Here is a 192,796-nt window from a genome sequence, read left to right on the forward strand (position 1 = left end):
ATGTTGACGTGGATGGGGTGCTCCCCGCCTGCGCGGGGATGATCCCTCACCGCCCCCCGCCGAGCCGCAGCCTACGACGTGCTCCCCGCCTGCGCGGGGATGATCCCACGATCCCCTGTGGTCCAACGGAAAGACGCTCGTGCTCCCCGCCTGCGCGGGGATGATCCGCCCAGACCATGCACGTCTGCCCGCTGCAGTTCGTGCTCCCCGCCTGCGCGGGGATGATCCCGGGCGCGGGTCGTACCAGAAAGGGTTTGGTGGGTGCTCCCCGCCTGCGCGGGGATGATCCCACGGTTGTAGCTACGATCACGTCGATCGGGGAGTGCTCCCCGCCTGCGCGGGGATGATCCCAGACGGCCACGCCGGCGCTCTTGGGGTACTCGGTGCTCCCCGCCTGCGCGGGGATGATCCGAAGTGATACTTCCCCGTCTTGACGATGTTGCTGTGCTCCCCGCCTGCCCGGGGATGACGCAACCGTCCTCCCCGCACCAGCGGGGAGGACGGAATGACCTGGTCGCCGAGCTGATTTTCAGACGGGCAGTCGCCTCACCGCGCATCCACCTCGGCGGGGCGATGAAGGCGGCTGTGCCTCTTCGAGTATCCGAAGTAGACGATGAAACCGAGCAGCAGCCAGACGAGGAAGCGGATCCAGGTGTCGAGGTTGAGATTGAGCATGAGGTAGAAGCAGATCACCGCCGAGCCGATCGGCAGCACCGGCACGAACGGCACCTTGAAGGGGCGCGGCAGGTCGGGGCGGGTCTTGCGGAGCACGATGACCCCGATCGAGACGAGGACGAATGCTGACAGCGTGCCGATGTTGACGAGCTCGGCCAGAGTCGACAGCGGCACGAACGTCGCGATCACCGCGATGATGATTCCGGTGATGATCGTGAATCGGTAGGGAGTGCCGAACCTCGGGTTCGTCTTCGCCAGCCAGGTCGGAAGGAGTCCGTCGCGCGCCATGGAGAACCCGACGCGCGTCTGGCCCATGAACAGGATCATGCAGACGACGATGAGCCCGATGCAGGCGCCGATCGCGATGAGATCCGCCATCACAGGCATTCCGACGCTGACGAACGCGGTCGCCAACGGAGCACCGTCCTCCGGGTCGATCTCCCGGTAGTCCTGCATTCCGGTGATGACGAGAGAGACCGCAATGTAAAGTGCGGTGACGATCGCCAGGGAGCCGAAGATGCCGATCGGCAGATTGCGCTGCGGATTCCGCGTCTCCTCAGCGGTGGTGGCGACGACGTCGAACCCGATGAAGGCGAAGAACACCATGGCCGCCGCAGCGAAGATGCCGCCGACGCCGAAGACACTGGGTTCGAGACCGAAGATTCCTTGGATGATCGGCAGGTGCATCATCGAGCCCCCGGTGTCGGCCGGCGCCTCGGCGGGAGGAACGAAGGGAACCCAGTTCGCGACCTTGACGAAGAAGAGACCCGCGACGATGACGACGAGGACGACGACGACCTTGAGAATGGTCACGACCATGTTGATGCGGCTGGAGAGCTTGATGCCGCTGACGAGCACGATGGTCAGACCGAGAACGAGAAGGCCTGCCGGCAGGTTCATCACCCCGTCCTCGGCGGTCGCGATCGCTTCGGGAATCGCCAGCGGAGTCCCCTCGAGGACGACGGCGAGGTACTGGCTGAACGAGGTCGCCAACGCGGCGGCGCCGACGGTGAACTCGAGGATGAGATCCCACCCGATGATCCACGCCAGCAGCTCGCCCATCGTGGCGAAGGTGAACGTATAAGCGCTTCCTGCCACAGGAACGGTTGAGGCGAACTCGGCATAGCAGACTGCCGCGAGCGCGCACGCGAGACCTGCGATGAGGAACGACAGCGCGATGCCGGGTCCGGCATTGGTCGCCGCCGCGTGCCCCGTGAGCACGAAGATCCCCGCACCGATGCAGACACCGATGCCGAAGACGATGAGGTCGAAGGCGCCGAGGTTCTTCTTGAGCTGATGCTCGGGATCCTCGGTGTCCCTGATGCTCTGTTCGATTGACTTGGTGCGCTTCCATTCGCCGGCCATGGCGTCTCCTCGATATCGCAGTGTACGGGTCAACCTCCATTGCGGTGGGTCTACGGTACAACGGAGTCGACTGCACATTCAGCGACGTATCCGAATTGAAACCGAAACGATCGCCTCTCGCCACCCGTCCAATCCACATGTTCTCCTGTTCGACTCACGTTCCGGACGTCCGCTGGTCCCTCCGTGCTCACGTGGTTAGGGTGGGGCTTGTCATCAACGTATCAGGGCGCAACGGCCGCGGTCAGCGCTTCAAGCAAGGAGACACAATGCCACAGACTGTCAAAGGCGTCATCTCCAGGAGCAAGGGTGCTCCGGTGGAACTCACGAACATCGTCATCCCCGACCCGGGCCCGGGCGAGGTCATCGTCGATGTCAAGTCGTGCGGGGTCTGCCACACGGACTTCCACTACCGCGAGGGTGGGATCAGCGACGACTATCCGTTCCTGCTCGGCCATGAGTCGGCCGGTGTCGTCTCGGAGATCGGCGAGGGCGTGACCAATGTCGAGGTCGGCGACTTCGTCATCCTCAACTGGCGAGCCATCTGCGGCGACTGCCGGGCGTGCAAGCGCGGCGAACCGTGGTACTGCTTCGCCACCCACAACGCCTCGCAGAAGATGACCCTGGAGGACGGCACCGAACTGACCGCTGCGCTGGGCATCGGCTCGTTCGCTGAGAAGACCCTCGTCGCCGCCGGTCAGTGCACCATCGTCGACGAGGCCGATCCCGCCGTCGTCGGCCTGCTCGGCTGCGGCATCATGGCGGGCATCGGCGCCGCGATCAACACCGGCCAGGTCAGTCGCGGGAAGTCCACCGCCGTCATCGGCTGCGGCGGCGTCGGCTGTGCGGCGATCGCCGGCGCGGCGCTGGCCGGATCGGGAACGATCATCGCCGTCGACATCGACGACAAGAAGCTCGAATGGGCGAAGGACCTCGGCGCAACGCACACCATCAACTCCCGTGGTCTCGACGAGGACGGCGTCGTCGCGGCGATCCAGGAGCTCACCGGCGGGTTCGGCGCCGACGTCGTCATCGACGCTGTCGGTCGCCCCGAGACGTGGCGCCAGGCCTTCTACGGCCGCGATCTCGCCGGCACCGTCGTGCTCGTCGGAGTGCCGACCCCGGAGATGGAGCTCAGCGTCCCACTGCTCGACGTGTTCGGCCGCGGCGGCAGCCTCAAGTCCTCCTGGTACGGCGACTGCCTGCCGGCCCGGGACTTCCCGATGCTCGTCGACCTCTACACGCAGGGTCGCCTGCCGCTCGAGAAGTTCGTCTCCGAGAGGATCGGAATCGGCGATGTCGAGGAGGCCTTCGACAAGATGGGCCGCGGTGAGGTTCTGCGTTCGGTGGTGATGTTCTGATGGCTGCGGCAATCGAGCACCTGGTCACCAAGGGAACGTTCTCGCTCGACGGTGGAACCTGGGACGTCGACAACAACGTGTGGATCGTCGGCAACGACTCCGAGGTCATCGTCATCGACCCGGCCCATGACCCCGAGGCGATCGCCGAGGCGGTCAACGGCCGTGAGGTCAAGGCGATCCTCCTCACGCACGGGCACGACGATCACGTCGCCGCGGTTCGCGATTTCGCACACCGCGTCGGCAACCCTCCCGTCCACCTCAACCCCGAGGACCGTGTCCTCTGGGACATGACCTACGAGGACTATCAGCCGGACAGGGAGATCACCGACGGCGACACGTTCAGCATCGACAGTGTCCGGCTGAAGGCGCTGCACACCCCCGGGCACTCCCCCGGTTCGACGTGCTTCTTCATCGAGACGGGACTTCCGGTTCCCGACTCCGCCGGAGCCGGTGCGGCCGTCGGCCCGGTCCTGTTCTCGGGAGACACCCTGTTCAACGGCGGTCCCGGCGCGACCGGCCGGTCGTACTCGAGCTTCGAGACGATCATCGAGTCGATCCGCGACACGCTGTTCACTCTGCCCGAGGCGACGATCGTCCTCACCGGCCACGGTGATGCGACGTCGATCGGTGCCGAGAAGCCGAACCTCGACGAGTGGGTGAAGCGGGGGCACTGAGAAGTGAGATGAGGCCTCGGACCTCACTCCCGGCATACGCCGAGTTCAAGTAAAGGGCTGCTGAGACCGCAGAACATGCGGGCTCAGCAGCCCTCACCTCACCCTACAAAGGTAGGGAAGACACCCAAACATCCACTGCTTCGCAATCGAAATCCGGGTCACCCCGAGCGCATCGGGAAAGGACACTCGTGAAACCGACTGCCACCGTGTCCGTGCCGCAGTCTGATGTTTCTCTCAATCGAGGGTATCGTCGACTTCCAACAACATCCGCCGTTGACTTCTCTGGATAATCGGCTAGATTGATTTCACGCACTACGAATGTGTGCTACGCAATCTAAATCGTTGAGTCTTCCGTGCCCTCACCCGGACTGGAGACCAGAAGGGTCAATGATGACCGACACGAAGTCTCTGGCCGACCTCCTCTGGGCCAAGACGCTCCGGGATCGCGATACCCAGGAACTCATCGGCTGGTTGCCCCTTCTCGTGCACCTCCGGGACACCGCAGAGGTCGCGACCCGGCTTTATCACCACCGCAAGTCCCGGCAACAGCTCTCGGTCATCGAGTCGATGATTCCCGCTGAGATTGTTCCCGACGCTCTGATCCGGTTTCTTGCCTCTCTGCACGATGTCGGCAAGGCCGGCCCCAACTTCCAGGCGCAGGATTCCGAGCGGGCCGCCCGACTCCATGAGTCCTCCCATCGGCCCGACAGCGAGGCCCCGGTGCTCAACGTCCGCCAGTGTCAGGAGATCGGCAGCCAGGCTGAATTCCCGCACTCCCTGGCTTCGGAAGTCATCGTGGGACGAGTGCTCGCTTCGGAATTCGGTATGGTCCACCAACCGAAGTCGTCAATAGCATCCAAGTTCGGACCGTCGACTTCGTCACCGGTCCCGCTTCCTGTCGTCCATCAGCTGGCCAGCGTCCTCGGCGCCCATCATGGAATGACCGCGTATGGCGCGATGGCCAAACGTCGCATCTGCGCTCCTCGTTGGCCTCTGGAACTCGGGATGCGGGAATCGGCCTGGCCTGCGGTCCAGAGGGACATCGCCTCGCGACTCATCGCCGAGTCCGGCGTGGACTTCTCCTCCGACTTGTGGAAAGACCCAGGGCTGCACTTCGACCGAGGAGTGCTCTCGCTTCTGTCCAGCCTCGTCATCGAGGCGGACTGGATCGCATCGAATCACGACCTCTTCCCGCTCATCGCCCCCGACGAGGACATCCGCCACTGCAGGCCGTCATCCGAACGCGCCGAGGCTGCCTGGAACGCCCTCGGGCTGCCTGGCCTCTGGACACCATGCCCCACACCTGACATCGCAGCGGCACTGGGGTCGCGGTTCGCTCTCCCCGAAGCCGCGCGACCCCGTCCCGGACAGGCTGCGGCCCATGCTGCGACGACCGGACTCGTCGAGCCGGCCATCGTCCTTCTCGAGGATGAGACCGGCCGGGGCAAGACCGAAGCGGGGCTGTTGGCCGCTGAGAACCTGGCCCATGCGACCGGAGCCTCCGGAGTTCTCTTCTGCCTTCCGACTCAAGCGACGACCAACGGCATGTTCCCACGGTACCTGAGCTGGATCGAAAGGCTGGACAGCGAGGGGCCCGATGACGACGTGACGACCGCCTTGGCGCACGGCAAGGCGAATCTCAACGAGGACCGCCGAAAGCTTCGCCGGCTGGATCGACCGGGACAGCCTCAGCGGCTGCGCATCTCCGATCAAGGAGGTGGTGACCTCACCGGAGTCGAACTCGGCAATGGGCTCCCCCCGGACTCACAGGTCCACGACGAATACCGTTCTCGTCGACATGGCTCTGCCCCGACCCGCCTCAGGCCGGGCAACCACACCTGGCTGAGCGGCAGGAAGAAGAGGCTGCAGGCCGACTTCGTCATCGGCACCGTCGACCAATTGCTCATGGCCGGCCTTCGAGCCCGGCATCTCATGCTCAGACACAGCGGCCTCGCGGACAAAGTCATCGTCATCGATGAAGTTCACGCATCGGATTCGACTATGCGTGTGTTCCTCCGCAAGGCGCTCGTCTGGTTGGGGCGATGGGGTGTTCCGGTCGTGGTCCTCACAGCGACGCTGCCGCCCGAACAGAAGCACCACCTCATCGAGGCCTACCGACGTGGTCTCGACCTGCGCGCCTCCTCGGGGACCGACCACCAGCACCTCACTCGGCCGGCCGACTCCCGGGAACCGGATGCAGCGGATGCACCGGATCCCCCGGAAACCGAGGCCGTCTACCCTGCGCTGACGGTCGCCACAGCCGGATCGACGACCGTCATCCCCATCGAGGCAGGCGATTCGAAGTCAGTCACGCTCGACGAACTCGACGACGATGACACGGCACTCATCGACGCGATCACCAGGTACGGTTCGGAAGGCGGGTGCATCGCCGTCATCCGCAATTCGGTGCGCCGAGTCCAGGCGACCGCCGAGGCGCTGCGAAACGCGTTCGGATTCGACGCGGTCACTGTGGCCCATGCGCGATTCACGGCATCGGACCGCGCAGAGCGGGACCGCTCACTGCTCGAGGCATTCGGGAAGGACAGCTCCAAGCGGCCGGACTTCTCCATCGTGGTGGCGACATCGGTCATCGAGCAGAGCCTGGACATCGACTTCGATCTCATGTTCACGGATCTCTGCCCCGTCGACCTCCTCATCCAGCGGATCGGCCGCGTGCACCGACACTCGGGGAGGGCGCGACCGGGTCCCGTGACGCAGGCCCGCTGCATCATCACCCGCCCCGGCGGGGACGGAGACGAGGGACCGAACTTTCCCTCCGATTCGGAGCACATCTACGGCCGGCATGTCCTGCTGCGGACCGCAGCCGCCCTCCGAGTCATCTGCCGCGCCGGCACTCTCACGTCACCCGACGACATCGCATCGCTCGTGCACACGGTCTACAGCGGCCAGAGACTCGGTCCGGATGAGTGGTGGCCCGCGATGGACGCCGCCAAGAAAGCGGCTCGGCTGAAGGAAGCCACTGCGCAGGATCTGGCCGAACGGTGGGCCACCGAGCCCGACCGACCGCTTCAGGGGCTCGATGACTGGCTCAATCTCAACGACGGCGATCCCGAGGACTCCGACCCCTACGAACGGGAACGCGGCAGCGTGCGCGACGGCTCCGAATCGATCGAAGTCCTGCTGGTCCTCAGCGACGGAACAGGGTGGCGAACGCTCGACTGGCTCCCTCGCATGGGCGGCGTGGACATACCGACGACGGCTGAGGTCCCCTGGCACGTCGCCGAGGCGGTCGCCAACTCCTCGATCCGCCTCCCCTTCGCCATGTGCCGCGGTTTCGATGGGGACAAGGTGATCGAGGAACTCGAGAAGTTCGGGGTAGCAGCCTGGCAGAGATCTCCCCTGCTGCGCGGGCAGCTGGTGCTCCCGATGACTGCCGAGTCGGACGTCGCCGAAAGCTCCCGCCATCACGGGGAAGACGCCCCACGATTCTCTGCTCGAGTCGGAGACTGGCACGTGGTCTACGACCGCGCCATGGGGCTCGTCGCCGAGAGACGCAAGGACTCCGCACACACAGAAGAGATTCGCGACTGACTGCTTCCCATTCCCCTCCGCTCCACACACGAAAGGAATCGATGATGAGCACGACAATGGCGTCACCCTCCTCGACCGAGGAGGTGAAATCCGAAGAGTCTCCCTACTTCAATCTCATCGACGAGCGGTGGATTCCGGTGCTGATGCTCGATGGGAGTGAGACGACGCTGTCGCTCACTCAGACCATCGAATATGCACCGGACATCCGCCAGTTGCAGGGCGAACTGCCGACGACACGAGCGGCTCTGCTCCGGCTGCTCGTGGCGATACTCGCTCGTGGGATCGGGCTTCCTCGCGACCCCGACGAATGGAGTTCAAAGCTGGGCGACTGGCAGTCGGTGTCCGACTCCGTCACGTCCTATCTCCACCGGCATCACGATCGCTTCTGGCTGCGTCATGCTTCCACGCCGTTCTTCCAGGTGGCGGATCTGGGTCCCGCCTCGGACGAAACGAAGGACCTCGGCGCATTCGTCGCCGACTTCCCCGCCAACGTCCAGGCGTTCACCCAGCGCGGTCCTCGCAGTCTCGACCGCATGTCTCCGGCAGAGGCGACGAGGTGGCTCATCCACGCCCATGCCTACGATCCCTCGGGCATCAAGACCCCGGACCGTCGGGATCCTCGGACCAAAGGCGGAAAGGTCTATCCCCTGGGTACGGGATGGACGGGCAAAGGAGAGGTGCTCATCGCCGGGGGCAACAGTCTCGAACTCACGCTGATCCTCAACATCGTCGCCCCCGACGGCCAACGGATCATCAGCGGCGACGAGGACCGGCCGCCCTGGGAACGACCGCACCCCGGACCCCTCGAGGAGTTCGACGCACCGGCGATGCCCCAGGGGTTCATCCAGACCTACACGTGGCAGTCACGGCGCATCCGGCTGCTCTTCGACGGCTGCGACGTCACCCGGGTCGTCCTCTGCTACGGCGACCCGCTGAGCGAACAGAACCGGCAGGCATTCGACCCGATGATGACCTGGCGCTACAGCAAACCTCAGTCCACCAAGTTCGGAACGACTGTGTTCATGCCGGGGATGGTCGACCCCTCGAAGTCGGTGTGGCGCAGCATGTCGGCATGGCTGCCCACAGGTGCGCAGTCCATCGTCAACGGTGCTCGCCAGCACCTCGAACCAGGCGTCCTCGAGTGGATCGGACAGCTTTACAAGCATGACAAACTCTCCATCGGATTCCGTCCCAACATCGAACTGGTCGGAGTCCAGTACGGCAACATGTCCGCCACCTATGCCGAAGTCGTCAACGATTCGCTTCGGGTGCCGACGTTCCTTCTCCAGGACGACGCCGTCGATGCCGCGGAAACCGTCATCCACGCCATCGACGACGCGGATACGGTCGCATGGTACCTCGGCACCTTCGCGGTGAATCTCGCCAGGGCCCGCGGCGTCGAGGACGCCGAGGCGTTCAGGGAGGAAGCGAAGGACACGGCATTCAGGGACTTCGGTCTCATCTTCGCCGCCTGGCTGGACAGCCTCCGCGACGACTCCCGCTGGCACACCGCCCGCGGTCTGTGGCAGAAGGCACTGCGTGATTCAGCGGTGTCGATCGCCCGCCGCCTCGCCCATGAAGCGGGTACGGCTTCCTACCTCGGCCGCATCGTCGACGTCGAGAACGGCACTTGGCTGACGACCGACATCGCCCTCGGCTATCTGCACAAGGGCCTGAGGAAAACCCTTTCCATCGCCTACCAGGAGGACACCGATGCCTGATGACAGCACCCGCACGGACACGCGACTGACACCCAGTTCCTTCGTCATCCCGAAGGTGAGGATTCTCCAGGAGGGGCACGAGAAGGACAGGGCAGCTGCGCGGTCGGTCCTCGCCCAGCTGAGGCGCGCCTCGGCGGGCGATCCCGGGACCGCATGGGAGATCAGCGAGTACCTGCTCCCGGAGAGGGAGTACTTCGACTCGGCGATGAGACCCGGGTCGCCTCGATCCGAATCCGCGGACTATCTCGAGACCGCGATCCACGTGGCGATGACGACGTATGCGCAGCTCCAGCAGGGCAAGGATTCCGGCATGCACGTCAAGGATCGCACCCTCGGAGAGGCGGCAAGGATGCTCGCGGCGCATCGCGACGAGCCCATGGACCGGGGCAAGGTCTGGGAGCGTCTGGCCAAACTCGCACAGTCCCAGACGATGTCGAGTCTGCGGTGGCAGCTGCGCGGATTCGTCGGTCTTCTCCATCGGCGGAGCATCGGCCTCGACATCGGCCGACTTGCCGACGACGTCTTCTACTGGCAGTTCCCGGCATCGAGGCCGAACGTCCAGCGCTCATGGAGCCGCCAGTTCTTCCACAATCCCCGGCCGGAAGCCGATGCTACCGCGACCGACTCCACCACCTGAACGAATCCCAAGGAGCAATCATGACCACCACCTATTTCGATGTCCATGTCCTCCAGTCCGTTCCGCCGAGCAACGTCAACCGAGACGACACCGGCGCACCGAAGACCGCCGTCTATGGCGGAGTCCGCCGTGCCAGGGTGTCCTCGCAGGCATGGAAACGCGCGACACGAGAAGCATTCAAGGATCTTGTCGACGCCTCCAAACTGGGGTCTCGCACCCAGCGAGTGATCGAACAGATCGCCGCAGAGATCGTCACGATCGACGACTCGCTCGCCAATGAGGCCGAAGCCATCGCCGAGAAGGTTCTCGCGGCGGTCGGGATCAAACTCGACAAGCCGAAGTCGAAGTCGAAGGATCCCGACGAGGCAGCGGGAACCCGGACGGAGTCTGCCTATCTCGTCTTCTTCAGCCATCTGCAGATCGTCAAGGCAGCGAAGCAGGCGATCGAGGACCATCGGGAGGGCAAGCCCAAATTCGACAAGAAGGTCTACAAGGAGATCCTCCAGCAGGACAACTCGCTCGACATCGCGCTCTTCGGTCGAATGATCGCCGACCTCACCGACCTCGGCGTCGACGCCTCTGCTCAGGTCGCGCATGCTCTGTCGGTCCACGCAGTTGAGAGCGAAGCCGACTTCTACACGGCTGTCGACGACTACAAGGTGGACGACCCCGACCGCGACGCCGGGGCGGGCATGCTCGGCACGGTCGAATTCAACTCCTCGACCCTCTACCGCTACGCAACGGTGAATGTCGACCAACTGGCGGAGAACCTCGGCGATGCCGCGGCCGCCGAAGAGGCCCTCACCGCCTTTGCACGCGGCTTCGTGCTGTCGATGCCATCCGGCAAGGTCAACAGCTTCGGAAACACGACGGTCCCGGCGGCCGTGATGTACTCGGTCCGTTCCGATCGCCCGATCAACTTCGTCGAAGCCTTCGAAGATCCCGTGATCCACAACGACGGCTATGTTCGTTCGGCGGTGGAACGCCTGGTCGACTATGCGACCGAGATCGACCAGGTCTACTCACCCGCACACGGCTACTGGACGGCCGGCGTCGGTGCGCGCGCGGAGAGACTCGACGTCCTCGCCCTGCGCAGTTCGGTCGATTCAGCCGTCGAGGGGTCCGTCAGAGCAGCCCTGTCGGCTCACCTCGGCCAAGTCAAGGAGGACGCGTGAGCACACTGCTCCTGCGGCTCGCGGGTCCGATGCAGTCGTGGGGCATGAGGGGCCGATTCACTCGCAGGACGACCGAGCTGCAACCGACGAAGAGCGGAATCGTCGGCCTCGTGGCTGCGGCGATGGGACGGCGTCGCACCGACCCCATCGAAGACCTGGCGAACCTGCGCTTCGGGGTGAGGGTCGATCAGCCCGGCCGACTCATGCGAGACTTCCAGACCGCCAGTCGCCCGGGAGTGACAGCACCGCTGTCCTACCGCTACTTCCTCAGCGACGCGGTCTTCCTCGCCGCCCTCGAGGGACCGGACGAGCTCATCGACGGCATCGACGACGCGCTGCAGGCTCCGAGCTTTCCACTGTACCTGGGGCGGCGCGCGTTTCCCCCGGCAGGGAAGGTCAGCCTCGGCGTGCAGAGGACTTCGATGCCCGAGGTGCTGTCCGAAACTCCATGGAGCGCAAGCCGATTCGTCATGAAGGCGACCAAGAACCCCGTCGTCTACGTGCGGATCGTCAGGGATGCCGAGCCCGGAGAGGAAGCATCCGACGCATTCGAGGACGTTCCCCTGAGCTTCGATCCGAACCGACGGCAGTTCGGGATGCGGTCGGTCTGCGAGTTGCGGGTGAAGCTGTCCAACCCCTGTGCGGCTGACGACGATGCTCAGCGCGCCGGCGGAGCGTTCGACTCTCATGACCCGTTCGGGTTCCTAGGAGGTCCCAGTGTTTCTCAGCAGAATTGAGCTGAATGCCGCTCGTCGAGGGACGAGGCACCTGCTCGGATCTCCCCAGAAGCTTCATGCGGCGGTCGAAGCCTCCTTCCCGAGCGGGGATCCGCAGGGCCAGGACGGCGGTTCGCGGCGCCTCTGGAGGCTGGACACGGGCAGCCCGAATCCCCGTCTGTACGTCGTCAGTGCGACTGCCCCCGACTTCACCCACCTCGAAGAGCAGGCGGGGTGGCCCACTCAGCCCAATTGGGCAGTCGCGGACTACTCGCCACTGCTCGACGACCTCACGACCGATCAGTTCTGGGAGTTCCGCCTGGCCGCCAATCCCGTCCACGCGGTGAGACCTGAGGACGGAGGCCGCAGCAAGCGATTCGCCCATGTGACGGTCGCACAGCAGGAGGAGTGGCTCGCTCGCCGCGCACAGCACCTCGGCGTGGCCTTCGACGTCGGGGTCGAGGTCGGGACAGATGATCCGACAGACGACGAGGACTCGGCATCCGTGAGTTTTCGCGTCGAGGAGCGCCGGCTGATGAAGTTCACACGAAAGAATCACTCCGTGACGATCCGCAAAGTCAGATACGACGGTGTTCTTCGTGTCACCGACCCGGGGCGGCTGCGCAGCGCTCTCGTCAACGGGATCGGCCCGGCGAAGGCGTACGGATGCGGGCTGCTCACTCTCGTTCCTGTCGCAGATGGAAGCGGATCGCGGTTCCTGTCGAGCGCTGATCGCGGCTGAGGGGTGATGGGAGATACAGGGATCGGTTCCGCTCGAACGATATGAACTGACAAGGGTGCGCGATCGCCTCTCGTTCCTCTACGTGGAGAGGGCGACGATCGCTCGCGATCGCAATGCTCTGACGATTCGCACCGATGAGGGCATCACCTATGTGCCGGGAGCGGGTCTCGCATGCCTCATGGCCGGGCCCGGCTCCCGGATCACCCATCAGGGGATGAGCCTCCTCGGCGAATGCGGTGTGTCGACCGTATGGGTCGGTGAGAAAGGCATTCGCTACTACGCTCATGGACGTTCCCTGGCATCTTCGACGCGGTACCTGGTCCGGCAGGCAGAGCTCGTGTCCAACGTCCGGTCACGCGTCGCCGTCGCTCGGGCCATGTACGCGCAGCGATTTCCCGGGGAGGACGTGTCCGGGCTGTCCATGCAGCAGCTTCGAGGGAGGGAAGGTGCTCGCGTGCGACAGATCTACCGAGCAGAATCCCAGCGAAGCGGAGTGCCGTGGACGCACCGCAACTTCGATTTCGACGACTTCGACGCCTCCGACGAGATCAACCGGGCTCTCAGCGCGGCTCATGTCTGCCTCTACGGCATCGTCCACGCAGTCGTGGCGGCGCTGGGAGCGTCGCCCGGGCTGGGTTTCGTTCACAATGGACACGAAAGGGCCTTCGTCTACGACATCGCCGACCTCTACAAAGCGGACATCACAATACCGCTGGCCTTCGATGTCACAGCCGAGTCTCCTCCCGACATCGGTGCCGCCGTCAGGTACCGGGTGCGGGACCTCGTCTACGAATCACGAGTCGTGGACAGGACGATCGACGACGTGACCCGGCTCCTGTTCGAACCCGCCGAGGTGGAGTCGGCTCTCGATTCCCTGGGATTGGACAGCAACGTCGTCCAGCTCTGGGATCCCAAGGGGCTCGTCGAGGGCGGTACCAATTATCACGTGGACAGCTGATGGTTGTCATCGTCGTCGCCGCCTGTCCACCCGGCCTGCGGGGAGAGCTCACCCGCTGGCTCTTGGAGATCGCTCCCGGAACGTTCGTCGGGCGCCTGTCGAAAAGGGTCCGTGAGCGGGTGTGGCAACGGGTCGTCGCGGGCGTCGGGTCCGGGAGGGCGACCATGATCTGGACCGCTCGAAACGAGCAGGGTCTGGAATTCCAGACCCATGGCGACCCGTGGAAGGTCACCGACTTCGACGGTCTCAAGCTGATCACTCGTCCTCATCCTGAGCAGACCCAGCTGAGGCGCCGGGGTGAGAAGCTCGCCGAGTCGGAGAACGGCGGGCTGCAGCAGGGCTGGAGCATGGCCTCGCGAAATCGTCGCCGCTGATCCTGTGCCGGCCGACCTGACCACCGGGATGAACACCAAGAAGCATTCTCATGCGGCCCGGCAGGTAGGATTCCCCAGTGAGCAATTCTCCAGCAACTCCCCCTGCACCGCAGCAGACTGCCGCCTCGGAGTCCGGCCTCAAGCCCGGGATGAAGCCGCGCCACCTCGTCATGATGAGCCTCGGCTCGGCGATCGGCGCCGGCCTGTTCGTCGGCGCAGGCGCCGGCATCCAGGCAGCCGGTCCCGCGGTCCTCGTCTCCTACGCCGTGGCAGGCCTCATCGTCATCTTCGTCATGCGCGCCCTGGGCGAGCTCGTCGCGGCCGACCCCAATCCCGGCGCCTTCTCCCATTACGCCGGGAAGGCGATGGGCCCGGGAGCCGCCTTCGCGGTCGGCGCCCTGTGGTGGATCCAGCTGTGCCTCGTCGTCGCCGCCGAGGCCACCGCCGCCGCCCAGATCGCGGCCGGCTACATCCCCGACATGCCGCAGTGGGTCATCGCGCTCATCATCATGATCGTGTTCACGGCGATCAACCTCACCACCTCGGGCAGCTTCGGCGAGTTCGAGTTCTGGTTCTCCCTCATCAAGGTCGCGTTCGTCACCCTCTTCGTCGTCCTCGGCGTCGCCTTCCTCCTCGGCTGGACCCCGGCCGCACCCGCGGGAGAGATCTTCGCCGACGGCTTCATGCCCACCGGCTTCCCCGGCGTCGCCGCCGGGCTCCTCGTCGTCGCCTTCGCATTCGGCGGAATCGAGATCGTCGCGGTCGCCGCCGCCGAGACCGCCGACCCGAGCCGCAGCGTCGGCAAGGCGATCAAGGGCGTCGTGTGGCGCATCCTCTTCCTCTACATCGGGTCCGTCGCGATCATCGTCGCCGTCCTCGACTGGAAGGACCCCCGCCTGGCCGACTCCCCCTTCGTCGCGGTCCTCGAGACCGCGGGCCTGCCGTTCATCGCCTCGACGCTCGCCGCGGTCATCGTCATCGCCCTGCTGTCATCGATGAACGCGAACATCTACGGCGCCTCCCGCATGGCGTTCTCGATGTCGCAGCGCTCGATGCTGCCGGCATTCCTCGGCACCACGAACCGACGCGGCGTCCCCGTCGCCTCCGTGCTCGCCACCTCGGCGTTCGGGTTCGTCGCCGTCGCACTCAACTACTTCTGGGCCGCCGAGGTGCTCGGGGTCCTGCTCAACATCGTCGGCTCGACACTCATCGTCACGTGGGTCGTCACCCTCGTCTCCCACATCGTCCTGCGCCACCGCGCCGAGGCGGCCGGGACCGAGCTGCCCCTGAAGATGTGGCTGTTCCCATGGCTGTCGTACGCGACCCTGGCCGGGATCGCCGCAATCATCGTCCTCGGCCTCACCGTCGAATCCGTGCGCTTCCAGATCATCGGCACCCTGATCTTCACCGCCGCCCTCTATGCCATCGGACTCCTCGTCACCCGCCGACACCGTTCGCACACGACCTGATCACGGCTTGTCGTCCCTCAGCTGATTTGCCACCTGTCACCGCTGTGGGGAGAATGGCGGTTTTGGTTCGAGAGAGGACGCACATGGCACTGAGACCGAAGCACTTGACGATCACGTTGGCCGTTCCGCTCGCACTGGGCCTCGCCGCATGCTCGACTTCCCCGGAGAGCTCGCCCGCCGGGTCGACTGCCGAGGCGAGCGCCGAATCAGCGGAAACAGGGACGCCGGCGGAGACGCCCCGCACCGACGACGAGGAGCTCGTCACTGACGATTCGAGCACCGAAGCGACGACGCTCGAGGTGAAGGCCGAAGGCAACGGTCCCATCGGCCTGACGACTCAGTCCGCGATCGATGCCGACTCCGGATCAGTGAGCGGCAAGCTCATCACCGGGCCGGGCGGCTGCTTCTCCCTCGTCGACAATGACCGTCCGCGGCTCGTGGTCTTCCCCGACGACGCCTCATTCGTCCTGGCCGAGGGCAAGCCCTCCGTGACCACCGACGCCCTGGGCACTATCGATGTCGGTGAGCAGCTCTCCGCCTCGGCGGTGACCGTCGGGCTCGATGAGACGACCGGCATTCCCGGGCGATGCGCTCAGGGTGCAGCCGACGAGGTCCTCGTCGTCACGGGCAGGTGACGAGGCGCGACCGACCGGAGCACGCAGTCCAGCCTCTCCATGAGATTCTCGAGCGGACCTGACCCGCGATCTACGAGGCCTGCAGAACCGCAGCCAGCTCCGTGAGCGTCGGCATCGTTCCGGCGCCGCTCGCGGCCCGGCCCCGGGCGCGTCCCTGCACGGTCCATCCCTCGAGCATGGCGATCGTCTGACCGAGGTGGCGGCCGAAGTGCCGGCCCGCATACGCGGTGACGTCGATCGGCAGGACATTCTCGGCAGCCTCGAGTGCGCATCGCGCCAGAAGCGGCGAGCCGGGAACCGGCAGTCCGGTCACCGCCCTGACCGCCTCGGCGGCGGCGATCGAGGGCCGCTCGAGGTGGGTCTTCAGCGCCTCCCAGTCCCCGTCGTGCACGCTCAGCTCCGCGACATAGGGAATGAGCAGGGCCGGAGCGCCGAGGAGAACGGGCAGAGGGACCGAGAGCACCAGAGGGCCCAGCTCCCGGTGCAGCCGGCGTTCGATCCCACGGTTCCCGGCCATGAGGAATGCCGGAGCCAGCGGCGGCGACCAGTACCTGACGGTCGTTCCCGACGGCCGATCGGCGAGCAGGGCGGGTGAGAAGACGACGAGCTCGGCGGGGGCGAAGCGCGCCCGCGCATCCTCGAGGTCTCCGTCGACCTGGCTCGTGATCGCGATGACCGGCGGGGCGAGGTCGGCGATCGCCGAGGCGACTGCGGCGTCGAGTTCACTCGGGCGGGTGCTGAGGACGAGGAGATCCCACTCGAAGTCCAGAGCCGTCTCCCACGTCACGATCGGGACCCGGCGCCGATCCCGGGGCCCCTGAGGCCGCCGCATCCGCCGGACCCGCTCGGGACAGGCGGCCGACGACCGCGGATTGCGGGAGGCGACGGCCACCTCGTGATCGTCGATGAGCAGCGCGGCGCCGGCGATGCCCACGGCTCCCGCCCCCTGGAACAGCACCCTCATCGCCCGACCCTCATTCCGAGCCGGTCGTGCGCGAGGGATCCGGCTCGGACGGCTCCGCCACGGAGCCCGATGCCGGCTCGTCGCGATCAGCCCCGTCGACGGGCACCACGAGCGCGGTCGCGATCGCGGCGACACCTTCGCCCCGACCGGTCAGCCCGAGGGCGTCGGTCGTCGTCCCCGACACCGAGACCGCGGCCCCGACGGCCGCCGACAGCGCCGACTGCGCCTCCTCGCGCCGCCTGCCGATCTTGGGCCGGTTGCCGATGACCTGGACGGCGACGTTGCCGATCTCGAATCCGGCGGCGCGGACGAGTCGGGCCGCCTCGGCGAGGAGACACGCCCCCGAGGCGCCCGCGAACTCGGGCCGGTCGACCCCGAAGTGCGCGCCGAGGTCACCGATCCCGGCAGCGGAGAAGAGCGCATCGCAGCACGCGTGGGCGGCGACGTCCGAGTCGGAATGCCCCTCGAGCCCCCGCTCGCCGGGCCACAGCAGCCCCGCGACCCACAGCTGCCGGGCCTCGTCGTCCGCGAAGGCGTGGACGTCGACGCCGATTCCCGTACGCGGAATGATCATCGTCTCTCCTGTCGTCAAGGTCGTGCCTCCGAAGCGTCGGCGTCGTCCCGGAGGCGGGCGATGTGCTCGCCGACGACGAGGTCGAGCGGGTAGGTGATCTTCAGCGCTTCCTCGTGCCCGTCGACGGCGACGACATCGACGCCGAGGCGCTCGACGAGTCCCGCATCATCGGTGGCTTCGCGCGCCCGGGCCCCGAGCCGGTCGAGCTCGTCGCGGTGACTCGCGTGCGCGCGCTCGAGGATCGCCGAGGTGAAGCCCTGCGGGGTCTGGATCCGCCGCAGGGACTTGCGGTCGAGGTCCCCGCGCAGCGTGCCGTCGGCACTCACCCGGCGGACGGTGTCGGTCATGGGCAGGACGGGCACGACCGCCTCGGCGCCGGCATCGAGCGCGGCGACGACTCGACGGAAGACCTCCGGAGGAGTCAGGCAGCGGGCCGCGTCGTGGACGAGGACGAGGTCGGACGCCTGGCTGTGCCGCAGTGCGAGGCGCACGGATTCGACCCGATCGCGACCGCCTGCGACAGCTGTGATCGACATGCCCGAAGCACCGGAGGCGATCTCCGCGATTTCCCTCTCGGCCGCAGACAAATGCTCCTCGGGAGCTGCGACCACAACCGTGGTGGCAACTCCCGAGGAGATTATCGTATTCAGACTGCGTCCGAGAAGGCTGCGGCCGCGCAGCCGGACGAAGGCCTTCGGCTCGGCACTTCCCAGACGCGTTCCCGACCCTGCGGCCGGAACGATGACGCACGTGCTCAGGACGCGAGGACCTCGTCGAGGATCGCCTCGGCCTCGGACTCCTCTTTCTTCTCCGCCAGAGCGAGTTCGGAGACGAGGATCTGACGAGCCTTGGACAGCATGCGCTTCTCACCGGTGGACAGACCGCGGTCCTGCTCACGACGCCACAGGTCGCGAACCACCTCGGCGACCTTGATGACGTCACCGGACTGCAGCTTCTCGAGATTGGCCTTGTAGCGGCGGGACCAGTTGGTCGGCTCTTCGACGAACTCCGCACGGAGGACGTTGAAGACCTTCTCGACGCCTTCCTCACCGACAACATCTCTCACACCGACGAGGTCGCAGTTCTCCGCGGGAACCTCGATCACGAGGTCACCGTGGGCGACCTGGAGCTTGAGATACAGTTTCTCCTCACCTTTGATGGTTCGCTTCTTGATTTCTTGGATTGTCGCTGCACCGTGATGTGGATAGACGACAGTGTCGCCGACCTGGAAACTCATATTCTCTTCAAACCCCTTTCGCGGACTTCCAGTTTACCATGAGGCGCGCCACAGAAATCGTTCAGGTCGGCATTCGACCGTGATAGGGTCCGCCGCCCCGAGTCCTCGCACGGGCGTCGGTCCCGGTCAGCTCGGGCCCCCGGGAGGGCGGCGTGAGAGTCCGCACGGCAGGTTCTACACGAGGTCAAAAACCGGGTAGTATACAGACTGATCTTGTATTGCCACTTCAAGGAGCATAATGAAACGGCACAACCGCGCGGCCCTCGCAGTTGCCGCACTCGCTCTCATCCTTCCCGTGAGCGGATGTGCAAGTCTGCTGTCGCCCCACCAGACCGCCGAGTACCAGTACAACGGCGGCGACGGAGCCGCCGGTGACGTCGGCGATGTCAAGGTCCGCGGTCTCATGCTCATCCAGGACGAGTCCGGGAACGGTCCCGCGCAGATGTTCTTCTCCCTCGTCAACCAGGGCTCGACCCCCGCCGAGGTGTCCCTGAGCGTGGCGGGCGCCGAGGTCACCGAATCCGTGCCGGCCGGCGGGGAGTATGTCCAATTCCCCGACAGCCCGATCTCGCAGTCGGAGCCGATCATCGTCGAGGATCTGCAGGCCCAGGCCGGCGATCTCGTCGACGTCACCGTCTCCGCCGGAGCCGACGAGACCGTGATCAGGACCCAGCTCCTCACCGACGTCCTCCCCTACTACGAGGACCAGGTCCCGACCCAGTCGCCGTCGGATGTGCCCAGCGACGAGGCGACCGCCCCCGCCGGGGACGCCACGGCCACCCCGAGCGAGGAGGCCACCACCGGCACCGCGTCCGAGGAGTCGACCCAGGGCACCGCATCCGGCCACTGATCCGCAGACTTACGACGAACGGCTCACTCCGCGGGGAGTGAGCCGTTCGTCGTCTCCGGGGTTCCCGTCCCCTCGCCCGGGCGGGAGCCGCCGCTCGGGCGGGACCTCCCGCTCAGGCCTCGAACTTGTAGCCGAGCCCGCGTACGGTCGTGAGCAGCTTCGGCTCGGAGGGGTTCTCCTCGACCTTCGCGCGCAGGCGCTTGACGTGGACATCGAGCGTCTTGGTGTCGCCGACGTAGTCCTCGCCCCAGATCCGGTCGATGAGCTGACCGCGGGTCATCACCCGGCCCGAGTTGCGGACGAGGATCTCGAGCAGCTCGAACTCCTTGAGCGGCATCGACAGCTCCTCGCCGCGGACCGTCACCACGTGGCGCTCGACGTCGATGCGCACTCCCCCGGCCTCGAGGACCGCGTCGTCGTAGCTCTCGGACTCGACGTTGCGGCGGAGCACGGCGCGGACCCGGGCGAGGAGCTCACGTGAGGAGTAGGGCTTCGTCACGTAGTCATCGGCCCCGAGTTCGAGGCCCACGACCTTGTCGATCTCCGAGTCCTTGGCGGTGAGCATGATGATCGGCACGTTCGACTTGGCCCGCAGCTCCCGGCACACCTCGGTGCCCGAGGCGCCCGGCAGCATGAGGTCGAGGAGCACGAGGTCGGCGCCGTTGCGGTCGAACTCCGCCAGGGCCTTGAGACCGTCGTCGGCCACGGTCACCTCGTAGCCCTCCTTGCCGAGGAGGTACGACAGCGGGTCAGAGAACGAGTCCTCGTCTTCGACGAGCAGAATTCGCGTCACGTCTTGAGCTTCCTTTGTTCGCTTTCCGTTTCCAAAACCTGTGTGTCGCCCTCGCGGACGTCGACGGATCCCGCGCGGCCGCCGACGGGGTCCTCGCCGCGCTCGGCGGAGTGCTCGCCCGGCTCCGGGTCACCCGCGGAGGCGCCACCCGCGGTCCCGGCTCCGTCCGCGGTCCCGCCGGCACTGCCCGCGGTCCCGGCGGCTTCGTCCGGCGCCGAGGCCGAATGCGTGAGCAGCACTCCCGCGGGAGCGGCCGCACTCGCGGCATCGTCATATCCCTGACCGGCCAGGGGCAGCACGATCGTGAAGGTCGAGCCCTTGCCCAGCCGGCTCCAGACGCGGACGTCCCCGCCGTGGGTGGCGACGATGTGCTTGACGATGCTCAGGCCCAGCCCGGTTCCCCCGGTGATGCGCGATCGGGCCGGATCGACGCGGTAGAAGCGCTCGAAGACCCTCTCGGTGTCCTGGTTCGACAGGCCGATGCCCTGGTCGGTGACGGTGATCTCGACGCGTTCGTCGACGAGCTCGACCCCGACGCCGACCCGGGTGCCCTCGGGCGAGTAGTTGATCGCATTGTCGACGAGGTTGCGCACCGCGTTGACGAGCAGCTCGTAGTTGCCCTCGACGAGGAGGGTCGACGGCGTCGAGACCTCGATGTGGATGTTCTTCGCCTCGGCACGGGTGTGCGCACGGTCGACGGCGTCGGCGACCACCTCGGCGGCGGAGACCTTCTCCGTCGTCGACGGAGCCGCGTGGTCCTGGACCCGGGAGAGGTCGATGATCTCCTGGACGAGCTGCGTCAGCCGCTTCGACTCGCGCTGCATGCGCCCGCCGAAGCGCTCGACCGCCTGCGGATCGTCGGCGAAGTCGGTGACCGCCTCGGCGAGCAGGGCCATCGCCCCGATCGGGGTCTTGAGCTCGTGGGAGACGTTGGCGACGAAGTCGCGGCGCACCGCGTCGACGCGCTTGGACTCGGTCTGGTCGTCGCAGAGGACAAGGACGAACGCGGTGCCCAGCGGCGCGATCCGCGCGTGGAGGTGGCGCAGCACCGAATCGGAGAGCTCGCGCTTCTGCTCGAGCTCGATCTCCTCGATGAGCCCGCGGGCTCGCACCCGCTCGACCACGCGCAGCATCTCGCCCGAGGTCAGGGAATGCCCCCTGACGAGGCCGAACGTGTACGCGGCCGGGGACGCCTTGACGACATCGTCGCCGGCGTCGAGGACGATCGCGGCCGAGGGCAGGACGGCGAGCACCTCGGCGATGCCCTCGGGGAGGTCGTCGTCGGAGTGCAGATCGGCAGCATCGCGGGAGCGTTCGCTGAAACGGAACGCGAGAATGCCCGCTATACCCAGGCCCAGCCCGACGATGCCGGTCAGGACCGCCACAATCAACAGATCCACACATCCAGCTTAGGCGGTGTCGGCAGTGTGGCAGCACCGGATCCGGGTCGAAGCGGGCCCGGTGGCGAGGAATTCACCCAGACGCCAGATCGCGTTCACCGCCGACTGGAAAGCTGATGCGCGTGTGCTTGTCCGAGCACCCTGCTCCGCGAAAACAAGGCGTCCTGCATGTTTCGGAAGACCGGGACTCCGGATAGGCTCGAGACCGACCCGCCGGCGCCCACCGCCGCACATCGAGACGAAGGAAGCAGAGCCCATGCGCGAAGTCTTCAGGAACGAACTGGACGATCTGGCCACCCAGCTGGTGGAGATGTCGACCAGGGTCAGTGAGGCCATTCGCTTGGCGAATCAGGCCCTGCGCAGCAATGACCTCGAACTGGCCGAGCAGGTCATCGAGGCCGACATCAAGATCGACAGCCTCCAGCACGTCCTCGATCAGCAGGCCGCCGAGATCCTCGCCCTCCAGGCCCCCGTGGCCGCGGATCTGCGCGCCGTCATCGGGGCCCTGCGGATGAGCGCCTCACTCGAGCGGATGGGCGACCTCGCCCGGCACATCGCCCAGCAGGTGCGCATCCGGTACCCGGAGTCCGCGATCCCCGAGCACTTCACCCACACCTTCGTGCGGATGGGCGAGTCCGCGGAGAAGATCGCCGAGGCGACCCGGGAGCTCCTCTCCCACCCCGGGCTCGAGATGGTGCCGACCATCAACGCCATCGACGAGGAGCTCGACGAGCTGCACCTGAGCGTGTTCTCGAAGATCGCCGAGGCCCCCCAGGGGTCGCTCGCCCCGCATCACATCGCCGACGTCACCCTGCTCTCGCGCTACTTCGAGCGCTTCGGCGATCACGCGGTGTCGGTGTCGCAGAAGGTCGAGTACCTGCTCACGGGCAACTGGGAGCCGCACCTGTCGAAGAAGTGACGACGCGGCGGCGGGCCGCCCTGCGCCCGTCCGGCCTGCCCCGCACCATGGTCTTGAGCACCCCGGTGGTGATCGCGACCCCGAGCACGAGGAGCGCGCCCCCGAGGAGCTCGGGCGGGGTGGGCCGCTGACCGAGCACGACCCAGGCCGAGAGCACCCCGACGACGGGAACGAGCAGCGAGAACGGTGCGACCTGCGAAGCGGGGAACCGGGCGAGCAGCGAGTTCCAGATGACGTAGCCGATGAGCGAGGCGCAGCCGGCCGTGTAGACGACCGACGCCACGACGCCCCAGGTCGGATGTGCGATCGCATGAGCCACCTCGGCGGGGCCGTCGATGAGCAGGGACAGCGCGAGCAGCGGCACGGGCACGACGATCGCCGACCACACCGTCATCTGCACCCCGTTGACCCCGGGGCCGATCCCGCGCGCGATGACGTTGCCGATCGCCCAGGACAGCGCCGAGGCGAGGGCGACGACGAAGGCGAGGACCGGGACCTCGGCCTGCAGGCTGAAGCCGATGACGGTCAGTCCCGTGACCCCGATGAGGATGCCGACGACCTGCCGGCGACGGGGGAACTCGCGCAGCGCCACGGCGGCGACGATGACGGTGAAGGCCGCCTGGATCTGGATGACGATCGAGGCGAGACCGGCCGGCAGGCCGAGGAACATCGCGGTGTAGAGCAGCGCGAACTGGGCCGCGGACATGAACAGCCCGATGAGCAGGATGCGCCCGAACGACCCGCGCGGGAACCGCACGAAGAAGATCGCGGGCAGGACGACGAGCACGAAGCGGGCGGCGACGAGGAGCAGCGGCGGCCAGTCGCGGAGACCGAAGTCGATGAAGATGAAGTTGATCCCCCAGAGGAGGACGACGAGGAGAGCGAGAGCGATGTGGACCGGGCGCATGCGTCCAGGCTTTCAGATCTGAGATCAAATATCCATTGAGAGAAAGTACATGGACTCGATACGATCATTTGATGATCGATGTCGTCGCCCTGCGCACCCTCGTCGCCCTCGACTCCTGCGGGTCGGTCACGGCCACCGCGGATTCGCTCGGCTACACGCCTGCCGCCGTCAGCCACCAGCTGCAGAAGCTCTCCCGCTACCTCGGCGCGCCGGTCACCGAGCGCACGGGTCGCGGGATCGCCCTGACGCCGATGGGACGAGAGCTGAGCCGTCGCGGGGCGGCCCTGCTCCAGGACCTCGAGGGACTCGAGTCGGACGCCCGCGCCCGGTCCGGGGATCCGCGCGGTCGGATCACCGTCGGCGGCTTCTCCACCGGCATCCGCGGTCTGCTCGCCCCGGCGCTGCCCGGGCTCAAGCAGCGGGCTCCGGAGCTGACGATCTCGAACATCGAGGAGGAGCCCGAGGAGCTCATCGACATGGTCGCGGCCGGCCGGATCGACGCCTCGCTGATCTTCGACTGGAACAACTCCTCGCTGTACCTGCCGCCGACCCTGAACACCGCACGGCTGGCCGTCGACCGCGCCGACATCGTCATGCACCGCGACCACCGTCTCGCCGCCCGCGCCGAGGTGAACCGGAGGGATCTCCTCGGCGAGGTCTTCGTCTCCGCCCCGCGCGGGGCGGTCTGCCACCGCTGGCTGACGGCGCTGTTCGAGGACCTCCACAGCGAACCGCACATCGAGTACTGGGCGATGGAGTACGACACCCAGATCGAGTTCGTCCGCGCCGTCGGGGCGCTCGCGCTCGTGCCCCGGCTGGGCCGGCCGCACCTGCCCGACGACGTCACCGTCGTGCCGCTCGACGATCCGAGCATCGCCCGCACCATCTACCTCGTGTGGCGGAAGTCGATGTCGTCGTCACCGGCGATCGCGATGCTGCGCGAGACGATGACGACGATCGCGGAAAGCGGGGCAGCAGCGTCGCCACGACCTGCGTGAGAGCGGGGCAGCAGCGTCGCCGCGACCGAAAAGTGCAGGCGCACGGCATCAGTGCCGCGCGCCTGCATTTCTTGGTCGCGATGACCGGCTGCGAAGAGGCTCAGCGTCCCAGTGCTCAGCGTCCCTGGTTGGCGACCTGGCCGATGGCGGCCTCGGCCGCCTCGGCGTCGAGGTACGTTCCGCCCGGCTTGACGGGGGTGAGGTCGTCGCCGAGCTCGTAGAGCAGCGGGATGCCGGTGGGGATGTTGAGCCCGGTGATGTCCGCGTCGGAGATGCCGTCGAGGTGCTTGACCAGGGCGCGCAGCGAGTTGCCGTGGGCGACGATGAGCACATTCTTCCCGACCCGGATCTCGGGCACGAGGACGTCGTACCAGTAGGGCAGGAGGCGGTCGATGACATCGGCGAGGCACTCGGTGCGCGGCAGGGACTCGCCGAGATCGACGTACCGGGGGTCACCGGCCTGCGAGAACTCGGAGCTGTCGGCGAGCGCCGGGGGCGGGGTGTCGTAGGAGCGGCGCCAGATCATGAACTGCTCCTCGCCGAACTCGTCGCGGATCTCCTTCTTGTTCTTCCCCTGGAGCGCGCCGTAGTGGCGTTCGTTGAGCCGCCAGCTGCGGTGGACGTCGATCCACGACCGGTCGGCGGCCTCCAGCGCCAGGTGGGTCGTGAGGATCGCGCGCTTGAGGCGGGAGGTGTGGACGACGTCGGGCAGCAGCCCGGCCTCCTTGAGCAGCTCCCCGGCCCGCTGACCTTCGGCCCGGCCCTTGTCCGTGAGGGTCACGTCGACCCAACCGGTGAACAGATTCTTCTGGTTCCATTCGCTCTCGCCGTGGCGCAGCAGGATGAGGTTATGCGTCATGCGCACCATTTTCGCACGAGTGCCCCGCCCCTCTCCGACTTCTCAGCATCCGGCGGGCTGTCTTGAATACCGGGATCAGCGGCTACCCTGGCGTCATGGACCAGTCAACCGAGCATTCACCCACACAGCACCGAGCCCCCTCCGAGCGCTCGTCGATCATCGCCGTCACCGCCCTGCCGGTCCTCGTCATTCTCGCCGGAGTCCTCGGCTTCGTCAGTCCGGCGACGTTCACCCCGCTGGCGCCGACGATCACGTGGAGCCTCGGCGTCGTCATGTTCTTCATGGGGCTCACGCTCACCCTTCCCGACTTCGCCCGCATCGCGAAGCGGCCCTGGGTCGCCGCCCTCGGCGTGCTCACCCAGTACGTGGCGATGCCCGCGCTCGGGCTCCTCGTCGTCACCGTGTACGGACTGCCGCCGGAGATCGCCGTCGGCGTCATCCTCGTCGGCTGCGCTCCCGGCGGCACGGCGTCGAACGTCGTCACCTACCTGGCGAAGGGCGACACCGCCCTGTCCGTGTCGATCACGACGCTGTCGACCCTGCTCGCCCCCGTGCTCACTCCCCTGCTCACGCTGTGGCTGGCCGGCTCGTACATGGACGTGCCGTTCTGGTCGATGTTCCTCTCGATCTGCCAGACGGTGCTCATCCCCGTCATCGTCGGGGTCCTCGTCAGGCTCCTGGCCTCGGAGTTCGTCGACAGGATCTCGCCCGTCCTGCCGTGGCTGGCGTCGGTGGCCATCGCCTACATCGTCGCGATCGTCGTCGCCGGCTCCGCCGACTCGATCGCGACGGCGGGGATCCTCGTCCTGCTCGCGGTGATCACCCACAACGTGCTCGGCCTCGGCGTCGGCTACGGGGTCGCGGCGGCGTGCCGGCTCGACACCCCGACCCGGCGGGCCCTGTCCTTCGAGGTCGGCCTGCAGAACTCGGGGCTCGCCTCGACCCTGGCGACGACGTACTTCTCACCCCTGGCCGCGCTGCCGGGAGCGGTGTTCAGCGTGTGGCACAACGTCTCCGGCGCCCTGCTGGCCTCCGTGTTCGCCCGCCGCCCCTACGGGCAGCCGCCGGTCGATCGGGCTGCCGAGTCCGCCGAGGCGACCGCGCGCTCCTGAGGAAGGGCGGGAGTACGCTCCCGACCTCTGGCAGGAGCGTGCTCCCGAGGCGCTCAGCCCTTCTCGCCGTCCTCGGCCTGCTGCCCATCCACCGCTGTGAGGAACTCGTTGTCCTCGCCGCTGAGCACGTCGGCGAAGGCGGCGAGGTTCCGGGTCGACTCGCCGCGGCTGATCCTCCACGCCCACTCCCGTTTCATGCTCGTGATGAATCCGATGAGGAGGAGCTCGTTGAAGGACTCGTCGGCGGCGGTGAGGATCGCGCCGAGCAGCGCATCGAGCTCACCGAGGAGGCGCTCGCGCGGCAGGCTCGCATTGAGGTAGACATCGCCGAGGCGGTCGACGGCGAACGCGACTCCCTTGAGCTTCATGTTCCTGCGCAGGAGCCAGCTGGTGAACTCCTCGCGGTTCTCGTCCGGGTGCCGGATGACGAAGGCCTGGAGGTCCGCCGAGCGCGTCGACAGCCGGATCGACACCGTCGTCTTGAGCTTCCGCTCGCCCGGCAGCTGCACGACGAGGTGGGACTCCCCCGCCGCTTCGCACTCGACGCCGTTCTCACGAGCCCACTGCGCGACCCCGGCGAGGATCTCGTCGTTCGTCTCGTCCCTCATCGCCTCACCTTTCGTCAGCCGTGTCGCCCGACCAGTTGGGCCGGATCGGTGCAGGGTCCGACCTCGGAGCGGATGCACGTACGCGAGCCGACGCCGAGGCGCAGGTCGGCGCACCTCGGCGAGCATGACCGGAGGTCGGCGTGCGCGGACAGCACCCGCTCGACCATCGCGGACCAGTCGAAGCGGGCGGCGCCGGCGGTGGCGCGGGCGGAGAGCTCTCGGCGCAGGTCCGCGTCGCAGAGCACCCGTTCGAGCTCGAGCGCCCAATGCCCTGGGTTGTGGTCGCTGATGAGGATCCCCGAGCGGCCGTGCTCGACGATGTCCGGCAGCCCGCCCACCGCGGCCGCGATCGCGGGCAGTCCGGTGGCCGCCGCCTCCGCTGCGACCAGTCCGAACGATTCGCTGCGGGAGGGCACGAGGAGGATGTCGGCGGCACGGTAGTACATGGCGAGCTCGTGCGCGGGGACAGGCTCACGCACCTCGATGCTCGGCTCGGCCGCGATGGCCGACCGCAGGGCGCGCATGAACGCCGAGGTCCCGTTTCCCGGCGCTGTGTCACCCCCGGACGCGGCGCCGAGGAGGATGCCGCGGGTCCGGGAGGCGAGGTGCGGGTTGTTCTCCCGCATCCGGGACAGGGTGTCGACGACGACGTCCGTGCCCTTGATGAACTGCATGCGACCGACATAGAGGACGACGTGCTCGTCGGGGTCTATCCCGAGCGCGGCCCGCGCGTCCGACTTCTCACCCGGCGTGAAGAGGGTGTGGTCGACTCCCGGCCTCGCGACGACGACGGATCCGGGGTCGGCCCTGAGCTCGTGGATGAGGTCGCGCCTCTCGACGGGGGTGTTCGCGACGAGGAGGTCCGCGGTCGCCGCGATCCTCTCCTCGGCGTGCAGGCGCTGCGGGCGTTCGTGGTTCGTCTCCGAGTCCCGGTTCTTCACCGCACCGATCGTGTGCATGCTCACGACGAGCCCGGGCCGCACCTCGGCGGACCGGTCCGCCTCTGCGAGCCCGCAGCGACCTGCCTCCGCGAACCCGGTCGCCTCGGCGAGCTCCTGTGCCCGCAGCGCCGACTCCGCGGAGATCCAGTAGTGCGCCCAGATCAGGTCCGCCGAGGTGAACGCCTCGTCGGCGATGAGGAGTGCGGCGATCTCGTCGATCGCGTCCGCGAGTTCGTCCTTGTCGGCGGCATCGACGGCAAGACGGTGGAGCCGGACGTTCTCGGGCAGCCGAGCGGCGTCGGCGGGTGCGGGGTCCGCGGTGAAGACGTCGACGCGGTGGCCGGCCGCGGCGAGCGCGCGCACCGATTGGTCGACGTAGACGTTCATCCCTCCGGCGTCACCCTGGCCCGGCTGGGCGACCGGCGAGGTGTGGATGGACAGGACTGAGATGCGCACGCGCCCAGTCTAGTCAAAGAACGCTGTCAGAATCCGGCGGACCTCGTGGCGGCCCTTCCACAGGATCGACCCCGCCGGCAGCACCTCGAGCCGCGCTCCGGGGATCGCGGCGGCGATGTCCTCGGCGACCTCGACGGGGTGGGCCGGGTCGTCCTCGTGGGTGAGCACGAGCACGTCGCCGGTCAACCGCGCCAAGGCGGCGAGCGCCTCGTCCCCCGAGTCGACGGCGACCTCCAGGGCAAGGCCCAGCCCGTCGGACATGTCGGTGCGAACGAGGTTCTCGGCCTTCGCCCTCGTCCACGCCCGGGCCGGGAGCAGGGCCGCGACCTCGACGGGCTCCCGGGAGAGCATGAGATCGGCGACGCCGTCGACGTCGCCGGAGGCGACCAGGCCGCGCAGGCGCTCGAGGTGGGAGCGGTGCCCGGCGGTCGCCTCGGCGGTGAAGCCGGTGAACGAGGCCGGGAGGACGAGCGCGACCTTCTCGAGTCGCCGCGCGGCGGGGGACTCGGTCGCGAGCAGTCGGAGCAGGCCGCCGGCGGACATCGAGACGCCGAGCGCCCGCGTCGCCGAGGTGGTCGTCAGTGCCGCGGCGAGCACCTCGGCGACGGTGCCGTACGTCCACCCGGGACCCGGCGAGGGCCGGCCGCCGTGGCCGGGCAGGTGGAGGAAGTGCCTGGTCCCGGAGATGCCGGTGCCGAATGGGCGGGTGTCGCGGATCGCACCGGCGAACCCGTGCCCGAACAGGGTGTGGGGTTCACCGGTGCCGAAGGTCGCGATCCAGTCGGACTCCGGGCCGGGCCGGTTGAGGTCGAGCGCCATGGGCTGTCGTCGGACCGCTTCAGCGGCGGTGGCGGGGGTCGACGGCCTTGATCTTGGGGCGGACGTCGGTGAGGTAGACGATCGCGGCGACGAGTGCGGCGAGGTTGAGGATGATGATCTGCATGCCCAGCGGCGGCAGGGCGATGAGGGCGATGGCCAACCCGACGCCGAGGATGATGACCCAGAACTTCTTGCTCTGCTTGTCCACGGCGCGGTAGTTCTCGTCCTTGTAGCGCAGGCAGTCGATGAATGCCCAGATCTGGACGATGAAAGCGGCGACGGTCAGGCCGACGAAGATGAGGCGCTGAAAACCGGCAATGTACTCCATGCCACCAGCCTAGCAACGCCGGCGTCGACGACCACGAGCCCGGCCCGGATCCCCACCCGCACGGCATGGTATTCACACCGCGAACACAGCAGTCCGCGCGATCGCGGCCGGCTGTGATCGCGACAGTCTCCGCGATCACACGAGTCCGCGCGCTCACAGCAGCCCGCGCGCGGCAGTCTGCGCGATCACAGCAGTCCGGTGGTGCGGATGAGCGCACAGACGCCCATGCCCGCGACGACGCAGATGAGCATCGGCACCCGGAGGATCGCCGCGGCGATCCCCACTCCGACGCCGATGAGCCGGGCCGGGTCGGCGAGGTCCTGGCCGTCGAAGAGCGCCGTCGTCGCGCACACGGCGGCGATGAGCACGACCGTCGCGCGGTCCATCCACCTCGTCACCCGCGACGTCGGCTCGTCCGAGGCTGTCGTCGCACCGGGCGCCTGGTCCGGCTCCCCGATGGAGTCTGCGGCGGCACTGTGGGCGGCGGCACCGCGGCCGCCGGCACCGGGCGCGGCGTTGGCCCTGGTCCGACCGCGCACCGCGACCGCGGCGCCGACCTTCACCCCGGCGAAGCGCATCGCATAGGTTCCCGCGCTCAGTGCCGCGAGGGCGATGAGGAACTCAACGGCATTCATGCCCGCTCCTCCTTCCCGGGCGCACTCTCGCCGGGGGTGGCCCCCGACGCCGCCTCCCGCCCGGCGCGCACCCGCCGACCGGCCACTCGCCCGGCGGCCATCCGCCTGACCAGCCACCCGGCCCCGACGAGGGCGAACACGGTCAGCGAGGTGACCGCGCCGAGCCCCAGGGGAAGGAGCGGGGTGAGCGCCACGGAGATGAGCACCCCGACAAGGGTGAGCGAAAGGGTGGTCCTGTTCCCCAGGTCCCCGCGGATGAGGCAGAAGAGGATGATCGGGAACGCGGCGTCGAGGCCGAGGAGATCGGCGTCGATGACGCCGCCGAGCCATTGGCCGAGCATCGCGCCGCTGGGCCACATCAGGGCGATGGCGGCGCCCATGAGGACGAACGCGTGCCAGCGAGCGCGGTCGGTGCCGAGACTGCGGGCCACGGCGATCGTCTCGTCGTTGACCCAGTGCGCGGCGATGAGCGCCCGCCAGTCCTGCGGGATGAACGGGCCCGAGGCCATGCCGAAGGCGAAGTTCCGCGAGTTGACGAGCAGCCCGGCAAGCACTGCGAGAACCGGCGCCCCGCCGGCGGCGATGACGCCGACGAAGGTGAATTCGGCCGCACCGCCGAGGGCGAACACGGCCAGCAGCAGGGTCTGCCACCAGGCGAAGCCGGAGACCGCGCTGATCGCGCCGTAGGACATGGCGACCGCCACGATCGTCACCGTGATGATGATGATCGCGCGGTGAACCGAACCCGGCAGCACACGTTCGATGTGTCGGTCAACCGTACGATTTACTGAACTCATGGGTCAATCGTGCACCCGGAGCCGCCGTTCGTCAAACGGAACAATAGACCGGCAGGGCGAACACATCGACTAGAATGCTCGCATGTGCCCGCACACTCAGCCGCAGCCGTCTGACGTCTCCGCCCCAGCACCCGAAGGCTCCGAAGTCGTCGAAGGCGCCGACCACGCCTCCGACGACACTGCTCACGCGTCCCAGCCAGGCTCCCCGACCGAGCCCTCCCCGCGCGAGCAGATCGCCGCCGCCATCAGGAGGGAGCGGACCAAGGCGGGGATCTCCCTGTCCGAGCTCGCGCGCAGGGCGGGGATCGGCAAATCGACGATGTCGGGGCTGGAGACCGGGACCGGGAACCCGAGCATCGAGACGATGTGGGCCCTCGCCTCGGCGCTCGACATCCCCCTGGCACGGCTCCTCGATCCGCCGCAGCACGAGATCGCCCTCGTCCACGCCGACGACCTGCCCGACCTCCCGTCGACCGCGTCGAACTACGCGGCCACGCTGCTGTCGGCCGCCCCGGCGAACTCACGGCGCGACATCTACCTCATCAGGGCCGAACCGGGGACTCCGCGCGACTCACAGCCGCATCCGCCCGGCACCGTCGAGCACGTGATCATGGGCAGCGGCTCGGCCCGCATCGAGGTCCTCGGCGAATCGTACGAGATCCATGTCGGCGACTACTTCACCTATCCAGGGGATCAGCCGCACCGGTTCACCGCCCTCGAGCCTGGCACCACGGCGACCTTCGTCGTCGAGAGCCGCTGAGTCTTCTCAACCTCGCCGAGTGCTGAACCGCTCGGCCCCGAACCCTCCTCGCGAGCCGCCGAGCCGCTTCATTCGACCGGTGGGCCGTCGGCCTTGTCCTCGGCGAGGACAGGCAGCCTCTCGAGCGCGGCCTCGCGGGTCAGTCCCGCGGCCTGGAGGAGGTCGGAGGCCAGCGGACGCAGGAGCAGGACGAGGGTCTCGTCGTGGAGGTCCCAGCTCTTCTCCGCCTTCGGATCGAGCCGTCCGGCCGCCTCGGCGAGCGCGGTCTCGGCCAGGGTCCGGTCGGTGCCACGGCGCAGGGCGATCTCGAGCTTCTTCGCGCCATCGGCCAGTGACTCGACGTAATCGGCGATGATCGGCTTCGGGACGCCGAGCTCGGTCATCGCGACGACACGTCGGGCGATGACGCGGATGGTTCGCATCGCCCGGTCGGAGTAGGTGTGGACGCGGGCCAGCCGGGTCACCTCGGCGGCATGGCGCCGACCCCGGGCGTTGATCTTCGCCGCCTCCTCCGAGACCTTGAGCGAGGACCCCCAGGAGTCGATGATGTCCTGGGTCTCGCGGGCACGGCCGAGGGCGCGCTCGGCGAGGTCGGAGTCGGCCCCGCGCAGGGCCTTCGCCATCATCCCGAGCACGGCATCGATCTCGTCGAGGAGGTTCGCCGCCTGCGCGCGGGGGACCTTGCGCGCATCGCGCGGGACGATGAGCGCGAGGAGGATCGCGCAGACGGAGCCGACGAGGGCGTCGATCGTCCGCGGGAAGGGCAGGGTCGTGGCGGTGGCGGGCACCGCGATGACGTAGACCGATTGGACGGCGATCTGGGTGATGAAGATGCCGCCCGAGTTGAGCATCGTGCCGATGAACAGGCCGATCGCCAGCGTCAGCGCCAGCTGCCAGATCCCGCTGCCGTAGAGGTTGACGAGGAGCTCGCCGACGAGGACGCCGAAGGTCGCTCCGATCCCGAAGTCGAGGGACCTGCGCAGGCGCTTGTCGGCGACGACGCCGATCCCCACGGCCGAGGCGACGGCGGCGAGGAACGGGTAGGGGTGGCCGAGGACATAGACGCAGAAGGCATAGGCGGCGGTCGCGGCGATCGGGATCTGGACCATCTGTGCGGCGTTGGCCTGCACGCGCCGCAGGCCCATGCGCACGCGATGGGCAACAGTGCTGAAGGCCCGCTTGGGCAGCCCTCTGACCTCGGACTTCTTCATCTGCCCTTTCTTCGATCGCTCCCGCTGTACCCAGAGTACCGGAATTATGCCATGCTAAAGTCGGTGCGCCGAGGAGGCTGATGCATGACAACGAACCTGACCAGAGACGAAGCGCAGAGCAGATCCCAGCTGCTCAAGGTCAAGACCTACACCGTCCACATCGACATCGGCAACGCCGAGTCGGACGCCACGACCTACCTCTCCCGCACCGAAGTCTCCTTCAAGGCTCGCTCCTCCGGTCAGACGTTCATCGACCTCATCGCCGACTCCGTGTCCCGGGTCGTCGTCAACGACATCGAGCTCGACCCCGCCGAGGTGTTCGACGGCGCCCGTGTCACCTTCGACGTCCGCGAGGGCAGGAACACGCTCTCGATCGAGGCGCAGGCCAGGTACTCCACCTCGGGCGAGGGGCTGCACCGGTTCACCGATCCGGCCGATGGCAAGGTCTACCTCTACACCCAGTTCGAGCCGACCGACGCCCGGCGGGTGTTCGCGAACTTCGACCAGCCCGACCTCAAGGCGCGGTTCCAGTTCAGCGTCACCGCGCCCGCCCATTTCCAGGTGCTCTCGAACCAGCCCGAGTCGAGTCGCGAGACAGTGCCCGGGCCGGGCGCCGCGGGCACGGGAACGGCGGGCACGGGAACCGGCTCCCCCACCTCGGCGCTCGTCACCCATCACTTCGCCCCGACCCTCAAGCAGTCGAGCTACATCACCTGCATCACGGCCGGCCCCTACGAGGGTGCGACGGATGAGTGGACCGACCCGACGACGGGCGCGACGATCGCGCTCGGCGCGTGGTGCCGGGCGAGCCTCGTCGATCATCTCGACGCTTCCGACATCTTCTCGATCACGAAGGCGGGGCTCGAGTTCTTCAGCTCCGAATTCGACTACCCCTACCCCTGGGGCAAGTACGATCAGATCTTCGTTCCCGAGTACAACCTCGGCGCGATGGAGAACCCGGGCCTCGTGACGTTCACGGACTCCCTGATCTTCAAGGACAAGGTCACCGACGCGATGTACGAGTCGCGGGCGAACGTCATCCTCCACGAGATGGCGCACATGTGGTTCGGGGACCTCGTGACGATGAAGTGGTGGGACGACCTGTGGCTCAAGGAGTCCTTCGCCGACTACATGGGCGGGCTCGCGCTCGCCGAGGCGACCCGGTTCACGGACGGCTGGGTGACATTCGCTCTGCGTCGCAAGGCCTGGGCCTACCGGCAGGACCAGTACCCGACGACTCACCCCATCGTCGCCGACATCCCCGATGTCGAGGCGGCGAAGCTCAACTTCGACGGGATCACCTACGCCAAGGGCGCCTCGGTGCTCAAGCAGCTGGTCGCCTTCGTCGGCCGCGACGCGTTCTTCGCCGGGTCCCGTCTCTACTTCCGCAGGTTCGAGTACCGCAGCACCGAGCTCGCGGATTTCCTCGAATGCCTCGCCGAGGTGGCCCCCGAGAAGGACATCGCCGGCTGGGCCAGCGCGTGGCTGGGCACCTCCGGGGTGTCCGAGCTGTCCCTGGAGCTGAGCACGCGTGAGGCCGCGCCCTGGGACACGTCGACATCAGTCGGCTCCGAGGCGGCGAGCTCCGGGACCGGCGTCGCTGGGACCGGTGCCGCGGCGCCCGGTGCCGCGGGGCCCGGTGCCACGGGGCCCGGTGCCTGGCCCTCGGGCCGCGACATCATCACCGCGGCGACGGTCACCCAGCTCGACTCCGCCGCCGGTGCTCGGCTGCTGCGCCCCCACACCCTGGAGATCGCGACCCTCGGGCGCTCCGGGCGGGACCTGGTGCCCCTCGACACTGCCGCCGTCGACTTCTCGACGCAGTCGTGCGAGGTCGAGCAGCTGGTCGGGCGCGCCCGCGGTGAGATCACCCTGCTCAACTACGGGGACCACGACTACGCCAAGGTGCGGCTCGACCCGGCGTCGACGGAGACGGCAGTCACCTCGGTCTCGCGCATCATCGATCCGCTCTCCCGGGCGCTGACCTGGTCGGCGTTGGAGAACGCGGTGCGCGACGGACTGCTTCCGGTCCACCGGTACCTCACCGCCTACGCCCGCAGCCTGGGCAAGGAGAGTCACGCCGGGATCATGTCCGGCCTCAGCCAGACCGCTCTCACCTGCATCGATCAGTGGGTGTCGGATCGCAACTACGAGACCGCCGTCTCCGGCCTGCTCGGGGCCGCCCTCGACGCCCTCGCGGCGGCGAGGTCGGGATCGGACGCGCAGCTGCATCTGGCGAACCTGGTCCTGGCCCTGACCTCGCGGACCGCCCGCTGTCTCAACTCGAGCCCGGCGATCCAGATGGGACGGTCGTTCGCCGCGCAGATCCTCGCGGTTCCCGTCGGCGATGAGATCGACCGGCTCAGTCCCGAAGGCTCGGATTCCGGTGCGGAGGCCGGCTCGGCCGAACATGCGGCCGCCGCGCGTCCGTTCAAGGGGCTGATCAACGACCATTCGCTGCGCTGGAATGCGCTGACGGCTCTCGTGTGCCTGGGCTGGGCGGACCATTCGGACATCGCCGCGGAGTCCGAGGCCGATTCCACGTCGTCGGGTCGACTCCACGCGGCCACCGCCGCTGCCGCCACACCCCTGCCGATCGCGAAGATCCGCGCCTGGTCGGCGATCACCGATGCGAAGTCGCTGAGCAACGACGTGCTGACCGCGATCATCTCCGGCTTCGTCGCCCCATCGACCGTGCCGCTGATCGAGGACTACGTCGACGAGTACTTCCACCGGCTGAGCGGCTTCTGGGCCGAGAACTCGATCGAGATCGCCCGCCGGCTCGTCGTCGGGCTCTATCCGCAGTGGTCCGTCGACGACGAGGCGGTGGTCGAGCGGACCGACGCCTGGCTCGGCGAGCACCAGGACGCCCCCGCAGCGCTGCGTCGGCTGCTCATCGAACGCCGCGACGACCTCGCACGTGCCGTCTTCCTCAAGTCGACCCAGAGTTCTCGCCACTGAACCACGATCCGCCGAGGCGACCGTCTGCGCGACGAGCCGCCTCGGCGACGGCGCGGAGGGCTGAGGACCTCGATCCCGGGTCAGAGTACCCGGCGGGCTCCGGTGGACCTGGAGGACCCGGTTCCTCGTCAGAGGATCCGGCGGGCTCCGGAGAACTCGTCGCCCTTGTCCCAGGACTTCCAGTCGACGACCGAGACGTCCTTCGAGGCGTTGGGCGCGTGGATCATCTTCCCGTCGCCGATGTACATGCCGACGTGGTGGACCATTCCGCTGCTCGTCGAGAAGAACAGCAGATCGCCGGGTTCGAGGTCCTTCTGCGAGACCTTCGTCCCGGCCTTCGCCTGGTCCCCCGAGTCACGGGGGATGTCGATGCCGTGGGCGCGGTAGATGCTGTAGGTGAAGCCGGAGCAGTCGAAGCCGTATGGGGACACGCCCGCCCACAGGTAGCGCAGGCCCTCGAACTGCTCGGCCGTCTTCACGAGGTCCCCGCCCTTCGGCTTCGCCGGGTCCTCGTCGATGTCGTAGACGTCGATGTGCTCGGCGTCGACCCATGCCGCTCCCCCGCCGGGCAGGGCCACGCGCACGTCCTCGACGTCCTGGGCGATGACGGGGAGTTCGACGTTGAAGGTGAGTTCGGCGCCGGAGTCCTTGGTGAACTCGACGCCCTCGAGCTCGCTCTTGGGTTCGGTGACGACGGCTCGCGGCTGCTCGTCCTGGAGCTGGGCGAAGCGATCGTTCTCGACCAGCTGCTTCGTCGGCAGCCATCCGGGGTAGCCCTGCTTGTCCTTCGGGGTGGACTGGTCTCTCACGCTCACGCGTGCCCAGTCGCCGTCGACCTCATGGACGCTGACCTCCGAGCCATAGGGCGCCTGCGTCTCCATCTTCCCGGTCAGGCCCCGACGCACCTCGGTCTCGGACAGGTTCTCGTTCCAGGCATCGAGGTCGACGGGGTGTCCCAGGGCCGGCTCGTCCGCTTTGCGGGGTGCATCGGGTTCGGTCCACAGCGTGGCGACGGTGACATCGATGTAGGCGGTCTCGCCCTTCTCGATCGTCCCATCCGTGATCGGTTCGAGCTCTTGACCGGGAATGAGCGCAGCTCCCAGCTCGGCTGCGGCGACCGTGGAGGCGTCGGCGGCCGAGGTCGGATTGCCTGAGATCGCGGGAGCACCTGCGCCGAATACCAATCCGAGCCCAAGTGCCGTCGAAACAGCAGTTCTGGTACGCATTATTTCTCTTTCGGTCTGCGGGTGTCACACCCGCGCGGGGGAAGTCTCCGAAATGACAGCGCCTCCCGGCGCTGACGAGCTGCCGATCATCGGCAGCGACAATGCTCATCCGGCATGCACGCCCCGGACCTCAGGGGACCGGCTCGACGAGCACGACCGAGCGCGCATCGAAAGCATGCACAGTGCTGATTGTACTGCCCCGGCCCAAACGGGCAAGGGTCACTGCCCTGAGGAGCGGGCGCCTTGTCGCTCGAGCGCGCGTTGTGTTGGCTCCCGCACTCGGTCAGCGCAGGAGCTCGGAGGCGAGGAGTTCGAGCGTCTGGATGCGGGCGGCGTCCGCGCGCAGGTCCTCGTCCTCCGTCGATCCGGTGACCGGCTGGATCATGATCTCGTCGACCTCGAACCGGTCGGCCAGCTCCTGCAGCTGCGCCGCCGCGGTCTTCGGGTCGCCGATGATCCAGTTCGTCGACAGCTCCTCGGCGACCATCCGCTCCTGGTCGGTCATGACGGATCGGACGTCGGCACCGACGAGGCGCAGCGGCCCCATCTGCCCGCCGGTGCGCAGCCGGGCCATCTGCAGGAGGAACGGTTCGGACCGCAGCCGCGCCTCCTCGTCGGTCGACGCGACCACGGCATTGGCGGTGACGAAGGTGCGCGGTTCGGCCCCGTATGCGCCCTGGGAGAAGTTGTCGCGGTAGATCTTCATGGCCGTCGTCGCGCCCGCCGCGAAATGGTTCGCGAAGACATAGGGCATCCCGAGTTCGGCTGCCAGTCGGGCCGAGTACCCCGAGGACCCGAGCAGCCATGGCAGCGGCTGGGTTCCGGGCACGGGGGCCGGGGTCGCGCGCAGGACGTGCTCGCGTCCGCCGTGCAGCGGGATGCGCACGCCCTCGGGAGTCATCAGGCTCAGGGTGTCGATGACGTGCTGCGGGAACTGCTCGACGGGATCGATGGTCTTCCCCTCCCGGTCGACCATCCGTCCCTCGCCGAGGTGACCCCTCATCGCCGCCGAAGTGATCGGATCCGTGCCGGGAGCCCGTCCGATCCCGAGATCCACACGGTCTCCGTAGACCGCCGAGAGCAGCGCGAAGAGCTCGGCCACGGCCAGCGGCGCGTGGTTGGGGAGCATGACGCCGCCGGAGCCGAGCCGGATCCGCTCGGTGCCCTGACCGAGGTACATGAGCTCGGCACCCGGCATGGTCGAGGCGACGGACGGCATGTTGTGGTGTTCGGCAACCCAGTAGCGGGTGAATCCGAGCCGGTCGGCGGCCCGGACCAGCTCATGCGAGGACGCGAGTGCATCGGCCGTGCTCTGTCCGACACGGACCGGGACGAGATCAAGAAGAGAAAGTTCCATGTCCTGGAAACAGCCGCCTGACCAGGATCATTCCTTGACCTTGGTCACGTCGCGGCCGCGCCGATTCCGCTCACGACTGCGGGACCGGGCCCTGGGCAGCGCAGGCGCGGGCACTCGCCGGCCGACGAGGTTGACGATCTCGCCGATCCCCTCGATCGACATCCGCACCTCATCGCCGGGCTCCAGCGGCGGCTCGTCCCGACCGAGTCCCCAGAGTTCGCCGAGGCAGCCTCCATTGCCGACCGTCCCGGATCCGAGCACGTCTCCGGCGACGACGACCGAGTTGCGGGAGGCGTAGGCGACGAGCTCGGGGAAGGTCCATCCCATGTTCGAGACCAGATCGGCGCCCAGCAGCCGTCCGTTGACGCGCACCTCGGCGCGGACGGCGAGGAAACCGTCGTCGAGGCAGGAGTCGAGCTCGTCGGCGGTGACGATCCACGGCCCCAAGGTGAGCGCGAAGTCCTTGCCCTTGCAGGGCCCCAGGCGGACCTTCATCTCGCGCGCCTGCAGGTCGCGTGCCGACCAGTCGTTCATCACGGTGTAGCCGAAGATGCTCGCCTCGGCCGCGGCCACGTCGAGGTTCTCTCCCGGCGCACCGCCGATGACGGCTGCGAGTTCGAGCTCGTAGTCGAGGCGATGAGTGACCGGCACGTCGATCGTCTCGCCGGTGCCGCGCACCGTCAGCGGATTCGTGAAGTAGAAGGTCGGAGCCTCGTACCACTCGTCGGCGACGTGGCTCTTCCCTTCGACCCCGGCGCTGACGCCTTCGACGTGCTCTTCGAAGGCGACGAAGTCGCGCACCGTGCTCGGCACGACCGGCGACAGCAGCCGCACCTCGGTGAGCGGGGTCGGGGTGACCTGCTTTGCTGCGACGAGCGCGCGGCACTGCTCGTGCAGGTCAGCGGCGGCGCCGAGGCCCGCACGGAGCACATCGGAGACCCTCAGCCCGTCGGGAAAGGGAACGACCCCCTCGGCGAGGACGAAGCCCTCGGCGATCCCGGGCTCGGCCGTCAGCTCAGCCCTGATCCCGGGCTCGGCCGCAGCCTCGACCCTGGTTCCCGGCTCGGTCGGCTCATCGGCCGTCAGCTCATCGCTCGCGACTATCCATCTCGCCAGTCTCATATCTCTGCCCTCTCCCTGAGCAGCACCTCGGCGCTGCCGCCGAGGATCTTCTGCGTCACGTCATCCGAGAACCCGGCGGCGCGGACGAAGGACACCGGGTCCTCGAGTCCCATGTCGAAGGGAAAATCGCTGCCGAGCACCACGCGGTCGGCGCCCGCGACCTCGACGAGGTGCCGCAGTCCACCGTGGTCGTGGACGACCGTGTCGAACCAGAGCCGACGCAGGTAGGTCGAGGGCGGATGCTCGCAGCGCTGCGCCTCGGGCCGAACCCGCCATGCCCGGTCGCTGCGGCCGATCGCGGTCGGCAGATAGCCTCCGCCGTGGGCGGCGACGATCCTGAGATCCGGATGCCGGTCGAGAACTCCGGCGAAGATCAGGTGCGACAGGGCGACGGCGTTCTCGACCGGTTGGCCCACCGTGTTCGAGAGGTAGAACCGGTCGAGGCGTTCGTCGAGGGAGCATCCGAACGGGTGGATGAACACCACGGTGCGCAGCTCGGCGGCTCGGGCCCAGAAGGGTTCGAGCCTCTCGTCCGAGAGCTCCACGTCGCCGGCGAACGAGGAGATCTCGACCCCGGCCAGACCTCGGCCGAGCACCGCGTCGTCGAGGTATTCGACGAGTCGTCCGGGGTGCTGCAGGGGAACGAGTCCCAAGCCGACCAGACGGTCCGGCGCCTGCGCCACGTGCTCGGCGATGAGGCGGTTCGCCTCGCCTGCGATCCACGCGGCGAGGCCCTCGGGCGCCCACGGATAGAAGTGGTTCGGGGATGCGCTCACCCATTGCCGGTCGACGCCCTGAGCGTCCATCACGGCGAGACGCTCACCGGCCTGCGTCAGCCTCGGGATGCGCGCCCCCACCATGTGACCGGAGACCTCCTGGCTCTCGGCACCGTTTCGTCGGTCGTCGAGAGCGGCGGCGTCCGCGAGGAGCTCCGGGGCCCTGCGCTCGACCTCGGCGTGGAGCCCGGGCAGCAGCACGTGCGCATGGACATCGGTGACGGTCATGCCGGCTCCGCCATCCGCTGCGCGATGCCGTGGATGAGTCCCCCGGCGTCGGCGTCCCGGTCCCCGTCGATCTGCCACTGCGCGAGCTGCGTCGACGCCTCGACGACGGCGGTCGCACGGGGCAGCCGCCGATCATGGAACGAATCCCACAGACCCTGGTCGACGGCATCGCGTTCGAGCAGCAGCTCGGTGAGGACGAACGCGTCCTCGAGTCCCTGAGCGGCGCCCTGCGCGATCGTGGGAGGGCAGCTGTGCGCGGCGTCTCCGATGATCACGACCCGCCCCCGGTTCCAGGGCGCGTCGACGATGTGGGTGGTGAACCACGTGTAATTGGCATGCGCCCCCGCGGCCAGGTCGGCCCGGATCGACTCCCAGGGTCCGCCGTAGGCGCGCGACTCCTCGAGCATGATGCGGGTGGCCTCGGCATCGGTGATGCCGGTTCGGTCCTGCGCCTCCTCCACGAGGAAGGCGTACATCGTGTCGTCGCCGGTGGGAGTGTAACCGGCGATGTAGACGGGTCCGCCGTAGTAGAGCTCGGTGCGCTCGACCTCGGCCGGGCGGGAGACGAAGGTGCGCCAGATTCCCATCCCGTTGGGGCGGGGGCCCGCCTCGATTCCGATCAGCGTGCGCACCGTGGAGTTGAGTCCGTCGGCGCCGATGACCAGGTCGTAGTCTCCTGCCGATGCGCCACCGACGATCACCTCGACGGCGTCCCCGTGCGGGGACAGGGCGGTGATCTCAGAACCGAAGTGCACCGTCGCACCTGAGAGCTGGGCATGGTCGAAGAGGATCTTCGCCAGCGCCGGACGGGGAATGCCCATGGCCGCGGGATAGGCGGGTCCGCCGGTCTTCACGTCGGGCAGGGCCGCGACCACGGGGGCATCGGGGCCGGGTGCCCGCAGGGTCAGGCCCTCGAACGGGAACCCGGCGGCACGCACCTCCTCCCACACCCCGAGCCGGTCGAACACCCGCAGGGCGTTGCCCTGGAGGGAGATGCCCGAGCCGAGTGCGCTCAGCTCGGGGCCCGAGTCGAAGATGTCGACGTGCACTCCGGTCCTGGCGAGTTGGATCCCCGCGGCGAGTCCGGCGAAGCCGGCCCCCGCGACAGCGACTGTGCTGACTGCGGTCATGATGGTGAGAACCTCTCTGGTCGTGGCTGCTCGGTGGCGAAGACCTGCTCGGCGGTCAGAGCAGGGCGACGGGGTTGATCGGGGACCCGACCGCCCCGGTGATGGGCAGCGGCGGTGCCGCCAGCAGGAAGTCGTAGCGACCGAGCTCGGCACAGACGATGCCCAGCTCGTCGAGATCCCACATCTCTCCGATCGTCAGCCCCATGTTCGGGATCACGATCTGATGCAGGGGCTGGAACGAGGGCACGTCGAATTCGTTGGGCCTGACCTCGAAGCCCCAGGTGTCGGTCGCGACCGCGGCGATCTCGGTGCGGTGCAGCCACCCGGCGGTGGTGATGGACAGCCCCGGAGCGGCCCCTCCCGCATAGTCGTTCCACCCTTCGCGGCGGGCCCGGGCCAGTCGCCCGGTGCGGACGAGGACGATGTCTCCCCGCTCGACTCTTGAGGTCTCACCCTGAGCGGCGATCGTGGCTTCGAGGTCGGCAACCGTGATGGCGCAGCCGTCGTCGAGTTCGCCGGTATCGGGACGCAGGTGCCGGGCGACGTCGAGCAGCACCCCGCGGGACACGATCCGGTCCCGGGCGTGCTCGATGCCGGTCACCTGGTCGCCGTCGCTCGTCACCACCTCCCCGGCGCGGCGTCCGTTCCACGCCAGGCCGTGATCGAATATGTGGCCGAGCCCGTCCCACTGGGTCGAGCACTGCAGCGGCATGGTGATGTAGTCGTCGGCGCCGCCGATGCCGTGCGGGAAGCCCTGGCTGCCACGCTCGGCGTCGGTGCCGGTGTCGGTCATCGTGTGCACGGGATTGATGCGGCGACGCCAGCCCTTCTGCGGGCCGTCGGTGTCGAAGGACTGCGCCAGGGACACGACTCGCCCCTCGGTGACGAGCCCGGCGGCGGTGATGCGCTTGGCCGCGTCGATGAAGTTGAGCGTTCCGAGGGCGTCCGCCTCGCCCCAGCGCCCCCAGTTCCGGAAGGCCTCCGCGCGGGCGGCGATCTCGCCCTCGGGATCCTGGCGATCGATGTCGCCCGGGTTCTCGCTCGGCAGGCTCATGAGAGGCTCCCCGACGTCTCGGCCCTGCAGCGCACGGTCTGGGTGCCGAGGCCGGCGATCGTTCCGGTCATGACATCGCCGTCGCGCAGGAAGCGCTTCCAGTGCTGCCCGTTGCCCGCCGGACTGCCGGTGAGCACGAGGTCCCCGGGCAGCAGCGGCAGCGTCTGGGAGGCGGCCGAGACGATGGCGGCGACGTCGAAGATGAGCTCCGCTGTCGTCGCATCCTGCATCACCTCGCCGTTGAGCTCGAGGCGAACGTCGAGATCGCCCGGGTCGACGAAGGGCGCGGGGACGAGGAACGGTCCGGTCGGGAGGAATCCGGGGGAATTCTTCGCTCGGAACCAGTCGGCGCCGATGTCACCGACGTCTCCGGGGAACACCAGATCCCTCGTCGTGATGTCATTGACGATCGTGTAGCCCGCGACGTGGTCGAGCGCATCGTCGGCGTCGACCCTGAAGGCTTCGCGCCCGATCACGGCCGCGAGCTCGAGCTCCCAGTCGTGGACGTCGCTCGCCGCCGGCAGGACCAGGGGCTCGTCGTCGCCGACCACGCACTGCGGAAGCCCGATGAAGACGAAGGGACGACCGCTGGCGGCACGGTGGTCCACGATCCTCTCCGCCTCGGCCCGGATCTCCTCGGGTGAGCGGTCATCGGCGCGGGCGGTGAGGCCGCCCATGATCAGCTGCACCACATGGCTGCGGTAGTTGGCGCCGGCCTGGAGAACCTGACGGGGCGCAACCGGTGCCACCAGTGTGACCTCGGAGATCGGGGTCCACTGTCCCTCCGCCTCGGCCAGCCGCGCCAGCCGGTCCCAGTCGGGCTCCGCGAGGAAGTCGTTGAGCCCGGCCGCGCCCAGGTCCTCGGCGTCGAGCGGGCGGATCCGAGCGCCGACGACGAGGCCGAGGCGAACGTCCTCACCCTGCCGATACCGTGCCAGCGTGTAAGGGGCGGTGGGAAGTGGGGTGGTCATGAATCCTCCATGGTGACGATTGCGGTTCTGCCTGCGACTGCTTCAGCCGTGGACCGTGTACGGGTTGAGCAGCGCCTCCCGGATCTCCTCCGGCACGCCCTCCTCGGTCGCGCTCGGTCCGTCCGCCGGCGGGAACGACTCCGTCATCGACATCGGCATCGCGCCATTGCGATAGAAGTTGCTCGAGCCCAGCGAGGGCTTCCAGGTGTTCGGTTCCCAGTCCGGGACGTAGTTGCGGTAGCCGCCCGTGTTGAGCTCGATGCGCAGGCTCGACGGCTCCCGGTAGTAGAGGAAGGTCTGCTCACCGATGCCGTGGATGGACGGCCCGTACTCGATCGGCACCCCGTGCTCCATCAGGGTGTCGGCCGCGATGAGCAGCTCTTCGCGGGTGTCGACCCAGAAGGCGTAGTGGTTGATCCGACCGGCGCGGCTGGAGCCGTCGAGGACGACGCCGAGGTCGTGGGACTTCTCGTTGGTCGTGAGCACCGAGAACACGGAGATCGGCGCCTCGTCGAGCTCTGTGCGGGCCATGATGCGGAAGCCGAGCACCTCGTTGTACCACTTCGCGAAGCCGTCGACGTCGCTGGTGGCGATCGTGACGTGGTCGAGCTGGCGAGGAGCACCGGCGACCTTCGACCGCTTCTCCGGCCGGTCCGGGTAGATGGATGCGCAGCGGCGCTCCGCCCGGTGGCGCTCCACGTCCCAGTGCAGCGTCATGGAGTGGCCCCAGGGTCCGGTGAACCGGTAGACGCGACCGACTCCGAAGCCGTCGAACCACTCTCCGGTCACACCGGCGGCCTCGATCCGCCTGACCGCTTCGTCGAGGGCCTCTGCGCTCGAGGTCCGCCAGGCCATCGTCTCGAGCGCCGGCTCGTCTCCCGGGACGATCACGAGCGAGTACGAGTAGTAGTCGCCCCAGCAGCGCAGGTAGACGCGGCCGCCTTCCCGTGCGACCTCGGTGAGGCCGACCTCGGTCGTGTAGAAGTCGACGGAGGCCTCGACATCCGGGGTGGTGATCGCAACGTAGGAGAGGTGGGAGAGCAGGTTGATCATCGTTGATCCTTTCGGGTCGGTACGTCCGGGTCGTTTCATCCGGGTCGTTTCGTCGAACTGGTCACCATTCTTCAGGCACGCAGCACATAAGGGAATCCTCTTTTTCCTATCAGCGATATCACTGTCGTTTATACTCTGAGGACGGTCACCGACCGCCCCTGGGATGCCGGACGCCTCCGCCGTCGCCGGGAGTCGCGTCAATACGTCAAGGAGGACGATGTGGACACCAGACCATCCCTGGCCAGGCTGGACCTCAACCTGCTCGTCTCGCTGGATGCCCTCCTGCGCGAGCGCAGCGTCACGCGTGCCGCGCAACGGCTGATGCTCAGTCAGCCCGCGCTCTCGGCCGCTCTGTCGCGACTTCGCTCGCACTTCAAGGATCCGCTCCTCGCCCGGCGGGGCAACTCCTATGAGCTCACGCCGCTCGCGCTGCGCCTGTCCCACCAGGTCCCGGCGGCACTGGAGATGGCTCGCCGGGTCTTCGACAGCCAGACCGACTGGTCACCGGAGACGTCGAACCGGGAGTTCTCCGTCCTCGGCTCGGACTACGGGTTCGTCACCACGGGTCAGCTCGTCTCGCGCCTGGCGGTCAGACAGGCACCCGACATCCGCTTCCACTTCCTCCTGCACACCACATCCATCGTCGATGATGTCCGTGAGCATCTCCGCACGGTCGACGGCATACTGCTGCCCCACGGTCACATCACCGACCTTCCCCACCTGGAGCTGTGGACCGATCGCTGGATGGTCATCGCCTCCGACGACAATCCGGCGGTCGCCAACGGCCTGAGCCTCGAGACCCTCGCCCGGTCGCCCTGGGTGTTCACGTATCAGTCTCGCACCGCCTTCACCTCCGCCACCCAGCAGCTGCGGTCGCTCGGGCTGGAACCGCGCGTCGAGGCGATCGTCGAGACCTTCCTCTCGCTGCCCCCGTTCGTCCAGGGAACCCCTCGGCTGGGCCTGCTCCAGGAGCAGGCGGCACGGCTGATCAGCCATATGCCGGGAATCACGGTGCTGCCCCCGCCGTTCGAGGCACCGCCGATCGTCAATGCCCTGTGGTGGCACCCCGTGCACGAGCACGACCCGGAGCACATCTGGATGCGCGAGCAGTTCCGTGAGGCCACCCGCGAACTCCGTGCGGCCTCACGCGAACTGCGTGGGGCCAAGGACTGAAGCCCTCTCCCCACGCAGTTCGCCAGCATTCGCCCGGCCGGCACGCCTTGCCCCGCAGACCGACCCGCCGGATCAGCCCGGAGCCGGATCAGAGTCGACACACGGATCAGATTCGGGGCACGGCCGCTCCGGTCTCCGGCGTCTCCTCGGTGGCGACCAGCGTGGCCCGACGCAGCGAGATCACCACCAGGACCGCGACGATGACGGCGGCCACCCCCACGACGCCGACCGCCGTCGACAGCTCGCCCGTGATGCCGGCCAGAGCGCCGACGAGCAGCGGGGTGAGGAACTGACCGAGGAAGAATGAGGCCGTCCACCAGCCGGTCACCCGGCCACGCTCCTCGAAGCGGGTGGAGGACACGACCCAGGTCAGCAGGGAGGGCAGTAGCAGGCCCGAGCCGAACGAGGCGATCACCGCACCGACGACCACTCCCGGCAGGGATCCGATTCCCCAGATGAGGAGCATGCCGACCGCCTGCAGCAGGAAAGCCCACGGCAGGAGCGAACCCGGCCTGATCTTCGGCAGGCGCGAGAAGGTGAAACCGGCGATCGCCGTCGCGAGCGATGCGATGGCCGCCACTGTGCCGATGACGCGAGTGTCGGCGGCGCCCACTCCGGTTCCCACCACCAGGTAGCTGACCTCGATGATGAGAACGTAGAAGGTGAACCCGCCGAAGATGGTGACGAGCAGGGGGACGACGATGCGGCCCCACGGGATGCGGACCTTCTCCCCCAGCCCTGCGCGACGGTCTTCGGCCTCGCTCGGGCTCGGCTCCCAGAGCGCGAAGATCATCGGGACCGCGATGAGAAGACTGATCCCATACACCCAGAACGGGGTCTGCCATCCGGCGACCCCGAGTGCGCCGCCGAGAGCGATGAAGACGGTCGCCGCCAGGGTCGTCGACACGGTCTGCAGTCCCAGGTACTTCGTTCGGCTCCTGCCATGGAAGTAGTCGACGATGAGCGTGGTGCAGACCGTCATGATGCCGGCTTCGAACACGCCGATGAGGACGCGGGTGATGAGGATCGCGTGGAGCCCCTCCAGCCAGACGGGGGCGGTGCCGACGCACGCATAGGCGAGCATGGTGATGATCAGCAGGGTCTTGCGCCCCAGCCGGTCGACGATCTGGCCGGCGAACGGCGCGAAGATCGCCACCATCAGGGCCGGGATCGCCACGATCATCGGCACCAGGATCGCGGATCCAGGCACCTCGGCGAAATGCTCTGACAGCTGCGGGAGCACGGGGGTGATCAGCACGGATCCCAGGACCGGCATGCAGCTGCCGGCGAGCAGCAGCATGCCCTGCAGGGCGCCCGCCCGTCTGCCGGTGGTGGTCGTCGTCATCGGGAACTCCTTTGTTCTCAGTGGGTTGACGACAGTCAAACACCGAAGGAGAACATCAGGGAAGACGAAATCACTGATGGCCACATAGATGGGGCTGATACCCACGCTTCCGGCTGCCGAGCCGGGATCTCCCGCCCAGATGCGACCTGGATCAACTAGACCCGGAGGCCCCGCCCTCACAACAGACAGGGACGACGATGTCCGAGTTCGATTCCCCCCTCTTCATCAACGGTCGGGAGCGCTTCACCGACGACACGCTCAAGATCGCCGATCCCGGCAAACCCGGTCGCGTCGTGGGCACCGCCGCGGCGGCGAGCGCAGACGACGTCGCGGACGCGGTCGCGGCCGCCGAAACGGCCTTTCCGGCATGGTCGGCCCTGACCGGCCCCGAGCGCGCGAGCGCGATGGCCGCGGCGATCCAGGGCATCGCCGACCACCGCGACGACGCCGCCGCGATCCTGTCGCAGGAGAACGGCAAGGTCGTGCACGAGGCCTGGGTCGACTCCCTGGTCTTCGAGCTGCGCTGGAACCTCGCGCTGGAGCACCGCGACGACGTCGACGCGACCGAGCAGCTTCACCCGGTTCCGGGAGCGATTCCCAATTCGACCAGCATCACCTATCAGCCGATGGGCGTGGTCACGATCATCGTGCCCTTCAACTGGCCGATCGCGATCCTCGGCGCGGCGCTGCCGCACGCGCTCCTCGCCGGCAACACCGTCATCGTCAAGCCGCCGCCGACGGCTCCGCTGGCTACCGCTCGGGTGGTCCAACGGATCGCCGAGCAGCTGCCGGCGGGCGTGCTGCAGGTGGTCACCGGGCGCGACGCCGACCTGTCGGGCCTGATCTCGAACGAGAAGATCGCGAAGGTCGGCTTCACCGGCAGCGTGCGCGGCGGGAAGACGATCATGGAGCTGGCCGCGAAGTCGCTGACCCCGGTCACCCTCGAGCTCGGCGGCAACGACGCGGCGGTCTTCCTCGCAGACGCTCCGCTGGACGACGAGCACCTCGACAGGCTCTTCGGCGCCGTCTACGACACGACCGGTCAGATCTGCATGAACGCCAAGCGCGTCCTCGTGCACCGCTCGCGCATGGATGAGCTCGTCGCGGGTCTCGAGTCCCGGCTCGCCCGGGTCGTGCTCGGCTACGGCCTCGACGAATCCCAGGGCACGACCATGGGTCCCCTGCACTCACCCAGCCAGAAGGCGTTCGTGGACGATCTCATCCGCGAGGCGAAGGAGGCGGGCGCCGACGTGCGCGAGTTCGGGGAGCTGCCCGGCGGCGATCTCGAGGGCGGCAACTTCGTGAGGCCGGCACTGGTGGTGGACGCGGACCCCGCACTGCGCGTGGTCACGGAAGAGCAGTTCGGTCCGGTGGTTCCCGTCATCCCGTTCGACAGCGAGGAGGAGGCGATCCGCCTCGCCAACGACACCTGGGCCGGCCTCGGGAACTCGGTGTGGACCGCGGACCCCGCCGCTGCGCAGCGCGTCGCCCCGCAGCTGCAGTCAGGCTATGTGTGGGTCAACGACCATGGCGCCACCCGTCTTGACCTGCGCGCCCCCTTCGGCGGGGTCAAGCAGTCGGGCATCGGGCGCGAACAGGGCATCCACGGTGTGCGGGACTTCCAGCAGCCGCACGCGGTGTCGGTGATCACGGAGTAGGTCGTCGGGCGGCGACCGGCCCGGCACTTCCATGCTCCGAATTTACCTATGTACATTCCCTACATGCATAGGTATGCTGAGGATCAGGACGCAAGGAAGCGCCGCGAAAGGAAGGCTCCACCATGACGACTCCCGCCGCACTCAAGCTGCTCGACAACTTCTCGCTGGAGATGACCGGCAAGGACATCCCCGGTCTCGAAGAGGCCAGCCGGGCGATCCCGCAGGGCACCAAGATCAACGTCACCTTCCTCGGCAACGAGGACCTCGAGATGCGCGTGGCCGCGGCCAAGCGGGTGAAGGAGCTCGGCTTCGTGCCAGTCCCCCACATCTCCGCGCGACGCCTGCAGTCGCAGCAGCAGCTCGAGGAGTTCCTCGCAGCGCTGCACGGGGTCGACGCCACCGACCACGTCTTCTGCGTCGGCGGTGACCCCGCGACGCCGGAGGGCCCCTACCCCGACTCCCTGTCCGTGATCCGCTCCGGTGTGCTGCAGCAGTACGGCGTCAAGGAGGTCTCGATCGCCGGCTACCCCGAGGGCCATCCCGACATCTCCGCCGAGGTGCTGTGGCAGCACCTCGAGGACAAGTCGGCGGCGCTGGCCGAGCAGGGCCTCGACGCCGTCGTGCTCACCCAGTTCGCCTTCGACGCCGAGGCGGTGCTCAAGTGGGTGCTCGAGGTGCGCGACCGCGGGATCGATTCCGAGATCCGCGTCGGCACCCCCGGCCCCGCGGGCATCAAGCGACTGCTCGGCTACGCCCGCCGCTTCGGTGTCGGCACGAGCGCCGGGATCGTCAAGAAGTACGGCTTCTCCCTCACCAACCTCATGGGCACCGCCGGCCCCGACCGCTTCGTGGGCGAGCTCGGCGACCTGCTCGCGGCCGATGCTCGCAGCGGTCGGGTGCGCACCCACTTCTATACGTTCGGCGGTCTGCTCGCGACCGCCGAATGGGCCCAGACCTTCGGCACGGGTCACTAGGGAGCGCTGATGACCAGGATCATCGACGACCGCCGCGACCATGCGTGCCTGATCGTGCACGGACCGGACCAGCGCGGTCTCGTCTCGGCGGTGACCACGCTCGTCACCCGCAATGACGGCAATATCGTCTCCCTCGACCAGCATTCCGACGATCCCGAGGGCGGCGCGTTCTTCCAGCGCGTCGTGTTCCATCGCTCGAATCTGACCGCGGCGATGCCCGCGATCGAGGCCGACCTGGCCACGACACTGGATCCCTTCGGCGTCGAGTGGAACCTCACCGACATGTCGGTGCCCAAGCGCATGGCCGTGCTCGCCTCGACCAGCGACCACTGCCTGCTCGACCTGCTCTGGCGCCAGCGGCGCGGCGAGCTGCCGGTGTCGATCCCGATGGTGATCTCCAACCACACCAACACCGCGGAGGACGTGCGGTCGTTCGGCGTCCCGTTCTTCCATGTGCCCTCGCAGGGTCCCGACAAGTCGGAGGCCGAGGCGAAGATCCTCGCCCTGCTGCAGGGCAACGTCGACTTCGTCGTGCTGGCCCGGTACATGCAGATCATCTCGCCCGCGTTCCTGCAGCAGGTCGGCGTGCCCGTGATCAACATCCACCACTCCTTCCTGCCCGCGTTCATCGGCGCCGCTCCGTACCGCAAGGCCAAGGAGCGCGGCGTCAAGCTCATCGGCGCGACCAGCCATTACGTGACCGAGGAGCTCGACGAGGGCCCGATCATCGAACAGGACGTCATCCGCGTCACCCATGCCGAGACCGCCGCCGACCTGCAGCGGCGGGGCGCGAACGTCGAACAGGACGTCATCCGCGTCACCCATGCCGAGACCGCCGCCGACCTGCAGCGGCGGGGCGCGAACGTCGAGCGGGCCGTGCTCAGCCGGGCCGTGCTGTGGCACTCCGAGGATCGCGTGATCCGACACCACAACCACACCATCGTCTTCAACTGACCCCCACCAAGTGGGGCTCCGGCCCCAGCACAACAACCAGAGAGGTTCTCACCGTGGCGAACAACCTGCAAGAACTGCTGAATCAGACCAGCCCCGTCGAGCTGCTGCGCAACTCGCAGATCGGCTCCTACATCTACCCAGTGGTGCCTGCCGACTTCACCAACTGGATCAAGGAGCAGCGCGCGTGGCGCGAGACGGCTGTGCTCTACGACCAGTCGCACCACATGGACAATGTGTTCCTCAAGGGCTCCGACGCGATCAGGCTGATCTCGGACACGGCCATCAACTCGGTCGCGAACTTCCCCGTGAACAAGGCGAAGCAGTACGTGCCGACCACCGCCTCGGGTCACGTGATCGGCGATGGCATCCTGTTCCGCGAGGCCGAGGAGGAGTACGTCTACGTCGGTCGCTCACCGGCCTCGAACTGGCTCATGTACCACGGTGAGACCGGCGGCTACCAGAACCTCGACGTCCAGGTCGACCGCCGCTCCCCCTCTCGGCCCTACGGCCACCCGGTCACCCGTCAGTACTACCGCTTCCAGATCCAGGGACCGCGGGCCTGGGACGTCATCGAGAAGCTCAACGGCGGCCCGCTGGAGAAGATCGGCTTCTTCAGGATGGCGACCATGCAGATCGCGGGCAAGCAGGTGCGCACCCTGCGCCACGGCATGGCCGGCGCCCCGGGTCTCGAGATCTGGGGCCCCTACGAGGACCACGACCTCATCCGCGATGCGGTCGTCGAGGCCGGGGCCGAGTTCGGACTGCTGCCCGTCGGATCGCGTGCCTACCCCTCGAACACGCTCGAGTCGGGGTGGATCCCCTCCCCGCTTCCCGCGATCTACAGTGGTGAGGCCGAGCGCGGTTACCGCGAATGGCTCGGCGTCGACAGCTACGAGGCCACCGGCACCCTGGCCGGCTCGTTCGTGTCCGAGAACATCGAGGACTACTACCTGACCCCGTGGGAGCTCGGCTACGGCTCGTTCGTCAAGTTCGACCACGACTTCATCGGCCGTGACGCCCTCGAGAAGATGGACCCGGCCGCCCAGCGCAAGAAGGTGACCCTGGCCTGGAACGCCGAGGACCTCGGCAAGGTCTGGACCTCGCTGCTCAACGTCGACGGACCCGACTACAAGTTCTTCGACCTGCCGCTGGCGAACTACGGATCGGCCAACTACGACGCGGTCGTCGACGCCGACGACAACGTCGTCGGATTCTCGATGTTCACCGGCTACTCCGCGAACGAGCGCCGCGGCCTGTCGCTGGCCACGGTCAGCCCCGACGTTCCCGAGGGCACCGAGCTGCGCGTCGTCTGGGGCGAGCCCAACGGCGGAACCTCCAAGGCCTCCGTCGAGCCGCACGAGCAGACCGAGGTGCGCGCCGTGGTCAGCCCCGTCCCGTACTCCACGGTCGCCCGCAAGGAGTACCAGGGAGGATGGCGCACGGGCTACCAGCAGGACTGAGCCCGAACAGTGCTTGTACGCTGAGAGGGCCCGAGGTTCGCCTCCGGGCCCTCTCGGCACATCCGACCACCCACCACGAACGAGGATCCCCACCATGAGCCTGCGCAGTGCACTCCTCGCGCTCCTGCGCGTCGGACCGTTGTCGGGCTATGACCTGCAGAAGCAGTTCTCACAGTCGGTCGGACACGTGTGGCACGCGCCCGACTCCCAGATCTACCCCGCGCTGCGCAAGATGGCGGTCGAGGGCCTCGTCGTCGCCGAGGAGCAGACCCGCGGGGAACGCGGCATGCGCCGTGTCTACCACGTCACCGAGGCCGGCGACAAGGCATTCCTCGAGTGGATGAACAGCCCGCCCGAGTACCAGCGCACCCGGGACGCCGCCCACCTCCGTGCCGCCTACCTCGAATCCGCGGAGCCAGCCGCGGCGCGGGCCTTCCTCCGCGCGCACATCGACCATTGGAGGCATGAGCTCAAGTGCTGGGAGGGCGAGATCGCGCACATCGACGCGATGGACAACCCGACCCTCGTCCGCCGGCTCAATGTCACCTCCGAGGACGACCGCGAACGCACGATCGCGTACAAGCGCTTCGCCTATCAGGGACTCGCCGCGCGCGCCCGCGCCGAGATCGAATGGGCCGAGCACGGCCTCGAGGTGATCGATCGCCTCGAGGGCCCGGAGTGAGGCTCGTGCCCGCCCACCGGGCGCAGGGCTGACCCTTTCCTCCCCGCTCGGTCGACGACCTCCCTGCCCGGCCGGCGTCCTCCCGTGCTTGCCGGGCATCCTCCCCTGCCCGCCTGGCATCCTCCCCTGCCCGCCGACCGTGGGCTGTGCGTTATCATCAGTCAAAGTCTGCGACAATATTGTTGCCAATGTGAGGGAGGCAGCGTGGGCGCACGAGCGACGGTCGCGAGCGACGATGTGATCCAGGTGATTCGCCAGGCGATCCTCGACGGGGACTTCGCTCCCCGTCAGCGCCTCATCGAGACCGATCTCAGCTCGCAGTTCGAGGTCTCCCGCGCCGCGGTGCGGACGGCGCTGATGAGCCTGGAGAACGAGGGCCTCGTCGAACGGATGCCGAACAGGGGCGCCCGGGTGCGCGCGATCAGCGTCACCGAGGCGGTGGAGATCGTGGAGGTGAGGATCGGGCTCGAGGTCCTCGTCGCCCGGCGCGCGGCCGAGCGGATCGATGACGATCGGATCGGTGAACTCGCGGCTCTGCGCGAGGACATGCGCGAGGCCGTGGCGGGTGGAAACCTGATGCGCTACGCCTCCCTCAACCAGGAGATGGATGCGATTCTGCGCGACGTCGCCGGTCATGCCCTCGCCAAGCAGCTGCTCGAGCGACTCCTCGCACAGGCGGCGAGGCACCAGTTCAGGCTCGCGTTCGACCCCCACCGGGCCAGTGCCTCGGTCGAGGAGCACGCCGCGATCATCGACGCGGTCGTCGCGCGGGATCCCGACGCCGCCGAGGCGGCGACCCGAAGCCACCTGACCCGGATCATCGAAGCCATGCGGCAGTCGAGCTAGAAGACACCTCTGGTGCGGACCGATTCCGGTCCGCACCAGAGGTGTCTTCGGGCGGCCCTGCGTGCCCGCTCGGCCGGGGTCCCTATTCGATTCCCTCGACGGTGTCGAATCCCTTCCCGTTGAACTTCTGCACGACCACGCTCGAGACGGCCGGTTCTCCATCGACCGTGGTATTCACCGAGGTGCCGTCGAGCATCAGCGGGGCCTTGAAGTCCTCGATGCTGCGCACCGCCTCCATGAAGTTCTCCCGGGTGGGCTCCTGCATGTCCTTGAACACCTGCTCCAGAGTCGCACCGAGCATGTAGCTCCACATGCAGTGCGGGAACGCTGGCACCTCGGGGTAGTCCGCGTAGGTCTTGAGATCGGAGAGGAAGGTCTTCACGTCCTCGTCGTCGGCGAACTTGGGCGAGGCGGGTGCCTTGGAGAACGCCACCGAGTACACGCCCGGGTAGGCGTCGGCGCCACCCGGCTGCAGGATCGCCGAGGGGCTCGAGGTGTTCGACGGCAGGAACCAGCTCGGCTTCCAGCCGATGCTCTGCGCCCGCTCGAGAGACGAGATGACCAGCGGGGTGATCGACATCGCGTTGAACAGGATGTCGGCATCGGTCGCGGCGAGCTCGGTCAGCTGCGCATCGACCGAGGCGTCGGTCGCCTCGTAACTGAGCTCGCCCACGACCTCGATGTTCTCTGAGCCCTTGATGGCCTCCTTGAATCCCTTGACGTAGCCCTCGCCGAAGTCGTCGTTCTGGAACAGGATCGCGACCTTGTGATCTTCGGACGACTTCGCGAGCATCTCGCCGAACGCGGCGCCCTCGTTCGGGTAGGCGGGCACCCAGCCGAGCGACCAGGGGCTCTCGGACTGCTGGCTGAATATCGGGTCGCCGGTCATGACGAACACCTGGGGCACCTCGTCGGCGGTCGCCGCCTCACGCCAGGCGAGGTTCGTCGGCGTGCCCAGTCCCGAGGTGATCGCGAAGGCCTCGTTCTTCAGCGTCTGATAGTTCGACGAAGCCTTCTGCGGGTCGTAGGCGTCGTCGAGGGCCTTGATCTCGACGGTGCGGGTCTTGCCGTCACCGAACTCGATGCCACCGGCCTCGTTGACCGCGCCCATGTAGGCCTCCAGACCTGCCACGGTGCAGGTGCCGGGTCCGGCGGTGGGGCCGCTGAGCGGGGTCGTGATGCCGAGGGTGATCGAGTCGTCGGTGATTCCGGGACTGGTCTCACCGCCGCGGCCGCCACCTCCGTCGCGGGCACAACCGGTGGCGGCGAGGAGAACCGCCGCCGACAGGGCGATGACGCTGGTAGCACCGCGTCGTGTAGGGGTCATCTTCATTGATCTGCCTTTCTCGTGGGCTGTTTCGAAGCGGCCTTCTGCGCCGCCGGGGTGGCTGCTTCCTCGCGGTGCGGCGCGCCCGGTCTCGAACCGGACGGCCGTCTCAGGCCCGCGATCCGGTGGGGCAGTGAGGCGAGGCCCCCGGGAAGCAGGAAGAGCACGAGCAGCAGGATCGCACCCTGCAGCATGGCCGTCAGGTTCGGGTTGATCGCATTGGTGAGCACCGGCACGAACACGAAGTAGACGCCGCCGATGACCGACCCGGCCAGGGTCGCCGACCCGCCGACCACCATCGCGGCGAGCAGGGTGATCGAGTGGTGGAAGGCGAGGGTCTCGGGTGAGGTGTACTGGACCACGGACATGTACATGAACCCGCTGATCCCGCCCACCAGTGATGCGATGGTGAAGGACAGCACCTTGTACCAGTACGGGGAGATGCCCATCGACGAGGCGACCGCCTCGTTCTCCTTGACGATCGCCAGTGCCCGGCCGAACTTGCCGCGCACGAAGTTGCGCACGAGCACGAAGGTGACGACGGCGATGACGAGCACGAGGTACAGCTGCCACTGGTCGTGGTAGAGGCCCGTCCACTCGGGCGCGTCCGAGAACCGGGAGGACAGGCCCTGTGAACCGCCGGTCCAGTGGTCAAGACGCCGCGCCAGCGGCAGCCCGACGATCGGCAGCGCGATCGTCACCATCGCGATCGCCAGGCCGCCGAGGCGCGCGGCCGCCAAGGCGATGACCAGCCCCGCGATCGCGGGCAGAACGAGAGCCGCGAGGAACGTCAGCACGATGTTCCAGTCGTGCGTCGCCCCGTACGCGGTCACGTACGAGCCGAGACCGAGGAAGAAGATCTGGCCGAGCGACACCTGACCGCCGTATCCCATGACGACGTTGAGGCCGAGCACGGCGACGGCGAACACGCAGATGCGGGCGATCGTGTCGTTGGCCACCTCGGGCAGCATGAGCGGCAGCACCACGGCGAGCGCGACGAGGACGACGAGCGCTCCCCAGCGCACCGCGGGCTTCTTGAGGAGGTTCGACATCAGACTCTCACCACTGCTTTCCGGCCGAAGAGACCCTGCGGCCTCAGGATGAGCACGACGAAGATCAGGAGGAAGGGCACCGCCACCTTGAGGTCGTGGCCGATGAACGGCACGTAGACGGCGGCGAGGTTCTCCAGCACCCCGATGATGCCGGCCGCGGCGACGACGCCGATCGGACTGGAGAGACCGCCGAGGATGACCGCGGCCAGGGCGTAGACGAGCGCCGTGTCCATCATGCCCGGGGTCAGCGTCAGCTGCGGGGCGACGAGCACACCGGCCACGGCGCCGAGCGCGGAGGCGAGTCCCCAGCCGACCATGAGCAGGTGCCCGACGGGCATGCCGGCGAAGGCCGCCGACTGCTGATTGATGGACACCGCCCGCAGCGCAAGGCCCAGCTTGGTGCCGACGAACAGGAGCTGCAGCAGCCCCATGATGACGAGGATGACGATGATCGTGCCGAGCGAGCGCAGGCTCACGGACGCCCCGAGCACCGGGATGGTGTGGTTCGGGAACAGCGACGGGAACAGCTGGTTGTTGTACGACCAGAACCAGGCGCAGATGCCGGTGATCAGGGTGAGGAGTCCGATCGTCACCACCACTGCGGTGTCCTCGTCGCCCCGCTCGAACCTGCGGATCAGCAGCCGTTCGATGAGCGCGCCGACGAAGAACGAGATCACCACCGCGCCGATGATCGCGCCGATCAGCGGCAGGCCCAGCCCGAGCAGGGAGTACGCGATATAGCCGGAGAGAACCGCCATCGCGCCCTGCGCGAAGTTCACCATCCCGGTCGCCTGGTGCACCAGGACGATGGCCAGCGCGAGGGCGGCGTAGATCGAACCTGTCGACAGGCCGTCGATCAGGAGTTGGATGAACGTGCCCATCTGTCAGCCTCCCAGGTATGCTCGTCGGATTTCGTCCATGGCGCGCAGCTCCTCCGTCGGTCCGGTGAGCACGCTGCGACCGGTCTCGAGGACGGTCGCCGAGTCGACGAGCGAGAATGCGAGGTTCGCGTTCTGTTCGACGACCAGCATGGCGATGCCCGACTCCTCGCGCAGGCGGCGGATCGCCTGGTAGACGTTCTTCGCGGTGCTGGGGGCCAGGCCGAGTGAGGCTTCGTCGAGCAGCAGCAGGCGGGGCTTGGCCATGAAGGCGCGCGCCACGGCGAGCATCTGCTGCTCACCTCCGGAGAGCGCGGACCCGTTCGACTTCACCCGCTCTCGCAGCTGCGGGAAGAGCTCGAGGCAGTAGTCGATGTCGCGGGTGATGCCCGCTTTGTCCTTGCGCAGGTAGGCGCCGACGCGGAGGTTGTCGCGCACCGACAGGTCCCCCAGGGTGCCGCGCCCCTCCGGGACGTGAGCGATGCCGAGCGCTGCGACCTGGTCGGGGCGCAGCCCGCGGATGTCCCTGCCGTCGAATCGGATCGACCCGCCCGCACGCACCACGCCGGTGATCGCGCGCAGCGTCGTCGTCTTCCCGGCCCCGTTGGCTCCGAGCACGCCGACGGCTCCGCCCTCCGGGACCGACAGTGACACGCCGTCGAGCACCTGCACCGAGGCATAGGAGGCGGTGACGTCCTCGAGCTCAAGAAGCGGCATCGGCTTCGTCCTTTCCGATGTAGGCCTCGATGACACGGGGATCCGACTGCGCCTCGGCGGCGGTGCCCTCCATCAGCTTCGCCCCGTGATCGAGGACCACGACCCGATCGGTCAGCGCCGCGATGAGTCCCATGTGATGCTCGACGATGATGATCGTGACGTCGGACTCGGCCCGCAGTCGGCGCACCGTGTCGATGAGCTGCTCGACCTCGGAGTGCGGCAGACCCGCGGCGGGCTCATCGAGCAGCAGCAGGCCCGGCCGCATCATCAGGGCACGGCACAGCTCGACGCCCTTGTGCAGTCCGTGTGAGAGCTCGTCAGCACGACGCTGAGCGGCCCAGCCGAGTCCGTTCTCCTCGAGCAGCCGCAGCGCCTCGCCACGCAGCTCCTTCTCGGCGCGGACCACGTGCGGCAGTCTCAGCGACCAGGCGACAGGGCCGCCGCGCAGTCGGGTGTGGGCACCGAGCATCACGTTCTCGAGCACGGTCTCGCGCAGCTGCAGCGCCGGATGCTGGAAGGTGCGGGCGAGGCCGAACGAGGCCATGTGCGAGGGCCTCGACCCGCGCACCTCGGTGCCGTCGATCCGGATCGAGCCCGAGCTCGGGCGGTAGTGACCGCTGATGCAGTTGAACAGGGAGGTCTTCCCCGCGCCATTGGGGCCCACCAGCCCGAAGACCGATCCCGGTTCGACGTCGAAGCTCACGTCGCGCAGCACCTTGACGCCCCCGAAATGGAGGTTCACTCCCTGCAAAGTCACACGAGCTGCCATAGCCCTGCTCTTCCTGTTCATCATCTTCGATACAACGGGTGCTTCGGTCCCGCGCCAGGCAGTTCTGACACTAGGAACCTTCGCAGAAAGTGTCAACAATTTCTTGGTCAAAGTTGCCGACAAGTTAGCTGCGTTAGATCATTATCCACACAGGACATACGTGCCTGACCACAACCTTTCCATTCAACGGAAATCGCAGAGGAGGCGTGCCGTGACTCGCTTCAGCATTCTCGGCCTCGGGGAGGCGGGCCTGGGCTACGCCTCCGGTCTCGCCGCGGCCGGTGGGGATGTGGTCGGATTCGACCCGTTCGTCACCGCCGAGGCGAGGGCCGGGTCGCTGACCCAGGCGCTCGATCTGGCGGAGGCGCTCGAGGATGCGGACGTCGTGCTGTCGCTGACCGGGGGCCGGGACGCGGTCGGGATCGCGCGACAGGCGATGCCGCTCCTTGCCGAGGGCACGGTCTTCGCCGACCTCAACACCGCGTCCGTCGACGTCAAACAGGAGATCGCGAGCATCGCCGCGAAGCACGGCGTGGGCATGGTCGACGGGGCGGTCCTCGCACCGGTGCCCCGAGCGGGCCATCGCACTCCGCTCGCGGCGAGCGGACCCGGCGCCGCACGGTTCGCGCGCCTGGTCGCCCCGTTCGGCGTCCCGGTCGATGTCGTCGGCGACGAGGCCGGGACCGCGGCGCGGCTCAAGCTCCTGCGCAGCGTGTTCATGAAGGGCCTCGGCGCCCTCGTCGTCGAGGCCCTCGGCGCAGCCGCGGCCATGGACGCCGAGTCCTGGCTGCACGATCAGATCACCGCCGAGCTCGGGCCCGGCGGGCCGGCGCTCGTCGAGCGGCTGGTCTCGGGCACTCGCCTGCACGCTCAGCGCCGCGAGCACGAGGTCCGCGACGCGCTCGCGGCGCTCGAGGCAACCGGACGGCCGACCGACATGACGCGCGCCGCCCTGACCTGGTTCGAGCGCATCAACGACGGATGGGCGGTCTGAGGCCCGGCCCGCGGTTCGCGGTCTGCGGTTCGGTGTTCGCGCTGCGTGCGAGGGCAGCTCTCGCGGGCGAACCGCGCTGTGTGCGAGGGCAGCTCTCGGCGTGCGCGATTCGCGCTACGTGCGACGGTAGCTCTCGCGGGCGAACCGGGAGTACGGTGCCGGCGCCACTCTCGCACGCACACGCACCTGCCGGTGGCGTTCGACGGACGGCTTGGCCGTGTTCGGGTCCTCGCCCCACAGCACCTCCACCTCGGTGCCGGGCTCGGCATAGTCGGGCTCGACGCTCGCCAGCGACAGGAAAATCTGCTCATTCACGCTGTAGCCCACGTCGTGGGACAGACCGACGGCGTCGTCGCCGCAGCGCACGAGGTCGACCTGATGCTGGCCATAGCGGGCCTTCGGGAACTCGAGGAACTTCGCCGGCAGGCCGTCTTCGTACGCGGAACGCTGGATCGCCGCGACGTCCTCGGGATCCCAGACGAGCGACACCTTGACCCGATGCGCCCCAGCGGCGCGGCGCTCGAGCGCGGCTCTGCCGATGAAGTCATGGTCGAACCTGATCGTGCGACCGTAGCCGAGTTCGTACGGGGAGAGATAGTAGTCCTCGATGTCCTCGGATTCGAACGAGCCGGCCAGCGACCCGAGGCGGGCCGCCGGCAGCCAGGCGAGATACTCCTCGCTCCCCCGTCCCGTGTATATCGCGGGAAGCGGCGACGGCACCCACGCCGATTCGAGGTTCGCCGAGGAGTAGGCGCGCGAACCGACGAGCGTCAGCCCGAATTCGTCCCCCGCCTCGAGCAGCGCCTCCCGCACCCGCTCCCCCTCGACCCAGGGTCCGAACAGCTCGAAGCCGGGCATGCCCGCCATCCCGTGCCGGAGCGAACGGACGGTGACCCCGGCGATCTCGAAGGTCTCCATTCCGAAGAACCGCGTCTCGGGCGCGGGGCGGCCCGTCACCCTCTCGAGCAGCGGCAGGGCGTTCGGTCCCTGCAGTTCGTACCGATAGACCTTCGGATTCCCACCGCCGGCCGCCGCCCGCGCGATCGAGTTCGGGTCGCGGTCGAAGCTCACGTCATATCCACCGGTCTCACCGTGGTACTGCACCCAGTCGAGCACCATGTGCCAGCCGACGAGGTCGTACTCGTCATCCGCCGCTCCGGCCGCACCGCTGAGATGGAACAGGATCGCGTCGCCGACGAGATGACCCTCGTGGTTGACGGCGATGAATTGCTTCGCGGCGTTCGCAGGGAAGCGGGCGAAGCTGTTGACACCGGTGTCGCTGAGCAGGCGCGCGGCGTCGCGACCGCGGATGAAAAGGTCGCTCATGTGGTGGGACTGGTCGAGCAGCGCCACGGACTCTCGCCAGGCGCGCTGTTCCTCGATCCAGTTCGTGAACTCCGGCCGGACCGGGAACTGCGTCGGCAGGGCCTGCGCATTCCTCAGGTAGGAGACCGGTCCTCCGGCTGCGGCGATCGCCTCGGCGGCCGACTGCGACGTCATCACAGCTCACCGGTGGTGCGCCAGCCGCCCTGGTACTCCCGGCGCGCCGTCTCGGCGTACGGCACGGGGCTGACGATCGCCCGGACGGCGAGCTGCTCGTGCGGCTCGACGGTGGTCTTGTCGGAGCCGCCGTCGGGTTCGCCCCACATCACGCGCACCTCGGCGCCGATGGGCACATCGCGATCGACCGTCGCCAGCGACAGTCCGCGCTTCTCGTTGGCCGTGACGCCAGTGAACAGCGACAGACCGACGGTGCTGCCGTCGGCGTCGATCACGGCGTCGAAGTTCGAGGAGCCGTAGTTCGCGTTCGGTAGGTCGAAGAACTGGTAGCCGGGACCGTCGCGGTCGATGACGGTGGTGAGCAGCTTCGCCAGGTCCTCGTCGTTCCACGCGAGAGTGACCTTCTTGCGGCTTCGCTCGGCGTCGACCTGCTCGAGGGCGTCGCGGCCGATGAAATCGTGGTCGAACTTCACGAATGAGCCGTACCCGAGCTCCCAGGGGTTGAGGTAGTAGTCCTCGATGTCCTCGGAGACGAATGATCCCGCGATCGCGTTGATCGCCTCGTAGCTGTCGATCCCGAGCCACTCGCGGTAGCCGCGTTCGGCCTCGCTCGAATAGATCGCCGGCAGCGGTGAGGGGATCCAGCCCGACTCCAGCGTGTTCGAGGAGTAGGCGCGGGACCCGCAGGGCTCGATGCCGAATTCGGCGCCGGCGGTGAGAATCGCGTCGCGGATCCTGCCGTGCTGGTCGTAGGGAGCCCAGAGCTCGAGCCCCGGAGCGCCCGCCATGCCGTGACGCAGGGTGCGCACGGTTTCGCCGGCGACGTCGATGGTGCCCATGCGGAAGAACCTGACCTGCTCGACCGGAGCGCCGTTGAGCTTCTCGATGACCTCCCAGGCCCGGGGACCTTGGATCTGGAAGCGGCAGTACTCGCGGTGCACGGCCGCTCCGTAGGGACGGGAGGGGGACCGATCGTCATAGAGCACCTCGACGTCGTAGCCGCCCGTCTCGGCATGGAACTGCAGCCAGTTCGCGCCGGGGGCGCGACCGACGTAGACGTACTCGTCGTCGGCCTCGTGAAAGAGGATCCCGTCGCCGATGACGCCGCCGTTCGACGCGACCGGCACGAACTGCTTCGCCTGACCGACCGGGAAGTTCGCGAACGAGTTGATGCCCGTGTCGCTGAGCAGTCTGAGCGCGTCGGGGCCCTTGAGGAAGAGGTTGACCATGTGATGGGTCTGATCGAACAGCACAGCGGTCTCCCGCCACGCCTTCTGCTCGCGCCGCCAGTTGCTGAACTCGGCCGGCACGACCGGATAGATGTAGGTGCCAAGCTTGGAATTGCGGAGCATGTCGACGACGCTGCCGCGCTCGTCGATCAGTTCTTGCAGGTTCTTCGGCATCAGGGTCTCGACTTCCTTGTCTGGTGATGGTCGGCATCACGCTCTCCGGCCGTTGCAGGGCAGGACACCCCACCGCGGCTTCCCTATGTCCATAGTGTGTTCAGGTGACAACATTGTCAACAAAAATGTTGACGGGCTGTGGCGACTGTGCTTCTCTGATAATGATCGAGAGGACCGAACATGACAGCTGTGACCCCGTCTCTCCTTGTCGTCAGCGCCCACGCCGGCGACTTCGTCTGGCGCGCCGGCGGCGCGATCGCGGCGGCCGCCCAACGGGACGAACGGGCCACCGTCGTCTGCCTCTCCTACGGCGAGCGCGGCGAATCCGCCAGCCAGTGGCTCGCGGGCAGAACGCTCGACGAGATCAAGGAGATCCGCCGTGGCGAGGCCGAGGCCGCCGCGGCCGCACTGGGCGCCGACATCGAGTTCCTCGACCTCGGCGACTACCCGCTCGTCGAGAGCCAGGAAGCGGTGCAGCGGCTCATCGACGTCTACCGGCGGACCCAGCCGACGACGGTGCTGACCCACCCCCTTGCCGACCCGTACAACGGCGACCATCCCGCCGCGGCCCGCATGGCGCTGCAGGCCCGCGTGCTCGCCCAGGCCATCGGGGTCGCGAACTCCGACGGCACGTACCCCGCCGAGGACGAGATCATCGGCGCCCCGCCGGTGTTCTTCTTCGAACCCCACCAGCCCGAACAGTGCGACTTCAAACCGAACGTGCTGCTCGACATCACCGAGGCCTTCGATCGCAAACGCGCGGCCATGGAGTGCCTGCCCGCCCAGAAGCACATGTGGGAGTACTACACGCAGCTCGCCATCCGCCGCGGGGTCCAGGTCAGACGCAATGCCGGGCCCAACCTCGGCCTGCCCCACCGGACGCTGGGCGAGGCGTACATGCGCCACTTCCCGCAGGTCACCGGGGTGCTGCGATGAGCGGGTCAGGACAGCGGGATGCCCCGGTGAGCCGCGCAGGCCAGCGGGATGCCGCGGTGGGCCGCACTGCAACGGCGGGCCCGGCTGCCCCTTCGATCAGGCCGGGCCCGACCGGCATCGTCGTCACCGACATCGCCCGCGCCGACGCCGAAGTCGTCTCGGCCCTGGGCGAGCACGGCGTCGCGACGGTGCACGAGGCGCTCGGTCGCGAGGGCCTCGTCGGGCGCGCGATCACGCCGATCCAGCGGGGAGCGAGGATCGCCGGATCCGCCGTCACCGTGCTGTGCTGGCCCGGCGACAACTTGATGATCCACGCCGCCGTCGAGCAGTGCCGTGAGGGTGACGTGCTCGTCGTCACCACGGCTTCCCCCTCGTTCGACGGCGCCTTCGGCGACCTGTTCGCGACCGCGCTGAAGGCCCGCGGGGTGCGGGGGCTGGTCACGACCACCGGGGTGCGCGACACCGCGGACCTGCGCGAGATGGGCTTCCCGGCCTGGTCGGGATGCGTGCACGCGCAGGGCACGGTCAAGGCCACCTCCGGTTCGGTCAACGTACCAGTCCTCGTCGACGGCGCCCTGGTGAGTCCGGGCGACGTGATCGTCGCCGACGACGACGGCGTGGTGTGCGTGCCCCGCGAACGGGCCCCGGCAGCACTCGCGGCGGCCGACCGACGCGTCGCGAGGGAGAAGGCCGACCGCGAGGCCTACCTCGGCGGCGAGCTCAGCCTCGACCGCAAGAGACTGCGCGGTCTGCTCGACGAGCTCGGAGTGCGCTGGATGACGCAGGCCGAGTATGAGGGACGCGACCGGCGATGACCGGCCCGGCCGACCCCGCGATCGACGGCCTGCCCTGCATGCTCATGCGCGGCGGAACGTCGAAGGGGGCGTACTTCCTCGCGGAGGACCTGCCGCCCGACCGGGAATCGGTCGCGGACCTGATGCTGCGCGTCATGGGCAGCCCCGACGCCCGCCAGATCGACGGCCTCGGCGGGGCGCATCCGCTCACGAGCAAGGTCGCGATCGTCTCGCGATCCCAGGAGCCCGGTGTCGACGTCGACTACCGCTTCCTGCAGGTGGGGGTCGACACGAGCGTCGTCGCCGACGCGCAGACCTGCGGCAACCTGCTCGCGGGGGTCGGCCCCTTCGCCGTCGAGCGGGGACTCGTGGACTGCGGGGAGGAGCGGACATCCGTCGTGATCCGCCTCGTCAACACCGGCGACACCGCGACCGCCACATTTCCCACCCGAGGCGGCCGTGTCGTGTATGACGGCGAGCAGTCGATCGACGGTGTGCCCGGGACGGCCGCCCCGGTCGAGATCGAGATGGGCGGCGATCCCGCTCCCCTGCTGCCGACCGGACACGCGGTCGACGTCATCGAGGACCACCGCGCCACTCTCGTCGACTGCGGCATGCCGGTCGTCATGCTCGACGCGGCCGAGTTCGGACTCACGGGCGACGAGGAACCGGCCGAGCTCGAGGCTAACACCGAACTCTCCGCCCGGATCGAGGCGATCCGCCTGCACGCCGGACCCCTGATGGGGCTCGGGGACGTCGCGGCCGAGACCGTTCCCAAGATGATCCTCGTCTCCCCGCCGCGCCATGGAGGCGCCGTGGCGGTTCGCGCATTCATCCCGCACCGGGTGCACAGCTCGATCGGGGTGCTGATGGCCGCCTCGGTCGCCGCCGGGGTGCGCATCCCCTCCGCCGTCGGCAGCTCCTTCGCCGAGGTCTCCGCGGACCGTCGGGTGCCGCTCGAGCATCCGAGCGGCGTCTTCGAGGCCCTCGTCGAGGTCGAGGAGCGTCCCGGTGTCGGCTTCGTCGCCTCGTACTCCGCCAATCTGCGCACCGCGCGCAAGATCTTCGACGGTCTCGTGTTCCCGAGGCCGCGCCGATGATCCCCAGCCACCTCCATCCGCTGTCAGAGAGGACCGCACCATGACCGACCACACCTCGTTCGACGTCGCCCACCTCGCCAACGTCGAGCTGCTCACCCCGAAGTTCGAGGAGAGCCTCTGGTTCTTCCGCGACCTGCTCGCCATGCGGGTCGTCGAACAGTCCGACGGTGTCGCCTACCTGCGCACCTGGGACGACTACGAGCTGTACACGATCAAGCTCACCGCCTCCGCTGCCGCAGGGGTGGGTCGCACCTCCTTCCGAGCGGCCAGCCAGGAGGCGCTGGAGCGCCGCGTCGCCGCGATCGAGTCTCTCGGCCTCGGCGAGGGCTGGGTCGACGGCGAGGTCGGCACCGGTCCGACCTTCATGTTCCGCGACCCCGACGGGCACTCGATGGGGATCTACTACGAGACCGAGCGCTACGTCGCCGGTGACGAGGATCGGCCCGCGCTGAAGAACCAGGCCTCGGCCTTCCCCGGTCGCGGCGTCAATGCCCGCAGGCTCGACCACATCAACTATCTCGGCAAGGACGTCGAGGCCAACGGTGAATTCCTCATCGCTGCCCTCGGAATGCGCGAGAGCGAGCGGATCCGGCTCGACTCCGGCAGGTTCGCAGCGTGGTGGTTCCACTTCGGCCTCAAGTCCTACGACGTCGTCTACAGCGACGACTGGAAGAAGCACGGCAACCGCCTCCACCACATCGCGTTCGCGCCCGACACCCGCGAGGACATCCTCAAGGCCGCCGACATCTTCCTGGAGAACGGGATCTACATCGAGTCGGGCCCGCACAAGCACGCGATCAACCAGACGTTCTTCCTCTATGTCTGGGAGCCAGGGGGCAACCGCATCGAGTTCGCGAACGCCGGCGCCCGCCTCCTCCTCGACCCCGACCAGCCGGTCGTCGAGTGGAGCGAGGAGGAACGCAAGAAGGGCCAGGCCTGGGGAATGAAGACCATCGAGAGCTTCCACACCCACGGCACCCCGGTGGTGTAGGCGCGGTCCCGCAGCGGCGGGACCGGGGGTGCGCGCTCGTGGGCGAGGTCGCCGGTGGGCGCTCGGGCGCGCGACCGCCGGTGGGCGCTTCCCTACGCGGCGGTCAGGCGCATGGGCAGCGACTCGAAGCCGCGCAGGGTGTTGTTCAGGTGCCTGCGCACGGGACCCGCGGATTCGAGCGCCGTGACCCGATCGAGGAGCGCGTCGAGCACCGAGACCGCCTCGAGCCGCGCGATGTGCTGGCCGACGCACTGGTGGATCCCCATGCCGAATCCGACGTGCCCCGAGGGATCGCGATCGAGGTCGAAGGCGTGCGGATCCTGCCAGCGCCGCCGGTCACGGTTCGCCGCGCCCAGGAACATCAGCACCTTCTCATCGGCGGGAATCCTCACCCCCGCGATCTCGACGGTCTGCGTGGTCGTGCGGAAGAAGGTCTGCACGGGCGACTCGAGGCGCACCGCCTCCTCGAAGACACGCGGCAGCAGCGAGCGGTCCTCGCGCACACGCCGCCAGTCCTCAGGACGGTCGGCCATCATGTGCAGCACCGAGGCGATGCCCGTCACCGTCGTGTCGACGCCGGCCGTGAGCAGGGAGCGGACGACGAGCGGGGCCTGCTCCGTGGTGATGTCGCCCCGATCCGCGGCGGCCCAGATCTGCGCGCCGATGCCGTGGGAGGACAGGCTCTCGCGTCTGCACTGCTCGCCGATCCATGCCATGGTGGGGCCGATCGTCTCCTGAGCCTGGGTGACGAGGCGGTTCTGCGGGCCGAACGCATTGAACGCGAAATCACCGTAGGGCAGCAGGTGCTCGCGCCCCTCCTGACCGATGCCGATCGCATCGGGGAAGACGCGCAGCGGGAACACCTCGGCGAGGTCGGTCACGGCGTCGAACTCGCGTCCGCGTGAGAGCAGCTCGTCGACGACGTCACGCGCATCGGACCGCCACTGCGCCTCGAGCGCCCGCAGCCGGCGCGGTGACAGGAGCTTCGCGAGCACAGAGCGAGGGGCATCGTGGCGCGGCGGATCCGCTTCGAGAAGGACGCTCGGCGGACGCCAGGGCTTCTCCCTCCTGAAGTTGGCCAGTCCCACCCCCGCGGCCGACTGGAGTCCCTGCCAGTCGATGAGCGCGCGGTGCACGTCGTCGTAGCGCGCGACGGCGTACACGCGGTGGCTGTCGAGGTAGGTCACGGGCGCGGTCTCGCGCAGGCGCTCGTGGAACGGCAGCGGGTCGGTGAGGAACTCCTCGCTGAAGGGGTCGATGTCGAGATGCGGCACGGTGGCCGACGGTGCCGCCGACGTCGCGGCGGGTGACGGGGTGGTGGTCATGGTGGTCTCCGTGGGTTCTCAGATGCCGAGCACGAGGCGCGGGTCGCGGCTGCGCGAGACGCACGGGAACATGCAGTCCCCGAGCGCCCGCTCATGGTCGTCGAGCAGGGAGTCCCGGTGGTCGGGGTTGCCCTCGAGCACGTCGGTCTCGCAGGTTCCGCACACCCCCTTGGCGCAAGAGGTGATGATGTCGACGCCGGCTCTGCGCAATGCGTCGACGACGCTCTCGGACTCGCCGACCTGCGCCGACACTCCGCTGCGCGAGGCGATCACCTCGAACGCGGCCGGTGTCGGACCGTCGCCGTCCTGGGCGGTGAACCGCTCGACGCGGGGCGGCAGACCGCCCGGCACGGCCCCCCACGCCGCGATCGCGTCGAGCAGGGGGACGGGACCGCAGGCGAACACGCGTACGGCAGGGTCCGTCGGTCGCCAGGACTCGAGGTCGGCGCGGCCGAGCCGGTCCGCGTCGTGAATGGTGACGCGATCCTCGTCTCCCGCGAGCACGGCAAGGCGGTCGAGGGCCGCGAGGCGGCTCGCGCTGCGGCCGAGGTAGAGCAGTCGCCAGGCCACGTCCAGGCGGTTCGCCTGCTCGATCATCGGCAGCAGCGGCGTGATTCCGATGCCACCCGCGATGAAGAGGTACTCCTCGGCGGGGGCGAGGCGGAAGTTGTTGCGGGGGCCGCCGAAGCCGAGCAGGTCTCCCTCCGACACCTCATCGTGCAGCGCGGCTGAGCCTCCCCGGCCGTCCGGTTCGCGCTGGACCATGATCGTGTACTCGCAGGGTTTCCAGCGGTCGCCGCACAGTGAGTACTGGCGGACCATGCCGGCGCCCGCCCCATCGGCGGGGAGGATCAGGTCGATATGGGCCCCCGGCTCCCAGTCGGGCAGGCGACCGCCGTCGGCGGCTTCGAGCGTCAGCGCGACGACGTCGTCGGCGACCGTGCGTCTGCGCGCCAGGCGGAGAGCTGCAGATGTGCGATGGGTCATAGTCTGGAGCCTAGTGACGCCGGTTTCCGCCCACAGATAGAATTCCGTTCAACGGAATCGGCTCGATGGCGAGCCGCTCACTTCGGGAGGGCGATGATGGCCAGAGGTTCTGACGGCGAGTCCGTGCTGCACAAACACCTGCGCGTGCTCGACGCCTTCGAGTCGCAGCGACCGGAGCTGACGCTGTCGGAGATCATCGCGACCACCGGGCTCGCGGCGTCGTCGGCGCATCGCCTGGTGGGTGAGCTCGAACACGAGGGGCTGCTGGAACGCGGCCCCGATCGACGCTACCGACTCGGGATTCGGCTGTGGGAATACGCCTCGCGCACGCCAGGGGCGATCGGCCTGCGGGAGCTCGCGCGGCCCTGGCTTGACGCGGTGCATGTCCGGGTCCGGCAGCACACGCAGCTCGCGGTGCTGCGCGGGCACGAGGTTCTCTTCATCGACCGTCAGTCCACACGTGATGCGGTCATCAACGCGACGCTGATCGGCGGCAGGATTCCGCTTCCGCTGAGCTCCAGCGGAATCGTGCTTCTCGCCCACGCCGAAGCAGAGCTCATCGAACGCGTCATCGCAGCGGGCTGGCCGCGCATGACACCCGATTCGCCCTCCGACGGCGCGGAGCTTCGCAAGCTTCTCAGCCACGCACACGCGCGAGGCTACGCCGTGTGCGACGGTTTCATCCATGAGGAGTCCCGCGGCATCGCTGTTCCTGTGTTCGGTCCCACCAGGGAACCGGTCGCCGCACTCGGTGTGGTCGTCGCCCGCGACGATGGCTCTCCCCTCGGCATCGTCGAGCTGCTCAAGGGCGCCGCCCGCGGCATCTCGCAGGCGTTGGTCTCGACCGAGACCGGAATCCAGTCGCTGCTGACCACCTCCCGTGCCTCGCTCGAGTACTTCGCGCAACTCGACGACGAGCACCAGAGCCTGCACCGCGAGCGCCGGATCGATGCGAGCATGCGCTGACCGCGGGGTTCCCGATCGACGCCGGCATGCTGACCGCGGGGTTCCCGAGCTGAGTGTGACGAATCCGGACCCCGGCGAGGTCGCTGCTCAGCTGGACCGGCGCGTCCAGAAGCCGTGGTGCCCTGCGGCCGCCTTGTCCTCGAGCAACGGGCCGACCACCTCGATCTCCCGCTGTCCGCGGCGATGACCTCACAGCAGGGCAGGTCGAAGGTCGGGTTCTCCGGGTCGTCACCATTCAGGGCCAGCAGGCGAGCTTCCGACAGCGCGGAGACGATCCGACCGATCCCGCTCCAGTACACCGCCGCCGTGCACACGACGCACGGCTCCGCGCTGGTGCAGAGGGTCGCCGAGGCAAGCACCTCCGCACTGAGCATGCGGGCGGTCTCCGCTGCGACGCCCAATTCGGCGTGCTGGGTCGAGTCGCCCTCGGGCGGCATCGAGTTGTTGTCTTCTCCGTCTGCGGCACCTTCGTGTGCACGAGATCGGCAGGGACGGTGACGACACGTTCCGCGTGATTTGAGGAGACGTTGTCGACTACATTGCCAGGCCGCGGAACCTCCAGATTGCGGGGCGGAGCTAGGAATATTCCAGAGCCGGCCCGGACGCACTTCTCCCATTACATCCTGCCCGGCAGCTAATCGAAGAGGGTGTCGGCGATGCCGCGAGCGACGAACCTCGCATGCAGGATCGGCTTTCTGGCCGGGTCGATCGAGGCGGGAGGCCTCCACGCCGGGCGACCGTCCCTGAGCATCACTGTCTCCCAATCCGATTTGTCGAGAAGACGATGATGCGCACCGCAGGCGAGCGTCAGGTTGTTGATGTCGGTATTCCCTCCCTGCGCCCACTCCACCACGTGGTGGGCAACGCACCAACCCGGCGGTGTGTCGCACCCCGGGAACGTACACCCCTGATCACGAGCGGCGAGGATCGCCAGCTGTTTCGCATTCGCGAATCGCTTCTCCGTGCACACTTCGACCGTTCGTGCCTTCTCGCTCATGAGATGGAAGAACACGGTGCCATTGAGTCCCTCTCGGGCGGCTGTGGTGATGGGGAATCGAGTGTCAGCACCCGTCACGGCCTGCCCGGAACCACTGGCGAGATCACTGGCCTTCGCGGTGACGACCAGCGCATATGGAGCGCCGGTGCCGATGCGGTTCATCTCGATCCGCGACACGAGCGTGGCGAATCGGGAGTAGATGCGAGTCCGGATGCTCGGCTGCTGCAGCGTCATGCCGATGCGCGTGCCATCCTCGCGCACCCCGTAACCGGGAACTCCGCGCTCGGCTTCGTCCCCGATCGTCGGGTCCAGCGCATCGTGGCGATCACCGGAGAGGACCGAATCGAATGCTGCGACGACCTCGTCGCGAGCGTCAGTGCGCTCCCGGCTGCTCGTCTCGCCAGCGGCAGCCGGGCCTTCGGAGGGTGCAGTTCCGCCGGCAGGTGAGGAGTCGCCGGCAGGTGAGGTGCCGCCGGCCGGCTTGGTGTCCTCGGTCTCGCCGCCGTTCGTCCCCTCCGCGGGATCGCTGGTGATGCGAGAAGTGAGCAGACCGTGCATGATGCCGCCGGTGACGGGGTCGATGTGCCCCTTGAGCATCCACGATCCGTCCTCGCGAGCCCGCAGGTTGACGAAGTACTCGTCCGGATTCGGGGTGTCGTCGGGCACTTGGCCGTCGGGGTCGATCCAGGCCAGGATCTCGTCGAAGAGGACGCGGATGTCCTGCACTCGCACGGTCGGGGCGTGGGCGACGAGCAGCCGCTCCGCCTCGGCGCGCTGCTCGTCGGTGGCCCACCGCGGCAGCTTCCGCAGGCACTGCGCGATCACTCCCGCCTGAATCGCCGACAGCTGGCCTCCGAGGAGCGCCTCGGACACGACGGGGAACATCGGTTCACGCGACTGGCCGCTGATATCGACCCTCTTCCCGAGAGACTCCGCCAGTTTCACACGTCGGGACGCCTCGCGTCCGCTCACCTGCAGCCGGTCGGCGACGAGAGCCTGGGTGCTCTTGGCGCCGTAGTCCCTCGGTGTACCGCTCCGTTCGAGAACCGAGAGGACGATGACGGACAGCGACTCGACGAGACGGTCGATGGTTTCGATGCCATCGAGCATGGTGACAGCCTCGTCGGGTCCCAGCGGACGGTCGAACGAGTAGAGGGCACCGGCCAGCTTCTGCAGAGCGGCGATGGAATCGGTGATCTCCGGAGCACTCCGTGACAGGTCGTTCCATGCCTCGTCGGACAGGAGCGGACGGGAGCTTGCTTCGGCATCTCCATCCGGAGCCGTCGTTTCGCCCGCAGCTGTCGTTCTGCCAGCCACCGAAGCTGTCGTTTCGCCGGTAGCTGTCGTTGCGCCAGCCACCGAAGCTGTCGTTTCGTCCGCCGCCGCAGGGGTCGTCTCGCGCGCCACCCGGGCGGCTGCCGTGTCTCGCGGCTTCTGCGCTTCGGTCTCACTCGTCACCCGACTCGACGCGTCGCGAGTGCTCCACGGTGAGAAATCGGCCGAGGCCTGAGCCGCTGCCTCCGCCCGCGCGCGGTCGCTCACCTGCTGCCGGGCTCGGATCTCGGCATCGCGTTCGGCACTGATCCGACGAGCCTCCGCCTGCGCGGCCGGATCATCAGCGACGGCCTCCCACAGTGTCCGGCCACCCCACCGCTTGTCCGTGGTGTCCGCTTCTCCGTTGTCCTGCCTCCGCGGGCTCACAGGTCCACTCGGTGCCGGTCGGGCCCCGACAGGACCGACCCCGACCGTCTCGGCGGCGGAGCACGAGGTGGCGCGCCTGCTCCGCCTCGAGTGCTTCCGGTCGGGGGTGAGAGTCATCTTCTCGTTCCGTTCGTCAACGTCCGCGTTGTCGGTCAAGAATCCGTGGTGCCCGCTTGAGCTCAGTCTAGTGGGATTAATCGAATCTGTCTACGTTTTTCTTCTGCTTTCTTCGGTTCGTTTTAGGACTGATCATTCTGATCCACTCGGCATCGCCATACTGTTCTCATCGAAGTTGCTTCGTGCTCTCAGGCTATCGTTCGCCACTGACACAGAACCTCTGGAAGCGAACGAATGGGAGTGCGAACCCGAAGACGGAGGCGCGACACGACCCCGCACACCGCCGAGGTGGTGCTGCCCTCGCGAAACCCGGGTTCACACGTGGGTCGAGCACCACCTCGGCGACAGAGGTCCCCGATTTCCGGCGGCAGAGTTCATTGAGTTCCGACGATGGTGGAGAACGCCGCTCAGCCGGACTCCTATCCAGCCGGGCCGATCGCCGCTCAGCTGGACTGGCGCGTCCAGAAGCCGTGATGCGCCTCGGCGGCCTCGTCCTCGAGCAACGGCCCGACGACCTCGATCTCCCGCTGTCCGCGGGTGATGACCTCGCGGCAGGGCAGGTCGAAGGTCGGGTTCTCGGGATCGTCGCCGGTCAGCGCCAGCAGTCGGGATTCCGAGAGTGCGTAGACGATACGGCCGATCCCGGTCCAGTACACCGCCCCCGTGCACATGACGCACGGCTCCGCGCTGGTGTAGAGGGTCGCCGAGGCGAGCTCCTCCACCGATTGCGTCCGCGCCGCCTCGGCTGCCGCGCTGAGTTCGGCATGCTGAGTCGGGTCTCCCTCGGGAGGCATCGAGTTGTTGCCCTTCGAGGCGAGCACCCTCCCATCGGCGGAGACGACGATCGAGGCGAAGGGATGCCGACCGCGGTTCTTCGCGTCGTCCGCGAGAGCGATCGTCTCGCGGAGACGGGCAAGGTCGTCTGCGGACACCCCGCGGTCGAGCACAGCGTCGCCCGTCCGCTCGGATTCAGGCACGCACTCGGAGTCGGTCACCTCGGCGAGGCCGATCGCCTCGGCGGCTCCGTTCGTTCCGTCGATCGGCATTGCTGAGTTCTGGTGGTCCTTCATGAGCTTCTCTCTGTCGGTTGTGACGCCACTCGACGTGGCAGATGGATGCGAAGACGTGGCTGATGGCTGGGAAGACGTGGCTGGTGGATCGGATGACATGTCCGCCGCATCGGCAGAGTCCTCATCTCGGTCCACGGACCTGTTGATCGCGGCATTGAGCACGACGGCGACGATCGCGCAGAGGAAGATGCCGCTCTCGAGGATGAGAGCCAGCGGTCCGGAGATCTCCTCGAGCAGCTCCGGCATCGCCATCGGGAGGACACCGACGCTGAGGGAGATGGCGACGATGAGCGCATTGTGCGTGCCCTCGTACTTCACCCGCGCGAGCTCCTGGATCCCGGCCGCCGTCGTCATGCCGAACATGACGATCGCGCCACCGCCGAGCACCGACGGCGGGATCGCGGCGACGATCGCCCCTACCTTGGGAACGAGCCCCATGAGGATCATGATCACGCCTGCCGCAGCGACGACGTACCGGCTGCGCACTCGCGTCATGGCGATCAGCCCGGTGTTCTGACTGAAGGCGTTGAGCGGGAAGCCGTTGAAGAGCGCACTGAGCATGGTCGCGAGTCCCTCCCCGCGGAAGGCATTGCCGAGCCTCCGCGGCGAGATCGGGGTCTCCACCATGCGCCCGATCGCGAGCGTATTGCCCGTGGTCTCCGCCATGATGACGATCATCGCCAGAGTCATGATGAGGATCGGCACCAGCGAGAACTGCGGAGGGCCGAATGTCAGGGGCGCCGCGATGCCGATCCATGCCGCGTCCGCCAGACCGCTGAAGTCGCTGAGTCCGATGAGCATCGCCACGACGGTGCCGACCGCCATCCCGACGAGCACTGAGAGGCTGCTCATCAGACCCCTGAACCCGACGTAGACGACGACGGTGACCACGACGGTGAGCAGCCCGACCAGCAGGTGCTCGGGAGCGCCGAACGACTCGCTGCCCACTCCCCCGCCCAACCAGCCTGCCGCGGCGGGCATCAGGGAGATTCCGACAGTCGTGATGAGGCAGCCGATGACCACGCGTGGAAAGAACCGCAGGAGTCGGGAGAACAGCGGAGCCAATCCGATCGCCAGAGCACCGGCCACCATGACCGAGCCGAACACATGGGTGAGCCCGTACTGCTCACCGATCTGCATCATCGGCGCCAGGGCGATGAAGGAGGCTCCCTGGATCAGCGGAAGCCTGGCACCGAAACGCCAGATTCCGAGCGTCTGCAGCAGAGTCGCCAGACCGCCGATGATGAGGTTGCAGTTGATGAGGACGACGATCTGCGACTGCTCGAGGCCGAGTGCACCACCGAGGATGAGCGGAACGGCGACCACTCCTGCGTAGATCACGAGCACGTGCTGGAGGCCCAGGGTGAGCATCGACCGTGCGGGGAGGATCTCATCGACGGGTTCGACCGTCCGGACGCGAGCTTCTTCGACCGCGACTTCCATGTCTCCACCTTTCCATTCGTCAGTTGGGAGCGTGCGCCTGTGGCGACAGCAGCGACACTATGCGGAGTTCTTCGATGGATGAAATGACTTACCATCGATCCATTCGATAGGTTGAACGCATGCGTCTCAGTCTCGAACAGGTCGAGGCCTTCGTCCTCACCGCCAAGCATGGTTCGTTCTCGTCCGCGGCTCGAGCCCTGGGCCGAACCCAGTCGACGATCAGCTCCGCCATCGCCTACTTGGAGATCGCCCTCGGGGTCGAGCTCTTCGACCGCAGCTCACGTCTGCCGACTCTCACCGAGGCGGGCCAGGCCCTGCTGCCCGAGGCCCGCGCGCTCCACGACCGCGCCGTCACCTTCGAACGGCACGGCGATGCTCTGGCCGACAGCGACTCACCGAGCGTGACTCTGGCGATCGGCATCCCGCCGCATCAGATCATGCCCGTCCTCGAGGACTTCTCCGAGACCTTCCCCCACACCGATCTCATCATCAGGAACCCCGACCGCGGAGATGCGAGCGGACTGGTGCTCGCCGACGAGGCGGAGCTCGGGATCGCGTTCCTCCTCCCCGAGTACCCCGACGAGCTCGGCTTCCACCAGATGGGCAAGCTGCTCATGACCCATGTCGCGCACAGGGATCACCCCCTCGCGACGATGGAACGACCGGGCTTCGACGAACTGCGCGGACATCGGCACCTCGCCTACATCACCCATTCGAGCTCGTTGCCGACCAGCGAATACCTGCAGTCGACGCAGACCTGGCACACCGACTCCTACGAGGCCCTCACCTGGCTGGCTCGCTCCGGCCTCGGGTGGGCGACCCTGCCCAGGCAGCTCGTCCTGCCGGAGATCGAATCCGGCGAGCTCGTCGAGCTGCAGCTCGATGCGTACCCGTTCACCGACTGGCTCGTCTCGGTCGACCTCATCTGGCGACGCGGACGGCGCCTCGGTCGTGTCGAGCAATGGCTGCTCGAGCGGCTGCGCGGGCACCGCGTTCATGAAGTCGGCCGTGACGGTCAGGACACGACACGGCTCTCGTGAGTGCGCCGGCTCAGCCGGTCACGGCATGCCCGGCCTTGACGCAGAGCACGGGGCAGTCGGCATCGAGGACGACCCTCTGCACCGTCGAGCCGAGGAGGAACTTCCCCACCGGCGTCCGCCTCCGGGTACCGAGCACGATGAGCTCGGCCCCCACCTCGGCGGCGGCATCGAGGATCTGCTCCGCAGGGTCGGATTCGTTCTGGGACAGCAGCACCCGCCCCGTGACCCCGGCCTCGGACAGGTGCGTGCGCACCGAGGCGACCTCGGCCTCGCCGAGGCGGCGCGGATCGCTGCGTTCGGAGTCGCGCGAGGCGTTGACGACGAGCAGATCCGCGCCGTCCTTGACGGCGAGCGTGATCCCCGAGTCCAGTGCGGCGTGGCCCTCGGGAGAGTTCGTGTAACCCACGACGATGGTCATTGTTCATCCTCTTCTCGGTCGTGCATGTGCTGTGGTCGGATCCGCGCGGATGTCACCCGGCCCTCCCCGTGCTCAGCTGAGCTCTTCGGGATTGCGGAATCTGGTGCTCGCTCCGCGCACCGAGCGGTTCCACATCCAGGTGATCGCCCACAGGATCACTCCGATGCCGATGAGCGCCGCCGCGATCTGGTACTGGATGAGGTCGTCGAGCCTGGCCCACGGACCGACGAGGAAGACGCACGTGACGACGCCGAGCCACGGCAGATAGGTTGGCGCGCGGAAATGGTCGTGGTCGACCGGCTTCCTCCGCAGAACCAGCACGGCGAGGTTGACGGTGGCGAAGACCGCCAGCAGCAGGAGCGACGTGGTGCCGCCCAGAGACGCGACGACCGTCTCCGGCAGGCCGGTGGACACGGCGATGATGAGCGCAAAGGCGATGAGCGTGGTGAAGATGATCGACACCCATGGCGAGCGCCGCTGATCGAGGACCTTGGCGAACACCGGTGGGAGCACGTTCTGCCGTGCCATGCCGTAGAGCAGGCGGCTGGCCATGAGCATGTTGATGAGCGCCGAGTTCGCGACCGCGAACATCGTCATGAAGGGGAAGATCTCGTCGATGGGCAGATTCGGCGCCCCTGCCCTGACGACGTCGAGGAGCGGGGTCTCACTGGCCGTGAGCTGCCCGATGGGCACCGCGGCGACGGCCACGATCGACACCAGCACGTAGATGACGCCGGTGATCGACAGGCCGGTGAGCATGATCCTCGGGAACACCCGGGGCTCCTTGGTCTCCTCGACCATATTCACCGAGTCCTCGAAACCGACCATCGAGAAGAACGCCAGCGACGTCGCCGCGGTGACCGCGAGGAAGATGCTCTTGTCATCCGCGGTCTCGAAGATCATCACCCGGGAGAAGTCGGCGCTGCCCGAGCCGAGGGCGAAGAATCCGACGAGGATGACCAGCAGCAGACCGGTGAGTTCGATCGTCGTGAGGACGACGTTGAACCACACGCTCTCGCTGACTCCGCGGAGATTGATCGCGGCGACGATGGCGAGGAATCCCACCGCGATCCACATCGTCCCCGTCGCGGAGAGCTCCCAGCCGAATCCTTCGACCATGTTCGCCGCGAAGACCGTCGATGCCGTCGACGCCGAGGTGATGCCGGAGCTGAGCACGGCGAACGCGACGAGGAAGGTGATGAAGTGGATGCCGAAGGCCTTGTGCGTGTAGAGCGCGGCACCCGCGGCGTGCGGGTACTTCGTCACCAGCTCCATGTACGAGAAGGCCGTGATGAGAGCGACGGTGAAGGCGAGGATGACCGGCAGCCAGCCGGCACCGCCGACCTGACCGGCCACCTTTCCCGTCAGGGCGTAGACGCCTGTGCCCAGGATGTCGCCGACGATGAAGAGCAGGAGCAGCTTGGGCCCCATCACCCTCTTCAGGGTCTCGGGCTGTCTCTCTGCGGCGGGCTGCGCGGCGGTGGAACTGTCGTTGTGACTCACGATTCCTCCAACTTCACTGTCGGCACGGCGACCGCTGTCTCTCGACCGCCACGGATGGACTGCATCTCTCCATTCAATCTCAGTTCACGGGATATGGAAGACATCTCGGCAGGACTTCTTGAGGGTCAGATCTGGCCGAGGAACGCCGAATAGGAATCCTCGTGCGCCTCGAGCACGCGCATCGCGTTGTCGAATCCGAGCTTGTGCAGATCCTCGTCCGACCAACCCCGCCCCGCCAGTTCGTCGAACAGGACCGGGTACTGACCCGCATCGCCGAGGCCGACCGGCAGCTCGTCGATCCCGCAGATGTCCCCGCCGAGGCCGACGTGGTCGATGCCGATCCTCTCCCGCACGTAATCGCAGTGGTCGGCGACATCGGCCACGGTCACCTCGGGGGCGTTGCCCGACCCGCCCACCTGCTCCCAGTCCCAGCGCTCCCGGGAGACGAACGCGGGCACGAAGGTCATCATCGCCACGCCCCCGTTGTCGGGCAGCCGGTCGAGTGCGTCGTCGGGGATGTTGCGCGGGTGGGGATTGAGGCCATGGGCGCAGGAGTGGCTGAAGATCACCGGCAGGCTGGTGAGGTCAAGAGCCTGGTGCATGACGCTGGAGGCGACATGGGAGAGGTCGACGATCATCCCGATCCGATTCATCTCCGCCACGACATCGCGGCCGAACCCGCTGAGCCCACCGTGCCGCGGCTCGTCGGTCGCGGAGTCCGCCCACGAGTGGGTCGTCGACCAGGTCAGGGTCATGTAGCGCGCTCCGGCGCGGGCATAGGAGCGCAGGACGGCGAGCGAGTCGTCGATCTGCTGTCCGCCTTCGACTCCCATGAGGGAGGCGACCTTGCCGGAATCGCGCACGGCGACCACCTCGGCGGCAGTGCGGGCGAACCGCAGGGTGTCGGGATACGCGGCGATGAAGCGGTTGACCGTGTCGATCTGCTCCCACGTCGCCCTGATCGCCTCGGCCCCGGTGATGTCGGAGTGGACGTAGACGGACCAGTACTGCGCGGCCACGCGGCCCCGCCTGAGCTGGTCCATGGTGGTGAACGGGGAGACGGTCGGGTCGCCCAGCCCGACCACGCTGGAGTCGCGCTCCTCACGCAGCCACCAGGCGAGGTCGTTGTGCCCGTCGAAGACGTCGAAAGCCATGAGTGCAGGCTACCGGAGTCGCTCGCCCGTGGGACACGCCGCGGCGGAGGCCGTGTGGACACGCCGCGGCGGAGGCCGTGTGGGCGCGGCGCGGCAAGAGACTTCAGCGGAACACGGTCCGGCAGGAGCCGGCGGTGGAACACGGCGCGGCCCAAGCCGCGTTTCACTTCACGTCTTTCAGCAGATCTCTATTGACTTTCGATAGATCATGATCAACAATCAATGCATGAGCCATCTCTCCATCCTCGCCCTGCGAGCTCTCGTCCTCGTCATCGGCGTCGCCGCCGTCATCGTTCAGGCCGCCCTGCTCTTCCCTGTCTTCACGCAGACCCTGGCCCAGGAGCAGGATCTCACGTTCCTCCCCGTGCCGATCGTCGTCCTCGGCGTCGCTCTGGCCGCGTGCGTGGAAGCGGCCCTCATCGCGGTGTGGGTGCTGCTCTCGATGGTCCGCCGCGATGCGATCTTCACCTCGCGCGCCTTCCGCTGGGTCGACGTCATCATCGGTGCAGGGATCGTCGCCACCCTCCTCGTCTGCGGGTTCGGGATCCCCGTCATCGGCGTGGGCGTCCGTGACGACGCGCCGGGCCTCATCGCGATCGTGGGCGGCCTCGTCGTCGCCGGCGTCGCGTTCGTCCTCCTCATGATCGTCATGCGCGGACTGCTCCGCAGCGCGACGGCCATGCAGACCGAACTCTCCGAGGTGGTGTGATGCCGATCGTCGTCCGCCTCGATGTGGAACTGGCCCGGCGCAAGATGAGCGTGGGCGAATTCGCCGAGCGCGTCGGCCTGACCCCGGCCAATGTCGCTGTGCTCAAGAACGGACGGGCGAAGGCGGTGCGCTTCTCCACCCTCGACGCGATCTGCCGGACTCTCGACTGCCAGCCGGGCGACATCCTCGAATGGGTCGACGATGCCGGCGAGGACGACCGCGCTTCGGGGAACCCACGCAGCGACGGCCACAAGGATTCGAGCGAGGGTGACCATGCCGGCTTCGGGGGATGACGAGACTCCGGCGACCGCAGCGCGGAGCCGCTCCCTGTCCGCCGATGTGCTCGTCGTCGGGGCCGGACTGGCCGGACTGACGACCGCGCGGCTGCTCGCCGAGCGCGGCCACCGCGTGCTGGTCGTCGAGCGGCATTCGACCCTGGTCACCACGGTGCGGACCACCGGGATCTTCGTCCGCCGCACCCTTGATGACTTCCCGCTGCCCGAGGAGTGCCTGGGCCCGCCGATCCGCAGGGTGCGACTCTATCCTCCCGGGCTCGAACACCCGGTGACCCTCGACAGCGACCGCGACGAGTTCCGGGTGGGAGACATGGGACCGCTGTATGCGGCGTCCGCCAGGTCGGCTGCCGCAGCCGGAGTCCGCATCCTCCTCGGCACGCGGTATTCCGGCCGGCGAGGCGACGCCTGGACCGCGACCGGTCCTGATGGTCCGCTGCTCATCACAGCCGCGTTCGTCGTCGGCGCCGACGGCGCACGATCCCGGGTCGCCCGTGACCTCGGCCTCGACCGCAACCGCCATCTCCTCATCGGCGCCGAGGAGGTCTTCGCGATCCCCCGCGGAGTCCAGCCGCCGACGTTCCACTGCGTGCTCGACCCGACGCTCGCTCCCGGTTACCTCGCATGGGTGGTCAACGACGGAGAGCACGCGCATGTCGGCGTGGCCGGCTACTCGCATCGCTTCCCCACCGGGATCCAGAGCGCCCTGCGCCGGTTCGCCGCCTCCGCCCCGGGGCTCGACGGCGTTCCGCGTCCCGACGACGTCGAGCGGCGGGCGGGCCCGATCCCCGTCGGCGGCGTCCTGCGCCGCATCGCCGGACCCTCGGGTCTGCTGGTCGGCGATGCGGCAGGGGCCGTGTCGCCGCTGACCGCCGGCGGTCTCGATCCGTGCCTGCGGATGTCGGACCACGCCGCCGAGGTGATCGACGAGGTTCTCCGCGGTCGCCTCGGCGCCCTCGATCACTACGACGGTGCGGCGCTGCGGAAGCGGTTCCGCGGACGTCTGACGATGCGTCGTGCGCTGGCCCAGGTGCGCACCTCGGCGATGGCGAACGCCGCCTTCACCGCCCTGCGCACTCCCCCGGGCCAAGCGGCGGCGAAGCGGATCCTCTTCGGCGACAGGTCCTTCCCCGACCCGAGGTGACCCCGCGGTTCCTGTCGTTCCCACCCCTCAACGCACCTGACGGCGGCTCGGATACCTCGCGTGAGGTATCCGAGCCGCCGTCAGTGTGCCGGTGGAGTGCGGTTCCGCCGGAAGCCCGCCGGAACCTCAGGCCCAGGGTCGTGACAGACCCGGGCGGAGGCCTGTGCCCGACCGTCAGGCCAGGGCGGACTCCAGGGCCTCTTCGATGATGTCGAAGGCCTCGTTGAGCAGCTCGTCGGAGATCGTCAGCGGCGGCAGGAAGCGCAGCACGTTGCCGAAGGTTCCGGTCGAGAGGACGAGCACACCGTTCTTCGCACAGTGGTCGACGATCTTCTTGACGAGCTCGGGGTTCGGCTCGATCGAGTCGCGCTGGACGAACTCGGCGGCGACCATGGCGCCCCGACCGCGGACATCTCCGACCTCGGGGAACTTCGCCTGGAGCTTGACCAGCCGGTCGGTGATGATCTCGCCGATGTGCGTGGCGTTCTCGAGCAGACCGTCGTTCTCGAACGCGTCGATGGCGCCCAGCGCCGCGGCGCACGCGGTGGGGTTGCCGCCGTAGGTGCCGCCGAGGCGACCCGGACCGACCGAGTCCATGATCTCCTTGCGACCGGTCACGGCCGACAGCGGGAGACCGCCGGCGATGCCCTTGGCCGTCGTGATGAGGTCGGGGACGATGCCCTCCCACTCGGAGGCGAACATCTTGCCGGTGCGGGCGAAGCCGGCCTGCACCTCGTCGGCGACGAAGACGATGCCATTCTCGCGGGCGAACTCGACGAGCGCGGGCAGGAAGCCCTCGGCCGGGACGATGAAGCCGCCCTCACCCTGGATGGGCTCGATGACGATCGCGGCGACATGCTCGGAGCCGATCTGCTTCTCGATCATCGTGATGACGCGCTTGGCGGCGTCCTCACCGCTGACCTTGGTGCCGGCCGCGTCGTTGTCGCGGAACGGGTAGGACATGGGGGCGCGGTAGACCTCACCCGCGAACGGGCCGAAGCCGGCCTTGTAGGGGTGGGCCTTCGCGGTCATCGCCATCGTCAGGTTGGTCCGACCGTGGTAGGCGTGGTCGAAGACGACGACGGCGTCACGGCCGGTGTGCGCACGGGCGATCTTCACCGCGTTCTCCACCGCCTCGGCGCCGGAGTTGAGCAGCACGGTCCGCTTCTCGTGGTCGCCCGGGGTCAGGCGGTTGAGCGCCTCGGCGACCTCGACGTAGCTCTCGTAGGGGTTGACCATGAAGCACGTGTGGGTGAACGCCTCGAGCTGCTCGGTGGCGGCCTTGACGACCTTCGGGTTCGAGTTGCCCGCGGTGGTCACGGCGATGCCGGATCCCAGGTCGATGATCTGGTTGCCGTCGGCGTCCTTGAGGATCCCGCCTCCGGCCGCGACGACGTAGGCGGGCAGGCTGGAACCGACGCCGGTCGCGACGGCAGCAGTGCGACGCGACTCGAGCTCCCGGGACTTGGGTCCGGGGATCTCGGTGACGACCTTACGTTCCTGCGGCAGAGCTTCGCCGCCAATTTCCAATGCTGTCATACGGGGAAGAATAGGCCCTCGCAACGGTTTTTGTCACTCTGGGTCCGACAGCTGGGCAGAAGTGACAGTCAGGGGCGGTCAGAATTGCGAAATCCGTTGTCCGCGCCCTCTCTCGGACAGCCGCGGTCCGCCCTGCACCGTGACCCCCGCACGCCGGCATCGTCCCAGATGCCAGGCCTCGCACAGCTCCTCGCCGAGGCTGCGTCACGCCCCGACCGGCCCCGCGAGGAGGACGGTGCGCCCGGTGCCGGACGCCGTTTTCGCCGAGCACGAAATCAGCGATGCTGATTCCGCATGTCGACGTCCCGGTTGCGTCCGGGCAGTCCGGTCCGCGTCTCGCGCTGCGGGGCGACGATCGTCTCCTGGGTGCCCACGACGCGGTTGCCCTCGCCGAGGTCGAAGGCCAGCGGCGCCTCCGGCGAGATCGTGCGCTTGATCACCGCGAGGCCGATGGGCCCGAGTTCGTAGTGCAGCGCCACCGAGGTCAGTGTCCCCACGGCCCGTTCGGCGCCGCGGACCTCACCGAGCACCTCGGCGCCGGGATCGGGCTGGATGTGCCCCGAGCCGTCGAGGTGGACGAAGACGAGACGCCGGGGCGGCTGGCCGAGGTTGTGCACGCGCGCCACGGCCTCCTGACCGCGGTAGCAGCCCTTGGCCAGGTGGACGGAGGTGCGGAGCAGATCGAGCTCGCCGACGAGCGACTTGTGGTCGATCTCCGCCCGGCCCGGGCGCCAGGCCGCGACCCGCAGTGCCTCCCAGGCGTCGAAGCCGGCCATGGCGAACGCGTTCGCCGAGGTGGCTCGCAGGGCTTCGCGCTCGACGATTCCGATGACGAAGGGGGTCTCGAATCCCGGATGCTCGGACGACGCGGAGGAGTCACCGAGGTCGAGTTCGGCGTAGGAGGCCGAGCCGGCTCCGATGCGCGGCCAGGGGTCGGCCCAGACCTGAGTGGTCGGCAGGGACTCGGGCAGGGCGCGGACCGCGCCGATGCACTGGTAGTCGTCGCTGACGTCCTCGATCGTCACCCGCATCATGAAGACCATCGAGCGGAGGAAGGCGAGCGTCTCCTCGGTGCGGAAGTCGCTGATGGCCCACAGCGCCTCTCCGTCGTCGACGAGGCGCAGCCAGCCCTCGATGCGCCCGTTGGGATCGAGGACGAGAGTCTCGGTCGGGACACCGGGGGTCAGCGCGTCGAGCTTCTGCGTCGTGATCGAGTTGAGCCAGGTCAGTCTGTCGGCTCCGCTGAGGCGCAGGACGCGCAGGTGAGCGAGGTCGACGATCGCGTCCTTCTCCGCCAGCGCCCGCTGCTCCCGCAACGGTCCGCCGTAGTGGAGCGGGGTGTGCTTGAGGTCCCCGACTCCGAAGACGGCCGTGGAGCTCAGTGGGCGCGGCAGCGACGATGCCGGCATCTCAGGACAGCTTCTTCAGCCGCGCCGAGGAGTGGGAGGCGAGCTCGTGACCGAGCGCGGCCATGTCCCAGGCCCACATCAGCTCGCCGCCGACGAGTCCGTACATGCGCGTCGAGGCGGTGTACTCCTTGGCCGTGCGGGTGCGGGCGACGACGTCGGTGGCGAGGTCGATGCGCGGCCCCTTGACGTGACCGGCATAGAGCTCCATGACGCCGTGCGGGTGGACGATCTCGGCTTCGATCTCGAAGCCCTCGTCGTTCGTGCGCAGGGTCTCGACGGCCGCCGCCGAGGTGAAGCTCGGCTCCTCGGTGGGCACGAGCATCCCCGGGCCCACGTCCCCGGCGTCGCGCTGGCGCACGAGCTGCCAGATGCCGGACTCCAGGGTCAGGGTCGATTCGAGCTCGCCGGACTCGCTGAGCAGCCACGCGTGCGCGGAGTACTGGAGGTAGGGGGTGCCGGGATGGGCGACGAAGTCGATGCGCTGTCCGAACTGCTTCTCCGGAGTGTCCGCATAGCCGACCACCCCGACGCCCTCCCATGACCCGATGAGCCAGGACAGGGGAACGAGCTCGGGATGGACCGAGGCGTCGATTTCGATCATCGGACTCAGCGCTTGACCTTGAACAGGTTCGTCACGACCTTGATGCCGACGCCGAACGCGCCGAGGGCGGCGACGACGACGAGTCCGGTGAACACGGTTTCGAGAAGGTGCAGGTTTTCCATGCCGCCCAGTCTAACGGTCATGGCGACCGCATTTCATGCCGACCGAGCAGACGGGGGCGCGGGCTGCGTGAGATGAGGGTGCGGACCCGTGGGACGGGTCGGAGGGCGTCGGAGCGATCGTGCTCAGAGGGCGATGCGCTCGAGGGCGTAGACGACGACGCCGCCGAGGGCGATGGGCGCGGCGCCGAGCGCGAGCTGGACGGCGAAGCTGCGGGCCTTCTCCACGCTCTTCTTCGATTCGATGTTCTCCGCGATCTCGAGGTTGGCCGCCTGGTACTGGGCGTAGGCGATGAGGCCGAGCATCCGGTCGACCGCGGCGACGAGGAGACCCATGACGGCGCCGAGGACGAGAGCGAGCGGCCAGCCGATCGTGCTGCCGAGCACGGAGCTGATCCCGGCCACCGCGGTGGCCATCGCGATCGCCAGCGGCGAGGTGTAGATGGGCGGCCACGGCAGTGCGGTCATGCACTCCGCGGCCACGAGCGCCATGAGTCCGATGACGATCGCGTCCTTGTCACCGGGAACGGTGATCGCGGCGACCCAGGTGCTCGTCGACAGCACGATGACTCCACCGGCCACCTGCGCGGACACGTTCGCCACCGCGTCGGAGGCGCCGATGCCCCGGACGAGGTTCTGGACGAAGGCCCAGAGCAGGCCGAGCCCCGCGAGGACGGGGAGCCAGTCGAGGTAGGGCGCGGAGTGGTCGCGCCATGCGGCGAAGAGTCCGGCCAGACCGAAGAGTGCGAGCATGATCGAGGTGGCGCGCGGCTGCGGGGAGTCGGTGAGGCGCGGCCACCCGTAGGCGACGCCGAGGACGATGAGCCCGGTCGACAGAAGGAACAAGGTGTAGCCCCAGTACACCGAGGCACCGAGGGCCAGTGCCAAGGCGAGGGCGATTGCAACTCGAATCCATCTGATCACAGAACTATCGTGCCTCATCGAGCCCTGGGGACACGATTCCCGCGCCATCAGGTCCGGTCGGGCGGGGTCCGACCTCACCCGAGGTCGTGGACGGTCCGCTGACTATACTCGTCCTCAGGCCGCACGCGACCGGCCGGGCGACCCGGAGGAGGTGGAGGGGAGACATGCGCATCCTGCTCATCTGCCCGGACTCCCCCGCCGATTCCCCGCACTCGCTGCGCTCCCTCGACTACCTCGGCCACCAGATCGAGACGCTGAGCCTCGCCCAAGTGGCTTCCGCCGGGTCGTCGAGCACTGCCGCCGCCAACCGGTCCGAGCCCGCCGTCCGGGCCGAGCCGGTGACCGTCCCCGAGGCGGACGTCGTCGTCGTCGACGCCGGTGCCGACCTGTCCCTGGCACCGCGGATCGCCGCCGTCCTCGCCGCCGCCGGGATCGATCTGCCCATCGTCGTCGTCCTCGGCGAGGGCGGGCTGGCCGCCGCGTCGGCGAAGTGGAACGTCGCCGACATCATCCTCACCACCGCCGGGCCCGGCGAGGTCGAGGCGCGACTGCGCCTGGCCCGCGACCGGCGCCGGGCGGCTCTCGTCGCCTCCGCTCCGGGCGCATCGTCCGGGTCCGCGGGCTGGACGGCCACCTCGCGATCGGGGACCGCGCGGACCGGGAGCGGGGCGACCTGGGCGGGGACCGCAGGCGAAGCCTGGCCCGGAGACCCGCACGGCGGAGGCCACGATCCCGCCGTCGTCGTCATCGGGACGCTGCGGATCGACGAGACCGCGTTCACCGCCGACCTCGGCGGACGCAGCCTCGACCTCACCTACCGCGAGTTCGCCCTGCTCAAGTTCTTCGCCTCCCATCCCGAACGCGTCTTCACCCGCGACGAGATCCTCCTCAGCGTGTGGGGCGACGACTACTACGGCGGCACCCGCACGGTCGATGTGCATGTGCGCCGCCTGCGTGCCAAACTCGGCAAGGACCTGGAGAACGCCATCCACACCGTCCGCAACGTCGGCTACCGCTTCAGTCCCGACACCGTCGCCGAGGCGGACGAGGACACCCCCGCCGGGACGCCCGGGAGCACCGTCGCCGGAGTGGACGGACGCACCAGCGCCGAGGCGGACGGGAGTGCCGCCGGGGCGACCGAGGACATCGACAACGAGGAGCAGGCATGAGAATCACAGCCACCGGCGCCGTCACCGGAACCCGGATCGAGGCCCTCACCGAGGCGGAGCTCGAGTTCCTCGACCGCGCGACGGCCGTCGACGGGTCCCCGGCGATCTCCGGCGGACTGCTCGCCATCGCGACGGGGGAGGACGACTCCCACGACGCGCAGACCGCCTCGAGCGTCTGGCGCGTGCATGTCGACGAGGGCGAGCGCGAGACGCTCGTCGGATACGGAATCCGCGCGCTGCAGGGCGAGCGCCACGCCGCCGAGTTCCTCATCGCCCCCGACCACCGCCGCCGCGGACTCGGCGAAGCGCTGCTGTCGGCGATCCTCGACGAGGAGCCCGAGGCCTGGTGCTGGTCCCACGGGGACCACCCCGGAGCCCGGCGGCTCGCCGACATCCACGGGCTCAGCCGCGACCGCGTCCTCTACCAGATGCGCACCGACACCGACCTCACGCTGGACGACCTGCCCGAGACCCCGTCCCCCGCGGGAGTCACCATCCGATCGTTCGCCCCGGGCGACGAGGACGGCTGGCTGCGGGTCAACAACGCCGCCTTCGACTGGCACCCCGAGCAGGGATCGCAGACCCGCGCCGACATCGACCGCATCGTCTCGGCCGCGGACTTCGATCCGGACTCGGTGATCATCGCCGCGGCTGCCGGCGACGAGGTCATCGGCTTCCACCAGACCAAGGTCGGTGAGGAGGAGGGGTTCAGCCGCCTCGGCGAGGTCTACGTCGTCGGCGTCGATCCGAGCATCCACGCCAGGGGGGTGGGCAGGGCGCTGACGATCGAGGGGATGCGGCGGATGGTCGCGGCGGGCGCGCGGGCCGTCGAGCTCTACGTCGAGAGCGACAACGAGCTGGCGCTAGGCTTGTATCGGCGGCTGGGCTTCCATGTCGCGGTGGCGCACGTGTCGTACGCGCCGGCGTCCACGACCGACCCGGCGTCCACGACCGACCCGACGGACTCGGCCGGCCCGACGACCACGACCGGCGCGACGGACTCGGCCGACCCGGCGCCCTCGACCGCAGGCAACCAGGAGCAGATAGATGTATGACATCACAGCGGCCGGCAGGGAATTCGACCTGCCGGAACCGGCCGATCGCTTCCTCGACCGGGAGCTGAGCTGGCTGGCCTTCAACGAACGCGTCCTCGACCTCGCCTCGGATCCGGAGGTCCCGCTGCTCGAGCGGGTGCGCTTCCTCTCGATCTTCGCGACCAACCTCGACGAGTTCTTCATGGTCCGCGTCGCCGGCCTCAAACGCCGCATCAACACCGGTCTGGCCGTGCCGACGGTGACCGGGCGGATGCCGCGGCAGGTCATGCACGCGATCGGCGTCCGGGCCCACGAACTGATGACCCGGCACGCGGAGCTGCTCAAGACCGAGATCGGCCCGGCGCTCGACGCCGAGGCGATCATCAAGGTGTCCATGGACGATCTGCGCCCCGAGGAGCGCGCCCGCGTCGACGACTTCTTCGCCCGTCACGTGTTCCCCGTCCTCACCCCGCTGGCCGTCGACCCCGCCCACCCGTTCCCCTACATCTCGGGGCTCTCCCTCAACCTCGGCGTGCTCCTGAGATACCCGGAGACGGGCAAGGAGCTCTTCGCCCGGGTCAAGGTGCCCCCGCGCCTGCCCCGGTTCTTCAACATCGCGACACATTCCGACCGACCCGTCGACCGGGACGTCCCGGCCCGGTTCGTCGCGCTCGAGGACATCATCGCCGAGCATCTCGACACCCTGTTCGAGGGCATGGAGATCGTCCACCACTCGACGTTCCGGGTCACCCGCAACGAGGACCTCGAGGTCGAGGAGGACGACGCGGAGAACCTCCTCAAGGCGCTCGAGAAGGAGCTGCTGCGACGGCGCTTCGGGCCCGCCGTGCGCCTGGAGATCACCGAGAACATCCACCCCCGGGTCCGCGAGATGCTCAAGGACGAACTCGGCATCGACGAATCCGAGATCTACGAGCTGCCCATGCCGCTCGACCTCTCGGGAATGTCCGACATCGCCGATGTCCCCCGCGACGACCTCCACTTCCCGCGGATGGTCCCGCAGATGAACAAGGACCTGTCCCGGCGGGAGTCGAGCGACCAGGTCGACGTGTTCGCCGCCGTCAGCCAGCGCGACATCCTCCTCCACCACCCGTACGACTCGTTCTCCACGAGCGTCCAGGCCTTCCTCGAGCAGGCCGCGGCCGACAAGAACGTGCTCGCGATCAAGCAGACGCTCTACCGCACCTCCGGGGACTCGCCGATCATCGACGCGCTCGTCGACGCCGCGCAGGCCGGCATCCAGGTGCTCGCCGTCGTCGAGATCAAGGCCCGCTTCGACGAGGAGGCGAACATCACGTGGGCGCGCAAGCTCGAACGCGCAGGCGTGCACGTCGTCTACGGCATCGTCGGGCTCAAGACCCACGCGAAGCTCTCCCTCGTCGTCCGCCAGGAGGCCGAGGGACTGGCCCGGTACTGCCACGTCGGCTCCGGCAACTACCACCCGAAGACCGCCCGGCACTACGAGGACTTCGGGCTGCTGACCAAGGACACGGCCGTCGCCGACGACCTGACGAAGCTGTTCAACCAGCTCTCCGGTTATGCTCCGCGCGCCGAGTACTCGCGCCTCCTCGTCGCCCCGACCCGGGTCCGCGCCGGTCTCATCGAGCTCATCGACAGGGAGATCGCCATCGCCGAGGCGGGTCGCACCGCCTGCGTGCGCATCAAGGTCAACTCGATCGTCGACGAGGCGATCATCGACGCCCTCTACCGCGCCTCGCGGGCCGGGGTCTCGGTCGAGGTGTTCGTCCGCGGCATCTGCGCCCTGCGCCCGGGCATCCCGGGGCTGAGCGAGAACATCACGGTCCGGTCGGTGCTCGGCCGGTTCCTCGAGCACTCCCGCGCGTTCGTCTTCGGCAACGACGGAGACCCGACGGTCTACATCGGCTCCGCCGACATGATGCACCGCAACCTCGACCGGCGCGTCGAGGCGCTCATCGAGCTGCGCGCGGCCGACCACAAGGCCGAGATCATCGAACTCTTCGACCTCGCCTTCGACCCGGGCACCTCGGCGTTCGAACTGTCCGGTGACGGCACGTGGACCCGGCGCACCGGTGCCGGCCTCATCGACTACCAGAGCGAGCTCATCCGCCGGCATCGGAGGAGACGGATGATGGGGGAGGACGGGTGAGACCCGGCTCGGTCGACAGTGCTCAGGCCTCCTCCCGGGTCACGGCCGACATCCTCGCCGCCGGTGCGGTGTGCTGGCGCGACGGCCACGACGGCCTCGAGGTCGCGCTCATCCACCGCCCCCGCTACAACGACTGGTCGTGGCCCAAGGGCAAGGTCGAGGCCGGGGAGACGCTGCCGGAGGCCGCGATCCGCGAGGTCAAGGAGGAGACGGGACTCGACGTCCACCTCGGCGTCCCCCTGCCGACGGCCGAGTACATGGTCGGCGGCGGGAACCTCAAGAAGGTCTTCTACTGGTCGGCGCACGTGCGCAGCGATCAGCCCTTCGCACCGAAGAACACCCGTGAGGTCGACGAGGTGCGCTGGTTCCCCGTCGCCGAGGCGCGGACGAAGCTGAGCTCGTACGCCGACCGCGATCAGCTCGACGCCCTCGAGACCTTCGGCTCCACCGACGCCCTGCGCGCCTGGCCGCTCATCCTCGTGAGGCACGGCAAGGCGTTCCCGCGCGCGAAATGGCACGAGACCGAGCATGTGCGTCCGCTCCTGGCCCTTGGCACCCGGCAGGCGATGGCCCTGACCGGACTGCTCGCGGCCTGGGACATCAGGAAGCTCGTCTCCAGTCCGTGGAAGCGGTGCATGGCGACCCTCGTCCCGTTCTCCGCGGCGACGGGCAAACCGATCCGGAAGGCCGCGTGCCTGAGCGAGAAGGCGGGCGCGGCCGATCCGGAGAAGACGGCCCGCTACATCGAGAAGCTGCTCGAGAAGGGCAAGCCCACCGCCTACTGCACGCACCGTCCGGTGCTGCCGACGATCCTCGGCGTCTACGCCAAGCACGCCCCGCAGGGGATCGCCGCGAAGCTGCCGACCGAGGACCCGTACCTCAAGCCGGGCGAGATCCTCGTCGCCTACGTCCGGCCCGGCACGGTGCCCCGCATCGTCGAGATCGAGCGCTTCCGCCCGATCGACTCCTGACGTCGGGGAGGGCCGGACGCGCGGCCGCCTCGGCGAGGGACGCGAGGGCAGGGGCGGAGGTCACAGCCGCCTCGGCGGGAATCCTCTCACGCCCGCGGTCCCCTCTGTGACGGGCGACGCACCGTGTGCGGAATCGTTGCGGTGCCATTCACCTTCCATTCACTTCGTCACTCCCGGCGCTTCACGCACGATCCTTAGCGTGGGTGGCGAACGATCGAGAACTCTCGAGCTGTGTCCACTTTGAGAAAGGCATCTTCGTGAAGCTCAAGCATCTTGCTCCATCCGCGGCATTCCTGGCAGTCGGCGCACTCACCCTGTCGGCCTGCGGTGGAGCATCCGCCACCGGTGAGGACGTCTCCGGCGGCGACAGCGGACTCCAGGGCACGATCACCGGCATCGGCGCCTCCTCCCAGAAGGCCGCCATGGACGCCTGGACCGCCGACTTCTCCACCGCGAACGCCGGGGTCACCGTCAACTACTCCCCCGACGGATCCGGAGCGGGCCGGGAGCAGTTCCTCGGCGGCAATGCCCAGTTCGCCGGCTCCGACTCCCACCTCGACGACGACGAGGTGGAGGCCGCCAAGGAGGTCTGCGGACCCGAGGGCGCGTTCGAGTTCCCCGTCTACATCTCCCCTATCGCCGTGGCCTTCAACCTCGAGGGCGTCGACTCGCTCAACCTCTCCGCCGAGACGATCGCGAAGATCTTCAAGGGCGAGATCAGCAACTGGAACGACGAGGCGATCAAGGCCGACAACCCGGACGCGAACCTCCCCGACCTCCCCATCACCGCGGTCCACCGCGCCGATGACTCGGGCACGACCGAGAACTTCGCCGAGTACCTCAAGGAGGCCGCCGGTGACGTCTGGGACGCCGAGGTGGACGGGAACTTCCCCGCGAACTACGGCGGCGAAGCCGCTCAGGGAACCGACGGCGTCGTCCAGACCGTGACCGACACCGAGGGGGCCATCGGCTACGCCGACGCCTCAGCCGTGGGCTCGCTGGGCCAGGCGAAGGTCAAGGTCGGCGAGGAGTTCGTCGAGCTCTCGCCGGAAGCGGCCTCCAAGGTCGTCGACGCCTCGCCGAAGGTCGAGGGCCGTGCGGAGGGCGACCTCGCCTTCGAACTCGCCCGGGACACCACCGAGTCGGGCGCCTACCCGATCGTCCTCGTCTCCTACCACGTCGTCTGCTCGACCTACCAGGACCAGGAGACGGTCGACCTGGTCAAGGCCTGGGAGAAGTTCGTGGTCTCCGAAGAGGGCCAGCAGTCGGCTGCCGACTCCGCGGGCTCGGCCCCGCTGTCGCCGGAGCTGCGCGGCCAGATCGAGACCGTGATCGATTCCATCGCGGTCGCAGGCTGACAGGAACGCCCTGACCTGGAATCATCAACCGTTCACGAGCGGCGCAGCTGAGGACAGTTCCCACTGCGCCGCTCTTGGGCGTCCGGAATCCGTGACCGGATCGAGGACGTGAATCTCACGAGGAGTACCCGTGCCGACCAGCACACAGACCACAGCGACCGGCCCCGCCGCCGGTGCGCCCGGACCGGCCCTCGGTCCCGACGTCAAGGGGGCGAAGCCCAAGGCCGTCGTCCGGCCCGGGGATCGGATCTTCTCCGCCGCGACCCTCATCGCCGGCATCCTCATCCTGGCGATCCTCGCCGGGGTCGCCGTGTTCCTACTGGCCCAGTCGAAGGACACGATCGACGCCCAGATCACTGACCCCTCGGCGATCACCGGCGGCAACGGGTTCCTCGCCTACGTCTGGCCGCTCGTCATCGGCACCCTGATCTCCTCGGCCATCGCGCTGGTCGTGGCGACGCCCTTCGCCCTCGGCATCGCCCTGTTCACCACCCACATGGCCCCGCGCAGGCTGGCTCCCTTCCTCGGCTACGTCATCGACCTCCTCGCCGCGATCCCCTCCGTCGTCTACGGCCTGTGGGGAATCGCCCTGGCCGGCAACCTCACCGATTTCTACGTGTGGCTGGCGAAGTGGTTCGGCTGGATCCCGATCTTCGCCCCCGACGCCAGCGGCGCCGTGTCCAACACCGGCCGCACCCTGCTCACCGCCGCGCTCGTCCTGTCGATCATGATCCTGCCGATCATCACCTCGCTGACCCGCGAGATCTTCCTCCAGACCCCGAAGCTGCAGGAGGAGGCGGCGCTGGCCCTCGGTGCGACTCGCTGGGAGATGATCAGGATGTCGGTGCTGCCGTTCGGCAAGTCGGGGATCGCCTCGGCGACGATGCTCGGCCTGGGGCGCGCGCTAGGCGAGACCATGGCCGTGGCCATGATCCTCTCCCCCGGACTGCTCACCGCCTCGCTCATCGTCAGCGGCAACCAGACCATCGCCTCGGAGATCGCCCAGAACTTCCCCGAGGCGGCCGGACTGCGGCTGTCCGAACTCATCACGATCGGCCTGGTCCTCTTCGTCATCACCCTGCTGGTGAACATGGCCGCCCGCGCGATCGTCGCCAAGACCTCAGTGAAGGGAAGTTGAGCATGCTGACGACTTCGGAGTCCACCACCTCCCGCGGCCGCACCCTGACCTCGAAGCAGCTGCCCAAGGCCACCCCGTGGATCATCGCGGTCGCGTCGATCCTCGTCGCCGCCGGCATCAGCTTCCTCGGCCTGGGCCGCTTCTCCATCGCGGTCACCGCCGTCCTCGCCGGCGCCATCAACGCGGTCGCCGTGTTCGCGATCTCCGCCGCCTATGAGGGCCGGCGCAAGGCCGTCGACCGGGTCGCGACGACCGTCGTGTCCTCGACCTTCGTCCTCGCCTGCGTGCCGCTCGTCTCCCTGCTGTGGCTGACCGTGTCCAAGGGCGGGGCCGCCCTCGACCTCAATCTGCTCTCGCGCACGATGCTCGGGATGAAGGGCGTCCTCGACCAGCAGTACGTGGCCGGGGAGGCGGGCCTGGCCGGCGGCTTCTACCACGCGATCGTCGGCACCGTCCTCATCACCCTCGCCGCGTGCGTGATCTCGATCCCCATCGGCGTGCTCGCCGCGATCTACCTCGTCGAGTACGCGGGGAAGAACAAGCTCGGCAAGGCGATCACGTTCCTCGTCGACGTCATGACCGGCATCCCCTCGATCGTCGCGGGTCTGTTCGCGTTCGCGCTGTTCTCGACGATCGCCAACGTCCTCCTGCCGGGAGCCGCCGGGATCGCGAAGACCGGCTTCACGGCCGCCGTCGCGCTGTCCGTGCTGATGATCCCCATCGTCGTGCGCAACACCGAGGAGATCCTCCGCCTGGTCCCGATGGACCTGCGCGAGGCCTCCTACGCCCTCGGCGTGCCGAAGTGGAAGACGATCGTCAAGATCGTCCTCCCCACCTCCGTCTCGGGAATCCTCTCCGGCGTGACGATCGCGATCGCCCGCGTCATCGGCGAGACCGCTCCGATCATGGTCACGGCCGGGTTCGCGAAGTCGCTCAACTGGAACCTGTTCTCCGGGTGGATGTCGACGCTGCCGACCTACATCTACGACTCACAGCTGCGCCCGGTCTCCCCCGGCGACGCCGCGATCGCCAGCTCCGAACGCGCGTGGGCGGCCGCCCTCGTGCTCGTGGCCCTCGTCATGATCCTCAACCTCCTCGCCCGCCTCATCGCCAAGGTGCTCGCCCCGAAGGCCGGGCGCTGACCCGCGCGACGCGGTCCCGGCGGACCCGCGCGACGCGAACCCACTGACAGCCAGACGCTCCTACCGATTAAGGAAACACAGTGTCCAAGCAGATCGACATCAAGGATCTCAACATCTACTACGGCGACTTCCAGGCCGTCGAAGGTGTCGAGATGCAGATCAAGCCGCGGTCGGTGACCGCTTTCATCGGCCCCTCCGGCTGCGGCAAGTCCACCGTGCTGCGCACCCTCAACCGCATGCACGAGGTCATCCCCGGCGCCAGCGTCCGCGGCGAGGTCCTCATGGACGGCAATGACATCTACGGCGCCGGGGTCGACCCGGTCAACGTCCGCCGCGAGGTGGGGATGGTGTTCCAGCGGGCCAACCCGTTCCCGACGATGAGCATCAAGGAGAACGTGCTCGCCGGCGTCCGCCTCAACAACAAGCGTTTGTCGAAGACCGAGGCCGACGAGCTCACCGAGCGCGCCCTGCGCGGCGCCAACCTCTGGAACGAGGTCAAGGACCGGCTCAACCTCCCCGGCTCGGGGCTCTCCGGCGGCCAGCAGCAGCGCCTGTGCATCGCCCGCGCGATCGCCGTCGAGCCCGAGGTCCTGCTCATGGACGAACCGTGCTCGGCACTCGACCCGATCTCCACCCTGGCGATCGAGGACCTCATCAACGAGCTCAAGGACAAGTACACCGTCGTCATCGTCACCCACAACATGCAGCAGGCCGCCCGTGTCTCGGACAAGACCGCGTTCTTCAACATCGCGGGCACCGGCAAGCCGGGCAAGCTCATCGAGTTCAACGACACCTCGACGATCTTCTCCAACCCCGAGAAGGAGGAGACCGAGAACTACATCTCCGGCCGCTTCGGCTGAGCTGAAGGCGCGTCCGGTCGGTCCGGGGCCGGGTTCCGGCTCGAGGCCGGGCCGGTCCGGGGCCGGGTTCCGGCTCGAGGCCGGGGTGGGGCCGGGTTCCGGCTCGAGTCCGGGCCGGCGGGAGGGCCGCCGTAGGAATCTCCTGCGGCGGCCCTTCGTCATTCGGCTCGGTCTGCTCTCGAAAGCACTGTGCTCTTCGTCATTCGGCTCGGTCTGCTCTCGAAAGCACCGGGGGCGAACAAGGCTATTCGAAGCAAACAGGGCCACAAGCAAGTCCGGGCGGCGACCCGACCGTCGTCATGCTTCCTTGCCGAGGCGGCGCGCCCGGTACCGGTACGTCGCCCAGCCCAGTGCCAGTCCCCACAGCGGGAAGAGCAGGACCGGACCGTAGGTCGTCCAGCTGCCGGGGATCCCGATGTCGCTGAAGAGCACGTCCCTGGCCATGCCCGCACCTCCCGTGAAGATGGCGACGCTGATGAGAGTGGCCGGGATGGTGGCCAGGAGGATCGGCACCCTCCTCCCCGCCAGCGGACCCATCCAGCGAGGGAACCGTTCGCCCCACCGCTGGACCAACCCGAGGGTGAGGAGGGCCCCGACGACTCCGGCGAGCGCCAGCGACAGACCCGCGCGCCACAGCCCCACCTCGAGGCCCTTGGCATAGAACTCCGCGCTGAGCCCGAGCGGGATCCCCAGCGCCCAGAGGATGCGAGTCGAGGCGTAGAACAGCGGAACGAGCAGAGCGACCGCCACTGCGATCCTCGCATCCGGAGTGACGCGAACAGAGCCGCGGACCTCGGTGGCACTGTTCGCGCGCTGCCCCTCGGCAGTGCCCTCCCCCTCGGCAGTGCCCTCCCCCTCGGCAGTGCCGTGCACCCGTGACCTGCGGTCGAGGATCGCCCAGGCCGCGATCCACAGTCCGGCGCCGATCACGAAGACCCCCTGCCACAGCGCCTCGGCGGGGATCGGCGGGAACTGCAGGCTCAGTGAGTATCCGAGGTAGGCGAGCAGCAGGGTGTCGGTGAAGACGAGGGTCGTCACGGTGGTCAGGCCGAGGGTGAAGAGCCCGACGGCTTCCGGGCGCCGCAGCCGCGGAACGGTGAGCAGCACTGCCGAGGCGGCGCCGCTGGCCAGGGCGACGAAGCCGATGAGCCCGGCGCCGACGGCCACCGGCAGGTGGTCGAGCACCGAGGTGAACTGACCCGGCAGGTCGTTGCCGAACGGGGCCTCGACGGTGCCGGTGGCCCACAGGGCGGCCATGATCAGCATGAACACGGACCATGCCGCGGTCAGGGCCAGAACGACGGTGCCGGGAGCGCCGGCTCGCGCTGTGGATGGACGGGTGGACTGGGGTTTCTGCGTGTGCGTCGACATGCTCCCAGCATCGTGCGCGGGCGATCGGAGGACACTCCCCCACGAGGGTGAAAGCGCCTCCCTGCCGGGGGAATCCGCCATCCCGCGAGAAGCCGCCGCAAGCCTCGACAGCACCGCTGCGGTCTACCTCCCGACGAAGCCCGACTCGAACGCGACGATCACCGCCTGGGTGCGATCCCTGGCACCGAGCTTGGCGAGCACCGAGCTGACATAGGTCTTCACGGTCTCCACCCCGAGGAACATCTCCGCGGCGATCTCGCTGTTGCTCAGCCCACGGGCCATGCGGGTGAGCACCTCCTCTTCGCGCCTGCTCAGCCCGGCCGCGCCCACCCGGTCCGGTCGCCGCTGCGCCCTCGACGCCATCTCCCGCACCTTCTGCGGATAGAGGAGCGCCTCGCCGCCGGCCACGGTGTGCACCGCGCGCACGAGCTCCTCGGGCTGGGCCCGCTTGAGCACGAATCCGTCCGCCCCCGCACGGAGCGCCTCGAAGACGTAGTCGTCGCTGTCGAAGGTCGTGAGGATGAGGATCCGCGGCGGCTCCTGGAGGTCGACGAGATGCCGGGTCGCCTCCAAACCGTCGAGTCGGGGCATGCGCACATCCATGACGACGACGTCGGGCCGGGTCCGCCGCACCAGGTCGAGCGCCTCGGCGCCGTCACCGGCCTCTCCGACGACGTCGAGTCCCGGGTCCGAGTCGATGATCGCGGCCAGGCCCGCCCGCACGAGCGGCTCGTCGTCGACGAGAGCGACTCGCACGCTCATGGGCTGGTCTCCCTTGTCGCTTCCATGCCTCCGCCTCTCCGACCGCCGAGGCTCGCCGGCCTCTCGCTCGATCGTCCACCGCCGAATCGGTCCGCACTGCCGAGTGGCAGGCTCACCCGCAGCACCCAGCGCTCGCCCTCCGGTCCCCAGCGGACCGTCCCACCGCGGACCTCGACCCTCTCCCGGATTCCGCGCAGGCCGCTGACCCGCGGGTTCGCCGCACCCGGCCGGCAGTCATTGGCGGATTCGAGCACCACGGAGGCCTCCACGACGTCGAGCGCGATCGTCATTCCCGGCGCCGAGGCGTGACGCAGCGAATTGGTCATCGCCTCGCGCACGATGGGGTGGAGATCGGCGATGACCTCGGGCGGCAGAGACGAGACTCCCTCCCCGACGGTGAGGTCGACGGGGTGGCCGACCGACCGGGCTTCGGCGGCCAGCCCGCGGATGTCGTCGAGAGTCCGGCGAGACGTCGCCCACCCGGTCTCTCCCGCCGTCGCGGTGCGGTCGGCCTCCGCCCGGAGGAGCGCGAGGACATGGTCGAGTTCGGCCACCGCCTCCCGGCCGGTGCGGGCGATCTCGTCGACGGCCGCCTCGGCGGTGCCGGGATCCGTGCGCAGGAGCCGCTTGGCGACGGCGGCCTGCATCGTCGTCACGGTCAGGGCATGGCCGATCGAGTCGTGGACCTCGCGGGCCAGGGTGCTGCGGCGGAACGCCTCGACGCGCTCCTGCCTCTCCAGCTCCGATCGGTCCGCGCTCGAGGGGCCGAGGAGGACGAGCGCGTAATGCGGGAGCAGATAGCACGTGATGACGATGAACACGGTGCACGCGCCGAGGGCGACGAGGGAGGCCACGATCGCGAGTCCGGGCGTGAGGTAGTCCGGCGCCGGCTCGCCGCTGGCGATCTCACGGTAGAGCACGGCTCCCTGTGCGGGGTCGAGGAGGAGGACGAGTGCCGAGGGGAGGACGAAGAAGAGCGTCACGAGGAGCACCCCGCCCGCGAAGGCATGACCGAAGTAGAACGCGGCACCGCGGGCACGATCGCCCGGGGCGGGCCGCCTCGGCGAGGTGGGGATGACGATGTCTAGCAGCTGCGCGGCGAGCGTGCGTTCGAGGGCACGCGTGACCTCGAGGACCGCGGGGATGCAGAGGAGGGCGAGGACGAGCACTCCTGTGCCGAGGACCAGGAGCGGCCCGCTGACCTCCCCACGGCCGCCGGACACGGCGAGGATCCAGAGGACGACCAGGGCGTACGGCACGGCGACGACGCCGCCGATCAGCAGGACCAGCAGCCTGCGCCAGATGATTCCCAGCCTCCTCACCATCTCAGGGTATGTCGAGGACGACTCTTGTGCACCCCCTGTCAGCGATATATCGTTGTATATCGTCAGAAGTATCGTATTCGAGCGCAGGAGGCTGCGATGAACGACTTCATGAATGGCGGATTCCCCGGTCCGGGCGACTCCGGTCACTGGCCGGGCGGTCCCGGGCGGCGGCGGGGAGAGGGCCGGCCGGGCGATTTCGGGCACGGAAGCGGGATCTGGGAGGCGATGGAGCAGTTCCGGTCGTCGTTCGGCCCGCGCCCGGGCCCGCGGATGAACAGGGGGGATGTGCGGGCGGGAATCCTCGCCCTGCTCGCCGAGGCGCCGATGCACGGCTACCAGATCATCCAGGAGATCGAGGAGCGCAGCGGCGGCGCGTGGAAGCCGAGCCCCGGGTCGGTCTATCCCACTCTGCAGCTGCTCACCGATGAGGGACTCGTGACCGCCGAGACCTCGAACGGCCGCAAGACCTACTCACTCACCGAGGCGGGACGTGAGGCCGTCGACGCCGAGGGCGACCGGCGGGCGCCGTGGGAGTCGATGGGTCGTGAGCACGCGCGCGCCTCGGACCTCGCGAAGGCGGGGATCGAGCTGGCCCAGGCGGCCGCGCAGGTGGGGCGCAGCGGCGGCCCTGAGCAGGTCAAGCAGGCCGTCGACGTCCTCCACGATGCCCGCCGCAGGCTCTATTCGATCCTCGCGCAGGACTGATCAGGTGGCCGCATCCGGAGGCAGCGGCATCGGCACGAGCGGATCCGGTGAGCAGGGCGGCGTCACGCCCCGCTCCCCCGGTGAGCGGGGCACCCGTGCGAGCGGATCCGCGGGGCGCCGCTACCGCGTGATCCTCCGCTTCGCCCTCCGCCACCTCGTGCAGACGTGGTGGTTCGAGCTGTTCCTGCCGCGCATCGGCCTCGCCGGGCTCTCCGCGCGCCGCCGCCCCGTCCGGCTGCGTCGGACAGCCGAGCGCTTCCACGATCTCGCTGTGCGCCTCGGCGGCCTGATGATCAAGGTGGGGCAGTTCCTGTCCTCGCGCCTCGACGTCCTCCCGCCGGAGATCACCCGCGAGCTCGAGGGACTGCAGGACGAGGTCCCGCCTGTTCCCTTCGACGAAGTCCGCGCCCTCGCCGAGGCGGAGCTCGGGATGCCGTTGGACGCGGCGTTCTCGTCGTTCGCGTCCGCACCGTTGGCCTCGGCCTCCCTCGGCCAGGCCCACCGCGCACGCCTGCGCGATGAGGACGCCGCCGTCATGGGCGTCCGGGAGGTCGTCGTCAAGGTGCAGAGGCCCGGGATCGGCGGGATCGTCGACGTCGACCTCGCCGCGCTGCGGCGGATCGCCGGGTGGCTGAGCCGGATCCGCATCGTCTCCCGCAGGGTGGACATGCCGGCGCTCGTCGAGGAGTTCGCCGCGATCTGCCGCGCCGAGATCGACTACCTGCACGAGGCGGCGAATGCCGAGCGGTTCGCCGCCACGGTCGGGGAGGGTGACCGTGGCGGCGCCTCGGTGCGAGTGCCCGACGTCGTCTGGGAGCGGACGACGCGACGGGTGCTCACCCTCACCGACGTCTCTGCCGTCAAGATCACCGACACCGACGCGCTGCGGGCGGCCGGCATCGATCCCGCGGAGGTCGCCTCCCGGTTCGCCGCCGTGATGTTCGCCCAGCTGTTCGGCGACGGGTTCTTCCACGCCGACCCGCATCCGGGGAATCTCTTCGTCACGCCGTGCGCTCAGGGCGGTACCGGGAATGCGGACGATCTCGGATCGTCGGCCGACGGTGCGACCCCGGCCGGCGCCGGCTCCGCGACGGATGCCGGCTGGCAGCTGACGTTCGTCGACTTCGGCATGATGGGTGAGATCTCCGATTCGCTGCGGAGCGGGCTGCGGGAGCTCGTCATCGCCGTCGCCGCGCGCGACAGCGCACGGCTCATCGACTCCATCCGCGGGATCGGGATGATCCTGCCCTCGGCCGACACCGGCGAGCTCGAGCGGGCGATGACGCAGCTGTTCGCCCGCTTCGGCGGGATGAGCATCGCCGACCTGCGCCGGGTCGACGAGAGGGAGCTGCGCGATTTCGCGGCCGAGTTCGCCGAGGTCGTCCGGGAGATGCCGTTCCAGCTGCCCGAGGACCTGCTCCTCGTCTTCCGTGCGATGTCGCTGACCTCGGGACTGTGCAGCTCGCTCGATCCCGAGTTCAACATCTGGGAGTCCGTGGAGCCGTTCGCGGCCCGGCTCCTGCGCGAGGAGCGAGGCAGCCTCGGGCAGACCGTCGCCCGGGAGACCCTGACGTTCGCCGGTGGCGTCGCACGGCTGCCGCGACGCCTCCACGACCTCGCCGATCGGCTCGAGGACGGCAGGCTCCCGGCAGGAATCGGACGACTCGACCGTCGGGTCGCGCGACTCGAGCAGGCGGCGAGACGGGTCGTCTGGGCCATCGTCTTCGCCGGTCTCCTCATCGCCGGGGCCCTGCTCCACGACGACGAGGCGGTCGTCGGCACGCTGCTCATGGTCGCCTCGGCGCTGCCCCTGGGGATCGCGGTCCTCACCCGACCCCACCGCTGACCGGCCCGGTGCGGGGTGCCGGAGTGTGGACGCCCACAACCGCGACCCAGAAATGTGTAGGTGCGGCACTTCTGCGTCGCGCCCACACTTCCGGGTAGCGACGCCGGGTAGCGACGCCGGGCAGCGACTCTCGGCGGTCACGCACGGTCGCGGTTTCGCCGAGGCGGCCGATCGTCAGCCGGTGAGGACCCTGACCCCCAGGCCGAGGATCACCGCGAGCAGCGCCGCCGCGGGAATCGTCAGCAGCCACACCCCGACGACGGGAATGACGAAGCGGGCCCGCACATGCCCGGTGCGACCGGCGAACTGGGTCCCGAGGATCGCCGAGCCGAGCACGAACGTCAGGGACACCGGCACCCGCATGACGACGGCCGCGGTGTACATGAGCACGGTCGCGGTCGCATCGGCGGCGGCGAACTTCACCGGATCCATCCGCGCCGTGCGCACCGACAGGGTGCGCACGACCCGCCACCCGCTCAGGCCCGTGCCGACGGCGAGCGCGACGGCGATGAGGATGCGCACCGGCCAGCAGATGCCGAGCACGGACAGCTCGGTGTGGGGGCTGGCCTCGATCGCCAGCAGCGCCACCATGACGAGGGCCGCGGTCTTCTGCGCGTCCTGGACCCCGTGGACCAGCGACAGCGAGGCGGTGAGCACCGAGTCGACCATCCGGGCGCCGCGGAAGAGCGGCTTGGGTGGGGTCGATGCGGCCAGTCGTGAGATGAGCAGGGTCAGCGCCCAGGACAGGAGGAACCCGAGGATCGGCGAGAGGACGAGCGGCAGGAGCACCGAGTCGAACGCCTCATCGAGATCGATGGTGAAGCCGAGCACGACGCCGGCCCCGAGGAGACCGCCGATGAGGCAGTGGGTCGAGGAGACCGGCAGTGCGAGCCAATAGGTGAAGAGGCTCCAGACCGTCGCCGAGGCGAACGCGAGGATGATCGAGGTGAGGATGACGTCGGTCGACCCGTCGAAGCGCACGATCTGGTTGGCCACGACGAAGGCGATCCCCTCGCCGAGGAGGGCACCGATGAAGTTGAAGATCACCGCCAGCGACAGTGCCCAGCGAGGGCTGAGCGCACGTCCGACGACGGCGTTGCCGATGGTCAGCGCCGCATCATGGAAACCGTTCGACCCTGCGAAGAGCACCGCCGCGACGATGACTCCCGCCAGGAGCAGCTCCACTGACTACGATTCCTTGATCGCGATGGAGGCGACGACCTTGCCGAGCTCGGTGAAGCCCTGGGAGGCGCGGACGAAGGACTGACCCAGCTGGGACACCGCGGCCATGTAGGTCAGTCCCCGCTTCGAGTTGGGAACCGCGTCCGCCATCCGCCACTGCAGGGTCTCGACCTGGTAGGTGAGCCGATTGATCGCGTCGACGTAGTCCCACTGGTCGAGCCTGCCCGGCAGCCGGGTGATCATCCGGCTCGTGTGATCCGTCTGGTTGGAGAGCACCGCCAGCGTCTCGAGGACTCCGGAGGGCAGTTCGTCGAAGGCCTCGGAGGCGAGCACGAAGCCGACGCCGTGCAGGCGGTGGCAGATGTCGCGCATGTGATGACCGAGCAGATACAGGTCACCGCGGTCGAAGGGGGTGATGTAGTTCTCGCGCAGCGCCCGGAGAACGGCGCCCATGTCGTCGTCGGCGCTTCCGCTGATCTCGTGCAGCCGGGAGGCGACCTCGCGGCGCTCGGAGACCTCGATGCCGGAGAGTTCGGCGAGGACGAGGTTGCACTGCCTCATCTGACCGACGAGGTCCGACATGCGCTGATAGAAGACGGAATCCTGCGGTACCCGCTTGAGCCGCATGCCTTCCTCCTGCCCGGGGCCCGGGCAAGCCGGACTGATCATGCCTGAAGTTATGAGCCGAACGCTGAACCGAGAGCGCCTCTCGGCGATAGGCCGCTCGAAGCGGCTGAGGTTGGAGCCCGGGGCTTCAGCGATCCAGCGTCCGGTGGCCCGAAGGCCACCTCCCACGATACCCGTTCACGCTCATGAGTAAACCGCCGAGGCGGAATCGGCCGATTGAGATGCCTCACAGCGCCCGACGTCGTTCAGTCGAGGCCGCCTCGGCGGTGGGAGACGGCCGCGTCCCTGAGGTCGCGGGAGAGCTGCTCCAGTCGCACGCGGACGTCCTCGTCCTCGGCACCTCCCGCGCAGAGGCGGACGAACGCCGCCGCGCGCAGGAGCGCGATGACGACATCGCCGTGGAACGCTCCGGCGAGGATCTCATCGATGGCGCGGGCCACCTCGGCGGGGCCGGCGGGAAGCTCGACGCCGGCGAGGATCTCGTCCATCCCGATGCCCTCGCTGAGCCGGCGCTGACCGGTGGCGAACAGGTCGCTGAGCTCGCGGGGCTGGGTGCGAATCCACTCCCGCAGGGCATAGAGTCGCCACAGCGCGCCGGGGGCCGAGACCGCGGGCGCGCTCGACCACATCTCCGCGATGACCTCGAGGCCGATGTCCTCGGCGAGTTCGACGAACCGTCGGGTGGCGGCCTCATCGCGGTGCCCGTGCGCATCCCCGAGCAGGAGCGCGGCGGTGGCATGGGAGGTCTCGGAACGGGTGACCGGGTCGGTCGAATCGCTCAGCGATTCGAGATCGGCCAGGGGGATCGGACGGTGGAATGGTCGCTGTGTCATCGTCGCTCAATTCTAGTCTCCCATGCGCCCGAGGCTGTCGCCATTCGATCAGGGAACACTGGCCCACCTCACAGTGGCCGCAACTAGACTGACAATCGAATGCGCAGGCGGGAACCACCGTTTCCGACTGCGTCCAGCGGGTTCGCACAGTTCGGACAAGGAAGGGACTCTCGTGGCCAAATCGTATGTGGTGAGAAAAGGGCTGGACCGGGCGGCGAAGATGGCGGTCAACGAGGACGGCACGCTCAATCCCCGTGCTCAGTCGATGCTGTCGAAGCTGCTCTCCGTGCAGCGGCCCGTCGCCCTGGCCTACGTGCGCAGCCTGCGCCGCAAGCACCCCGAGGCGACGCCCGAAGAGCTCATCGCGATCATCCGCCGCCATTACCTCACCCTGACGACCTCGGGTGGGGCCGCCGTCGGTGCCACTGCCGCGATTCCGGGACTGGGCACGACAGCGGCCCTCGGCGTCGCGGCCGCGGAGACCGCCGGGTTCCTCGAGGGCACGGCGCTGTTCGCGCAGGCCGTGTCCGAGATCCACGGACTGCCGGTCAAGGATGCGAATCGGGCGAATGTGCTGGTCCTCGGCCTCATGCTCGGTGAGGACGGCAAGAACCTCGTCCAGAAGTTCGGCAAGGAGTCCTCCGGTCCCGAAGCGCTCCTGGGCAACTGGGGCTCGGTAGTGACGAAGCAGCTGCCCGGCCCGTTCGTCGACCTTCTCTTCCGCAAGCTGCGCAAGACGTTCATCCGCAAGTTCGCCGCCCGTGCCGGCGGTTCGCTCGCAGGGCGTCTGCTCCCCTTCGGCATCGGCGCGGTCATCGGCGGGGTTGTCAACTCCAAGATGGCACGCAAGGTCGCCACCGAGGCAGACGACGCCTTCGGCCCCGCACCGAGGGTGTTCCCCCTGGAGACCGACCCGGAGTACGTGGCTCCCACGAAGGATCGCACAGTCCTGTCGACCCTGAAGAACGTGGCCGAGCTGCGGAGGAAGGTCAGGAAGAGCAAGCCGATCGAGAGCGACGTCGTCGAGGAGGCCGTCGCCATCGAAGGTCCCGGCGAGCGGGTCGCGGAAGGGACGGAGAAGTAGGCCTTCCCGTTTGGGAAAACCTTTCGCCTCCCTCTAGTATTGGTGAGTCTCCGACTGTGTGCGCGACCCTGTGCGCGCTCATGCCGGGGCGGGGCCTCTAGCTCAGTTGGTAGAGCAGCGGACTTTTAATCCGCGGGTCGTGGGTTCGATCCCCACGGGGCCCACCAGATTTGACCAGGCAAACTGACCGCAATTCCGAAGTTCACCGCTTCGAGGCTGCATCGTTCTTGACGGATTTTGAACTGCCACCGCGTACCGCGCGTTATCTCGGGACAGCTCGTCCTTCCAGTACTGGTCCCCGGCTTATCTGCCGAAGTCACACTGGTGTCCCCACAGGTGCACGTGAGTGCGTATCCACTCGTGGACTTGCGAGCGTCTCCAGCTCGACGAGCCTGTTAGCCCACTCCTCGGTCATCAAAATGAGCGTGGCGCCATTGTCGGCTTTGAGTCGGCAGGAGCCTCGAGGGAGGTCGAGGCCAGCCTCCAACTGTGAGTGCGTGCAAGCGATCTGATCCTTTCCAGCAGTGAAGTGGAAGCGGATGAACTCGCCGCAGACCCGAGCGCGGAGCCGCTTGAAGTCATGGTGTTCGAGCATCCACCGAGGCGTGTTTGACTCGTTCACCCGTTCTATTATGGTGACGAGTCGGCACGGCACACCGCGCAGTATGAATACTAGATCGCCAAGTCGCGAGCTAGATTCCAAGGAAGACGAGGCACTCACGGGGAGAAGTAGGAATGGTTGACAGTACATGGGCACCCGGGGACTGGCTGACACTGACCACAGCGGCTGGCACGATGGTTCTTGCAATTGCGGCGATTTGGCAAGGGTGCATCACCAGACGACAGATTAAAGCAAACGAGCAGCAATTAAAGATTAGCGCGAGGCAAGCAACCTCCGGCGAGAAATCAGCTAGCGCCGCAGTCGATGTACACCGAGAATCTATCCGGGCGCGGGTTGATCAGTTTGCACCCCGCGTGGTTGCGTTCTTCGAGAAGCCGGAAGGACCATACTGGAACACTGCCCAAACAGGAATTCCCTACGCAAATGATAACCGGCTCCTCGATCGTCAAGCCACCGAAACTCCACGGAATAAAAGTCACGAATTTGTCTTCCCGCAAGACAGCGGGACGTTTCTCTGGTTCCGAGGGCGTGGAGCGCTAATTAACGAAGGGGAAACAAGTGCGCGCGTGCGCTTGGAAACACAATGGCGATTCATAGAGGGAGTTAACTTCATAACAGGAGAATTCACCCCGCTGCCGCACCTCACAGACAACTCAATAAATTCAGAGGCGATTTTACCTCCCGGCGCTGCCGCTCTATTCGAATGGGCAGACGGTCATACCGTGGGAGAATGGGCCGATGCGTATAGCAACCCAGAGCCTCCCCGGCCTGGCGGCGATATATGGCTATGGATCACCGTTTTTGATCCGCGAGGAGTTGGAGTCATAGATACTATCGAAGCACGCTTCGCACCCGAAGTGATATCACCTGTCTCTAGCAGGGTCGGTCATTGGATGGTTAACGACTCGTCGCACTTCGGGCCAGTTTATGCCCTTCCTATCACGAGAGAATACGTCAACGAGGGCGCGAACACTGAAAACCTGAAGCACATGCGTCAGCACTTTAGAGCCTATGAGGAGAAACTAGCCTCCGAAGGAGAGAATGAGGATAGATCGTAAGCCAATGAGAAATACGCCCTCACCGCCCAAAAGCGTGAGGGGGAAATTCTCATTCCACTATCCTCAACGAGAGGGCCCAGCACGAGGCAAAATCATATTGATGTTATGCAAAGATCTATACACTGCTTCGCCATGCTTGCAATGTTCCCCCTGCGTATAGCCGTCATGCTCAACGCGACGGTTCATTCCAAGGAATCGGGACAACCTGCCGCGACTGACGTTTACCAGCCACACCTGGAACGAGTATGTTGCACGGGATGAGCGAACGACGAAACTTCGACTCGCGCCAAACCGTTTCGCTCACACTTTACGCGTTTAACGGATACTCAGGTGGCTCCCCCATCCCCCTGGGCAATCGACTCAATGTCGAGCGAGACACGATACTTGGCGTCAAGGTCTGCTAGTTCGTCATAACAGATCCTGACTCTGGCGGCGCGCAGATTCGCATCGCCCTGCCTGGATACTGGCCTCGACTTCTTCCCGCGACAGACCAGTAAAATTCCTACTCCCCTTAGTGCTTCGGTTCTGTGATCGAACTTGGCCCTACACGGTGGCGCGGTGCACCTTTAAGCGCTCAGCCAACTCGTTTACAGGCACTTCGGCAGCCTAGGCATCCACCAGCGCGGCTCGATCCTGGACGTTCAGACGAGTTTGAACGCCGGGCGATTTTCTGATCGCCGGGCCGCGCACGCCTCGATATCTTTACGAGAGGGCGATGAGGTTGCCCGCCTCGATGCCACTCGATCAGTCGTCGCTGCTCCGCAGCTGTCGGCGGGCCGAGAGGAGCTCGACCTCGGGGAGTTCGGCGACGTAGCGCTCGACCTGGTCGAGGATCTCGACCACGCGACCGCTGTCCGCAGCGACCAGGCCCACTCCGATGGCGGCTCTCCGATACAGGTCCAGGTGGTCGACCTCGGCCACCGAGACGTCATGCCTGCGCCTGATCCCTGCCAGGATCGGACGCACCACGGCCCGCTTGGCCTTCAGCGAATGCACGTCGCCCAGTCGCAGGTCGAATTCGATCCACCCGATCCACATCGTTCCATTATGCCGCCGAGGAACGCGGCACCGGAATCGACCGGACCGGCTGTCGCCGGGCCGGCCCGATGCCACCGTGCCGCATCGGCCTTTCCGACAGCGGAATGCCGCCCACTAGAATCGGCACCGAACGATCGACGGTTCGAGTCGATCCATGGTTCGAGGGAGGATCCGCATGTCCGACGATGAGGCGGTCTCCGAGCTGCACCGACGGCTGCTCACCGCCTGGAACAGTCGCGATGACGCGGCGATGGCCGAGTGCTTCTCGGACGATGGCCTGCTGATCGGTTTCGACGGCAGCGTGGCCGACGGTCGAGAGGCCATCCTCGACCATCTCACTCCGATCTTCGCCGATCACCCCACGGCCGCTTATGTCGCGATCGTCCGCTCCGTCCGCAGGGCGGGCGACGCCTCGGTGCTCCTCGCTGATGCCGGAATGGTCCCGCCGGGAGCGGACGAGATCAACCCCGAGGCGAACGCACGGCAGACTGTCGTGGCCGCGTCCACCCCCGGTGGTTGGCGGGTGACACTGTTCCAGACCACTCCAGCGGCTCTGCACTGGGACGACGCGGGTCGTCAGGCCCTGACCGCAGAGCTCGACGCCGCCTGCGCCGAGCGAGGACCGCTGCGCGGCTGAGCGGCTCGTCAGCGCCCGATGGACCCGCGTCCGAGGGAGCGTTCGAGGGGAATGGAACCGTCCTGCCACGGGGTGAGGACCCAGGCGATGAGGTAGGCGCCGATCCCGATGACCGGCAGCAGGGAGGCCACGAGGGTGAGCAGGCGGACGAGCCACACATTCATCCCCAGTGACTTGGCGAGTCCTCCTGCGATGCCGCCGACGAGCCTCTGCGGTCCGCGTCGGTAGCCTGATTTCCGGATTGCGTTGAAGATGCTGTTCATGTCTTCGACCCTACGCGTCGCGCCTCTGCGTCACCTTGGAGCCAGCCGTCGTTCGCATGGGGGCTATCCCCCGCGGCACGTGCTCTCCTAGTCTTGACGTGTCCCATCGATCGACGAGGAAGATCCGCCATGCCACAGCACCCGACCACCGTCCGTCCGCTCGAGGGCTCCGACGAGCCTCGCTGGCGTGAGCTCTTCCGCGGCTACCGCGAGTTCTACCGGCTCCAGGATTCCGAGGACGTCGTCTCACGCGTGTGGTCATGGCTGACCGATCCCGACCACGAATGCCAGGGTCTCGTCGCCGAGGCCCAGGGCGAAGTCGTGGCCCTCGCCCACTTCCGCCGGTTCTCCCGCCCCTCGACCGGAACCGTCGGGATCTGGCTCGATGATCTCTTCACCGCCCCCGAGGCGCGCGGCCGCGGCGCCGCCCGTGCCCTGATCTCCCGACTGCAGCAGATCGCCGGAGCCGAGGGGCGCTCGGTCGTCCGCTGGATCACCGCGGAGGACAACCATCAGGCCCAGGCGCTCTACGACCAGGTCGCCGCGCGCACGCACTGGGTGACCTACGATGCGGTCCCGGCCAGCGCCGCGCCCTCGGGAGAGGGACTGGCTCCCGATCACGGGTCGGCGGACAGGTGACGGCGGAGAGGCGGGAGACCACGATGGTGACGAACGCGATGGAGACGAACGAGTACGGTCAGCCGATCGGTGAGGCGCTGTCGGACTGGAGACCGGCCCGGCTGCCCGACGCGCAGCGGCTGGAGGGCCGATACTGCGTGCTCGAGCGCCTTGATCCGGACCGGCATGCCGAGGACCTCTATGCCGCGCACTCGTCCGCACCGGACGGCCGCGACTGGACGTACATGCCGGTGGGACCCTTCGACTCCGTCGAGGACCATCACGCCTGGGTGATCGATGCCGCCGCGCAGACCGACCCGCGCCACTATGCGGTCGTCGACACCCGGACCGGGCGCGCCCTGGGCACGCTCTCCCTCATGCGCCACGATCCGGAGAACGGTGCCATCGAGGTCGGGTACGTCGCGTTCTCGCCGCTGCTGCAGCGCACCCCGGCGTCGACGGAGGCCCAGTACCTCCTCATGCGCCATGCCTTCGACGACCTCGGCTACCGGCGCTACGAATGGAAGTGCAACTCGCTCAACGAGCCGTCGCTGCGGGCCGCGGCTCGACTCGGATTCACGTTCGAAGGGACCTTCCGCCAGGCTCAGGTGGTCAAGGGACGCAATCGGGACACGTCCTGGTTCTCTCTGCTCGACACGGAGTGGCCGCGGGTCCGCTCGGCCTTCGAGGCCTGGCTCGCCCCCTCGAACTTCACTGCCGCGGGAGAGCAGATCACCTCATTGCAGGCGGCACAGGCGCCTCAGGCGAAGACGCTGAGGGCGTAGAGGACGAAGAGGAGCAGGTGCGGGGCGCCGTGGAGAGCCGTGACCCGGCCGCCGCCGAACGTCGTGAGGGTGAGCAGGAGGGTGACTCCGAGGAGGACGAGGTTCGCGGGGGTCTCGGCGAGGACGACGCTCTGCCCGGTGAGCAGGCCGATCGCCAGCACCGCCGGGATCGTCAGCCCCACCGTCGAGACGAGCGCCCCGTGGCACAGGTTGCTCACCCTCTGGATCTCTCCCATGTGCGCGGCGCGGATGGTGGTGATCGTCTCGGGCAGGAAGACGATCATCGCGATGAGGATCCCCGACAGCGCGGTCGGCGCCCCCACCCGGCCGAGCCCGTCGTCGAGGAGGGCGGCCATGTCATGGGAGAGGAGGACGATGGGGACGACGGTGAGCACGAGCACCACCGTCCGCGCGATCACCTCGGCGCGGTGGACGGAGAGCACCTGAACGATCGACGCGGGGACCGCCTCGGCGGATGTGGGCGACGACGCCGAGGCGACCTCCCGGAAGTCCTCGCTCTGGGCACCCATCTGCCTGACCAGGAAGAAGGCGTAGAGGATCACCGTGAGGACGATGATCGGGACCTCCTGAGCCGCCGAGTACTCCCCTCTCGCGCCGATCACCGCGGGCAGGGCGAACGCCACGGCCGTGAGGACGACGAGCATCGACAGGTACGCCGACGCCCCCGCCCGGTTGGGCCGGAGCCGGGCATGGCACAGCCCGCCGACGAGCAGGGCCGCGCCGACGACGAGGTTGAGGATGATCATCGACACCGCCATGACGGAGTCGCGCGCGATCGTCGCGTGCTCGCCGGGCCCCAGCATCACCGCGGAGATGAGGATGACCTCGATGAGCACGATCGACAGGGTGAGCACCAGGGTGCCGTAGGGGTCGCCGAGGCGGTGGGCCAGATGCTCGGCCTCGGCCACGACCCCGAACGCGCAGACGACGATGACGACGACGATCGCGGTGAGGACCGCGACGAGGGCGGGCCCGGGAAGGGACGCGGAGAGGGCCGGTCCAGCGATGATCGTGAGGAGGAAGGCGCCCCAGCCCAGTCCCAGTCGGAGGAGGGCGGTCGGAGTGAGAACGGTTCGGAATGTCGTTTGTCGAAGTGTCTGCGTCAACGCTCATCCGGGCTTCTGCAGGGCCGTCCCAGCTCGTGCTCCCACCGGCGGGTCGTCCCGCAGGCAACTGTCCCCACCATGCTAACGGGTGCCGTCGCGCGTCGCCTCTGCCCGCCCCACGGACGAAGCGCACTCGCGTTCGACGGGCAGTTCCTCGCCGCCAACGCCGGATTCGACCTCACGGAGAACCCGGCCGTCCTCGATCTGGCGCACGCGGTCCTGCACCGGCGGCTGGAGGGCTGAACCGCCCGGAGTTCCGGGCGCCGGGCCCTGGTGCCCGGGACACCGGACGGAGGACCGTGGACCTCACGCACCCCGCCGATCAGCGGCAGGGCATTCACGCAGGAGGTCTCATGTCCACCGTTCCCGACGCCAACACCACTCCCGGCAACGACCGCCGCCCCGCGCCCGTCGCCCCGACCGACGCCGTCGCCGGCTCCCGGCCGCGGCCGCCGGAGTTCCGTCCTCCCCGGACCTGGGCCTGGATCGGGGTCGCTGCCGGAGCGCTCGGCATCGCCACGATCCAGGCGTCGCTGGCCACCTCGATCGACTGGGCGAACTCGGCGGGAGACGCCGAGGCGATCCTCGCCGACGCCGCGGGCAAGCAGTCCGCGTTCATCGTCTTCCATGTGCTGTCGATGCTCACCTTCCTCGCCCTGCCGGTCTTCGGCGCCGGACTCAAGCGCCGGCTCGACCAGCAGGGACCGGCGAGCGGGCTGCACGGGCAGATCGCCCTCGGCGGGATCATCCTCACCGCCGCCGCCCTGCTCCTCGGCAGCGGGCTCAACACCCAGTTCGCCCTCGGCTTCTCGGACACCTCGATGTACGTGCCCGAATCCGTCGCGTTCTACACGGACTGGGTCGGGACGATCCCCTGGCTGTGGGTCGGCACCGGGCTTTCGGCGATCGCCGTCGCCGCCGCCTCGCTGCGGCACGGAGCGGTCCACAAGTGGATCGGAGTCGTCTCGCTCGTCCTCGGCGTGCTCATCGTCCTCACCGGGGTCTCCCCCTTCCAGTACCTGGCCGGTTTCATCGGTCCGGTCTGGGTGCTCATCGCCTCCCTCGGATTCGCCCTCGGCGATCGCCGGTGACCGTGGGCGCGCCTCGGCGACCGGAGACTGCCGACCACCCTGCGATGGCCCCATCGCAGGGTGTTCCGCCGGGTCAGCCCGCGGGGTACTGTTCAGTCATGACGACGTCCGTCTCCGCGACGACGCCCGTCCGCCGGGTGGGACGCCCCCGGGCGGGAATCGCGGTGCTCATCGCGGCAGCGCTGCCGGCGGTGGCCGGGGTGGTGCTGCAGATCGCCAGCCGGGTCCCGCTCACTCCCGATGCGCTGTTCCTCGCCGTCGACGCCATGGTCGGACTCGTCTACGGCACGGTCGCGGCCGTCATCCTCTCCCGACGCGGCCACATCGTCGCCTGGCTCATCGCGCTCACCGCTGTCGGCGGAGGCCTGGCCGCTCTGGGAGGCGGATGGGCGTCGTTCGCCGTGGCGAACCGGCTCCCCGCCGAAGCGCTCGGGTTCGGGCTCTTCGGCTCGGCGTGGGTGCCGGGCACCCTCGCCCTGTTCCTCGTCGTCCCGTGGCTGGTCCGAGAGACACCCCTCACCCGCTTCGCCGCGGCCGGTCCGGCCGTGGGGATCGTCGTCACCGCGGCGCTGACCGTGCAGCGCTTCGCCTTCCCCATGAGCGACAATGCCCCGATCCTCGTCGCAGTCGTGGTCTGGGGCCTCGTCACGGCCGCCGCCGTGCTCTGGCGCCACCGCCTGGGTCCGGTGGGCGAGCGCGACGGCCTCGGTCTCCTCGCACTGGGCACCGCGGTGATGGCGCTGTCGTTCCTGCCGTTGCTGCTCGTCCCGTACACCTCGGAAGGCGTCCTCTTCCTCGTCCCGATCTCCCACCTCGCCTGCCAGGCCCTGTTCCCGGGCGCACTGCTCGTCACCGTGCTGCGCAATCGGCTGTGGGGCATCGACCTGGCAGTGAGCCGAGGAGTGCTGGCCGGACTGCTCACCCTCATCATGGTCGTCGTCTACGCCGCCCTGGTGTGGACGGCGTCGAGACTCGTCGGCAGCTCGGCCATCGCCCAGCTGGTCGCCGCCGTCGGCGTCGTCCTCGCCGTCCAACCCGTCAGGTCCCTCCTCGGCGCCCGGGTGCGTCGGCTGGTGTGGGGCGAGGCCGCCTCCGCCGGTCGCGCCGCACTCCACATCGGCGCGACCCTGTCCACGGGCAGTCGGCCCGCCGAGCTCCTCGACCGGCTGGCCGCAGCGGTCGGAGAGACCCTGCGCCTCGAGTCCGCGACGCTGACGCTTCCCGACGGCGAGACCGCCGGACACTGGGGCACCCCGACGAGCCCACCCGAGGAGCGGACGGTGACCCGCCGCGCCGACTCGGACGCCGGGATCGAGGACCGCTTGGGAACACTGAGCTTCACCCCGCGACCGGGTGAGCGGCTCGACCGGCGCACCCTCGACGCCCTCGACCGGATCGAGCCGCTCCTCGCCGTGGGACTCAGCCTCATCCAGGCCACCGCCGAGGTGACCGCCGCCAAGGACGCCGCGACGCGGTCGGCGGTCGCCGCCGACCGCGCCAGAGAGGCGACCACGCGGGCGCGCCTGGCCGAACGCCAGCTGATCCGGCGTGAGCTCCACGACGGGATCGGGCCCTGGCTCTCCGGGCTGCACCTGGGCATCCAGGGCGCCCGTAACATCCTCCCCGCGGACCCCGCTGCCGCCGATGAGCTTCTCGCGGCACTGCAGACCGAGGCGGCCCAGCGGGTCCAGGACATCCGGATGGTCTCCCGCAGCCTGCTTCCGCCGATCCTCGAGGAACGCGGTCTCGCGGCCGCCGTCGACGAACTCGCCGCCCGCTACGCGCAGACGGGCTTCACCCTCGAGGTCGAGGGACTGCTCGTCGAGGATCCCGACTCCCTGCGCCGGCTCGATGACCGGGTGGCCGCCGCGGCCTATGCGGTCATCGCCGAGTCTTCCCTCAACAGCTCGAGGCACTCCGGCGTCGACAGGTCGACTGCTCGGGTCGACTGGGACGCCTCGCTCGCAGGCGACGGGGGGCCCGAGGGCATCCTCGTCGACTGCTGGGATCAGGGGGTGGGCCGAGCGGCGGATGCCCCCGACGGCGTCGGGACCGTGTCGATGCGCGAACGCGTCGAGGAGCTGGGCGGCAGCTTCGCCACCGGACCGGCCCCCGGCGGCGGAACCCTCGTCCGCACCCGGCTGCCGCTGAATCCGCGGGAGGAGACATCATGACTGCTCAGGCGTCCGGGAACCCGGCGCGCGAGGACCGCCCGATCGGGGTCGTCGTCATCGACGATCATCCGGTCTTCCGCATGGGGATGACCGCCCTGCTCAACTCCCTTCCGGGGATCGCCGTGATCGGACAGGCATCGAGCGCGGACCATGCCCGTCAGCTCTTCGGACTCCCCGGCGCTGGAGAGGCGGATCGGCGGATCGAGAGGATCGGTGCCGCCGAGGTCGATGTCGTTCTCATGGACCTCGACCTCGGCGACGGGTCCGGGGCCGACCTCACCCGCGAGCTGCTCCACACGCATCCGGGCCTCAGGGTCCTCGTGGTGACGATGCACGAGGACGATGACGCGGTCGTCGCCTCGGTGAGGGCCGGCGCGCGGGGCTTCCTCGTGAAGTCGGCCCCTCCCGATTCGGTCGAGAGGGCCGTGCGAGCCGTGGCCGCGGGCGAGCTCATCCTCTCGCCGAGCGTCGCTGCGCACGCGCTCGACTATGTCGTGGGCGGGCAGCGGGCGACGCGGCTGCCGTTCCCCCAGCTCACTCCCCGGGAGCGCGAGGTCCTCGACCTCGTCGCCGCCGGCCTCGACAACACGGCGATCGCCGCCCGGCTCTCGCTCAGCCCCAAGACCGTGCGCAACACGATCGCGACCGTGCTCGCGAAGCTGTCCCTGCGTGACCGCTCCGCGGCCATCGTCCGCGCCCGTGCCGAGGGTCTGGGCGGTGGAGCCGACCAGGTCGCGCTCCGAGGCTCGTCGGGCCCGGCGGACTAGACTGGTCACGGCGCGAGGAAACTCCCCCGCGTCGAGGCGTTCCACCGGTACACCGATCGACCCGACAATCCGTCCGAAGGAGCACCAGTGCATCAGGCCGCCGCCGACCGCTACGATTCGATGACCTACCGCCGGGTCGGCCGTTCAGGGCTCGTCCTGCCGGCCCTGTCCCTGGGCCTGTGGCACAACTTCGGCGATGACGTCCCGTTCCAGAACCAGCGCGACATCGTTCGACGCGCCTTCGACCTCGGCATCACGCACTTCGACCTCGCCAACAACTACGGTCCGCCCCCGGGATCCGCGGAGACGAACTTCGGCCGTCTGCTTCGCGAGGACCTCGGTCGCTACCGGGACGAGCTGGTCATCTCGACCAAAGCCGGGTGGGCGATGCACCCGGGTCCCTACGGCGGCCCCGGCGGCAGCCGCAAGTACCTGCTCTCCAGTCTCGATGCCTCGCTCGGCAGGCTGGGCCTCGACTACGTCGACATCTTCTACTCGCACCGCCCGGACGCCTCGACTCCGCTCGAGGAGACGGTCGCGGCACTCGACGCCGCCGTTCGCTCGGGTCGGGCCCTCTACGTCGGGATCTCCTCCTACTCGGCCGCAGACACGAGCGCTGCCGCCGCCATCGCGCGCGAGCTCGGCACGCCGCTGCTCATCCACCAGCCCTCGTACTCGATGCTCAACAGGTGGATCGAGACCGATCGGCTCCTCGACACGACCGAATCAGAGGGACTCGGCGTCATCGCGTTTTCCGCTCTGGCCCAGGGTCTGCTCACCGACAGGTACCTCGGCGGTGTGCCGGAGGACTCGCGTGCCGGGAAGGGGACTCCGTCATTCAAGGAGGAGTTCCTCTCCGAGGACAACATCACGCACATCCGCGCCCTCGCCGCGATCGCCGAGCGTCGCGGTCAGTCCCTGGCGCAGATGGCACTCGCCTGGGCGCTGCGCGACGACCGGGTGTCCTCGCTGGTCATCGGTGCCAGCCGGGTCGAGCAGCTCGACCACAACGTCGGCGCCCTCGAGGCCGAGCCATTCACGGACGAGGAACTCACCGAGATCGACACGCACGCCGTCGACGCCGGCATCGACATCTGGGGCGACGCCCGCCGCAGCACCCAGGGCTGAGAGCCTCACGTCCCCGGGGCTGAGGTCGTCAGCATCCCGGGCTGACGTCGTCGGGGGCCGAGAGCCTCAGGGTTCGGGGACGAGACCCGCGATCGTCAGCAGGTGCCGGTAGGTCGCCCCCGAACTCTGGCTCGGAAGCCGCGTCCACCCCTCGAGCACCGGGTTCGCCTCCGGGGACTCGGTGACCGCCGCCCGGAGATCGGGAACGGTGTCGATGTCGAGGTCGACCATGAGCTGCACGGCCCGTTCGATCACCTCGGCCTTGAGCGGCGCGCCGGGGTGGGTGTTCGCGGGCTTCCGGTTCTCCACCACCTCGACGGCCCAGGGTCGGGCACCGCCGACTCCGGCGATCGAGTACTGCAGCGCCCTCGCCCCGTCACTGCGCCCGTGCCTGGAGACATAGCGCCGGACGACGTTGCGAACGGCATGGGGGTTCGACCCGGTGGTGAAGACGGCCGCGATGATGCACAGCGCGAGGCTGTCCGGGAATCGCAGCAGGTCGGCGGCCTCCTTCCCGCTGCCGCCCGGAGCGGCCTCGGCAGCGGTCCGCTCGACCGGACCTGCGGCCTCCTCCCCCGTGCTCGCGCTGCTCGGCCTGCCCGCGCTGCTCTGCGTGTGCGTGTCCGTGACCGTCATCGGTCCGTCCTTCCCTCAAGCCGCCCTGGAGCGGCGATGCTCCGGGCCCGCATCCGGGTCCGTGTGGGCATTCACGGTAGACGACGCCCCGGACACGAGCCGTCCGGCGTTACGATGGCAGTATCCGCTCATGGACGGGGGCCGTCATGGTTCAGGTGCAAGTCCTCGGCGTCGCGCTCGACGCCAAGCAGCAGCACATCGTGCTGCTCAAGCCGCTGTTCGAGCACCTCGGCGAGTCCCGTGTGCTTCCGATCTGGATCGGCGAGCAGGAGGCGACGTCGATCCTCATCGGCGCCTCGGGCGCCCACGCCCCGCGCCCGCTGTCCCACGACCTCATGAAGACGCTGCTCGACACCCTCGACGCCGGTGTCGCCGAGGTCGAGGTGCAGCGCATCGACGGCGGAACCTTCTACGCGGCGATCACCCTCACGGGCCCTGCCGGTCGCCATGTCGTCGACGCCCGGCCATCGGACGCGATCGCCCTGGCCGTCCGCATGGGCGCTCCCCTGTTCGTCGCCGATGAGGTGCTCGAGGAGGCCGGCATCCCCGGTTCGCTCATCGATGAGAGTGCGGCAGACGACGAGGCCGAGGACGAGCTCGCCGAGTTCAAGAAGTTCATCGAGGGCGTGGACCCCGAGGACTTCCGAGGCTGACCCCCCCTTGCGCGACGGGCGCGGGTGCACCATCGTCGGATAAATGACATCCATCGGCGATCGCGCACGCGACCTTGCCTCCCAGGCCTTCGGCTGGGACCGGCTGCGCAACGGGCAGGAGGACGCGATCGAGGCCCTGGCCGCCGGCCGCGACACGCTCTGCGTCATGCCCACGGCCTACGGCAAGTCGGGGATCTATCAGATCGCCGGGATGCTCGAACCGGGGCCGACGGTCGTCGTCTCTCCCCTCATCGCCCTCCAGTTCGATCAGATGGAGGGCCTGGAGAACGCGCCCGACGCCCCCGAGGCGGTCGCCGTGAACTCGGCGCAGAGCCGCTCGCGCAACGAGGACGCCTTCAGGACCCTGGCCGTCGGTGAGTCCGAGTTCGTCTTCCTCGCACCCGAGCAGCTGGGCAAGCCCGAGGTCGTCGACGAGCTCCGCGCCGTCGGCGTCTCGCTGTTCGTCGTCGACGAGGCCCACTGCGTGTCCGCGTGGGGCCACGACTTCCGCCCGGACTACCTGCGCCTCGGCGAGGTCATCGAGCAGCTCGGCCATCCGACGACTCTCGCGCTCACCGCGACCGGCGCCCCACCCGTGCGCGACGAGATCGTCGAGCGCCTGAGATTCCGCGACCCGCTCGTCCTCACCCGCGGCTTCGACCGACCAAACCTGCGGCTCGGCGTCACCCGGCACGAGTCCGAGGACGCCAAGCGTGCGGCCGTCATCGAGCAGGTGGGCGCTGAGACCGCGCCGGGTCTGGTGTACGTCGCGACCCGACGCGCGGCCGAGGAGTACGCGGCCGCCCTCGCCAAGCAGGGACTGCGGGCCGCCGCCTACCACGCGGGGCTGCCGGCCAAGGAGCGGACACGGGTGCACGAGGAGTTCCTCGACGACGGTCTCGACGTCGTCGCCGCGACCAGCGCATTCGGCATGGGCATCGACAAGCCCGATGTGCGCTTCGTCGTCCACGCCGCCGTCACCGAGTCACTCGACTCCTACTACCAGGAGATCGGGCGTGCGGGCCGCGACGGCGAGCCGGCGACGGTCCACCTGCACTACCGCCCCGAGGACCTGGGCCTGCGCCGGTTCTTCGTCGCCAGGCATCCCGATGCCGACCTCGTGCGCAGGATCGTCGACACCCTGCGGTCGGCGGACGGACCGGTGCGCAACGCCGACCTCGCCAGGACCCTCGAGGAGAGCCCGCGCAAGGTGAGCGGTCTCCTCGGGCTGCTCCACGACGCGGTCGTCGTCGACCGCAGCGGCTCGGGCAACACCCTCTCTCCGCGATTCGCCGGCTCCGGCGACGAGGCGGCGCTCCGGGCCAAGGAGCAGGCCGACCTGCGGGAGAGGATCGACGAATCGCGGATCGAGATGATGCGCGGCTATGCGGAGACGCGGGGCTGCCGCCGGCAGTACCTCCTCGGCTACTTCGGGGAACCGCTCGACGAGCCGTGCGGCAACTGCGACACCTGCGCGGCCGGACTGTCCGAGGCCACCGAGGCCATCGACGGCGATCCGTACCCGGTCCAGACCCGGGTGCGACATGCCGAGTGGGGTGAGGGGATCGTCATGAGCGCCGAGGACGACCGGATCACGGTGTTCTTCGACAGCGAGGGCTACAAGGTCCTCGCCCGCGAGCTCATCGCCGAGGAGCGGCTGCTCGAGACGATCTGAGTCGACACCGTGCCCGTTCCCCACCCGGGCATGCGCCGGCGGCGGGCTCGCCGGCCGGGCCCGGTCATCCGCCGGCTGCGTCGATGAGCGCTCCGATCCGCGCCCTCCACCGGGGCCGGAACGCGTACACGCAGACGAGCCGCAGCAGCGCCGCCCGGGTGTACGCATCGATGAGGGCGTCGGCGGCCCCGATCGCCGAGGCGGTCTCCGCGATCCCCCGGACCACGACCTCGGCGTGCTCGTCCGACCAGATCCCCTGGTGACGGCGCCACAGCGCGTGCGCGCGGAGGTTGCCCAGGTCGAGCTCCCGTTCGCCCGTGCAGGCGGTGTCGACGTCGAGGAGTCCCGGCCCCCGGACCGGGTCCCACAGAAGCTGCTTGTCGTGGAGGTCCCGATGGAGGGGTCCCCACACGCCCGCCGAGGCGGCCAGATCGACCGCGACCGCGTCGATCCCCCGGTCGAGAGCGGCGACCACCGGGGCGCCGAGGAGCGGACCGAGACAGCGGTCTGCCCTGACCCTCCACTCCCGCAGCACGCGGATCTCGTCGTCGGCGGTGTGGGTCGCGGAGTCGCCGGCGGATCGGCTCGTGGGACCGCTGGTGAATCCGGTCGCGGAGTCGCCGGCGGAGGCCGCGGCGGGCGAGCCGGCGCGAGCCCAGGCGTCGAGCACCTCGGCCCATGCGCGCTCCCACTGCCCCGCGCTCAGACGGGTGGGATCGTGGAGCTCGGTGCCGATGAGCCGGCTGAGCACGACCGTCGACTCGTCGACGGAGATCAGCTCGGGCATCCGGAATCCCGCCGCGAAGGGCTGCGCCCGGCGGATCCCGTCGACGATCCCGCGGGCCCTTCCGCGACGCACGCACTTGGCGTAGGTCCCGTCGGCGAGCCGGACGACGGCGCGGCGGCCCGGACGGTGGGAGACCACCCGCGGCGGGACCTGTCCCGGCGGGACCTGTCGCGCCGGAACCGGTCCCGACGGGACCACCGGCGGGACCTGTCGCGCCGGAGCCTCCCGGTGCGCGCCCGCACCGAGAACCGGCACGCCCTCACCGAGAACCCGGGCCAGTCCGGGCAGCTTCGGATCCTCTCCCGGCGGGAGCAGGGTGAGGCGGCCGTCCTCCTGGATGCCGGCCCTGATCCGCTCCCCGAGCGCGGCCTCGATCGCGACACGGCCCTCACCCGCGGGCCACGCACGGCGCACCGACCATGCGGCCCCGTCGACGTCGATCGTCTCCGGGACACCTGTCGTCATCGTCGCAGGGGTGTCGATCGTCGCAGGGGTGTCGATCGTCGCCGGGGTGTCGATCGTCATCGGCTCAGGGCCTCCTTCGCGAGGTCGACGATCGCCCTCGTCCGACTCCGCCAGTCGGGTGCGCACCGGCGGAAGGGCTCCATCGCGGCGACCACGAGGGCGCGTGCGCACCAGGCCTCGACGTCGACGGCGACTCCGCCCCGGCGGGCGCAGCCGTCGAGGAAGGCGCGTTCCATGGCGTCGTGGCCGCTGAGACGGCAGGCAGCCGCCCAGGTTCCGATGTCGATGCCGACAGGGCCGATGCCCACGCGATCGAGGTCGATGATCCGGAACTCATCACCGTCGACGAGCACCTGATCGGGGCTGAGGTCGCCGTGGATCGGGACCGGTTCCGCCTCGGCGGACTCAGCGCTCAGCCGGGTTGCCAGGGCGCCGACGATGGTCCGGATGTCGGCCCCGAGCTCGGGAGTCAGAGCGAGGAGACGGCTCCCCGCGGACCGCAGCTCCGTCTCCAGGTCGCGCCGCCGGGACTCCCTCCCGAGAGCCTGCGCCGGGGCCCGGGAGTGGAGGTGTGCGACGGCCTCGCCGACCGCGGCGGCGACCGCGGGATCGGGAGCGTCGGCGAGGTCGCCGCGACCCCACCACGGGGATCGCACGGAGGTGCCGTGACCGCCGATGGACTCGACCGGCAGCGTGGGCAGTCCCCACTCCCGCCACTGCCGGGACGCGGCGACAACATGGCTGCCGCCTCTGACGCTGATGCGCACCACCTCGGTGCCCGAGTGCAGGAGGAGCCGGCGCCCGGGGTTGTAGCGGAGCACCTCGGCGGACGTGGAGTATCCGGAACCGGCACGGACGATCGCCTTCCCGAGCTTCGGGTCGCCGGGGAGCTCGCCGCTGAGCAGCACCGCCGGGCCGTCGTGGCCGCCGCTCGTTGCGTGGACGGTGACCGGCGTGCCGCGGCGGTCGGCGCGGCGGCGGATGTTGGACAGTTTGGCCGGGTCGGTGACGATCGCGGCCCACCCCCAGTCGCCGGCGATGCCCTGGTCGCTCTCACGCCGCCATGCCAGCAGCGCTCCGTGGCCGGGCTTGACCCTGATCCGGTACGGCCTCACCGCGGTCCCGATCCACTCCGAGAGCCCCGCCGCGGTGGTGATCTCGTCGATGAACGGCAGCCCGGCGTATGCGGACACTCTGCGGCCGGCGTCCACGCTCATGCCGAACCTCGCACCGCATCGAGACCCGGGTCGCTCTCCTGCGCGCACAGCCACCGGGCGAACCGGGAGTCGGGATCGCCGGCCAGAACGTCCGGGGGCCCGTCTTCGACGATCGTCCCGTCCTCGAGCCACACGACCCGGTCGAGACCGCGGATCATCGACGCGTCGTGGGTGATGACGAGGCTCGTGCGTCCTTCCGTCAGGGACTGCACCGATTCGGTGACGAGCGCGCGGGTGCGCGGGTCGAGCCCGGAGGTCGCCTCGTCGAAGACGACGATGGGGGCGGCGCGGACCAGGGCCCGGGCGATCGCCAGCCGCTGCCGCTGACCGCCGGAGAGGGTGTCGCCGCGGTTGCCGAGCACCGTGTCATAGCCGTCGGGCAGACTGCGGATGAACTCATCGGCCTGCGCGGCACGAGCGGCGGCCTCCACCTCGGCGTCGGTGGCGTCGAGGCGACCGTAGCGGATGTTCTCCCGCACGGTCGCGGCGAACAGGACGGACTCCTGGAGGAGGACGGAGACGTTGGCGCGCAGCGACGAGCGGGTGACGTTCCGGGTGTCGTAGCCGTCGATGTAGATGGCTCCGGACTCGGGTTGGGACAACCGCAGCAGGTAGCTGACCAGCGTCGACTTCCCCGCTCCCGAGGCGCCGAGGAGGGCGGTCCGCTGTCCGGCGGGGATGAGGAGGCTGACGTCGTCGAACAGCCGCCGGCCGTGGCCGTCGCGCGAGGTGATGCGGTCGAAGACGATGTCGCCGCTGACCCGGCCCATGGTCGCGGCATCGGGGGCGTCGGCGATCTCGACCGGTTCGTCGAGGAGGTCGGCGATCCTCTCCCCCGAGGCGGCGGCGCGGGCGATGCGACCGGTGTACTTCGCCATGTCACGCAGGGGCTTCATCGCGATCTTCAGGTACATGAGGAACACGATGAGGTCTCCGGGGGTCATCCTCTGCTGCAGCACCTGGTAGCTGCCGAAGGCGAGCACGAGCGCCTGGGAGATGCCGACGAGGACGTCGGTGGAGCGTTCGAGTCCGGCGGCGAGCCGGCGAGCGCGCACACCGGCCTTGAGCGCGCGTTCGTTGCCGTCGGCGAAGTCGCGGGCCACCGTCTTCTCCAGCCCGTAGGCCTGGACGACCCGGATCGCGCCGAGCGCCTCCGCGGCGGAGCCGACGAGCTGTCCCTCGCCCTTGCGGGTCGAGCGCGAGGCGGTCGTGATCTTCGGCGTCGAGACCATCGAGAGCAGACCGTAGACCGCGGCCGTGACGAGCACGATCGCACTGAGGACGGGGTCGAGGACGACCATGACGACGAGGAGGACGGCGAGGGTGACGACATTGCCGACGAGCGGGAGCCCTGCGGTGACGGCGACCTCCTGGAGCCGCCCGATGTCGCCGACGAGCCGCTGGGAGGTGTCGCCGATCGAGGCCTTCGAGTGGTACCTCAGCGACAGCGACTGGACGTGTTCGAACACCCGCGAGCGCAGCTCGGTCGCGACCCGGGCGCCGACGAGGGCGAAGCAGATCGTCGAGGCGTAATTGGTCCCGGCGCGACCCGCGACGATGACCGCCAGGGCGATCGCCGCCGCGGCCAGGGTGAGCCCGACGTCGCCGCCGAGGCCGAACGACTCGCCGAGCTGCGCGCCCAGGGCCATGGACACCGCGTCGACGGCGACCTTGATCGGCCAGGGTTCGAGCACCCGGAAGGCGACATCGGCGAACAGGGCGAGGAGGCCTGCGCCGATAAGCAGGCGGTGGCGGCCGACATGGGGGCGGAGGATCCGCAGGGTGCGGCGCAGTGCGCTCGCCGAGATCGTGTCGCGGGACCGGCGGCTCATGCCGTCTCCATCGTCGCGACTCGGCCGACAGGTCCCGCGCCCGTGGCCGCGGGGCCGAAGGGGGCGAGGATGTCCTCGCACCTGCTCGTCCAGGAGTGCCGAGCCACCGCCTCGGCGCGAGCGGCGGCACCCATCCGGCGTCGCTTCGCGGGGTCGTCGACGAGGCGCTGGAGGGCATCGGCGAGCGCCCCGACGTCACCGGGTGGGACGAGGTCGGCGGCGCCGGTGCCCTCGAGCAGATCGGGGATCGCCCCGATCCGCGAGGCGACGATGGGCAGTCCGGCCGCCAGGTACTCGTAGACCTTGAGCGGGGAGAAGTAGTTCTCCCCGGCCGGGTAGGGGGCCACGGCGATGTCGAAGCGCCGCAGGTGCTCGGGCATCCGCTCCGGTGCCACGGCGCCGTGGAACGTCACCGCGTCGGCGAGGCCGAGGGCCGCGACCTGGGAGGCGAGAGCCTCGGACTGCGGGCCGTGGCCGCAGATGTCGAGGTGGAATCGGCCGCTGAGGAGGGCGCAGGCGGCGACGAGGTTCTCGGTCCCGTGCCACGGCTTGAGGGTGCCGACGAAGCCGATCCTCACGGGTGCGCGACCGCGCGCGGCGCCGGACGCCTGGGCCGTCGCCTCGGCGGGTGTGATCCTGTCGGTGTTGACGCCGTTGGGCACGACTCCGACGCCTGCGACGCCGGGGTGGTCGCGGCGCACCCAGTCGGCGACGGCGCCGCTCACGCAGTTGATCCGATCAGCGGCGGCGAAGCCGGCGGCGGTCGTCCGGCGGGCGTGCCCCACGTGGACGAGCCCGCGATGCTTCAGCTGCTCGTCGAGCAGCGGAGCGTTGACCTCGAGGACCAGCGGCACGCGGAGGTGCTCGGCGAGCGTCGCCCCGGCCGTCGAGAACAGGGAGTAGCGTTCATAGACGAGGTCGAACGGCCCCTGGTCGAGGGCCGCCTCGGCGAGCGACTCGGACAGTGCCAGGAGCTCGATCTCCCGCTGCCCCGCGTCGAGGCCCCTGAGCACCGGCAGGCAGGTGACATCGAGGTCGGCGAGATCGGCGGGGACGTGGGAGTCGCGGCGGGTGCAGAAGACGCTGACCTCGTGGCCGAGGCCGCGCATGGCGCGCACGATCTCCTGCACGTGGACGCTCGCGCCCTTGGTGCCGAACACGCCGATGCCCGGGTCGAGGAGCAGGTAGGCGATCCTCATCGTGCCGCCTCCCTCATCCGCGGTTCGGCCCCGGTGATGACACTCCCCGGGCAGGACTCGGCCGTCGCGACGACACTCCCGATGCCGGACTCGGCGCCGACACGTTCGGTGCCGATCTCGGTGCCCGGGTCAGCACGCCCGGAGCCGGACCGGACACGACGGATGCCGGAGTGGTCCCGACCGGTCTCGGAATCGCGGGCACTCCCGGTTCCGGTTCCCCGTTCGCGCAGCTCGCGCAGTGCCCGGGCCTGCCGCTTCGAGTCGAAGGCGAGCTCGATCCGGGTGCGGGCCAGGCGCGTCATCCGCTCCCACGTGCCCGGGCTCTCCTGCTCGCTGCGCACCGCCTCGGCGATGGTGCCGGCGATCGCCGCGGGGTCGTGCCCGTCGACGAGCCAGCCGGTGACGCCGTGCTCGATGACCTCGGGAACAGCGGTGACGTTCCCGGCGATGCAGGGGATGCCGCACGCCATCGCCTCGAGGAGCACCGTCGGCAGTCCGTCGGCGTTCCCATCGGATCCGACGACGAAGGGGGCGACGAGGAGGTCGTGGGAGTGGTACATGTCGCGGATCTCGGCCTGCGTCAGCGGTCCGTGCACGCTCACCTCGGCACCGAGATCGCACTCGACGATCGCGGCCTCGAGCTGAGGGCGCACGGGCCCGTCGCCGACGAGGTCGAGGTGGACGTCGACGCCGGCGTCCCGCAGTCGGGCGAGCGCCGTGATGAGGTGGACGAATCCCTTCTTCTCGACGAGGCGGCCGATCGCGAGCAGTTCGAGGCGCCCGGGCGTGCGCGGTCCCGGGTGCGGACGGTGGTCGAAGCGCTCGAGTTCGATCCCGTTGCGGACGAGGGAGATCTTCGCCGCCTCCGCCCGTCCCACCTGCGCGAGCAGATAGCTGCGGTTGAACTCGCTGATCGCGATCGTGTGGTGGGAGTCGGCGATCTTGGTGCGCAGGTCGGCGAGGTCGACGCTCTCGTGGAAGATGTCCTTCGCGTGCGTCGTGAAGGAGTACGGGATGCCGGTGAGCAGGGAGGCGGCCCGGGCGACGGTCGTCGCAACCGTGGCGAAATGGGCGTGGAGATGATCGACCCCGTGCTCGAGTGCGAGCCTGGCCACGCTCAGCGCCTGCACGGCGTCGTCGTGGTCGAGGTCGAGCAGCGCGGGAAGAGCCGCACCGAGGCGCCGATCGCGGTCCTCGTCCGCGGCGCCGAGGTGCTGACCTCCGCTCTCGTCGGTCGCTGACAGGGCTGCGGCGGCCGACCGGAACGACTCCCAGAATCCGCGGGAGCTCGACGGCCGCTCGACGTGGATGACGCGGGCGCGGACCCTCGCGAGTTCGGGATGGAAGCGGGCGTCGGTGCTCGGGCGCAGGGAGAAGATGACGAACTCCTCCCCCGCGGCTTCGCGGGCGAGGATCTCGGAGACGATGAAGGTCTCCGAGAAGCGCGGGTACATCTTGAGCACATAGGCGCTCAGTCCTCCCCCGCCCCTCCGCGGCAGCGGAAGGGTCGTCGGCGCAGGCCGAGCCATGGATCCGGCCGAGGCGGTCGTGGGTTCAGCCGGCACAGTGGGCCTCCTTCGCGGAAGCGTCGACAGGGGTGACAGTGGGCAGCGCTCCGACGAGGTGCGCCGCGAGCCGGGGCACGACGCTGAGCCCGGAGCGGTCGATGTGCTCGCGGCTCACCGAGCGTCCGACCTGGGAGGCGAACCACTCGCCGAGTCCGAGCGGGGTGAGCTCGCCCAGTGCCCTCGTCGACATCGCACCGGCGCGGGCCAGCGCCTCCGCCCGCCTCGGCTGCTCCGCGCGTCGTCCCACGCGCGGGACGACAAGAGCCGGCGTCGACGTCGCCATCACCTCGGCGAGGGTGTTGTACCCGGCCATGCAGACGACCGCGGAGGCACTCGCGATCAGCCCCGGCACGTCGTCGCTGTGGCGGATCACCTGCGTCCGCGGATGGGCGGCGTGGGCGAGGAGGTCGGCTTCGCCGCGATCCATCTGCGGCCCCGTGACGACGAGGTGCCTGTGGCCTGCCGGAGGCTCGGCGCGGATCGCGGTGCGCGCGAGCGCTCCCCCGTCCGATCCGCCGCCGAGGACGGTGAGGACGAACGGGCTCTGGTCGGCGGGCACGCGCAGGGGGTCGGGTCGTGAGAGCGAGAGGTAGCCCGTGGCGACCGCGATCCGGGCGAGTTCGGCGGGAACCTCCCCGGTCAGTCGGGCGTCGTAGACGCTCGAATCGCCGTAGAGCCAGACCTGGTCGAAGGAGTCGGCGACGGCGGCGGCTCCGCCGACGGCGTCCCACTCGGCGGTGAGCACGGCCGGGGTGTCGAGGACCTCACGCAGCCCCAGGACGGTCCGGCAGCCGTGGCGGCGGGCGGTGGCCAGCGCCGCGGTGAGTTCGCCGGCGACGCCGAAGGGGTGCCGGTCGACGATGAACAGGTCCGGCTGCGCGGTGGTGAGGATCGCGTCGATCGCGGCGGCCCGCAGCGATCTCAGCCCCGACATCGACTCCCCGAAGGACCGCGGTCGGTAGCCGTGGTCGGCAGGCGCCACGCCGGGGAGGACGACCCAGTCCCATCCGGGCGGCAGGGAGTATCTCGTCGCCTCGGGATTGCCGGCGATGAGCAGACCGCTGACCGTCTTGCCGGTCAGGCGCGGAAGGTCGCGGGCCAGGGAGAACGCCACGGCGCGGTTCCGTCGCACATGGCCCAGACCCACGGAGTCGTGGGAGAACAGGGCGATCCTCACGGTCCCCGATCCGAGACCCAGGGAGCCGTGCCCCGAGCCGGTGAAGCCCTCGTCCTCTGCAGTGCCGAAGTGTGCCATGGTCCCCAGCTTCGCGCTCCCGTCTAAGGCGGGGTTAAGACCCGGATGAGAGAACTCTCATCCGCGCCCGCCGCAGCACTCAGTCCACCCGGTACCCGAATCCGCGGACGGTGGTGACGAAGTCGCTGCCGAGCTTCTTCCGCAGGTACCCGATGTAGACGTCGACGACATTGGAGCCGGGGTCGAAGTCGTAGCCCCAGACATGGGAGAGCAGCTGTTCGCGGGAGAGCACCTGGCCGCGGTTCTGCAGCAGGATCTCGGCCAGGGACAGCTCCCGGGCGGACAGGTCGACGTCCCTCCCGGCGGCGGTCACCTGCCGGCGGAGCAGGTCGATGCGGACGTCGCCGCGGACGAGTTCGGTGGTGGGCGCCTCGGCGGGGGTGTCCCTGAGCCGCAGCTTGATCCGGGCGAGCAGCTCCCCGAACCGGAACGGCTTGACCATGTAGTCGGCCGCACCGCTCTCCAGTGCGTAGATCGTGTCGTCGGTGTTGTCACGCGCGGTGAGGACGAGCACGGGCAGCTCGGGCCGCTGCTCCCGCAGCTCGGAGAGCACGCTGAACCCGTCGATGAGCGGCAGGCCGATGTCGAGGACGACGAGGTCGAAGTCCCCGGACAGCGCCAGTTCGCGTCCGCTGAGCCCATCGGCGGCCACACTGGAGGTGAACCCCGCGGCCTTGAGTCCCTTGGCGATGAACGCGGAGATCCGGTCCTCGTCCTCGACGATGAGAATTCGCTTCACACTTCCCCTTTCGGCAGGATCATCCGGAACGTGGCCCCCACCTCGGTGTCGTCGAGGACCACGGTACCGCCGTGCGCCTCGGCGATGGCTCTGATGATGGACAGCCCCAGCCCGAAACCGTCGCCCTTGTCGGTGCCGCGGCGGAATCGCTCGAAGATGTCGGCGGCGATCTCCGGCGGCACTCCGCGCCCTTCGTCGCGCACCCACAGATGCACGCGGTCACCGATGCTGCGGGCCCCGAAGGCGATGGTCTCGCCCTCCTCGGTGTGGTCGACCGCGTTGGCCGCGAGCTGGAGCAGCGCCTGGGTCAGGCGCTGCCGGTCCGCGCGGAGCGCCGTCACCTCCACCTCGTCGAGCGCCCATTCGCGCTCGCCGAGGGCGCTGGCCTTAGCGAGCACGTCCTGGAGGAGGTGGGGGACGTCGACGGTCTCGGTCCGGACGAAGTCGGGACGGCGGGAGCGGGCCAGGACGAGCAGGTCGTCGACGAGACGCGACATCCGGTCGGTCTCGTCGAGCAGCAGCGACTGGGTCTCCTCGACGTCGGCGGGATCGTCGACGTCCATGATCTCGAGGTGACCGCGGAGGACGGTGAGTGGGGTGCGCAGCTCATGCCCGGCGTCGTCGAGGAAGGTGCGCTGGGCGACGAAGGCGGCCTCGAGGCGGTCGAGCATGTCGTTGAACGTCCGGCCGAGTTCGGCGATGTCGTCGTTGCCCTCGATGCTCAGCCGATTGCCGAGGTCACCGCCGGAGATCGACTGCGCGGTCCGGCGCAGTTCGGTGACCGGGGCCAGGAGGCGGCGGGCGAGGATCGAGGAGATCCCGGAGATGAGGATCGCCGCGGCCAGGGCGATGACGATGTAGATCTGCATGACCTGGGTGAGGTCGGCGCGGCTGGCGGAGACGTTGTGCATGACGACGAAGGAGGCCGGCTTGGTCCCGGAAGGGGAGGACTCCGTGCCGGGCGAGGGGGCCGGCGCGTCCGTGGGTGCCGGCTCGGCATCGGTCCGTGCGGCGCCCGCCGGCGGAGCCGTGGACTGCGTGCTCGCGTCGGTCGTCCCCGAACCGTCGGTCGTCCCCGCCCCGTCGGTCGTCCCCGCCCCGTCGGTCGCGACGGGGAGCACGTATCCCTCGTACTCGGCGTTCCCGATCGTCAGGGCCACGCGCCCGCCGTCGGCGGCCACCGCGGCGACTGCCCTCTCGAACTCCTTGGACTTCCCCAGGAGGGGTTCGGACTCGCCCTGGTAGAGGACGCGGCCGTCGGTGAGGAACGCGAAGAACGCCTCGTCGGCATTGGGCTGGTTCTGCTCGAGGAACTGGCTGAGCAGATGGTCGACCGAGGTGAAGGCCCTCCCGGTCTCCGGATCGACGCCGGTCTGGGCGAACGACCGCATCTCGGCGATCTCCTGGGACATCGTCGCGGTGTTGCGGGTGCGGACGTTGTTCGACTCGACGGTGTAGAGGACGAAGCCGACGATCGTCAGGGTGAGGACGGAGAGGATCGCGACGGCGATCGTGAGTCGATTCTGAACGGTCAGCCTGATGCGCCGTTCAGCCGTCATCATCGTCCTCGACCTCGTCGGCCTCGGCATCGTCGTCGCCGGAGTCCGCACCCTCGCCGACGTCGTCATCGTCATCGTCGTCGTCAGAGAGCTCCTGCGGCGGATTGGGCGCCGGTTCGTAGGAGCGCTCGATCCGCTTCGGCGGTTCGTCCGCGGCGTCCGACCCCGGGGAATCCGCGCCGGCCGAGGATCCGCCATCGCTGCCGGCGTCGGCGTTCGAGGAGGCGCCCGCCTCGGCGCTCTCATCACCGGGACTCGCCCCGGGCGACCCCGAGGTGTCCGCTGGCTGTGGGGTGACCTCGACAGGGGTGAGGTCCGGCGGTTCGGACTGGGCGGTGCTGCGGACGATGACGAAGGTGACGGAGGCGAGCACGACGACGAGGCCGGCCACGACCCAGCCCACCATCCGCGTCAGTCCCCCCACTCCCATCACACTGCCCAACTGCGACGGCTTTGTCGAGCGGTGGCGGATGAGAGTCTTCTTAGGACCGCGTGACCCCGGCTCAGTTCAGGCGCCGAGGCGCGTGCGGTCGGGCGCCGAGGCGCGTGCGATCGGGCGCCGAGGCTCAGGCGCCGAAGGAGAGGAAGGTCGCGCGCATCCGCGTCGCCGAGGCCCTCACCCCGGTGAAGAGCTCGAAGGCGTCGACGGCCTGATTCACGGCCATCCCCGAGCCGTCGAGAGTCCGGCATCCCTTCGCCCTCGCCTCCTTGAGCAGCTGCGTCTCGAGGGGGAAGTAGACGACATCGGCGACCCACTTGTCCGCCTCGAGCAGGTCCGTGTCGAACGGGGTGCCGGGAAAGGCGGCCATGCCGACCGGCGTCGCGTTGACGATCCCGTCCGCCGAGACGATCGCGGGCCCGAGGACGTCCGTCGAGATCGCGCGGACCCCGCTGCCGATGTCGGCGGCGAGCGCTTCGGCGCGCTCGGCGCTCGTGTCGGCGATGACGAGCTCACCGACCCCGAGGCTGCTCAGGGCGAAGGCGACCGCCCGGCCCGCTCCCCCGGCCCCGATCTGCACGACCCGCTCCGTCCGGGCGTTCTCGAGCCCTTCGGCGAACCCGCGGGCGAAGCCCGTGACGTCCGTGTTGTGGCCGGTCGTCGTCCCGTCCTCGGCGATGACGACCGTGTTGACCGAGCCGATGGTCGCCGCGCCCGGATCCACCTCGTCGAGGAGCTCGAGGACCTGCTGCTTGAAGGGGTGGGTGATGTTGAGGCCGTCGAACCCCGTCAGGCGGGCCGCGGTGAGCAGCTCGGCCAGGCTCGCCTCCCGGCGCCTGGGCGCGGTGACGTCGAGAGTCCGGTAGAGCGTCCTGATCCCGTGGACGTCTCCTTCCGTCTCGTGCATCCGCGGGGTGCGGGACGCGGCGATCCCCTCCCCGATCAGTCCCAGCAGCACTGTCCTGTCCATGGTCGTCACTTCCTCGTCGTCGCGGGTTCGTCGGTGTCGGGGTCTCCCGTCGCTGCCGTCCGGTCCGCGATCAGTCGGATCGCGTGCGCGTACCCGCACGAGCCGGCTCCGGCGATGACGGCGTCGGCGACGAGTGAGATGTACGAGTGGTGGCGGAACGGCTCGCGCGCGTGCGGGTTGCTCAGGTGCACCTCGACGACGGGGTGGGGATAGGACTTGAGCGCGTCGTGGAGGGCCACCGAGGTGTGGGTGTAGGCGGCCGCATTCACTACGGCTCCGACCGTCGTGTCCCGGGCGGCGTGGACGGCGTCGATGAGCTCGCCCTCGTGGTTCGACTGCAGGCAGCGGACCCCGAGGCCCGCCTCGGCCGCGGTGGCGGCGCAGAGTGCCTCGATGTCGGCCAGGGTCTCCGCACCGTAGACCTCCGGCTCGCGGATGCCGAGGAGGTTGAGATTGGGTCCGTTGAGGACGAGGATCGTCGCCATCGTCACCTCGGCAGTCGGGCCGCGACCCGCGCGGCGGTCTCGGTCAGTCGGGGGACGAGCTCGATGAGGTCGTCGAGGGAGCGGCGGAAGACCGGGGCGGCGAGCGCGAGGGCCGCGAGCAGGCGACCGTCGAGATCGAGCACGGGCACGGCCAGGGCGTTCATTCCGATGTCGTTCTCCTCGGACTGCGCGGCGAATCCGTGGTCACGGATCTCGGCGATCCTCGTCCGCAGCCGCGCGGGATCCGTGATCGAGTTCGGGGTCCTCGGCACGAGGTCGAGTTCGTCGACGACCCGGTCGTGGTCGGGATCGAAGGCGAGGAGCACCTGCCCCAGCGCCGAGGTGTGCAGGGGTGCGTGGTCGCCGGGATCCGTGGTCGTCCGGTACTGGGGGCCGTCGACGGTGAGCACGGTCAGTGAGGCGTTGCCCTGGCGCACCGACAGGAGGCTCGACTCACCGGTCTCCCGGGTCAGCGCCTTGAGGAGGTCCTTCGTCGCTCCGTCGAATCCGCGCCGGTGCGCGACCTTCTGGCTGAGGCGGAAGACCTCGAGGCCGAGGGTGTAGAGCCGGCTCGTCGGGTCGTACTCGGCGTAGCCGGACTCGACCAGTCCGCCGAGGAGTCGGTAGGCGGTGCTGAAGGGGTGGCCGGTGGCCTCGGCGGCGGCGGCGGCACTGATCCCCTCCGGATGCTCTCCGAGGAGTTCGAGCATCGCGAACGCCTTCGTCACCGTGTTCGATCCCTTCGGCGGCATCGCCACCTCCTCTCCTCTGCTCTGATGTGTCCTCATGGACGGTTCCGGTGCACTGCGGATGTCCTGCGCATCGACCGGCCGTTGACAGACTATGTCATCTGCCTCACACTGTAAACCACAATGTAACAGTAATTGCCAACATATGGCAACCGATGATTCGAGGAACCATGAGTCAAGCGATCAACGATGCTCGCCCCGCCAAGACGCCGCTGCGGGCGGCGCTCTCGAGCTGGACGGGCTCGGCGCTCGAGTACTACGACTTCGCGGTCTACGGGACCGCGGCGGCCCTCGTGCTCAACGTCCTCTTCTTCCCGGAGACCACGGCACCGGGCGTCGCGATCCTCCTGGCGATGGGCACCGTGGGCGTCGCCTACGTCGTCCGCCCGCTCGGCGCGCTCATCATGGGTCCGCTCGGCGACCGCTTCGGACGCAAGTTCGTCCTCATGCTCACCCTGTTCATGATGGGCGTCTCGACCTTCGTCGTCGGCTGCCTGCCGACCTACGACCAGATCGGCATCGGGGCCCCGCTGCTGCTCGTGGTCTGCCGCGTCATCCAGGGCCTGTCGGCCTCCGGTGAGCAGGCGAGCGCGATCAGCGTCTCCCTCGAGCACGCCGCCGAGCGGAAGCGCGCCTGGACGACGAGCTGGACACTGCACGGCACCCAGTTCGGCACCCTGCTCGCCACCGCCGTCTTCATCCCGTTCACCGTATTCCTCCCCGAGGACCAGCTCTTCAGCTGGGGCTGGCGGGTTCCGTTCTGGCTCTCGGCCGTCGTCGTCCTCGTCGCATGGCTGATCCGCCGTGGCCTCGACGAGCCTCCGGTGTTCAAGGAGGCCCGCGCCGAGGAGCCGCCGCTGATGTCCGTGTTCCGTCGGCACAAGGCCGCGGTCCTGAGGGTTGCGGCATGCGCGATGATCAACACCGTGAACATGGTCTTCACGGTCTGGTCCCTGTCGTTCGGCACGTCGATCGTCGGCCTCGAGCGTTCGACCATGCTCCTGGTCTCGGTGATCGCGAACGCCGTCGCCCTGCTCGCCATTCCGGCGGCCGCCCTGCTGGCCGACCGCATCGGGCGGAAGCCGGTCTTCATCACCGGAGCGCTGCTGGCCGGAGTCATGATGTTCCCGTACCTCGGCGCGGTCTCGAGCGGGAACTGGACGCTCATCTTCATCTGCGGCGCGGTCATGTCGGGCGGCTTCTACTCGATGGCGAACGCGATCTGGCCCTCGTTCTACGCCGAGATGTTCCCCACGACGGTCCGGGTCACCGGCCTGGCCCTGGGCACTCAGATCGGCTTCGCCGTCTCCGGCGGAGTCGCCCCGGCCCTTGCCTCGGCCGTCGCCGGCAGGTCCGGTGAGAACTGGGTCTCCGTCGCCGCATTCACCGCCGGGGTCTGCGTCTTCGTGGCGCTGGCCGCGCTCACGGCGAAGGAGACGAAGGCGCTGGACCTCGACGAGATCGACCGGCTCCACGCCGACCGCCGAGGCTGAGGCGACCAACCGGGTCCGGGCCCAGATCGGGCCTGGCACCCGCCACCCGACACGAAGGAGAGATGATGCGGACCGCGATCGCCACTGTGTGCCTGTCGGGCACGTTGGAGGAGAAGCTCAGGGCCGCCTCGGCGGCGGGCTTCGACGGAGTCGAGATCTTCGAACAGGACCTCGTCGTCTCGCCCCGGACGCCCGAGGAGGTCGCTTCCCTGGCGGGCGATCTGGGGCTGAGCCTCGACCTCTACCAGCCCTTCCGCGATCTCGAGGGCGTCGACGAGGAGACCTTCGCACGGAATCTCCGCCGCGCGGAGGCGAAGTTCGCGCTCATGCGCCGCCTCGGGATGACGACCATGCTGCTGTGCTCCAACGTGGGGACGGCGACCATCGATGACGATGACCTGGTCGTCGAGCAGCTGCGCCGCCTCGGCGATGTCGCGGACCGTCACGGCGTCGACATCGCCTACGAGGCCCTGGCCTGGGGGCGCTTCGTCTCCGAGTACGACCATGCCTGGGACCTCGTCCGCGCCGCCGACCACCCACGCATCGGCACGTGCCTCGACAGCTTCCACATCCTCTCCCGGAACACGGACCTCGGGCGGATCGCGGAGATCCCGGGCGAGAAGATCTTCTTCCTCCAGCTCGCCGATGCGCCGGCACTGACGATGGACGTGCTCAGCTGGTCGCGCCACCATCGGGTCTTCCCCGGCGAGGGGTCGTGGGATCTCAGCGACTTCCTCGCCCGGGTCGCGACCGCCGGATACTCGGGGCCGGTCTCGCTCGAGGTGTTCAACGACTCCTTCCGCCAGGCCGACACCTACCGCACCGCCGTCGACGGCCTCCGGTCACTGAGGTGGCTCGAGGCGAGCGTCGCCGGGAACGCCGCCCCGGCAGCCGGGAACGGCGCCTCATGCGGCGGGGTTGCCCTCGACCTCCGGCCCCTGCCCGAGGTCGCCGAGCCGCGCGATGTCAGCTTCGTCGAGCTGAGCACCGAGGATCTCGGGACCCTCACCCGCCAGCTCCACCAACTGGGCTTCGACTTCACCGGATTCCACCGGAGCAAACCGCACGTGCAGCTGTGGATGCGCGGAGACGCGCGCATCGTCATCAGCGAGATCGACACGACGACCGACGGCATCGACCGTCCGGCCTCCGAGCGATCACCGGGCACCTACCTGCGCGGGATCGGCTTCGACGTCGATGACGCCGAGGCGGCGATGGACCGGGCCTCCCTCCTCCACGCGATCGAGGTGCCCCGCGAGCAGTCCCACGACGAGGAGGTGCTGCGCGGGGTCTTCGCCCCCGACGGCTCCGAGGTGTTCTTCCATCAGGCGGAGAAGGGAGCAGCGGCGCCGGCGTGGATCGGGGAGTTCGGTGCCGACACCTCCCGGCACGCGTCGCGCATCGACCACGTCAACCTCGCCCAGCCGGCGAGCCACTACGACGAGTCGGTCCTCTTCTACACCTCGCTGCTCGATCTGCACGCCCAGCCCTCGCAGGACGTGCCCAGCCCCTCCGGGCTGGTGAGATCCCAGGTGATGTCCTCGTCCGACAGGTCGATCAGGATGCCGCTCAACGTCGCCCCGGTCCACTCGGAGCTCGTCGGCGACAAGGCGCGCACGCAGACCTCGGCCGACCCCTACCCCGAGCACGTCGCGATCACGTGCGAGGACATCTTCGCCGCCGCGGCCACCGCTCGCGCCCGCGGCCTCGACTTCCTGCCGGTGCCGCAGAACTACTACGAGGATCTGGCCAGCCGCTTCGACCTCGACTCGGACTTCCTGGCCCGGCTCCAGGAGCACCACGTCCTCTACGACGCGGACGCCTCCGGCGAGTTCCTCCACTTCTACACGTCGACGATCGGCTCCGTGTTCTTCGAGATGGTCGAACGCCGAGGCGACTACCAGGGCTTCGGTGCTCCCGACGCCCCCGTGCGGCTGGCCGCCCAGTACCGCCGCAACCGCGGGATGTGACGGCCGCTCAGCTCGCGAGCGACTCCGGGCGCAGGTCGAGGCGGCGCAGCATCTGCGCGTTGATCGCGACGACGACGGTCGAGGCCGACATGAGGATCGCTCCGACGCTCATCGGCAGGATGAAGCCGACCGGGGCGAGGATCCCCGCTGCCAGCGGCACCGAGATGAGGTTGTAGCCGGCGGCCCACCACAGGTTCTGCTTCATCTTCCGATAGGTCGCGCGGGAGAGCTCGCCCACGGACAGCACGGCCCGCGGATCGTCCGACGCGAGGATCACCCCGGCCGAGCCGATCGCGACATCCGTGCCCGCGCCGATCGCGATTCCGACATCCGCCTGCGCCAGGGCGGGAGCGTCGTTGACTCCGTCGCCGACCATCGCGACCCTCCGCCCCTCGTCCTGCAGCTGACGGACCTTCGCTGCCTTGGCCTCCGGCCGGACTCCCGCGAACACCCGGTCGATGCCGAGTTCGTCCGCCACGGACTGCGCCACCGCCTCGGCGTCTCCCGTGATCATCACGACCTGGGATCCTGCGGCATGAAGGGCGTCGACGGCCTCCCGGGACTCCGGGCGGATCTCGTCGGCCAGGCGCAGGGCGCCGATGACGGTCGAGTCCCGGAGCACGTGGAGGATGATCGCGCCCTCCTCCCGCCAGTCCTCGGCGATCGACAGCTCCGAGACTCCACGGGAGGAGAGCAGATGAGGCCCGCCGACCTCCACCTCGGCGCCGTCGACCCTCGCCCTGACTCCGACGGCCGGTGAGGACGAGAAGTCGGCGGCGCGCGGGATCTCGAGTTCGCGGTCGGCAGCGGCACGGACGATGGCCTTCGCCAGCGGGTGCTCGCTGTCGGACTCGGCGGCCGCGGCCAGGGCGAGGACCGCCTCGGCGCGGGCCTCGGCGTCGTCTGCGGCCTCGACGGCGGTCACGGTCGGCTCACCCTTCGTCAAGGTGCCGGTCTTGTCGAAGAGGACGGTGTCGACAGTGCGCATCGTCTCGAGCGCGAGGCGGTCCTTGATGAGGATTCCGGCGCGGGCCGCGCGCTCGGTGGCGATGGACACGACGAGCGGGATCGCCAGGCCCAGCGCATGGGGGCAGGCGATGACGAGCACGGTGATGGTGCGGACGACCGCGTCGTCGGGCAGCCCGAGCACGCTCCAAACGAGTGCGGTGACGACGGCGACGCCGAGGGCGAACCAGAAGAGCCAGGCCGCTGCGGTGTCGGCGATGCGCTGCGCGCGGGAGGTCGACGACTGCGCGTCGGAGACGAGCTTCCGGATGCCGGCCAGAGCCGTGTCGTCGCCGGTCGCGGTGACCTCGATCCGGACCCCGGAATCGGTGGCCACGGTGCCGGCGACCACCCCGTCGCCGTGGCCGCGGCGCACCGTCCGCGATTCGCCGGTGATCATCGACTCGTCCATGCTCGCCGACCCGTCGATGATCCGACCGTCGGCGGGCACCGCGGAGCCCGGGCGGACGATGACGATGTCGCCGACCCGCAGGTCCGCCGGGGAGACGGTGACGACCTCATCGCCGACCACTGTCTCCGCCTCATCGGGCAGGAGCGCGGCCAGGGAGTCGAGCGCCGAGGTGGTCTGCGCGAGCGACCGCATCTCGATCCAGTGCCCTGCGAGCATGATGACGATGAGCAGGGCGAGCTCCCACCAGAACTCGAGCTCCGGGTGGAGCAGACCGAGCGAGGCTCCCCAGGAGGAGAGCAAGGCGACAGTGATCGCCAGCGAGATGAGGAGCATCATCCCCGGCTTGCGGGACCTGGTCTCGCTCCACCCGCCGGTGAGGAACGGTCTGCCGCCCCACACGTACATGACGGTGCCGAGCAGCGGCGAGATCCAGGCGAGCCAGCCGAGCGGGGTGTCACCGCCATGCTCCGCTCCGGTTGCGGGAGCGCCGGCTGCCCCGGCGGCACCCGGGATCTCGTAGCCGACGAGGTGCGCGAACATCGGGCTGAATCCGATGACGGGGATCGCGAAGACGAGCATGATCCAGAACAGCCGGCGGAACTGCCCGACGTGGTCGCCGTGGCCGGAGTGACCTGCGTGGCCGGAATGGCCCGAATGGCCGGCGCTGTGGCCGGGGTGTCCTTCGTGATCGCCATGACCGGGGTGGTGCGAGTGGCCGGCGTGGTCGGTGTGGCCCGCGGGGCCGGCGTTGCTGCTGTCCTCGGAGTGATGCTCATGCGCATCGCGCTCGACCTGGTCGGCCATCGACGGATGGCCCCTGTGCTGTTCGTGACTGCGGCTCATGCCGTCACCGTATACCCCTTAGGGGTATATTTCAAGGGGTCTCCGGCAATGGAGTCCCCCGCGTACAGCACAGCCGACCGGCTGTGAGTGCACAGTGCGTGTGTTCTCAGCCGATCGGCCTGTGGTCCGCCGGTGCCTCCGATCGCCACTGGCGGCAGCCTCGCGCAGTGGTCACCGGCAGGTGGCGTCCCGTGCGGCGGCTGCGGCCGTGGACCGCGGCCGAGGTTCGCTGTCAGCCCTGCGCAATGAGCTCCAGGTTGTCGACGACGCGGTTGGAGAAGCCCCATTCGTTGTCGTACCAGGCGACGACCTTGACCCGGCGCCCTTCGACCCGGGTCAGCGCCGCGTCGAAGATCGACGAGGCGGGTTCGCCGACGATGTCGCTGGAGACGACGGGCTCGGTCTCGTAGACGAGGATCCCCTTGAGCGACCCCTCGGCGGCATCACGGTAGGCGGCGAGCACCTCGTCGCGGGTGACGTCGCGGGAGACGGTCGTGTTGATCTCGACGATCGAGCCCACGGGCACGGGCACGCGGATCGCATCGCCGCTGAGCTTCCCGTCGAGCTGCGGGAGGACGAGGCCGATCGCCTTGGCCGCCCCGGTCGAGGTGGGGATGATGTTGGCGGCGGCCGCCCTGGCGCGACGCGGATCGCGGTGCGGTCCGTCCTGGATGTTCTGGTCGCCGGTATAGGCGTGGACCGTCGTCATGAATCCCTGCTCGATCCCGGCGAGATCGTCGAGTACCTTGGCCAGCGGGGCGAGGGCGTTCGTCGTGCACGAGGCATTGGAGATGATCGTGTGCTCAGGCTTGTAGGCGTCGGTGTTCACGCCGTAGGCCAAGGTGACGTCCGCTCCCTTGGACGGTGCGCTGACGAGCACCTTCTTCGCGCCGGCAGCGATGTGGGCCCGGGCCTTGTCGGCCTTCGTGAAGCGGCCCGTGGCCTCGAGGACGATGTCGACGCCGAGCTCGGCCCACGGGAGGTCGGCAGGATCCTTCTCGGCAAGGACTTTGATCGTCCGTCCGTCGACGACGAGACTGTCGCCGTCGACCTCGACCGGTCGGCCGAATCGACCCAGAGTGGTGTCGAATCTGAGGAGGCGCGCCAGTTCATCGGCGGCGCCGAGGTCGTTGACGGCGACGACGTCGAGTGAGCTGTCGCGTTCGACGAGGGCGCGCAGGGTGCTGCGGCCGATCCGGCCGAATCCGTTGATGGCGATGCGAGTCAATGCCACTCCTTGAGTTGGGGACCATGTGCGGGCACATCTCCATTGTCGGCTCCGATGATGCGGCACAACAGTGGCCATCACGACAGTGATCGAAAGGTTCTCGCCAGTACTATTGCCAGATGTCGAAAGATTCCGGCCACAGGCGGGCGGCCCGCGAAGCCGGCATGCGGGTCACTCGCGGTCGGAGAAGTTGTGCCGGTACTCGTTGGGGGTCGTCGAGAGGATCCGCTGGAAGTGCATGCGCAGGTTCGCCCCGGTCCCCAGCCCCACCTCATCGGCGATCTGCTCGATGCCGAGGTCCGTGTTCTCGAGCAGCTCCCGGGCCAGATCGACGCGGGCACGGAGCACCCACTGCATCGGCGTGTAGCCGGTGTCCTCGACGAACCGCCGGGAGAAGGTCCGCACGGAGACCCCGGCGTTGGCCGCGAGATCCCCCAGGGTCAGCGGCTCACCGATGTGCTCGAGCGCCCACTGCCTGGTGTCGGCGAACACCTCGCCCAGGGGTTCGGGGACGCTGCGCGGCACGTACTGCGCCTGACCGGCGCTGCGGTAGGCGGCGGCGACCAGCCGTCTGGCCACCTGGTTCGACAGTCCGACCCCGTGGTCATGACGGATGAGATGAAGGCAGAGGTCGATCGCCGAGGCGGCCCCCGCCGAGGTCAGCAGCCGCTCCCCCGAGACGAAGAGGACGTTCTCATCGACGGCGATCGAGGGGTATCGCTTCGCCAGCTCCTTCGCGTGCGCCCAGTGAGTCGTCGCTCGACGGCCGTCGAGCAGCCCCGTGCGGGCGAGGACGAAGGTTCCGGTGGAGATCGCGACGAGCCGTGAACCGGCCTCGAATGCGGAGAGCAGAGCTCCGATGACCGCTCCGGAGGGCTCGCCTGCCACCGCCGAGGCGGAACCGGGGATGACGATCGTGCCCGCGCCCTCGAGCGCGTCGAGTCCGCGGTCGATCGAGTAGTCGAGGCCCTCGGCGCCGGCGAGCACCCCCGGGACCGGGGTGCAGACCTCGACGGCGTAGGGCCAGCTGCCCGGAACCGCGGCTCGTCCTCCAGTGCCCGCACCGGCAACGACCGGGGCCGGGCTCGAGCCCTCGCCGAAGATCTGCGCCGGGACGCCGAGATCCATGGCGGAGACACCGGCGAGGGCGAGGACGACGATGCGGTGGGGCTTCGCGCGCGACTTCTCGCGCGCACTCGCCCGAGGGTCGAGGCTCATAGTGCCTCAAGTCTAGGCAACGGTGAGCCGGGTCGGGCTCAGGCGACGACGCTCTCGACGCGTCCGGACGATCGGGCGGGCGCCGCCTCGGCGATGGCCTCGAACATCGCCAGGGTGGCGTGCTGGCCGGCCAGCCGCACCGGTTCCGGATCGCTTGAGAACTTCACGCCCACGGTCTGTGTGGCGCGGTCGATGTAGAGCATCTGGCCATGGATGCCGATGCCGACGACGACGTCGCGGCCGGCGGACGGCACCCAGAACTGACTGCGGTACATGCCGCCCGGATAGGACGGGCCCGAGGCGGAGGCGGCGAACGCCTCGGCGGAGTCGGGACCGCCGGCGAAGATGTCGTCGATCCAGGACTGACTGATGACCCTGCGGCCCTCGGCAGTCACCCCGCCGCGCGCGATGAGCTCGCCGAAGCGCGCGAGATCGCGCAGGGTGGTGCTGATGGCGCCGTCGACGATCGATCCGCCCCAGTGGTCCTGGCACACCTGTGCGGAGTGGGCGGCGCCGATCTTCGACCAGACGTACTCGCTCGCGACGACGGCGAAGGGCCGGCCGGTCACGGCTTCGCAGATCCAGCCCAGCACGTCGGTCTCGCAGCTGCGATAGAGGAAGGGTCCGCCGTGCTCACGTTCGCGGGTGAGCCCGGTCAGGTACTCCTTGATCCCGTTCGCCGAGGCGGCGGTGCGCGGCGCCATGTCGACGGCCTCGAACAGCGCACGGATCTCGGAGTCCTCGACGAGGTACTCCTCGGAGAACCTCACTCCCGAGCGCATGTCGAGGACGTCGCGGACGGTAGCGCCGGCATAGCCGCTGTCGGCGAGCATCGGCAGGTAGGTGGTGACGAGCTCGTCGGGGCAGATGAGGCCCGCATCAGTGAGGCTTCCGACGACGGTCGAGACGACGGACTTGCTCACCGAGAACAGCATATGGCGCCGCGCCGGCTTCATCGGCCACGCGTACTCCTCGGCCAGGGCGACCCCATCGCGGGTGACGATCCAGGCATCGGTGAAGGTGTTGGCCAGTGCGTCGCCGACGCTCGTCCAGCTCTCGTCGATCGCCGGCCACTTCGCGCGGTCGAGTCGCAGCGAGCGGTAGTCGTTCTCCTCGGTGACGAACTTCCGGACCGGCCCGACTCCCCTCGGGATGCCGGCAGTGGGAAAGAGCTCCTCGATCCGGGTCAGCGAGAAGGCGAAGTACTCCGGCCATTTCCAGGAGTCGAGGTCGATGCGTTCGAGCACTCTCTCCGACGGGTCGACGATGGCATCCTCGCTCGCCGAGGAGAGCCTGCCGATCGCCGGCAGCGGCTGCGCGGGCGCGGCGTCGGCCGCAACGGCCTCGGTCGCTTCGACGAGGTCGGCCGGTCGCGGCCGTGCGGGTTTCGCGATTGTCGATTCCATGGAGTCGAAGGTGCCTCTGATGCCTTTCGTATTGCCCGACAGGGCCCCGAGCCGACGCATCGGAGGGTTCTTGGCCAGGTCACGCAGGAATTTCCTCACGTCAGCCATGCTCCACCTCCACAGGACTCGATCGGCATGGACGAGCCTACCCTGTGGACGCACCCTCGGATACTCGGAAGCCGTCGGCGCCGGCCGCCGCGAGCAAGGAGTGCTGCCGTGGATTCGGCATCGCCCGCGCGAGCGGTCAGAACAGTTACCAAACGGTTGATCAGTCTACACCAGCGGGCTCGGCAAGGGCGAGCCAAGCGGTCCGGCCGGCTCGTGGATTCCATCACCTGTCGACGCCGGCGACTGTGACGCGATCCTGCGACTCTCCGGTGCGCCGGGGAAACCGGCGGATAGACTCACGCTCATGACGAATTCGACACCCAGGCTGACCGGCGCACACCTCGTCGGCTCCGTCAGCCAGGACACCGCTGCTGACACCTTCACCATCGTCTCCGAGCACCTCGGCGATGCGGTGGCACGCATTCCCGACGGCGAGGTCGGCGAGCGCTTCCACTGGATGCTGTTCCAGGGTTCCGCCTTCGAGGCGACCGCGGGACTCAGCCGACTGCCCATCGACCCGATCCTCGTCGCCGGATTCGACGTCCGCCCCTTCGCCATCGACGCCGACACCGAGTCCCTCGAGTTCGGCCCCCTCGGCTATGCCGCCGCGGCCGCCGACTCCTACGCGGACTTCTCCCGCCTCCGGGACGCCGGCACGATCCCGGAGGGAATCCGGTTCCAGGTCAGCCTGCCCTCTCCGCTGGCCCCCGTGACGACGTTCGTCGCGCCGGCGGATCGGAAACGGGTCTACCCGGCGTACCGCGATGCCCTCGCCCGCGAGATCCGCGCCATCACCGAGGCTGTCCCCCACGAGGACCTGGCGATCCAGTTCGACCTCGCCACGGAGTTCGCCTACATCGAGAAGGTGAACCTCGGCGGCGGGGTGCCGCAGCTGTGGACCGACGGGGACCTCGTCGCGGACCTCGTCTCCCTCGTCGCCGAGGCGGCCGCCCACGTCCCGGACGACGTCGAGCTCGGCTTCCACCTCTGCTACGGAGACGTCGGCGAGAAGCACTTCACCGAACCGCCGACGACCGAGAACCTCGTCAGGGTCGCCAACGAGCTGACCCGGCAGGTCGCCCACCCGATCGCATGGATTCACCTGCCGGTGCCGATCGAGCGCTGCGACGACGACTACTTCGCACCGCTGGCCGGGCTGAAGACGGACCGGGCACGGATCGTCCTCGGACTCGTCCACCACGAGGACGGCATCGAGGGCGCACAGCGACGGATCGCCGCAGCGGGCCGCTGGATCCCGGAGTTCGGCATCGCGACGGAATGCGGATTCGGACGCGGACCCAAGGAGCGCACTCCCGGTCTGCTCCAGCTGCACGCCGACATCCTCGACCGCTTCGCCTGAAGGACGCCGGCGCTCACCGCCTGAGACGATCAGCGCCGCCGGCGGCCGGCCTCGTCACGGTTCCACAGCTGATGGGTGAGGCCGTCGGTGCTGATCGTCTCGATCGTGAAGCGGTCCTCGATGCCCGCGAGCCCGTCGAGGAGCCGGACTCCGGTGCCGAGCACGACGGGCACGATCGTCAGGTGGAGGAAGTCGATGAGGTCCGCCTCGAGGAACTGCCGGACTGTCGACGGACCCCCGCCGATCCTCACGTCCAGTCCCCCGGCCGCTTCCTGTGCTCGGCGCAGCGCGTCCTCCGGAGAGGCGTCGATGAAGTGGAAGCTCGTCCCGTTCCCGAACTCGATCGGCTCGCGCGGGTGATGGGTGAGGACGAAGACCGGGGTGCGGAACGGCGGGGCATCTCCCCACCAGCCCTGCCATCCGTCGTCGGACCAGCCCCCGGTCTGCGGACCGAACTTCCGCCGCCCCATGATCTCGGCTCCGATCCCCTGCCCCCACAGGCTGATCAGCGCCCGGTCAACCGTGATCGGGGCATCGGCCCCGTCCACACCGTCGATGACCCGACCGTCGAAGCGGCTGAAGAGGAGCTCGGCTCCCCCGATGGGCTGGTCGACGGTCACGGTGTCGCCGGCGGCGAAGCCGTCGAGTGAGACGAGCATGTTGTGCACCCGCGTGCGCGGCGCCCTCTGGGTCGGCGTCCTCGGGCCCATCTCAGGCCCGCCGGGAGTACGTCAGGTGGATCGTTCCGCTCTCGGCGACCTCACCGGAGACGGTGTAGCCCTCTTCGAAGCCTCGCAGTCCGTCCCACAGGCGCTCGCCGTCGCCGAGGACATATGGGGCGATCGCGATGTGCAGTCGGTCGATGAGCCGCTCCTTCGCAAACGTCCTCACGACATCGAGTCCTCCGCCGATCCGCACGTCCTCGTCACCCGCGGCCTCTCGGGCGCGCTCGAGAACCTCGGCGGGCTCGGCCGAGAGGAAGTGGAACGTGGTTCCGCCCTCCATCTCCAGATCCGGGCGCTCCTCGTGGGTGAGGACGAACACCGGGCACCTGAACGGCGGTTCGGCTCCCCACCAGCCTCGCCAGTCGGGGTCGTCGCGGTGAAGATGGAGTCCGAACATCCCGGCCCCCATGATCTCCGCACCGACTCCCTCGAACGAGGCCTTCGCATACTTGTCGTCGATCCCGGTCGTCCCCCTGCCCTCGGTCTCGCCGAGGACTCGCTCGCGGAACGTCCTCGTCGCGGCGAATGCCTTGGTCAGCGTCGTCCAGTCCTTCCCGAAAGGGTCGTCGGGAGTCCAGTCCCCGGGAATTCCCACTCCGTCGACGGACACATTGAGATCGACTCGCACGACAGACATTTCCTTCTCCTTCGAAGTGATTGTAGAATGCAATCACTAAGCTAGACGGGAGGGCCACGAGTGTCAAGGAGTTCGGGAGAACCACGGTCGGGCTGCGCGATCAACGCGGCGGTCGAGGCGCTGGGCGACAGCTGGTCGCTCATCGTCCTGCGCGACATCATCTTCGGAGACCGCCGCCACTTCCGCGAGCTGCTCAACGGGTCACTCGAGGGGATCGCCTCGAACATCCTCAGCGACAGGCTCAAACGCCTCGTTGCCGCAGGGATCCTGACGAAAGAGGAGACGGGTCGTGGACGGAGGGCCCGCTACAGCCTGACGGAGTCGGGAATCCAGACGCTTCCCATCCTCTTCGCCCTCGGCAACTGGGGACTCGACTGGCGGGAGGGCACCCCTGAACTCCGCATCCGCCAGGAGCTCATGCGCACCGAAGGACCGGCGTTCGTCGCCGAGCTCATGGACGAACTCCGCGTCCGCCACCTCGGCGCGCCGGCGCCCGAGAGGACGGGGCCCGGTCCGCTGGAGAGGCTGGAGATCGCCTACGCCGAGGTGACCGGAGACTGAGCTCGCCGAGGTGCCGATTCAGGCGATCTCGGCGCCGGCGGACCGCATCTCCTCGATCGCCCGCGCGCTCGATTCGACGCCGACTCCCGCCACCATGCGACCGAGCACGCGCACCGACCGTCCGCCGGCGAGCGCGTCGAGGACCGAGGCGCGGACGCAGTGGTCGGTGGCGATTCCCACGATGTCCACCTCGGCGATGCCGAGATCATCGAGGAGGTCGCCGAGGCGCTGCCCCGTCTCAGTCGTCCCCTCGAAGGCCGAGTAGGCAGGGATCCCCTGCCCCTTCCTCACGTGGTGGGTGATCGCTCGGGTGTCGAGGAGGCGGTCGTAGTCGGCTCCGTCCGTGTCCGCGACGCAGTGGACCGGCCATGTGTCGATGAAGTCGGGGTCGTCGCTGAAGTGTCCGCCGTTGTCGTTGTCGCCGTCATGCCAGTCGCGAGAGGCGATGACGGCGTCGTAGCGGTCGGCCTCGGCGGCCAGGAACCGGGTGATCGTCGCGGCGACGTCGTCGCCGCCGGCGACCGCCAGGGCTCCGCCCTCGGTGAAGTCGTTCTGAACGTCCACGATGAGTAGTGCTTTCGCCATGGCTCGAGCATAGGCGCGATCGCCACGGCTGTCAGAGTGCGTTCGGCCATCCGGGGCGGGTTCACGTCGAACAGCCCTGGACCGGCGCCGGACCTCGGCTTGCGGACTGCTCGGCGCCCGGGTCAACCGGTCGGCTTGCCCTCGAACCAGTAGAACTGGGAGAAGTGCTGATCCCTCTTCAGCCCGAGATCATTCCGCAGCACCGTGCGGACGTTCTTGATCAGGCCCTTCTCGCCGGCGGCCCAGGCGTAGAGCCCCTCGCTGCGCAGGTCGAGCGCGCGCAGGTGCTCGGCGAGCGCGACGCCCGGCCGACTCCCCGCTCGGATCCATGTCCGCTCGAGGCCGGGATGGTCGACGGCAGGCAGGCCTGATCCGTCGGAGATCCTGTCTTCGATCACAGCGGTGATCCTGACCTCATCCGGGACCGTCTCCAGCCATGAGTTGATCGCCGGCAGGGCAGTGAGATCGCCGGCGAGGACGAGGTGGTTCGTCGTCCCCGGCAGGTCGATCCGGGCGGGAGTGAGCGCCGCTTCGATCCGTGTGCCCGGAGTGGCGGTGGCGGCCCATCTGGCCGCGGGGCCCTCGTCGCCGTGGAGGACGAAATCGAGGCTGAAGTCCCCGGACGTGAGATCGATGTCGACGAACGTGTACCCGCGCTGACTGACGTGCCCCTCCCCCTTCTCGGGGTGCGGGAACCACAGCCGCACCCACAGAGTCGGGAACACCTCGTCGAGCTCGGACAGCAGCTCGGGACCGTTGAAGCGGATCCGCCGGTAGTGCTCGGTGAAGTCCTCGATGCCCGTCACGACGACCTCATGGTTGGTGATGCGCATGAGGCGCATGACTCCGCGCTGCCAGTTGACCATGATGCTCCCGCTCGGTTGACCGTGCTTACTTAGCCATGCCTAACCTACAGCACTGCAGCCGGGTCGCGGCTCTCGCGGCGCTGGGGTCGGAGCCGCCGGGCGGTGTGTTCCGGTTCAGGACTGCCGGGAGGCCTTCTTCGCGGCTTTCTTCGCAGCCTTCTGCGCGGCCTTCTTCCCGACATCGGCTCCTGCGACGAGGAGCAGCCCTCCGAGCGCGGCGACATTCTTCGAGAAGTGGGTCTTGTGCACGGCCGCGTCCTCCTCGCCCATCTCCCAGAAGGCGTGACCGGCCAGCGTCGTCGGCACCAGGGACGCCGCGAGAGCGAGAGCGGAGACCCGCGGCTTGATCCCGAGCAGCAGGCCCGTGCCCGCCGCGAGCTGAAGCGCACCGTTGGCGCGGACGAGGAGCTCATCGTCGTCGGGCAGGAACGGCAGGTACTCGCGCATGGTGTCGAGGGTCGGCCCCGCCGCCTCGACCCTGCCTCCCGGCTGGGTCAGCGCGGAATATCCTCCGCTGATGAAGATCGGCGCGGTGAGCATCCGACCTGTGGCCTGCAGCAGAGCTGAGCCGATTGCCATGTGTCTCTCCTTCGCGAAGGCGCTTGCGGTCCTGAGCCGCGTGAACGAGTTCCGAGCCTAACGCACACCCCTGCCCCGCTCAATGCGCAGGAGTTCCTCCCTGAGGGCGCTCCCCTGGTCAGAGCAGGAGGGCGAGAGGAGTCGCTGCCTCGGAGCGATCCCGCGCCGTCCGCCCAGCCGACCGGCGCCGGACAGGTCGATGAGCCTGTGGGCGAACTTCGCCCTCGGCTTCACCTACCTCTCGCCCCTCGTGGGTGTGTACTCCCTCCTCGCCGTCGCCCTCTCGACCGGCGGCCCGCCCTCCATGTGGTGGATCGTCATCGTGGCCGGCGGTCAGATGCTCGTCGCCCTCGTCTTCGGCGAGGTGGTGTCCCAGTTCCCCATCGCCGGCGGCATCTACCCCTGGGCTCGCCGCTTGTGGGGCAAGCGCTACGCATGGATGGCGGCGTGGGTGTACATCTGCGCGCTCATCGTCACCATCACCTCGGTGGCGGAATTCGGCTCAGGATTCGTCGCCAGCCTGTTCGGCCTGGAGCTGACGAAGAACGTCACCCTGGTCCTGGCGCTGGCGCTGCTCGTACTGGCCCTGGCAATCAACTTCAGCGGCACCAAGTGGTTGGCCCGCATCGCCCGCATCGGACTCTTCGCCGAGCTCATCGGCGTCATCGGCCTGGGCCTGTTCCTTCTCCTCTTCGAACGAAAGCACAGCTTCACGGTCTTCTTCGACGCCATGGGCACTGCAGGCGAGGGCAGCTACGTCTCCGCGTTCATGGGCGCCGCCGTCGCCGGGTTGTTCCTCTTCTACGGATTCGAGGCATGCGGAGATGTCGCGGAAGAGGTGTCGAACCCGGCCCGGCGGATCCCCCGGGCAATGATCATGACGATTCTCGTCGGCGCGGTCTCCGCCCTGTTCTCATTCGGCGGCTACGTGCTCGCCGCGCCCGACCTCGACGCCATCGTGGCGGGCGAGGTGGTCGATCCGATTCCTGCGATCCTCGAGGGCAGTCTGGGCACGACGGGGGCGAAGATCTTCCTCCTCGTCGCGCTCACCGCCTTCATCTCCTGCGTGCTCAGCCTGCAGGCGGCCGCGTCGCGTCTGATCTTCAGCTTCGCCCGCGACGGCATGATGCCCGGGCACCGCTGGCTCGCCCATGTCACCGAGTCCACGAAGGTTCCCCGCAACGCCCTCATCGTCGCCTGCACCGCACCGGCGCTCATCTGCGTGCTCATCTGGCTGAACGACGGAATCCTGGTGGCGGTCACTTCGTTCGCGATCCTCGGCATCTATCTGGCCTTCCAGATGGTGGTGCTCGGGGCGCTGCGGCAGCGGATCCGGGGGTGGAAGCCCGCCGGACCGTGGTCGCTGGGCGGCTGGGGCCTCATCGTCAACGTCCTGGCCCTGGCTTACGGGATCTTCGCCATGATCCTCCTGGCCCGCCCGGGCACGTCCGGGGACTTCGTCGCCGACTACATCGTCCTCATCGGGCTCGTCGTCGTTCTCGCCGTCGGCCTGGTCTATCTCGTCGGCGCCCGACCGGATCGGAAGTCCGACGCTCCCGAGGGCGACGCCGTTGCCGTCGCCGAGGCGATCCGCTCTCACCGCTCACGCTGAGCGGCCCGATCATCGGGTGGCGCGGACGGGCAGCACTCTCACACGCCGAACTCGGGGGCGAAGCGAAGAGCGCCGGCGGGCACCTCGCCGGTCAGGGGCATCGCCATCAGCGCCTCGTCGGGGACATCGACGTGCAGGCTGATGCCGAATGTCGAGGCAGGGAGGAAGCCGAATCGCGGGTAGTACCCGGGGTGGCCGAGAACGACGGCGAAGTCCTCGTCGCGGCGGGCCGCCTCGGCGAGGAGCGCTTCGATCACCGCACCGCCCACGCCGCTGCGCTGGTGACTCGGAAGCACCGAACAGGGCGCGAGGCAGACTCCCGCGGCGTCGCCGACGCGGCAGCGCGTGAGCATGGCATGGGCGATGACCGCCGACGATCGGCTCTCGTCGACCGCGACGTACGAAAGGTCCAGCCACGAATCGGAGCCTCGCAGGGCGTCGACGATCGCGGACTCGTCGGGCCGGTCGAAGGCGGAGTCGGTGGCCGAGCGGATCGCGGAGATGTCGGAAGGCGCTTCGGGGCGGACGATGATGTGGTCGTTGAGCACGATTCGACTCTACCAACGCGCCGCCGGTGAGCACCGGCCTCCGGCTTCCCCACTCCGGGGCGCCTGCCCCGCCCCGGGGCGCCTGCCCCACTTCGTGGCGCCGGCCCCACTTCGCGACAGCCGTTGCCCCACTTCGGCACGCCGGGCCCTCCCGCACCAGGGGCTCGCGTGCCGAAGTGGGGCAACGGTGTCACGCCGACCGGCCACGGCGACCGCGGCTGCCACTCGCCACCCTGCCGCCACAACGCCAACCCGCCCACCATGCATAAACATTCGGTGATATGCATAACAATTGGTCTCAGGTGCCGGTTCCGGTGCGACATGAGCCACACCCGGGCAGTAGGCTGAGGATCATGTCGAAAGTACTGTCTTCTCTCCCCATCGGGGAACATGTTGGAATCGCCTTCTCCGGCGGATTGGACACCTCCTGCGCGGTCGCGTGGATGCGCCACAAGGGAGCCGTTCCCTGCACCTACACCGCGGACATCGGCCAGTACGATGAGCCCGATCTCGACGGAGTGACCGCCCGCGCGAAGGAGTACGGTGCGGAGATCGCGCGCTTCGTCGATGCCAAGCGCCTCCTCGTCGAGGAGGGCTTCGTCGCCCTCCAGTGCGGCGCGTTCAACGTCCGCTCCGGCGGCAAGACCTACTTCAACACGACGCCCCTGGGCCGCGCGGTCACGGGCACGATGCTCGTGCGCGCGATGAAGGAGGACGGCGTCGACATCTGGGGCGACGGGTCGACCTACAAGGGCAACGACATCGAGCGCTTCTACCGCTACGGCCTCATGGCCAACCCGAAGCTGCGGATCTACAAGCCCTGGCTCGACTCGGAGTTCGTCGAGGAGCTCGGCGGCCGGCAGGAGATGAGCGAATGGCTCGTCGCCCACGGCTACCCCTACCGCGATTCCGCGGAGAAGGCCTACTCGACCGACGCGAACATCTGGGGCGCGACCCACGAGGCGAAGAGCCTCGAGTTCCTCAACACCGGCCTCGACATCGTCGAGCCGATCATGGGGGTGGCCGCCTGGCGCGACGACGTCGAGGTCGCCACGGAAGAGGTCTCCGTCCGCTTCGAGGCCGGTCGTCCGGTCGCCATCAACGGCGAGGTCTTCGACGACCCCGTGGCCCTGGTCTTCAAGGCCAACGAGATCGGCGGCCGCCATGGCCTGGGCGTCTCGGACCAGATCGAGAACCGGATCATCGAGGCGAAGTCGCGCGGCATCTACGAGGCTCCCGGCATGGCCCTGCTCCACGTCACCTACGAGCGCCTGCTCAACGCGATCCACAACGAGGACACCATCGCCCTCTACCACGAGGAGGGCCGCCGCCTCGGCCGCCGCATGTACGAGGGACGCTGGCTCGACCCGCAGTCGCTCATGCTCCGCGAATCGATGCAGCGGTGGGTCGCCTCGGCGATCACCGGCGAGGTCACCCTGCGTCTGCGCCGCGGCGACGACTACACGATCGTCGACACCACCGGCCCCAACCTCAGCTACCACCCGGAGAAGCTGTCGATGGAGCGCGTGGGCGACGCCGCCTTCGGCCCCGAGGACCGGATCGGGCAGCTGACGATGCGCAACCTCGACATCGCCGACTCCCGTGCCCGCCTCGAGCAGTACGCGGCGATGGGCCTCGTCTCGGGACCGACTTCGGAGCTCGTCGGCTCGCTCGAGGCCGGCGGCGCCGAGGAGATCGCGAGCTCCCCCGTCGACGTCGACGCCGCGAGCGACCGCGCCGGTCTCTCCGCCGCCTTCGACGCCGGCACCGACTGAGCCTCTCGCGGCACGGCCGCGGGCTCGGGCGCACTCGCCCAAGCCCGCGGCCTTGCCCGTTCCGAGCCGTCGGACCACTCACGACGGTGAGAAGATCGACCCATGACGGACGCGAATGCCCTCGCCGAGGCGATCGACCGGGAGTTGCGCTCGCGCGGGAGCGCTGAGCGCGCGGTCAGGGAGCGTGCCTACCTGAGGAGCGAGCTCGACCACTACGGCGTCTCCGTGCCGGAGACCCGGGCCGTCGTTCGCACCGCGATCCGCGGCGCGGACCTCGATCATGACGATGTCAGCGCACTCGCCGAGGCTCTGTGGGCAGCGCCCAGCAGGCCGCCGGTCCGGCCCGTGCATGAACGGCGCACTGCGGCGACGATGGTGCTCATCCAGTCGGCGGACCACCTCGGCGCCGGGGACGCCGGGCTCATCGAAAGGCTGCTTCGCGAGGCGCGCACCTGGGCTCTCGTGGATCCGCTCGCCGTGGACCTCGTCGGTCCGCTGTCCGAGCGCGACAACGGCTTCGATCGGATCCTCGAGCGCTGGGCCGACGATGACGACTTCTGGATCCGCCGGTCGGCTCTGCTGGCCCACCTCGTCCCGCTGCGGCAGGGCCGAGGCGACTTCGAGCGCTTCGGCCGGTTCGCCGATGCCATGCTCGAGGACAGGGAGTTCTTCATCCGCAAGGCGATCGGCTGGGTGCTCCGGGACACCGGGCGGAGGCGGCCGGACATCGTCTGTGACTGGCTGCTGCCCCGAGCACAACGGGCATCAGGGGTGACACTGCGGGAAGCGGTCAAGCACCTGTCGTCCGCACAGCGTGAGGCGGTGCTCGCCGCACGCTGACGGTGCGTGGCTCAGCCGTGCTCGTGCTCGGCCGCACTCCCATTCATCCCCTGGGACAGCATCCCGCGCCAGATGATCTCGATCGCCGCCCGGACGCGGTCCCGGGTCGACTGCTCGGAGAGGCTCTCGCCGCGCACGACGTACTGGTAATAGATCGCCCCGGCGATGGCGTCGAAGCAGGCCGCGACATCGAGGTCGGCACGCAGGTCCCCCCGCTCGATCCCCTCCCGGATCGCCTCCTCGATCGGGACGCGGCGCTTGGCGACGTGGGCCGACCAGTACTCCTTCTGCAGGCCCCGGTCGGACATGACGAGGCGGATCCGCTGCCGGAACCGCTCCTCGTACGGCCGCTGAGACTCCACCGGCCCGAGGATCGCGTCGAGGATCGACTCCTTGAGATCCGTCCGGGAGCCGACGACCGTCGGCACCACCCGACCGCTGTCGAGGGCCGCGGCGATGAGCGCCGTCAGTGACGGCCATCGCCGGTAGACCGCAGACCGGCTGACTCCGCTGTCGGCGACGATCCGGGAGACCGTGACGGCCTCCCCCGCGTCGACGCGCCGCAGGGTCGCTGCGATGATGCGCTCATCGAGGTCCTCGTCCCGCGGCCGTCCGGGTCGGCGCCGCGCCGAGGCGTCAGCGACCAGGGTCATCGACGTCACGGCCGCTCCAGGGCCCGCTCGCTCAGCCGGTCCATCAGTCCCTCGCTCAGCCCGGCTTCGCGCACCGGGTCGAGCGGGTCCTCCCCGTCCGCGGACAGGCTCTCCAGGAGTTCGAGCATGGGTGCCGGGGAGAACTCCTTCCGGACGGCGGCACGAGCAGCCGGGTCGAGGTCGAACCCCTGACCCCGCATCAGCTCGCCGATGACAGGAAGAATCCGCCGATGGATGGCATCGGAGTTCTCACCGGTGCGCACATAGTCGGCGACGATGACCTGGGGATCCGCTCCGAGCGCGAGCAGCAGCGAGGCGGCGAGCACCCCTGTGCGGTCCTGGCCCGCCGCGCAGTGGAAGGCCACGGTGCCGCGCGAGTGGGCGATGATCGCCAGGGCGGACACGATCTGAGGCGCCGCCCGGCGGTACATCCGCTGGTAGAGGCGGCCGAAGGTGCTCTGGTCGAACGGGTCACCGGACGACGCGGCCGCCCCGATGCTGGTGAGGAACGGCACGTGGTGGTAGCTCACGGTTCCGTGGGCGCTGAACGGGCCGCGCCCGGTCAGCGCCACCTCGGCGGGAGAGCGCAGGTCGATGACGGCACTCAGCCCGCCGGCGACGAGGTCGGCCGCCGCCTCCTCGGTGACGGTGGAGAGGTCATCGGCCCGGATCGCGAACCCGGTGCGGATGACTCCGCCCCGGACCGGGATGCCGCCGAGGTCGCGGAGGTTGACGGGCGCGGAGAGGGAAATGCCCACGGCGGTCTCGGTGACGACGGGGATCTCTCGCGAGGGGGCGTCGACGGTGCTCATGTGATCTTCCTTCGGATGATGGCGCTCGCCTGGTCGATGACGGTGACGAGCACGATGATGCAGATGACGATGGCGCTGAGGTGACCGTAGTCGTACATGCGCATCGCGGTGGTGAGTTCGAGGCCGATGCCGCCGGCGCCGACCATGCCGAGGATCGTCGCCCCGCGGACATTGCCCTCGAACAGGAGCAGGGTGTAGGAGACGAGCATCGGGGAGGCCTGCGGAACGATCCCGTAGTGGATGATCTGGCGCTTCGAGGCACCGACTGCCTCCATCGCCGTGACCGGTCCGCGGTCGACGGCCTCCATCGCCTCGGCGAAGATCTTCCCGATCGAGCCGATGGAGCCGATCGTCATCGCGAGGATGCCGGCGAACGGGCCCAGCCCGACTGCGGAGACGAACATCAGCGCGAAGACGAGGTCCGGCAGGGAGCGGATGACGTTCATCAGCCAACGCGTCGGGTAGTACAGCCACTTCGGGGCGATGGTCGAGGCCGCGCCGAAGGCGACGATGAGGGACAGGACCGCGCCGAGGACGGTCCCGACGATCGCCATCTGCAGGGTCTCGACGAGCAGCTCGACGATGGTCGGCAGCTTGTCCCATGTGGGAGGGAACATCTGGGACAGGAAGTCCCCCATATTCACCGCGCCCGCGGAGAGCTCGGCGAAGTCGAACTCCGCGCCGACGAACGACCACAGGAGGATCACCGCGGCGACCGGCAGTCCAAGGAGGAACCGGGCGCGGGGGACGTTGACCGTGCGCTCCAGGCGCAGGCGGTCCCGGGGATCAAGTGCTGCCGACGACTCGGTCCGGGTGCGGGTGGCTTCACGCGTCGACATCGGCGGCCTCCTCGTCATGGGCGTAGATGCCCTGCAGATCGGCCGGCGCCAGCCGGCTCGTCGGTGCCGAGATCAGCACCTGTCCGTCGCGGAGACCGACGATGCGGTCGGAGTGCGCCAGTGCCAGCGGCAGGACATGGAGGCTGACGAGCACCGGGATCCCGTCCTCGCGGGCGATCTCGTGGAGGAGTTCGAGCACCGACCGGGACATCGTCGGGTCGAGGGAGGCGACGGGTTCGTCGGCGAGGATGAGCTTCGGCTCCTGCATGAGCGCACGGGCGATGGCGACCCGCTGCTGCTGACCGCCGGAGAGCGAGCGGGCCTCGTCCTTCGCCTTGTGCGCGATGCCGACCCTCTCGAGGAGGTCGAGTGCGCGTCTCCGGTGGGCGGAGGTGAAGCCGCCGAGGAGGTTGAGCGGTCCCGCGTGGTGCAGGGCTCCCGTGAGGACGTTCGTCAGCACGCTGAGGCGACCGACGAGGTTGAAGCTCTGGAACACCTGCCCCACCGAGGAGCGGACCTCGCGCAGCTGACCGCGGCGCAGGTTCGTCATGTCGACGCCGACGACCCGGACGGACCCCGAGGTGATCGGGGCGAAGCCGGTGAGGCTCTTCATCAGGGTCGACTTCCCCGATCCGGACGAGCCGAGCAGAGCGACCATCTCACCGGGGAAGAGGTCGAGGTCGACGCCGTCGAGGACGATCGGGCCGGTGCCGTAGGAGACGGCGAGGTCCCTGACGGTGACGAGGGGCAGGAGGCGGCGCAGTTCAGCGGTGGTCGGGGCCGTCACCTCGGCGGGAGTGGTGGACGCATCCGGGTCGCTCGCCTGGACGGGGGTCGTGGCGGGGACCCGCGGGGAGGTCGACCGACCGGGCGTACCTGAGGTGGTCATCGCAGTCATTCCGGTCCCTCAGCCCAGGTCGGCGATCTCGACGTCGGCGACCTTCGCGAGATCGACGAACGGCTGGTAGATCTCGTCGGAGGGTTCGAGGATCGGCTCGGAGCCCTGGGTGGCGTCGACGAAGGTCTGCAGGCGGTCGCCGTTCTTCTCCGAGATCACCTCGGGAAGTGCGTCGAGCAGCGCCTCACGCTTGTCCGCGGCGAGGTTCTGGTCGGCGAGCATCGACACCGCCACGGGCATCGGCCCGCTCTCGCCGATCGACCGGGTCTCCCCCTTCTCGAACGGGAACATCGGGTCGCCCTGGCCGGCTTTCCCGGGGAAGATCGTCGAGGTGCAGGAGACGTCGACCTGCCCCTCCTTGAGCGCCATGTTGCTCATGTCGTGGCCGCCGGAGATCATCGGCGTGTAGTCCTTGTCCTTCTCCAGTCCGGCGTCGTGGAGCATGCCGACGGGCATGAAGTAGCCCGAGCTCGAGGCCGGGTCGGCGAAGGCGACGACCGTCTCCGGGGTGATGTCCTCGAGGGACTTCAGCGGTGAGCCCTCGAGCACGAGGCAGGTCGAGACGGGCTTCTGGTCCCCGGGCCACGCGACGAGGGAATCGACCTCGCCGGTGCTCACGGCGAGCGCGGAGGGGAATCCGCTCATCATCCCGATGTCCGTGTGGTGGTTGCGCAGCGACTCGACGACCGCCGAGTAGTCGGGGACGTCGACGATCTCGACCTCGCGGCCGGTCTCCTCGGAGAGCAGGGCGGCGAGGGCCTCGGCCGGGTTCTCGGCAGTGGGGTCTTCGCCCACCGAGGTGGTGGCGATGGTGATGGGGGCGTTCGGATCGTTCTTGTCCGGGCCTTCGGCCGAGGCCGGGCCGGAGCAGGCGGACAGGGCGAGTGCGCCGAGGCCGAGCAGGGCGGCTGCGTAGTGAGCGCGAGAGCGCATGAGGTGACCTTTCAACGAGAGTTCTGTCGCCGGGCGGCGGGGGCGAGCGGCGATGTCATCAGTTGACCGGGAGAAGGTGACGGGGAATTACGAGACCGGTGTACCGGAACTCGAACCGCGTTTGAACAGTCGGTGAATCGGACGCCGAGGGGTCGACGCGGGACCGGCCGAGAGGGGTCGGTGTCCGGATTCGGTGCATGGCCTGTCGCCCGAGCCGGGCGGGAGCATCGATCAGCCTGCTCCCGAGGAACCACCTCGGCGATGGATTGCCTGGTCACAGCCGCACGAGGGCCCTCCGGTGGGTTGACGGCCTCTCGCGGGCTTCACTAGGATGACGAGCAACCGAGAGGTGCGGAGGAACGCATGGTCGATGAGCGACGACGGCAGGATGCCTTGGACGCTCTCGGCGTCCTCGACACCCCGCCGGACGAACGGGTCGACCGCATCGCCCGGCTCGCGCAGGAGGCCTTCGGCGTCCCCATGGTGAGCGTCTCCCTCATCGACAGGGACCGGCAGTGGAGCAAATCGCAGATCGGCCTCGGCACCAACGAGTTCCCCCGCGAGCATTCGTTCTGCAATCAATCGGTCAAGGCCGACGCCCCTCTCATCGTCGAGGATGCGACGCGATCCCAGCTCTTCGCGGCCAACCCCTACGTCGTCGACGATCCCAACGTCCGCTTCTATGCCGGCCATCCCCTGCGCGCCCCCGGCGGCGAGCCGATCGGCACGCTGTGCATCGTCGATGTCCGGCCTCGGCAGTTCGACGAGGCGCAGAAGAGCCTGCTCGAGGATCTCGCCCTCTGGGTGCAGACCGAGATCGCCAAGGATGACGAACTCGACCAGGCGGCGCTCATCCAGAGGACCCTGCGACCACGGCAGCATCCGGAGGTGCCGGGCTTCTCGATCGCGGCAGGGGCGGTGGCGCACCGTCAGCTCACCGGCGACTTCTATGATCTGTCCCTGCAGGGGAACTCGCTGCGGATCACCCTCGCGGATGCGATGGGCAAGGGAACGGGTCCTGCGCTCGTCGCAGCGACCGCGCGCGGTTCCCTGCGGACGGAACCGGACCGGCCCCTGTCGGAAGCGGTCGCCGAGGCGGATCGTCTGCTCATCGACGACCTCGCCGACATGACCATGTTCGTCACCGCGGTCCTTGCCCGGATCGACATCGACTCAGGGACGCTCGACATCGTCGATGCCGGCCACAGCCTCGCCTTCATCCTCCGCGCGGACGGCGACTGGGTCCACCTGCGCTCGACCGGCCTGCCCCTGGGAATGGGAATGACCGACGACGAACGCCGGCCGATGACGACGACGCTGGGGCCCGGGGACGCCTTCCTGTGCTGCAGCGACGGTCTGCTCGACGTCCTCGACCCGGTGGATCCGTTCAGCCAGGTCGCCGAGGTCCTCGCGAGGCGCGGTCCGCAGGGCGCCGTCGACGAGGCCCTGCGACTGGCCCGGACGGACTCCGCCATCGACGACGTCACCGTTATCGTCGTTCGGCGTGAGACGTGACTGCGCGCTTCGCGGCCGTCAGGGTCTGCGCGGTTCTCGCCGTCATCCTCGGCGTCAACTACATCGTCTGGCGATGGGCGGAGTCGATCAACTGGGAGTCCGCGTGGATCGCCGTTCCCCTGGCGCTCGCCGAGACCTACAGCCTCATCGACACCTGCCTGTTCTGCCTGACGATGTGGCGGGCCCGGGATCGTCCCCCGCCGAGGCATGGGCCCACAGGCACCGTCGACGTGCTCATCACCACCTACGATGAGCCGATCCCGCTCGTCATGGCCACCGCCCGCGCGGCCCTCGGCATCAGCCCCCCGCACACGACGTGGATCCTCGACGACGGCAACAGGCCCCAGCTCGAGCGGGCAGCGCAGGAGGCGGGCGTCGGCTACATCCGGCGTTCGGAGGACTGGACCGGCAAGCCGCGCCACGCGAAGGCGGGGAACCTCAACAACGCGCTCTTCGCCACCGAGGGCGAGTTCCTCCTCATCCTCGATGCCGATCAGGTGCCCGATCCTCGCATCCTCGACCGCACCCTGGGGTACTTCGCCGACGATGACCAGGTGGCCCTCGTGCAGACCCCGCAGTGGTTCTCCAATGTCGACGAGGCCGACCCCCTCGGCAGCCAGGCCCCGCTCTTCTACGGTCCGATCCAGCAGGGCAAGGACGGGTGGAACGCCGCCTTCTTCTGCGGGTCGAACGCCGTCCTCCGGCGCGAGGCCCTCATGCAGCTGGGAATCGTCGGCTATGTCCGCGAAGTCTCGGACTCGACGCTCATGGCCCTGCGCGCCTCTCATTCGCTGCTCGGCCGAGAGCTCCGGACGTGCACCGACCCCCAACTGCACGAGGAGCTCGCGGGTCTGCGGGCGACGATCGCCGCGGCCCGGCGGGCCATCCGCCGTGGCGAGCCCGTCGCGGACATCACCTTCGACGTCCGGCGCGCGATCGACGGAGCTGCCGCACGCCTCGTCGACCGTGATCTCGCGTCGATCCGCAGCGACCTCGAGGACATCGCCCGGATCCCCATCGCCAGGGACGCCGAACTCGGCACCGTCATCGTCGACGAGCAGGGCCTCGACGAGCTCGCGCTCGCCGACCTCTCCCCGCTCGAAGCCGTCGAGACGATCCGGGGTCTGCTCGAGGCACTGCGCATCGACCGCGGAACCGAGGCGCAGCCGGTCCTGCCGCTGGCGACGATCTCGGTGACCGAGGACATGGCCACGGCCATGCAGCTTCACGCCCACGGCTGGCGCAGCGTCTACCACCACGAGGTACTCGCGCACGGATTGGCTCCCGAGAGCCTGCGGACGATGCTCGCCCAGCGACTGCGCTGGGCACAGGGCACGATCCAGGTCATGCTGCGCGACAACCCGTTCGTCAAGCGGGGGCTCTCGGCGGGCCAACGTCTCATGTACTTCTCCACGATGTGGAGCTACCTGTCCGGCTTCGCGGCTCTCGTCTACCTCATCGCCCCCGTCCTCTACCTCGTGGCCGGGGTGATGCCGGTGACCGCGTGGTCGCTCGACTTCTTCGCCCATTTCCTCCCCGCCTTCCTCTCCAGCCAGCTCCTCTTCCTCGTCGTCGCCCGCGGAATGCGCACATGGCGCGGTCAGCAGTACTCGCTGGCACTCTTCCCGGTGTGGATCCGCGCCTGCTGGACGGCGTTCGCCAATGTCGTGCTCAAGCGACCGCTCGGATTCGTCGTCACCCCGAAGGACGGACGCCAGGAGGGAGGAGTGCCGTGGCGTCTCGTCTGGCCGCAGCTGACAGCCCTCGCCGTCCTCGTCGCGGCACTGGTGATCGGGGGCGTCCGGGTGATCCTCGGAGTCGGGGACGGCATCGGAACCCTGATCAACACCGTCTGGGTCGTCTATGACCTCGTCGTGCTCAGCGTCATCATCCAAGCCATGAACTACCGTGGTCCGGCCCGGCCGGATCGGGAGAAGGAGAGCCCATGACACTCACCACGTCGATCCGCGACGGTTTCGCCGTGGTCGGGATCGAGGGCCGACTCACCGCCTCGGGCGCGAAGAGGTTCCGCGAGACCATCCAGCGGCTCATCGCAGAGGGCACCAGCCGCGTGGTCATCGACTTCGCCGAGGCGTCATTCGTCGATTCGTCGGGACTCGGGGCTCTGGTCGGCAGCCTCAAGGACGCGCGCCTCGCCGGCGGTGATCTGCGCATCGCCGCGGTTCCCGACCCTGTTCGCTCGGTCCTCCGGCTGACGAACCTCGACCGCGTCCTCCGCTGCCATGAGACGCCGGATTCGGCCTTCGATGGGCAATGACGGCACGGTTCTCGCCCGCGGCACCGCGACTCTCGAATTCGTCGACTCAGTGCTCGACGAGCTGGATGTCCTGTGGGCGGGAGCGGGCACCTTCGTCGGAGTGGAGGATCGCACGCTCTTCACGCTCGCGCTCACGGAGGTGCTCACGAACATCGCTCAGCACTCCCCCGCCCCGGAGGCCGTTCGCGTCTCGGTCGACATAGCGATCGACGCCGAGGTGGTCCGGGCGTCGGTGATCGATACGGCACCTCCCATCGACATCCCCTGGGACCGCATATCGCTGCCCGCAGCGGGCGCCGAGAGCGGCCGCGGGCTCGCGATGGCCCGGGAGGCGCTCGACACGCTGGAGCATCGGTCGAGTCCGAACGGGAACCAGTGGGCACTTGCTCGTCTGCTGCGCCGATCCTGAATGAGAGAAGCCCCTCACCAGCCGGTCCGGCTGACGAGGGGCTTCGTTCGGTGCGCCACGAGGGATTCGAACCCCCAACCTTCTGATCCGTAGTCAGATGCTCTATCCGTTGAGCTAGTGGCGCATGTCGCCCGGGCTTCTGCCCTGCAACTCGATCAACTATACACACAGGGTTCGCGGAAGCTCAAATTCCCCTGACGTGCGCTTGGCCACAGTCGCGGACGACGCCGCGTCCGCCTCGGCGAGTGAGGGCGAATCCGGGGCTGCCGGACGTCTCCAGGAAGTGAAACAACACGTCAATGGAATGAAACAATACGACTCATGAATGCAACGAACGCGGCATCCGTGTGCTTCTTGTGACCCAATGCACAGCTCTGGGGGCGGAAATCGCCCGTTCCACCGACTTCAGCGAGCTCTACCGTGGAGATGTACCACCGCTTGGCGGAAACCCCGTACCCGATTGACCAGGAGACCACTCATGACTGTCCTCGACCATGATGTCGTCGCTGACCAGCTGAAAACCGCACCGACCTCCAACGAAGCAGTGCTGTCGTTCGTCGGGCGGATCGCACGCCTCACCACTCCCGACGAGATCGTCTGGGTGGACGGCTCGGCCGAGCAGAAGGCTCTCATCACCGATCAGCTCGTCGCCGCAGGCACGCTCGTGAAGCTGACCGGAACCAAGGACTCATTCTACGCGGCATCCGATCCTGATGATGTCGCCCGCGTCGAGGGCCGCACCTACATCTGCTCCGAGAAGGAAGAGGACGCGGGTCCACTCAACAACTGGGTCGCCCCGGCGGAGATGAAGGAGACCCTCAACGGCCTCTTCGAAGGCTCGATGCGCGGTCGCACGATGTACGTCATCCCGTTCGTCATGGGCCTGGCCGAGGCGGATCATCCGATGTTCGGCATCGAGGTCACCGACTCCCCCTATGTCGTCCTCTCCATGCTCGTCATGGCCCGCTGCGGGACCTATGCCCTCGACGCCATCGAGGCTCAGGATGCGTCCTTCGTCGAGTGCGTGCACTCCGTCGGCGCTCCGCTGGAGCCGGGCCAGGAGGACGTCGCCTGGCCGTGCAACCCCACCAAGTACATCACCCACTTCCCCGAGGAGCGCGCGATCTGGTCGTACGGATCCGGCTACGGCGGCAACGCCCTCCTCGGCAAGAAGTGCTACGCGCTGCGGATCGCCTCGGCGATCGCCCGTGACGAGGGCTGGCTGGCCGAGCACATGCTCATCCTCAAGCTCACCAACCCCGAGGGCGTCGTCAAGTACATCGCCGCTGCCTTCCCATCGGCGTGCGGCAAGACCAACCTCGCCATGATCGAACCGACGATCCCCGGCTGGAAGGCCGAGACGCTCGGCGACGACATCGCCTGGATGCGGTTCGGCGCCGATGGGCAGCTCTACGCCGTCAATCCCGAGTTCGGCCTCTTCGGCGTCGCCCCAGGCACCGGATACTCGACGAACCCGACGGCGATGCGCGCCATCGAAGCCGGCGGCAACATCTTCACCAACGTCGCGCTGACCGATGACGGCGATGTGTGGTGGGAGGGCAAGACCGACGAGAAGCCCGCGCATCTCATCGACTGGAAGGGCAACGACTGGACTCCCGAGTCCGAGACCCCTGCCGCACACCCCAACTCGCGCTTCTGCACGCCGATCGCCAACGTGCCGACCCTGGCCCCCGAATGGACCAACCCCAACGGTGTGCCGATCTCGGCGATCCTCTTCGGCGGCCGTCGCAAGACCACGATGCCGCTGGTGACCGAGACCGAGGACTGGACCCACGGTGTCTTCATGGGCTCGGTGCTGTCGTCGGAGACGACGGCCGCCGCCACGGGCCAGGTGGGCGTCGTCCGCCGCGACCCGATGGCGATGCGTCCGTTCATCGGCTACAACGTCGGGGACTACCTGCAGCACTGGCTCGACGTCGGCAACACCGAAGGCGCCCAGCTGCCGAAGATCTTCTACGTCAACTGGTTCCGACGCGCCGAGGACAACTCCTTCCTGTGGCCCGGATTCTCGGAGAACTGCCGTGTGCTCAAGTGGATCTTCGAACGCGTGGCCGGCACCGCCGACGCCGAGGAGACCGCTCTCGGCATGACACCGACCCCGGGAGCGCTCGACATCGACGGCCTCGACATCACCGAGGAGCAGGTCCGGAAGGCGCTCGAGATCAAGCCCGAGGAATGGGACACGGAACTCGCCTCGATCGAGGAGTGGTACGCTGAACTCGGCGACCACGTCCCGGCCGAGCTCCGCGCCCAGGTCGACGAACTCCGCGCCCGTCTCGGCCTCGCCTGAGTCGCCGAGCGCGCCTGGACAGGCCCATGGTTGTCGCACCGGGCACACGCCCTGAGCCTTGAGCCACTGCGACGAGCGAATGCCCTGAGTCGCTGACCGTGCTCGCGATCCGAGCCGCAGACGATCCCCCGATCACCGCCGAGGTGGTCGGGGGATCGTCGTATCTGCGCCCTTGCCCAGCCGGTCGACCCGGTCCGACGGCTCGGTCGTTCGACTCGGTCGTTCTGCGCGATCCGACGGCTCAGTTGTTCGGCGCGGTCCGACGGCTCAGTTGTTCGACTCGGTCCTACGTATCGGGCGTTCGGCCCGGTCCGACGCCTCAGATGTTCGGCTGGTCCTACGTATCGGGCGTTCGGCGGTGACGTCAGGGCGAGACTGGCCGGGTGAAGCGTGATGCCGAGCCCCCTGGGGTGGGGCTCCGACTGCGGCTCAGACGATCACACCACCCCGGTAGCGATAAAACCGCGCCGTGCAGATGGAGGATTTGGGGTCACCGGGAGGGGATGCGGAGCGATCTGTAGGACGTGACGCTGTCAGGCGAAATTGCAGAGCGATCTGTAGGACGTGACGCTGCCGGGAGGATGCGCGGAGCGACATGTAGGACGTGAGTCTGGCGGTGCGGAGAGCGGCGCCGCGCCACCCGGATCGGAGGTTCGAGGGCGGCTCAGAAGATCACACCACCCCGGTAGCGGTAAAACCGCGCCGTCCAGATGGAGGTTTTGGGGCCACCGGGAGGGGATGCGGAGCTAACTGTAGGACGTGACGCTGCCGGGAGGCTGTGCGAAGGTACGTGTAGGGCGCAAGGCACGCGAGAGGGTGCGGAGCCACGTGGAGGACGTGACGCTGCCGGAAGGGTGCGCGGCAACCCGGGCTCGGGCTTCGGCTCAGGCCCCGTGGAGGGCGGGGACGATCAGGTACACGCCGAAGAGCACGACGATCCCGCAGATCGCGAAGACCGCCCAATAGCCGGCCTTGAGAAGCGCATTCGGCCGTCCGGCTTCGATCATGTCGATGTGCGCGGCGCGCATCCGGACAGCAGCCGAGAAGAGGGAGATCACGACGACTGCCGACACCCACGTGGCGACGGCGACGATGAGGAACGAGCTCCACTCGATCATTTCGCTTCTCCCTTGTCAGCAGGTGCGTTCTTGCGAGCAGGTGCATTGTCAGCCGGTGCGTTGTCAGCCGGTGCATTCTTGTCAGCAGGTGCGTTGTCAGCAGACGCGTTCTTGTCAGCCGGTGCATTGTCAGCAGCGCCAGCGACAGGTCCGCTTCCAGCGTCCTCAGCGCTGCCGGCAGCGGTGAGAGTCGTCTGCGCCTTGGTGTCGGTCGTCTGCGCCTTCGCGTCGGCGGTCCGGGCGGCGATGCGCTTCGACTCGGCGCGCTTGCGGTTGCGGTCCTTGCGCAGCTTGCGCTTGCGTCCGCGGATGTTGACCGCCTCGGCGACGGTGTCGAGGTTCGAGATGTCGGTCTCGTCGACCTTGCGGGAGCTGAGGTAGATCCAGAGCACGACGATGACGGCGATGATCGTGTCGATGACGATGCCGACCATTCCGGTGTGCGCGATGAGGGCGGCCAGACCGCCGACGATTCCCGCCGCGGGGATGGTGAGCAGCCAGCCCGACGCGATGCGCCCGGCGGTCGACCAGCGCACGTCCGCGCCCTTGCGGCCCAGTCCCGAACCGAGCACCGAGCCCGAGGCGACCTGGGTCGTCGACAGGGCGAAGCCCAAGTGGGAGGAGGCGAGGATCGCCGCGGCCGTCGAGGTCTCAGCGGACAGTCCCTGGGCCGGCTTCACGGTCGTCAGCTTCGTGCCGAGGGTGTCGATGATCCGCCAGCCGCCGACGTACGTGCCCGCGGCGATGGCCACGGCACAGGTGACGATGACCCACAGGTGCGGACCCGTGCCCGGCTCCTGCAGGCTCGCCGACACGAGCACCAGGGTGATGACGCCCATCGTCTTCTGGGCGTCATTGGTGCCGTGCGCCAGTGCGACGAGCGACGAGCTGAAGATCTGACCGTATTTGAACGGCCCCCGATGTGCGGTGCGCCCCTCTCCCTGGCGGCGGGTGATCGCGTAGGCCAGCCGTGTGCACAGGTAGGCGCTGATGCCCGCGATGAGCGGTGCGGCGATCGCGGGGAGGAGGACCTTCGAGGTGAAGACGGCGTAGTCGACCGAGCTGAATCCCGCGCCCACGATGGCCGCCCCGATGAGGCCGCCGAAGAGCGCGTGCGAGGACGAGGACGGAAGCCCGAACCGCCAGGTCGTCATGTTCCAGATGATCGCGCCGATGAGACCGGCGAGGATGAATCCGGGAGTGATCTGGACTCCCCCGCCGCCTTCCTTGATGATCCCCCCGGAGATCGTCTTCGCGACCTCGGTGGAGAGGAAGGCCCCGACGAGGTTGAGCAGGGCGGCCAGTGTCACCGCGGCCTTCGGCTTGATCGCTCCGGTGGCGATCGGGGTGGCCATGGCGTTCGCCGTGTCATGGAACCCATTGGTGAAGTCGAAGAAGAGCGCGAGCGTGACGACGAGGACAACGACGATGATGATTTCCACTGAGCGACCTTGGGCGTAGACACAATGCGGGCCATGGATGAATGGGCCGGAGAAACAGCAAACTCAATCCCGAAGAAGTCTACAGTCTCGAACCCCTCGACTTCACCTGATTGCCTCCCGGAGTTCATCCCGTTCATGCTCCCGCAACTTCTCAGCAGGCAGAATGCGACAGCATCGGACCGGTGAGTGTATCCACACTCACAGCGATCCGATGCTGTCGGAGGCGCAGGCCCAGGCGCCGAGGCGGCCGGACGTCTCAGCCGACGAAATCGTCGGCGACGTCGAGGGCGCGGTCGAGCACCTCGAGGCCGCGGCGCAGGTCCTCGTCGGGAACGTTGAGCGGCGGCACCACGTGGATCCGGTTGAAGTTCGCGAACGGCAGGACTCCCCCGGCCTTGAGCGCACCGATGACTTGGTTCATCTCCGGCGAGCTGCCGCCGTACGCGGCCAGCGGTTCCCTCGTCTCACGGTTCTTCACGAGCTCGACGGCCCAGAAGCAGCCCATGCCCCGGACATCGCCGACCGACGGGTGCCGCTCGGCGAGCTCCCGCAGGGTCGGCCCGATGATCTCGGCACCGAGGCGGTCGGCGTTCTCGACCATCCTCTCGTCGCGCATCGCGGTGATCGTCGCGACGGCCGCCGCGCAGGCGAGCGGGTGGCCCGAGTAGGTGAGGCCGCCGGGGTAGACGCGCTCGCGGAAGGTCTCGAAGATCTCCTCCGAGATCGCCACCCCGCCCAGCGGCACATAGCCGGAGTTGACGCCCTTCGCGAAGGTGATGAGGTCCGGGGTGATGTCCCAGTGGTCGACGGCGAGCCAGCGTCCGGTGCGACCGAAGCCGGCCATCACCTCGTCGGCGATGTAGACGATGCCGTGGCGGGCCGTCAGCTCGCGGACTCCTTCGAGGTAGCCGGCGGGAGGACCGTAGATGCCGGCGGTGCCCGGCACGGTCTCGAGGATGAGGGCGGCGATGTTGGACGGGCCCTCGAGGAGGATCATGTCCTCGAGGTGCTGCAGGGCCCGCTGCGTCTCCTCCGCCTCGGAGGTCGAGCCGAAGTACGACCGGTACCGGTAGGCGGGCATGAAGTGGACGACTCCCTCCGACGAGTAGTCGTTGGGGAACCGCCGCGGGTCGCCGGTGACATTGACGGCCAGCTGCGTGCCGCCGTGGTAGCTGCGGTAGGCCGAGAGCACCTTGTGCCTTCCGGTGTGCAGGCGCGCCATCCGGATCGCGTGCTCGTTGGCGTCGGCCCCGCCGTTGGTGAAGAACACATGGTTGAGGTCCCCGGGGGTGATCTCGGCGATGAGGCGGGCCGCCTCCGAGCGAGCGTCGTTGACGTGCTGCGGGGCGATCGTGCACAGGCGCGCGGCCTGCTCCTGGATCGCCGCGACGACCGCGGGGTGCTGGTGGCCGATGTTCGTGTTGACCAGCTGCGACGACAGGTCGAGCAGCTTCCGGCCCTCCCCGTCCCAGACGTAGGATCCCTGGGCGGCGAGCACGGTCATCGGGGCGAAGGGCCCCTGTGCCTGCCAGGAGTGGAAGACGTGCTCGCGGTCGAGGTCGTGGGCGCGCCGTCCCGCCGCGATCTGCTCGTCGGTGATCGTCGGCTCCGAAGTCTGGGCACCGGCCGGTGCGGATGCTCCGGCAGGAGCGGCTGCACCGGCCGCGGTCGCTGCATCGGCAGAGGCCTGGTCGTCGAGGGTGAGAGAGTCTTCGGTGGTGGTCATGGCTGTCCTTCTTGAGAATCGATGTCGGTCGCCGAGGCGGGGCGTCCCGCCTCGGCGGTGTGGTGCCGCGAGGCGACTCAGCCGTTGGTGGGGAATCCGAGGTTGATCCCGCCGTGGCTGGGGTCGAGCCAGCGCGTGGTCACGACCTTGCCGCGGGTGAAGAAGTGCACACCCTCGGTGCCGTGGGCGTGGGTGTCGCCGAAGAGCGAGTTCTTCCAGCCGCCGAAGGAGTAGTAGGCCATCGGCACGGGGATCGGCACGTTGACGCCGACCATTCCGACCTGGATCTCGTTCTCGAAGCGACGCGCCGCTCCCCCGTCGTTGGTGAAGATCGCGGTCCCGTTGCCGTAGGGGTTGGCGTTGATGAGCTCGATGCCGTCGTCGTAGCTTTCCACCCGGACGACCGAGAGGACGGGGCCGAAGATCTCGTCGGTGTAGATCGACATCTCGGGACGCACGTGGTCGAACAGGGTCGGGTTGAGGAAGAACCCGTTCGGGTCGGCGGTGTCGCTGACCTCGCGGCCGTCGAGGACGAGGGTGGCGCCCATCTCGACGCCCGCATCGATGTAGCCGGCGACCTTGTCGCGATGCGCGGCGGTGACCAGGGGACCCATGTCCGAGTCCTTCGCCCCGTCGCCGATTCTCAGGGTGCGGGTGCGCTCGGCGATCTTGGCGACGAGCTCGTCGGCGATCGATTCGACGGCGACGACGGCGGAGATGGCCATGCAGCGCTCACCGGCGGCGCCGTACCCGGCGTTGACCGCGGCGTCGGCGGCGAGGTCGAGATCCGCGTCGGGCAGGACCAGCATGTGGTTCTTCGCTCCGCCGAGGGCCTGCACGCGCTTTCCGGTCGCGGTGCCCTTCTCGTAGACGTACTGGGCGATCGGGGTCGATCCGACGAACGACACCGAATCGACCTGCGGGCTCTCGAGCAGGGCGTCGACGGCTTCCTTGTCGCCATGGACGACGGTGAAGACGCCCTCGGGCAGACCGGCCTCCCTCCACAGCTCGGCCATCCAGTTCGCAGCGCTCGGGTCCTTCTCCGAGGGCTTGAGGACGACCGCGTTGCCGGCGGCGATGGCGACGGGGAAGAACCACATCGGCACCATCGCGGGGAAGTTGAAGGGCGAGATGATCGCGGAGACGCCGAGCGGCTGGCGGACCGAGTGCACGTCGACCTTGGTCGAGGCATTCTCGGTGTAGCCGCCCTTGAGCAGGTGGGCGATGCCGCATGCGAACTCGACGACCTCCTGGCCGCGGCTGACCTCGCCGAGGGCGTCGGAGAGGACCTTGCCGTGCTCGGAGGTGATGATCTCGGCCAACTCGCCCTTGCGCTGGTTGAGCAGCTCGCGGAAGGCGAAGAGGATCGAGGTCCGCTTGGCCAGCGAGGTGTCCCGCCAGGCCGGGAACGCGGCAGCCGCCGAGGCGATCGCCGAGTCGACGGTCTCACGCGAGGCCAGGGCCACCTGGGCGGTGACCTCGCCGGTGGCGGGGTTGGTGATCTCGGCGAAGCGGGAGCCGGCCTCGGCCTCGACGGTGTCGCCGTTGATCCAATGGGAGACGGTGCGCATCTGTCATCCTCTTTCCGTGAAGGGCGGGTGTGAAGCGATTCGGTTCGGCTGCCGGCGCGACTTCGCGGCGAGCAGCGGCACTCCTTCCATGGTGGACGGGGGAGGGCGATAAGGACAGAGACAATCTGTCACAATGAAGTCGTGGACGATTACACAGTGTCAGACCGCTCGCAACGGTTCGCCGAGCTCACCATCGCGGATCTCCTCGACTTCGACGAGATCCTCCGGGGCGCGCCCGACGTCGTCTCCGGACACGAGCGCCTGGACAACACCGTGCGCTGGGTGCACATCGCCGATTCCGAGCAGGTCGGGCAGTTCCTCGAAGGCGGGGAGTGCGTGCTCAGCACCGGGCTGTCGTACCGGTCCTCGGTCGAGGCCGCCGCAGGCTTCCTCGACCAGCTCGAATCGGTGCCGGCCGCGGGAGCCGTCATCGAGCTCATCGACGAGACCGGTCAGGCCGATGAGGACGCGCTGAGGATCATCGCCGAGGCGGCCGCCGGCAGGGACCTGCCGATCATCCTGCTGCGTCGGCGGATCAAATTCGTCCGCGTCACCGAACTCGCCCACCAGGAGCTGCTCAACCGGCAGCTCGCCCGCATGGAGCGGGTGCGGCGGGCCCACGAGACGTTCACCCAACTCAGCCTCGAGCGGGCCGGCGCCGAGGACATCGTCGCGCGCACCTCGGAGCTGCTCGGCTCACTCGTCGTCCTCGAGGACGTCGGTCACCGCGTCCTCACCCATTCCGGCGGAGGTGAGGATGCGCCGCGCATCCTGGCGGGCTGGGCGGGGCCGGCCGGTCGCCTCGGCGGAGGCGAGGGTCCGGGGGCGCAGTGGCTGCAGACCCCGGTGGGACTGCGGGAGCGGAGGTGGGGTCGCCTCGTGGCTCCCGGGCACACGGTCGCCGATGCGGAGGCCGCGCAGATCATCGAGCGGGCCGCCCAGGCCCTGACCCTGGCGCGGATGGCCGACCGCGACGAGCAGGATCTCCTGGTCCAGGCCCAGGGCGGGCTGATCCGCGAGATCGCGGATTCGACGGAGCTCGACGAGGACACCGCACGGGGCCGGGCGCGGGCGCTCGGGTTCGCGCCTCGGGACCGGATGGTTCCGGTCGTGGTCCGCATCGACCGGGGCCAGGCGCCGGATCCGACGCACCTCCAGCTGCAGGAGCGGACCCTGCTCCAGCAGCTCGTGGAGTCCGCGCACCGCCACCGCTGCTCGACCCTGGCGACCGGACTGCAGTCGGGGTCATTCGGCGTCGTGCTCGCCCTTCCCGCGAGCGCGGACGAGGATGCGATGCTCAAGCGGGTGCTCTCCCACCTGCCCCACAGGGAGACGACGATCGGGGCGGCCCGGTCGACGACGTCGCTGCTGACGGCGGCGGCCCGCCTGGAATCCGCCGCGCAGGTCGCCGAGATCGCCTCGACGCTCGACCTGCGGCAGAGGCTCTACTATCGCTTCTCCGACGTCCGGCTGCGCGGACTGCTCACCTCGCTGGCGGAGAACCAGGCGCTGAGCGCCTTCGCCGAGGCGGAGCTCGGCCCCCTGCTCGAGGCCGAGGACGAGGAGATTCTCGACTTCCTCGAGCTCTTCCTGTCCCATGGCGGCAACAAATCCGCTGTCGCCCGTGCCGGCTTCCTCTCCCGACCTGCGCTCTACGCGCGCATCGCCAAGCTCCAGGACCGGCTCGGGGTGTCCCTCGACGACGCCGAGTCGCGCACGGCGCTGCACGTGGCCCTGCTGTGGTGGCGGGTGCGGAGGCGCCGCTGACGGATGTCGGATGCGTCGAGGCGGCCGGGCAGGACGCCCGACCGCCTCGGCGACCTCACTTCACTCGCTCGAAGTCCCCGGCGTGCAGCTTCTGCCAGTAGTCGCGGAAGTCGCCGCGGATGACCTTGGCCAGCACGTAGAGCCCGATTCCGTTGCACACGGCCGGCAGGAAGAACACCGAGTCGGTGAAGACGATGATCGGCCCCAGCGACACGGCTGCGCCGATGACGGTGAAGCAGAGGTAGATGACCTTGTAGACCGTCTCCGCGGTCTTCCGGTCCCCGAACAGGTAGCCGAAGCACTTCATCCCGTAGAACGAGTTGCTCAGCAGCGTGGAGTAGGCGAACAGCACGACGGCCACGGCCAGGACGTAGGGGAACCAGTCGGCCACCGTCGCGAACGACCTCGAGGTCAGGGTGACGCCGTTGACCACCTCGGGGTCGGCGCCCTTCCACACTCCGGTCACGACGACGACCAGAGCGGTCATCGTGCACACGATGATCGTGTCGACGAACGGTTCGAGGGAGGCGACGAAGCCCTCCGTCGGCGGCCGGTTGGTCTTCACGGTCGAGTGGGCGATCGGGGCGTCGCCGATGCCGGCGGAGTTGGAGAACGCCGCACGCTGGAAGCCGACGATGAGCGAGCCGATCACGCCGCCGGCCACGCCTTCGGGGTTGAACGCCCCGGTGACGATGTCGACCATGGCGCCGGGGATCGCGGGCACGTTGACGGCGAGGACCATGAGGCAGCCGAGGATGTAGATGATGGCCATCGCGGGCACCATCACCCCGGCCACCTTGGCGATGGCCTGGATGCCGCCGAGGATGACGAGGCCGGTGACCACGGCGATGATGAGGCCGAGGAGCCAGCGATTGTCGCCGAGCCACGTGCCGAACGCGCCGCTGCCGCTGACCTCGACGACCTGGGCGACGGCCTGGTTGGACTGGAAGGCGTTCGTCCCGATCGCGGCGATCATCATGAACAGCGCCCACGCGGCGGCGAGGAACCTGCCCAGCCGGGGCTTGCCCACCTCGGCGAGTCCGCGGCTCAGGTAGTACATCGGTCCGCCGGACGTCGTGCCGTCGGGATGGACGGTGCGGTACTTGACGGCGAGCATGCACTCGGCCATCTTCGTCGACATCGCGAGGAAGCCCGCGACGATCATCCAGAAGGCCGCACCCGGACCCCCGATCGTGATGGCCACGGCGACACCGGCGATGTTGCCCAGTCCCACCGTCGAGGCCAGGGCCGTCGACAGTGCCTGGAAGTGGCTGACCTCGCCCACGGCATCGGGCGGGGTGAAGCGCCCGCGGACCAGATCGTAGGCGTGCTTCATGCCGCGGACGTTGAGGAACTTCAGCCACAGGGTGAAGAAGAGCCCGAGGACCACCAGCCACAGGACGATGATCGGCATCTCGGTGCCGAAGACGGGAATCGGGTAGAAGACGACGGACTCCACGGCCCGGGCGACGGGGCCGAAGTACTCCTCGAGCGCGGCGTCGATGCCGGTCGCTTCCTGCGCGAGGATCTGCGGGGCGCTCACGCCCTGACTGACGAGTGCGCTCACGGGACGACCACCACCGGGATCGGCGCGTGCTGGACGAGCCTGTTGACCGTGGAGCCGAAGATCGCGTTGCGCAGATGGGACTCGCCGGTGCGGGCGACGACGATCATGTCGAAGGACCCGGAGTCCGCGAGGTCGGCGATGACCTCGGAGGGCCGGCCGTGGAGGACCCTCGTCTCGATCTCGGTGGTCCGGTCGTGCCCCTGGGATCGTGCCCATTCGACGATGGGATCGATCACCTGCGCCTGCGCCCGCTCCTTCTCCAGCGACACCTGCCCCGGACGGGCCTCGTTCTCCTCGGGAGTCGGGAAGGCGAACTTCGACCAGTAGACGACGTGGGCGACGAGCACCTTCCATCCGTTGGCGGCAGCGCGTTCGATCGCGAACTGGGCCGCTCTTCGCGCGTTCTCACTGTGGTCGACACCGACCAGAATCGATTCCATGGTTCTCCCCTGTTTTCGACGGTGGAAGGCCGAGAGACACCGGGGACGGCGGTCTCGCACCTGCGGTCAAGAGCTTTGTCATACAATCCAGAGTGGAATTTGTCATACAATCTAGACGCACTCGCAGCCCGAATGCAAGATGGATCACACCCCGGGGCCGCCTCGCCGGGGCGGTTCACTGACGCCCCTTCCCTGCCGCTGGAGCCCGCCCCACCCGATGACTGCCGGTCGCGCGCCGAGGCGACTCAGCCCGAGACCTCGCCCCGGAGGGCCCGGATGTCGTCGGTGACGGGGATTCCCTCGACCTCCGCCCTCCGCCTCCGCGCGTAGCGGCGGTCACCTGGCATCCGACTCATCCCGGCCTCGCGCAGCATGCCCACGAGCTCCGCCACCCGCCCGGGGAATCCGTCTCCGCTGCCGCGCTTCGGGTCGATGACGATGTAGAGCTGCCCGGTGCGGAACGTGTGCGCGCCGGCGGGTGCCTCGGCGTCGATCTCGACGGTGAAGCCTGCGCCCGTGAGGCCGGCGGCCAGGGTCTCGATCATCAGCGACAGGAGGGCGCCCTTGTGCCCGCCGAAGGGGCTCAGCCCGCCTTCCGCGAGGATCACCGCGGGATCCATGCAGTCCTCACCGTCACCGTCGACACCGGTGCCCGGCGGCACCGACCGGCCCTCATTGCGATGCAGCTGCAGGTCTCCGTGGGACATCGTCGAGGTGGCGAAGTCGAAGACGACGGGGTCGGCGTCCGCGGCGGGAGTCGCGAAGCCGAACGGATTGGTCCCGAACACCCGCTGCCTCGCGCCCGGCGGGATGACGGCCGCCTTTCCTCCCGCGATCATGCCGAGGGCGACGAGGCCCGAGCGCGCGAAGGACTCGAGCTCGGGCCAGAGGGCACTGAAATGATGAGCGTCGCGAATGGCGACGACGGCGGCACCGGCCTCGCGCACCGCCTCGGCGATCTCCTCCCGGGCAGCAGCCAGGGCAGGCTGGGAGAAGCCGTTGCGCCCGTCCACGCGGACGAAGGCGCCTCCGGCCCGCTCGACCTCAGGCTCGGCGCACCCGTCGGCCCACCCGCGACCGAGCGAGTCGACATAGCCGCGGACGCGGAAGACACCGTGGCTGAGGGTGCCGTCGCGCTCACAGGAGGCGCAGTTGAGCGCGAGCTCCCTCGCAACCGGCTCGCAGGCCCCGGCAGCGCGCAGTCGGCCCTCGATGAGCGCGACCAGCTCCTCGAAGGAGATCCGCTCCCCGAGCCCCTCTGCGGCGGACCGGGCCGGCGGTTCGACGGCGGACGGGCTCGGATGGTCGGCGGACGTTGGCATGGTGCACCTCGGTTCGGTCGGGAACTAAGAAAATAGTGATGCAGATAACGAAATATTGTCATACGATCGGATGCAGTGCCAGGTCAACGCGGCCGATAACTGTTCGGACTCGATCCGTCACGGACGTCTGGCGAACACCCCCGGTGGGGATAGTGTCGATCGCGTGGCAGGGCTGCAGGCACGGACGCATCGGTGCATCCGTATCGGCTCACCAAGCGGCAGATTGCTGCCGCGTTCCACATGATCCGGCCCGAACCTCGGGCCGGCGGATCGACGAAGAGAGACAAGGATGTCCAAGACAAGTCAGATCATCATCGCCATCGTCGGCGTCATCATCCTCTCCCTGGCGGGCGGCTACTTCGGCGCCGGCATGCGCGGAGGCGGCGGTGGTGCCGGCGGCTCGGAGAACGGCGCCTGGATCGAGAAGATCAAGGAACAGGGCGAACTGAGGGTCGGCATCGCGTCCGCTCCCCCGATGACGGGCGAGCAGGAGGACGGCACCATGGGCGGCCCCAATGTCCTCCCCCTGCAGAACCTCGCCAAGGAGCTCGGAGTGAAGTTCACGCCGGTGGCCGCCGAGTGGTCGAAGATGGTCTCGGGTCTGCAGGCCGACCGCTTCGATGTCGCCGCCTACCTCGACGCGACCTCCGAGCGGTCGTTGGCGATCCAGTTCACCGATCCCGTCTACACCTATGAGGGCGTGTGGATCGTCAAGGCCGATTCCGGCCTCAAGTCCCATGACGACATCAAGAACAGCGGCAAGCCCATCGCCGTGGCCTCGGGCACCTCGTATGAGCGCCGTGTCCAGGGACTCGGCTTCGACATCGTCAACGCCGAGGCGATCCCCCAGTCGATCACCGCGATGGAGGCCGGCCGTGCGGTCGCGGCCTTCGGCGATCTGCCGACTCTCGCGGATGCGGCGCAGAAGAACGAACAGCTCAAGATCGTCCGCCCCGACCCGGTGATCTTCCTCAGCGACTCGAACTACGGAGTCAACCCCGACATCGACGCGCGTTCGCTGCAGGTCATCAACATCGCGATCCAGAACGCGAAGAACGACGGATCCTTCGAGCAGGCCCTCAAGGACGCCGGAGTCATCAGCCCCGACGACCTCGGCGACCTCGAGATGAAGTGATCCCGAGTGTCGATTGAGGAGTCCTCATGAACTACAACTTCGACTGGTCGGTGATCACCTCGAACCTTCCGCGCCTGCTCGACGGGCTCGGGATGACACTGTGGATCGCCGTCGTCGTCATCGTCCTCAGCATGCTGCTGGCCATCCCGGTCGCGTTCCTGCGGATGTCGAACATCGAGGTCGTGCGGTGGTTGGCGCAGCTCTACATCGAGATCTTCCGCTGCACACCGCTGCTCGTCCAGCTGTTCTGGGTGTACTACGCGATGCCGACCCTGACCGGGATCACGATCCCGGGCACGATCTCGGCGATCATCGCCCTGACCCTCAACCTCACGGCGTTCATGGCCGAGGCCTATCGCAGCGGCTTCCAAGCCGTGCCGATCGAGCAGGTCGAGGCGGGCAAGATGCTGCGGTTGAGCAGGTTCCAGCAGATCCGCTACATCATCGTCCCGCAGGCGATGAAGCAGCAGCTGCCGGTCATCATGTCGCTCAACATCTCGCTGTTCAAGGACACCGCCCTGGTGTCGACGATCGCCGTGGCCGACCTGATGTTCACCGCCAACAAGATCGCCACTGAGTCCTACCGGGCACTGGAGATCCTCACCGCCGCGGCGCTCATCTACTTCGTCATCGCGTTCCCCGCCTCGCTCATCCTGTCCAAGATCGAACGAAACCTGATGATGGCCGGAAGCGTGCGCAAGAAGAAGGGGCTCGCCACCCAGATGCTGCCCGGCGGGAAAGTCAAGGTGAAGCCATGAGTGAGAACACGACAGCGCGGGCCGGCGCCGGCCGGACGATCTCCGCGAAGCAGGGAGACATCCTCGTCTCCTGCCGGGGACTGCAGAAGAGCTTCGGCGACCGCGAGGTGATGAAGAGCATCGACTTCGACATGCGGGCCGGTGACATCACCGTCATCATCGGCCGCTCGGGGTCGGGCAAGAGCACGCTGCTGCGGGCGATCGCCGGTCTCACCGATCCCGACGACGGGGAGATGGTCTTCGACGGGGAGGTCGTCTTCACCGAGGGCAAGCGCACTCCCGCGTGGAGCCAGGTGGATTCCCATGTCGGGATGATCTTCCAGAGCTACACCCTGTGGCCGCACATGGATGTGCTCAAGAATCTCACCCTGGCGCCGCGGAAGAAGCTCGGCATGTCCGAGTCGGAGTCGCTGGAGCGGGCGGAGAGGGCTCTCGCCGAGGTGGGCATGTCGCCTCACCTGCATTCGCGTCCCGCTCAGCTGTCCGGCGGTGAGCGGCAGCGTGTCGCGATCGCCCGTGCGCTGATGATGCAGCCGAAGCTGCTGCTGTGCGACGAGATCACTTCCGCACTCGACCCTCCGGTCGCCGCCGAGGTCCTCGACGTCCTGCGCCGGCTCAAGGAGGAGGAGGGCATCGCGGTGGCTCTGGTCACCCACGACATGGCCTTCGCCTCGAAGGCCGCGGACCGCGTCGTGTTCTTCCACGAGGGTGAGATCGCGGTGAACTCCACGCCCGACGACGCCTTCAACAACACGCAGGATCAGGACCTCAAGAAGTTCATCGACGCCGTGAGGTTCTAGCCCACGGTGCCGCTGCCGGCACGGTTCAGGCCCCGATCACCTCAACGAGGCGGTCGGGGCCTGAACCGTGAGCGGAGCGCGCATCCGGCAGGGCACGATGGTCGGCACCCGTGTCAGGAGCCGTGAGCGGTCTGCGTCAGCGCACGTAATCGGCGCCGGTGACGTCGAGGGTCGCGCCCGTGAGGTGGCGGGAGCGGCGGGAGGCGAGGAACGCGACGAGCTCGGCGACGTCCTCCGGCGGTGTCACCTCCCGCAGCGGGAGGCCGGCGAGGACGTCGGGAGAGATCGCCCCGGCCGCCAGTCCCGTGTCGACCCAGCCAGGGGCGATGGCATACGCGAGGACGCCGAGGTGGCCGTAGCCGCGCGCGATGCCCTTGGTCAGGCTGAGCAGCCCGGCCTTCGCGGCACCGTAGGCGAGATGCTCGGCATCGTCGCCGCGATGGGCCGAGCGGCTCGTGATGGTGATGATCGTCCCGCCTCCGGCACGGTCGGAAGGGCCGGAACCCGAGCCGCGGACGAAGTCGAGCAGCGCCAATCGACACAGGTCCGCCGCCGAGGTGAGGTTGAGCTGGAGGTTCGCCGCCCACCCGGATCGCCATCGCTCGGCGTCGTCGAGGGGTGAGTCGATCCAGGCGCCGGCGTTGCAGACCAGGGTGTCGATGCCGCCGAGAGCCGCAACCGCCTGGGACCACAGCGCTTCGGCCCCGGTGGGATCGGAGAGGTCCGCTCCCACGGCATGGGCCCGCTCGCCGAGCTCGGCGGCGAGGGCGGACGCCGCGGCCGCGTCCGAGCCGTAGTGGATGACGACTGCGGCACCGTCCCTGTGGACGGAGCGGGCGATCTCGGCTCCGATGCCCTTCGAGGCTCCGGTGACGAGGACCTTCCGTCCCTCGAGCGGTGGTCGGGTCACGGGGTTCTCCTCAACGACGTGATGGGCGCCGGCGTCACTTCGACCGACCGTCGCCGGCCGCTGCCTGTTCCCGCCGGCCGATACTCCGGTGCCCGACTCATCCGACCTGCTGGGCGCCGGTGATCTCGACCGCCGCCCCCGAGATGAAGGAGGCGCGGTCGCTGAGCAGGAAGGAGCTGAGCTCGGCGACCTCGCGGGGCCGGCCGAGGCGACCGAGCGGGATGCTCGCGGCCAGCTCCGCCTCGGAGGTGTGCGAGTCGCTGAGCTTCTGCGCGACCATGGGGGTGAGGATCTCGCCCGGGCAGATCGCGTTGACCCTCACACCGTGCTCCCCGTGGTCGCGGGCGAGCGACCGGCTGATGGAGACCACCGCGGCTTTCGAACAGTTGTAGGCGACGTGGCCCGCCGCCGGCATCAGCCCCCATTGGGAGGCGATGTTGACGATGGCCCCCGCTCCGGAGGCGACCATCGTCGGCAGCACGGCGCGGCAGAGCCGGACCACGGCGTCGACGTTGACGGCGAACGTCGCCGCCCAGTCGTCCTCGCTCAGCGTGAGGATGTCCCCGCGCCGCATCACCCCGGCGCAGTTGACGAGCCCGGAGACCTCGCCGAGGCGGTCGGTCACCTCGGCGACGAGCCCGGCGCAGCCCTCCGGAGTCGAGAGGTCGGCGACGAACGGGGTGATCCGCGCGAGCGCCTCGGCGTCGGGCGCTCGGACCGGGGGCTGCTCGCCCCGGGCTCCGGCCCCGGCACTCCCCCGGGTCTCCCCGGCTCCGGCCCCGGCGCTCCCCCGGGTCTCCCCGGGACCGAATCGGGGCGGCACCCGGTCGACCGCTGCGACGTGGGCGCCCTGCTCGGCGCACACCTCGGCGATGGCCGACCCGATCCCTCCCGCGGCTCCGGTGACGAGGACGACCCTGCCTGCCAGCTCCATCACTGCTCCTTCACCTCGGACCCGGGCTCAGCCCTGGTCCGAGGTGAAGATGAGGTCGTGCCACTCCTTGTGGGCCGCGGCGGTGATGTCCGAGACGACGTGCTTGACGTTCGTGTACTCGTCGAACGAGTACTGGCTCATGTCCTTGCCGAAGCCCGAGGCCTTGTAGCCGCCGTGGGGCATCTCCGAGAAGATCGGGATGTGGTCGTTGACCCACACGCAGCCCGCCTGGATCTCCCGGGAGGCCCGCTGGGTGCGGAAGACCGAGGTCGACCACGCCGAGGCGGCGAGTCCGAACGGGGTGTCGTTGGCCAGGGCGATGCCCTCGTCGTCGGTGTCGAAGGGCAGGGCGACGAGCACCGGCCCGAACACCTCCTCCTGGACGATCGTCGAGTCCTGAGCCGCCCCGGTGATGAGCGTGGGCCGGTAGAACGCGGTGCCCTCGGGCGCATCGCCCGGGATCTCGCCGCCGCAGACGATCTTCGCCCCGTTCGCCTCGGCGTCGTCGACCATGGCGGCGACCTTGTCGCGGTGGGCGATCGAGATGAGGGATCCGAGGTCGGTCTCCGGGTCGCCCGCGGCGCCGATGCGCACGGACTCCATGAGTTCGGCGACACGGGCGACGAAGTCGTCGAAGAGCGGACGCTGCACGTAGGCGCGGGTCGCGGCGGTGCAGTCCTGACCGCCGTTGATGAGCGCACCCGCGACGGCGCCGCGAGCCGCGGCCTCGAGGTCGGCGTCGTCGAAGACGAGGAACGGCGCCTTGCCGCCGAGTTCGAGGTGCACGCGCTTGACGGCGCCGGCCGCCTTCGCCCCGATCTCCCGACCGACCCTGGTCGACCCGGTGAACGAGACCATGTCGACGTCCGGGTGCTCGACGAGGGCCGCCCCGACCTCTGCTCCCGTGCCGGTGACGACGTTGAACACACCGGCGGGCATGCCCGCCTCGTGAGCGGTCTCGGCGAAGATCAGGGAGGTCAGCGGGGTGAGCTCGGAGGGCTTGAGGACGATGGTGTTGCCCGCGGCGACCGCCGGCAGCGCCTTCCAGGCCGCCATCTGCAGCGGGTAGTTCCACGGGGCGATCGAGCCGACGACGCCGACGGCCTCGCGGCGGATCGAGGACGTGTGCTCGGCCGAGTACTCGGCACTGGCCTTGCCCTCGAGGTTGCGGGCCGCGGCCGCGAAGAAGCGGACGTTGTCGATCGATCCGGGGATGTCGAAGCCCTCGGCGAGGCGGATCGGCTTGCCGCCCTGGCGGGATTCGAGGGCGGCGATCTCCTCGGCGCGGGCCTCGAGCAGGTCCGCCCAGGCGAGCATGATGTCCGAGCGCTCTCCCGGGGTCCGGCGCGACCAGTCGCTGAACGCTCGGCGGGCCGCGGCGACCGCCTCGGCGACGTCGGTGGCATTCGCCGAGGCGCCGGTGGCGACCGTCTCACCCGTCGAGGGGTCGACGATCGTCAGGGTCTCGGACCCGGAGCCGGCGCGGTGGGCGCCGTCGATGAAGTTGAGCTCTGTCATGATGTCTCCTCATGTGGGGCGGGATCGGGGGTGGATGCTGGATGGTGCGAGTCGGACGCGGTCCCGCCATGGCCGGAGCGGCGCGAGCCCTCGCCATGACCCGGGTCGGGGTCCGCGGGGTCGGGGATGATCGGGTCGACGAGGTCATCGTCGGTGGTGAGCCGGCCGACGCCGAGACCCCAGATGTCGGCGACGGTGTAGCCGACGGGGAACGGATCGTCGGCCTCGAGGACGAGCTGCTGATGACCGGTGATCCATCCGCGTCCGCTGATCGACGGGACGATCCCGGAGCGATCGCCCACTGCGGCGCGCTCCTTGACCTGAGCCGTGAAGGTCGTTCCCATCATCGACTCGTGGACGAAGGTGTCGCCGACGCCGAGTTCGCCGCGGGCGAACTTCGCCGCGACGCGGCCGCTGGTCCCGGTCCCGCAGGGGGACCTGTCGAGGGTGCCCGACCAGGTGGTGGGGTCGTCGAGGTCGACCTCCCCGTTGGGCAGCACGACGGCGTTGCGGCCGTCGGTGCCCTCGGTGCGCGGCGCCCCGTGGATCATCGGCAGGGCGATCGAGTTGATCTCCGGCAGCAGCGGGTGGGCGACGTCGAATGCCTCGTCGGCGGCCTTGCGCATGACGCTGGCGGCGCGGATGATCTCCTTGGCGTTGTCGGGCTCGAGCTCGACGCCGAGGTTCTCCTCCCTCGTCTGGACGTAGAACTGCCCGCCGAAGACGATGTCGACGGGGATCGTCCCGTAGCCGGGGACGTCGAGCGGAAGGTCGAGCCCGACGACGAACGCGGGCACGTTATCGAACGTGACGTTGACGGCCCGTCCGCCGACGACGTCGACGCGCACCGCGACGACTCCCGCCGCGGTGTCGACGCGCAGGCTGGTCACCGGCTCCTCGACGTCGATCGCGCCCGTCTCGACCAGCGCGGTGACCGCGCAGATGAGGTTCGATCCCGACATCGGCCGGAATCCGCCCTGCTCCATGACGATCATCCCGAAGTCACACGTGGGGTTGGTGGGCGAGACGATGAGCGGCGAGCACAGTCCCGGATACCCGCGCGGTTCCTGGAGGACCAGGGTCCGCAGGTCGTCGAGGTGGGTCTCGCAGTACCGCAGTCGCTCGGTCATCGTCGCGCCCTTGACCCGCAGGCCGGTGCCCATGAGGACCCGGCCGGGTTCGCCGGCGGCGTGGACGTCGACGGCGTTGATGCGCATGATCGTGTTCATCAGGAGACGGTCGCCACTCCGGCGGCCTCGAGCAGTCCGCGCAGCTCGTCGCGGTACTCGTCGGCCAGAGGCTGGATCGGGGCGCGCGTGGGTCCGGCGGGAACTCCGACGAGCTCGACACCGGTCTTGATGGCGCAGGCGTAGTTGTGCGACTCGAGGAACACGCAGATCGGGTTGATCTTCTCCCACAGCTCGCGGGCCTTGGGCAGATCCTCGTCGACGGCGAGCGCCTGGTAGAGGTCGCTGCAGAGCGCCGGGATGACGCTTGCCGCGCCCCACACTCCGGCCTTGGCGCCGAGCGCCAGGGCGGCGAAGGTCAGGGTGTCCCAGCCGTTGAGCGCGGTGATGTCATCGGCATGGTTGTAGTGGACCTCGGTGAACTTCGGGAAGTCCCCGCCCGTGTCCTTGTAGGAGGTGACTCCGGTCTCCGCGCCGAGGCGGCCGAGCTGTTCGGCGGTCAGGTCGAGTCCGGTGGCGGCGGGGATGTTGTAGAACATGATCGGGATGTCGACGGCGTCGCTGACGGCCTTGAAGTGCGCGATCACCTCGTCGAAGGACGGGGTGTCGTAGAACGGCGGCACGATCATCAGGGCGTCGGCGCCGGCGTCCGCGGCGTCCTTGCTCAGGTCGATGGTCTCGGCGGTGCTCAGCGCACCGGTACCCGCGACGACGGGGACCCGGCCCGCGGCGGCCTCGATGTAGGCCCGGTTCGAGGCCTTGCGCTCGGCGATCGACAGGGCGGTGAACTCTCCGGTCGAGCCGCCGGGAACGAGTCCGTTGACTCCGTTGGAGATGATGTGCTCGACCTGGGCGTTGATGCCTTCGACGTCGACGGCGGAGCCGTCGGGGGTGAAGGGGGTGACGCAGGCGGCGAGGATGCCGGTGAATGACGTGGTCATGGGTGTGCCTTTCGAATGTGGTGGGGTCGCGAGGGTCAGAAGCGGTTGGGTGAGACGCGGGCGAGGAGCTCGGGGCCGAGGCTGGGCTCACGATCGAGCATGATGTCGGTGAGGACCTTCGCCGATCCGGGTGCGAGGGTGAGACCGAGCATCGAATGGCCCGAGTTGACGTAGGCGTTGCGGGCGATGTCGAGACCGCCGATGACGGGCAGGCCGTCAGGGGTCATGGGACGCGATCCGGCCCAGGCCTCCCGCTCACCCTCGGGCTCTCCCCACGAGTGGAAGGCCTCGCGGGCCGCCCGGCGGATCGCCTCGACGCGGACGGCGTTGACGGAATCGTCCTTGCTGCCGAACTCCATCGTGCCCGCCAAGCGCAGCATCCCGTTGAGCGGGGTGACCGCGACCCGGGCGTCCTCGAGGGTCAGCGAGGTGCGAAGCTGGATGGGCGCCGGCGAGTAGTCGAGGCTGTAGCCCTTGCCGGAGTAGATCGGCAGCTTCTGCCCGAGCCGGGCCAGCAGCTCTCCGGTGGGCACGCCTGCCGCGACGACGACGGCATCGGCGGAGATCACCTCGGCGTCGTCGGTGACGACAGCGGTGACCCTGTCGCCGCTGCGCACGAACCGGGTCACTGCCACGCCTTCGCGGACGGTGGCGCCGAGCACATCGAGCTTCGTCAGCAGCGCGCGGGTGAGCGAGTCGGGTTCGATCTGCCGGTCACTGGGGAAGAAGAGCCCGTGCTTGAGGCGGTCGCTGAGCGCCGGCTCCGCCGCCTGCACGGCGTCTCCGTGCAGGTGCTCGGCGATGTGACCGGCCGATTCGAAGGCCGCCAAGCTCTCGCTGTGCTCGTCGAACCGTTCCCGGGTCTCGAAGGCCAGCAGCACTCCCTTGGCGTGCATCTCGAAGTCCATGCCGGCACGCTGGTAGTCGTCGAAGAGATCGTTGGCATCGGCGCCGAGGCGCAGGTGCAGGTCGAGTCCGGCCTCGAAGTCGCGGGCGTTGCAGTGCATGGCCATGCGGAGCAGGAACTTGATGTAGCCCGGGGCCAGGGAGGGTCTGATCGACAGGGGGCTGTCGGGCTTGAGCATCCACTTGATCCCCTGCAGCAGGACGCCGGGGGCGGGCACCGGATTGCTCTCGGCGATCGCGATCTTGGCGGCGTTGCCGTGCGAGGCCGCGGCCCCGCATCGACCGGCTTCGAGGACGGTGACCTCGCATCCCGCCGAGGCGAGCTCATAGGCGGTGGTGAGTCCGACGACTCCGCCACCGACGACGACAGCTTTCATCCAGGTTCCTCCGTCTTCCCCCCGGGCCCGACGGTGGGCTCCGGTCCATTGGCGCACGACGATTGTATGACAATCAACTTTGACTTACGCTACGCAATGATCCCGGTCACGTCAATGTCCTTCCACCGATCAAGATCGGCATCGGGATCGGACGGTTCAGCGTTGGGGTGGTGCGGGCGTCAGAGCACGGGAGGACGGGCGCGTCAGCGGTCGGGGGCCGGCGGTTCAGTGGCCGGGAGCGCCGGCGGAGACGAGCCGCGCAAGCTCCTCGGCGCTGTCGACCGTGTGCGCCCTGAGGGCGTCCTGGATCCGGTCGGTGTCCCTGCTGCGGATCGCCTCCATGAGCGCCTCATGGACGGCGTGGGCCCGGCGGATGTCGCGTCGGGTGAACTGGTCGTAGGCGAGGACGATGGTCATCTGCGCCTCGACGACGGGCCAGATGCGCATGAGCAGGTAGTTCTCCGCAGCCTCCCACACGCCGCGGTGGAAGCGGATATGGGCCTCGTGCAGCGCGAGCGGCTCCGAACCGTCACCGACGGATTCGAACTCTTCCCACGACCTCTCGAGCACGGCCATCCGACGTCCGGTGTCGTCGGCGAGGATCTCGTTGATCGCCTCGGTGTCGAGGGCGACGCGGACGCGGGCGATCTCGAGCAGGGAGTCGACGTGAATGTCGGCAACCCTGAGACCGCGGTAGGCCTCCTGGATGAGGAAGCCGTCACGAGCCATCTGATTGAGTGCCTCGCGAACCGTGGGACGGCTGACCTCGAGCGACGAGGTGAGCTCGGCCTCGATGATGCGCTGGCCGGGACGGATCTCGCCGAGGACGATCCGGCGTTTGATCTCGTCGATGACACGCTGACGCCGCTCGGTGTTCGACACCGGTTGACGCACGGCCGGGCTCTCGGTCGCTTCCGTCGTCTCTGGCATCGGCCCCACTGCGCTTCCCACTCGTTCCCGCTCCCCCGCATCGCTCCGGTCCGGCGGCGAGGGCTTCCGCGCGCGCGGAAGCCCTCTGAGCGTAGCACCGGGCAGGGGCCGGGCGCCGCACCTCACGCCCCACCTCGGCGAGGCCGACCGCAGGACCCGGCGCCCCACCTCGGCGAGGCCGACCGCAGGACCCGGCACCGACTCGGGTTCTCGGTCTCCCCCGCAGCCAGGAGGCCTCAGACCGCCGAGTCGGGGGGATGCCGCAGATTCAGACCGCGAGCACCCGGCCGGTGACGTTGCCCTCGACGGAACGGACGAACGCGGCCGCGACCTGCTCGTCGGTCACGGGCACCATCCCGGCGAAGGCGTCGTGGTAGTGCGGGGAGTTCGCGAGGACGTTGGGGCTGACCGCGTTGATGCGGATTCCGCGCGGAAGCTCGGGAGCTGCCGCCATGACGAAGGACTCGACGGCCCCGTTGGCCATGGCCGCGGCTGCGGCGGTCGGCACGGGTTGGCGGCTGAGCACGCCCGTGGTCACCGTGATCGAGCCGCCGTCGCTGAGGTGGTCGAGGCCCTGGGTGACGAACTCGATCTGGCCGAGCGTCTTCGAGGTGAAGGCGGCCGTGTAGTCCTCGCGGGACAGTTCTGTGACCGGCTTGAAGGCTGCGGCGCCGACGGCGATGACAATGGCGTCGACGGTGCCGACGGCCGACAGCAGGGAGGAGATGGACTCGGGATCCGAGGTGTCCACACCCGGATCGGTCGAGCGCGAGACAGCGATGACCTCGTGTCCGCGGGATTCGAATGCGGAGCGCGCGACTCCTCCGACGTGACCTCCGCCACCGACCAGCAGTACCTTCATGACAGACCTTCCTCGCTTCGGGATTGTCAGACGATTTCGATTGACTGACACCAGCGAGGCTAGTGGACGCGGCCGGATCACACCACCCCTGCGGTGGCCTCAGATCTTCGCGAGCCCGGCGGGGTCGTCCGCTTCGTCGGTCAGCCCCAGGCGGCGTCGGTCACGCTGCTGATCGACGAAAAGCACACAGAGGATTCCGGCGACAAGCGTCAATCCCGCGGCCACAGCGAATGCCATAGTGTACCCAGCTGCACCACTCGATGCTCCTCCGATGATGAATCCCGAGACGGCGGGCGCCACGATGCCCGCACTCGTCTGTGCCGCGTTGGCGAGTGAGAGGTTCGTCCCGCGTTTCGACGGCAGCGTGAGCTCCGTGGTGATGAGCAGGCTGAGAGGAAATAGTGCGGGAGCGGTGCCGAAGCCGACGGCCATGAGCGCGACACTGATCCATGTCTCGGAGACGATGATGGCACCGAGCAGCGCGACACCCGAGACGATAGCCCCGCAACCGAGTACCCTTGCCCGCGATCGACGGGTGACGACGCCGCGCTTTTGCAGCCGCTGACTCAGCCCGCTGAGAGCGAGCATCGCCGCACAGCCCCAGACGGCGATCAACCCGATGAGACCGCCGGCCTGCTCGCCAGGGAGGTGGAGCACCGTCTGGAAGTACGCGGGTGCCCAGGACAGCGCGACCGTGAACGTCCAGTATGCGAAAAATGAAGTGAGCAAAGTGAGCGTCCATGTCGGGGTGAGGATCGTCCGCCACAGTGGAAGCGTGAGTTCGGGTGCCGCCACCTGCTTTCCGGCGCCCGCGGGTGCCGGACCACCAGGGGACCGCTGTCTATCGATTGGCCCTTCCTTGCCGATGACCAGCCAGATTCCGCACAAGACCACGCCGGCTAGTGCCAGGACGACGAAAGCGGAGATCCAGCCGAACCGCACGATCGCCCAGGAGAGCACAGGAGCGAAGACGACGAGGCCGACCATCGCTCCGACGGAAGCCACAGCACCCGGCGCGGCCCGCTTCTCCTCAGGGAACCACTTGTAGATCCCGTGGAGGATCACCGGGGAGCTCGGCCCTTCGCCGGCGCCGAGGATCAGCCGTCCGACCCAAAGGGCCGGCAACGAGGCGAGAAAGATGATCGGCAGCTGTGCCAGGGACCAGATCAGGCACAGGACGAGGAGAAGCCATTTCGTGGGAATGCGATCGACCAGAGGAGCCGCGAGGATCTGGGCGAGGATGAAAGTGAAGAACATGGCGCTGCTGACGAGGCCGAAAGCCTCCGGGCTGATGTCGAGATCCTCCATGATCGGCACTGCGGCGAGCCCGAGCACTGCTTTGTCGGCCCAATTGAGCATCATGAAGAAGAACAGGGTCATAGTGATGACCCAGCCGTAGCGGTCCTGCCTCTCGCTCGGCCATGAGATCGGGTCGGACCAGTCGACGACTGATCGGAAGACGAGGGGAATGGACGCGCGGTTATTGATAGCCAAGGGATTGCTCCTTCTGAGTCGGGTCACGAATCCCCGTCGGCCCGTTGCGCGATGCGGCCGGGCTCCTCGCCTGTGAGGGCGGCCCGCAACAGGTCGGTGAGATTCGATGCGGTAGGCGGTCGAGGATTCGACGCCGGGATGGCAGGCAGGGCGATGCGAACGGCCTCGTCGATGTCCGCCGAGGTGAACCCGTAGTCGGCGAGCGCTCTCGGCGCTTCGAGCGTCCGACCCAGAGTCCAGAGGGCCGCGAGGACATCGGAGACTCCGACAGCGGCGGCGAGGTGCTCCACGGCTTCTGGCGCGCAGGGGGCGTTGAAGGCCAGAACGTGGGGAAGGACGATGGCATGGGTCTCGGCGTGGGGCAGGTCGAAAGTTCCGCCGAGAACGTGGCAGATCTTATGGTGCATCCCGGACCCCGCCGAGGCAAACGCCACCGCAGCAAGATACCCGCCGTAGAGAGCGCGCTCCCGTCCGTCTACTCCCACCGGATCGGCAGCGATCGCCGGCAGAGCCAGAGACAGGACCCTGATTCCCTCCGCCGCCAGCGCGGCATTCATCGGATCCGCTCGAGGCGCCCACAAGGAATCGACACAGTGGGCGATGCTGTTGAGACCCGACGCCACCGAGAGATCTTTCGGCAGCGACAGGGTGAGCTCGGCATCGTAGACGACGACAGCGGGGAGCACCCGGTTGTCGACACCGGTCGTCTTTCTCGCCCGGTCTGTCAGCCCCCAGACGTTCGTCGCCTCGCTTCCCGAGTATGTCGTGGGAACCGCGATGATCGGCAGGCCGGTGCTCAGAGCCACTGCCTTGGCCAACCCGGTCGTCGATCCGCCGCCGACACTGACGACAAGATCGGCCCCTGCCGCTGCAGATCGTGCCCGCTCAGCGACTTCGAGGGGCACATGCATCACCACCTCGTCGTGCCAGGTCACGACGTCGAGGCCGGAAGAAACGCGCTTCGCCGTCGACATTTGGCTCGCCGAGGCGATGACCATGGCACGACGGGCGCCAAGATCCGAGGCCGCGGTGGCCACGTGCTCGGCAGCCTTCCCAGTCCCGAACAGCACTCGTTGCCCCAATGTCACATGGTCAAAGCTCAGTCTCATGGTCACCCTCCGTCGTCAGTGCTGTCTCCGCCGGGGAGATCGCACCCCATCGGACCAAGTGTCGGCGGATTTCCTCGATGGATTCCTCATTGATGTGATGGTCGGGGTCGTCGTAGACGGTGAGCCCGACCTGAGCGCCCGCCGATTCGAGTTCGCGCTTCGTCGCCTCGACGCGCTCGAGCGGCACCCAGTTGTCCGCCGCCGCCGTGAGCATTCGGACCTCGAGACCGGCCATCGACGACGCGGAGCCCCAGTGCCGTTTGTCCGGACCGAGGTACCCGCCGGTGTGGAGGATTACCCCGCCGAGTCGAGGGCGGCACCGGAGGAGGTGCTCGGCGAGCAGACACGCCCCCTGTGAGAAGCCGAAAGCGACGATGGGAGTGTTCACCTCGGCGTCAAGGGTGGCAAGGTCATCTCTCAATGTGGCCAGTGACCTGCCGAGATCGGGCTGATTGTGGTCGAGGGGCGCCATGAACCCGGTCGGGTACCAGGAGCACCCCGGAGCCTGAGGCATGACCCAGATGACCCCGGAGACGTCCGTCCGAGCTGCCACCTCGGCCATGAAGGTAGACGATTGGCCTCGGCCGTGGACGGCATAGACGATGAGTGTCGCCTCATGAATTGGGGGGCCGATACGGACCGGCCCGGTGTCCTGCGATGTCGGATTCACAGTTCCTCCTTGCCTGCCAGGGTCGGTTCGTCCCTCAGCCGGCGGGTCCTTGGTTCTGGCGGACGTGTTGGGCTTCAGTCGGTTGCGATGGGTTCGAGCCGGGACATGATCTCCTCACGTTGGGACTCGAACTGAGGCGGAAGCATGAAATTCTTCCCCAGTTCCTCCGGGGATTCGTCGCAGTCCCAACCACCTTCGTTATGGGTGACGGCGAGCTCGAAGAGCGCGCCGCCAGGTGTGCGGACGTAATGCGATTTGAAGTATGTGCGGTCCTTGAGCTCGGAGATGTCGGTGTAGCCGGCTCCTTCGATCTCGAACTTGATCTCCTCCTGGTTGGTGAGATTCTCGAGGTTCCAGGCGAAGTGGTGGTAGGTCCCAGCGCCGTAGCGCCAGGTGCCCTGGTCGTCGCGCCGGTTGCCAGTCAGCTCGATCCAGTTCCCATAGTCGTCCTTGCCGATCTGGAAGCGGACTCGGTCGCCCTCCTCGAGGATCTGTCCGCGGGCGTCGAAGGTCTCATTGCCGAATTCGACCATTCGGTCGTGGTCGAACACATGGATTCCGACACCGTGGATGCCGTGGATCGCCGAATCCTCGCCGACTCCGTTGCCCGTATGGCCCCGACGCGGGTCCTTGCTGTTGCCGACGAGCTGGTATTCGAGACCGCACGGATGATGGAACTTCACGCGGCGCTCCCCGAAGAGCTCGATCTGCTCGTGTTCGACATCATGGGCGGTCAGGCGCCGGGCCCAAAAGTCCAGCGATCCCTCCGGCACTGAGAGCAGGACCTCGCGAGCTTGGTTCGTCCCCCGCCTCCCGTAGAGTCCGTGCTGGGCCCAGGGGAAGGTGGTGACGACGGAGGAAGGGTCCCCATCGGCGTTCGAGTAGTAGAGGTGGTAGACCGGGGTCGAGCCGTCGTAGAGGACAGTCTTCTTGATGAACCGCATGCCGAGCACCTTCGTATGGAAATCAACGTCCTCCTGGGCTCCTCCGACGGAGAGGGTGACATGGTGCGAACCGACGATATAGGACATGGTTTCTCCTTGTTCTGAATCCTTGGGCTGGGTTGGGGTCGGAAAGTCGGCGGAATGCCTTATCCCGAGGCGTCAGCGAGGACCTGTTGCGGTCCCGCCGATGCCGCAGCAGTGGAACGGTCGTTGACGACCGCCCCGATGCCGAAGTGCATGAGGTCCTCACCGACGTAGAAGTTGCCTCTGAATCCGCGTCGCGCCTCGCTCCATTTCGACACCGGTGTGCTACCTGGGACGAGGTGGGTGAGGACGAGAGTCTTCACCCCTGCTTTCTCCGCCTGTGGTCCGACCTGCTCAATGCTGGTGTGTGCCGCGAGCATGTGCTGCATGAGGTACTGGTCGGGATTCCGACCATTAGGTCCGACCAACGATGACACCCAGTCGAGGTCGATGCATTCGTGCAGGAGCAGATCGGCGCCACGCGCGATGGTCACTAGGTTGTCGCAGACTCCCGTGTCGCCCGAGATGACCACCGAGCCGTCAGTAGTGTCGAATCGGAAGGCGAAAGCGGGGAAGACTGGCCGATGATCGACGAGGATCGCACTCACCCGGACGTTCTCGTCGGAATAGATTTCGAATGGCTCCATCTCGGGAGAGGGGTCACCGTTCGGGTCGCTCCCAGTTTCTCCGGGCAATTCGATGTCGTGGACCTCGAAGATCTCCCGGAGGTCCTGCTTCGCGTTGTCACGCATTCGGTCGTTGATGTCCGTGGAATAGGCCTGGAGGAGGCGGTGAGTGGATTCCCGCAGTCCCGGCGTCGGGCTGTCGGGATTCCACACCTCGGGGGCATCCTCCCTGGTGCCGAAGATCGGGGGAAGCATGGTGCGATCGCCAGGCCCGAGGATCTGGACGGGCCGGTCCAGGCCGCTCGATCCGTTGTGCCAAGCCAGCAGGAGAAGATTGGGGTAGTCAATGGTGTGGTCGGAATGGTGGTGGGTGATGAAGACCGCACGCAGCTTGTCGATCCCGTGTTCGAAACCGGGAGCGCTGACGCCCGACTCCCGGAAGCGAGGACCCCAGCCCTCTCCGCAGTCGATGAGGTACTGGGAGCCGCCAACGGTGATGAGCGTCGAGATTCCCGCCCGGGTGCAGTTCTCCCACCATGGAGGTCCTCCAGCGGTGCCCAACAGGGTGACCCGAGTTCGGTATCCCAGGGATTCCGTGAGAGACACAGGACGGGGCGAAGCGTGCATGAATGACCTTTCTGAGCCGAGTTCCTTGGGTGGCGGGACAGGTCGAGGGACCCATCAGATGAATGCGGATCGTCCACCACCGGCATTGGTGATCGGGATCACATGTTCAGTGTGGGCGACCATTGCTCAATAACTCAAATACCAATTATTTGTGCAATGTATAATCCTGATTTATGGATAGTCGTCAGCTCGCGTACTTCCGGGTCGTCATCGAACAGGGTTCGTTCACGGCGGCCGCCGCTAAGCTCCACATGACCCAGCCTTCGCTCAGCCTCGTCGTCCAGCGGCTCGAGAAGGAGCTCGGGATCAGGCTCCTCGATCGAAGCCGGCTCGGCGTTCGACCGACGGAGGCCGGTTCCCACCTCTATGCGACTGCTGCGAACGTCCTCGATCAGATCGACGCCGCCACTCTTCACATCCGCAGCCTTGCAGACGGCCTTGCCGGCAGAGTCATCCTGTCGAGTACGCCCATCTTCAATTGGGGGCATCTCCCGGCCATCCTCATCGCACTCCAGAAGGAAGCTCGGGAAATTGATCTTGTCCTCGAGGATCCGCCTCCCGACCGCACCGTACGCAGCGTCCTCGACGGAACGGCTGACATCGGGGTCGTCACCGCCTGGGACCTCGCTCAACTCAAGGCGATGTACGGCGATCGACTCGAGATGCGATTGGCGATCAACCTCCCGCTCGTCGCCGTCCTCCCCGCCTCCTGGGCAAAGTCGGTCGATTTCGTCAGCCTTCACGAGATCCGTGAGATGCGATGGATTATGCCGGCGACATCCACAACGTTCCCAGGGCTGCCCGAACTGTTCGAACACCTGTGGAACTTGCGCCCCGAGCTCCGGCCCCGCTCGATCCAGAAGACCTCCGGAGTCCAGACCGCCCTGCCTCTCGTCGCAGCCGGACTCGGCATGACGATCGTCCCGGAGGGAGTCGGTGCAATCGCTGACAGCTCCATCGCAATCCGCCGGATCGACGACGACGTCGTCCCGCTTCAGGCCGTCGTCATCTGGCGACGATCCGCTGCCCAAACACCGGCAGTGGCGACGGTCATCGACTTGCTCCTCGACCGGGACCGTTGGAAACCCAGCGAGAACGCGATCCATCGGCAGTGAGACGTGCACCGAAGGAACTGAAGAATACTCCGCTGACGGCGCATCCGCTCGGACGAAGAACGGTCGGTTCAGCGCTTAGGACCCAGCTCTTCGCTGAGCGCCGAGCGACGTGCAGCGATGTCACTGGGTCTAGTACCGGTGTGTTTGGACAGAATCGGCTAACTGCCCGGCAAGACGATACGACGGATGAGCATGCATCCGACTTGAGTTCGAGCGCCTCCTCGCTGACCTGGGCATCGACCAACGCAACGGAGCGGCGAATCGCCCCCAGACACAAGGCAAGATCGAACGTTTCCACCAGACGCTCAAACGGTGGCTATCTGCCCGCACCTACCCGCACACACTGACCGAACTCCAGA

Annotated in this window: 174 protein-coding genes, 2 tRNA genes, 2 pseudogenes and 1 CRISPR repeat array (1 of these 179 cut by a window edge); of the genes and pseudogenes, 76 read left to right on the forward strand and 102 right to left on the reverse strand. The window is 68.5% G+C overall.

What is annotated here, in order from left to right; translation table 11 throughout:
* A CRISPR array of direct repeats spans positions 1–472; the repeat unit is 28 nt (it extends 7,428 nt beyond the left edge of the window).
* Between the two features lie 74 nt (positions 473–546).
* Positions 547–2,040 (reverse strand): amino acid permease, encoded by a 1,494-nt coding sequence (locus tag DFO65_RS07195; protein ID WP_113903741.1) that lies wholly within the window; start codon positions 2,038–2,040, stop codon positions 547–549.
* A 266-nt stretch (positions 2,041–2,306) separates the two neighbouring features.
* On the opposite strand from DFO65_RS07195, the gene DFO65_RS07200 reads away from it, so the two are divergent.
* The 12 genes from DFO65_RS07200 (at position 2,307) to DFO65_RS07255 (ending at position 16,051) form a co-directional block, all read left to right on the forward strand.
* Positions 2,307–3,398, forward strand: a complete 1,092-nt coding sequence (locus tag DFO65_RS07200; protein WP_113903742.1) for an S-(hydroxymethyl)mycothiol dehydrogenase — start codon at positions 2,307–2,309, stop codon at positions 3,396–3,398.
* On the forward strand, positions 3,398–4,072 hold the full coding sequence (locus DFO65_RS07205; RefSeq protein WP_113903743.1) for an MBL fold metallo-hydrolase: 675 nt from the start codon (positions 3,398–3,400) through the stop codon (positions 4,070–4,072). Before DFO65_RS07200 ends, DFO65_RS07205 begins: the two co-directional genes overlap by 1 nt.
* Positions 4,073–4,462: 390 nt before the next feature.
* The gene (gene cas3, locus DFO65_RS07210) at positions 4,463–7,624 is read left to right on the forward strand and encodes a CRISPR-associated helicase Cas3' (protein ID WP_181778658.1); all 3,162 of its coding nucleotides are present in this window, start codon (positions 4,463–4,465) and stop codon (positions 7,622–7,624) included.
* Between the two features lie 44 nt (positions 7,625–7,668).
* Positions 7,669–9,345 (forward strand): type I-E CRISPR-associated protein Cse1/CasA, encoded by a 1,677-nt coding sequence (gene casA / locus DFO65_RS07215; RefSeq protein ID WP_181778659.1) that lies wholly within the window; start codon positions 7,669–7,671, stop codon positions 9,343–9,345.
* Positions 9,338–9,982, forward strand: a complete 645-nt coding sequence (gene casB / locus DFO65_RS07220) for a type I-E CRISPR-associated protein Cse2/CasB (protein ID WP_113903746.1) — start codon at positions 9,338–9,340, stop codon at positions 9,980–9,982. Before casA ends, casB begins: the two co-directional genes overlap by 8 nt.
* Positions 9,983–10,002: 20 nt before the next feature.
* Entirely contained in the window at positions 10,003–11,157 is a 1,155-nt protein-coding gene (gene cas7e, locus DFO65_RS07225; protein ID WP_113903747.1) for a type I-E CRISPR-associated protein Cas7/Cse4/CasC, read from the forward strand.
* Complete coding sequence (gene cas5e, locus DFO65_RS07230; RefSeq protein ID WP_113903748.1) at positions 11,154–11,894, forward strand: type I-E CRISPR-associated protein Cas5/CasD; 741 nt, start codon at positions 11,154–11,156, stop codon at positions 11,892–11,894. The genes cas7e and cas5e overlap by 4 nt, the downstream gene beginning before the upstream one ends.
* Positions 11,875–12,615: a type I-E CRISPR-associated protein Cas6/Cse3/CasE gene (cas6e, locus tag DFO65_RS07235; RefSeq protein WP_113903749.1), complete on the forward strand. Its 741-nt coding sequence runs from the start codon at positions 11,875–11,877 to the stop codon at positions 12,613–12,615. Before cas5e ends, cas6e begins: the two co-directional genes overlap by 20 nt.
* Before the next feature lie 55 nt (positions 12,616–12,670).
* The gene (cas1e, locus tag DFO65_RS07240; RefSeq protein ID WP_245940526.1) at positions 12,671–13,573 is read left to right on the forward strand and encodes a type I-E CRISPR-associated endonuclease Cas1e; all 903 of its coding nucleotides are present in this window, start codon (positions 12,671–12,673) and stop codon (positions 13,571–13,573) included.
* Entirely contained in the window at positions 13,573–13,947 is a 375-nt protein-coding gene (gene cas2e, locus DFO65_RS07245; RefSeq protein WP_113903751.1) for a type I-E CRISPR-associated endoribonuclease Cas2e, read from the forward strand. Before cas1e ends, cas2e begins: the two co-directional genes overlap by 1 nt.
* Positions 13,948–14,096: 149 nt before the next feature.
* Entirely contained in the window at positions 14,097–15,416 is a 1,320-nt protein-coding gene (locus tag DFO65_RS07250) for an amino acid permease (RefSeq protein ID WP_113903752.1), read from the forward strand.
* A gap of 83 nt (positions 15,417–15,499) precedes the next feature.
* Entirely contained in the window at positions 15,500–16,051 is a 552-nt protein-coding gene (locus tag DFO65_RS07255; RefSeq protein WP_113903753.1) for a hypothetical protein, read from the forward strand.
* Between the two features lie 70 nt (positions 16,052–16,121).
* On the opposite strand, the gene DFO65_RS07260 is transcribed toward DFO65_RS07255, so the two are convergent.
* From DFO65_RS07260 to DFO65_RS07275, 4 genes are read right to left on the reverse strand one after another with little or no spacing between them, the layout of a single operon-like run.
* Positions 16,122–17,015 carry a hypothetical protein gene (locus tag DFO65_RS07260; RefSeq protein WP_113903754.1) on the reverse strand — a complete coding sequence of 298 codons (894 nt, stop codon included), beginning with the start codon at positions 17,013–17,015 and terminating at the stop codon, positions 16,122–16,124.
* Positions 17,016–17,025: 10 nt separating this feature from the next.
* Complete coding sequence (gene ispF / locus DFO65_RS07265) at positions 17,026–17,589, reverse strand: 2-C-methyl-D-erythritol 2,4-cyclodiphosphate synthase (protein WP_113903755.1); 564 nt, start codon at positions 17,587–17,589, stop codon at positions 17,026–17,028.
* A 14-nt stretch (positions 17,590–17,603) separates the two neighbouring features.
* Entirely contained in the window at positions 17,604–18,347 is a 744-nt protein-coding gene (gene ispD, locus DFO65_RS07270; protein ID WP_113903756.1) for a 2-C-methyl-D-erythritol 4-phosphate cytidylyltransferase, read from the reverse strand.
* On the reverse strand, positions 18,344–18,826 hold the full coding sequence (locus tag DFO65_RS07275; RefSeq protein WP_113903757.1) for a CarD family transcriptional regulator: 483 nt from the start codon (positions 18,824–18,826) through the stop codon (positions 18,344–18,346). The genes ispD and DFO65_RS07275 overlap by 4 nt, the downstream gene beginning before the upstream one ends.
* A gap of 238 nt (positions 18,827–19,064) precedes the next feature.
* Between DFO65_RS07275 and DFO65_RS07280 the strand changes: the two genes are divergently transcribed.
* Positions 19,065–19,676, forward strand: coding sequence for a hypothetical protein (locus DFO65_RS07280; RefSeq protein WP_113903758.1), 612 nt, complete (start codon positions 19,065–19,067; stop codon positions 19,674–19,676).
* A gap of 112 nt (positions 19,677–19,788) precedes the next feature.
* Here the strand turns inward: DFO65_RS07280 and DFO65_RS07285 are convergent, their stop codons facing one another.
* Complete coding sequence (locus DFO65_RS07285; protein ID WP_113903759.1) at positions 19,789–20,469, reverse strand: response regulator transcription factor; 681 nt, start codon at positions 20,467–20,469, stop codon at positions 19,789–19,791.
* Positions 20,466–21,869, reverse strand: coding sequence for a sensor histidine kinase (locus DFO65_RS07290; RefSeq protein WP_245940528.1), 1,404 nt, complete (start codon positions 21,867–21,869; stop codon positions 20,466–20,468). Before DFO65_RS07290 ends, DFO65_RS07285 begins: the two co-directional genes overlap by 4 nt.
* A gap of 256 nt (positions 21,870–22,125) precedes the next feature.
* Between DFO65_RS07290 and phoU the strand changes: the two genes are divergently transcribed.
* Positions 22,126–22,788, forward strand: a complete 663-nt coding sequence (gene phoU, locus DFO65_RS07295) for a phosphate signaling complex protein PhoU (protein WP_113903760.1) — start codon at positions 22,126–22,128, stop codon at positions 22,786–22,788.
* Here the strand turns inward: phoU and DFO65_RS07300 are convergent.
* On the reverse strand, positions 22,751–23,695 hold the full coding sequence (locus tag DFO65_RS07300; RefSeq protein WP_113903761.1) for an EamA family transporter: 945 nt from the start codon (positions 23,693–23,695) through the stop codon (positions 22,751–22,753). The two genes, phoU and DFO65_RS07300, sit on opposite strands and share 38 nt — an antisense overlap.
* A 71-nt stretch (positions 23,696–23,766) precedes the next feature.
* Here DFO65_RS07300 and DFO65_RS07305 point away from each other — a divergent pair, with 71 nt between their 5' ends.
* The gene (locus DFO65_RS07305; RefSeq protein WP_113903762.1) at positions 23,767–24,693 is read left to right on the forward strand and encodes a LysR family transcriptional regulator; all 927 of its coding nucleotides are present in this window, start codon (positions 23,767–23,769) and stop codon (positions 24,691–24,693) included.
* Positions 24,694–24,808: 115 nt separating this feature from the next.
* On the opposite strand, the gene DFO65_RS07310 is transcribed toward DFO65_RS07305, so the two are convergent.
* Entirely contained in the window at positions 24,809–25,552 is a 744-nt protein-coding gene (locus DFO65_RS07310) for a phosphoglyceromutase (protein ID WP_113903763.1), read from the reverse strand.
* Between the two features lie 95 nt (positions 25,553–25,647).
* Here DFO65_RS07310 and DFO65_RS07315 point away from each other — a divergent pair, with 95 nt between their 5' ends.
* Positions 25,648–26,664 carry a bile acid:sodium symporter family protein gene (locus DFO65_RS07315; RefSeq protein WP_113903764.1) on the forward strand — a complete coding sequence of 339 codons (1,017 nt, stop codon included), beginning with the start codon at positions 25,648–25,650 and terminating at the stop codon, positions 26,662–26,664.
* 53 nt (positions 26,665–26,717) lie between these two features.
* Here DFO65_RS07315 and DFO65_RS07320 read toward each other — a convergent pair whose 3' ends face one another.
* From DFO65_RS07320 to DFO65_RS07345, 6 genes are all read right to left on the reverse strand, one after another.
* On the reverse strand, positions 26,718–27,272 hold the full coding sequence (locus DFO65_RS07320) for a YbjN domain-containing protein (RefSeq protein WP_113903765.1): 555 nt from the start codon (positions 27,270–27,272) through the stop codon (positions 26,718–26,720).
* Positions 27,273–27,286: 14 nt separating this feature from the next.
* Complete coding sequence (locus DFO65_RS07325; RefSeq protein WP_245940529.1) at positions 27,287–28,669, reverse strand: glycosyltransferase; 1,383 nt, start codon at positions 28,667–28,669, stop codon at positions 27,287–27,289.
* A gap of 9 nt (positions 28,670–28,678) precedes the next feature.
* Complete coding sequence (locus tag DFO65_RS07330) at positions 28,679–29,488, reverse strand: alpha/beta fold hydrolase (protein WP_113903766.1); 810 nt, start codon at positions 29,486–29,488, stop codon at positions 28,679–28,681.
* 19 nt (positions 29,489–29,507) lie between these two features.
* Entirely contained in the window at positions 29,508–29,816 is a 309-nt protein-coding gene (locus DFO65_RS07335) for a DUF2516 family protein (protein ID WP_113903767.1), read from the reverse strand.
* 185 nt (positions 29,817–30,001) lie between these two features.
* The gene (locus tag DFO65_RS07340) at positions 30,002–30,451 is read right to left on the reverse strand and encodes an AzlD domain-containing protein (RefSeq protein ID WP_113903768.1); all 450 of its coding nucleotides are present in this window, start codon (positions 30,449–30,451) and stop codon (positions 30,002–30,004) included.
* Complete coding sequence (locus DFO65_RS07345) at positions 30,448–31,248, reverse strand: AzlC family ABC transporter permease (RefSeq protein ID WP_113903769.1); 801 nt, start codon at positions 31,246–31,248, stop codon at positions 30,448–30,450. The genes DFO65_RS07340 and DFO65_RS07345 overlap by 4 nt, the downstream gene beginning before the upstream one ends.
* An 82-nt stretch (positions 31,249–31,330) precedes the next feature.
* Here DFO65_RS07345 and DFO65_RS07350 point away from each other — a divergent pair, with 82 nt between their 5' ends.
* Positions 31,331–32,008: a helix-turn-helix domain-containing protein gene (locus DFO65_RS07350; protein ID WP_113903770.1), complete on the forward strand. Its 678-nt coding sequence runs from the start codon at positions 31,331–31,333 to the stop codon at positions 32,006–32,008.
* A gap of 68 nt (positions 32,009–32,076) precedes the next feature.
* Here DFO65_RS07350 and DFO65_RS07355 read toward each other — a convergent pair whose 3' ends face one another.
* Positions 32,077–33,219, reverse strand: a complete 1,143-nt coding sequence (locus DFO65_RS07355; RefSeq protein ID WP_113903771.1) for an FUSC family protein — start codon at positions 33,217–33,219, stop codon at positions 32,077–32,079.
* Positions 33,220–33,303: 84 nt separating this feature from the next.
* Here DFO65_RS07355 and pepN point away from each other — a divergent pair, with 84 nt between their 5' ends.
* Positions 33,304–36,180, forward strand: a complete 2,877-nt coding sequence (gene pepN, locus DFO65_RS07360) for an aminopeptidase N (protein ID WP_113903772.1) — start codon at positions 33,304–33,306, stop codon at positions 36,178–36,180.
* 128 nt (positions 36,181–36,308) lie between these two features.
* Here pepN and DFO65_RS07365 read toward each other — a convergent pair whose 3' ends face one another.
* From DFO65_RS07365 to DFO65_RS07400, 8 genes are all read right to left on the reverse strand, one after another.
* A complete protein-coding gene (locus tag DFO65_RS07365; RefSeq protein ID WP_113903773.1) occupies positions 36,309–37,406 on the reverse strand; it encodes a C40 family peptidase in 1,098 nt (365 codons plus the stop codon).
* A gap of 283 nt (positions 37,407–37,689) precedes the next feature.
* Complete coding sequence (locus tag DFO65_RS07370; protein WP_113903774.1) at positions 37,690–38,763, reverse strand: LLM class flavin-dependent oxidoreductase; 1,074 nt, start codon at positions 38,761–38,763, stop codon at positions 37,690–37,692.
* A gap of 27 nt (positions 38,764–38,790) precedes the next feature.
* A complete protein-coding gene (locus DFO65_RS07375; RefSeq protein ID WP_113903775.1) occupies positions 38,791–39,885 on the reverse strand; it encodes a fumarylacetoacetate hydrolase family protein in 1,095 nt (364 codons plus the stop codon).
* Positions 39,882–40,889 carry an amidohydrolase family protein gene (locus DFO65_RS07380; protein WP_113903776.1) on the reverse strand — a complete coding sequence of 336 codons (1,008 nt, stop codon included), beginning with the start codon at positions 40,887–40,889 and terminating at the stop codon, positions 39,882–39,884. The genes DFO65_RS07375 and DFO65_RS07380 overlap by 4 nt, the downstream gene beginning before the upstream one ends.
* Complete coding sequence (locus DFO65_RS07385) at positions 40,886–42,019, reverse strand: FAD-dependent monooxygenase (RefSeq protein ID WP_113903777.1); 1,134 nt, start codon at positions 42,017–42,019, stop codon at positions 40,886–40,888. The genes DFO65_RS07380 and DFO65_RS07385 overlap by 4 nt, the downstream gene beginning before the upstream one ends.
* 55 nt (positions 42,020–42,074) lie before the next feature.
* Complete coding sequence (locus DFO65_RS07390) at positions 42,075–43,073, reverse strand: cyclase family protein (protein WP_181778660.1); 999 nt, start codon at positions 43,071–43,073, stop codon at positions 42,075–42,077.
* Positions 43,070–44,044, reverse strand: a complete 975-nt coding sequence (locus DFO65_RS07395) for a fumarylacetoacetate hydrolase family protein (protein WP_113903778.1) — start codon at positions 44,042–44,044, stop codon at positions 43,070–43,072. Before DFO65_RS07395 ends, DFO65_RS07390 begins: the two co-directional genes overlap by 4 nt.
* A gap of 42 nt (positions 44,045–44,086) precedes the next feature.
* Positions 44,087–45,097, reverse strand: coding sequence for a VOC family protein (locus DFO65_RS07400; RefSeq protein ID WP_113903779.1), 1,011 nt, complete (start codon positions 45,095–45,097; stop codon positions 44,087–44,089).
* Between the two features lie 219 nt (positions 45,098–45,316).
* Here DFO65_RS07400 and DFO65_RS07405 point away from each other — a divergent pair, with 219 nt between their 5' ends.
* On the forward strand, positions 45,317–46,270 hold the full coding sequence (locus DFO65_RS07405; protein WP_113903780.1) for a LysR family transcriptional regulator: 954 nt from the start codon (positions 45,317–45,319) through the stop codon (positions 46,268–46,270).
* Between the two features lie 106 nt (positions 46,271–46,376).
* Here the strand turns inward: DFO65_RS07405 and DFO65_RS07410 are convergent, their stop codons facing one another.
* Positions 46,377–47,615 carry an MFS transporter gene (locus DFO65_RS07410; RefSeq protein WP_113903781.1) on the reverse strand — a complete coding sequence of 413 codons (1,239 nt, stop codon included), beginning with the start codon at positions 47,613–47,615 and terminating at the stop codon, positions 46,377–46,379.
* Between the two features lie 197 nt (positions 47,616–47,812).
* Here DFO65_RS07410 and DFO65_RS07415 point away from each other — a divergent pair, with 197 nt between their 5' ends.
* The 6 genes from DFO65_RS07415 (at position 47,813) to DFO65_RS07440 (ending at position 54,189) form a co-directional block, all read left to right on the forward strand.
* Positions 47,813–49,273, forward strand: coding sequence for an aldehyde dehydrogenase family protein (locus tag DFO65_RS07415; protein ID WP_113903782.1), 1,461 nt, complete (start codon positions 47,813–47,815; stop codon positions 49,271–49,273).
* Between the two features lie 122 nt (positions 49,274–49,395).
* Positions 49,396–50,247 (forward strand): methylenetetrahydrofolate reductase, encoded by an 852-nt coding sequence (locus DFO65_RS07420; RefSeq protein WP_113903783.1) that lies wholly within the window; start codon positions 49,396–49,398, stop codon positions 50,245–50,247.
* Positions 50,248–50,256: 9 nt separating this feature from the next.
* On the forward strand, positions 50,257–51,201 hold the full coding sequence (gene purU, locus DFO65_RS07425; RefSeq protein ID WP_113903784.1) for a formyltetrahydrofolate deformylase: 945 nt from the start codon (positions 50,257–50,259) through the stop codon (positions 51,199–51,201).
* 53 nt (positions 51,202–51,254) lie between these two features.
* On the forward strand, positions 51,255–52,661 hold the full coding sequence (ligM, locus tag DFO65_RS07430; protein WP_113903785.1) for a vanillate/3-O-methylgallate O-demethylase: 1,407 nt from the start codon (positions 51,255–51,257) through the stop codon (positions 52,659–52,661).
* 94 nt (positions 52,662–52,755) lie between these two features.
* Positions 52,756–53,343, forward strand: a complete 588-nt coding sequence (locus DFO65_RS07435; protein WP_113903786.1) for a PadR family transcriptional regulator — start codon at positions 52,756–52,758, stop codon at positions 53,341–53,343.
* A gap of 204 nt (positions 53,344–53,547) precedes the next feature.
* Positions 53,548–54,189 (forward strand): GntR family transcriptional regulator, encoded by a 642-nt coding sequence (locus DFO65_RS07440; RefSeq protein ID WP_220151249.1) that lies wholly within the window; start codon positions 53,548–53,550, stop codon positions 54,187–54,189.
* A gap of 82 nt (positions 54,190–54,271) precedes the next feature.
* Here the strand turns inward: DFO65_RS07440 and DFO65_RS07445 are convergent, their stop codons facing one another.
* The 5 genes from DFO65_RS07445 to DFO65_RS07465 are packed head-to-tail and all read right to left on the reverse strand — an operon-like array spanning position 54,272 to position 58,905.
* Positions 54,272–55,522, reverse strand: a complete 1,251-nt coding sequence (locus tag DFO65_RS07445) for an ABC transporter substrate-binding protein (RefSeq protein ID WP_245940530.1) — start codon at positions 55,520–55,522, stop codon at positions 54,272–54,274.
* Entirely contained in the window at positions 55,519–56,568 is a 1,050-nt protein-coding gene (locus DFO65_RS07450) for a branched-chain amino acid ABC transporter permease (RefSeq protein WP_113903788.1), read from the reverse strand. Before DFO65_RS07450 ends, DFO65_RS07445 begins: the two co-directional genes overlap by 4 nt.
* Positions 56,568–57,449 carry a branched-chain amino acid ABC transporter permease gene (locus tag DFO65_RS07455; protein ID WP_113903789.1) on the reverse strand — a complete coding sequence of 294 codons (882 nt, stop codon included), beginning with the start codon at positions 57,447–57,449 and terminating at the stop codon, positions 56,568–56,570. The genes DFO65_RS07450 and DFO65_RS07455 overlap by 1 nt, the downstream gene beginning before the upstream one ends.
* A 3-nt stretch (positions 57,450–57,452) precedes the next feature.
* Positions 57,453–58,163: an ABC transporter ATP-binding protein gene (locus tag DFO65_RS07460; protein ID WP_113903790.1), complete on the reverse strand. Its 711-nt coding sequence runs from the start codon at positions 58,161–58,163 to the stop codon at positions 57,453–57,455.
* On the reverse strand, positions 58,150–58,905 hold the full coding sequence (locus DFO65_RS07465) for an ABC transporter ATP-binding protein (protein ID WP_245940531.1): 756 nt from the start codon (positions 58,903–58,905) through the stop codon (positions 58,150–58,152). Before DFO65_RS07465 ends, DFO65_RS07460 begins: the two co-directional genes overlap by 14 nt.
* Positions 58,906–59,143: 238 nt before the next feature.
* On the opposite strand from DFO65_RS07465, the gene DFO65_RS07470 reads away from it, so the two are divergent.
* Positions 59,144–59,926, forward strand: coding sequence for an NAD(P)-dependent oxidoreductase (locus tag DFO65_RS07470; protein ID WP_181778661.1), 783 nt, complete (start codon positions 59,144–59,146; stop codon positions 59,924–59,926).
* Positions 59,927–60,040: 114 nt separating this feature from the next.
* On the opposite strand, the gene DFO65_RS07475 is transcribed toward DFO65_RS07470, so the two are convergent.
* Both DFO65_RS07475 and ligM (DFO65_RS07480) read right to left on the reverse strand, forming a co-directional pair.
* Positions 60,041–61,426, reverse strand: coding sequence for an aminomethyltransferase family protein (locus DFO65_RS07475; RefSeq protein WP_113903793.1), 1,386 nt, complete (start codon positions 61,424–61,426; stop codon positions 60,041–60,043).
* Positions 61,426–62,829, reverse strand: coding sequence for a vanillate/3-O-methylgallate O-demethylase (gene ligM / locus DFO65_RS07480; RefSeq protein WP_220151250.1), 1,404 nt, complete (start codon positions 62,827–62,829; stop codon positions 61,426–61,428). The genes DFO65_RS07475 and ligM (DFO65_RS07480) overlap by 1 nt, the downstream gene beginning before the upstream one ends.
* Positions 62,830–63,009: 180 nt before the next feature.
* On the opposite strand from ligM (DFO65_RS07480), the gene DFO65_RS07485 reads away from it, so the two are divergent.
* The 4 genes from DFO65_RS07485 to DFO65_RS07500 are packed head-to-tail and all read left to right on the forward strand — an operon-like array spanning position 63,010 to position 66,650.
* Positions 63,010–63,765, forward strand: a complete 756-nt coding sequence (locus DFO65_RS07485) for a PIG-L deacetylase family protein (RefSeq protein ID WP_113903795.1) — start codon at positions 63,010–63,012, stop codon at positions 63,763–63,765.
* Complete coding sequence (locus DFO65_RS07490) at positions 63,762–64,580, forward strand: 4-carboxy-4-hydroxy-2-oxoadipate aldolase/oxaloacetate decarboxylase (protein WP_113903796.1); 819 nt, start codon at positions 63,762–63,764, stop codon at positions 64,578–64,580. Before DFO65_RS07485 ends, DFO65_RS07490 begins: the two co-directional genes overlap by 4 nt.
* Entirely contained in the window at positions 64,577–65,659 is a 1,083-nt protein-coding gene (locus DFO65_RS07495; RefSeq protein WP_113903797.1) for a 4-oxalomesaconate tautomerase, read from the forward strand. Before DFO65_RS07490 ends, DFO65_RS07495 begins: the two co-directional genes overlap by 4 nt.
* Positions 65,660–65,699: 40 nt before the next feature.
* Complete coding sequence (locus DFO65_RS07500) at positions 65,700–66,650, forward strand: VOC family protein (protein WP_113903798.1); 951 nt, start codon at positions 65,700–65,702, stop codon at positions 66,648–66,650.
* A 92-nt stretch (positions 66,651–66,742) separates the two neighbouring features.
* Here the strand turns inward: DFO65_RS07500 and DFO65_RS07505 are convergent, their stop codons facing one another.
* The gene (locus DFO65_RS07505) at positions 66,743–67,975 is read right to left on the reverse strand and encodes a cytochrome P450 (protein WP_113903799.1); all 1,233 of its coding nucleotides are present in this window, start codon (positions 67,973–67,975) and stop codon (positions 66,743–66,745) included.
* Positions 67,976–67,993: 18 nt separating this feature from the next.
* Entirely contained in the window at positions 67,994–68,962 is a 969-nt protein-coding gene (locus DFO65_RS07510) for a PDR/VanB family oxidoreductase (protein WP_113903800.1), read from the reverse strand.
* 96 nt (positions 68,963–69,058) lie between these two features.
* Between DFO65_RS07510 and DFO65_RS07515 the strand changes: the two genes are divergently transcribed.
* Positions 69,059–69,928: an IclR family transcriptional regulator gene (locus tag DFO65_RS07515; protein WP_181778662.1), complete on the forward strand. Its 870-nt coding sequence runs from the start codon at positions 69,059–69,061 to the stop codon at positions 69,926–69,928.
* 278 nt (positions 69,929–70,206) lie between these two features.
* On the opposite strand, the pseudogene DFO65_RS17450 reads toward DFO65_RS07515, so the two are convergent.
* The 3 genes and pseudogenes from DFO65_RS17450 to DFO65_RS07530 form a co-directional block, all read right to left on the reverse strand.
* Positions 70,207–70,545: pseudogene (locus DFO65_RS17450) on the reverse strand (cytidine/deoxycytidylate deaminase family protein); the annotation flags it as partial.
* A gap of 17 nt (positions 70,546–70,562) precedes the next feature.
* Positions 70,563–72,242, reverse strand: a complete 1,680-nt coding sequence (locus tag DFO65_RS17170) for an HNH endonuclease signature motif containing protein (RefSeq protein ID WP_220151251.1) — start codon at positions 72,240–72,242, stop codon at positions 70,563–70,565.
* A 944-nt stretch (positions 72,243–73,186) separates the two neighbouring features.
* On the reverse strand, positions 73,187–75,256 hold the full coding sequence (locus tag DFO65_RS07530; RefSeq protein ID WP_113903801.1) for a solute carrier family 23 protein: 2,070 nt from the start codon (positions 75,254–75,256) through the stop codon (positions 73,187–73,189).
* Between the two features lie 119 nt (positions 75,257–75,375).
* Here DFO65_RS07530 and DFO65_RS07535 point away from each other — a divergent pair, with 119 nt between their 5' ends.
* Positions 75,376–76,296, forward strand: coding sequence for a LysR family transcriptional regulator (locus DFO65_RS07535; RefSeq protein WP_113903802.1), 921 nt, complete (start codon positions 75,376–75,378; stop codon positions 76,294–76,296).
* A 10-nt stretch (positions 76,297–76,306) separates the two neighbouring features.
* Here DFO65_RS07535 and DFO65_RS07540 read toward each other — a convergent pair whose 3' ends face one another.
* From DFO65_RS07540 to DFO65_RS07550, 3 genes are all read right to left on the reverse strand, one after another.
* Positions 76,307–76,714 (reverse strand): universal stress protein, encoded by a 408-nt coding sequence (locus DFO65_RS07540; protein WP_113903803.1) that lies wholly within the window; start codon positions 76,712–76,714, stop codon positions 76,307–76,309.
* A 72-nt stretch (positions 76,715–76,786) separates the two neighbouring features.
* Positions 76,787–78,217 carry an APC family permease gene (locus DFO65_RS07545; RefSeq protein WP_245940532.1) on the reverse strand — a complete coding sequence of 477 codons (1,431 nt, stop codon included), beginning with the start codon at positions 78,215–78,217 and terminating at the stop codon, positions 76,787–76,789.
* Positions 78,218–78,342: 125 nt separating this feature from the next.
* Positions 78,343–79,371 (reverse strand): dipeptidase, encoded by a 1,029-nt coding sequence (locus DFO65_RS07550; RefSeq protein WP_113903804.1) that lies wholly within the window; start codon positions 79,369–79,371, stop codon positions 78,343–78,345.
* 226 nt (positions 79,372–79,597) lie between these two features.
* Between DFO65_RS07550 and DFO65_RS07555 the strand changes: the two genes are divergently transcribed.
* From DFO65_RS07555 to DFO65_RS07565, 3 genes are read left to right on the forward strand one after another with little or no spacing between them, the layout of a single operon-like run.
* The gene (locus tag DFO65_RS07555) at positions 79,598–80,080 is read left to right on the forward strand and encodes a DUF2975 domain-containing protein (protein ID WP_181778663.1); all 483 of its coding nucleotides are present in this window, start codon (positions 79,598–79,600) and stop codon (positions 80,078–80,080) included.
* Positions 80,080–80,373, forward strand: a complete 294-nt coding sequence (locus DFO65_RS07560; RefSeq protein ID WP_113903806.1) for a helix-turn-helix domain-containing protein — start codon at positions 80,080–80,082, stop codon at positions 80,371–80,373. Before DFO65_RS07555 ends, DFO65_RS07560 begins: the two co-directional genes overlap by 1 nt.
* Positions 80,354–81,517 (forward strand): NAD(P)/FAD-dependent oxidoreductase, encoded by a 1,164-nt coding sequence (locus DFO65_RS07565; RefSeq protein WP_181778671.1) that lies wholly within the window; start codon positions 80,354–80,356, stop codon positions 81,515–81,517. The genes DFO65_RS07560 and DFO65_RS07565 overlap by 20 nt, the downstream gene beginning before the upstream one ends.
* A gap of 174 nt (positions 81,518–81,691) precedes the next feature.
* Here the strand turns inward: DFO65_RS07565 and gabT are convergent, their stop codons facing one another.
* The 4 genes from gabT to DFO65_RS07585 all read right to left on the reverse strand — a co-directional run bounded on the left by gabT (position 81,692) and on the right by DFO65_RS07585 (position 86,109).
* Positions 81,692–83,056 carry a 4-aminobutyrate--2-oxoglutarate transaminase gene (gene gabT, locus DFO65_RS07570; RefSeq protein ID WP_181778664.1) on the reverse strand — a complete coding sequence of 455 codons (1,365 nt, stop codon included), beginning with the start codon at positions 83,054–83,056 and terminating at the stop codon, positions 81,692–81,694.
* Positions 83,057–83,331: 275 nt separating this feature from the next.
* Complete coding sequence (ygfZ, locus tag DFO65_RS07575; protein ID WP_113903809.1) at positions 83,332–84,465, reverse strand: CAF17-like 4Fe-4S cluster assembly/insertion protein YgfZ; 1,134 nt, start codon at positions 84,463–84,465, stop codon at positions 83,332–83,334.
* A gap of 1 nt (position 84,466) precedes the next feature.
* A complete protein-coding gene (locus DFO65_RS07580) occupies positions 84,467–85,066 on the reverse strand; it encodes a heme-binding beta-barrel domain-containing protein (RefSeq protein ID WP_113903810.1) in 600 nt (199 codons plus the stop codon).
* A 245-nt stretch (positions 85,067–85,311) separates the two neighbouring features.
* On the reverse strand, positions 85,312–86,109 hold the full coding sequence (locus DFO65_RS07585) for an ammonia permease (RefSeq protein WP_245940533.1): 798 nt from the start codon (positions 86,107–86,109) through the stop codon (positions 85,312–85,314).
* Positions 86,110–86,273: 164 nt separating this feature from the next.
* Here DFO65_RS07585 and DFO65_RS17385 point away from each other — a divergent pair, with 164 nt between their 5' ends.
* The 8 genes from DFO65_RS17385 (at position 86,274) to pstB (ending at position 95,927) form a co-directional block, all read left to right on the forward strand.
* Positions 86,274–87,278 carry a winged helix-turn-helix domain-containing protein gene (locus DFO65_RS17385; RefSeq protein ID WP_113903811.1) on the forward strand — a complete coding sequence of 335 codons (1,005 nt, stop codon included), beginning with the start codon at positions 86,274–86,276 and terminating at the stop codon, positions 87,276–87,278.
* Positions 87,275–88,333, forward strand: coding sequence for a mycothiol synthase (mshD, locus tag DFO65_RS07595; RefSeq protein WP_113903812.1), 1,059 nt, complete (start codon positions 87,275–87,277; stop codon positions 88,331–88,333). The genes DFO65_RS17385 and mshD overlap by 4 nt, the downstream gene beginning before the upstream one ends.
* Entirely contained in the window at positions 88,326–90,458 is a 2,133-nt protein-coding gene (locus tag DFO65_RS07600) for an RNA degradosome polyphosphate kinase (RefSeq protein WP_113903813.1), read from the forward strand. The genes mshD and DFO65_RS07600 overlap by 8 nt, the downstream gene beginning before the upstream one ends.
* Entirely contained in the window at positions 90,455–91,429 is a 975-nt protein-coding gene (locus DFO65_RS07605; protein ID WP_113903814.1) for an NUDIX hydrolase, read from the forward strand. Before DFO65_RS07600 ends, DFO65_RS07605 begins: the two co-directional genes overlap by 4 nt.
* 257 nt (positions 91,430–91,686) lie before the next feature.
* A complete protein-coding gene (pstS, locus tag DFO65_RS07610) occupies positions 91,687–92,787 on the forward strand; it encodes a phosphate ABC transporter substrate-binding protein PstS (RefSeq protein WP_113903922.1) in 1,101 nt (366 codons plus the stop codon).
* 247 nt (positions 92,788–93,034) lie between these two features.
* Positions 93,035–93,925 carry a phosphate ABC transporter permease subunit PstC gene (gene pstC / locus DFO65_RS07615; protein ID WP_245940548.1) on the forward strand — a complete coding sequence of 297 codons (891 nt, stop codon included), beginning with the start codon at positions 93,035–93,037 and terminating at the stop codon, positions 93,923–93,925.
* 2 nt (positions 93,926–93,927) lie between these two features.
* The gene (gene pstA, locus DFO65_RS07620) at positions 93,928–95,067 is read left to right on the forward strand and encodes a phosphate ABC transporter permease PstA (protein WP_113903816.1); all 1,140 of its coding nucleotides are present in this window, start codon (positions 93,928–93,930) and stop codon (positions 95,065–95,067) included.
* Positions 95,068–95,147: 80 nt separating this feature from the next.
* A complete protein-coding gene (gene pstB / locus DFO65_RS07625) occupies positions 95,148–95,927 on the forward strand; it encodes a phosphate ABC transporter ATP-binding protein PstB (protein ID WP_113903817.1) in 780 nt (259 codons plus the stop codon).
* A 297-nt stretch (positions 95,928–96,224) separates the two neighbouring features.
* Here pstB and DFO65_RS07630 read toward each other — a convergent pair whose 3' ends face one another.
* The 3 genes from DFO65_RS07630 to DFO65_RS07640 form a co-directional block, all read right to left on the reverse strand.
* Positions 96,225–97,298 carry a hypothetical protein gene (locus tag DFO65_RS07630; RefSeq protein WP_113903818.1) on the reverse strand — a complete coding sequence of 358 codons (1,074 nt, stop codon included), beginning with the start codon at positions 97,296–97,298 and terminating at the stop codon, positions 96,225–96,227.
* 123 nt (positions 97,299–97,421) lie between these two features.
* On the reverse strand, positions 97,422–98,060 hold the full coding sequence (locus DFO65_RS07635) for a response regulator (RefSeq protein WP_113903819.1): 639 nt from the start codon (positions 98,058–98,060) through the stop codon (positions 97,422–97,424).
* Positions 98,057–99,382 (reverse strand): sensor histidine kinase, encoded by a 1,326-nt coding sequence (locus DFO65_RS07640; protein WP_147233306.1) that lies wholly within the window; start codon positions 99,380–99,382, stop codon positions 98,057–98,059. The genes DFO65_RS07635 and DFO65_RS07640 overlap by 4 nt, the downstream gene beginning before the upstream one ends.
* 99 nt (positions 99,383–99,481) lie before the next feature.
* On the opposite strand from DFO65_RS07640, the gene DFO65_RS07645 reads away from it, so the two are divergent.
* Positions 99,482–100,090, forward strand: coding sequence for a PadR family transcriptional regulator (locus DFO65_RS07645; RefSeq protein ID WP_428844219.1), 609 nt, complete (start codon positions 99,482–99,484; stop codon positions 100,088–100,090).
* A gap of 127 nt (positions 100,091–100,217) precedes the next feature.
* Positions 100,218–101,936 carry an ABC1 kinase family protein gene (locus tag DFO65_RS07650; protein ID WP_245940550.1) on the forward strand — a complete coding sequence of 573 codons (1,719 nt, stop codon included), beginning with the start codon at positions 100,218–100,220 and terminating at the stop codon, positions 101,934–101,936.
* A gap of 174 nt (positions 101,937–102,110) precedes the next feature.
* Here the strand turns inward: DFO65_RS07650 and DFO65_RS07655 are convergent, their stop codons facing one another.
* The 3 genes from DFO65_RS07655 to DFO65_RS07665 form a co-directional block, all read right to left on the reverse strand.
* Positions 102,111–103,121, reverse strand: a complete 1,011-nt coding sequence (locus DFO65_RS07655) for an inorganic phosphate transporter (RefSeq protein WP_113903822.1) — start codon at positions 103,119–103,121, stop codon at positions 102,111–102,113.
* A 3-nt stretch (positions 103,122–103,124) separates the two neighbouring features.
* The gene (locus DFO65_RS07660; RefSeq protein ID WP_113903823.1) at positions 103,125–103,745 is read right to left on the reverse strand and encodes a DUF47 domain-containing protein; all 621 of its coding nucleotides are present in this window, start codon (positions 103,743–103,745) and stop codon (positions 103,125–103,127) included.
* A gap of 245 nt (positions 103,746–103,990) precedes the next feature.
* On the reverse strand, positions 103,991–104,578 hold the full coding sequence (locus tag DFO65_RS07665; RefSeq protein WP_245940534.1) for a hypothetical protein: 588 nt from the start codon (positions 104,576–104,578) through the stop codon (positions 103,991–103,993).
* Between the two features lie 172 nt (positions 104,579–104,750).
* Between DFO65_RS07665 and DFO65_RS07670 the strand changes: the two genes are divergently transcribed.
* From DFO65_RS07670 to DFO65_RS16950, 3 genes are all read left to right on the forward strand, one after another.
* Positions 104,751–105,662, forward strand: a complete 912-nt coding sequence (locus DFO65_RS07670; protein ID WP_245940535.1) for a hypothetical protein — start codon at positions 104,751–104,753, stop codon at positions 105,660–105,662.
* Between the two features lie 91 nt (positions 105,663–105,753).
* A tRNA-Lys gene (locus DFO65_RS07675) sits at positions 105,754–105,829 on the forward strand.
* Positions 105,830–106,397: 568 nt separating this feature from the next.
* Positions 106,398–107,342: a hypothetical protein gene (locus DFO65_RS16950; RefSeq protein WP_147233308.1), complete on the forward strand. Its 945-nt coding sequence runs from the start codon at positions 106,398–106,400 to the stop codon at positions 107,340–107,342.
* Positions 107,343–108,086: 744 nt separating this feature from the next.
* Here DFO65_RS16950 and DFO65_RS07685 read toward each other — a convergent pair.
* Positions 108,087–108,380, reverse strand: a complete 294-nt coding sequence (locus tag DFO65_RS07685; protein WP_113903826.1) for a DUF503 domain-containing protein — start codon at positions 108,378–108,380, stop codon at positions 108,087–108,089.
* Positions 108,381–108,555: 175 nt separating this feature from the next.
* On the opposite strand from DFO65_RS07685, the gene DFO65_RS07690 reads away from it, so the two are divergent.
* On the forward strand, positions 108,556–109,017 hold the full coding sequence (locus DFO65_RS07690) for an SgcJ/EcaC family oxidoreductase (protein WP_181778665.1): 462 nt from the start codon (positions 108,556–108,558) through the stop codon (positions 109,015–109,017).
* A gap of 8 nt (positions 109,018–109,025) precedes the next feature.
* Here the strand turns inward: DFO65_RS07690 and DFO65_RS07695 are convergent, their stop codons facing one another.
* Positions 109,026–109,280, reverse strand: coding sequence for a PspC domain-containing protein (locus DFO65_RS07695; RefSeq protein ID WP_113903828.1), 255 nt, complete (start codon positions 109,278–109,280; stop codon positions 109,026–109,028).
* Between the two features lie 129 nt (positions 109,281–109,409).
* Here DFO65_RS07695 and DFO65_RS07700 point away from each other — a divergent pair, with 129 nt between their 5' ends.
* Positions 109,410–109,919 (forward strand): GNAT family N-acetyltransferase, encoded by a 510-nt coding sequence (locus DFO65_RS07700; protein ID WP_113903829.1) that lies wholly within the window; start codon positions 109,410–109,412, stop codon positions 109,917–109,919.
* Between the two features lie 23 nt (positions 109,920–109,942).
* Positions 109,943–110,683, forward strand: coding sequence for a GNAT family N-acetyltransferase (locus DFO65_RS07705; RefSeq protein WP_113903925.1), 741 nt, complete (start codon positions 109,943–109,945; stop codon positions 110,681–110,683).
* On the opposite strand, the gene DFO65_RS07710 is transcribed toward DFO65_RS07705, so the two are convergent.
* Positions 110,659–111,810 carry a calcium:cation antiporter gene (locus DFO65_RS07710; protein ID WP_113903830.1) on the reverse strand — a complete coding sequence of 384 codons (1,152 nt, stop codon included), beginning with the start codon at positions 111,808–111,810 and terminating at the stop codon, positions 110,659–110,661. The genes DFO65_RS07705 and DFO65_RS07710 overlap by 25 nt on opposite strands.
* A 78-nt stretch (positions 111,811–111,888) precedes the next feature.
* On the opposite strand from DFO65_RS07710, the gene DFO65_RS17085 reads away from it, so the two are divergent.
* The 5 genes from DFO65_RS17085 (at position 111,889) to mgrA (ending at position 116,970) form a co-directional block, all read left to right on the forward strand.
* Positions 111,889–112,053, forward strand: a complete 165-nt coding sequence (locus tag DFO65_RS17085; RefSeq protein WP_181778666.1) for a hypothetical protein — start codon at positions 111,889–111,891, stop codon at positions 112,051–112,053.
* Positions 112,054–112,163: 110 nt separating this feature from the next.
* Positions 112,164–112,901, forward strand: a complete 738-nt coding sequence (locus DFO65_RS07715) for a hypothetical protein (RefSeq protein ID WP_220151252.1) — start codon at positions 112,164–112,166, stop codon at positions 112,899–112,901.
* Between the two features lie 98 nt (positions 112,902–112,999).
* Positions 113,000–115,075, forward strand: coding sequence for a sensor histidine kinase (locus DFO65_RS07720; RefSeq protein WP_113903831.1), 2,076 nt, complete (start codon positions 113,000–113,002; stop codon positions 115,073–115,075).
* Positions 115,072–115,842: a response regulator transcription factor gene (locus tag DFO65_RS07725; RefSeq protein ID WP_113903832.1), complete on the forward strand. Its 771-nt coding sequence runs from the start codon at positions 115,072–115,074 to the stop codon at positions 115,840–115,842. The genes DFO65_RS07720 and DFO65_RS07725 overlap by 4 nt, the downstream gene beginning before the upstream one ends.
* Before the next feature lie 87 nt (positions 115,843–115,929).
* Positions 115,930–116,970: an L-glyceraldehyde 3-phosphate reductase gene (gene mgrA, locus DFO65_RS07730; protein WP_113903833.1), complete on the forward strand. Its 1,041-nt coding sequence runs from the start codon at positions 115,930–115,932 to the stop codon at positions 116,968–116,970.
* Positions 116,971–117,036: 66 nt separating this feature from the next.
* Here mgrA and DFO65_RS07735 read toward each other — a convergent pair whose 3' ends face one another.
* A complete protein-coding gene (locus tag DFO65_RS07735) occupies positions 117,037–117,606 on the reverse strand; it encodes a hypothetical protein (RefSeq protein ID WP_113903834.1) in 570 nt (189 codons plus the stop codon).
* Positions 117,607–117,752: 146 nt separating this feature from the next.
* Between DFO65_RS07735 and DFO65_RS07740 the strand changes: the two genes are divergently transcribed.
* Both DFO65_RS07740 and DFO65_RS07745 read left to right on the forward strand, forming a co-directional pair.
* Positions 117,753–118,259: a bifunctional nuclease family protein gene (locus DFO65_RS07740; protein WP_113903835.1), complete on the forward strand. Its 507-nt coding sequence runs from the start codon at positions 117,753–117,755 to the stop codon at positions 118,257–118,259.
* A gap of 43 nt (positions 118,260–118,302) precedes the next feature.
* The gene (locus tag DFO65_RS07745) at positions 118,303–119,934 is read left to right on the forward strand and encodes a RecQ family ATP-dependent DNA helicase (RefSeq protein ID WP_113903836.1); all 1,632 of its coding nucleotides are present in this window, start codon (positions 118,303–118,305) and stop codon (positions 119,932–119,934) included.
* A gap of 64 nt (positions 119,935–119,998) precedes the next feature.
* On the opposite strand, the gene DFO65_RS07750 is transcribed toward DFO65_RS07745, so the two are convergent.
* The 12 genes from DFO65_RS07750 to DFO65_RS07805 form a co-directional block, all read right to left on the reverse strand.
* Positions 119,999–121,246: a phosphotransferase gene (locus tag DFO65_RS07750; RefSeq protein WP_113903837.1), complete on the reverse strand. Its 1,248-nt coding sequence runs from the start codon at positions 121,244–121,246 to the stop codon at positions 119,999–120,001.
* On the reverse strand, positions 121,243–122,403 hold the full coding sequence (locus DFO65_RS07755; RefSeq protein ID WP_113903838.1) for a phosphotransferase: 1,161 nt from the start codon (positions 122,401–122,403) through the stop codon (positions 121,243–121,245). Before DFO65_RS07755 ends, DFO65_RS07750 begins: the two co-directional genes overlap by 4 nt.
* The gene (locus tag DFO65_RS07760) at positions 122,400–124,235 is read right to left on the reverse strand and encodes an ABC transporter ATP-binding protein (protein ID WP_113903839.1); all 1,836 of its coding nucleotides are present in this window, start codon (positions 124,233–124,235) and stop codon (positions 122,400–122,402) included. Before DFO65_RS07760 ends, DFO65_RS07755 begins: the two co-directional genes overlap by 4 nt.
* Positions 124,232–125,434, reverse strand: coding sequence for a glycosyltransferase family 4 protein (locus DFO65_RS07765; protein ID WP_113903840.1), 1,203 nt, complete (start codon positions 125,432–125,434; stop codon positions 124,232–124,234). Before DFO65_RS07765 ends, DFO65_RS07760 begins: the two co-directional genes overlap by 4 nt.
* Positions 125,431–126,999, reverse strand: coding sequence for a glycosyltransferase family 4 protein (locus DFO65_RS07770; protein WP_245940536.1), 1,569 nt, complete (start codon positions 126,997–126,999; stop codon positions 125,431–125,433). The genes DFO65_RS07765 and DFO65_RS07770 overlap by 4 nt, the downstream gene beginning before the upstream one ends.
* Positions 126,989–128,257 carry a glycosyltransferase family protein gene (locus tag DFO65_RS07775; protein ID WP_113903841.1) on the reverse strand — a complete coding sequence of 423 codons (1,269 nt, stop codon included), beginning with the start codon at positions 128,255–128,257 and terminating at the stop codon, positions 126,989–126,991. The genes DFO65_RS07770 and DFO65_RS07775 overlap by 11 nt, the downstream gene beginning before the upstream one ends.
* A 79-nt stretch (positions 128,258–128,336) precedes the next feature.
* Positions 128,337–128,996, reverse strand: a complete 660-nt coding sequence (locus tag DFO65_RS07780) for a response regulator transcription factor (RefSeq protein WP_113903842.1) — start codon at positions 128,994–128,996, stop codon at positions 128,337–128,339.
* Positions 128,993–130,555, reverse strand: a complete 1,563-nt coding sequence (locus DFO65_RS07785) for a sensor histidine kinase (protein WP_245940537.1) — start codon at positions 130,553–130,555, stop codon at positions 128,993–128,995. Before DFO65_RS07785 ends, DFO65_RS07780 begins: the two co-directional genes overlap by 4 nt.
* A complete protein-coding gene (locus tag DFO65_RS07790) occupies positions 130,545–130,979 on the reverse strand; it encodes a hypothetical protein (protein ID WP_147233310.1) in 435 nt (144 codons plus the stop codon). Before DFO65_RS07790 ends, DFO65_RS07785 begins: the two co-directional genes overlap by 11 nt.
* Before the next feature lie 142 nt (positions 130,980–131,121).
* A complete protein-coding gene (locus tag DFO65_RS07795; RefSeq protein WP_113903845.1) occupies positions 131,122–131,964 on the reverse strand; it encodes a shikimate dehydrogenase in 843 nt (280 codons plus the stop codon).
* A 5-nt stretch (positions 131,965–131,969) separates the two neighbouring features.
* Positions 131,970–132,449, reverse strand: coding sequence for a type II 3-dehydroquinate dehydratase (aroQ, locus tag DFO65_RS07800; RefSeq protein WP_113903846.1), 480 nt, complete (start codon positions 132,447–132,449; stop codon positions 131,970–131,972).
* Between the two features lie 2 nt (positions 132,450–132,451).
* Complete coding sequence (locus DFO65_RS07805) at positions 132,452–133,201, reverse strand: IclR family transcriptional regulator (protein WP_113903847.1); 750 nt, start codon at positions 133,199–133,201, stop codon at positions 132,452–132,454.
* A 167-nt stretch (positions 133,202–133,368) separates the two neighbouring features.
* Between DFO65_RS07805 and DFO65_RS07810 the strand changes: the two genes are divergently transcribed.
* Both DFO65_RS07810 and DFO65_RS07815 read left to right on the forward strand, forming a co-directional pair.
* Positions 133,369–134,691, forward strand: a complete 1,323-nt coding sequence (locus DFO65_RS07810; protein ID WP_113903848.1) for an MFS transporter — start codon at positions 133,369–133,371, stop codon at positions 134,689–134,691.
* Between the two features lie 65 nt (positions 134,692–134,756).
* Positions 134,757–136,661: a bifunctional sugar phosphate isomerase/epimerase/4-hydroxyphenylpyruvate dioxygenase family protein gene (locus tag DFO65_RS07815; RefSeq protein WP_113903927.1), complete on the forward strand. Its 1,905-nt coding sequence runs from the start codon at positions 134,757–134,759 to the stop codon at positions 136,659–136,661.
* Between the two features lie 7 nt (positions 136,662–136,668).
* Here DFO65_RS07815 and DFO65_RS07820 read toward each other — a convergent pair whose 3' ends face one another.
* The 4 genes from DFO65_RS07820 to DFO65_RS07835 all read right to left on the reverse strand — a co-directional run bounded on the left by DFO65_RS07820 (position 136,669) and on the right by DFO65_RS07835 (position 142,773).
* Positions 136,669–138,921 carry a heavy metal translocating P-type ATPase gene (locus DFO65_RS07820; protein WP_245940538.1) on the reverse strand — a complete coding sequence of 751 codons (2,253 nt, stop codon included), beginning with the start codon at positions 138,919–138,921 and terminating at the stop codon, positions 136,669–136,671.
* Positions 138,922–139,153: 232 nt separating this feature from the next.
* Entirely contained in the window at positions 139,154–140,149 is a 996-nt protein-coding gene (gene gap, locus DFO65_RS07825; RefSeq protein ID WP_113903850.1) for a type I glyceraldehyde-3-phosphate dehydrogenase, read from the reverse strand.
* A gap of 171 nt (positions 140,150–140,320) precedes the next feature.
* Positions 140,321–141,367, reverse strand: coding sequence for a GlxA family transcriptional regulator (locus tag DFO65_RS07830; RefSeq protein ID WP_113903851.1), 1,047 nt, complete (start codon positions 141,365–141,367; stop codon positions 140,321–140,323).
* A 38-nt stretch (positions 141,368–141,405) separates the two neighbouring features.
* Positions 141,406–142,773: a serine hydrolase domain-containing protein gene (locus DFO65_RS07835; RefSeq protein WP_245940539.1), complete on the reverse strand. Its 1,368-nt coding sequence runs from the start codon at positions 142,771–142,773 to the stop codon at positions 141,406–141,408.
* Between the two features lie 412 nt (positions 142,774–143,185).
* On the opposite strand from DFO65_RS07835, the gene DFO65_RS07840 reads away from it, so the two are divergent.
* The gene (locus DFO65_RS07840) at positions 143,186–144,241 is read left to right on the forward strand and encodes a uroporphyrinogen decarboxylase/cobalamine-independent methonine synthase family protein (RefSeq protein WP_113903853.1); all 1,056 of its coding nucleotides are present in this window, start codon (positions 143,186–143,188) and stop codon (positions 144,239–144,241) included.
* A 29-nt stretch (positions 144,242–144,270) separates the two neighbouring features.
* Here DFO65_RS07840 and DFO65_RS07845 read toward each other — a convergent pair whose 3' ends face one another.
* Together DFO65_RS07845 and DFO65_RS07850 are read right to left on the reverse strand one after the other, a co-directional pair.
* A complete protein-coding gene (locus DFO65_RS07845; RefSeq protein WP_245940540.1) occupies positions 144,271–144,900 on the reverse strand; it encodes a dihydrofolate reductase family protein in 630 nt (209 codons plus the stop codon).
* A gap of 52 nt (positions 144,901–144,952) precedes the next feature.
* Positions 144,953–145,603 (reverse strand): dihydrofolate reductase family protein, encoded by a 651-nt coding sequence (locus DFO65_RS07850; protein WP_113903855.1) that lies wholly within the window; start codon positions 145,601–145,603, stop codon positions 144,953–144,955.
* 60 nt (positions 145,604–145,663) lie between these two features.
* On the opposite strand from DFO65_RS07850, the gene DFO65_RS07855 reads away from it, so the two are divergent.
* On the forward strand, positions 145,664–146,164 hold the full coding sequence (locus DFO65_RS07855) for a winged helix-turn-helix transcriptional regulator (RefSeq protein ID WP_113903856.1): 501 nt from the start codon (positions 145,664–145,666) through the stop codon (positions 146,162–146,164).
* Between the two features lie 18 nt (positions 146,165–146,182).
* Here the strand turns inward: DFO65_RS07855 and DFO65_RS07860 are convergent, their stop codons facing one another.
* The 3 genes from DFO65_RS07860 to DFO65_RS07870 form a co-directional block, all read right to left on the reverse strand.
* Positions 146,183–146,749: an isochorismatase family protein gene (locus DFO65_RS07860; protein WP_113903857.1), complete on the reverse strand. Its 567-nt coding sequence runs from the start codon at positions 146,747–146,749 to the stop codon at positions 146,183–146,185.
* 122 nt (positions 146,750–146,871) lie between these two features.
* A complete protein-coding gene (locus DFO65_RS07865) occupies positions 146,872–147,615 on the reverse strand; it encodes a siderophore-interacting protein (protein ID WP_113903858.1) in 744 nt (247 codons plus the stop codon).
* A 114-nt stretch (positions 147,616–147,729) separates the two neighbouring features.
* Entirely contained in the window at positions 147,730–148,194 is a 465-nt protein-coding gene (locus tag DFO65_RS07870; RefSeq protein ID WP_113903859.1) for a DoxX family protein, read from the reverse strand.
* Between the two features lie 199 nt (positions 148,195–148,393).
* Between DFO65_RS07870 and DFO65_RS07875 the strand changes: the two genes are divergently transcribed.
* Positions 148,394–149,806 carry an APC family permease gene (locus DFO65_RS07875; protein ID WP_245940541.1) on the forward strand — a complete coding sequence of 471 codons (1,413 nt, stop codon included), beginning with the start codon at positions 148,394–148,396 and terminating at the stop codon, positions 149,804–149,806.
* Between the two features lie 38 nt (positions 149,807–149,844).
* On the opposite strand, the gene DFO65_RS07880 is transcribed toward DFO65_RS07875, so the two are convergent.
* On the reverse strand, positions 149,845–150,354 hold the full coding sequence (locus tag DFO65_RS07880; RefSeq protein ID WP_220151253.1) for a GNAT family N-acetyltransferase: 510 nt from the start codon (positions 150,352–150,354) through the stop codon (positions 149,845–149,847).
* Positions 150,355–150,707: 353 nt separating this feature from the next.
* Between DFO65_RS07880 and argG the strand changes: the two genes are divergently transcribed.
* Together argG and DFO65_RS07890 are read left to right on the forward strand one after the other, a co-directional pair.
* Positions 150,708–152,129: an argininosuccinate synthase gene (gene argG / locus DFO65_RS07885; protein ID WP_113903861.1), complete on the forward strand. Its 1,422-nt coding sequence runs from the start codon at positions 150,708–150,710 to the stop codon at positions 152,127–152,129.
* Positions 152,130–152,231: 102 nt separating this feature from the next.
* The gene (locus tag DFO65_RS07890; RefSeq protein WP_113903862.1) at positions 152,232–152,969 is read left to right on the forward strand and encodes a DNA alkylation repair protein; all 738 of its coding nucleotides are present in this window, start codon (positions 152,232–152,234) and stop codon (positions 152,967–152,969) included.
* 11 nt (positions 152,970–152,980) lie between these two features.
* On the opposite strand, the gene DFO65_RS07895 is transcribed toward DFO65_RS07890, so the two are convergent.
* The 5 genes from DFO65_RS07895 to phnD are packed head-to-tail and all read right to left on the reverse strand — an operon-like array spanning position 152,981 to position 157,104.
* On the reverse strand, positions 152,981–153,622 hold the full coding sequence (locus tag DFO65_RS07895; RefSeq protein WP_220151260.1) for a TetR/AcrR family transcriptional regulator: 642 nt from the start codon (positions 153,620–153,622) through the stop codon (positions 152,981–152,983).
* Between the two features lie 5 nt (positions 153,623–153,627).
* Positions 153,628–154,434: a tyrosine-protein phosphatase gene (locus DFO65_RS07900; protein ID WP_113903864.1), complete on the reverse strand. Its 807-nt coding sequence runs from the start codon at positions 154,432–154,434 to the stop codon at positions 153,628–153,630.
* Positions 154,431–155,273 (reverse strand): phosphonate ABC transporter, permease protein PhnE, encoded by an 843-nt coding sequence (gene phnE, locus DFO65_RS07905; RefSeq protein WP_113903865.1) that lies wholly within the window; start codon positions 155,271–155,273, stop codon positions 154,431–154,433. Before phnE ends, DFO65_RS07900 begins: the two co-directional genes overlap by 4 nt.
* A complete protein-coding gene (gene phnC, locus DFO65_RS07910; RefSeq protein WP_113903866.1) occupies positions 155,260–156,162 on the reverse strand; it encodes a phosphonate ABC transporter ATP-binding protein in 903 nt (300 codons plus the stop codon). The genes phnE and phnC overlap by 14 nt, the downstream gene beginning before the upstream one ends.
* A gap of 18 nt (positions 156,163–156,180) precedes the next feature.
* Positions 156,181–157,104: a phosphate/phosphite/phosphonate ABC transporter substrate-binding protein gene (gene phnD, locus DFO65_RS07915; protein ID WP_113903867.1), complete on the reverse strand. Its 924-nt coding sequence runs from the start codon at positions 157,102–157,104 to the stop codon at positions 156,181–156,183.
* 363 nt (positions 157,105–157,467) lie between these two features.
* Here phnD and DFO65_RS07920 point away from each other — a divergent pair, with 363 nt between their 5' ends.
* Genes DFO65_RS07920 through DFO65_RS07935 form a run of 4 tightly spaced genes read left to right on the forward strand, consistent with a single transcriptional unit; the run spans position 157,468 to position 161,306 of the window.
* Positions 157,468–158,619, forward strand: coding sequence for a PP2C family protein-serine/threonine phosphatase (locus DFO65_RS07920; RefSeq protein ID WP_113903868.1), 1,152 nt, complete (start codon positions 157,468–157,470; stop codon positions 158,617–158,619).
* Positions 158,616–160,568 carry a glycosyltransferase family 2 protein gene (locus DFO65_RS07925; RefSeq protein ID WP_113903869.1) on the forward strand — a complete coding sequence of 651 codons (1,953 nt, stop codon included), beginning with the start codon at positions 158,616–158,618 and terminating at the stop codon, positions 160,566–160,568. Before DFO65_RS07920 ends, DFO65_RS07925 begins: the two co-directional genes overlap by 4 nt.
* Positions 160,565–160,897, forward strand: coding sequence for an STAS domain-containing protein (locus DFO65_RS07930; RefSeq protein WP_113903870.1), 333 nt, complete (start codon positions 160,565–160,567; stop codon positions 160,895–160,897). The genes DFO65_RS07925 and DFO65_RS07930 overlap by 4 nt, the downstream gene beginning before the upstream one ends.
* Complete coding sequence (locus tag DFO65_RS07935; RefSeq protein ID WP_181778667.1) at positions 160,887–161,306, forward strand: ATP-binding protein; 420 nt, start codon at positions 160,887–160,889, stop codon at positions 161,304–161,306. Before DFO65_RS07930 ends, DFO65_RS07935 begins: the two co-directional genes overlap by 11 nt.
* Positions 161,307–161,357: 51 nt before the next feature.
* On the opposite strand, the gene DFO65_RS07940 is transcribed toward DFO65_RS07935, so the two are convergent.
* A tRNA-Arg gene (locus DFO65_RS07940) sits at positions 161,358–161,430 on the reverse strand.
* 354 nt (positions 161,431–161,784) lie between these two features.
* Between DFO65_RS07940 and DFO65_RS07945 the strand changes: the two genes are divergently transcribed.
* On the forward strand, positions 161,785–163,617 hold the full coding sequence (locus tag DFO65_RS07945; RefSeq protein ID WP_113903872.1) for a phosphoenolpyruvate carboxykinase (GTP): 1,833 nt from the start codon (positions 161,785–161,787) through the stop codon (positions 163,615–163,617).
* Positions 163,618–164,501: 884 nt separating this feature from the next.
* On the opposite strand, the gene DFO65_RS07950 is transcribed toward DFO65_RS07945, so the two are convergent.
* The 4 genes from DFO65_RS07950 to DFO65_RS07965 form a co-directional block, all read right to left on the reverse strand.
* Positions 164,502–164,735: a hypothetical protein gene (locus tag DFO65_RS07950; RefSeq protein ID WP_113903873.1), complete on the reverse strand. Its 234-nt coding sequence runs from the start codon at positions 164,733–164,735 to the stop codon at positions 164,502–164,504.
* Positions 164,732–166,177 carry an inorganic phosphate transporter gene (locus DFO65_RS07955; RefSeq protein WP_245940542.1) on the reverse strand — a complete coding sequence of 482 codons (1,446 nt, stop codon included), beginning with the start codon at positions 166,175–166,177 and terminating at the stop codon, positions 164,732–164,734. Before DFO65_RS07955 ends, DFO65_RS07950 begins: the two co-directional genes overlap by 4 nt.
* A 256-nt stretch (positions 166,178–166,433) precedes the next feature.
* Positions 166,434–167,903 (reverse strand): aspartate aminotransferase family protein, encoded by a 1,470-nt coding sequence (locus DFO65_RS07960; RefSeq protein ID WP_113903874.1) that lies wholly within the window; start codon positions 167,901–167,903, stop codon positions 166,434–166,436.
* 77 nt (positions 167,904–167,980) lie between these two features.
* The gene (locus DFO65_RS07965) at positions 167,981–169,474 is read right to left on the reverse strand and encodes a CoA-acylating methylmalonate-semialdehyde dehydrogenase (RefSeq protein ID WP_113903875.1); all 1,494 of its coding nucleotides are present in this window, start codon (positions 169,472–169,474) and stop codon (positions 167,981–167,983) included.
* A gap of 141 nt (positions 169,475–169,615) precedes the next feature.
* Between DFO65_RS07965 and DFO65_RS07970 the strand changes: the two genes are divergently transcribed.
* Positions 169,616–171,241: a PucR family transcriptional regulator gene (locus DFO65_RS07970; RefSeq protein WP_245940543.1), complete on the forward strand. Its 1,626-nt coding sequence runs from the start codon at positions 169,616–169,618 to the stop codon at positions 171,239–171,241.
* A 55-nt stretch (positions 171,242–171,296) separates the two neighbouring features.
* Here the strand turns inward: DFO65_RS07970 and DFO65_RS07975 are convergent, their stop codons facing one another.
* The 3 genes from DFO65_RS07975 to DFO65_RS07985 all read right to left on the reverse strand — a co-directional run bounded on the left by DFO65_RS07975 (position 171,297) and on the right by DFO65_RS07985 (position 174,570).
* On the reverse strand, positions 171,297–172,808 hold the full coding sequence (locus DFO65_RS07975) for an alanine/glycine:cation symporter family protein (protein WP_113903876.1): 1,512 nt from the start codon (positions 172,806–172,808) through the stop codon (positions 171,297–171,299).
* Positions 172,805–173,248 (reverse strand): universal stress protein, encoded by a 444-nt coding sequence (locus DFO65_RS17175; RefSeq protein ID WP_113903877.1) that lies wholly within the window; start codon positions 173,246–173,248, stop codon positions 172,805–172,807. The genes DFO65_RS07975 and DFO65_RS17175 overlap by 4 nt, the downstream gene beginning before the upstream one ends.
* 245 nt (positions 173,249–173,493) lie before the next feature.
* Positions 173,494–174,570 (reverse strand): Ldh family oxidoreductase, encoded by a 1,077-nt coding sequence (locus DFO65_RS07985; RefSeq protein WP_113903878.1) that lies wholly within the window; start codon positions 174,568–174,570, stop codon positions 173,494–173,496.
* Between the two features lie 289 nt (positions 174,571–174,859).
* Here DFO65_RS07985 and DFO65_RS07990 point away from each other — a divergent pair, with 289 nt between their 5' ends.
* From DFO65_RS07990 to DFO65_RS08000, 3 genes are read left to right on the forward strand one after another with little or no spacing between them, the layout of a single operon-like run.
* Positions 174,860–175,705, forward strand: coding sequence for a substrate-binding periplasmic protein (locus DFO65_RS07990; RefSeq protein WP_113903879.1), 846 nt, complete (start codon positions 174,860–174,862; stop codon positions 175,703–175,705).
* A gap of 26 nt (positions 175,706–175,731) precedes the next feature.
* Positions 175,732–176,463: an amino acid ABC transporter permease gene (locus DFO65_RS07995; RefSeq protein ID WP_113903880.1), complete on the forward strand. Its 732-nt coding sequence runs from the start codon at positions 175,732–175,734 to the stop codon at positions 176,461–176,463.
* The gene (locus tag DFO65_RS08000; protein ID WP_113903881.1) at positions 176,460–177,263 is read left to right on the forward strand and encodes an amino acid ABC transporter ATP-binding protein; all 804 of its coding nucleotides are present in this window, start codon (positions 176,460–176,462) and stop codon (positions 177,261–177,263) included. The genes DFO65_RS07995 and DFO65_RS08000 overlap by 4 nt, the downstream gene beginning before the upstream one ends.
* 136 nt (positions 177,264–177,399) lie before the next feature.
* Here the strand turns inward: DFO65_RS08000 and DFO65_RS08005 are convergent, their stop codons facing one another.
* From DFO65_RS08005 to DFO65_RS08065, 13 genes are all read right to left on the reverse strand, one after another.
* The gene (locus DFO65_RS08005; protein ID WP_113903882.1) at positions 177,400–178,173 is read right to left on the reverse strand and encodes an SDR family NAD(P)-dependent oxidoreductase; all 774 of its coding nucleotides are present in this window, start codon (positions 178,171–178,173) and stop codon (positions 177,400–177,402) included.
* A gap of 97 nt (positions 178,174–178,270) precedes the next feature.
* Positions 178,271–179,107, reverse strand: a complete 837-nt coding sequence (locus DFO65_RS08010) for an SDR family NAD(P)-dependent oxidoreductase (RefSeq protein WP_113903883.1) — start codon at positions 179,105–179,107, stop codon at positions 178,271–178,273.
* A 27-nt stretch (positions 179,108–179,134) separates the two neighbouring features.
* The gene (locus tag DFO65_RS08015; protein ID WP_113903884.1) at positions 179,135–180,625 is read right to left on the reverse strand and encodes a gamma-aminobutyraldehyde dehydrogenase; all 1,491 of its coding nucleotides are present in this window, start codon (positions 180,623–180,625) and stop codon (positions 179,135–179,137) included.
* On the reverse strand, positions 180,622–181,854 hold the full coding sequence (locus DFO65_RS08020) for a proline racemase family protein (RefSeq protein WP_113903885.1): 1,233 nt from the start codon (positions 181,852–181,854) through the stop codon (positions 180,622–180,624). Before DFO65_RS08020 ends, DFO65_RS08015 begins: the two co-directional genes overlap by 4 nt.
* Complete coding sequence (locus tag DFO65_RS08025) at positions 181,854–182,753, reverse strand: dihydrodipicolinate synthase family protein (RefSeq protein ID WP_113903886.1); 900 nt, start codon at positions 182,751–182,753, stop codon at positions 181,854–181,856. Before DFO65_RS08025 ends, DFO65_RS08020 begins: the two co-directional genes overlap by 1 nt.
* Before the next feature lie 35 nt (positions 182,754–182,788).
* Positions 182,789–184,036: an NAD(P)/FAD-dependent oxidoreductase gene (locus DFO65_RS08030; RefSeq protein ID WP_113903887.1), complete on the reverse strand. Its 1,248-nt coding sequence runs from the start codon at positions 184,034–184,036 to the stop codon at positions 182,789–182,791.
* A 225-nt stretch (positions 184,037–184,261) separates the two neighbouring features.
* Positions 184,262–184,966, reverse strand: a complete 705-nt coding sequence (locus DFO65_RS08035; protein ID WP_113903888.1) for a GntR family transcriptional regulator — start codon at positions 184,964–184,966, stop codon at positions 184,262–184,264.
* Between the two features lie 268 nt (positions 184,967–185,234).
* On the reverse strand, positions 185,235–185,828 hold the full coding sequence (locus tag DFO65_RS08040; protein ID WP_113903889.1) for a short chain dehydrogenase: 594 nt from the start codon (positions 185,826–185,828) through the stop codon (positions 185,235–185,237).
* 99 nt (positions 185,829–185,927) lie between these two features.
* On the reverse strand, positions 185,928–187,322 hold the full coding sequence (locus DFO65_RS08045) for an MFS transporter (protein WP_245940544.1): 1,395 nt from the start codon (positions 187,320–187,322) through the stop codon (positions 185,928–185,930).
* Positions 187,323–187,345: 23 nt separating this feature from the next.
* A complete protein-coding gene (locus DFO65_RS08050) occupies positions 187,346–188,431 on the reverse strand; it encodes a maleylacetate reductase (RefSeq protein WP_113903890.1) in 1,086 nt (361 codons plus the stop codon).
* Positions 188,415–189,101: an alpha/beta hydrolase gene (locus tag DFO65_RS08055; protein WP_181778669.1), complete on the reverse strand. Its 687-nt coding sequence runs from the start codon at positions 189,099–189,101 to the stop codon at positions 188,415–188,417. Before DFO65_RS08055 ends, DFO65_RS08050 begins: the two co-directional genes overlap by 17 nt.
* 74 nt (positions 189,102–189,175) lie before the next feature.
* A complete protein-coding gene (locus tag DFO65_RS08060) occupies positions 189,176–190,132 on the reverse strand; it encodes a VOC family protein (protein ID WP_113903892.1) in 957 nt (318 codons plus the stop codon).
* A gap of 59 nt (positions 190,133–190,191) precedes the next feature.
* Entirely contained in the window at positions 190,192–191,256 is a 1,065-nt protein-coding gene (locus DFO65_RS08065) for an MBL fold metallo-hydrolase (RefSeq protein ID WP_245940546.1), read from the reverse strand.
* 239 nt (positions 191,257–191,495) lie between these two features.
* On the opposite strand from DFO65_RS08065, the gene DFO65_RS08070 reads away from it, so the two are divergent.
* A complete protein-coding gene (locus DFO65_RS08070; protein WP_113903894.1) occupies positions 191,496–192,437 on the forward strand; it encodes a LysR family transcriptional regulator in 942 nt (313 codons plus the stop codon).
* Positions 192,438–192,645: 208 nt separating this feature from the next.
* Positions 192,646–192,796, forward strand: a pseudogene (locus DFO65_RS08075) (IS481 family transposase); the annotation flags it as partial.

It is taken from the genome of Brevibacterium sanguinis, from assembly GCF_003315415.1.
Taxonomy (GTDB): Bacteria; Actinomycetota; Actinomycetes; order Actinomycetales; family Brevibacteriaceae; genus Brevibacterium; species Brevibacterium celere_A.

Excerpts from the sequence above, each read along its gene's own strand:
- DFO65_RS07755 (WP_113903838.1), bottom strand. The coding sequence starts at position 122,403 with ATGAGCGTGGACGCCGGCCGCAGAGTGTCCGCATACGCCGGGCTGCCG.
- DFO65_RS07305 (WP_113903762.1), top strand. The coding sequence starts at position 23,767 with ATGATCGATGTCGTCGCCCTGCGCACCCTCGTCGCCCTCGACTCCTGC.
- DFO65_RS17175 (WP_113903877.1), bottom strand. The coding sequence starts at position 173,248 with ATGGAATCGATTCTGGTCGGTGTCGACCACAGTGAGAACGCGCGAAGA.
- phoU (WP_113903760.1), top strand. The coding sequence starts at position 22,126 with ATGCGCGAAGTCTTCAGGAACGAACTGGACGATCTGGCCACCCAGCTG.
- DFO65_RS07835 (WP_245940539.1), bottom strand. The coding sequence starts at position 142,773 with ATGGAATCGACAATCGCGAAACCCGCACGGCCGCGACCGGCCGACCTC.
- DFO65_RS07255 (WP_113903753.1), top strand. The coding sequence starts at position 15,500 with ATGGCACTGAGACCGAAGCACTTGACGATCACGTTGGCCGTTCCGCTC.
- DFO65_RS07250 (WP_113903752.1), top strand. The coding sequence starts at position 14,097 with ATGAAGCCGCGCCACCTCGTCATGATGAGCCTCGGCTCGGCGATCGGC.
- DFO65_RS07775 (WP_113903841.1), bottom strand. The coding sequence starts at position 128,257 with ATGGCACACTTCGGCACTGCAGAGGACGAGGGCTTCACCGGCTCGGGG.
- DFO65_RS08030 (WP_113903887.1), bottom strand. The coding sequence starts at position 184,036 with ATGAAAGCTGTCGTCGTCGGTGGCGGAGTCGTCGGACTCACCACCGCC.
- DFO65_RS07380 (WP_113903776.1), bottom strand. The coding sequence starts at position 40,889 with ATGACCGTCACCGATGTCCATGCGCACGTGCTGCTGCCCGGGCTCCAC.
- mshD (WP_113903812.1), top strand. The coding sequence starts at position 87,275 with ATGAGAATCACAGCCACCGGCGCCGTCACCGGAACCCGGATCGAGGCC.
- DFO65_RS07920 (WP_113903868.1), top strand. The coding sequence starts at position 157,468 with ATGGTCGATGAGCGACGACGGCAGGATGCCTTGGACGCTCTCGGCGTC.
- DFO65_RS07565 (WP_181778671.1), top strand. The coding sequence starts at position 80,354 with ATGCCGGCTTCGGGGGATGACGAGACTCCGGCGACCGCAGCGCGGAGC.
- DFO65_RS07870 (WP_113903859.1), bottom strand. The coding sequence starts at position 148,194 with ATGGCAATCGGCTCAGCTCTGCTGCAGGCCACAGGTCGGATGCTCACC.
- purU (WP_113903784.1), top strand. The coding sequence starts at position 50,257 with ATGACCAGGATCATCGACGACCGCCGCGACCATGCGTGCCTGATCGTG.
- DFO65_RS07530 (WP_113903801.1), bottom strand. The coding sequence starts at position 75,256 with ATGGAAGTCGCGGTCGAAGAAGCTCGCGTCCGGACGGTCGAACCCGTC.
- DFO65_RS07995 (WP_113903880.1), top strand. The coding sequence starts at position 175,732 with ATGAACTACAACTTCGACTGGTCGGTGATCACCTCGAACCTTCCGCGC.
- DFO65_RS07645 (WP_428844219.1), top strand. The coding sequence starts at position 99,482 with ATGAACGACTTCATGAATGGCGGATTCCCCGGTCCGGGCGACTCCGGT.
- DFO65_RS07415 (WP_113903782.1), top strand. The coding sequence starts at position 47,813 with ATGTCCGAGTTCGATTCCCCCCTCTTCATCAACGGTCGGGAGCGCTTC.
- DFO65_RS07580 (WP_113903810.1), bottom strand. The coding sequence starts at position 85,066 with ATGATCGAAATCGACGCCTCGGTCCATCCCGAGCTCGTTCCCCTGTCC.
- DFO65_RS07900 (WP_113903864.1), bottom strand. The coding sequence starts at position 154,434 with ATGAGCACCGTCGACGCCCCCTCGCGAGAGATCCCCGTCGTCACCGAG.
- DFO65_RS07345 (WP_113903769.1), bottom strand. The coding sequence starts at position 31,248 with ATGAGTTCAGTAAATCGTACGGTTGACCGACACATCGAACGTGTGCTG.
- DFO65_RS07355 (WP_113903771.1), bottom strand. The coding sequence starts at position 33,219 with ATGAAGAAGTCCGAGGTCAGAGGGCTGCCCAAGCGGGCCTTCAGCACT.
- DFO65_RS07705 (WP_113903925.1), top strand. The coding sequence starts at position 109,943 with ATGGTGACGAACGCGATGGAGACGAACGAGTACGGTCAGCCGATCGGT.
- DFO65_RS07735 (WP_113903834.1), bottom strand. The coding sequence starts at position 117,606 with ATGACGGTCACGGACACGCACACGCAGAGCAGCGCGGGCAGGCCGAGC.
- DFO65_RS07260 (WP_113903754.1), bottom strand. The coding sequence starts at position 17,015 with ATGAGGGTGCTGTTCCAGGGGGCGGGAGCCGTGGGCATCGCCGGCGCC.
- DFO65_RS07560 (WP_113903806.1), top strand. The coding sequence starts at position 80,080 with ATGCCGATCGTCGTCCGCCTCGATGTGGAACTGGCCCGGCGCAAGATG.
- DFO65_RS07550 (WP_113903804.1), bottom strand. The coding sequence starts at position 79,371 with ATGGCTTTCGACGTCTTCGACGGGCACAACGACCTCGCCTGGTGGCTG.
- DFO65_RS07310 (WP_113903763.1), bottom strand. The coding sequence starts at position 25,552 with ATGACGCATAACCTCATCCTGCTGCGCCACGGCGAGAGCGAATGGAAC.
- DFO65_RS07460 (WP_113903790.1), bottom strand. The coding sequence starts at position 58,163 with ATGCCGCTTCTTGAGCTCGAGGACGTCACCGCCTCCTATGCCTCGGTG.
- pstA (WP_113903816.1), top strand. The coding sequence starts at position 93,928 with ATGCTGACGACTTCGGAGTCCACCACCTCCCGCGGCCGCACCCTGACC.
- DFO65_RS08010 (WP_113903883.1), bottom strand. The coding sequence starts at position 179,107 with ATGGAGCTGGCAGGCAGGGTCGTCCTCGTCACCGGAGCCGCGGGAGGG.
- DFO65_RS07845 (WP_245940540.1), bottom strand. The coding sequence starts at position 144,900 with ATGCTCGTCTCACTCGACGGCTTCGCCGCCGGCGACACCGTGACCGTC.
- DFO65_RS07820 (WP_245940538.1), bottom strand. The coding sequence starts at position 138,921 with ATGAGCCGCAGTCACGAACAGCACAGGGGCCATCCGTCGATGGCCGAC.
- DFO65_RS07945 (WP_113903872.1), top strand. The coding sequence starts at position 161,785 with ATGACTGTCCTCGACCATGATGTCGTCGCTGACCAGCTGAAAACCGCA.
- pepN (WP_113903772.1), top strand. The coding sequence starts at position 33,304 with ATGACAACGAACCTGACCAGAGACGAAGCGCAGAGCAGATCCCAGCTG.
- DFO65_RS07340 (WP_113903768.1), bottom strand. The coding sequence starts at position 30,451 with ATGAATGCCGTTGAGTTCCTCATCGCCCTCGCGGCACTGAGCGCGGGA.
- DFO65_RS07865 (WP_113903858.1), bottom strand. The coding sequence starts at position 147,615 with ATGGTCAACTGGCAGCGCGGAGTCATGCGCCTCATGCGCATCACCAAC.
- DFO65_RS07850 (WP_113903855.1), bottom strand. The coding sequence starts at position 145,603 with ATGTCTGTCGTGCGAGTCGATCTCAATGTGTCCGTCGACGGAGTGGGA.
- DFO65_RS07895 (WP_220151260.1), bottom strand. The coding sequence starts at position 153,622 with ATGACCCTGGTCGCTGACGCCTCGGCGCGGCGCCGACCCGGACGGCCG.
- DFO65_RS07785 (WP_245940537.1), bottom strand. The coding sequence starts at position 130,555 with ATGACGGCTGAACGGCGCATCAGGCTGACCGTTCAGAATCGACTCACG.
- gabT (WP_181778664.1), bottom strand. The coding sequence starts at position 83,056 with ATGACAGCATTGGAAATTGGCGGCGAAGCTCTGCCGCAGGAACGTAAG.
- DFO65_RS16950 (WP_147233308.1), top strand. The coding sequence starts at position 106,398 with ATGGTTGACAGTACATGGGCACCCGGGGACTGGCTGACACTGACCACA.
- DFO65_RS07600 (WP_113903813.1), top strand. The coding sequence starts at position 88,326 with ATGTATGACATCACAGCGGCCGGCAGGGAATTCGACCTGCCGGAACCG.
- DFO65_RS08015 (WP_113903884.1), bottom strand. The coding sequence starts at position 180,625 with ATGACAGAGCTCAACTTCATCGACGGCGCCCACCGCGCCGGCTCCGGG.
- DFO65_RS07330 (WP_113903766.1), bottom strand. The coding sequence starts at position 29,488 with ATGGCGCTCGACCTCAACCGGCCCGGCCCGGAGTCCGACTGGATCGCG.
- ygfZ (WP_113903809.1), bottom strand. The coding sequence starts at position 84,465 with ATGCCGGCATCGTCGCTGCCGCGCCCACTGAGCTCCACGGCCGTCTTC.
- DFO65_RS07985 (WP_113903878.1), bottom strand. The coding sequence starts at position 174,570 with ATGCCAACGTCCGCCGACCATCCGAGCCCGTCCGCCGTCGAACCGCCG.
- DFO65_RS07320 (WP_113903765.1), bottom strand. The coding sequence starts at position 27,272 with ATGAGGGACGAGACGAACGACGAGATCCTCGCCGGGGTCGCGCAGTGG.
- DFO65_RS07635 (WP_113903819.1), bottom strand. The coding sequence starts at position 98,060 with ATGAGCGTGCGAGTCGCTCTCGTCGACGACGAGCCGCTCGTGCGGGCG.
- DFO65_RS07660 (WP_113903823.1), bottom strand. The coding sequence starts at position 103,745 with ATGCGGCTCAAGCGGGTACCGCAGGATTCCGTCTTCTATCAGCGCATG.
- DFO65_RS08035 (WP_113903888.1), bottom strand. The coding sequence starts at position 184,966 with ATGCCAGAGACGACGGAAGCGACCGAGAGCCCGGCCGTGCGTCAACCG.
- DFO65_RS07370 (WP_113903774.1), bottom strand. The coding sequence starts at position 38,763 with ATGGAACTTTCTCTTCTTGATCTCGTCCCGGTCCGTGTCGGACAGAGC.
- DFO65_RS07500 (WP_113903798.1), top strand. The coding sequence starts at position 65,700 with ATGACCGACCACACCTCGTTCGACGTCGCCCACCTCGCCAACGTCGAG.
- DFO65_RS07445 (WP_245940530.1), bottom strand. The coding sequence starts at position 55,522 with ATGAAGATGACCCCTACACGACGCGGTGCTACCAGCGTCATCGCCCTG.
- DFO65_RS07960 (WP_113903874.1), bottom strand. The coding sequence starts at position 167,903 with ATGACCACCACCGAAGACTCTCTCACCCTCGACGACCAGGCCTCTGCC.
- DFO65_RS08060 (WP_113903892.1), bottom strand. The coding sequence starts at position 190,132 with ATGTCCTATATCGTCGGTTCGCACCATGTCACCCTCTCCGTCGGAGGA.
- DFO65_RS07455 (WP_113903789.1), bottom strand. The coding sequence starts at position 57,449 with ATGGGCACGTTCATCCAACTCCTGATCGACGGCCTGTCGACAGGTTCG.
- DFO65_RS07515 (WP_181778662.1), top strand. The coding sequence starts at position 69,059 with ATGGCCAGAGGTTCTGACGGCGAGTCCGTGCTGCACAAACACCTGCGC.
- DFO65_RS07890 (WP_113903862.1), top strand. The coding sequence starts at position 152,232 with ATGACGGACGCGAATGCCCTCGCCGAGGCGATCGACCGGGAGTTGCGC.
- DFO65_RS07830 (WP_113903851.1), bottom strand. The coding sequence starts at position 141,367 with ATGAGCCTCGACCCTCGGGCGAGTGCGCGCGAGAAGTCGCGCGCGAAG.
- DFO65_RS07740 (WP_113903835.1), top strand. The coding sequence starts at position 117,753 with ATGGTTCAGGTGCAAGTCCTCGGCGTCGCGCTCGACGCCAAGCAGCAG.
- phnC (WP_113903866.1), bottom strand. The coding sequence starts at position 156,162 with ATGACCACCTCAGGTACGCCCGGTCGGTCGACCTCCCCGCGGGTCCCC.
- DFO65_RS07745 (WP_113903836.1), top strand. The coding sequence starts at position 118,303 with ATGACATCCATCGGCGATCGCGCACGCGACCTTGCCTCCCAGGCCTTC.
- DFO65_RS07760 (WP_113903839.1), bottom strand. The coding sequence starts at position 124,235 with ATGAGCCGCCGGTCCCGCGACACGATCTCGGCGAGCGCACTGCGCCGC.
- DFO65_RS07385 (WP_113903777.1), bottom strand. The coding sequence starts at position 42,019 with ATGACCGCAGTCAGCACAGTCGCTGTCGCGGGGGCCGGCTTCGCCGGA.
- DFO65_RS07195 (WP_113903741.1), bottom strand. The coding sequence starts at position 2,040 with ATGGCCGGCGAATGGAAGCGCACCAAGTCAATCGAACAGAGCATCAGG.
- phnD (WP_113903867.1), bottom strand. The coding sequence starts at position 157,104 with ATGCGCTCTCGCGCTCACTACGCAGCCGCCCTGCTCGGCCTCGGCGCA.
- DFO65_RS07435 (WP_113903786.1), top strand. The coding sequence starts at position 52,756 with ATGAGCCTGCGCAGTGCACTCCTCGCGCTCCTGCGCGTCGGACCGTTG.
- DFO65_RS07300 (WP_113903761.1), bottom strand. The coding sequence starts at position 23,695 with ATGCGCCCGGTCCACATCGCTCTCGCTCTCCTCGTCGTCCTCCTCTGG.
- DFO65_RS07485 (WP_113903795.1), top strand. The coding sequence starts at position 63,010 with ATGACAGCTGTGACCCCGTCTCTCCTTGTCGTCAGCGCCCACGCCGGC.
- DFO65_RS07930 (WP_113903870.1), top strand. The coding sequence starts at position 160,565 with ATGACACTCACCACGTCGATCCGCGACGGTTTCGCCGTGGTCGGGATC.
- cas3 (WP_181778658.1), top strand. The coding sequence starts at position 4,463 with ATGACCGACACGAAGTCTCTGGCCGACCTCCTCTGGGCCAAGACGCTC.
- DFO65_RS07875 (WP_245940541.1), top strand. The coding sequence starts at position 148,394 with ATGAGCCTGTGGGCGAACTTCGCCCTCGGCTTCACCTACCTCTCGCCC.
- DFO65_RS07490 (WP_113903796.1), top strand. The coding sequence starts at position 63,762 with ATGAGCGGGTCAGGACAGCGGGATGCCCCGGTGAGCCGCGCAGGCCAG.
- DFO65_RS07690 (WP_181778665.1), top strand. The coding sequence starts at position 108,556 with ATGTCCGACGATGAGGCGGTCTCCGAGCTGCACCGACGGCTGCTCACC.
- DFO65_RS08050 (WP_113903890.1), bottom strand. The coding sequence starts at position 188,431 with ATGAGACTGAGCTTTGACCATGTGACATTGGGGCAACGAGTGCTGTTC.
- DFO65_RS07665 (WP_245940534.1), bottom strand. The coding sequence starts at position 104,578 with ATGACACAGCGACCATTCCACCGTCCGATCCCCCTGGCCGATCTCGAA.
- DFO65_RS07540 (WP_113903803.1), bottom strand. The coding sequence starts at position 76,714 with ATGACCATCGTCGTGGGTTACACGAACTCTCCCGAGGGCCACGCCGCA.
- DFO65_RS07630 (WP_113903818.1), bottom strand. The coding sequence starts at position 97,298 with ATGTCGACGCACACGCAGAAACCCCAGTCCACCCGTCCATCCACAGCG.
- DFO65_RS07505 (WP_113903799.1), bottom strand. The coding sequence starts at position 67,975 with ATGACCACCACCCCGTCACCCGCCGCGACGTCGGCGGCACCGTCGGCC.
- DFO65_RS07410 (WP_113903781.1), bottom strand. The coding sequence starts at position 47,615 with ATGACGACGACCACCACCGGCAGACGGGCGGGCGCCCTGCAGGGCATG.
- DFO65_RS07700 (WP_113903829.1), top strand. The coding sequence starts at position 109,410 with ATGCCACAGCACCCGACCACCGTCCGTCCGCTCGAGGGCTCCGACGAG.
- DFO65_RS07840 (WP_113903853.1), top strand. The coding sequence starts at position 143,186 with ATGACGAATTCGACACCCAGGCTGACCGGCGCACACCTCGTCGGCTCC.
- DFO65_RS07450 (WP_113903788.1), bottom strand. The coding sequence starts at position 56,568 with ATGTCGAACCTCCTCAAGAAGCCCGCGGTGCGCTGGGGAGCGCTCGTC.
- DFO65_RS07860 (WP_113903857.1), bottom strand. The coding sequence starts at position 146,749 with ATGGCGAAAGCACTACTCATCGTGGACGTTCAGAACGACTTCACCGAG.
- DFO65_RS07335 (WP_113903767.1), bottom strand. The coding sequence starts at position 29,816 with ATGGAGTACATTGCCGGTTTTCAGCGCCTCATCTTCGTCGGCCTGACC.
- DFO65_RS07935 (WP_181778667.1), top strand. The coding sequence starts at position 160,887 with ATGGGCAATGACGGCACGGTTCTCGCCCGCGGCACCGCGACTCTCGAA.
- DFO65_RS07795 (WP_113903845.1), bottom strand. The coding sequence starts at position 131,964 with ATGGACAGGACAGTGCTGCTGGGACTGATCGGGGAGGGGATCGCCGCG.
- cas2e (WP_113903751.1), top strand. The coding sequence starts at position 13,573 with ATGGTTGTCATCGTCGTCGCCGCCTGTCCACCCGGCCTGCGGGGAGAG.
- DFO65_RS07510 (WP_113903800.1), bottom strand. The coding sequence starts at position 68,962 with ATGACCCATCGCACATCTGCAGCTCTCCGCCTGGCGCGCAGACGCACG.
- argG (WP_113903861.1), top strand. The coding sequence starts at position 150,708 with ATGTCGAAAGTACTGTCTTCTCTCCCCATCGGGGAACATGTTGGAATC.
- DFO65_RS07535 (WP_113903802.1), top strand. The coding sequence starts at position 75,376 with ATGCGTCTCAGTCTCGAACAGGTCGAGGCCTTCGTCCTCACCGCCAAG.
- DFO65_RS07365 (WP_113903773.1), bottom strand. The coding sequence starts at position 37,406 with ATGCGTACCAGAACTGCTGTTTCGACGGCACTTGGGCTCGGATTGGTA.
- DFO65_RS07375 (WP_113903775.1), bottom strand. The coding sequence starts at position 39,885 with ATGAGACTGGCGAGATGGATAGTCGCGAGCGATGAGCTGACGGCCGAT.
- DFO65_RS07420 (WP_113903783.1), top strand. The coding sequence starts at position 49,396 with ATGACGACTCCCGCCGCACTCAAGCTGCTCGACAACTTCTCGCTGGAG.
- DFO65_RS07725 (WP_113903832.1), top strand. The coding sequence starts at position 115,072 with ATGACTGCTCAGGCGTCCGGGAACCCGGCGCGCGAGGACCGCCCGATC.
- DFO65_RS07555 (WP_181778663.1), top strand. The coding sequence starts at position 79,598 with ATGAGCCATCTCTCCATCCTCGCCCTGCGAGCTCTCGTCCTCGTCATC.
- ispF (WP_113903755.1), bottom strand. The coding sequence starts at position 17,589 with ATGATCATTCCGCGTACGGGAATCGGCGTCGACGTCCACGCCTTCGCG.
- DFO65_RS07990 (WP_113903879.1), top strand. The coding sequence starts at position 174,860 with ATGTCCAAGACAAGTCAGATCATCATCGCCATCGTCGGCGTCATCATC.
- DFO65_RS07475 (WP_113903793.1), bottom strand. The coding sequence starts at position 61,426 with ATGACGTCGCAGTCGGCCGCCGAGGCGATCGCCGCAGCCGGAGGACCG.
- DFO65_RS07205 (WP_113903743.1), top strand. The coding sequence starts at position 3,398 with ATGGCTGCGGCAATCGAGCACCTGGTCACCAAGGGAACGTTCTCGCTC.
- casA (WP_181778659.1), top strand. The coding sequence starts at position 7,669 with ATGAGCACGACAATGGCGTCACCCTCCTCGACCGAGGAGGTGAAATCC.
- DFO65_RS08000 (WP_113903881.1), top strand. The coding sequence starts at position 176,460 with ATGAGTGAGAACACGACAGCGCGGGCCGGCGCCGGCCGGACGATCTCC.
- phnE (WP_113903865.1), bottom strand. The coding sequence starts at position 155,273 with ATGTCGACGCGTGAAGCCACCCGCACCCGGACCGAGTCGTCGGCAGCA.
- DFO65_RS08020 (WP_113903885.1), bottom strand. The coding sequence starts at position 181,854 with ATGAACACGATCATGCGCATCAACGCCGTCGACGTCCACGCCGCCGGC.
- DFO65_RS07965 (WP_113903875.1), bottom strand. The coding sequence starts at position 169,474 with ATGCGCACCGTCTCCCATTGGATCAACGGCGACACCGTCGAGGCCGAG.
- DFO65_RS07815 (WP_113903927.1), top strand. The coding sequence starts at position 134,757 with ATGCGGACCGCGATCGCCACTGTGTGCCTGTCGGGCACGTTGGAGGAG.
- DFO65_RS07765 (WP_113903840.1), bottom strand. The coding sequence starts at position 125,434 with ATGAGGATCGCCTACCTGCTCCTCGACCCGGGCATCGGCGTGTTCGGC.
- DFO65_RS07275 (WP_113903757.1), bottom strand. The coding sequence starts at position 18,826 with ATGAGTTTCCAGGTCGGCGACACTGTCGTCTATCCACATCACGGTGCA.
- DFO65_RS07350 (WP_113903770.1), top strand. The coding sequence starts at position 31,331 with ATGTGCCCGCACACTCAGCCGCAGCCGTCTGACGTCTCCGCCCCAGCA.
- DFO65_RS07720 (WP_113903831.1), top strand. The coding sequence starts at position 113,000 with ATGACGACGTCCGTCTCCGCGACGACGCCCGTCCGCCGGGTGGGACGC.
- DFO65_RS07395 (WP_113903778.1), bottom strand. The coding sequence starts at position 44,044 with ATGACCACCCCACTTCCCACCGCCCCTTACACGCTGGCACGGTATCGG.
- DFO65_RS17385 (WP_113903811.1), top strand. The coding sequence starts at position 86,274 with ATGCGCATCCTGCTCATCTGCCCGGACTCCCCCGCCGATTCCCCGCAC.
- DFO65_RS07280 (WP_113903758.1), top strand. The coding sequence starts at position 19,065 with ATGAAACGGCACAACCGCGCGGCCCTCGCAGTTGCCGCACTCGCTCTC.
- aroQ (WP_113903846.1), bottom strand. The coding sequence starts at position 132,449 with ATGGCGACGATCCTCGTCCTCAACGGACCCAATCTCAACCTCCTCGGC.
- DFO65_RS08070 (WP_113903894.1), top strand. The coding sequence starts at position 191,496 with ATGGATAGTCGTCAGCTCGCGTACTTCCGGGTCGTCATCGAACAGGGT.
- DFO65_RS07315 (WP_113903764.1), top strand. The coding sequence starts at position 25,648 with ATGGACCAGTCAACCGAGCATTCACCCACACAGCACCGAGCCCCCTCC.
- casB (WP_113903746.1), top strand. The coding sequence starts at position 9,338 with ATGCCTGATGACAGCACCCGCACGGACACGCGACTGACACCCAGTTCC.
- DFO65_RS08040 (WP_113903889.1), bottom strand. The coding sequence starts at position 185,828 with ATGAAGGTACTGCTGGTCGGTGGCGGAGGTCACGTCGGAGGAGTCGCG.
- ligM (WP_220151250.1), bottom strand. The coding sequence starts at position 62,829 with ATGCCGAAGAACCTGCAAGAACTGATCGACGAGCGCGGCAGCGTCGTC.
- DFO65_RS07715 (WP_220151252.1), top strand. The coding sequence starts at position 112,164 with ATGTCCACCGTTCCCGACGCCAACACCACTCCCGGCAACGACCGCCGC.
- DFO65_RS07390 (WP_181778660.1), bottom strand. The coding sequence starts at position 43,073 with ATGAGCCTGCCGAGCGAGAACCCGGGCGACATCGATCGCCAGGATCCC.
- DFO65_RS08025 (WP_113903886.1), bottom strand. The coding sequence starts at position 182,753 with ATGACCACGTCATTCACCGGCATCCTCGCCGCCTGCGTCACCCCCTTC.
- DFO65_RS07805 (WP_113903847.1), bottom strand. The coding sequence starts at position 133,201 with ATGCCGCCGAAGGGATCGAACACGGTGACGAAGGCGTTCGCGATGCTC.
- DFO65_RS07685 (WP_113903826.1), bottom strand. The coding sequence starts at position 108,380 with ATGTGGATCGGGTGGATCGAATTCGACCTGCGACTGGGCGACGTGCAT.
- DFO65_RS07200 (WP_113903742.1), top strand. The coding sequence starts at position 2,307 with ATGCCACAGACTGTCAAAGGCGTCATCTCCAGGAGCAAGGGTGCTCCG.
- DFO65_RS07495 (WP_113903797.1), top strand. The coding sequence starts at position 64,577 with ATGACCGGCCCGGCCGACCCCGCGATCGACGGCCTGCCCTGCATGCTC.
- DFO65_RS07810 (WP_113903848.1), top strand. The coding sequence starts at position 133,369 with ATGAGTCAAGCGATCAACGATGCTCGCCCCGCCAAGACGCCGCTGCGG.
- DFO65_RS07950 (WP_113903873.1), bottom strand. The coding sequence starts at position 164,735 with ATGATCGAGTGGAGCTCGTTCCTCATCGTCGCCGTCGCCACGTGGGTG.
- DFO65_RS17085 (WP_181778666.1), top strand. The coding sequence starts at position 111,889 with ATGCTAACGGGTGCCGTCGCGCGTCGCCTCTGCCCGCCCCACGGACGA.
- DFO65_RS07695 (WP_113903828.1), bottom strand. The coding sequence starts at position 109,280 with ATGAACAGCATCTTCAACGCAATCCGGAAATCAGGCTACCGACGCGGA.
- DFO65_RS07750 (WP_113903837.1), bottom strand. The coding sequence starts at position 121,246 with ATGACGATCGACACCCCGGCGACGATCGACACCCCTGCGACGATCGAC.
- DFO65_RS07400 (WP_113903779.1), bottom strand. The coding sequence starts at position 45,097 with ATGATCAACCTGCTCTCCCACCTCTCCTACGTTGCGATCACCACCCCG.
- cas7e (WP_113903747.1), top strand. The coding sequence starts at position 10,003 with ATGACCACCACCTATTTCGATGTCCATGTCCTCCAGTCCGTTCCGCCG.